The organism is Pseudomonas sp. Snoq117.2 (genome assembly GCF_900110545.1).
Classification (GTDB): Bacteria; Pseudomonadota; Gammaproteobacteria; order Pseudomonadales; family Pseudomonadaceae; genus Chryseomonas; species Chryseomonas benzopyrenica.
In genome coordinates this window covers 1-225,713 of the sequence record NZ_FOED01000006.1, presented here as the reverse complement: position 1 = coordinate 225,713, position 225,713 = coordinate 1, and the positions used below count along the sequence as shown (strand labels likewise).

At 65.5% G+C, this 225,713-nt stretch carries 206 protein-coding genes, 2 tRNA genes and 4 pseudogenes (1 of these 212 running past the window's edge); 99 read left to right on the top strand and 113 right to left on the bottom strand.

Annotation, left to right across the window (positions count from 1 at the left end; translation table 11 throughout):
* The 5 genes from BMZ43_RS17115 to BMZ43_RS17095 form a co-directional block, all read right to left on the bottom strand.
* Positions 1-1,664 carry the 5' portion of a monovalent cation/H+ antiporter subunit A gene (locus BMZ43_RS17115; RefSeq protein WP_093255112.1) on the bottom strand. The gene continues 1,144 nt to the left of window position 1, outside the view, so the window shows 1,664 of its 2,808 coding nt (coding positions 1-1,664); the start codon lies at positions 1,662-1,664; its stop codon lies beyond the left edge, outside the window.
* Positions 1,665-2,094: 430 nt separating this feature from the next.
* Complete coding sequence (locus BMZ43_RS17110; protein ID WP_093255110.1) at positions 2,095-3,528, bottom strand: efflux transporter outer membrane subunit; 1,434 nt, start codon at positions 3,526-3,528, stop codon at positions 2,095-2,097.
* On the bottom strand, positions 3,525-6,701 hold the full coding sequence (locus BMZ43_RS17105) for an efflux RND transporter permease subunit (RefSeq protein ID WP_093255108.1): 3,177 nt from the start codon (positions 6,699-6,701) through the stop codon (positions 3,525-3,527). Before BMZ43_RS17105 ends, BMZ43_RS17110 begins: the two co-directional genes overlap by 4 nt.
* 159 nt (positions 6,702-6,860) lie before the next feature.
* Complete coding sequence (locus BMZ43_RS17100) at positions 6,861-8,078, bottom strand: efflux RND transporter periplasmic adaptor subunit (protein WP_093255105.1); 1,218 nt, start codon at positions 8,076-8,078, stop codon at positions 6,861-6,863.
* A 197-nt stretch (positions 8,079-8,275) separates the two neighbouring features.
* The gene (locus BMZ43_RS17095) at positions 8,276-9,196 is read right to left on the bottom strand and encodes a LysR family transcriptional regulator (RefSeq protein WP_017642332.1); all 921 of its coding nucleotides are present in this window, start codon (positions 9,194-9,196) and stop codon (positions 8,276-8,278) included.
* Positions 9,197-9,346: 150 nt separating this feature from the next.
* On the opposite strand from BMZ43_RS17095, the gene BMZ43_RS17090 reads away from it, so the two are divergent.
* Entirely contained in the window at positions 9,347-10,363 is a 1,017-nt protein-coding gene (locus BMZ43_RS17090) for a zinc-dependent alcohol dehydrogenase family protein (protein ID WP_017642331.1), read from the top strand.
* Between the two features lie 69 nt (positions 10,364-10,432).
* Here the strand turns inward: BMZ43_RS17090 and BMZ43_RS17085 are convergent, their stop codons facing one another.
* Positions 10,433-11,494, bottom strand: a complete 1,062-nt coding sequence (locus tag BMZ43_RS17085) for an acyltransferase family protein (protein ID WP_017642330.1) — start codon at positions 11,492-11,494, stop codon at positions 10,433-10,435.
* Between the two features lie 304 nt (positions 11,495-11,798).
* Positions 11,799-12,095 (bottom strand): YciI family protein, encoded by a 297-nt coding sequence (locus BMZ43_RS17080; protein WP_017642329.1) that lies wholly within the window; start codon positions 12,093-12,095, stop codon positions 11,799-11,801.
* A gap of 197 nt (positions 12,096-12,292) precedes the next feature.
* Here BMZ43_RS17080 and BMZ43_RS17075 point away from each other — a divergent pair, with 197 nt between their 5' ends.
* The gene (locus tag BMZ43_RS17075; RefSeq protein WP_064309195.1) at positions 12,293-13,246 is read left to right on the top strand and encodes a sulfonate ABC transporter substrate-binding protein; all 954 of its coding nucleotides are present in this window, start codon (positions 12,293-12,295) and stop codon (positions 13,244-13,246) included.
* Positions 13,247-13,251: 5 nt separating this feature from the next.
* On the opposite strand, the gene znuB is transcribed toward BMZ43_RS17075, so the two are convergent.
* The 3 genes from znuB to BMZ43_RS17060 are packed head-to-tail and all read right to left on the bottom strand — an operon-like array spanning position 13,252 to position 15,282.
* Positions 13,252-14,037 carry a zinc ABC transporter permease subunit ZnuB gene (znuB, locus tag BMZ43_RS17070; RefSeq protein WP_093255103.1) on the bottom strand — a complete coding sequence of 262 codons (786 nt, stop codon included), beginning with the start codon at positions 14,035-14,037 and terminating at the stop codon, positions 13,252-13,254.
* Positions 14,030-14,800 (bottom strand): zinc ABC transporter ATP-binding protein ZnuC, encoded by a 771-nt coding sequence (gene znuC / locus BMZ43_RS17065; RefSeq protein ID WP_093255100.1) that lies wholly within the window; start codon positions 14,798-14,800, stop codon positions 14,030-14,032. Before znuC ends, znuB begins: the two co-directional genes overlap by 8 nt.
* Positions 14,797-15,282 carry a Fur family transcriptional regulator gene (locus BMZ43_RS17060; protein ID WP_093255097.1) on the bottom strand — a complete coding sequence of 162 codons (486 nt, stop codon included), beginning with the start codon at positions 15,280-15,282 and terminating at the stop codon, positions 14,797-14,799. The genes znuC and BMZ43_RS17060 overlap by 4 nt, the downstream gene beginning before the upstream one ends.
* Before the next feature lie 65 nt (positions 15,283-15,347).
* Here BMZ43_RS17060 and znuA point away from each other — a divergent pair, with 65 nt between their 5' ends.
* From znuA to BMZ43_RS17040, 4 genes are all read left to right on the top strand, one after another.
* Positions 15,348-16,355, top strand: coding sequence for a zinc ABC transporter substrate-binding protein ZnuA (znuA, locus tag BMZ43_RS17055; protein WP_093255094.1), 1,008 nt, complete (start codon positions 15,348-15,350; stop codon positions 16,353-16,355).
* 518 nt (positions 16,356-16,873) lie between these two features.
* Positions 16,874-17,551 (top strand): response regulator transcription factor, encoded by a 678-nt coding sequence (locus tag BMZ43_RS17050; protein WP_017642323.1) that lies wholly within the window; start codon positions 16,874-16,876, stop codon positions 17,549-17,551.
* On the top strand, positions 17,548-18,942 hold the full coding sequence (locus BMZ43_RS17045; protein ID WP_026083992.1) for an ATP-binding protein: 1,395 nt from the start codon (positions 17,548-17,550) through the stop codon (positions 18,940-18,942). The genes BMZ43_RS17050 and BMZ43_RS17045 overlap by 4 nt, the downstream gene beginning before the upstream one ends.
* A 61-nt stretch (positions 18,943-19,003) precedes the next feature.
* The gene (locus tag BMZ43_RS17040) at positions 19,004-19,456 is read left to right on the top strand and encodes a thioesterase domain-containing protein (protein WP_017642321.1); all 453 of its coding nucleotides are present in this window, start codon (positions 19,004-19,006) and stop codon (positions 19,454-19,456) included.
* 251 nt (positions 19,457-19,707) lie between these two features.
* On the opposite strand, the gene BMZ43_RS17035 is transcribed toward BMZ43_RS17040, so the two are convergent.
* The gene (locus tag BMZ43_RS17035) at positions 19,708-21,411 is read right to left on the bottom strand and encodes a peptidoglycan D,D-transpeptidase FtsI family protein (RefSeq protein ID WP_017642320.1); all 1,704 of its coding nucleotides are present in this window, start codon (positions 21,409-21,411) and stop codon (positions 19,708-19,710) included.
* A 129-nt stretch (positions 21,412-21,540) separates the two neighbouring features.
* On the opposite strand from BMZ43_RS17035, the gene BMZ43_RS17030 reads away from it, so the two are divergent.
* On the top strand, positions 21,541-21,855 hold the full coding sequence (locus BMZ43_RS17030; RefSeq protein WP_017642319.1) for a YkgJ family cysteine cluster protein: 315 nt from the start codon (positions 21,541-21,543) through the stop codon (positions 21,853-21,855).
* Between the two features lie 371 nt (positions 21,856-22,226).
* On the opposite strand, the gene BMZ43_RS17025 is transcribed toward BMZ43_RS17030, so the two are convergent.
* On the bottom strand, positions 22,227-22,631 hold the full coding sequence (locus BMZ43_RS17025) for a YkgJ family cysteine cluster protein (protein WP_093255091.1): 405 nt from the start codon (positions 22,629-22,631) through the stop codon (positions 22,227-22,229).
* A 3-nt stretch (positions 22,632-22,634) separates the two neighbouring features.
* Positions 22,635-23,207 (bottom strand): xanthine phosphoribosyltransferase, encoded by a 573-nt coding sequence (locus tag BMZ43_RS17020; RefSeq protein ID WP_093255088.1) that lies wholly within the window; start codon positions 23,205-23,207, stop codon positions 22,635-22,637.
* 180 nt (positions 23,208-23,387) lie between these two features.
* Between BMZ43_RS17020 and BMZ43_RS17015 the strand changes: the two genes are divergently transcribed.
* Positions 23,388-25,445: a methyl-accepting chemotaxis protein gene (locus BMZ43_RS17015; RefSeq protein ID WP_177344819.1), complete on the top strand. Its 2,058-nt coding sequence runs from the start codon at positions 23,388-23,390 to the stop codon at positions 25,443-25,445.
* A gap of 52 nt (positions 25,446-25,497) precedes the next feature.
* Here BMZ43_RS17015 and BMZ43_RS17010 read toward each other — a convergent pair whose 3' ends face one another.
* The 11 genes from BMZ43_RS17010 to BMZ43_RS16960 all read right to left on the bottom strand — a co-directional run bounded on the left by BMZ43_RS17010 (position 25,498) and on the right by BMZ43_RS16960 (position 36,292).
* Positions 25,498-25,764 carry a hypothetical protein gene (locus tag BMZ43_RS17010; protein WP_064309202.1) on the bottom strand — a complete coding sequence of 89 codons (267 nt, stop codon included), beginning with the start codon at positions 25,762-25,764 and terminating at the stop codon, positions 25,498-25,500.
* Between the two features lie 89 nt (positions 25,765-25,853).
* Positions 25,854-26,966, bottom strand: a complete 1,113-nt coding sequence (locus BMZ43_RS17005) for a curlin (protein ID WP_064309203.1) — start codon at positions 26,964-26,966, stop codon at positions 25,854-25,856.
* 77 nt (positions 26,967-27,043) lie between these two features.
* Entirely contained in the window at positions 27,044-27,715 is a 672-nt protein-coding gene (gene bioD / locus BMZ43_RS17000) for a dethiobiotin synthase (protein ID WP_064309204.1), read from the bottom strand.
* 112 nt (positions 27,716-27,827) lie between these two features.
* Positions 27,828-28,661 carry a malonyl-ACP O-methyltransferase BioC gene (gene bioC / locus BMZ43_RS16995; RefSeq protein ID WP_064309205.1) on the bottom strand — a complete coding sequence of 278 codons (834 nt, stop codon included), beginning with the start codon at positions 28,659-28,661 and terminating at the stop codon, positions 27,828-27,830.
* Positions 28,642-29,367: an alpha/beta fold hydrolase gene (locus BMZ43_RS16990; protein WP_093255085.1), complete on the bottom strand. Its 726-nt coding sequence runs from the start codon at positions 29,365-29,367 to the stop codon at positions 28,642-28,644. The genes bioC and BMZ43_RS16990 overlap by 20 nt, the downstream gene beginning before the upstream one ends.
* A gap of 7 nt (positions 29,368-29,374) precedes the next feature.
* Complete coding sequence (gene bioF / locus BMZ43_RS16985) at positions 29,375-30,550, bottom strand: 8-amino-7-oxononanoate synthase (protein WP_064309207.1); 1,176 nt, start codon at positions 30,548-30,550, stop codon at positions 29,375-29,377.
* A gap of 82 nt (positions 30,551-30,632) precedes the next feature.
* Positions 30,633-31,682: a biotin synthase BioB gene (gene bioB, locus BMZ43_RS16980; protein WP_027600655.1), complete on the bottom strand. Its 1,050-nt coding sequence runs from the start codon at positions 31,680-31,682 to the stop codon at positions 30,633-30,635.
* Positions 31,683-32,061: 379 nt separating this feature from the next.
* Entirely contained in the window at positions 32,062-33,612 is a 1,551-nt protein-coding gene (locus BMZ43_RS16975; RefSeq protein ID WP_064309208.1) for a phospholipase D family protein, read from the bottom strand.
* Positions 33,609-34,889: an NAD(P)/FAD-dependent oxidoreductase gene (locus tag BMZ43_RS16970; RefSeq protein ID WP_064309209.1), complete on the bottom strand. Its 1,281-nt coding sequence runs from the start codon at positions 34,887-34,889 to the stop codon at positions 33,609-33,611. Before BMZ43_RS16970 ends, BMZ43_RS16975 begins: the two co-directional genes overlap by 4 nt.
* Before the next feature lie 36 nt (positions 34,890-34,925).
* Entirely contained in the window at positions 34,926-35,735 is an 810-nt protein-coding gene (locus BMZ43_RS16965) for a class I SAM-dependent methyltransferase (protein ID WP_093255082.1), read from the bottom strand.
* A 68-nt stretch (positions 35,736-35,803) separates the two neighbouring features.
* The gene (locus BMZ43_RS16960) at positions 35,804-36,292 is read right to left on the bottom strand and encodes a winged helix-turn-helix transcriptional regulator (protein WP_093255079.1); all 489 of its coding nucleotides are present in this window, start codon (positions 36,290-36,292) and stop codon (positions 35,804-35,806) included.
* A 157-nt stretch (positions 36,293-36,449) separates the two neighbouring features.
* Here BMZ43_RS16960 and dadA point away from each other — a divergent pair, with 157 nt between their 5' ends.
* The 4 genes from dadA to BMZ43_RS16940 all read left to right on the top strand — a co-directional run bounded on the left by dadA (position 36,450) and on the right by BMZ43_RS16940 (position 39,971).
* On the top strand, positions 36,450-37,748 hold the full coding sequence (dadA, locus tag BMZ43_RS16955; RefSeq protein ID WP_093255076.1) for a D-amino acid dehydrogenase: 1,299 nt from the start codon (positions 36,450-36,452) through the stop codon (positions 37,746-37,748).
* The gene (locus tag BMZ43_RS16950) at positions 37,723-38,079 is read left to right on the top strand and encodes a RidA family protein (protein WP_059313211.1); all 357 of its coding nucleotides are present in this window, start codon (positions 37,723-37,725) and stop codon (positions 38,077-38,079) included. Before dadA ends, BMZ43_RS16950 begins: the two co-directional genes overlap by 26 nt.
* 89 nt (positions 38,080-38,168) lie before the next feature.
* Positions 38,169-39,239, top strand: coding sequence for an alanine racemase (gene alr, locus BMZ43_RS16945; protein ID WP_017641708.1), 1,071 nt, complete (start codon positions 38,169-38,171; stop codon positions 39,237-39,239).
* Between the two features lie 177 nt (positions 39,240-39,416).
* Positions 39,417-39,971 carry a cupin domain-containing protein gene (locus tag BMZ43_RS16940; RefSeq protein ID WP_064309213.1) on the top strand — a complete coding sequence of 185 codons (555 nt, stop codon included), beginning with the start codon at positions 39,417-39,419 and terminating at the stop codon, positions 39,969-39,971.
* Between the two features lie 253 nt (positions 39,972-40,224).
* Here the strand turns inward: BMZ43_RS16940 and BMZ43_RS16935 are convergent, their stop codons facing one another.
* Positions 40,225-40,776 (bottom strand): DinB family protein, encoded by a 552-nt coding sequence (locus BMZ43_RS16935; protein ID WP_064309214.1) that lies wholly within the window; start codon positions 40,774-40,776, stop codon positions 40,225-40,227.
* Between the two features lie 148 nt (positions 40,777-40,924).
* Here BMZ43_RS16935 and BMZ43_RS16930 point away from each other — a divergent pair, with 148 nt between their 5' ends.
* The gene (locus BMZ43_RS16930; protein ID WP_231357184.1) at positions 40,925-41,902 is read left to right on the top strand and encodes a glycosyl hydrolase 53 family protein; all 978 of its coding nucleotides are present in this window, start codon (positions 40,925-40,927) and stop codon (positions 41,900-41,902) included.
* Positions 41,903-42,186: 284 nt separating this feature from the next.
* Positions 42,187-44,799, top strand: a complete 2,613-nt coding sequence (locus BMZ43_RS16925; protein WP_017641704.1) for a cellulase family glycosylhydrolase — start codon at positions 42,187-42,189, stop codon at positions 44,797-44,799.
* A 416-nt stretch (positions 44,800-45,215) separates the two neighbouring features.
* Here BMZ43_RS16925 and rep read toward each other — a convergent pair whose 3' ends face one another.
* The gene (gene rep, locus BMZ43_RS16920; protein ID WP_017639881.1) at positions 45,216-47,225 is read right to left on the bottom strand and encodes a DNA helicase Rep; all 2,010 of its coding nucleotides are present in this window, start codon (positions 47,223-47,225) and stop codon (positions 45,216-45,218) included.
* 61 nt (positions 47,226-47,286) lie between these two features.
* Entirely contained in the window at positions 47,287-47,979 is a 693-nt protein-coding gene (locus tag BMZ43_RS16915) for a hypothetical protein (protein WP_064306873.1), read from the bottom strand.
* A gap of 173 nt (positions 47,980-48,152) precedes the next feature.
* Between BMZ43_RS16915 and BMZ43_RS16910 the strand changes: the two genes are divergently transcribed.
* Positions 48,153-48,737, top strand: coding sequence for a flavin reductase family protein (locus BMZ43_RS16910; protein WP_064306872.1), 585 nt, complete (start codon positions 48,153-48,155; stop codon positions 48,735-48,737).
* Between the two features lie 37 nt (positions 48,738-48,774).
* Here the strand turns inward: BMZ43_RS16910 and BMZ43_RS27445 are convergent, their stop codons facing one another.
* The 6 genes and pseudogenes from BMZ43_RS27445 to BMZ43_RS16885 all read right to left on the bottom strand — a co-directional run bounded on the left by BMZ43_RS27445 (position 48,775) and on the right by BMZ43_RS16885 (position 53,276).
* Positions 48,775-49,500 carry a methyl-accepting chemotaxis protein gene (locus BMZ43_RS27445; protein ID WP_371099774.1) on the bottom strand — a complete coding sequence of 242 codons (726 nt, stop codon included), beginning with the start codon at positions 49,498-49,500 and terminating at the stop codon, positions 48,775-48,777.
* Positions 49,474-50,619 (bottom strand): annotated as a pseudogene (locus BMZ43_RS27440) (methyl-accepting chemotaxis protein); the annotation flags it as partial. The gene BMZ43_RS27445 and the pseudogene BMZ43_RS27440, both read right to left, overlap by 27 nt.
* 208 nt (positions 50,620-50,827) lie before the next feature.
* Entirely contained in the window at positions 50,828-51,157 is a 330-nt protein-coding gene (locus BMZ43_RS16900; RefSeq protein ID WP_037063379.1) for an Arc family DNA-binding protein, read from the bottom strand.
* 31 nt (positions 51,158-51,188) lie between these two features.
* Positions 51,189-51,830 carry a LysE family translocator gene (locus tag BMZ43_RS16895; protein WP_093255073.1) on the bottom strand — a complete coding sequence of 214 codons (642 nt, stop codon included), beginning with the start codon at positions 51,828-51,830 and terminating at the stop codon, positions 51,189-51,191.
* 1 nt (position 51,831) lies between these two features.
* The gene (locus BMZ43_RS16890; protein WP_093255071.1) at positions 51,832-52,602 is read right to left on the bottom strand and encodes a 2OG-Fe(II) oxygenase; all 771 of its coding nucleotides are present in this window, start codon (positions 52,600-52,602) and stop codon (positions 51,832-51,834) included.
* A gap of 35 nt (positions 52,603-52,637) precedes the next feature.
* Positions 52,638-53,276 carry an alanyl-tRNA editing protein gene (locus BMZ43_RS16885; protein ID WP_093255069.1) on the bottom strand — a complete coding sequence of 213 codons (639 nt, stop codon included), beginning with the start codon at positions 53,274-53,276 and terminating at the stop codon, positions 52,638-52,640.
* Between the two features lie 92 nt (positions 53,277-53,368).
* On the opposite strand from BMZ43_RS16885, the gene BMZ43_RS16880 reads away from it, so the two are divergent.
* The 3 genes from BMZ43_RS16880 to BMZ43_RS16870 all read left to right on the top strand — a co-directional run bounded on the left by BMZ43_RS16880 (position 53,369) and on the right by BMZ43_RS16870 (position 56,519).
* On the top strand, positions 53,369-54,352 hold the full coding sequence (locus BMZ43_RS16880) for a LysR family transcriptional regulator (RefSeq protein WP_007159848.1): 984 nt from the start codon (positions 53,369-53,371) through the stop codon (positions 54,350-54,352).
* 199 nt (positions 54,353-54,551) lie between these two features.
* Positions 54,552-55,952 carry a sugar porter family MFS transporter gene (locus BMZ43_RS16875; RefSeq protein ID WP_093255067.1) on the top strand — a complete coding sequence of 467 codons (1,401 nt, stop codon included), beginning with the start codon at positions 54,552-54,554 and terminating at the stop codon, positions 55,950-55,952.
* Between the two features lie 78 nt (positions 55,953-56,030).
* Entirely contained in the window at positions 56,031-56,519 is a 489-nt protein-coding gene (locus BMZ43_RS16870) for a UPF0158 family protein (protein WP_064306867.1), read from the top strand.
* 32 nt (positions 56,520-56,551) lie between these two features.
* On the opposite strand, the gene BMZ43_RS16865 is transcribed toward BMZ43_RS16870, so the two are convergent.
* From BMZ43_RS16865 to BMZ43_RS16840, 7 genes are all read right to left on the bottom strand, one after another.
* Complete coding sequence (locus tag BMZ43_RS16865; RefSeq protein ID WP_256562978.1) at positions 56,552-57,493, bottom strand: ATP-binding protein; 942 nt, start codon at positions 57,491-57,493, stop codon at positions 56,552-56,554.
* Between the two features lie 39 nt (positions 57,494-57,532).
* Positions 57,533-57,709, bottom strand: coding sequence for a hypothetical protein (locus tag BMZ43_RS26925; RefSeq protein ID WP_256562976.1), 177 nt, complete (start codon positions 57,707-57,709; stop codon positions 57,533-57,535).
* Between the two features lie 110 nt (positions 57,710-57,819).
* On the bottom strand, positions 57,820-58,350 hold the full coding sequence (locus BMZ43_RS16860; RefSeq protein ID WP_017639869.1) for a glycine cleavage system transcriptional repressor: 531 nt from the start codon (positions 58,348-58,350) through the stop codon (positions 57,820-57,822).
* Between the two features lie 58 nt (positions 58,351-58,408).
* Positions 58,409-59,467, bottom strand: coding sequence for an HAD family hydrolase (locus BMZ43_RS16855; protein WP_093255065.1), 1,059 nt, complete (start codon positions 59,465-59,467; stop codon positions 58,409-58,411).
* A gap of 135 nt (positions 59,468-59,602) precedes the next feature.
* On the bottom strand, positions 59,603-60,883 hold the full coding sequence (locus BMZ43_RS16850; RefSeq protein WP_093255063.1) for an MFS transporter: 1,281 nt from the start codon (positions 60,881-60,883) through the stop codon (positions 59,603-59,605).
* Between the two features lie 219 nt (positions 60,884-61,102).
* Positions 61,103-62,836 carry an OPT family oligopeptide transporter gene (locus BMZ43_RS16845; RefSeq protein ID WP_093255061.1) on the bottom strand — a complete coding sequence of 578 codons (1,734 nt, stop codon included), beginning with the start codon at positions 62,834-62,836 and terminating at the stop codon, positions 61,103-61,105.
* Between the two features lie 71 nt (positions 62,837-62,907).
* Entirely contained in the window at positions 62,908-63,822 is a 915-nt protein-coding gene (locus BMZ43_RS16840) for a LysR family transcriptional regulator (RefSeq protein WP_064306862.1), read from the bottom strand.
* A 112-nt stretch (positions 63,823-63,934) separates the two neighbouring features.
* On the opposite strand from BMZ43_RS16840, the gene BMZ43_RS16835 reads away from it, so the two are divergent.
* Both BMZ43_RS16835 and BMZ43_RS26545 read left to right on the top strand, forming a co-directional pair.
* Positions 63,935-64,915 (top strand): aldo/keto reductase, encoded by a 981-nt coding sequence (locus BMZ43_RS16835; protein ID WP_093255058.1) that lies wholly within the window; start codon positions 63,935-63,937, stop codon positions 64,913-64,915.
* A 67-nt stretch (positions 64,916-64,982) separates the two neighbouring features.
* Entirely contained in the window at positions 64,983-65,135 is a 153-nt protein-coding gene (locus tag BMZ43_RS26545; protein WP_017639863.1) for a hypothetical protein, read from the top strand.
* A gap of 97 nt (positions 65,136-65,232) precedes the next feature.
* Here BMZ43_RS26545 and BMZ43_RS16825 read toward each other — a convergent pair whose 3' ends face one another.
* The 3 genes from BMZ43_RS16825 to BMZ43_RS16815 are packed head-to-tail and all read right to left on the bottom strand — an operon-like array spanning position 65,233 to position 67,327.
* Positions 65,233-66,207 (bottom strand): DUF3618 domain-containing protein, encoded by a 975-nt coding sequence (locus BMZ43_RS16825; RefSeq protein ID WP_093255055.1) that lies wholly within the window; start codon positions 66,205-66,207, stop codon positions 65,233-65,235.
* Complete coding sequence (locus BMZ43_RS16820; RefSeq protein WP_093255052.1) at positions 66,204-66,617, bottom strand: phage holin family protein; 414 nt, start codon at positions 66,615-66,617, stop codon at positions 66,204-66,206. The genes BMZ43_RS16825 and BMZ43_RS16820 overlap by 4 nt, the downstream gene beginning before the upstream one ends.
* A complete protein-coding gene (locus BMZ43_RS16815; protein ID WP_026083705.1) occupies positions 66,614-67,327 on the bottom strand; it encodes a hypothetical protein in 714 nt (237 codons plus the stop codon). The genes BMZ43_RS16820 and BMZ43_RS16815 overlap by 4 nt, the downstream gene beginning before the upstream one ends.
* 373 nt (positions 67,328-67,700) lie before the next feature.
* Here BMZ43_RS16815 and BMZ43_RS16810 point away from each other — a divergent pair, with 373 nt between their 5' ends.
* Positions 67,701-68,231, top strand: a complete 531-nt coding sequence (locus tag BMZ43_RS16810; protein WP_017639603.1) for a Dps family protein — start codon at positions 67,701-67,703, stop codon at positions 68,229-68,231.
* Here BMZ43_RS16810 and BMZ43_RS16805 read toward each other — a convergent pair.
* Positions 68,213-69,466, bottom strand: a complete 1,254-nt coding sequence (locus BMZ43_RS16805) for a XylR family transcriptional regulator (protein WP_093255049.1) — start codon at positions 69,464-69,466, stop codon at positions 68,213-68,215. The genes BMZ43_RS16810 and BMZ43_RS16805 overlap by 19 nt on opposite strands.
* Before the next feature lie 184 nt (positions 69,467-69,650).
* Here BMZ43_RS16805 and xylA point away from each other — a divergent pair, with 184 nt between their 5' ends.
* The 4 genes from xylA (at position 69,651) to BMZ43_RS16785 (ending at position 74,842) form a co-directional block, all read left to right on the top strand.
* Positions 69,651-70,967 carry a xylose isomerase gene (xylA, locus tag BMZ43_RS16800; RefSeq protein ID WP_093255046.1) on the top strand — a complete coding sequence of 439 codons (1,317 nt, stop codon included), beginning with the start codon at positions 69,651-69,653 and terminating at the stop codon, positions 70,965-70,967.
* A 117-nt stretch (positions 70,968-71,084) separates the two neighbouring features.
* Complete coding sequence (gene xylF / locus BMZ43_RS16795) at positions 71,085-72,086, top strand: D-xylose ABC transporter substrate-binding protein (protein WP_064306857.1); 1,002 nt, start codon at positions 71,085-71,087, stop codon at positions 72,084-72,086.
* A gap of 63 nt (positions 72,087-72,149) precedes the next feature.
* The gene (gene xylG, locus BMZ43_RS16790) at positions 72,150-73,706 is read left to right on the top strand and encodes a D-xylose ABC transporter ATP-binding protein (protein ID WP_093255044.1); all 1,557 of its coding nucleotides are present in this window, start codon (positions 72,150-72,152) and stop codon (positions 73,704-73,706) included.
* On the top strand, positions 73,706-74,842 hold the full coding sequence (locus BMZ43_RS16785) for a sugar ABC transporter permease (protein ID WP_093255041.1): 1,137 nt from the start codon (positions 73,706-73,708) through the stop codon (positions 74,840-74,842). The genes xylG and BMZ43_RS16785 overlap by 1 nt, the downstream gene beginning before the upstream one ends.
* Before the next feature lie 266 nt (positions 74,843-75,108).
* Here BMZ43_RS16785 and BMZ43_RS16780 read toward each other — a convergent pair whose 3' ends face one another.
* Entirely contained in the window at positions 75,109-75,393 is a 285-nt protein-coding gene (locus tag BMZ43_RS16780) for a hypothetical protein (RefSeq protein ID WP_064306854.1), read from the bottom strand.
* Positions 75,394-75,663: 270 nt separating this feature from the next.
* Between BMZ43_RS16780 and BMZ43_RS16775 the strand changes: the two genes are divergently transcribed.
* Together BMZ43_RS16775 and BMZ43_RS16770 are read left to right on the top strand one after the other, a co-directional pair.
* A complete protein-coding gene (locus tag BMZ43_RS16775) occupies positions 75,664-76,983 on the top strand; it encodes a Na+/H+ antiporter family protein (RefSeq protein WP_064306853.1) in 1,320 nt (439 codons plus the stop codon).
* 70 nt (positions 76,984-77,053) lie between these two features.
* On the top strand, positions 77,054-77,995 hold the full coding sequence (locus tag BMZ43_RS16770) for a GNAT family N-acetyltransferase (RefSeq protein WP_093255038.1): 942 nt from the start codon (positions 77,054-77,056) through the stop codon (positions 77,993-77,995).
* On the opposite strand, the gene BMZ43_RS16765 is transcribed toward BMZ43_RS16770, so the two are convergent.
* The 5 genes from BMZ43_RS16765 to BMZ43_RS16745 all read right to left on the bottom strand — a co-directional run bounded on the left by BMZ43_RS16765 (position 77,992) and on the right by BMZ43_RS16745 (position 81,104).
* Positions 77,992-78,222: a DUF2934 domain-containing protein gene (locus BMZ43_RS16765; protein WP_059313245.1), complete on the bottom strand. Its 231-nt coding sequence runs from the start codon at positions 78,220-78,222 to the stop codon at positions 77,992-77,994. The genes BMZ43_RS16770 and BMZ43_RS16765 overlap by 4 nt on opposite strands.
* Positions 78,223-78,399: 177 nt before the next feature.
* Positions 78,400-79,227, bottom strand: a complete 828-nt coding sequence (locus tag BMZ43_RS16760) for an AraC family transcriptional regulator (protein ID WP_093255035.1) — start codon at positions 79,225-79,227, stop codon at positions 78,400-78,402.
* Between the two features lie 44 nt (positions 79,228-79,271).
* Positions 79,272-79,583, bottom strand: coding sequence for an AzlD domain-containing protein (locus tag BMZ43_RS16755; RefSeq protein WP_093255032.1), 312 nt, complete (start codon positions 79,581-79,583; stop codon positions 79,272-79,274).
* Complete coding sequence (locus BMZ43_RS16750) at positions 79,580-80,272, bottom strand: AzlC family ABC transporter permease (RefSeq protein ID WP_017639590.1); 693 nt, start codon at positions 80,270-80,272, stop codon at positions 79,580-79,582. The genes BMZ43_RS16755 and BMZ43_RS16750 overlap by 4 nt, the downstream gene beginning before the upstream one ends.
* Positions 80,273-80,345: 73 nt before the next feature.
* Positions 80,346-81,104 (bottom strand): ParA family protein, encoded by a 759-nt coding sequence (locus tag BMZ43_RS16745; RefSeq protein WP_026083677.1) that lies wholly within the window; start codon positions 81,102-81,104, stop codon positions 80,346-80,348.
* A 229-nt stretch (positions 81,105-81,333) separates the two neighbouring features.
* On the opposite strand from BMZ43_RS16745, the gene BMZ43_RS16740 reads away from it, so the two are divergent.
* Entirely contained in the window at positions 81,334-82,128 is a 795-nt protein-coding gene (locus tag BMZ43_RS16740) for an OBAP family protein (protein WP_017639588.1), read from the top strand.
* Positions 82,129-82,172: 44 nt separating this feature from the next.
* On the top strand, positions 82,173-82,718 hold the full coding sequence (locus BMZ43_RS16735) for a GNAT family N-acetyltransferase (RefSeq protein WP_026083676.1): 546 nt from the start codon (positions 82,173-82,175) through the stop codon (positions 82,716-82,718).
* Here the strand turns inward: BMZ43_RS16735 and BMZ43_RS16730 are convergent.
* On the bottom strand, positions 82,684-83,760 hold the full coding sequence (locus BMZ43_RS16730) for a serine endopeptidase (RefSeq protein WP_093255029.1): 1,077 nt from the start codon (positions 83,758-83,760) through the stop codon (positions 82,684-82,686). The two genes, BMZ43_RS16735 and BMZ43_RS16730, sit on opposite strands and share 35 nt — an antisense overlap.
* An 81-nt stretch (positions 83,761-83,841) precedes the next feature.
* Positions 83,842-83,973 (bottom strand): annotated as a pseudogene (locus BMZ43_RS16725) (EamA family transporter); the annotation flags it as partial.
* 126 nt (positions 83,974-84,099) lie between these two features.
* On the opposite strand from BMZ43_RS16725, the gene BMZ43_RS16720 reads away from it, so the two are divergent.
* Positions 84,100-84,789 carry a YoaK family protein gene (locus tag BMZ43_RS16720; protein ID WP_017639584.1) on the top strand — a complete coding sequence of 230 codons (690 nt, stop codon included), beginning with the start codon at positions 84,100-84,102 and terminating at the stop codon, positions 84,787-84,789.
* Positions 84,786-86,411, top strand: coding sequence for an ATP-binding response regulator (locus BMZ43_RS16715; protein ID WP_017639583.1), 1,626 nt, complete (start codon positions 84,786-84,788; stop codon positions 86,409-86,411). Before BMZ43_RS16720 ends, BMZ43_RS16715 begins: the two co-directional genes overlap by 4 nt.
* On the opposite strand, the gene BMZ43_RS16710 is transcribed toward BMZ43_RS16715, so the two are convergent.
* On the bottom strand, positions 86,404-87,045 hold the full coding sequence (locus BMZ43_RS16710) for a LuxR C-terminal-related transcriptional regulator (RefSeq protein ID WP_017639582.1): 642 nt from the start codon (positions 87,043-87,045) through the stop codon (positions 86,404-86,406). The genes BMZ43_RS16715 and BMZ43_RS16710 overlap by 8 nt on opposite strands.
* A gap of 118 nt (positions 87,046-87,163) precedes the next feature.
* A complete protein-coding gene (locus BMZ43_RS16705; RefSeq protein WP_017639581.1) occupies positions 87,164-88,567 on the bottom strand; it encodes a NorM family multidrug efflux MATE transporter in 1,404 nt (467 codons plus the stop codon).
* Positions 88,568-88,673: 106 nt separating this feature from the next.
* Between BMZ43_RS16705 and BMZ43_RS16700 the strand changes: the two genes are divergently transcribed.
* The 3 genes from BMZ43_RS16700 to BMZ43_RS16690 all read left to right on the top strand — a co-directional run bounded on the left by BMZ43_RS16700 (position 88,674) and on the right by BMZ43_RS16690 (position 92,055).
* Positions 88,674-89,603, top strand: coding sequence for a LysR substrate-binding domain-containing protein (locus tag BMZ43_RS16700; RefSeq protein WP_017639580.1), 930 nt, complete (start codon positions 88,674-88,676; stop codon positions 89,601-89,603).
* Between the two features lie 161 nt (positions 89,604-89,764).
* The gene (locus tag BMZ43_RS16695) at positions 89,765-91,735 is read left to right on the top strand and encodes a methyl-accepting chemotaxis protein (RefSeq protein WP_093255026.1); all 1,971 of its coding nucleotides are present in this window, start codon (positions 89,765-89,767) and stop codon (positions 91,733-91,735) included.
* A gap of 128 nt (positions 91,736-91,863) precedes the next feature.
* On the top strand, positions 91,864-92,055 hold the full coding sequence (locus tag BMZ43_RS16690; protein ID WP_017639578.1) for a hypothetical protein: 192 nt from the start codon (positions 91,864-91,866) through the stop codon (positions 92,053-92,055).
* Here the strand turns inward: BMZ43_RS16690 and BMZ43_RS16685 are convergent.
* Positions 92,052-93,542, bottom strand: coding sequence for a YifB family Mg chelatase-like AAA ATPase (locus BMZ43_RS16685; RefSeq protein ID WP_093255023.1), 1,491 nt, complete (start codon positions 93,540-93,542; stop codon positions 92,052-92,054). The genes BMZ43_RS16690 and BMZ43_RS16685 overlap by 4 nt on opposite strands.
* A gap of 62 nt (positions 93,543-93,604) precedes the next feature.
* A complete protein-coding gene (locus BMZ43_RS16680; RefSeq protein WP_064306842.1) occupies positions 93,605-93,904 on the bottom strand; it encodes an accessory factor UbiK family protein in 300 nt (99 codons plus the stop codon).
* Positions 93,905-94,298: 394 nt separating this feature from the next.
* Between BMZ43_RS16680 and glnK the strand changes: the two genes are divergently transcribed.
* The 4 genes from glnK to sutA all read left to right on the top strand — a co-directional run bounded on the left by glnK (position 94,299) and on the right by sutA (position 97,022).
* Positions 94,299-94,637, top strand: coding sequence for a P-II family nitrogen regulator (gene glnK, locus BMZ43_RS16675; RefSeq protein ID WP_003096476.1), 339 nt, complete (start codon positions 94,299-94,301; stop codon positions 94,635-94,637).
* Positions 94,638-94,685: 48 nt separating this feature from the next.
* Positions 94,686-96,026 carry an ammonium transporter gene (locus tag BMZ43_RS16670; protein WP_026083673.1) on the top strand — a complete coding sequence of 447 codons (1,341 nt, stop codon included), beginning with the start codon at positions 94,686-94,688 and terminating at the stop codon, positions 96,024-96,026.
* A gap of 172 nt (positions 96,027-96,198) precedes the next feature.
* Positions 96,199-96,618: a secondary thiamine-phosphate synthase enzyme YjbQ gene (locus BMZ43_RS16665; RefSeq protein ID WP_093255020.1), complete on the top strand. Its 420-nt coding sequence runs from the start codon at positions 96,199-96,201 to the stop codon at positions 96,616-96,618.
* A gap of 71 nt (positions 96,619-96,689) precedes the next feature.
* A complete protein-coding gene (sutA, locus tag BMZ43_RS16660; protein ID WP_017639573.1) occupies positions 96,690-97,022 on the top strand; it encodes a transcriptional regulator SutA in 333 nt (110 codons plus the stop codon).
* Between the two features lie 264 nt (positions 97,023-97,286).
* Here the strand turns inward: sutA and BMZ43_RS16655 are convergent, their stop codons facing one another.
* Positions 97,287-97,622 carry a hypothetical protein gene (locus BMZ43_RS16655; RefSeq protein WP_037063249.1) on the bottom strand — a complete coding sequence of 112 codons (336 nt, stop codon included), beginning with the start codon at positions 97,620-97,622 and terminating at the stop codon, positions 97,287-97,289.
* Between the two features lie 210 nt (positions 97,623-97,832).
* A complete protein-coding gene (locus tag BMZ43_RS26110; protein ID WP_143075271.1) occupies positions 97,833-98,045 on the bottom strand; it encodes a hypothetical protein in 213 nt (70 codons plus the stop codon).
* 307 nt (positions 98,046-98,352) lie between these two features.
* Between BMZ43_RS26110 and BMZ43_RS16645 the strand changes: the two genes are divergently transcribed.
* Complete coding sequence (locus tag BMZ43_RS16645; RefSeq protein WP_093255015.1) at positions 98,353-98,691, top strand: cupin domain-containing protein; 339 nt, start codon at positions 98,353-98,355, stop codon at positions 98,689-98,691.
* Positions 98,692-98,727: 36 nt separating this feature from the next.
* Here BMZ43_RS16645 and BMZ43_RS16640 read toward each other — a convergent pair whose 3' ends face one another.
* Positions 98,728-99,081, bottom strand: coding sequence for a hypothetical protein (locus BMZ43_RS16640; protein ID WP_093255012.1), 354 nt, complete (start codon positions 99,079-99,081; stop codon positions 98,728-98,730).
* A gap of 416 nt (positions 99,082-99,497) precedes the next feature.
* Positions 99,498-99,911 carry a hypothetical protein gene (locus BMZ43_RS16635; protein ID WP_093255009.1) on the bottom strand — a complete coding sequence of 138 codons (414 nt, stop codon included), beginning with the start codon at positions 99,909-99,911 and terminating at the stop codon, positions 99,498-99,500.
* Positions 99,912-100,193: 282 nt separating this feature from the next.
* Between BMZ43_RS16635 and BMZ43_RS16630 the strand changes: the two genes are divergently transcribed.
* From BMZ43_RS16630 to BMZ43_RS16615, 4 genes are all read left to right on the top strand, one after another.
* On the top strand, positions 100,194-100,901 hold the full coding sequence (locus BMZ43_RS16630; protein ID WP_093255006.1) for a recombinase family protein: 708 nt from the start codon (positions 100,194-100,196) through the stop codon (positions 100,899-100,901).
* A gap of 831 nt (positions 100,902-101,732) precedes the next feature.
* Complete coding sequence (locus tag BMZ43_RS16625; protein WP_093255003.1) at positions 101,733-101,951, top strand: hypothetical protein; 219 nt, start codon at positions 101,733-101,735, stop codon at positions 101,949-101,951.
* Between the two features lie 687 nt (positions 101,952-102,638).
* Complete coding sequence (locus BMZ43_RS16620) at positions 102,639-102,923, top strand: hypothetical protein (RefSeq protein ID WP_093255000.1); 285 nt, start codon at positions 102,639-102,641, stop codon at positions 102,921-102,923.
* Positions 102,920-103,708: a hypothetical protein gene (locus BMZ43_RS16615; RefSeq protein ID WP_093254998.1), complete on the top strand. Its 789-nt coding sequence runs from the start codon at positions 102,920-102,922 to the stop codon at positions 103,706-103,708. The genes BMZ43_RS16620 and BMZ43_RS16615 overlap by 4 nt, the downstream gene beginning before the upstream one ends.
* A 305-nt stretch (positions 103,709-104,013) precedes the next feature.
* On the opposite strand, the gene BMZ43_RS16610 is transcribed toward BMZ43_RS16615, so the two are convergent.
* The 5 genes from BMZ43_RS16610 to BMZ43_RS16590 all read right to left on the bottom strand — a co-directional run bounded on the left by BMZ43_RS16610 (position 104,014) and on the right by BMZ43_RS16590 (position 109,595).
* Positions 104,014-105,783: a site-specific integrase gene (locus BMZ43_RS16610; RefSeq protein ID WP_093254995.1), complete on the bottom strand. Its 1,770-nt coding sequence runs from the start codon at positions 105,781-105,783 to the stop codon at positions 104,014-104,016.
* Positions 105,784-105,877: 94 nt separating this feature from the next.
* A tRNA-Phe gene (locus tag BMZ43_RS16605) sits at positions 105,878-105,953 on the bottom strand.
* An 86-nt stretch (positions 105,954-106,039) separates the two neighbouring features.
* Positions 106,040-106,312 carry an oxidative damage protection protein gene (locus tag BMZ43_RS16600; protein WP_017639567.1) on the bottom strand — a complete coding sequence of 91 codons (273 nt, stop codon included), beginning with the start codon at positions 106,310-106,312 and terminating at the stop codon, positions 106,040-106,042.
* Entirely contained in the window at positions 106,309-107,373 is a 1,065-nt protein-coding gene (mutY, locus tag BMZ43_RS16595) for an A/G-specific adenine glycosylase (RefSeq protein WP_017639566.1), read from the bottom strand. The genes BMZ43_RS16600 and mutY overlap by 4 nt, the downstream gene beginning before the upstream one ends.
* Entirely contained in the window at positions 107,370-109,595 is a 2,226-nt protein-coding gene (locus BMZ43_RS16590) for an AsmA family protein (RefSeq protein WP_093254993.1), read from the bottom strand. The genes mutY and BMZ43_RS16590 overlap by 4 nt, the downstream gene beginning before the upstream one ends.
* Positions 109,596-109,890: 295 nt before the next feature.
* Here BMZ43_RS16590 and BMZ43_RS16585 point away from each other — a divergent pair, with 295 nt between their 5' ends.
* The 9 genes from BMZ43_RS16585 to BMZ43_RS16545 all read left to right on the top strand — a co-directional run bounded on the left by BMZ43_RS16585 (position 109,891) and on the right by BMZ43_RS16545 (position 117,336).
* Positions 109,891-111,555, top strand: coding sequence for an OFA family MFS transporter (locus tag BMZ43_RS16585; protein ID WP_093254990.1), 1,665 nt, complete (start codon positions 109,891-109,893; stop codon positions 111,553-111,555).
* A gap of 144 nt (positions 111,556-111,699) precedes the next feature.
* Positions 111,700-112,293 (top strand): imidazoleglycerol-phosphate dehydratase HisB, encoded by a 594-nt coding sequence (gene hisB / locus BMZ43_RS16580; protein ID WP_058761454.1) that lies wholly within the window; start codon positions 111,700-111,702, stop codon positions 112,291-112,293.
* Complete coding sequence (gene hisH / locus BMZ43_RS16575; protein WP_059313269.1) at positions 112,293-112,931, top strand: imidazole glycerol phosphate synthase subunit HisH; 639 nt, start codon at positions 112,293-112,295, stop codon at positions 112,929-112,931. The genes hisB and hisH overlap by 1 nt, the downstream gene beginning before the upstream one ends.
* Positions 112,931-113,188: a DUF2164 domain-containing protein gene (locus tag BMZ43_RS16570; RefSeq protein ID WP_093254987.1), complete on the top strand. Its 258-nt coding sequence runs from the start codon at positions 112,931-112,933 to the stop codon at positions 113,186-113,188. Before hisH ends, BMZ43_RS16570 begins: the two co-directional genes overlap by 1 nt.
* Positions 113,189-113,219: 31 nt before the next feature.
* Complete coding sequence (gene hisA, locus BMZ43_RS16565; RefSeq protein WP_093254984.1) at positions 113,220-113,957, top strand: 1-(5-phosphoribosyl)-5-[(5-phosphoribosylamino)methylideneamino]imidazole-4-carboxamide isomerase; 738 nt, start codon at positions 113,220-113,222, stop codon at positions 113,955-113,957.
* 10 nt (positions 113,958-113,967) lie between these two features.
* Positions 113,968-114,750: an imidazole glycerol phosphate synthase subunit HisF gene (gene hisF, locus BMZ43_RS16560; protein WP_017639560.1), complete on the top strand. Its 783-nt coding sequence runs from the start codon at positions 113,968-113,970 to the stop codon at positions 114,748-114,750.
* A gap of 29 nt (positions 114,751-114,779) precedes the next feature.
* A complete protein-coding gene (locus tag BMZ43_RS16555; protein WP_093254981.1) occupies positions 114,780-115,538 on the top strand; it encodes a substrate-binding periplasmic protein in 759 nt (252 codons plus the stop codon).
* A gap of 49 nt (positions 115,539-115,587) precedes the next feature.
* The gene (locus BMZ43_RS16550) at positions 115,588-116,349 is read left to right on the top strand and encodes a substrate-binding periplasmic protein (RefSeq protein ID WP_064306835.1); all 762 of its coding nucleotides are present in this window, start codon (positions 115,588-115,590) and stop codon (positions 116,347-116,349) included.
* Between the two features lie 225 nt (positions 116,350-116,574).
* Positions 116,575-117,336, top strand: a complete 762-nt coding sequence (locus BMZ43_RS16545; RefSeq protein WP_064306834.1) for a substrate-binding periplasmic protein — start codon at positions 116,575-116,577, stop codon at positions 117,334-117,336.
* Positions 117,337-117,360: 24 nt separating this feature from the next.
* Here the strand turns inward: BMZ43_RS16545 and BMZ43_RS16540 are convergent, their stop codons facing one another.
* From BMZ43_RS16540 to BMZ43_RS16525, 4 genes are all read right to left on the bottom strand, one after another.
* Entirely contained in the window at positions 117,361-118,116 is a 756-nt protein-coding gene (locus tag BMZ43_RS16540) for a divergent polysaccharide deacetylase family protein (protein WP_064306833.1), read from the bottom strand.
* A gap of 2 nt (positions 118,117-118,118) precedes the next feature.
* Positions 118,119-119,462: a S41 family peptidase gene (locus BMZ43_RS16535; protein WP_093254978.1), complete on the bottom strand. Its 1,344-nt coding sequence runs from the start codon at positions 119,460-119,462 to the stop codon at positions 118,119-118,121.
* A 29-nt stretch (positions 119,463-119,491) separates the two neighbouring features.
* Complete coding sequence (locus BMZ43_RS16530) at positions 119,492-120,775, bottom strand: murein hydrolase activator EnvC family protein (RefSeq protein WP_017639554.1); 1,284 nt, start codon at positions 120,773-120,775, stop codon at positions 119,492-119,494.
* A 133-nt stretch (positions 120,776-120,908) separates the two neighbouring features.
* The gene (locus BMZ43_RS16525) at positions 120,909-121,520 is read right to left on the bottom strand and encodes an NAD(P)-dependent oxidoreductase (protein WP_093254975.1); all 612 of its coding nucleotides are present in this window, start codon (positions 121,518-121,520) and stop codon (positions 120,909-120,911) included.
* 182 nt (positions 121,521-121,702) lie between these two features.
* On the opposite strand from BMZ43_RS16525, the gene BMZ43_RS16520 reads away from it, so the two are divergent.
* From BMZ43_RS16520 to secB, 3 genes are read left to right on the top strand one after another with little or no spacing between them, the layout of a single operon-like run.
* The gene (locus BMZ43_RS16520) at positions 121,703-122,122 is read left to right on the top strand and encodes a rhodanese-like domain-containing protein (protein WP_093254972.1); all 420 of its coding nucleotides are present in this window, start codon (positions 121,703-121,705) and stop codon (positions 122,120-122,122) included.
* 41 nt (positions 122,123-122,163) lie between these two features.
* On the top strand, positions 122,164-122,418 hold the full coding sequence (gene grxC, locus BMZ43_RS16515; RefSeq protein ID WP_093254969.1) for a glutaredoxin 3: 255 nt from the start codon (positions 122,164-122,166) through the stop codon (positions 122,416-122,418).
* 27 nt (positions 122,419-122,445) lie between these two features.
* Positions 122,446-122,910 (top strand): protein-export chaperone SecB, encoded by a 465-nt coding sequence (gene secB, locus BMZ43_RS16510; RefSeq protein ID WP_007159775.1) that lies wholly within the window; start codon positions 122,446-122,448, stop codon positions 122,908-122,910.
* Between the two features lie 75 nt (positions 122,911-122,985).
* Here the strand turns inward: secB and rarD are convergent, their stop codons facing one another.
* From rarD to BMZ43_RS16485, 5 genes are all read right to left on the bottom strand, one after another.
* Complete coding sequence (gene rarD, locus BMZ43_RS16505) at positions 122,986-123,906, bottom strand: EamA family transporter RarD (protein WP_064306829.1); 921 nt, start codon at positions 123,904-123,906, stop codon at positions 122,986-122,988.
* Positions 123,907-124,220: 314 nt separating this feature from the next.
* A complete protein-coding gene (locus BMZ43_RS16500) occupies positions 124,221-125,195 on the bottom strand; it encodes a serine/threonine protein kinase (protein WP_064306828.1) in 975 nt (324 codons plus the stop codon).
* Positions 125,196-125,305: 110 nt separating this feature from the next.
* Complete coding sequence (locus BMZ43_RS16495; RefSeq protein ID WP_093254966.1) at positions 125,306-127,195, bottom strand: PhoX family protein; 1,890 nt, start codon at positions 127,193-127,195, stop codon at positions 125,306-125,308.
* 66 nt (positions 127,196-127,261) lie between these two features.
* Positions 127,262-127,975: a ComF family protein gene (locus BMZ43_RS16490; protein WP_064306826.1), complete on the bottom strand. Its 714-nt coding sequence runs from the start codon at positions 127,973-127,975 to the stop codon at positions 127,262-127,264.
* An 82-nt stretch (positions 127,976-128,057) separates the two neighbouring features.
* Entirely contained in the window at positions 128,058-128,354 is a 297-nt protein-coding gene (locus tag BMZ43_RS16485; RefSeq protein ID WP_007159771.1) for a hypothetical protein, read from the bottom strand.
* Positions 128,355-128,466: 112 nt separating this feature from the next.
* On the opposite strand from BMZ43_RS16485, the gene BMZ43_RS16480 reads away from it, so the two are divergent.
* Positions 128,467-129,168, top strand: coding sequence for an alpha/beta fold hydrolase (locus BMZ43_RS16480; RefSeq protein ID WP_064306825.1), 702 nt, complete (start codon positions 128,467-128,469; stop codon positions 129,166-129,168).
* 70 nt (positions 129,169-129,238) lie between these two features.
* Positions 129,239-129,826 carry a cupin domain-containing protein gene (locus tag BMZ43_RS16475; protein ID WP_093254963.1) on the top strand — a complete coding sequence of 196 codons (588 nt, stop codon included), beginning with the start codon at positions 129,239-129,241 and terminating at the stop codon, positions 129,824-129,826.
* Here the strand turns inward: BMZ43_RS16475 and BMZ43_RS16470 are convergent.
* Complete coding sequence (locus BMZ43_RS16470; RefSeq protein ID WP_093254960.1) at positions 129,823-130,245, bottom strand: DUF1810 domain-containing protein; 423 nt, start codon at positions 130,243-130,245, stop codon at positions 129,823-129,825. The two genes, BMZ43_RS16475 and BMZ43_RS16470, sit on opposite strands and share 4 nt — an antisense overlap.
* Positions 130,246-130,316: 71 nt before the next feature.
* Positions 130,317-131,651, bottom strand: coding sequence for an MFS transporter (locus BMZ43_RS16465; protein ID WP_017639543.1), 1,335 nt, complete (start codon positions 131,649-131,651; stop codon positions 130,317-130,319).
* Between the two features lie 164 nt (positions 131,652-131,815).
* Between BMZ43_RS16465 and BMZ43_RS16460 the strand changes: the two genes are divergently transcribed.
* The 12 genes from BMZ43_RS16460 to BMZ43_RS16405 all read left to right on the top strand — a co-directional run bounded on the left by BMZ43_RS16460 (position 131,816) and on the right by BMZ43_RS16405 (position 146,841).
* Positions 131,816-132,139 (top strand): thioredoxin family protein, encoded by a 324-nt coding sequence (locus tag BMZ43_RS16460; RefSeq protein WP_017639542.1) that lies wholly within the window; start codon positions 131,816-131,818, stop codon positions 132,137-132,139.
* 146 nt (positions 132,140-132,285) lie between these two features.
* Positions 132,286-134,091, top strand: coding sequence for a phenylacyl-CoA dehydrogenase (locus BMZ43_RS16455; protein WP_017639541.1), 1,806 nt, complete (start codon positions 132,286-132,288; stop codon positions 134,089-134,091).
* A 187-nt stretch (positions 134,092-134,278) separates the two neighbouring features.
* On the top strand, positions 134,279-136,048 hold the full coding sequence (locus tag BMZ43_RS16450; RefSeq protein ID WP_064306822.1) for an acyl-CoA dehydrogenase C-terminal domain-containing protein: 1,770 nt from the start codon (positions 134,279-134,281) through the stop codon (positions 136,046-136,048).
* Between the two features lie 358 nt (positions 136,049-136,406).
* Entirely contained in the window at positions 136,407-136,565 is a 159-nt protein-coding gene (locus tag BMZ43_RS16445) for a YqaE/Pmp3 family membrane protein (protein ID WP_007159763.1), read from the top strand.
* 258 nt (positions 136,566-136,823) lie between these two features.
* Complete coding sequence (locus BMZ43_RS16440; RefSeq protein ID WP_093254958.1) at positions 136,824-140,363, top strand: response regulator; 3,540 nt, start codon at positions 136,824-136,826, stop codon at positions 140,361-140,363.
* A 3-nt stretch (positions 140,364-140,366) separates the two neighbouring features.
* Positions 140,367-141,185, top strand: a complete 819-nt coding sequence (locus BMZ43_RS16435) for a CheR family methyltransferase (RefSeq protein ID WP_017639538.1) — start codon at positions 140,367-140,369, stop codon at positions 141,183-141,185.
* A 1-nt stretch (position 141,186) separates the two neighbouring features.
* Positions 141,187-141,774, top strand: coding sequence for a chemotaxis protein CheB (locus tag BMZ43_RS16430; RefSeq protein ID WP_017639537.1), 588 nt, complete (start codon positions 141,187-141,189; stop codon positions 141,772-141,774).
* Positions 141,767-142,963, top strand: a complete 1,197-nt coding sequence (locus tag BMZ43_RS16425; RefSeq protein ID WP_064306820.1) for a hybrid sensor histidine kinase/response regulator — start codon at positions 141,767-141,769, stop codon at positions 142,961-142,963. Before BMZ43_RS16430 ends, BMZ43_RS16425 begins: the two co-directional genes overlap by 8 nt.
* 96 nt (positions 142,964-143,059) lie before the next feature.
* Positions 143,060-143,878, top strand: coding sequence for an NAD-dependent epimerase/dehydratase family protein (locus BMZ43_RS16420; RefSeq protein WP_064306819.1), 819 nt, complete (start codon positions 143,060-143,062; stop codon positions 143,876-143,878).
* Positions 143,879-143,889: 11 nt separating this feature from the next.
* On the top strand, positions 143,890-144,768 hold the full coding sequence (locus tag BMZ43_RS16415) for an SMP-30/gluconolactonase/LRE family protein (RefSeq protein ID WP_064306818.1): 879 nt from the start codon (positions 143,890-143,892) through the stop codon (positions 144,766-144,768).
* A gap of 173 nt (positions 144,769-144,941) precedes the next feature.
* Complete coding sequence (locus BMZ43_RS16410) at positions 144,942-146,201, top strand: acyltransferase family protein (RefSeq protein WP_177344818.1); 1,260 nt, start codon at positions 144,942-144,944, stop codon at positions 146,199-146,201.
* 58 nt (positions 146,202-146,259) lie between these two features.
* Positions 146,260-146,841: a DUF4337 domain-containing protein gene (locus BMZ43_RS16405; RefSeq protein ID WP_064306816.1), complete on the top strand. Its 582-nt coding sequence runs from the start codon at positions 146,260-146,262 to the stop codon at positions 146,839-146,841.
* A 378-nt stretch (positions 146,842-147,219) separates the two neighbouring features.
* Here BMZ43_RS16405 and BMZ43_RS16400 read toward each other — a convergent pair whose 3' ends face one another.
* From BMZ43_RS16400 to rpsU, 6 genes are all read right to left on the bottom strand, one after another.
* Positions 147,220-150,825: an SIR2 family NAD-dependent protein deacylase gene (locus BMZ43_RS16400; RefSeq protein ID WP_218189459.1), complete on the bottom strand. Its 3,606-nt coding sequence runs from the start codon at positions 150,823-150,825 to the stop codon at positions 147,220-147,222.
* Positions 150,826-150,901: 76 nt separating this feature from the next.
* Positions 150,902-151,669: a nuclease-related domain-containing protein gene (locus BMZ43_RS16395; RefSeq protein WP_064306815.1), complete on the bottom strand. Its 768-nt coding sequence runs from the start codon at positions 151,667-151,669 to the stop codon at positions 150,902-150,904.
* 152 nt (positions 151,670-151,821) lie between these two features.
* Positions 151,822-151,898, bottom strand: a tRNA-Ile gene (locus tag BMZ43_RS16390).
* Positions 151,899-152,002: 104 nt separating this feature from the next.
* Complete coding sequence (gene rpoD / locus BMZ43_RS16385; protein ID WP_064306814.1) at positions 152,003-153,856, bottom strand: RNA polymerase sigma factor RpoD; 1,854 nt, start codon at positions 153,854-153,856, stop codon at positions 152,003-152,005.
* A gap of 76 nt (positions 153,857-153,932) precedes the next feature.
* On the bottom strand, positions 153,933-155,840 hold the full coding sequence (dnaG, locus tag BMZ43_RS16380) for a DNA primase (protein WP_064306813.1): 1,908 nt from the start codon (positions 155,838-155,840) through the stop codon (positions 153,933-153,935).
* Between the two features lie 163 nt (positions 155,841-156,003).
* Positions 156,004-156,219, bottom strand: coding sequence for a 30S ribosomal protein S21 (rpsU, locus tag BMZ43_RS16375; protein ID WP_007159750.1), 216 nt, complete (start codon positions 156,217-156,219; stop codon positions 156,004-156,006).
* Positions 156,220-156,424: 205 nt separating this feature from the next.
* Here rpsU and tsaD point away from each other — a divergent pair, with 205 nt between their 5' ends.
* A complete protein-coding gene (gene tsaD, locus BMZ43_RS16370) occupies positions 156,425-157,450 on the top strand; it encodes a tRNA (adenosine(37)-N6)-threonylcarbamoyltransferase complex transferase subunit TsaD (RefSeq protein WP_064306811.1) in 1,026 nt (341 codons plus the stop codon).
* Between the two features lie 45 nt (positions 157,451-157,495).
* On the opposite strand, the gene plsY is transcribed toward tsaD, so the two are convergent.
* Positions 157,496-158,065, bottom strand: coding sequence for a glycerol-3-phosphate 1-O-acyltransferase PlsY (gene plsY / locus BMZ43_RS16365; RefSeq protein ID WP_017639525.1), 570 nt, complete (start codon positions 158,063-158,065; stop codon positions 157,496-157,498).
* A 110-nt stretch (positions 158,066-158,175) separates the two neighbouring features.
* Between plsY and folB the strand changes: the two genes are divergently transcribed.
* Positions 158,176-158,529, top strand: a complete 354-nt coding sequence (folB, locus tag BMZ43_RS16360) for a dihydroneopterin aldolase (RefSeq protein ID WP_007159747.1) — start codon at positions 158,176-158,178, stop codon at positions 158,527-158,529.
* A complete protein-coding gene (gene folK, locus BMZ43_RS16355; protein ID WP_064306810.1) occupies positions 158,526-159,059 on the top strand; it encodes a 2-amino-4-hydroxy-6-hydroxymethyldihydropteridine diphosphokinase in 534 nt (177 codons plus the stop codon). Before folB ends, folK (BMZ43_RS16355) begins: the two co-directional genes overlap by 4 nt.
* A gap of 392 nt (positions 159,060-159,451) precedes the next feature.
* Here folK (BMZ43_RS16355) and BMZ43_RS16350 read toward each other — a convergent pair whose 3' ends face one another.
* The 11 genes from BMZ43_RS16350 to BMZ43_RS16300 all read right to left on the bottom strand — a co-directional run bounded on the left by BMZ43_RS16350 (position 159,452) and on the right by BMZ43_RS16300 (position 173,593).
* The gene (locus BMZ43_RS16350) at positions 159,452-160,579 is read right to left on the bottom strand and encodes a multifunctional CCA addition/repair protein (protein ID WP_017639523.1); all 1,128 of its coding nucleotides are present in this window, start codon (positions 160,577-160,579) and stop codon (positions 159,452-159,454) included.
* Positions 160,580-160,631: 52 nt separating this feature from the next.
* Complete coding sequence (locus BMZ43_RS16345) at positions 160,632-162,173, bottom strand: SpoVR family protein (protein ID WP_064306809.1); 1,542 nt, start codon at positions 162,171-162,173, stop codon at positions 160,632-160,634.
* Entirely contained in the window at positions 162,170-163,441 is a 1,272-nt protein-coding gene (locus BMZ43_RS16340) for a YeaH/YhbH family protein (RefSeq protein WP_093254956.1), read from the bottom strand. The genes BMZ43_RS16345 and BMZ43_RS16340 overlap by 4 nt, the downstream gene beginning before the upstream one ends.
* A 76-nt stretch (positions 163,442-163,517) precedes the next feature.
* On the bottom strand, positions 163,518-165,440 hold the full coding sequence (locus tag BMZ43_RS16335; RefSeq protein ID WP_064306876.1) for a PrkA family serine protein kinase: 1,923 nt from the start codon (positions 165,438-165,440) through the stop codon (positions 163,518-163,520).
* A gap of 365 nt (positions 165,441-165,805) precedes the next feature.
* A complete protein-coding gene (gene glpE, locus BMZ43_RS16330) occupies positions 165,806-166,135 on the bottom strand; it encodes a thiosulfate sulfurtransferase GlpE (protein WP_017640351.1) in 330 nt (109 codons plus the stop codon).
* On the bottom strand, positions 166,132-166,953 hold the full coding sequence (locus BMZ43_RS16325) for a symmetrical bis(5'-nucleosyl)-tetraphosphatase (protein WP_017640352.1): 822 nt from the start codon (positions 166,951-166,953) through the stop codon (positions 166,132-166,134). Before BMZ43_RS16325 ends, glpE begins: the two co-directional genes overlap by 4 nt.
* 8 nt (positions 166,954-166,961) lie before the next feature.
* Positions 166,962-167,348, bottom strand: a complete 387-nt coding sequence (gene apaG, locus BMZ43_RS16320) for a Co2+/Mg2+ efflux protein ApaG (protein ID WP_093254953.1) — start codon at positions 167,346-167,348, stop codon at positions 166,962-166,964.
* Positions 167,349-167,382: 34 nt separating this feature from the next.
* Positions 167,383-168,174: a 16S rRNA (adenine(1518)-N(6)/adenine(1519)-N(6))-dimethyltransferase RsmA gene (gene rsmA / locus BMZ43_RS16315; protein WP_017640354.1), complete on the bottom strand. Its 792-nt coding sequence runs from the start codon at positions 168,172-168,174 to the stop codon at positions 167,383-167,385.
* Between the two features lie 292 nt (positions 168,175-168,466).
* Positions 168,467-169,462 (bottom strand): 4-hydroxythreonine-4-phosphate dehydrogenase PdxA, encoded by a 996-nt coding sequence (gene pdxA, locus BMZ43_RS16310; protein WP_093254950.1) that lies wholly within the window; start codon positions 169,460-169,462, stop codon positions 168,467-168,469.
* Between the two features lie 50 nt (positions 169,463-169,512).
* Positions 169,513-170,808, bottom strand: coding sequence for a peptidylprolyl isomerase (locus tag BMZ43_RS16305; protein ID WP_093254947.1), 1,296 nt, complete (start codon positions 170,806-170,808; stop codon positions 169,513-169,515).
* Positions 170,789-173,593 carry an LPS-assembly protein LptD gene (locus BMZ43_RS16300; protein WP_093254944.1) on the bottom strand — a complete coding sequence of 935 codons (2,805 nt, stop codon included), beginning with the start codon at positions 173,591-173,593 and terminating at the stop codon, positions 170,789-170,791. The genes BMZ43_RS16305 and BMZ43_RS16300 overlap by 20 nt, the downstream gene beginning before the upstream one ends.
* 119 nt (positions 173,594-173,712) lie before the next feature.
* Here BMZ43_RS16300 and BMZ43_RS16295 point away from each other — a divergent pair, with 119 nt between their 5' ends.
* From BMZ43_RS16295 to BMZ43_RS16285, 3 genes are read left to right on the top strand one after another with little or no spacing between them, the layout of a single operon-like run.
* The gene (locus BMZ43_RS16295) at positions 173,713-174,735 is read left to right on the top strand and encodes an aminoglycoside phosphotransferase family protein (RefSeq protein ID WP_093254941.1); all 1,023 of its coding nucleotides are present in this window, start codon (positions 173,713-173,715) and stop codon (positions 174,733-174,735) included.
* Positions 174,732-175,397: an N-acetylmuramate alpha-1-phosphate uridylyltransferase MurU gene (gene murU / locus BMZ43_RS16290; RefSeq protein WP_093254938.1), complete on the top strand. Its 666-nt coding sequence runs from the start codon at positions 174,732-174,734 to the stop codon at positions 175,395-175,397. Before BMZ43_RS16295 ends, murU begins: the two co-directional genes overlap by 4 nt.
* On the top strand, positions 175,394-176,158 hold the full coding sequence (locus tag BMZ43_RS16285) for a DnaJ domain-containing protein (RefSeq protein WP_017640360.1): 765 nt from the start codon (positions 175,394-175,396) through the stop codon (positions 176,156-176,158). The genes murU and BMZ43_RS16285 overlap by 4 nt, the downstream gene beginning before the upstream one ends.
* On the opposite strand, the gene BMZ43_RS16280 is transcribed toward BMZ43_RS16285, so the two are convergent.
* Positions 176,133-177,143: a DUF3530 family protein gene (locus BMZ43_RS16280; RefSeq protein ID WP_093254935.1), complete on the bottom strand. Its 1,011-nt coding sequence runs from the start codon at positions 177,141-177,143 to the stop codon at positions 176,133-176,135. The genes BMZ43_RS16285 and BMZ43_RS16280 overlap by 26 nt on opposite strands.
* A gap of 138 nt (positions 177,144-177,281) precedes the next feature.
* Here BMZ43_RS16280 and rpe point away from each other — a divergent pair, with 138 nt between their 5' ends.
* From rpe to BMZ43_RS16245, 7 genes and pseudogenes are all read left to right on the top strand, one after another.
* A complete protein-coding gene (gene rpe, locus BMZ43_RS16275) occupies positions 177,282-177,959 on the top strand; it encodes a ribulose-phosphate 3-epimerase (RefSeq protein ID WP_093255240.1) in 678 nt (225 codons plus the stop codon).
* Positions 177,956-178,806: pseudogene (locus tag BMZ43_RS16270) on the top strand (phosphoglycolate phosphatase). The gene rpe and the pseudogene BMZ43_RS16270 overlap by 4 nt, the downstream one beginning before the upstream one ends.
* 72 nt (positions 178,807-178,878) lie before the next feature.
* On the top strand, positions 178,879-180,357 hold the full coding sequence (trpE, locus tag BMZ43_RS16265; RefSeq protein ID WP_064306801.1) for an anthranilate synthase component I: 1,479 nt from the start codon (positions 178,879-178,881) through the stop codon (positions 180,355-180,357).
* A gap of 10 nt (positions 180,358-180,367) precedes the next feature.
* Complete coding sequence (locus tag BMZ43_RS16260; protein ID WP_064306800.1) at positions 180,368-180,961, top strand: anthranilate synthase component II; 594 nt, start codon at positions 180,368-180,370, stop codon at positions 180,959-180,961.
* Complete coding sequence (trpD, locus tag BMZ43_RS16255; protein ID WP_017640366.1) at positions 180,962-182,011, top strand: anthranilate phosphoribosyltransferase; 1,050 nt, start codon at positions 180,962-180,964, stop codon at positions 182,009-182,011.
* Positions 182,008-182,835 (top strand): indole-3-glycerol phosphate synthase TrpC, encoded by an 828-nt coding sequence (gene trpC / locus BMZ43_RS16250; protein ID WP_093254931.1) that lies wholly within the window; start codon positions 182,008-182,010, stop codon positions 182,833-182,835. The genes trpD and trpC overlap by 4 nt, the downstream gene beginning before the upstream one ends.
* Before the next feature lie 271 nt (positions 182,836-183,106).
* Positions 183,107-184,888 (top strand): BCCT family transporter, encoded by a 1,782-nt coding sequence (locus tag BMZ43_RS16245; protein WP_017640368.1) that lies wholly within the window; start codon positions 183,107-183,109, stop codon positions 184,886-184,888.
* A gap of 60 nt (positions 184,889-184,948) precedes the next feature.
* Here the strand turns inward: BMZ43_RS16245 and crp are convergent, their stop codons facing one another.
* Positions 184,949-185,593 (bottom strand): cAMP-activated global transcriptional regulator CRP, encoded by a 645-nt coding sequence (gene crp, locus BMZ43_RS16240; protein ID WP_093254930.1) that lies wholly within the window; start codon positions 185,591-185,593, stop codon positions 184,949-184,951.
* 209 nt (positions 185,594-185,802) lie between these two features.
* Between crp and BMZ43_RS16235 the strand changes: the two genes are divergently transcribed.
* Positions 185,803-186,225, top strand: coding sequence for an OsmC family protein (locus BMZ43_RS16235; RefSeq protein ID WP_017640370.1), 423 nt, complete (start codon positions 185,803-185,805; stop codon positions 186,223-186,225).
* Positions 186,226-186,490: 265 nt separating this feature from the next.
* Positions 186,491-187,285: an adenosylmethionine decarboxylase gene (gene speD, locus BMZ43_RS16230; protein WP_026083764.1), complete on the top strand. Its 795-nt coding sequence runs from the start codon at positions 186,491-186,493 to the stop codon at positions 187,283-187,285.
* Between the two features lie 55 nt (positions 187,286-187,340).
* On the opposite strand, the gene BMZ43_RS16225 is transcribed toward speD, so the two are convergent.
* The 3 genes from BMZ43_RS16225 to BMZ43_RS16215 form a co-directional block, all read right to left on the bottom strand.
* Positions 187,341-188,600: a cation:proton antiporter gene (locus BMZ43_RS16225; RefSeq protein WP_093254928.1), complete on the bottom strand. Its 1,260-nt coding sequence runs from the start codon at positions 188,598-188,600 to the stop codon at positions 187,341-187,343.
* A 201-nt stretch (positions 188,601-188,801) separates the two neighbouring features.
* Positions 188,802-188,993, bottom strand: coding sequence for a hypothetical protein (locus BMZ43_RS16220; RefSeq protein WP_093254926.1), 192 nt, complete (start codon positions 188,991-188,993; stop codon positions 188,802-188,804).
* Between the two features lie 88 nt (positions 188,994-189,081).
* Entirely contained in the window at positions 189,082-192,588 is a 3,507-nt protein-coding gene (locus BMZ43_RS16215; protein ID WP_093254924.1) for a bifunctional diguanylate cyclase/phosphodiesterase, read from the bottom strand.
* A gap of 366 nt (positions 192,589-192,954) precedes the next feature.
* Here BMZ43_RS16215 and BMZ43_RS16210 point away from each other — a divergent pair, with 366 nt between their 5' ends.
* Entirely contained in the window at positions 192,955-193,314 is a 360-nt protein-coding gene (locus BMZ43_RS16210; RefSeq protein WP_093254922.1) for a BON domain-containing protein, read from the top strand.
* Positions 193,315-193,387: 73 nt separating this feature from the next.
* On the top strand, positions 193,388-193,840 hold the full coding sequence (locus BMZ43_RS16205; protein WP_007159716.1) for a PA2169 family four-helix-bundle protein: 453 nt from the start codon (positions 193,388-193,390) through the stop codon (positions 193,838-193,840).
* Between the two features lie 54 nt (positions 193,841-193,894).
* On the opposite strand, the gene acs is transcribed toward BMZ43_RS16205, so the two are convergent.
* From acs to BMZ43_RS16160, 9 genes are all read right to left on the bottom strand, one after another.
* Positions 193,895-195,838, bottom strand: a complete 1,944-nt coding sequence (gene acs, locus BMZ43_RS16200) for an acetate--CoA ligase (protein WP_093254919.1) — start codon at positions 195,836-195,838, stop codon at positions 193,895-193,897.
* A gap of 125 nt (positions 195,839-195,963) precedes the next feature.
* Entirely contained in the window at positions 195,964-197,628 is a 1,665-nt protein-coding gene (pgi, locus tag BMZ43_RS16195) for a glucose-6-phosphate isomerase (protein WP_064306796.1), read from the bottom strand.
* 181 nt (positions 197,629-197,809) lie between these two features.
* Positions 197,810-198,667, bottom strand: a complete 858-nt coding sequence (panC, locus tag BMZ43_RS16190) for a pantoate--beta-alanine ligase (RefSeq protein WP_064306795.1) — start codon at positions 198,665-198,667, stop codon at positions 197,810-197,812.
* Positions 198,664-199,464, bottom strand: coding sequence for a 3-methyl-2-oxobutanoate hydroxymethyltransferase (gene panB / locus BMZ43_RS16185; protein ID WP_064306794.1), 801 nt, complete (start codon positions 199,462-199,464; stop codon positions 198,664-198,666). Before panB ends, panC begins: the two co-directional genes overlap by 4 nt.
* Positions 199,465-199,592: 128 nt before the next feature.
* On the bottom strand, positions 199,593-200,096 hold the full coding sequence (gene folK / locus BMZ43_RS16180) for a 2-amino-4-hydroxy-6-hydroxymethyldihydropteridine diphosphokinase (RefSeq protein ID WP_064306793.1): 504 nt from the start codon (positions 200,094-200,096) through the stop codon (positions 199,593-199,595).
* Complete coding sequence (locus BMZ43_RS16175) at positions 200,093-201,484, bottom strand: polynucleotide adenylyltransferase PcnB (protein WP_017640381.1); 1,392 nt, start codon at positions 201,482-201,484, stop codon at positions 200,093-200,095. The genes folK (BMZ43_RS16180) and BMZ43_RS16175 overlap by 4 nt, the downstream gene beginning before the upstream one ends.
* A gap of 698 nt (positions 201,485-202,182) precedes the next feature.
* On the bottom strand, positions 202,183-203,598 hold the full coding sequence (locus BMZ43_RS16170) for a sigma-54-dependent transcriptional regulator (RefSeq protein ID WP_064306792.1): 1,416 nt from the start codon (positions 203,596-203,598) through the stop codon (positions 202,183-202,185).
* A gap of 115 nt (positions 203,599-203,713) precedes the next feature.
* Positions 203,714-206,662 carry a sensor histidine kinase gene (locus tag BMZ43_RS16165; RefSeq protein ID WP_064306791.1) on the bottom strand — a complete coding sequence of 983 codons (2,949 nt, stop codon included), beginning with the start codon at positions 206,660-206,662 and terminating at the stop codon, positions 203,714-203,716.
* A complete protein-coding gene (locus BMZ43_RS16160; RefSeq protein ID WP_007159707.1) occupies positions 206,646-206,822 on the bottom strand; it encodes a hypothetical protein in 177 nt (58 codons plus the stop codon). The genes BMZ43_RS16165 and BMZ43_RS16160 overlap by 17 nt, the downstream gene beginning before the upstream one ends.
* A gap of 104 nt (positions 206,823-206,926) precedes the next feature.
* Between BMZ43_RS16160 and BMZ43_RS16155 the strand changes: the two genes are divergently transcribed.
* Positions 206,927-207,343, top strand: a complete 417-nt coding sequence (locus BMZ43_RS16155) for a VOC family protein (protein WP_064306790.1) — start codon at positions 206,927-206,929, stop codon at positions 207,341-207,343.
* Here BMZ43_RS16155 and gluQRS read toward each other — a convergent pair.
* Positions 207,340-208,230, bottom strand: coding sequence for a tRNA glutamyl-Q(34) synthetase GluQRS (gluQRS, locus tag BMZ43_RS16150; protein WP_064306789.1), 891 nt, complete (start codon positions 208,228-208,230; stop codon positions 207,340-207,342). The genes BMZ43_RS16155 and gluQRS overlap by 4 nt on opposite strands.
* 68 nt (positions 208,231-208,298) lie before the next feature.
* A complete protein-coding gene (gene dksA / locus BMZ43_RS16145) occupies positions 208,299-208,742 on the bottom strand; it encodes an RNA polymerase-binding protein DksA (protein WP_017640386.1) in 444 nt (147 codons plus the stop codon).
* Between the two features lie 291 nt (positions 208,743-209,033).
* On the opposite strand from dksA, the gene BMZ43_RS16140 reads away from it, so the two are divergent.
* From BMZ43_RS16140 to deoA, 5 genes and pseudogenes are all read left to right on the top strand, one after another.
* Positions 209,034-210,209: a pyridoxal phosphate-dependent aminotransferase gene (locus BMZ43_RS16140; RefSeq protein WP_093254916.1), complete on the top strand. Its 1,176-nt coding sequence runs from the start codon at positions 209,034-209,036 to the stop codon at positions 210,207-210,209.
* Entirely contained in the window at positions 210,206-210,916 is a 711-nt protein-coding gene (gene sfsA, locus BMZ43_RS16135) for a DNA/RNA nuclease SfsA (protein WP_093254913.1), read from the top strand. The genes BMZ43_RS16140 and sfsA overlap by 4 nt, the downstream gene beginning before the upstream one ends.
* Positions 210,917-211,019: 103 nt before the next feature.
* A pseudogene (locus BMZ43_RS16130) lies at positions 211,020-212,281 on the top strand (NupC/NupG family nucleoside CNT transporter).
* 71 nt (positions 212,282-212,352) lie between these two features.
* Positions 212,353-212,766, top strand: a complete 414-nt coding sequence (locus BMZ43_RS16125) for a cytidine deaminase (protein WP_059313342.1) — start codon at positions 212,353-212,355, stop codon at positions 212,764-212,766.
* Between the two features lie 13 nt (positions 212,767-212,779).
* A complete protein-coding gene (gene deoA, locus BMZ43_RS16120; protein WP_093254910.1) occupies positions 212,780-214,090 on the top strand; it encodes a thymidine phosphorylase in 1,311 nt (436 codons plus the stop codon).
* Positions 214,091-214,269: 179 nt separating this feature from the next.
* Here the strand turns inward: deoA and BMZ43_RS16115 are convergent, their stop codons facing one another.
* The gene (locus tag BMZ43_RS16115) at positions 214,270-215,082 is read right to left on the bottom strand and encodes a cyclic nucleotide-binding domain-containing protein (RefSeq protein WP_093254908.1); all 813 of its coding nucleotides are present in this window, start codon (positions 215,080-215,082) and stop codon (positions 214,270-214,272) included.
* A gap of 130 nt (positions 215,083-215,212) precedes the next feature.
* The gene (locus BMZ43_RS16110) at positions 215,213-216,760 is read right to left on the bottom strand and encodes a bifunctional aminoglycoside phosphotransferase/ATP-binding protein (RefSeq protein WP_093254906.1); all 1,548 of its coding nucleotides are present in this window, start codon (positions 216,758-216,760) and stop codon (positions 215,213-215,215) included.
* A gap of 153 nt (positions 216,761-216,913) precedes the next feature.
* On the opposite strand from BMZ43_RS16110, the gene mrcB reads away from it, so the two are divergent.
* Genes mrcB through BMZ43_RS16095 form a run of 3 tightly spaced genes read left to right on the top strand, consistent with a single transcriptional unit; the run spans position 216,914 to position 220,376 of the window.
* On the top strand, positions 216,914-219,256 hold the full coding sequence (gene mrcB, locus BMZ43_RS16105; protein ID WP_093254904.1) for a penicillin-binding protein 1B: 2,343 nt from the start codon (positions 216,914-216,916) through the stop codon (positions 219,254-219,256).
* A gap of 11 nt (positions 219,257-219,267) precedes the next feature.
* Positions 219,268-220,050 (top strand): tetratricopeptide repeat protein, encoded by a 783-nt coding sequence (locus BMZ43_RS16100; protein WP_177344817.1) that lies wholly within the window; start codon positions 219,268-219,270, stop codon positions 220,048-220,050.
* Positions 220,050-220,376: a YqcC family protein gene (locus BMZ43_RS16095; protein WP_007159693.1), complete on the top strand. Its 327-nt coding sequence runs from the start codon at positions 220,050-220,052 to the stop codon at positions 220,374-220,376. Before BMZ43_RS16100 ends, BMZ43_RS16095 begins: the two co-directional genes overlap by 1 nt.
* Before the next feature lies 1 nt (position 220,377).
* Here the strand turns inward: BMZ43_RS16095 and BMZ43_RS16090 are convergent, their stop codons facing one another.
* Complete coding sequence (locus BMZ43_RS16090; RefSeq protein WP_017638578.1) at positions 220,378-220,842, bottom strand: DUF4124 domain-containing protein; 465 nt, start codon at positions 220,840-220,842, stop codon at positions 220,378-220,380.
* Positions 220,843-221,240: 398 nt separating this feature from the next.
* Between BMZ43_RS16090 and BMZ43_RS16085 the strand changes: the two genes are divergently transcribed.
* The 4 genes from BMZ43_RS16085 (at position 221,241) to pssA (ending at position 225,522) form a co-directional block, all read left to right on the top strand.
* On the top strand, positions 221,241-222,965 hold the full coding sequence (locus tag BMZ43_RS16085) for an acetolactate synthase 3 large subunit (protein ID WP_026083550.1): 1,725 nt from the start codon (positions 221,241-221,243) through the stop codon (positions 222,963-222,965).
* Between the two features lie 2 nt (positions 222,966-222,967).
* Positions 222,968-223,459: an acetolactate synthase small subunit gene (gene ilvN / locus BMZ43_RS16080; protein ID WP_007159690.1), complete on the top strand. Its 492-nt coding sequence runs from the start codon at positions 222,968-222,970 to the stop codon at positions 223,457-223,459.
* A gap of 26 nt (positions 223,460-223,485) precedes the next feature.
* Positions 223,486-224,502: a ketol-acid reductoisomerase gene (gene ilvC / locus BMZ43_RS16075; protein ID WP_017638576.1), complete on the top strand. Its 1,017-nt coding sequence runs from the start codon at positions 223,486-223,488 to the stop codon at positions 224,500-224,502.
* Between the two features lie 165 nt (positions 224,503-224,667).
* Positions 224,668-225,522, top strand: a complete 855-nt coding sequence (pssA, locus tag BMZ43_RS16070) for a CDP-diacylglycerol--serine O-phosphatidyltransferase (RefSeq protein ID WP_017638575.1) — start codon at positions 224,668-224,670, stop codon at positions 225,520-225,522.
* Positions 225,523-225,713: the final 191 nt, after the last annotated feature.

Below are 225,713 nucleotides of genomic sequence, written 5' to 3'. Positions count from 1 at the left end.
TGGGCGAAGCCGATCAGCCGGGTCAGGCTCTGCTCGAAGACCAGACGGGCGTCGACGTCGGGCAGTCCCTCCTGCCAGCGGAACAGGGGCTGGCGGAAGGCATAGACCAGTACGCCGCCGACCATGGCCAGGATGCTCATCACCAGGGCGGTATTGAAGCCGTGCCAGATGGCCAGGCTGTAGTCGGGCAGGCTGCCGCCAAGGGCGGCGCTGGCACCCGCGGCCAGCAGCGGCGCCACGGTGTAGCCCGGCACCACGCCCACCAGCAGGCAGAGCAGCACCAGGATCTCCACCGGGATCTTCATGTAGCGCGGCGGTTCATGAGGTGGGTAGTGGGGCAGGTCGCGCGGCTCGCCGTTGAAGAAGACGTCGTGGATGAAGCGCAGCGAATAGGCCACCGAGAAAACCCCGTAGAGCACCGCCACCGCCGGCACGACCCAGCTGAAGCTGCCGAACAGGCCGTGATTGAGGGTCTCGTTGAAGAACATCTCCTTGCTCAGGAAGCCGTTGAGCAGGGGCACCCCGCCCATGGCCGCGGCGGCGACCATGGCCAGCACCGCGGTATGCGGCATGTAGCGCCAGAGCCCGGCCAGGCGGCGCATGTCGCGGCTGCCGGTCTCGTGGTCGATGATGCCGGCGGCCATGAACAGCGAGGCCTTGAAGGTGGCGTGGTTGAGGATGTGGAACACCGCCGCCACGGTGGACAGCTGGGTGTCGAGGCCGAACAGCAGGGTAATCAGGCCCAGGTGACTGATGGTGGAGTAGGCCAGCAGGCCTTTGAGGTCGTGCTGGAACAGCGCCAGGATGGCGCCCACCACCAGGGTGGTGAGGCCGGTGAGGGTGACGATGTAGAACCACCACTCCGAATCGGCCAACGCCGGATAGAGCCGCGCCAGCAGGAAGACCCCGGCCTTGACCATGGTCGCCGAGTGCAGATAGGCCGACACCGGCGTCGGCGCGGCCATGGCCTGGGGCAGCCAGAAGTGGAAGGGAAATTGCGCGGACTTGGTGAAGACGCCCAGTAGCACCAGGATCAGCGCCAGCGGATAGAGGGCATGGCCGGTGATCAGCGGGCCGGCGGCGAGCACGTCGGTCAACTCGAAGCTGCCGACGATATGGCCGATCAAGAGGATGCCGGCGAGCAGGGCCAGGCCGCCGCCGCCGGTGACGGTCAGGGCCATGCGCGCGCCCTGGCGGGCTTCCTTGCTGTGGCTCCAGAAGCCGATCAGCAGAAAGGATGACAGGCTGGTCAGCTCCCAGAACACCATCAGCAGCAGCAGGTTTTCCGCCAGCACCACGCCCAGCATGGCGCCCATGAACAGCAGCAGGTAGGCGAAGAAGCGGCCGACCGACTCGTCCTTGCCCAGGTAATAGGTGGCATAGAGGATCACCAGCAGGCCCATGACCAGGATCATCAGGGCGAACATCAGGCCCAGGCCGTCCAGGCGCAGGCTGAGGTTCAGGCCCAGGGCCGGCAGCCAGTCCAGTCGCTGCAGCAGCACGGCGCCGTCGAGCACGGCCGGCAATTGCGTGGCCAGCAGGGCCAGGGCTACGGCAGGCGCTATGGCGGTACCCAGGGCACAGGCACGCCGCCCGAAGCGATCAGTCGCCAGCGATAGCAGTGTTCCTAGAAAGGGCAACGCGATGATCAGCGCCAATACCATGCCTGCATCCTTTAGCTGAGCGCCTCACGGCGGTGGATAGATGGGGCTCCCTCGAGACCTCGAGCGGCATTCGATCCGTCCACGCAGAGATCGCCAAGACGGCGAGAGGTGGAGGAATCGATCTTCGAGTTTCGTACAAGAACCGAAGGTTTAATAACCTAAGGTGATAATAAAAGAGAGACCACAAAATCCTAGCCCTGTCTCCCTTACAAAATATTAGGAAACAGGCACGCCGTGTCCAGCACGGGTCTCAAACACCTGGCAGGCGCTGTGCGGGTGTCACTAAGACCTCTAATACGGGCTTTTGCTCAGATCTGTGCGGAGGAGGGCACCCGGTGCGGCACCCTGGGCGCCGCACCGGGTAGTGCGAAGAAAAAACCCGACACGCCAAAGGAGCAAGAGAACACGCGTGTCGGGGTAAGCGCCAGCGTCAGAGCGCCGGCGCGGGGGAAGCGTTACCCTGGGCGAGACGGGCGGGCTGCACGTCCCAGCCGCCACCCAGGGCCTTGTAGAGGGCGACGATGCCGCGATAGAGCTCGATCTCGCCCTGGGCCTGCTGGTCCTCGGCGGCCAGGCGTTCGCGCTGGGCATCGAGCAGCACCAGGAAGTCGGTGCCGCCTTCGCGGTAGCGGATCTCGGCCTGGTCGGCGGCGGCGCGACTGGCCACCGACTGGCGGATCAGCGCCTGCAGGCGTTCCTGGCGTCGCCCGTAGTCGCTGAAGGCATTGGCGCTCTCTTCCAGGGCGGTCAGCACCTGCTGCTCGTAGTTGGCCAGGGCCTCGTCGGAACCGGCACGGGCGCCGCGCAGGCGGGCGCGCACGCTGCCCAGGTCGAAGGCGGCCCAGCTGATGCTCGGGCCGAGGCCCCAGGCGCGGGCGGCACTACTGCCGATCTGCGAGCCGCGTCCGGCGGTGAAGCCGAGAAAGCCCGAGAGACTGACCCGCGGGAAGAGATCGGCGGTGGCCACGCCAACGTCGGCGGTGGCGGCAGCCAGGCGGCGTTCGGCGGCGGCCACGTCCGGACGGCGGCGCAGCAATTCGCCGGGATCGCCGATGGGCAGGCGCTTGGCGATGGCCGGCAGGGCCTTGGGCGAGAGATCCACGCTCAAGGCATCCGGGCGTTGGCCGAGCAGGGTGGCGATGCGATTGCGCGCACGGGTGGCCTGGGCCTGGAATTCCGGCAGGCTGGCTTCGGTGGCCGCCAGGCGTGCCTCGCTGCGCTGCACGTCCAGGTCGCTGCCCATGCCTTCGTCCCTGAGGGTCACGGTCAGGCGGCGCGCCTCGCGCTGGTTACCCAGATTGTCACGGGCGATGCGTTCGCGCAGCTGGGCGCCGCGCAGGTCGCCATAGGCGTCCACCAGTTCGGCGATCAGGCTGACCTGCAGGCCAGCGAGGTCGGAGGCCGCAGCTTCGGCGCGGGCATCGCTGGCTTCCAGGGTATGTCGCACACGACCGAACAGGTCCAGCTCCCAGGCCATGTCCAAGCCCAGGTCATAGCGTTCGCTGTTGACGCGCTGTTCGGTCAGACCGGGCTGCTGGGCCTTGCCGAGCTGGCTGCTGGCGCGGCTGGTGACCGTGGGGTAGCGATCGTTGGCGTCGTCATCGCGCAGGGCGCGGGCGGCACGCAGTCGGGCGAAGGCGGCGCGCAATTCGCGGTTGCCGTCCAGGCTGCTGGCGACCAGGGCGTTGAGGGTCGGGTCCTCGAACTGGCGCCACCAGAGCGTCTCGAAGCGATCCTGGTCATAGACCGCGGATTGCTGACTGGCCTTGAGTTGGGCCGGCGCCGGGGTAGGCGCCTGGTAGTGCGGGCCGACGGCGCAGGCGGAAACCGCCAGCGCCAGCAGCAGGGGAGCGAAAGCCTTCATGCCTGGGCCTCCTGAGCAACGGCGGAACGGGCCTGGCGACGCTCGACGAAGGCGCGCACCAGCACATAGAACAGCGGCGTGAGCAGCAGCCCGAAGAAGGTCACCCCAAGCATCCCGGAGAACACCGCGACGCCCATGGCATGACGCATCTCGGCGCCGGCACCAGTGGAGGTCACCAGGGGCACCACACCCATGATGAAGGCGAAGCTGGTCATCAGGATGGGTCTCAGGCGCAGGCGGCAGGCCTCCAGCACCGCGGCGACGCGGTCCTTGCCGGTGGCCTGCTGGTCCTTGGCGAACTCGACGATGAGGATGGCGTTCTTGCACGCCAGGCCCACCAGCACGATCAGCCCGATCTGGGTGAAGATGTTGTTGTCGCTGCCGGCCAGGATCACCCCGGTGATGGCCGAGAGCAGGGTCATGGGCACGATCAGGATCACCGCCAGCGGCAGACTCCAGCTCTCGTACTGGGCGGCCAGTACCAGGAAGGCCAGCAGCACGCAGAGCGGGAACACCAGCAGGGCGGTATTGCCGGAGAGGATCTGCTGGTAGGTCAGCTCGGTCCATTCGAAGGTCATGCCGTTGGGCAACTCCTGCTTGAGCAGCGCCTCGATGGCCGCCTGGGCCTGGCCGGAGCTGTAGCCCGGGGCTGGCGCGCCGTTGATCTCGGCAGTCAGGAAGCCGTTGTAGTGCATCACCCGATCGGGGCCGGCGGTGTCGCTGATCTTGACGAAGGTGGACAGGGGCACCATCTCGCCGCGGTCGTTGCGCACCTTGAGCTGGCCGATCTGCTCGGGCTCCAGGCGGAAGCGCTGGTCGGCCTGGACGTTGACCTGGAAGGTACGGCCGAAGCGGTTGAAGTCGTTGGCGTAGACCGAGCCCAGGTAGGCCTGCAGGGTGTCGAAGATGGCGTCTATGGGCACCCCGTGGGTCTTGGCCTTCTCGCGATCGATGTGGGCATCGATCTGCGGCACGTTGACCTGGTAGCTGGTGAACAGCGACTCCGGCGCCAGCTCCGGCAGCTGCCGCGCCTTGGCCAGCACGCTCTGGGTCTGGGCGTAGAGCTCTTCGTAGCCCAGGTTGCCGCGGTCCTCCACCTGCAGGCGGAAGCCGCCGATGCTGCCCAGTCCCTGCACCGGTGGCGGCGGGAAGATGGCGATGATGGATTCCTGGATGGCGGCGAATTCACCGTTCAGCTGGGCGGCGATGGCGCCGGCCGACAGCGAGGGATCACGGCGCTCCTCGAAGGGCTTGAGGGTCACGAAGACGATGCCGCTGTTAGGGCTGTTGGTGAAGCCGTTGATGGACAGGCCGGGGAAGGCCACGGTGCTTTCCACGCCGGGGTGCTTGAGGGCGATGGCCGACATGCGGCGGATGACCTCCTCGCTGCGATCCAGGGTGGCGGCGTCGGGCAACTGGGCGAAGGCCACCAGGTACTGCTTGTCCTGGGGCGGCACGAAGCCAGTGGGGGTCTTGATCAGGCCCAGGCCCGTCAGGCCGAGCAGCACCACATAGAGCACCAGCACGATGGAGCCACCGCGCAGTACCCGGCGCACGGCGCCGACGTAGCCGTGGCTGGCCTTGTCGAAGAAGCGGTTGAAGGGCGCGAACAGCCAGCCGCCGAACAGCCGGTCGAGCAGCCGCGAGAAACGGTCCTTGGGCGCGTCGTGGCCCTTGAGCAGTACCGCGGCCAGGGCCGGCGACAGGGTCAGGGAGTTGAAGGCCGAGATCACCGTGGAGATGGCGATGGTCAGGGCGAACTGGCGATAGAACTGCCCGGTGAGACCGGAGATGAAGGCGGTCGGCACGAACACCGCGCAGAGCACCAGGGCGGTGGCGATGATGGGCCCGGTCACCTCGCCCATGGCGCGCCGGGTGGCGGCTACCGGATCGAGGCCGAGACCGATGTTGCGCTCGACGTTTTCCACCACCACGATGGCGTCGTCCACCACGATGCCGATGGCCAGCACCAGGCCGAACAGGGACAGCGCATTTAGCGAGAAGCCGAAGGCGTGCATCACTGCGAAGGTGCCGATCAGCGACACCGGCACCGCCGCCAGGGGGATGATGGAGGCGCGCCAGGTCTGCAGGAACAGGATCACCACCAGCACCACCAGGATGATGGCCTCGAACAGGGTGTGCACCACGGCCTCGATGGAGCCGCGCACGAAGATGGTCGGGTCGTAGACGATCTCGTAGTCCATGCCCTGGGGGAAGCCCTGCTTGAGCTCGGCCATCTTGGCGCGCACCTGGTTGGACAGGTCGATGGCGTTGCTGCCGGGGCGCTGGAAGATCGGGATGGCCACCGCCGGCTGGTTGTTCAGCAGGGATCTCAGGGCGTACTGGTTGGAGCCCAGTTCGATGCGGGCGATGTCGCGCAGCCGGGTGATCTGGCCGTCGCTGCCGGCGCGCACGATGATGTTGGCGAATTCTTCTTCATCCACCAGGCGGCCCTGGGTGTTGATGGCCAGCTGGAAGCTGGTGCTGCCCGGCGCTGGCGGCGCGCCCAGGGCACCGGCGGCGACCTGGCGATTCTGCTCGCGGATGGCGGTGACCACGTCGCTGGCGGTCAGGCCGCGCGAGGCCACCTTGTCCGGATCGAGCCAGACGCGCAGGGAATAGTCGCCCATGCCGAACAGCTGGACATCGCCCACGCCGTCCAGTCGCGCCAGTTCGTCCTTGACGTTGATCAGGGCGTAGTTGGACAGATAGAGCATGTCGTAGCGCTGATCCGGCGAGGTCAGGTGCACCACCATCGCCAGATCCGGCGAGGCCTTGTCGGCGGTCACGCCGAGGCGCTGCACCTCTTCCGGCAGCTTGGGCAGGGTGCGGGTGACGCGGTTCTGCACCTGCACCTGGGCGGTGTCCAGGTTGGTCCCCAGGGCGAAGGTGATGGTCAGGGTCAGCTTGCCGTCGGCGGTGGACTGGGACGACAGGTAGAGCATGTGCTCCACGCCGTTCATGGCCTGCTCCAGGGGCGCGGCCACGGTCTCGCCGATCACCTTGGGGTTGGCGCCGGGGAAGGTGGCGCGCACCACCACGGTGGGAGGGACCACCTCGGGGTATTCGCTGATCGGCAACTGGAACAGCGAGATGGCCCCGCCGATCAGGATGATCAGCGAGAGCACGGCGGCGAAGATCGGCCGGCGGATGAAGAACTGGGAGAAGTTCATCGGAGCAGTCCTTGAGCGAAAGGCGTGCAGAGGCGCAGCCATCGCGGCCATGGGCCGCTCCTACAGGTACGGATGCCACTGTAGGAGCGGTCCATGACCGCGATACCGCGATGCCTGGACGGGTGAAAGTCTGAAACGGGTCGGGGTGGAGCCTGGGGTCTAGCGACTACCCACCTTGAGCGGCTGGGTGGGCGCCGGCAGGCTGGCCAGGACCGCGTCACGCTGGCGCTTAAGGGCGGCCAGGGTGGTGGCATCGGCCATGGGCACCGACTGGGCGTCGACGGTCATGCCCGGGCGCACCCGCTGCAGGCCGTTGACCACGATGCGATCACCGGCTTCCAGCCCCTTGCGCACGATGCGCAGGCCTTCCAGGCGCGGACCCAGGTCGACGGTGCGATAGGCCGTCTTGCTCTGGCCATCCACCACCAGCACGAATTTCTTGCCCAGGTCGGTGCCCACGGCGGCGTCCTGGATCAGGGTACCGTCGTAGGTGCCGCTGCCCACCAGGCGCAGCCGGGCATAGAGCCCCGGGGTGAAGCGACCGTCGGCGTTGTCGAACACGGCGCGACCATGAATGGTGCCGGTGCGCGGATCGAGCTGGTTGTCCATGAAGTCCATGTGGCCTTCATGGGAGAAGTCGTCCTCGTTGGACAGCGCCATGTAGACCGGGCTGGCCGTACCGCTCTGACCCTGGCGGGCCAGGGCCTGCTGCTTGAGGAAGACACGCTCGTCGGCGTCGAAATAGGCATAGACCTTGTCGGTGGAGACCAGGGTGGTGAGGCGGGTGTCGCCGGCGTTGACCAGGTTGCCGGCGGTGACCTCGGCACGGCCAACGCGGCCGTCGATGGCGGCGCGCACCTCGGTGAAGCCCAGATTCAGGCGCGCGGCGTCCAGTTGCGCCTGGGCGGCGGCGACGCTGGCCTTGGCTTCCTGGGCGGCGCTGCGGCGGGCCTCGACGATTTCCGCGGAGATGGCGTTGCTGCTGCGCAGACGTTCGCCCCGGGCAGCTTCGTCGGCGGTGCGGCTGGCGTTGGCGCGGGCCTGTTGCAGCTCGGCTTCGAGGCGCTTGACCTCGGCCTGGAAGGGCCGCGGATCGATCTGCAACAGCAAGTCGCCGCGCTTGACCCGGGCACCCTCGTGGAACAGGACGCGGTCGACGTACCCAGAGACGCGGGGACGGACCACCACGGATTCCGGCGCTTCCAGCCGGCCGGTCACCTCGTCCCATTCCACCACCGGCTGGCGCAGCACCTCGGCGGCGCTCACCTTGGGCGCGGGCGGCGCGGCGCTGGCCTGGGGATGGGAATCACCGCAGGCGGCAAGGAATAGCGTAGAGGTCAGGGCCAGGGGGCCGAGGGTTTTCGCGAAAAGATCCATGTTCGAGTCCGCCCGAGGTGGAAAGAGGTCAGGGAGGCGATTCTGCCGCCGGGTAAGGTCGGCGACGAATCGAAGGGCTCGAACTTATTTATCGATGACGGTGATGGTTTTGCTGTAGGTATCGCTGGCGGTGATGGCTTTTGCTGGAAAGGGCCGCGGTTGAGCCCTTCTGCCGAATCAAGAGCAGAATCCGTGTCTCAAAGACTGTCCGGATCGCCAATGAACATCTGGATGCGCGACCTCAGCCAGCGCTCGCCGGGGTCGTGATCCTGGGCACCGCTCCAGGCCATGGGCAATTCATGGCCGCCGTCGTTCAGCTCGGCGGGCGGGTCTTCGTAGCGAAGGCCGCCGGTGCTGGCCAGCAGGCGTGCGGTGTAGTCCGGCACCATCACCAGCAGATCGGTTTCCGCCAGCAGCGAGCCCAGGCCGTTGAACTGGGGCACCGCCAGCACCACCCGGCGCTGGCGGCCGAGCTTGTCGAGCAATTCGTCGATATAACCGGTGAGGTCGCCGGCATAGGACACCAGGGCATGGGGGCGGGCGCAGTATTCGTCCAGGGTCAGGCGCCCGGGCTTGCTGTCGGCGCGCAGTACCTTGAAGCCGAAGCGGCGCACCGGGCGGCGCTTGGCATTGGCTGGCAATTCCTCGGTATAGCCCACCGCCACGGTGATCTCGCCGGAGGCCAGCATGCCGGCGGCGGTCAGGTAGTTCATTCGCCGCACCACCAGGGTGGTGCCCGGCGCCTCGATGCGGATGCGCCTGAGCAGCGGCGGCAGCAGGGCGAATTCGACGTCGTCGGATAGGCCGACGCGAAACACCCGGTCGGCGCTGGCCGGCTCGAAACTCTGGGTCCGGCTCACCGCGCTGGAGATTTGGTCAAGGGCCGGCGACAGCAGGGCGGCGATCTCCTGGGCCCGGGGGGTCGGCTCCATGCTGCGCCCGGTACGCACGAACAGCGGATCGTCGAACAGGGTGCGCAGTCGCGCCAGGGCGGCGCTGATGGCCGGCTGGCCGAGAAACAGCTTTTCCGCGGCACGAGTGACGCTGCGCTCGAGCATCAGGGTCTCGAACACGATGAGCAGGTTGAGGTCGACGCGGCGCAGATCGGTACGGTTCATTCAGGCCCCGATAGGGAGTGGATCGATACCCCCGATGTCCATTATCGATGGGGATGCATAGAATCCTAAGGCAAGGCTGGTTAGAGTCCTAGCCATAAGCAGTCCGCCTCGGCAACGGTTCCGGGGTCGGCATCAACGCGAGGTAGTGCCATGTCCCGCCTGATCCAGTTCACCCAATTCGGCCCGCCGGAGGTGCTCGCCTGCATCGACCGGCCCACGCCCGTGGCGGGGCCAGGCGAGGTGCTGGTGCGGGTAGAGGCCATCGGCGTGAGCTGGTACGACGTGCTCTGGCGGCAGAATCTGGCTCCTGAGCAGGCCGTGCCCCCGGCCGGTCTCGGCTGCGAGCTGGCCGGGGTGGTCACCGCCCTGGGCGAAGGCGTGGCCGACCTGGCGGTGGGCGATCGCGTGGCCAGCTTTCTCGGCCACGACATCAATCGCTATCCGGCCTATGGCGACGACCTGGTCTATCCGGCCACCTCCCTGGTGCGCTACCCGGACGTGCTCACCCCGGTGGAAGCCGCGGTGCACTACAATCCGCTGCTCACCGTCTATACCGCGCTGATGCACCAGGCGCGGCTGCAGCCCGGCGAATGGGTGCTGATCACCGATGCCAGTCGCTGTTGCGGTCCGGCCTCCATCCAGCTGGCCAAGGCCCTGGGTGCCCGGGTCATCGCCAGCACCCACGACGCCGCCGACCGTGACTACCTGCGCGAACTGGGCGCGGAAAGGGTCATCGCCGCCGAGGAAGAGGATCTGGTCAGCCGCATCGCCAGCATCACCGACGGCGTTGGCGTGCACGTGGCCCTGGATGCCCTGGGCGGTCCGCAACTGGCGCTGCTCGGCGAGGCCATGGCGCCCCGCGGCCGGTTGCTGCTCTACGGCCTCAATGGGGGCAACCAGACCCCGCTGCCGGCCTGCGCGGCCTTCAAGAAGAAATTCAAGCTCTACATCCACTGCGTGCAGGATTTCACCGGCCAGCCGGAGATGGGCCTGGAAGCCGATTGTGCCGCGGTGCGGGAAGCCTTGCAGCACATCGACCAACTGACCCGTGATCGCCTGCTCAAGGCGCAGATCAAGCAGGTCTTTCCCTTCGCGCAGTTCGTCGAAGCCCATCGCTGCATGGAGCAGTGCCCTACCCGCGGTCGCGTCGTCCTCAGCGTCGAGTGACGGGCCAGGCAATAAAAAACCCACGCCAAGGCGTGGGTTTTTTCATGGCCGGTCGCCCTTGCAGGTCGCCTAGGCCGTGGCTTTCTTTTGCAGCGGCGGCGTGGCGCGATTGACTCGCGTCTTGGCGCCAAAGAAGGCCACGCTGAGGAAGTGCAGCGGACTGATCCGTTCCAGCACCAGCTTGAGCGCCACCGGCAGGAACAGACCCATGACCATGCTGACGGTGAACACCACCCAGGTGTCGTGCACCTGCAGCTTGTTCAGCACGATGCGAGCCCCGGCGGTGCCGAAAACGTGGAACAGGTAGATCTCGAAGGAGAAGTACCCTAACCAGGCCAGCGGCTTGAAGTAGAAGCGGCGGGCGATCAGCAGGCTGATGGCGGCAAGACCCAAGGCGGTACCGATGATGGCCATGTCGGTCTCGTCGAGATCGACCAACTCGAACAGATAGGCCTGGTCCATGGCCACCAGGATCACCAGGGCCACGGCCATGGTCACGACATTGCGTTGGGTGATGAGCTGCGCGCCGAAGCGGTAGAGACCCAGGCCCAGCAGGAAGAAGGGGAACAGCTGCACCGCCTTGTAGAGGCTGAACAGGTCCGGGAAGCTCTCCCAGGCGAAGGACGCCGCCAGGGCTACGGCGAATACCAGGCCGAAGTTGCGCAGGGTCAGCAGCAGTCCGGCCTTTTCCAACAGGGCGATCACCACGAAGATGCAGAAGATCGACTGCAGGAACCAGAAGTGCGCGTAGCTGAAGAAGTAGATGCTGAAGATGTCAGTCAGCTGCGGCTTGTAGTTGGTGTTGGGCACCGCCATCTGCAAGGCGAAGAACAGCGTCGACACCACCAGCAGAGGAATGCCGATGCGTTTGAACTTACCCTGGTAAAAGCGTGACAGGTCGCTGCCGGTATTCACCGGGCGCAGCGCATAGACGTAACCGGAGATGGCGGTGAACAGCGGCATCCGTACGTAGACGAGAGAATCGTAGAGATAGCGCAGCACGGAGTCGTCCGGCACCTTCATGCCGAGGGTGGACGAACTGCCGATCACGTGGCCCGCTACCATCAGAAACAGCGCCAGTCCGCGGATCGTCTCGATGCGCAGATCCTTTTCAGGCGTGGTCTTGGTCATGCTGAGTCCTCTGTACTAGCTAAGCGAGACAGCGTCTCCACGGGCGTGGGGAACGGATGTCGGCGCATCAGATCATCTGAGCCCGGTGAGCTTAGGCTAGTTCGTTAGCTTCCTTGCGGTAGCGGCGGGAAAACTCCGGCTTTTCTTGCGCTGCATCACTTTTCTGTGAAGCGATTACTAGAAGTGTGAACTTGCAACGGCGGCGAACAACGTTGATTCAGATGGCATTGTGCCAGGCTTAAGGTGTTCTTAAGCCAGCTTGCGCTAGGCCAGAGGCGGCCAGGGCAGGCCGCTGTGGCTTGGCTCAGACGAAGGCCTTGCCGTCCAGAATCGCCTTGCGCCAGCGGGTGATACGCACTTCGCCAGGCAGCCCGGCAGTGGTGAAGGGATCGCGGGCGATGAAGGCTTCGGCCTCGGCGCGGGTTTCCACATCGACGATATAGACGCTGCCGCTGGCGGTCTCGCCGTCATCGCTGAGCTTGGCACCGCAGGCCAGCAGGGCAGCGGCGTTCTCGCGCAGGAAATCCAGGTGAGCCGGGCGATGCTGCTGGCGCAGGGCCAGGCTGTCCGGCTTGTCGAAGGTCTCGATCAGAAAAGGCATGGCGGGCTCCGATAGGCTCGGCGGCCCCGATGGCCGCCGCTGGCGCAGGGTGGCGCGATCCTGGGGCCAGCGTCAATCGGACCTTGGCCGGCCATTGATGCCTGGCCTGGGCATAGCCTTAGCAGAGAAATGTATTAAACATTCAGGTCTAGATAGGCCAGGCTGACCTTTCCAAATGGAATATAAGGAAGGTCACCATGGTTCGTTCCTCTCTCCGACGCTGGCTGGCGCAGGGCGCTGTTCTGCTAGCCGCGCTTGGTGTGCTCGCTCCGGTACAGGCCGCCGACCAGCCGTTGCGCATCGGTTATCAGAAGGGCGGCGGTCTGCTGGCCGTGCTCAAGGCCCAGGGCACCCTTGAGCAGGCCCTAGGGGCCCAGGGCTATCAGGTGAGCTGGCGCGAGTTCCAGGCTGGGCCGCAATTGCTGGAAGCCCTCAATGCCGGCAGCATCGACGTCGGTTATACCGGCTCCCCGCCACCGATCTTCGCCCAGGCGGCGGGGATCGATCTGGTCTACCTGGGCGCCGAACCGGCCAGCGAGGCGGTGGAGGCCATCCTGGTGCCGGACGGTTCGCCGATCCGCGACGTCGCCGAACTCAAGGGCAAGAAGGTGGCCGTGCAGAAGGGGTCGAGCGCCAACTTTTTGCTGGTCGCGGCCCTGGAAAAGGCCGGGCTGAGCTTCAAGGACATCCAGCCGGTCTATCTGCCGCCGGCCGATGCCCGCGCCGCCTTCGTCAACGGTTCGGTGGACGCCTGGGTGGTCTGGGATCCCTATCTGGCGGCCATCCAGCAAGGCCAGCCGGTGCGAGTGCTGGCCGACTATAAGGGTCTGCTGCACGCCAACAGCTTCTATGAGGGTTCGCGGCGCTTCGCCGATGCCCATCCCGAGGCGATCCGCCTGTTGCTGGCGGAACTGGCCAAGGCTGGTGCCTGGGCCAATGCCCATAAGCCGGAGGTGACGCGCATCCTGGCCGAGCAGATCGGGCTGCCGGAAGCGGTGATCGCCACCTGGCAGGCACGTACCCGCTACGGGGTGACGGCGCTGACGCCGGAGATCATCGCCACCCAGCAACAGACCGCCGACATCTTCAAGGCCCAGGGGCTGATTCCCCGGGCGGTGGAGGTAAGCCAAGCGGTCTGGCAGGCGCCCTAGGACGACTAGGTGCGGCGGGGCAGCAGGTAGCCCAGCAGAAACATCCCGGCGGCGGCCACCACCACCGAGGGTCCGGCCGGGGTGTCCTGGTACCAGGATAGGGTCAACCCCAGGCACACGGCGGCCATGCCCAGCAGGCTGGCGCCACAGGCCATCTGCTCGGGACTGCGGGCATGGCGCTGGGCCGTGGCGGCGGGGATGATCAGCAGCGAGGTGATCAGCAGAACCCCGACGATCTTCATGGCCACGGCGATGACGATGGCCACCAGCAGCATCAGCGCCAGGCGGATCCAGGTCACCGGCAGGCCTTCGACCTGGGCCAGTTCCTCGTGCACGGTGATGGCCAGCAGCGGGCGCCACAGACAGGCCAGGGCCACCAGCACCACAGCGCTGCCGCCGAGGATCCAGCGCAGATCGCTGGGGCCCACCGCCAGCAGATCGCCGAACAGATAGCTCATCAGGTCGATCCGCACCTCGTGCATGAACGACAGCGCCACCAGGCCCAGGGACAGGGTGCTGTGGGCGAGGATGCCGAGCAGGGTGTCGGCGGCCAGGCCGCGACGGCGCTGCAACACCACCAGCACCACCGCCAGCGCCAAACAGCCGACAGTGACGGTCAGGGTCGGGCTGACATCCAGCAGGAAGCCCACGGCGACCCCGAGCAGGGCGGCATGGGACAGGGTGTCGCCGAAGTAGGCCATGCGCCGCCAGACCACGAAGGAGCCGAGGGGGCCGGCGACGAGGGCGAGGGCGAGACCGGCGAGCAGGGCATACAGCAGGAAATCAGCCATGCTTGCAGTGGGCTCCATGGACGTGCGGCGTCTTGACCACGCTGCCATGCAGGTCGTGGGCGTGATCGTGGTGGTGGTGATAGACGGCTAGGTTGCGCGCGCTCTGGCCGAACAGTGCCTGGTATGCCGGATCGCCGCTGACCTGCTCGGGATGGCCGGAGCAGCAGATGTGGCGATTCAGGCAGATCACCTGATCGGTGGCGCCCATCACCAGGTGCAGGTCATGGGAGACCATCAGCACGCCGCAACCATGGCGCTCGCGCAACTGGCCGATCAGCCGGTACAGCTCGCTCTGGCCATTGATGTCGACGCCCTGCACGGGCTCGTCGAGCACCAGCAACTCGGGTTGGCGGAGCAGGGCGCGGGCCAGCAATACCCGCTGCAACTCGCCGCCGGAAATGCTCTGCAAGGGGCTGTCGATGACGCCCTCGGCGCCCACTTCGCCCAGGGCGGCCAGGGCGCTGGCGCGGGTCACCCCCGGCACCAGGCGCAGGAATCGCAGCACCGACAGCGGCAGGGTGGCGTCCACCTGCAGTTTCTGCGGCATGTAGCCGATGCGCAGCCGCGGGCGGCGCCAGACGCTGCCGCGATCGGGCGTGAGCAGCCCGAGCACGCTGCGCACCAGGGTGGTCTTGCCGGCGCCATTGGGGCCGATGAGGGTGACGATGCGGCCGGGATCCAGGGTCAGGCTGACCTGATCGAGCACCGGCTGCCCGGCAAAGGTCACACCGACATCCTGCAGCCGGATCAGCGCCTCGCTCATGCCTGCTTCCGGCAGGCGGCGCACTGACCGACCACTTCCACGGTCTGGCCTTCCACCTGGAAGCCCACGGCGCTGGCGCCGTCGAGGATGGCCTGGTGCACGGCGGGCTGTTCCAGTTCGATGCTCACCTGGCAGCTGCGGCAGATCAGGAACTGCCCCTGGTGGGCCTCGCCGGGATGATTGCAGCCGACGAAGGCGTTGAGCGAGGCGATGCGGTGCACCAGGCCGTTCTCGACCAGGAAATCCAGTGCCCGGTAGACGGTGGGCGGCGCGGCGCGGCGACCGTCCTGCTCGCTGAGCACGGCCAGGATGTCGTAGGCGCCGAGCGGCTTGTGGCTTTGCCAGACCAGCTCCAGCACCCGCTTGCGCAGCTCGGTGAGGCGCACGCCAGCGCGGCTGCAGAGTTCGTCGGCCTCGGCCAGGGCGTGGGCGACGCAGCGCGAATGATCGTGGGGCCGAAAGGCCAGGGGGGCGTTGGACATGAAACGGTACCTTGAGAGCCAGGACGTTATTATATTGCACCTCTCCTAAGAATCGGGATTTTCACGTGCCACGCCTCCTACCCCTCGTCGCTTCCCTGCTGCTCGCCTGCACCCTGCTGCCCGCCCAGGCCGAGGTGAAGGTGTTGACCAGTATCAAACCCCTGCAACTGATCGCCGCGGCCATCCAGGATGGCGCCGGCCAGCCCGCCGTGCTGCTGCCGCCGGGCGCCTCGCCGCACCATTACGCCCTGCGGCCCTCGGACCTGCGCCAGGTACGCGAGGCCGGGCTGGTCTACTGGATCGGCCCGGATCTGGAGACCTTCCTGCCGACGGTGCTCAAGGAACGCCAGGGCCCCAGCGTGGCCATCCAGGACTTGCCGGGCCTGCACCTGCGTCGCTTCGGCGCCGAGCACGCCCATGAGCCGGGCGACGATCATGACGAGCACGAGCACGAGCACGAGCACGAGCACGAGCACGAGCACGAGCACGAGCACGAGCACGAGCACGGTGCGGCGCCCGAGTACGCCCACGACCATGACCACCGCCCCGGTAGCCTGGATGCCCACCTCTGGCTTACCCCGGCCAATGCCCGGGTGATCGCCACGCGCCTCGCGGCCGACCTGAGCCAGGCCGATCCGGCCAATGCCAGTCGCTACGCGGCCAACCTCAAGGCCTTCGAGCGTGGACTGGCCGCCAAGGACCAGGCCCTGCGCGCCCAGCTGGCGCCGCTGGCCGGCAAGCCCTATTTCGTTTTCCACGAGGCCTTCGACTATTTCGAGGAAGCCTATGGCCTGGGGCATCGTGGTGTCTTCGCCCTGGGCGCCGACGTCCAGCCCGGCGCGCGCCATGTGGCCGCCATGCGTGAAGAGCTCAAGGCAGCCGGTCCGACCTGTGTCTTCACCGAACCGCCGTTGCAGCCGAAGATCGCCACCACCCTGAGCAGCGGCCTGCCGGTGACCCTGGTGGAGCTCGATCCTCTGGGGGCCCGCATTCCGGTCGATAGCCAGGGCTATGCGACCCTGCTGCAACAGGTGGCCGACACCCTCGACGGCTGCCTCGGCAAGCTCCCCTGAGCCACACGGGATAACGATTCGGCAAGGGCTACCGTTCGTCGCCCTTGAACTGCCCTGGTGATCGTTCAGCTGGCGTTCAGGACGAGTTCAGGCAGCGTTCAGGGCCCTTGGCCTAATCTGCAACTGTCAGATCAGCAACGCCGAGGTCGCCCGGATATGTTCACCCTAGCGCAGCTCCCGCTAAGGCAGATCGTCCGGACACTTCGACCCGACCTGGCGATGTTCATCCTTGTAACTCCACTGCAGGGTCACCAAGTCAGCTCTGGTCCCCTGTAGCCGTCTCACGACGGAGCCGTCCCCCAACGGCAGTTTCCGATCCCCATGAAGTGCTCCTTACCTCTCCAACCGGAGAGGTTTTTTTTGCCTGGAATAAAGTAAGTGTCCCCATCCATCCGCTCCCTGCTCTCGCCGTCAGCCGGCTCCAGGCGCCATAATCGGGCCCAGGGCGCTGCTGCGCGACGTACGCGACAGATGCAGTCGCAGCCACAGAAAGTCTCGTTAGCTGTTCAGGAGTCTGCATGAAGATCCTCGTCGTCGAAGACGAAAACCTGCTGCGCCACCACCTCAAGGTGCGTCTGGGTGAAGCCGGTCATGTCGTCAATGCCGTGGCCGATGCGGAAGAAGCGCTCTACAGCGCCCGCGAATTCCATCACGATCTCGCCATCATCGACCTGGGCCTGCCCGGCATGAGCGGTCTCGATCTGATCCGCCAGCTGCGCAACCAGGGCGCCACCCTGCCGATCCTCATCCTCACCGCCCGTGGCAGCTGGCAGGACAAGGTCGAAGGCCTGGGTGCCGGGGCGGACGACTATGTGGTCAAGCCCTTCCAGTTCGAAGAACTGGAAGCCCGCCTCAATGTGCTGTTGCGTCGCTCGGCGGGCTTCGTCCAGCCGAGCATCCGCGCCGGCTCGCTCAAGCTGGACCTGGGGCGCCAACAGGCCTTCAACGAAGACCAGCCGCTGCAGCTGACCGCCTACGAGTACCGGCTGCTGGAATACCTGATGCGCAACCATCAGCAGGTGATCACCAAGGAGCGGCTCATGGAGCAGCTCTACGACGATGACGGCGAGCACGACAGTAACGTCATCGAGGTGCTGGTGGGGCGCCTGAGGCGCAAGCTGGAAGCCAACTGCCAGATGCAACCCATCGAAACGGTCCGGGGCCGCGGCTACCTGTTCACCGAGCGCTGCCAGTGATCCGTTCGTTCCGGGTACGGTTGCTGCTCAGCGCGGCGCTGCTGGTCATCGTCTGCCTGGCGTTGATCGTGCCGGCGATCCGCAATGCCTTCGACCGTACCGTGGAAAACTTCGTCGCCGCGCGCCTGGAGGCCAACGCCAACACCCTGATTGGGGCGGCGCGGGCCATCGACGGGCGCCTGGCGATGCCGGAGATGATCGCCGAAGAGGTCTTCGACCGACCCGGTTCGCCCATCCTCGGCTATGTCTACGACCAGAACGGTCGCCTGCTCTGGCGCTCGCGCTCGGCGATCAAGGAGCGGCCCAACTACCGGCCGACCTTCGACGGCGGCGGGGTCAAGCTGGTCAAGGCTACCGACGACCAGGGCCAGGGTTTCTTCGTCTTCGATCGCGAGGTACTGCTGGGCAATCCGCCGGTCGCCGGCTTCAGCGTGGTCACCATGCAGCCGGCCGAGGAGTACGAGCGGTTGCGCGCGACCTTCGTCCACCAGGTGATCCTCTGGCTGGTCGGGGTGCTGGGTGCGCTGCTGGTCCTGCTCGCTCTGGTCATGCAATGGAGCCTGCGACCGCTGCGCCGCCTCAGCCAGCAGCTGGACGCGGTGGAAACCGACCAGCGCGAGTTGCTCGACGAAAACAACGTACCCAGCGAGATCAGTCGCCTGATCCGTTCGCTGAACCGCCTGCTCGATCACGAACGCCTGCAGCGCGAGCGCTACCGCGACACCTTGGGCGATCTGGCCCATAGCCTGAAGACGCCGTTGGCGGTCTTGCAGGGAGTGACCGAGGAATTGCGCCGTCGGCCGCAGCTCGACCAGGAGGTCGGCACCCTGCAGACCCAGATCGAGCGCATGAACCAGCAGGTGATGTACCAGCTGCAGCGGGCCACCCGCCAGGGCGGCGCGGTACTCAGCCGGCCGCTGGAGCTGGCGCCGCTGGTGGAGTCGCTGTTCAGCACCCTGGACAAGGTCTATGCCGAGAAACGCGTGCAGGCGGAAATGGATTTGCCGCCGAATCTGCGGGTGCAGGCCGAAGAAGCCGCCATGCTGGAGGTGTTCGGCAATCTCCTGGAAAACGCCTATCGCCTGTGCCTGACCCAGGTGCGGGTCAGCGCCCGTCGTCATACCGAGCACTGGATCCTCGACATCGAAGACGACGGCCCCGGCATTCCCGCCGAGCGCCGCGAAAGCGTGCTGCGTCGCGGCATGCGCATGGACAGCCGCCATCCTGGGCAGGGCATCGGCCTGGCCGTGGTGCAGGACATCCTGGAAGGCTACCGCAGCAGCCTGACCATCGATGAATCCAGTCTGGGCGGCGCCCGTATCCGCTTCCGCCTGCCGGCGGCGATTTCCCCGGAGCGGCCTTCCTTGGTGCACAATGGGGCCAAGACGTGACCCATGGGTCATGGCTTGCGTCTGCTCCTGATAGTGAAATTCTGTCTGTAAGGACCCCGGCATGAGCCGCGACTGCCGTCACCTCGAATCCCTGTTGCACCACGATATTCCCATCACCAAGGCCCTGGGCCTGGAAGTCCGCGACTGGAGCGAGCAGCGCCTGCAGCTGCATGCCCCGCTGGATGCCAACATCAACCACGCCAGCACCATGTTCGGCGGCAGCCTCTACTGCGTGGCCGTGCTGGCCGGTTGGGGCTGGCTGTACCTGCGCCTGCGCGAAGCCGGCATCGAGGAAGGCCACATCCTCATCCAGGAAGGCCAGATCAGCTATCCGCGGCCCATCACCGCCGATGCCCTGGCCTATGGCGAGCCGCCCGAGGCACGGGCCTGGGAGCGCTTCGAGACCACCTTCCGCCGCCGTGGCCGCGCGCGCATCACCCTGCAGTCGCGCATCGTCACCGAGAGTGGCGAGGATGGGGTGCGCTTTACCGGTCAATACGTGCTGCACCGCTGAGAGCTTGTCCAAAGTCTGCTGCGCGTCGGCCAAACTGCGTTGAAAAGACCCTGGGCCGCCAGCCCGGTCGGAATGCTCATTTACCACTCGTAAACTCGCACGCGAGTCCGATCCGCTTCCTCAGGTCTTTTCGCGGGGCCGCCCAGGCTTTGTTTGGCTCTAGCTCGCGAGCCTTTGAATAAGCTCTGGCCAGGTAGCGCGGTACGCAAAGGGCGACCCTAGGGTCGCCCTTTTTCGTTTCCGTTATCCGCTCAGCCGTGGGAGTGAGACTCGGCTTTCGCCTGCTGTGCGGTATTGGTGTCGGGCAGGTTGTCCGGCGGTACCGCCAGGGCACGCAGGGCGCCGGACATGATCTCGCTGAAGGTCGGCGCCGAGACCAGACCGCCGAAGTAGCCTTCCTTGGTCGGGGTATCCAGCATCACCGCCAGCACTAGCTTGGGATCGGCCGCCGGTGCCATGCCGACGAACAGCGAGCGATAGGCGTGCTCGGTGTAGCTGCCGGCGCCGGCCTTGCGCGCGGTACCCGACTTGCCGGCCACGTGATAGCCGGGCACCCGGGCGCGGATCACGCCGCCTTCGTCTTCCACCACGTGGTTGAGCATGGCGCGCAGGCGCCGGGCGATGGCCGGGTCCATGGCCTGGACGCTCTGCTGCTTCTGGTCCTTGAGCAGGGTCAGGGGGGTGAGCAGGCCGTCGTTGGCGATCACCGAATAGGCCTGGGCCAGCTCGGCGACGTTGACCGCCAGGCTGTAGCCAAAGGACATACTGGCCGTGGCGATCTGCGACCACTTGGTGTGGCCGGGCAGGTAGCCGGCGTTCTCGCCGGGAAAGCCCAGGGCCATCGGATTACCGAAGCCGACGCGGCTGAGCTGCTCGTAGATGGGCAGCGGCCCGATCTGCAGCGCCACCTTGCTCATGCCGATGTTGGAGGAATTGAGCAGCACCCCGGTCATGGTCAGGACACCGCGCCGGGCCACGTCGTGGATGGTGTGACCGTCGATGGTCATCCAGCCCGGCGCTACGTCCACAGTGCTGTTCTCGTTGAACTTGCCCGAGGCCAGGGCCACCGACATGCTGAACGGCTTGATCACCGAGCCGGGCTCGAAGGCGTCGGTCAGGGTGCGGTTGCGCATGTTGGGGATCTGCAGCGTGGCGCGGTTGTTGGGGTTGTAGGAGGGGAAATTGGTCATCGCCAGGATCTGGCCGGTCTTGGGGTTGACCAGCACGGCGGACCCGGACTGGGCGCCGAACTTTTCCACCGCGGTCTGCAGCGCGCGATAGGCGATGAACTGCAGGCGCAGGTCGATGGACAGCGCCACGTCCTTGCTCGGTTGCGGCTGGCGCACCACGCGGATGTTCTTGACCACCGAGCCACGCGGATTGATCAGCACCTCGCGCACCCCGCCACGGCCGGCCAGCCAGTCTTCGAAGCCCAGTTCCAGGCCCTCCTGGCCATGGCCGTCGATGTTGACCATGCCGATCACCTGGGCCACCAGGTCGGAACTGGGATAGTAGCGCTTGTATTCCTTGATCTGGCGCACCCCGGGTACGCCGAGGGCCATGATGTTCTCGCCATCGATGGGCGACAGCGCCCGGGCCAGGTAGAGGAAGTGCTTTTCCGGATGGCCGAGGATCAGGTTGCGGAGTTCGGCTTCGGGCTTGTGGATGGCCTGGGCCAGGCGCCCCAGCTGGTCGGCGCTGTCCTGCATCTCCGATGGATTGCACCAGATGGTCACCACCTCGGTGGAAACCGCCAGGGGCGCGCCGTTGCGGTCGGTGATCATGCCGCGGGTGACCGGAATGGGAATGTGGCGCACCGAACGGCGATCGCCCTGGTCACCCAGGAAGGCGGCATCGATCAGCTTGAGGTAGGTGATGCGGCCAGCGACCACGCAGGTCAGCAGGACCAGCACGACGACCACGACATAGAAGCGATAGCGGGGTGCGGCCGTCATGGCGGCTCCTGCGCGAGAAGAGGGCTTGGGCATGGTCACAACTGGTTACAACCGTCAGGGACGCGCATGGTAACTGCTCCAGCTATCGGCCGGAAACCGCTGGGCGGTCGAGGGCGGTACACTGCGCACATGAGCGACATCCCCCTGCACGATCTTTCCACCCCTGCCGTGACCTGCGAGAGCTGTCAGGCCTGGTGCTGCCGCCAGGAAGTCCTGCTGTTCGACGATGCCGGCGTGCCCGCCCGCTACATCGAGGAAGACTGGACCGGCACCCGCATGAAACGCCTCGACGACGGCTGGTGCGCCGCCCTGGATCGCGAGCAGATGAATTGCAGCATCTACGAGGTGCGGCCCTGGGTCTGCCGGATCTTCGACATGGCCGGTCCGGAATGCCTGGAAGAGCGGGCGGACATGAAAAGGGCGATGGAGAGTGGCGAGTTCTAGCGTCGCCCTGGCCAACCCTGTTGGGCTTCGCTGCGCTCAACCCAACCTACGCGTCCAGCCTTGAGGCACCTGTAGGTTGGGTTGAGACGGCTGTTTCGTCGAAGCCCAACGATGCAGGCATGCGGTGATACGTCCCGTTGGGCTTCGCTGCGCTCAGCCCAACCTACGCGGCTAGCCTCGAGGCACCGTAGGTTGGGTTGAGACGGCTGCTTCGTCGAAGCCCAACAAGGCAGGCAGGCGGTGAGACTTCCTGTTGGGCTTCGCTGCGCTCAGCCCAACCTACGCGTCCAGCCCTGAGGCACCGTAGGTTGGGTTGAGCCGGCTTTTTCGTCGAAGCCCAACAAGGCGGGTATGCCTCGGCGGACCGCCGTCTAACGCAGCTTCTGCGGCTTGTAGGCGCAATAGTTCGGGCGCGGGCCGACCCTTGGGTGATTGCGGCAGGTTTCCGGGCGCTGGTCGTAGATGGTGCACAGCCGCGTCTTGGGATGCAGATAGATGCAGTCGTTGTTGGACAGCCGCACCAGGGTGAACAACCCGGTCTTGGCATTGAGGCGTTCGACCACGCCGTCCTTCTTGAGCCGCTTGGCGATGTCCTTGAGCGGCTCGCCCTTCTCGAATTCGTCCACCACGCCCATGCGGATCAGATCGGACAGGCGGGCTTCCACCGGCAGGGTGCAGCAGCTGGACACGCAGTCCAGGCACATGGCCTTGTCGTAACGGATCCAGGTTTCGGTGCGATCGAGATCGGCACCGAGAATGCGCAGTATCTGAGCCATGGCTTACTCGGCGAAGGTGACCTGACCATTGGCCAGGGAGGCGACACGGGCCAGGGATTCGACGCGATAGCCCTGGGCATCCAGTTCGGCGCGACCGACCTGGAAGGACTTCTCGATGACGATGCCGAGTCCGGCGACCTGGGCCCCGGCCTGACCGATGATGGAGATCAGCGCCTTGGCCGCCTTACCGTTGGCAAGGAAGTCGTCGATGATCAGCACCCGGTCGTCGGACGACAGATGCATGGTCGAGACGGCTATGGTGCTCTCGGTCTGCTTGGTAAAGGAATAGACACTGGCGACCAGTAGATTGTCGGTCAGGGTCAGCGACTGGTGCTTGCGGGCGAAGATCACCGGCACGCCCAGCTCCAGGCCGGTCAGTACCGCCGGGGCGATCCCCGAGGCTTCGATGGTCACGATCTTGGTGATACCGGCCGCGGCGAAGCGCTGGGCGAATTCCCGGCCGATGGCCTGCATCAGTTGGGGATCGATCTGGTGGTTGAGGAAGGCATCGACCTTGAGCACCTGCTCGGAGAGTACTTGGCCTTCGCTGCGAATCTTGGCTTTGAGGCGTTCCACGCGGACGGTCCTTTAACGGCAACGCCCGGGCCTGAGTACAGGACCGGGTCTGGGAATACGGGAGGGCGGCGATTGTGCCCTATCTTTCAAGAAAGTCGTTAGTTTGCCGACAAATCGTCCTATAGGTATCCGCAACGGATAGCCGACGCTTGTCGGTGGCTGGCACAGGAGTGGTCGAACATGGGTGTTTTGTTGTCACCGGGGATTCGCGTGCTGAGCCAGTTCGGCTTCGCCCGCAAGTTCGCCCTGCTGCTGGTGCTGTTCATCCTGCCCCTGGCGGTCAGTCTCTGGCTGCTGGGCGCCGATTTCCAGGCCAAGCTGGCCACCGTCAGTGGCGAGCGCAGTGGCGTGCGGCTGCTGCAACGGCTCGACGCCGTGGAGGAAGAACTCACCCTCCGGCGCAACCTGACCGCGCGCTGGAAGGCGATCGACACCAGTCGCCAGGAGACGCCGGCCGTGCAGGCCGCCATCGCCGCCCTGGAAAGTCGCAACGACAGCCGGCGCGAGCGGCTCGCCCTGCTTGAACAGCAACTGGGGATCGAAGGGGCCGGCGCGGATGTACAGGCGCGCTTCAAGACCCTGCAGCAGGCGCTCGCCGGGCTCGAGGTCGCGGATCTGCGCGGCCTGGGCTGGTGGCCGGACGGCTACGACAGATTCACCGCCGCCCTCGGTGCCGTCCAGGCGCTGCGCGAGGAAATCGCCCTGGACAGCGGCCTCATCCTCGATCCCTGGATGGAAACCTATCTGCTGATGCAGATCGGCACCACCCAGTCGGTCGAGTTGTACGAACGCCTGGGCCGCCTGGCCAGCGTCGGCCAGGCCAGCGTGGTCTCCGGCCAGTTCAGCCTGCAGAGCCGCCTGCAGCTGCGCGACCTGCGCGCCCGTGTCGGCGACTCCAGCGAAAGCCTGGCCAAGGTCGCCGTCCTGCTCGGCAACAAGCTGCCCGCCGACATGGCTGGCTGGAAGGACGACTACCAGAAGGTCAGCAGCCAGCTGGACGCCAGTCTCAAGACCCTCGATCAGGGGATATTCGGCGGCGAGATCACGCTCAGGCCGGAGCAGTTCGAAGCCACCCTGGACGGCGTCCTGCAGGGGCTGCAGACCTTCCGCCAGCAGACCCTGAAGAACCTGGATCAACGGCTGCAATACTATGGCGCCGATGCCGTGCGCAGCTTTGGCGCCATTGCCGCCGGCTTCGGTCTGCTGCTGGTGGTGACCTGCTATCTGCTGCTGTGCATGCAGGCCGCCATTCGTGGCAGCGCCCGGCGCATCACCACCCTGGCCGAAGGCCTGCGCGACGGCGATCTGACCCGCTCGGCGCAGGTGAGTGGCCAGGACGAACTGGCCGAGATCGGGCGCGCCCTTGACCTGGCCGTGGTGCAGTTGCGGGGCAGCCTGCAGGCGGTCGAACAGGAGAGTCGCCAGGTGGGCACGGCTTCCGGCGAGCTGGGTCAGCAGGCCGAGGCGGCGTTGGACGCCGTGGAGGCCCAGCGCCAGCAGATCACCCAGATCGCCACCGCCGCCACCGAACTGGCCGCCACCGCCCAGGGCGTGGCGCGGAGTTGCGAAGAGGCCGCCGGGCGCGCCGAGCAGATGCGCGGCATCGCCGAGGCCAGCCAGAGCGACAGTCGCCAGACCACGGCCAGCATCCAGCGGCTCAACCAGCGCCTGGACGAGACGGCTGCGGCCATGGCCCAGGTCGACGCCCAGGCCGGACAGATCCAGCAGGTGGTGGATGTCATCCGCGGCATTGCCGAGCAGACCAACCTGCTGGCGCTCAACGCCGCCATCGAGGCGGCCCGGGCGGGTGACCAGGGACGGGGCTTCGCGGTGGTCGCCGACGAAGTGCGCTCGCTGTCGCAACGCACCCAGGCCTCCACGGCGCAGATCGCCGGCACCGTTGGCAGCCTGAGCAGCACCGTGGCCCAGGCCGTGGCGCTGATGCAGGAGGCCTGTGGTCAGGCCGCCAGCGACGCCCAGTCCATCACCGGGCTGGGGCAGCGGCTGGAAGCGATCGCCGAATCGGTGCAGGGCGTCTCCGACACCCTGGCGCAGATCGCCACCGCCGCCGAGCAGCAGGCGGTCACCGCCGATCAGGTCAGCGGCAACATCCAGCAGGTCGATGGGGCCGCGGCCGATCTGCTCGGCAACGCGCGCACGGTGCAGAGCACGGCGGTGGGTCTGGAGTCGGGCAGTCGCACCCTGACGGCCAACACCACCCGTTTCCGCCTGGGCTAGAACGCAGAAGGGGCGCCTCGCAGGGCGCCCCTTCCACTCACATAATTGCTGATCAGGCCCGAGTATCGAGCAGCCGGCCCAAGGTTTCCTGGGAGGCCTGCATGACCTTGGTACCGGCCAGCGCCTGGTACTTGCCGACATCCAGATTGACCAGTTCGCTGGCCAGATCGGCCTGGCTGTTGGTAGTCGCGCCCAGGGCTTGCTGCTCGTTGCGCGCCGTCTGGGAGGCGAGGGCGGCACCAGCCTTTTCGACCGTGCGGCTGCCGTTCTGGTAGGCCTGCACGCCGGTATAGAGGGAATTGCTTGAAGTCACGTTCATGGACAGCGTCCTCGACGGTGATGTCAAAGGGCTATTGAAGCAGTTTTGACGCCAAAGAACCAGCAGCCCGTGTCACCGCCTGTGTCCGGCTATTGCTGGATCGTCGCCCGGTTGCCCTGGCCGCTCTGGCGCAGGTCGACGTGGCTACCCGCGCCGATCTGACTGATCGAGGCGTACTGGCCAGTGCCCTGCTGACTGGCGCTGACCTGGGCGTCGCTGCCCAGACCGGCAGAGAAGGAGTGACCATCGCCCAACTGCTCGACGCCGAGTTCGATGTGGTCGCCGAGCCAAACCGCACTGACCTCGTTGTCGTTGCCCTGGGAGACCAGGTTCAGGCGGGAATCGTCGCCGCCGATCAGGACGCCAACCCTGTTGCGATCGCCCTGCTGGTGCAGGTCGAGGCGGTTGCCGTTGCCGTTCATGATCGCCTGGACGGCGTTGTCGTCGCCCAGCTGCCGCGCGCTGACGCTCTGGGCGCCGCCCTCGGGACCGTTCTGCTGCACCGCCGCGCTGTTGCGATTGCCGATCTGGATCAGTTGGACATCTTGCTGCCGCGCGCCCTGGCGGGCCCCAGCCTGGTTGTCGTCACCGCGTTGCTCGACCACGGCCCGGTTGGCGTCGCCGCCCTGCAGCAGGTCGACCTCGTTGCGCGCGCCCAGGCTCAGCACATCCTGCACATGATCATCGCCCACCTGCTTGAGTCGCGAGCGGCTACCGCTGTCGCGGCCGTCCTGGAACAGGCTCAGTTGATTGCGTGCGCCCTGCTGCTCGATGAGCATCCGCTGGTCGTCGCCACCCTGGCGCACCAGGGCTTCGTTCTGCAGACCGCTCTGCAGGATGTCCACCCCATCGCGCTGGCCGTGGCCCTGGTAGACATAGGCATGGCTCTGGCTGGCCTCGCGCTGGTCGATGACGATCTCGCGCGCGCCGCCGGCGGCCTGGCTGACATTGGTGAAGTTGCCGACACCGCCCTGCTCGACGCGGGTGCGGTCGCCCTGGGAGTCGCGCTGGGTGAGATAGGCCTTGCTGGCGCGACCGGTCTGGACGACTTCCAGGCTGCCCTGGCGGGTATCGGGTTCCTGGGTGAGGAAGGCGCCGAGGCGCTCGCCGCGCTGATCCACTAGTGTCTGGTTGTCCAGCGCCCAGGCGGTGCTGGTCAGGCCGAGCAGGCCCAGGCAGGTCAGAAACGTTGAGGTAGACACTAGGGCTGGTCCGGCGGCGAAAGACAGGGCAGTCTGCCGCCGGCCTGGCCCTGCGGCCATCGCCCGAAAGACTGATATCAGCGGGGCAGGCGCAGGTGCGCGGCGACCGCCGACGGCGTGGCCGCAGCCAGGTGCGGCACCGTGCCCAGGCAGGGCGCCGGCAGGCGCTCGTGCAGGGTGGCGAGGTTGTCGTCCAGGCGCAGGGTGGCCGGCGCGACCAGATTGGCTACCCAGCCGGCCAGCGGCAGGCCATCGGCGAGGATAGCCTCGGCGCTGAGCAGGGCGTGGTTGATGCAGCCCAGGCGCACCCCGACCACCAGGATCACCGGCAGGCCCAGTTCGCGGGCGAGGTCGGAGAGCGACTCGCGCCCGGCCAGGGGCACGCGCCAACCGCCGGCGCCTTCCACCAGGGTGAAGTCGGCCTGCAGCGCCAGGATCCGCCGTACCGGCGCGGCCAGAGTGGCGACGGTCAGATCGATGCTGGCTTCGCGGGCCGCCAGGTGCGGCGCGATGGCGGGTTCCAGGGCGATGGGATTGATGTCGGCATAGCCGAGCGGTAGCGAGGTCTCGCCCAACAGCGCCAGGGCATCACCGTTGCGCAGGCCGTCGGCGGTGCGTTCGCAACCGGAGGCCACCGGCTTGACCCCGGCGGTGGCGAGGCCCTGCTGGCGGGCCCGATGCAGCAGGCCGGCGGCGATGGTGGTCTTGCCGATCTCGGTATCGGTGCCGGTGACGAAATAGGCGGGCATGGCGGTCATTCCTTAGAGCCTGTTCAAAGTCTCGCGAGCTAGAGCCAAACAAGGTGAAAATGGCTGAGGAAGCGGAGTTTACGAGTGGTAAATGAGCATTCCGAAGGCATTTTCAACGCCGTTTGGCCGACGCGCAGCAGCCTTTGAACAGGCTCTTGCGCAGCAGAACGTGGATCACCTGATAGGTGGCCGGCAGGCCGGCGGGCTGGCGCAGGCTTTCATAGGCGCGGGTAAAGGCCGCCAGCCGCTGGCGCCCGGTGAGGCCCTGGGGGCGACCCTGGTTGAGGTTGTGGGCACCGATGGCCTTGAGGTGCTGGGTCAGGGCGCGCAGATCGGGGAAGTGCAGGCGTTCGGGCTCGACGTCCAGCGCCAGCACCTGCAGGCCAGTGGCCGCGGCGGCGTCGGCATAGGCCGCCTGGCGGCGGAAGCGATTGACGTGCACCTGGTCGTCCACCTGGGCCCAGCTCTGGCGCAATTCGTCGAGGGTGCCCTCGACCAGGCTGCTGAAGGCCAGTACACCGCCCGGGCGCAGGATGCGGCGCGCCTCGGCTAGTACGGCGGGCAGGTCCGGGCACCACTGCAAGGCCAGGCTGGACAGGATGAGGTCGCAGCAGGCGTCGCGCAGCGGCAGGCGTTCGGCGTCGGCGGTCAGGTAGTGGCGGGCGCCGGCGCCTTGCGTACGGGCGTGGCGAAGCATGCCGGGGGCCAGGTCGAGGGCCAGACCTTCCGCCTGTGGATGGCACCGGGCCAGGGCCCGGCTGCAATAGCCGGTGCCGCTGCCCAGGTCCAGCCAGCGTTGCGGGGCCTGGAGGGGCAGCCGACCGAGGAGGCGATCGGCGACCCGGCGTTGCAGCAGGGCGGCGCCGTCGTACTGCGCGGCGGCGCGGGAAAAGGACAGCGCCACCTGGCGCTTGTCGGGCAATACGTCAGCCATCGCGTCCTGCATAGATGAATTCACGGATACGGGTGGCCACCTCGTCCGGGCGCTCCAGCGGCAGGCCATGGCTGGCATGTTCCAGCACCTCGACCTGGGCGGTGGGCAGCTCGTCGCGCAGGGCCTGGGCGGCGGTAGCCGGGACCAGGGCGTCATGGGCACCGAACAGGTGCAGCTGGGGACCGCTGAAGGCCTGCAGGGCGGCGCGGGTGTCCAGGCGGGCGAGCAGCTCCAGACCGGCGATGACCGCCTCGGGATCGACCTCGGGCAGGGTCACCTGCAACTGGCGGGCGAGGGTGCGGCTGTCGCGCGCGCCCTGGGCCACCAGCAGGGTGAAGCGCTTGAGGGTCAGCTCGGCGTCCAGCGAGCAGGCCTCGAAGAAATCGGTGAAGACGCTGCGCGCCATGGCGGTCTGCCAGCCGGCGCGGGCGACGAAGCAGGGATTGCTGGCCAGGGTGATGAGACCGTGCACGCCCTCGGGGCGGCGCAGGGTGAATTCGCTGGCGAGCATGCCGCCCAGCGACCAGCCGCCCAGCCAGACGCCCTTGGCGATGCGGGCTTCCAGGTCGGTGAACCAGTCCTGGGTGTCGGCCAGGGTTGGCAGCGGCTCTATCAGGACGTCGAGAAAGGGTTCCTGCTCGACGAGTTCGTCACGCAGGGGTTCCAAGGGAGCATTGCCCAGGCCCCAGCCGGGCAGCAAGATCAGGGTATCGCGCATGGGTCGGTCACTTATCCGCGTCGGGCGGTAATTCGGCCATGGCCTGGGCCAGAGCGTCGAGCAAGAGGTCCACGTGCGCTTCGCGATGGGCCGCCGTCAGGGTTACCCGCAGGCGGGCACTGCCGGCCGGTACGGTGGGCGGTCGGATGGCGGTGACCAGGATCCCGCGTCGGCGCAGGGCGGCGGAGAGTGCGAGGGCGCGCGCGCTGTCGCCGACCAGGATCGGCTGGATCGGCGTGGCGCTGAGCATAAGGTCCAGGCCGAGAGCCGTCGCGCCCCTGCGGAATCTCTGGATCAAAGTGTGCAGAAGCTCACGGCGCCAGCCCTCTTCGCGGACGAGCTGCAGGGCGGCCAGGGTGGCGCAGGCCACCGCCGGCGGCTGGCTGGTGGTGTAGATGTAGGGGCGGGCGAACTGGATCAGCGTCTCGATCAGTTCCTCGCTGCCGGCGACGAAGGCCCCGGCGGTGCCGCAGGCCTTGCCCAGGGTGCCGACCAGCACCGGGACCTGGCTCTGGTCCAGGCCGAAGTGCTCGACGATGCCGCCGCCGGTGGCGCCCAGGGTGCCGATGCCGTGGGCGTCGTCCACCAGGGTCCAGGCGCCGTGACGCTGGGCGACCTGGCAGAGCTCGGGCAGGGCGGCCAGATCGCCGTCCATGCTGAAGACGCCGTCGGTGACCACCAGGGTGTCACCCGCGGCCTTGGCCAGGCGCGTGGCCAGGCTGGCCGGATCGTTGTGCAGATAGCGGCCGAAGCGCGCGCCGCTGAGCAGGCCGGCGTCGAGCAGGGAGGCGTGGTTGAGACGGTCTTCCAGCACGGTGTCGCCACGACCGACCAGGGCGGTGACCGCCGCCAGGTTGGCCATGTAGCCGGTGGAGAACAGCAGGGCGCGCGGCCGACCGGTGAGTTCGGCCAGGGCCTCTTCGACCTGGTGGTGCGGGCCGCTGTGGCCGATCACCAGGTGCGAGGCGCCACCGCCCACGCCCCAGCGCTCGGCGCCATTGCGCAGGGCGGCGATCACCTGGGGATGATTGGCCAGGCCCAGGTAGTCGTTGCTGCAGAAGGCCAGCAGGAGCTCGCCATCCACCACTACCTCGGGACCCTGGGGCGCCTCCAGCAGCGGGCGGCGCCGATAGAGGTGCTCGGCGTGACGCTGGGCCAGGCGGGCGGCGAGATCGAAGGCCATGGGATGGGTATCTCAGTGGTCGTTAGAGCCCCTCAACCCAGCCCTCTCCCGAGGGGAGAGAGGGAAGAACGGGGCGTGAGGGTCAGGCGGTGGCGGCGTCGTAGAAGAGCTCGCCGTTGCGCTGTTCCACCAGGGCCTGCTCGATGGCGGCCTGGTGCACCTCGTCGGCGTGTTCTTCGCGGGCTTCGGGCTGGATGCCGAGACGGGCGAACAGCTGCATGTCCTTGTCGGCCTGGGGGTTGCCGGTGGTCAGCAGTTTCTCGCCGTAGAAGATGGAATTGGCGCCGGCCAGGAAGGCCAGGGACTGCATCTGCTCGTTCATCTGCTCGCGACCGGCGGAGAGGCGCACGTGGGACTTGGGCATGAGGATGCGTGCCACCGCCAGGGTGCGGATGAAGTCGAAGGGATCGACGTCCTTTTCCTCGGCCAGCGGGGTGCCCTGCACCTTGACCAGCATGTTGATCGGCACCGACTCGGGGTGCTCGGGCAGGTTGGCCAACTGGATCAAGAGGCCGGCGCGGTCATCCACCGATTCGCCCATGCCGAGGATGCCGCCGGAGCAGATCTTCATCCCGGCTTCGCGGACATAGGCCAGGGTCTGCAGGCGCTCGCCGTAGGTGCGGGTGGTGATGATGTTGCCGTAGAATTCCGGCGAGGTGTCCAGGTTGTGGTTGTAGTAGTCCAGGCCGGCGTCGGCCAGGGCACGGGTCTGCTCCTGGTCCAGGCGGCCCAGGGTCATGCAGGTCTCCAGGCCCAGGGCCTTCACGCCCTGCACCATCTGCAGGACATAGGGCATGTCCTTGGCGGAGGGGTGCTTCCAGGCGGCGCCCATGCAGAAGCGCGTCGAGCCGATGGCCTTGGCCTCGGCGGCCGCCTCCAGCACCTTCTGCACCTCCATCAGCTTTTCCTTTTCCAGGCCGGTGTTGTAGTGGCCGGACTGGGGGCAGTACTTGCAGTCTTCCGGACAGGCGCCGGTCTTGATCGACAGCAGGGTGGAAACCTGCACGCGATTGGGATCGAAGTGCTGGCGGTGCACGCCCTGGGCCTGGAACAGCAGGTCGTTGAAAGGCTGCTGGAACAGGGCGCGGACTTCGGCAAGAGTCCAATCGTGACGCAGGGCGGTAGCGCTCATGGGAGATCCTCAAGGCATTGGACGGCCAGTACTGGAGCGAGGCCGGTGAATGCGGTCGACCTTAGCTGAAGTGTTGGTCGACTACTGCTCATAAAATGACCAATTGCCGGATTTTTTGCAGGGGGATTGACCGAGTCGTAGGTTGGGTTGAGCGCCAGCGAAGCCCAACAGGGCTGGCACCGTGCTGGTTGTTGGGCTTCGACGATGGAGCTGTCTCAGCCCAACCTACGGGCGTCCAGCCGTCGGCTCGCGTAGGTTGGGCTGAACGGCAGCGAAGCCCAACGGGGTTGGCACGTTGCCTGTTGTTGGGCTTCGACGATGGAGCGGTCTCAGCCCAACCTACGATCCAACGCCCTCTCGCTCTGGGTGAGGGCGAAGCCTAGAGCATCCGCTCCAGCCCCACCGCCTTGACCACCCAGGCGTTGAAGCGGCGCCAGGCGCTGCCGGGTTCGTGGTGCAGCACCCGGGGTTGGCCATTGCGCTCGCTGACCCACTGCAGATGCACCCGTCCCTGATCTTCGATGCGTTGCACCGCGTAGGACACGCTGGGGTCCATGCCCTGCAGCATCAGCTGCCGCAGACGACCGGTGAGGGCCGGGCTGTCCACCATTACCCCGACCTCGGTGTTCCACAGCACCGAGCGCGGATCGAAGTTGAAGGAGCCGATAAAGGACCAGCGCCCGTCGATGGCCATGGCCTTGCTGTGCAGGCTGGATTCGGATTCGCCGAAGCTGTAGGGCAGGGCGGATCGTTTCTGGTCCGGGCGGGCACGCAGCTCGAAGAGTTTGACGCCCTGGGCCAGCAGGGCCGTGCGATAGGGCGCGTAGCCGGCATGCACGGCGGGCACGTCGGTGGCTTCCAGGGCGTTGGTCAGCACCCGGACATCGACCCCTCGGGCGGCCAGGCCGCCCAGGTAGGCGACCCCCTGATTCATGGGCACGAAGTAGGAGGAGACCAGCAGCAGCTCGTGCTGGGCGCCATCCAGGGTCGGTTGCAGCTGGCGGGTCAGCAGCAGCTGCCAGTCCGGCTCGTCGTCGGCCAGCACCTTGCGCGGTGCATCCCAGAACGCCTGGGCGTGAGCCCAGGTCAGCTCCTGCAGCCAGCCGTCGAGCTGGGGCGCGGTGGCATAGCGGCGCAGGCGGTTGTACAGCGCCAGGTCGCGGGTACGCTCGCTGTCGAGATAGTGGTGCAGCCGTGCGCGCAGCCGCACCAGGGCAGAGGTCGAAGGCGCGAACCAGCGCAGCCGCCGCGCCGGCTGGCTCAGGGGGCTGTTCCAGTACTGGTCGAAGCTGGTGCCCAGTTGCCGCGCCACCGGGCCAGCGGCGAGCAGGTCGAGATCGGTGAAGTTCATCTCCGGGCGGGCATCGAAGTACTCGTCGCCCAGGTTGCGGCCGCCGACGATGGCCACGCTGTCGTCGGCCAGCCACAGCTTGTTGTGCATGCGTCGATGCTGGTGGTTGAGATCCACCAGCCGACCCAGGGCCCGGGTCGGACCGGTGCTGCGGCCCAGGTGCAGCGGATTGAAGACGCGGATCTGCACGTTGGGGTGGGCGGCCAGTACGGCGATCTGGTAGTCGTTGCCGTCGCTGCTGGTGTCATCGATGAGAAAGCGGATGCGCACGCCGCGATCCGCCGCCTTGAGCAGTTCGTTGACCAGCAGGCGTGTGGTCAGGCCGTCGTGGACGATGTAGTACTGGATGTCCAGGCTGCGCTGGGCCTTGCGGATCAGCTCGGCGCGGGCGGTGAAGGCATCGGTGCTGGTTTCCAGCAGGCGCAGGCCCGAGAGGCCCGGGTGGGCGGCGCCGGCCGCGCGTACCTGGCTGTCCAGGACAGTGCCGGCGACCGGCAGGACTTTGGAGGCTTGGCGCGGGATAGGCGTGGCGCAGCCGGCCAGCAGCGCCAGCAGCAGGGGGACGACCAGGCGGATCACAGGCGGTCCTTGAGGCGGTACCAGAGCATGCCCAGGGCCAGCAGTGGCGAACGCAGGTGGCGACCGCCGGGAAAGCGCGCATGGGGCACCTGGGCGAAGAGATCGAAACCGGCCGATTGGGCCAGGATCGCCTCGGCCAGCAGATGGCCGGCCAGGTGGGTGGCATTGACCCCATGGCCGGCATAGGCCTGGGCGTGGAAGACGTTGGGCTGCTCGCGCAGCCGGCCGATCTGCGGCAGGCGATTGGCGCCGATGCCGATCATGCCGCCCCAGGCGTAGTCCACCCGCACGTCCGCGAGTTCGGGGAAGACCTCCAGCATCTTCGGCCTCATGTAGCCGGCGATGTCCTTGGGGTCGCGCCCGGAATAGTGGCAAGCGCCGCCGAACAGCAGGCGGCGGTCGGCGGACAGGCGGAAATAGTCCACCGCCACGTTCTGGTCACAGACTGCCCGGTTGCCCGGCAGCAGGCGCGCGGCACGCTCGGCGGACAGCGGTTCGGTGGCGATCACATAGCTGCCAGCCGGCAGCACCTGGGCGGCGAGATCGGGTTGCAGGTCGTCGATATAGGCGTTGCAGCAGAGCACCAGGGTGTCGGCCGAGACCCGGCCGCGGGCGGTATGCACCCGCACCTTGGAGCCGTATTCCAGGCGGGTGACCTGGCTGTCTTCGTGCAACTGCACGCCCAGCGCCCGGGCCGCGTCGGCTTCGCCCAGGGCCAGGTTGAGCGGATGCAGGTGACCGGAGCCCTCGTCCACCAGGGCACCCTGGTAGCGATCGGAGCCGACCACCTCGGCCAGTTGCGCCTTGGGCACCAGTCGCAGCGGATGGGGATAGCCCAGGGCCTGGAGCGCGGCCTGTTCTTCCTGCAGGTGCTGCCAGTGGCGCGGCTTGTTGGCCAGGTCGGCGAAGCCCCAGGTGAGATCGCAGTCGATGCCGTGGCGGGCGATACGCTGGCGGACCAGCTCCACCGCCTCGAAGCCCAGCCGCTTGAGTTCGCGCACCCCCTCGGCGCCGATGACCGATTCGAACTGCTCGACGTCATGGCCGACGCCGCGGATCAATTGGCCACCATTGCGTCCACTGGCCCCCCAGCCGATCCGCCGGGCCTCCAGCAGCACCACCCGGGCGCCGCGCTCGGCCAGTTCCAGGGCGGTATTGAGCCCGGAAAAGCCACCGCCGACCACGCAGACATCGGCCTGGACCTCGCCCTCCAGGGGCGGAAAGCTCAGCGTCTGGTTGGCGGTGGCGGCGTAGTAGGAAGGCGCGTGGGGCTGCATGGAAGACGGAGGTCTGCTAGGGACAAGGGGACCATGCTAAGCCGTCGGGCGTTGTGCCACCAGGGTAAAGCTCATCGGCAACTGGGCGGCCTGGCCGATGTAGCGGTCGTAATCCACCTCGCGATTGGAGTGCGGATGCTCCTCCAGCCGTTGCAGGATCAGGCCGGCGTCCAGGCTGGCGGTGACGATGGCGCCCAGGGTGTGGATATGCCAGTAGCTCGCTGCGCCCTGCCCATGAGATTCGCCGTCATAGGCGATGAGCGCCTCGCTGACCAGGGGCTCACGGCGGAAGTAGCTGTAGTGGGGCAGCAGCGGCTGGTCCGCGTGGGGCTCGAACATTTCCAGGAACGGATGGGTCTCGTAGATCACCAGGCGCCCACCCGGGGCCAGCAGACCGGCCACCGCGGCGAAGAAGGCCGGCAGATCCGGCATCCAGTTCAGCACGCCGATGGTGATCAGCACCAGGTCATGCTGGCCGAGATCCTCGGGCAGCGCATAGATGTCGGCGGCTACCAACCGGGGCGTCAGGCCTGCCGCCGCGGCCAGTTGCTCGCCCTGAGCGAGAAAGGCGGGCGACTGGTCGATGCCCAGTGCGGGCCGGGCGCCGAGGGCTGCCAGGGAGAGCAGTTCGCGGGCGTTGTTGCAGCCGACCTGGGCGCAGCTCAGGCCGCGGATGTCCAGGTCGCCGAGGGTGGCGGTCAGGCAGGCATCGAGGACCGAAAAGCCCGGTTGCCGGGCCTGTTCCAGCAGGCGCGGCCAGTCCTCACCCTGGGCATGGAGCGGCGCCGACAGCTCCCAGGCCTGGCGATTGGCGGCGGTGATAAGTTGGCGTTGGCGGGGATCCATGGCGTGGCCTCCTTGGCCATCAGGCGAAAGACCGCAGCCTAGACGCCCAGCGCCGGGATCGCCAGCCGTTAGTCCGGCACCGGCAGGCTCAGGGTCTCCTTGATCTCTTCCATCACGATGTAGCTCTTGGATTCGCGCACGTGGGGCAGCTTGAGCAGGATGTCGCCCAGTAGCTTGCGATAGGAGGCCATCTCGGAGATGCGCGCCTTGACCAGGTAGTCGAATTCGCCGGAGACCAGGTGGCATTCCAGCACCTGGGGCAGCTTGAGCACGGCGCGGCGGAATTCCTCGAAGGTATCGCCGGACTTGTAGTCCAGGCTCAGTTCGACGAACACCAGCAGACCGGCCTTGAGGTGCTGTGGATTCAGCCGAGCGTTGTAGCCCTGGATGATGCCTTCGCGCTCCAGGCGGCGGACGCGCTCGGTGCAGGGCGTGGTGGACAGCCCCACGCGCTCGCCCAGCTCGGTGAAGGAGATGCGGCCATCGTCCTGGAGGATGCGCAGGATGTTGCGGTCGATCTTGTCCAGCTCGCGTTTGGCCTGGTGATGGGTACGCATCGCGGGGGTCTCTGCCAAAGAGGTCTTTACCGGAAAATTACTCCGAATATAGGCAATTCTTCAGTGATTAGCACTGCGTGCGGCTTTCTATACTTGCCGTATCTGCCTTCATTCCGACGAAAGCCGGCGAAATCCTCTCACCGGCCAGGAGCTAGCGATGCGTGTACTGGTTTTGGGTAGCGGCGTCATCGGCACGACCAGCGCCTACTATCTGGCCCGTCAGGGTTTCGAGGTGGTCGTGGTCGATCGCCAGGCCGGTCCCGCCCTGGAGACCAGCCATGCCAACGCCGGTCAGGTCTCCCCCGGCTATGCCTCGCCCTGGGCTGCGCCCGGCGTGCCGCTCAAGGCATTGAAGTGGCTGTTCCAGAGGCACGCGCCCCTGGCCATCCGTCTGACCGGCGACAGCAACCAATACCTGTGGATGGCGCAGATGCTGCGCAACTGCACGGCTGCGCGCTATGCGGTGAACAAGGAACGCATGGTGCGGCTGTCCGAATACAGCCGCGACTGCCTCGACGAGCTGCGCCAGGACACCGGCATCGCCTACGAAGGCCGCCAGCTGGGTACCACCCAGATCTTCCGCACTCAGCAGCAGGTGGAGGCCGCGGCCAAGGACATCGCCGTCCTGGAGCGTTCCGGCGTGCCCTTCGAACTGCTCGACCGCGACGGTGTGGCCCGGGTCGAACCGGCGCTGGCGGCGGTCAAGCGCAAGCTGGCCGGCGGCCTGCGCCTGCCCAACGACCAGACCGGTGACTGCTTCCTGTTCACTAATCGCCTGGCCGAGGAAGCCCGCCGCCTGGGCGTGGAATTCCGTTTCGGCGCCGAGATCCAGCAACTCAGCGCCAGTGGCGACCGTATCGATGGCGTCAAGGTCGATGGCGAACTGCTCACCGCCGATCACTACGTGCTGGCTCTGGGCAGCTATTCGCCGCAATTGCTGGCACCCCTGGGCATCCGCGCGCCGGTCTATCCGCTCAAGGGCTATTCGCTGACGGTGCCCATCGTCGATGCCGCCATGGCGCCGACCTCGACCATCCTCGACGAGACCTACAAGGTCGCCATCACCCGCTTCGACGACCGCATCCGCGTCGGCGGCATGGCCGAGATCTGCGGCTTCGATCTGAACCTGGATCCGCGGCGCCGTGCGACCCTGGAAATGATCACCGGGGACCTCTATCCTCGCGGTGGCGACCTCGCCCGGGCCAGCTTCTGGACCGGCCTGCGACCCGCCACCCCGGACGGGACCCCCATCGTCGGCGCCACCCGCTATCGCAACCTGTTCCTCAACACCGGGCACGGGACGCTGGGCTGGACCATGGCCTGCGGCTCCGGTCGCCTGCTGGCCGACCTGATCGCACGCAAGCAGCCGCAGATCAGCGCTGAGGGTCTCGACATCTCCCGTTATTCCGCCACCCAGGAGTCCCCGCGCAATGCCCGTACAGCGTCTGCACACTGATCGCCGCCTGAGCGAAATCAATATCCATAACGGCACCGTCTATCTGGCCGGTCAACTGGCCGACGACTTTTCCGGCGACATCTACCAGCAGACCCGCGAGACCCTGGCCAATGTCGACAAATTCCTCGCCGAGGCCGGCAGCGACAAGGAACACATCCTGGTGGTGACCATCTTCCTGCGCGACATCGCCCTGCATTTCGAGGGCATGAATCGCGCCTGGGACGAGTGGGCCGCCCAGGGCGCCACCCCGGGTCGCACCACCGTCGAAGCCAAGCTGGCCAAGCCGGACATCCTGGTGGAGATGAACGTCATCGCCGCCGTCAAGGCGTAAGACCGCTATTCCCCCTCTCCCTCTGGGAGAGGGCCGGGGTGAGGGTGTTTCACGCCCCCAAACTTTCCCTTTCTCTGCCGAGACCTCCCATGCGTCCCGCCCGCGCCGTCATCGACCTTGCCGCCCTGCGCCAGAACTATCGCCTGGCCCGTGAACTCTCCGATGCCCGTGCCCTGGCGGTGATCAAGGCCGATGCCTATGGGCACGGCGCGGTGGCAGTGGCCAAGGCCCTGGCCAGCGAGGCTGACGGCTTCGCCGTGGCTTGCATCGAGGAGGCGCTGGAGCTGCGCGCCGCAGGGATCCGCGCGCCCATCCTGCTGCTGGAAGGCTTCTTCGGCATCGACGAATTGCCGCTGATCGCCGAGCACGATCTCTGGACGGTGATCCACGCCGATTGGCAACTGGAGGCGCTGGAGCGGACCGCCCTGGCGCGCCCGCTGCAGGTCTGGCTGAAGCTGGATTCGGGCATGCACCGGGTCGGCTTCTTTCCCCAGGACTACGCCGCCGCCTACCGGCGACTGCTGGCCAGCGGCAAGGTCAGCGGCATCGTCAAGCTCACCCACTTCGCCCGTGCCGACGAACCGGACAGCCCCGCCACCAGCGCGCAGATCGCCACCTTCCGCGCGGCCACCGAGGGCCTGCCGGGCCCCACCAGCCTGCGCAATTCCCCCGCTACCCTGGGCTGGCCCCAGGCGGCTGGCGACTGGGTGCGGCCGGGGCTGATGCTCTATGGCGTGACGCCCTTCGCCACGCCCCAGGCCGCCGCCGAGCGGCTGCAACCGGTGATGACCCTGACCTCCCGGGTGATCGCCGTGCGCGAATTGCCGGCCGGCGAACCGGTGGGTTATGGCGCGCGCTTCGTCACCGCCGGGCCGACCCGGGTCGGGGTGGTTGCCTTGGGCTATGCCGACGGCTATCCGCGCCATGCGCCCAATGGCACCCCGGTGGCCATCGAAGGGCGTCCCGGCCAGCTGATCGGCCGGGTATCCATGGACATGCTCACCGTCGACCTCACCGATCATCCCCAGGCCGGGGTGGGTAGCGAGGTGGAATTCTGGGGCCGCCAGGTGTCGGTGGCGGACCTGGCCGAACGCTGCGACACCATTCCCTACCAGTTGCTGTGCAACCTCAAGCGGGTGCCGCGCAGCTACCGCGACTAGCCCCTGGGCGGTCTTTGGCCGCTATCCAAGTCAGGTGAGGGCGGCAAGGCCGCACGTCCGCCCTGGTGTTGTAAATCTCGAACAGCGTTGCCATGATGCCGAACACCGTGCCGCGGCACGCCTATCGCGCGTGGCCTGGCCACGTCTCACCCGCCTGCTCGAGGAGTCTTCTCCACCTTGGACGTCGGTGCCCGCCTGCAAACCATCCGTACCCTCAAGGGCCTGTCCCAGCGCGAGCTCGCCAAGCGTGCCGGGGTGACCAACAGCACCATCTCGATGATCGAGAAGAACAGCGTCAGCCCCTCCATCAGCTCGCTGAAAAAGGTGCTGGCCGGCATCCCCATGTCTCTGGTGGAATTCTTTTCCCTGGACCTGGAACAGGACGCGCCGACCCAGGTGGTCTATCGCGCCAATGAGCTCATCGACATCTCCAGCGGCGCCCACACCGTGCGCATGCGCCTGGTCGGCCGCGCCCATCCCAGTCGCGCCCTGGCCTTTCTCGACGAGACCTATCCACCGGGCGCCGACACTGGCGAAGAGATGTACGCCCATGAGGGCGAGGAGGCCGGCCTGGTGGTGGAAGGCCGCCTGGAGCTGACCGTGGGCGGTGAGGTGCACATCCTCGAACCCGGCGACAGCTACTACTTCGAAAGCAGCCGCCCGCATCGCTTCCGCAATCCCTTCGAAGCCCCCGCCCGGCTGATCAGTGCGACCACGCCGGCGAATTTCTAAGCACTTGCGTTATGGCGGTCGTAGGTGGAAAACGGCGCAGCCTTTTCCACCTGAAGGCCGGTGTCTGGGGCGGCCCTCACCCCAACCTTCTCCCGGAGGGAGAGGGGGCTTTCCGAGTGAACGCTCGGGTTCCTCGGTCCGGGTAGATTCATGAGCAGACCGTAGGTTGGGCTGAGACAGCTCTATCGTCGAAGCCCAACATTGCCGCCACGTTGAGGCAAGGCCTGTTGGGCTGCGCGGCGCTCGACCCAAGCTACAGGGCGATTCCCCACAACTCCCCTTCATCGATCCCCAACGCCGCCAGCTCCGTCCGGCGCAGCGGTTCGTCCTGAGCGAGAAAGAATTCGTCCAGTTGCGGCGGGGCGACGCCGCTGGCCAGGAGCAGGGCGTGGGCCTGGCCGCGGTGGTGCAGCTGGTGCACGAAGAGATGCTGCAGGGTGCGCAGTCGCTGTTCCCGTACCGGGCCGCTGGCGCGGGGCAGGGTGATGAATCCGGTCAGCTGCTGGGGAGCGAGGCCGCGACACAGGTCGATCAGGCGCTGGTCGCTGGCGATCTGGGCCGCACGCAGCGTCGCCAGGTCAGGCCAGTCCGTGTCCTGGTAAGGCCGGGGCTGGTCATGTAGCGCATCGAGATAGAAGAGATCCACGTCCAGCAGATGGCCGAGCAGGGCCCAGAGCGAACCAAAGAAGGCGGCGGGTTGGGCTGCGTGCAGGGCAGCGGCCGGCAAGGTGGTGCAGGCGACCAGCAGGCGGTGGTTCGACCAGCGATTGTTGCAGGCCTGGGCCAGCAGCAGGTTGGCGGTCATGGGCAGGTCCTCGACAAGGCGCGCGGACACCTACTGTAACGCGCCTGGTTGTGCGGGGGGTCGCAGCCTGGAGTCATCCATGATTGAGGCACTGGCGGCGCTTTGCCATGCTCCGCCGCTCTGCTGCCCACCTGCAAGGATGCGTCTGATGCCTCGAATGTCGCCCTGGTTCGGCCTGGTCGCTGCCCTGTGCCTGGGTGGCACGGTCCGGGCCGCCGAGCCTGTCACCCTGCCCGAATTGCCCTACATCCCCCTGGGGGTGGTCGGTCACGACAACAACGCCGCCTATCCCGATGCGCAGATGGAAAAGCGCCTGCAGCTGCTCGACCGCTACAACCTGCGCAGCTACCGCTCCGGCGAATTCCTGCTGCTGGATCTGCCGCGCCTGGATCGCCTGGTGGCCCTGGCCCGCCAGTACCACATCACCCTGAGGCCGGTGATCACCCAGCAACTGACCCAGGCCCAGGCCTATGCCCTGGCCAAGCGCTATGCCAACGACATCAAGATCTGGGAAATCGGCAATGAGCAGGATCACTCGCGGATCGGCGCCAGCATCCGCATCAGTCGGCTGGTGGATATCTATCGGGGCATCCGTCGCGCCTCCGACGAGCTGAACGCCGATCTCAAGACCACCATCAACGTGATGTCCTGCAATTCCTACGACACCGGGCCCAAGGCGCGCTGCCCGGGCGATCGCCTGGGCTCCATGTGGTTTCTCGATCAGGCCAAGGCCGCCGGTTTCGATTTCGACTACATCAGCTTCCACTACTACCCGCATTACCACGACCGCGGTCACTGGATGGATCTCTACCTGGGGCAGATGCGCGCCATGGCGGCCAAGTACCGGACGCAGATCTTCTACAACGAGGTCAATTGCGCGGAGATCTACAAGGGCACCACCGACGGCGGCCGGCCGGGCGATCGCAGCTGTTATGACAGCCTCGAGTACATCCTCTCCGAGCTCAACGGGCGCTATCGCGACATCGTCCGTGAGATCAACGTCTATGAACTGCTCGACGAGCCGACCCATCCGGTTGCCCATGAGCGTCACTTCGGGCTGATGTACGACCTGGATCGGCCCAAACCGGTCATGGAACTGGTCCGCCGCTATGCTGGAGCGCCTTGAGCCGCCAGAAAGCAGACAAGTCTGACTTTTGCCTGGGGATCGGCTCTTTGCGTGACCAGGTGGTCAGCGACGAGTGGTAGCGAAAGTGCCATCATCGGCACCGTACATCTGGCAAAACACCGCGTTCACCCCTGCTTCGTGATGGCACGGGTTCTTCTTGGTCTAGCGCTTGCACTAGGCTTCGCAGGTGCTGGGGAAACGATCTTCCCCGGCAGTTTTCCTGCTGTACCGAGGTGGGATGCACGGATCGAATCGCGCACCTCGGCCTATCTGGTTCCTTCTTGATGACAATCCTTAGCTCCATCTCCCGCCGCCTGCCGCGTCAGGCGCTGCTCTTGCCTGCCCTGTTCGCCACCGCTTCGCTTGCCACCTCCGCCCAGGCCGTTGACCTGGTCGGTCTCAACTTCTCCGGCGCCACCTTCGCCGCCCAGGTACTGCCCGGTGTCAACGACCGCAATTTCATCTTTCCGGCCGAGAGCCATTTCCAGCAGTGGAGCGCCAAGGGCGTGAAGCTGGTGCGCTTCCCCATTCTCTGGGAGCGCCTGCAACCGTCCATGGGGGTCAATCTCGATCCCACCTACGCCGGCCTGGTCGATCGCACCCTGGGCTACGCCCAGAAGTACGGCGTCAAGGTCATCCTCGATCTGCACAACTACGCCCGCTATCAGGGCAAGGTCATCGGCGCGGGCGAAGTCCCCTACGAGGCCTTCCAGAATCTCATGACCCGTATCGCCCAGCGCTGGGGCACCCATGCGGCGCTCTATGGCTACGACATCATGAACGAGCCCCACGACGCCGTGAGCAACTGGCCGATCGCCGCCCAGTACGGCATCGATGGCGTGCGCGCGGTCGATTCGACCCATCCGATCTTCATCGAGGGCAACGGCTGGGCCGATACCACCCGTTGGCCGCAGTGGAACGACGCCCTGCTCAAGCTCAACGATCCGGCCAACAACCTGATCTTCATGGCCCAGGCCTTCTTCGACGGCAGCCTGAACGTGGCGACCCTCTCGCCCAGCTATGGCGTCGAGCGGCTGAAGCCCTTCGTCGCCTGGCTCAAGGCCAACAACAAGCGCGGCTTCATCGGCGGCTTCGGCGTACCTGACACGGATGCGCGCTGGTTGCCCATTCTCGACGGCATGCTGGCCTATCTGAAGCAGAACTGCATTCCGGCCACCTACTGGGCCGCCGGGCCGGGCTGGGGTACCTACAATCAGGCGGTCGAGCCGATCAATGGCAAGGAGCGTCCGCAGTGGGCGGTGCTGGCCAAGTACCTGGACAAGGACAGCTGCGCCGCCATCGGCCCGCAGGTAGCACCGACCGCCGCCACACCACCCAAGACCGGGACCGCCACCAGCGGTGCGACCGCGGGCACCACCGGCGGTACCGGCGCCACGGGCACCACTGGCACCACCACTGGCACCACCACCGGCGTCGCGCCGACCACGGGTACCGGCACCACGGGGACCGCCACAGGTAGCACCGCCACGGCAGGGGCGACCACCGGCGCCGTCACGGGCACCGCAGGCAATGCCGCCAATGCCACCAAGCTGACCACCGTCGAGCAGCTCTACCTGGCCTACTATGGCCGGGCGGCCGATGCCGGTGGCCTCAACTACTGGGCCTCGCGACTGGCCAGCGACCTGAGCGTCGAGCAACTGGCGGCCACCTTTGCCGCCAATGGCGAGTCGACCACGCTTTACGGATCCCTGAGCGGCGCCGCCCTGGTCAACAAGGTCTATCAGACCCTCTATGGCCGGAGCGCCGACAGCAGTGGCAGCGCCTATTGGAGCAGCCGGCTGGCCAATGGCGTCACCTCCCGGGCCAACCTGCCGCTGGAAGTCCTGCGCGCCGCTGCCGGCGACGACAAGGCCGCCTTCGACAAGAAGGTGAGCGCGGCGCTGGCCCAGGGCACCACCACGACCACGCCGACCCCTGCGGCCAGCGTGCAACCGGTGCAGAACGTGGTCCAGCCAGTCACCGGCGGGGCGGTCGCCTCGGCCCCGCTGAGCGGCTACAAAAACATCCCCCTGGGGGTGGTCGGCCACGACAACAGCGCTGCCTATCCGCCGGCCGAGATGGAAGCCCGGTTGCAGGTCCTGGCGGCGCGCAACCTGCGTACCTATCGCTCCGGCGAGTACCTGGTGATGAACCTGCCCGAGCTGGATCGTCTGGTCGCCCTGGCCCGCAAGTACAACATCACCCTGCGGCCGGTCATCACCCACAAGCTGACCCAGGCGCAGGCCTATGCCCTGGCCAAACGCTACGCCAACGACATCAAGATCTGGGAGGTCGGCAACGAGCAGGACTATTCCAAAGCGGGTGCCCAGGAGCGCATCAATACCCTGGTCGGCATCTACCGCGGGATCAAGCAGGCTTCGGATGAGCTGGGCGCCAACCTCAAGACCACCATCAACGTGATGGCGTGCAACTCGGACGACCGCACCGCCACCGCCCGTTGCCCGGGTGATCGCAACGGTGCCATGTGGTTCCTCGACCAGGCCCGGGCGTCAGGCTTCAACTTCGACTACATCAGCTTCCACTACTACCCGTACTTCGACGACAAGGGCTACTGGATGGACATGTACCTGGGGCAGATGCGCGCCATGGCCACCAAGTACAGGACCAAGGTGTTCTTCAACGAGATGAACTGCGGCAACGTCTACCAGGGCAACACCGATGGCGGCCGTGACGGCGATCGGGCCTGCTACGACAGCGTCAAGCAGATGCTCACGGTGCTCAACACCAGCTACAAGGACGTGGTGGCCGAGATCAACGTCTACGAATTGCTCGATGAGCCGAGTCTCTCGGTGATCCACGAGCGCCACTTCGGGATGATGTACGACCTCAAGCGACCCAAGCCGATCTTCGACATGGTGACCAACTTCGCCAAGTAAGCGCCCGGCGCGACCATAGCACCGCCCCCGTTGCCTGACCGGCAGCGGGGGCGGTGTCGTTCTGGGGGTAGGGATCTAGGCTGGGCGGGCCCCCACGCCGCTCTTCCCCCTCTCCCAGGGGGAAGAGCGGCGTGGGGGAGGTGCGAGGGTGTCAGGCAGGTGCGGTGCCGGCCCTCATCTCGGGGGAGAAGGGGAAGAGCGGTGTGGGTGCAGGGGGGCTGTTTGCTCCCCTCTCCCTCGGGGAGAGGGGCTGGGGGTGAGGGTGTCAGCCCGGCGCGGGGTGGGCCCTCACCCTAACCCTCTCCCCCGGGAAGAAGGGACTGATCGGCGTATGGCGAAACCCGGTGGTGACTGCGGACGCCCCCTCTCCCTCCGGGAGGGCTGGGGTGAGGGTGATCCCAGTGAAGGCCTTCCCCTCAACGCTTGAGCATCGCCCGCATCGCCGCCAGGGCATCGTTGCCACGGGCGGCCTTCTGCTCCTGGGGGGCTTCTTCCAGGCCTTCCCATTGCAGGTCCTCGGGCGGCAGCTCGTCGAGGAAGCGGCTGGGGGTGCAGTCGATCAGCTCGCCGTACTGCTTGCGCCGGGTGGCGTAGGTGAAGGCCAGGGTCTGGCGCGCGCGGGTGATGCCCACGTAGGCCAGGCGGCGCTCCTCCTCGATGGTGTCGGCCTCGATGCTGGAGCGGTGCGGCAGGATCTCTTCCTCCATGCCCATGATGAACACATAGGGGAATTCCAGGCCCTTGGAGGCGTGCAGGGTCATCATCTGCACCCCGTCGGCGCCTTCCTCTTCCTCCTGCTGGCGTTCGAGCATGTCGCGCAGGACCAGCTTGGCGATGGCGTCCTCGATGGTCATCTGGCCGTCCTCGTCCTTTTCCAGGATGTTCTTCAGCGCATCCATGAGGAACCAGACGTTGCCCATGCGGAAATCGGCGACCTTGTCGGAGCTGGCGTTCTGGCGGATCCAGTTCTCGTAGTCGATGTCCATCACCATGCTGCGCAGGGCGCCGATGGGATCTTCGCCGGCGCAGTTCTGGCGCACGCCATCCATCCAGCGCTTGAAGCGCCCCAGGCGCTCGGTGAAGCGGGCGTCCAGGTGCTCGCCCAGACCGATCTCGTCGGCCGCGGCGTACATCGACAGGTCGCGGCTGCCGGCATAGTTGCCGAGCTTTTCCAGGGTGGTGGAGCCGATCTCCCGACGTGGCACGTTGATCACCCGCAGGAAGGCGTTGTCGTCGTCCGGATTCACCAGCAGGCGCAGGTAGGACATCACGTCCTTGACCTCCTGGCGGGCGAAGAAGCTGGTGCCGCCGGAGAGCCGGTAGGGAATCTGGTGGTGCTGGAGCTTGAGCTCCATCAGCTTGGCCTGGTGGTTGCCGCGATAGAGGATGGCGAAGTCCGCGTAGGGCCGCTGGGTCTTGAGGTGCAGGGTGAGGATTTCCAGGGCGATGCGCTCGGCCTCGCCGTCCTCGTTCTTGCAGCGCAGCACCCGGATCGGATCGCCATGGCCCATCTCGCTCCACAGCTGCTTCTCGAACACATGGGGATTGTTGGCGATGAGCACGTTGGCGCACTTGAGGATGCGACTAGTGGAGCGGTAGTTCTGCTCCAGCATCACCACCTTGAGCGAAGGGAAGTCGTCCTTGAGCTGCATCAGGTTTTCCGGCCGCGCGCCGCGCCAGGCGTAGATCGACTGGTCGTCGTCGCCCACCACGGTGAACTGGGCACGCTCCTGCACCAGCATCTTCACCAGCAGGTACTGGCTGGTGTTGGTGTCCTGATATTCGTCCACCAGCATGTAGCGGATGCGATTGCGCCAGCGCTCCAGCACCTCGGGATGCTCCTGGAACAGCTTCACCGGCATCAGGATGAGGTCGTCGAAGTCGACTGCGTTATAGGCCTTGAGGGTGCGCTGGTAGTGCAGGTAGACCACCGCAGCGGTCTGCTCCTTGGGCGTGCGCGCCTTTTCTAGGGCCTCTTCCGGCAGGATGAGGTCGTTCTTCCAGTTGCCGATGTAGTTCTTGATCTCGTCCAGGCCGTCGTCGCCCTGGTATTCCTTCTGCATGATGTCGGTGAGCAGCGCCTTGATGTCGCCCTCGTCGAAGATGGAGAAGCCCGGCTTGTAGCCCAGGTGCACGTACTCGCGGCGGATGATGTTCAGCCCGAGGTTGTGGAAGGTCGAGACGGTCAGGCCGCGGCCTTCGCCGGCCTTGAGCAGGCTGGCCACCCGCGCCTTCATCTCGCGCGCCGCCTTGTTGGTGAAGGTCACGGCGCAGATGTACTGGGCGCGGATGCCGCACTGCTGTACGAGGTAGGCGATCTTGCGGGTGATGACGCTGGTCTTGCCGGAGCCGGCGCCGGCCAGCACCAGCAGAGGGCCGCTGATGTAGGCCACGGCTTCGGCCTGGCGGGGGTTGAGCTTGGACATGGCGGACCGAGGGGTGACGACGCTGGGCGGGGGATTCTACCAGCGCTGGTCCGCCTCGGTCTCAAGGCTTGGGCGGTGGCGCGACGAAGGTCAGCTGGCGCGGATAGCCGTACTTCTCCCCGGGCAGCGCCGGGCTGTCGAGAAACACCGCCATGCTGCGGCCGAATTCGTTGACGTAGGTGACGGCATAGTCCTGGCCGTCGGCCAGGCGGACGATGGCGCCGGTCTTGAATTCTTCGCGATTGCGCTCGGTGACCGGGATGGAAATGCCGGCGGCCTTGCGGTAGACGCCCTTGAGCCAATCCTGGTTGGTGAAGTCGTTGATCGGGGTGCTGAAGCGCCCTGGCAGGCGCTGCAGGTGCCGACCGGTGCCGGGGGCGTCATCCACCGCCAGCCGCCGCGGATAACCCACGGCCTCGGCATCCAGCGGCTTGCCCTCAAGGAACACTGCCAGATTGTCGCCGACGCGTTGGACATCGGTGATGGCACGCCACTCGCCGTCGCCCAGCTGCGCCTGACGACCGCTGATGAAGCCCTCGACGTTGGCTGGCGTAGCGGGAATGGTCAGACCGGCCACGCGGCGCAGCACACCGCGATCCCAGTCTTCGTTGCTGAAGTCGTTGATGGAGCTGGAGAGCAGCGGCTGGGTGGCCGGGGCGCTGTGCGGCGGTTTGGCGTTCTCGGCATGGGCCAGCGGCAGGCCGAGATAGCAGGCGCAGAGCAGCAGAAGGGAGCGAGCCAGGCAGGTGGGCATAGCGGTCATCCTTAACGCAGGTTTCTTGTCGATCCCATACCGGGAGTGGGCGATAGACCCCTGATGTCCCCCGGCGTTTGGCGAGCGCGATGCAAAGCGGCAATTTTTTTCCCGCTCGGCGCCGGACGGCAAGGGCTGCGTTACCCTGGGGCTTTTCCCACCGGAGTCCGTCCATGAATTCGACCCTTGCCGCCGTCCCCCTGGCCAAGGCCTATCGGCTGCTCAACCATGGCCCCACGGTGCTGGTCAGCGCCGCCCACGACGGCCGGCGCAACGTCATGGCCGCAGCCTGGGCCATGGCGGTGGATTTCGAGCCGGGCAAGGTGGCGGTGGTGCTGGACAAGCAGACCTGGACCCGCGAACTGTTGGAAGCCGAGGGCAGCTTCGTGCTCAGCGTGCCCTGCGCGGCCCAGGTGGATCTGGTGCAGACGGTGGGCAACACCACCGGCCGGGAGCTGGACAAGTTCGCCGCCTACGGCATCGAGACGCTGGCCGGCGAAAGGGTCGGTGCGCCTTTGATCGCCGGTTGCGTGGCCTGGCTGGAATGCCGGGTGCTGCCCGAGGCGCACAACCAGCAGGGCTACGACCTGTTTCTTGGCGAGGTGGTCGCCGCCCGGGCCGATACCCGGGTGTTTCGCGAGGGGCGCTGGGATTTCCGCGGTCAGGACAGTCTGCGCACCCTGCATCACGTCGCCGGTGGTCACTTCCTGGTGATCGGCGACGGTATCCAGGGACAACTGCTGACGCCCAGGATCTGAGACCGACGACGCCAGCGCTGGCGTCGTCGGGCCGGGGTCAGACGCGGAAGCGCGCGACCATCTGCTGCAGATCGCCGCCCAGGCGGGCCAGTTCGTTGACCGAAGCCGCGGCATGGGCGTTGGCAGTGGCGGACTCCTCGGCCAGGCCACTGACCTTGACCACGTTGCCGTTGATCTCCTCGGCTACCAGGCTCTGCTCTTCCACCGCGGTGGCGATCTGCTGGTTGAGGCTCTGGATCTCCGCCACCGTCTGGTAGATGACGTCCAGGGCGCGCTCGGCGTCCTGGGCCAGGGTCACGGTGCCCAGGGTACGGTCACGGCTGGCCTGCATGCGCGCACTGGCCTCGGTGGTGCCCTGTTGCAGGGTGGCGATGAGTTCGCCGATTTCCTGAGTGGATTCCTGGGTCCGCTGCGCCAGGGACCTGACCTCGTCGGCCACCACGGCGAAGCCGCGGCCCTGTTCGCCGGCGCGGGCCGCTTCGATGGCGGCGTTGAGCGCCAGCAGGTTGGTCTGCTCGGCGATCGCCTTGATCACGTCGATGACGCTGCCGATGCGACCGCTGGCGGCGTCCAGGCGCTCCATGGCCGCGCCCAGGCCCTGCACCTCTTCGGCGGCCAGGGTGATTTCCTGGGCCGCGCGCTTGACCGTACGGCTGCCTTCGCGCGCCATGTTGTCGGCGTTCTGCGCGGCGCTGGAGGCGTTGGCGGTGTTTTGCGCCACGTTGTGCACCGTGGCCGCCATCTCGTTCATGGCGGTGGCCACCTGGTGCATCTCGTCACGCTGCTGGGTGGCGCCACGGCTGGTCTGGACGCCAAAGGCCGAGAGTTCGTCGGCCGCGCTGCTGAGTTGCCCCACGCCGCTGGCGATGCCACCGACGAGCTGGCGCAGGTCAGCGGCCATGGCCTGGGTGGTGCGTTGCAATTCGCCCAGTTCGTCACGGCGGGTCACCGCGTCGCTCGGGGTCAGGTCGCCGGCGGCGACGCGCTTGAGCATGGCCATGGCGGTCGCCAGCGGCTGGGTGATCTGGCGGGCGATCAGCCAGGCGGCGGCGATGCCGATGAGCAGGGCGATCAGGCTGGTCAGCAACAGCTTGAACAGGGCGGCCTGGCGTTCGGCGGCGGCGGACTTGAGCTGGCCCTCGCCCAGTTGATCCAGCAACTGCACCAGCTTGTTGCCCTGCTCCTGCAGGCTGGCGACCGTGGCCTGGGCCTGGCGATTCTGCGCGACGATGGATTCGAAGAAGGCGCGATAGCGGGTCACGTCCTGGGTGGCGCTGTAGAGGCGGGCGGCGGTGTCGCCATCGATCTGCTTCTGGGCGCTGGCCAGGGTCTGGAGCAAGCCGTCGATGACCTTGAGCGTCGCCTGGGACTTGCTGTCGTCGGGGGTGCCGAGGAAGCGGCGGATGGCCAGGCGCACGCCGACCATCTGCGCCTTCATCTCGGCCACGGCCTTGAGGTCGGCGGTGCTGTAGCTGCCACCCGGCGCGAAGACCAGGTCGAACAACTGGTCGAAGGTCTCGGTGACGTTATCGGAGACCCGGGTCAACTCCTTCTGGGCCTCGGCGCTGGTCTGATTGGACTGCTGCAGGGCGGTGAAGCGCTCCTGGTAGGTCTTCATCTCCTGCTGAATGCTGTGCAGGATGGCGACGTTGGCCGGGTTGCTCAGCAAGCTCAGGCCCTTGGCGACATCTTCCGCGACCACGGCCAGATCGGTCTGCTGCCGAGCGACGCTGGCGGCACTGGGATCGAGCAGGTAGTTCTTCTCGTCGATCCTGACGTTGAGAATGTGGGCTTTGAGCTCACCGCTGTAGCGCGTCTTGGTGATGCGATCGAGCAGGGTGTTGGCGGTGAGATAGCCGAACAGGGCTACCACCGTCACCATGACCAGCAGGGCGCCGAAGCCCAGGGCCAGCTTCTTGGAAATGCCGAGATTGCTCAGCCAGGAGGCTTTGGAAACAGACATGGGAGTACCGGAAGAGAGGTCGAAGACCCCCTTCATCGGCCGTCCCGATCGATACTTGAAAGCCGCACGTCAGGGCCGGTCGCCAGGCTAGCGGCCTGCTGCCGACCGGCGGTGGCGCCGGACGCCGTCAGGCGGTTTCGCGGCTGTTCACGGGCACTGGCAATTCCAGTTCCAGCACCGAGATAAGCGCCTTCTGCTGGCGCTCGTTGAGCTGGCGGAAGCGCTGCAGCAGCAGTTGCTCGCTGGCATTGAGCAGGTCGTCGTCCGCTTCGCCCTGCTGCTGCTCCAGAACCCCATCCTGCACCAGGCTGCGTTCCAGCCAGGCGACGATCTCGGTGTTCATGCTGTGGCGATGGGAGCGGGCCACGGCAGCGATGCGTTCACGCATGCCATCGGGCAGGCGGACGACGAATTTTTCCGTGGGGATTCCAGCGGGAGCGCGGTGGACGTAAGGCATGGCGGACCTCCAAAAAACGGGGTGGCTGACGTCAAAGCGCCGACAACAGCAGTCGACCGGCGAAGAAAACCAGCACCAGGCCCATGGTTCTCTCGAACCAGTGGCCCAGGCGCAGGAAGGTCTGGCGAACACGTGGACTGGAAAACAGCAGGCTGACCAGGGCGAACCAAGCGGCGTTGACCGCGCACATCCACAGGCCATAGAGGCCCTGGACGGTCAGCGGCGTACTGCCGCTGACCACCGTGGTGAAGATGGCCAGGAAGAACAGGGTGGCCTTGGGATTGGTGGCATTGGTCAGGAAGCCGGTGAGGAAGGCCTTGCCGGGCGACTGCCGTTGCAGATCGGCCTGCTGCCACTGGCTGTCGTCCAGCGGCGCGGCGGTGGGCTTGCTGCGGATCAGGTTGAAGCCCAGCCAGAGGATGTAGGCGCCGCCGACCACCTTGGCGACGCCCAGCAGCCAGGGCGTGGCGTGCATCAGGGCGCCGATGCCGAGCAGGGTGTAGAGCACGTGCACCGAGATGCCGGCGCCGATGCCCAGGGCGGTACAGAGGCCGATCAGGCGGCCGAATCTCACGCTCTGACGCACGGTCACGGCGAAATCCGGGCCGGGCGCCAGCACGGCGAGGAAGTGGATGGTCGCCAGGGCGAGGAATTCGCTCAGGTAGGGGGACATGTCAGCTCCAGTACGTGAGGGGTTCGGCCGCCCCGCGATAGCCGACGAAGCACGACAGCGACAGCCGCGGCTGGTCGTTGCCGGGGGTCACGGCGTGCATGCGGCGGGAATTGAAGAGGATCAGATCGCCCGGTTCGGGGCGGATGGTCAGGCAGGGCGGGCCGAGGCGGTCGGGTTCGATGCCGTAGCTGTCGCCGCGCATGGCGTCAAAGGCCTCCGGCGACAGCTCGCGCGACCAGAGCTGCAATTCGCCGCCGAGGCTGGGCATGGTCAGGTAGACGTTGCAGGCCAGCTGGGCGACCAGGCTCTCGGCTTCCTCGCTGCCCGGCGCGTCCTTGGCGAAGATGTCGTGGTGGGCGAGAAAGCGCACCCCCGGCTTCACCACCCGCGACAGGCCGACGTACATCTTGCGGCCCCAGAGGGTCTGCAGCTGGGCCCCCGCGGGCCAGACCTCGTCGAGGGTGCAGCGCACCAGGTCGATGGGATTGAGGTAGGGGCGGCAGCGGCGGCGCAATTCTTCCAGGTTGCTGGTGACGCTGGCGAAGTAGTCGTCCATCTGCGCGCGCTGGTGCTCCGCCTCGTAGAAGGCCATGCCGATGCGGCCGATGCTGGGAGCGTTGGTGTAGGTGGCGAAGCCGTTGCCGAGGATCTGCTGGCCGAGGTCGTCGGCCAGCGGACGCGGCACGAAGTGGCGCACCCGCACGGCCAGCAGGCGTTCATCGGTGAGACGGAGCAGACTCTCGGTGTCGAGAGCGTCGAGTTCGAGCAGCATGGCGCTTCCTTTCTGCGGGTGAGGTGAGCGGTTGATCAGGCGCCAGCCATGTCGTAGCTCACCAGCAGGCGTCCCTTCTTTTCCTTGACGCCCAGGGCGCTCAGGGCGCCGACCGCGCGCAGGGAGCGCACGTGGGTTCCGCCGCAGGCATAGCGCGCTACGTCCTCGCCAAAGCGCACCTGGCGCTGGCCATCGGCCTGCACCTCGACATGCAGCGGCAGGTCTTCTTCCACCAGGGCGTCGAAATGCGCCTGCAGGGCTTCGCTGTCCAGGGGCTGCGATGCCTCGCCCGGAATGAATTCGATGCGGCCTTCGCCCGGCCAGTGATGGGCCTTGACCGGCTTCCAGCCATGGGTCTCGCCGATGTGACCGAGCAGGTGCCCGGCCGAATGCAGCCGCGAATGCAACTGGCGCCGGCCTTCGTCGACCCGGGCCAGCACGCGGCCGGGCGGCAGGGGGCGGGTGGTGTGGTGCAGGATACGGTCGCCGTCCTGGACCACCCGGGTCACCTCGGCGGTGCCGATCCAGCCGGTGTCACTGGGCTGGCCGCCGCCCTGGGGATGGAAGGGCGTGGCCAGCAATTCGACGACATAACCGTCCTCGGCGGCGCTACAGGCGTGGACCTCGACCTCGGCGATCAGGCTGTCGCTCAGGAAATACAGGCGCTCGGTCATACGTCTACTACCTAGAAAACGAGAAACATCCTCATTCTAAAGAGCGCACGCAAGGGTGATAATCCACCCTCTCTCCAAAGGAATTTTGCGCTGTGAGCATAAATCTTCCCCTGCCGCTGCTCAGCGAGATGGCCATCTTCGTGCGGGTGGTGGAGAGCGGCAGCTTCTCTGCGGCGGCCCGTCAGCTGGGTCTGACCCCATCCTCCACCAGTCGCAGCGTGGCGCGCCTGGAGAAGGCTTTGGGCACCCGGCTGCTCAATCGCAGTACGCGCAAGCTGCGCCTGTCGGAGGCGGGGGAGGAGGTCTATCGGCGCTGCAGCGACATGGTCGGCGCCGCGCGGGCGGTGCTGGAGGTCAGTGGCCAGTTCAACCAGGCGCCGGCCGGCATCGTCCGGCTGTCGGTGCCCAAGGCGGTGGGCAGCACGGTGATCCATCCGCACATGGCCGACTTCCTGCGTCGCTATCCGGCGGTGGACGTGCAATTGCTGCTGGAAGACCGCTATGTCGATCTGATCGACGAGAACGTCGACCTGGCCATCCGCATCACCGACCGGCCGCCGCCCGGGCTGGTGGGCCGTCAGCTGCTGACCATCGAGCACCTGCTCTGCGCCACGCCGCAGTACCTGGCCGAGCATGGCCAGCCCGCCCATCCCCGCGATCTGGCCGGGCACAGCTGCATCTACCTGGCGGAAGAGCCGGCCGATTCGCGCTGGAAATTCCGCCAGGGCGCCAAGGTGGTCCACGTCAATGTGCGCGGTCGCTATGCCGCCAACCACACCGGGGTGCGCCTGGACGCGGTGCTCAACCACATTGGTATCGGCAGCCTGCCGCTGTTCACCGCCCAGGCGGCCCTGGCCCGTGGCGAGATCATCCAGGTGCTGCCGGAGTGGTCCTTTCTGCCGCACTACCACGGCGGCGCCTGGCTGCTCTATCCGGCGACGCGCCACCTGCCACCCAAGCTCAAGGTATTCATCGATTTCCTGGTCGAGCGCCTGGGCGATCAGGCGCTGCGCCCGGGGCAGGGCGCAGCGGCACTGCCCGAGCAGCGCTTCCAGGAACTGACCATCGGCAGCTAGGCGCTGCCGGTCGCCAAGCGTGATGCTTTTCACAAGTCCTGTTACAACTGGCATCATTAGGTGAAACGATTCACCTAACGTTTCTCTGCCTGCCGCATCGTGCTTTTCCCTGGGCCATGCTCCCCCACGGCCCGCCCGCGCGGGTGGATCAGGTCGCCGCCGCGATCCTTGCCCTGGCAAAACAAGAAAGGATTTCCCCATGCTCGCTTCATCACCCTCGCTCGCCGCACCCGTGGCGGCCACCCCGCGCAAGGGGCTGGTCGTGCTCATCGCCGTGATCGCCGCCCTGGGCGGTCTGCTGTTCGGCTACGACACCGGCATCATCGGCGTCGCCCTGCTCGGCCTCGGCCGCGAATTCGCCATGGACGACACCGTCAAGCAACTGGTGACCGGCGCCATCATCTTTGGCGCCCTGTTCGGCTGCCTCGGCACCGGCCCGATCTCCGACCGCCTCGGTCGCCGCAAGACCATCATTGGCGTGGCCCTGGTGTTCGCCCTGGGTTCGGTGCTCTCGGCGCTGTCGCCCAACGTCACCCTGCTGATCCTGTCGCGCTTCCTGCTCGGCCTGTCGGCTGGCAGCTCCACCCAGATCATCCCGGTGTACATCGCCGAGGTGGCGCCGCCGGAGCACCGCGGCAAGCTGGTGGTGCTGTTCCAGTTCATGGTGGTGTTCGGCATCACCGTGGCCTATTTCACCGGCTTCGCCCTGGACGAACACTGGCGCTGGATGTTCGGCCTCGGCCTGGTGCCGGCGCTGATCCTGTTGGCGGGCATGGCGGTACTGCCGGAAAGTCCGCGCTGGCTGCTGGTCAAGGGCCGCGAGGGCGACGCCCTGGCGGTGCTGGAACGGGTCCGTGGCGGCAAGGCCGCGGCCCAGGCCGAACTGGCCGAGATCAAGACCGTGAGCAACGCGCCGGAAGGCAACTGGAGTGACCTCTTCTCGCCCTGGGTCCGTCCGGCCCTGCTGGTGGGCGCCGGCATCGCCATGTTCTCGCAGATCACCGGCAACAACGCCCTGATCTACTACGCACCCACCATCCTCACCCAGGCCGGTTTCTCCGACCAGACCGCGGTGCTGGCCACCGGCTGCAGCACCATCCTGGTGGTGATCATGACCGTGGTCGGCAGCTTCCTGGTGGATCGCATCGGTCGTCGCCGCTATCTGCTGACGCTGATTCCCGGCTCCATCGTCGCCCTGGCGATCATGGGGTACCTGTTCCAGGGCGCCGGTCCCCAGACCGATGTCGAGCGCTGGACGGTGGTGGCCTGCCTGGCCGCCTACCTGATGCTCAATTGCGGCGGCTTCGGCGTCTGCATCTGGCTGATCAACGCCGAGGTCTATCCGCTGTTCGTGCGCGGCAAGGGCGCCAGCGTCGGCGCCTTCAGCCACTGGGGCTTCGACCTGCTGGTGACCCTCACCACCCTGAGCCTGGTGACCCAGCTGGGCGCCGCCCACACCTTCTGGCTCTATGCCGGCATTTCCCTGGTGGCCCTGCTGTTCATCTGGCGCCTGGTGCCGGAGACCAAGGGCAAGAGCCTGGAGCAGATCGAGCACGACCTGCGCGAACGGCGCTTCTTTCCCTATCAGCGGAAGGGCTGAACGCCAGCTCCGGTGCTAGGGTCGCAACAGGAGCGGAGCTCTGTCTCCGCTCCTGTTCGCCTGTGCCGGAGTCCTGCCATGCGCCCCCTGACCCTCGACCTCGAGCTACTGGCTGCCGCCCTCGACAGCCGAGAGCGAGGTACTCACTTCCTCGATCTCGAAAGCGGCGCCCTGCGCCTGCTCGACCCGGACGACCTCAGTCTGGAAGAGCGCGAGGAACTGGAAGATCCCGAACGCTACCTGCCGTTGCCGCGGCTGACCCAGGACGACCGCCTGGAGCTGCGCGAAGCCTTTCTGCACCAGTTGCGTCATCCCCACGCCCAGCCACTCTTGCGCGCTGCCCTGGAGAGCCGGCGGCCGATCCGCACCTTCGACTACGAACTGGAGCTCTTCCCTGCGGTACGCGAGGCCTGGCAGGCCTTTGCCCTGAGTCGCCTCAAGGAGGAGCTGCTGGTGCTGCTGGACGAAGCCGGCCTGGAGGCCCTGCCGGCGGATGGCCGGATGCCGCTGCCGGAAGACATGCCCGAAGGCATCCGGCGGCGGTTGGAGAAGGGGCAGGGGCGATAGGGCTTGCCGCCCCGATGGTCAGCTGAACGCCCTTAGTTTGACGAAGCGTCCGGCAGCATGCCGGCGCTACGCATGAGGTCCGGCAGTCCTTGCTCTTCGATGGCGTAAACGCCGCGCTCAGCTTTCCAGATCAATGCCTTTTCCTGCAAAGCAGCCAGGGCCTGCTGTACGTTCTGCGCGTAGGCGGCCTCCTGGGCCTGGGCCTCGCTCATACCGGCGAGCTGTAGCATTTCTGCGTACTTGCCAAGAGTTGCCAATTCGAAAGGCGCATAGTCCTTGCCCTGGACCGCCATCACCTTCAGTACGGCCGCTTGAATCGGTGTGAGGCTGCGAATCACGGCTAGAGCGCTCTCGGACATCTCTCGCACGTGCTCGTCGACGGCTTCAGCAAAAGCGACATTGCCCACTGCAGCATCATCGATCATTGAGTATTCGAGTACCTCACGGGCCGCTTGCAATGCCTCGGGGCGATAGCCCGCTTCGACGAATTTACTCCAGACTACTTCTGGATCAAGGGCGAAATCGAGCCTGGACTGCGCGCAGAACCAGTCCACATAGCATCTGTCAAGATGGGGAAAGTTGACCAGGGGCGCATTGAAGAAGGCTTGGTCGCGGCTGTTTCTGAGCATTGCCAGCTTGTCCCGGCTGGAACCGGTGCAGATAAGTCTCAGGCCGTGATGGTGTGAGCCGTTCAATTCGTCGCGAGCCGCCTTGAGGGCGAAGAGCGTGTTGCTGCCAGCCGCTGTGGTCACGGCATGCTGAGCTTCGTCGATAATGAGCACTATCGGCTTGCCGAGACTGTCGGAAAGCGCTGCCAGCGCAGCGGCCAGGGTTACGCCCTTGGCTTTGCCAATGCTGCCGGTATCTATCTCGACCCCACCCACCTTGAGTTTCACCACGCCGCTTTGCTTGGTCAGCTTGGCGATCAGACCAAGATTGCGCTCGATGGCAACCTGAACCGCTTGATTGATCAACTCAGCCGGATCAGTCTGTCGATTCGACCAGAGATCGACCTAGATCACCTCGGCACCTGCGAGCTGGAGTGCGGGCGCCAGATCTTCCCGCATGAAGGTGGTCTTGCCGGTTCGCCGTGGCGCCGCCAAAAACAGACCGGGATGCAGCGGGTCTGCCATGATCTTGGCAGCATAGGTAGTAGCCATGGCGTGTCGGTGATAGAAACGCTCGGGCATCGACAACTCCCAATTCAAGGCGATTAAAGTCGATTATAGATCTTTATAGATCTTTATAGATCTTTATAGATCTTTATAGATCTTTATAGATCGCTGCCCTGAAGCCTACTTTAGTGCTGGTCATGTCCATGCCGATAGAGCTTGAGCTCCACCATCAGGTCGTCGGTGAGGGTTTCCAGATGGGCCTGCAGGGTTTCGAGGGCCAGGTCCGCCGGCAGTGCCAGCAGGGCGGTGGCATGGAACAGCACCTCGCTGCTCATGGGGGCCGGGCGCGTCTCGGTGGACAGCCGTTCGACGTTGACCCCGACCTGATGCAGCGCCCGGGTGATGTCGCGGACGATGCCGACGCGGTCGTTGCCCAGGAGGTCGAGCTGCACCAGCGGCGCACCCACCGCAGCCGGCTGGCCGGGTTCGCCGACCAGGATGCGCAGACCGGGAATGGCCAGCTGTTGCAGGGCCTCCACCAGGCCATTGCGCAATTCCGGCTCCACTTCCACCGAAAGGATCCCGGCGAACTGGCCGGCCAGATGGGCCATGCGGCTTTCCAGCCAGTTACCGCCCTGGGCGGCCACGCAGTCGGCCAGGGCTTCCACCAGACCGGGGCGATCGGGGGCGATGACGGTCAGGACCAGGTGTTCCATGGCGGGCTCCAGGGCAGTCAGAGAGAACCCCGAGTCTAGCCCGCCCTGGAGCGCGGGCCTACTGGATGTCTTCGGGTTTGACGATCACCCAGTGCTGGTCGGCGTTGACCGCTACGCCGGCCTTGGCCTGGCCCTCGGCGTTGCTCTTCATCATCGCCTCGATCTGGGTGCGGTACTTGGCCTTGCGGTCGATCCACAGGTGGATGCCGTTCTTGGCGGCGTCCACGCCCTGGAACAGCATGGGACCGTCGCTGACCGGGGTGTCGCCGCCGACCAGGATGGGCTTCTTCCAGGGATCGATGTAGGTGAGGATGGCCGCGTACTTGCCGGCGAACCAGGTGGCCGGGGTCCAGAGGTAGGGGGTGACCTGCAGCCTCAGGTTGGCCTGGGGATCGTACTTGCCTTCGGCGATCTGCTTGCGGGCGGTGGTCAGGGCGCCGGTGGCCGGGTCCTTGAGCAGGGTGGTGACGCCAATTACATTTTCCGGCTTGACGCCATAGCCGTAGCGCGGATCGGCGGCCACCATGCGCACCAGCTCTTCGTGGGCGGCGCTGATCACATAGACCTCGATACCGTTCTCCATCAGCTTGCGATAGAGCTCCTGCTGGCCGGTGAAGGGCTTGGGTGGATTGATCTCCACCGTCTCGACCTTATCGTCCTTGCCGTAGTAGGTGGCGGGGATCGGCTTGCCGTAGGCCATCAGCTCGTCGACATAGCCCTTGAGCTGCTGCAGGGTGAAACCGGAAAACACTTGGGCGACCCAGGGATAGCAGACCAGGTCATCGATCTCGCAGAGCCGGTAGTAGTAGCTGTTGAGGCTTTCCTGGTGGCCGCCGACGTCCTTGAAGGGGATCAGCTTGAGCGAAGGATCGAGGGTCTCGCGGGTCAGCACGCCCTTCATTTCCAGGAAGGGCAGCAGGGCTTCCTCCAGGTCGTAGCGATAGCTGGTGTTGTCCATGTCGAACACCGCGTAGTTGCCCTTATTGGCATTGGCGGCGATCAGGGCATCGAGTTGGCGGGCGGCGTCGGCTGGCCAATGGGTCAGCTCGGTGGCAGCGGCGGTCAGCGACAGCAGACCACCGGCCAGACCGGCGAGAAGGCGGGGAAGGATGGGCATCGGCGGGCTCCGGCACAGCGACCGCCCAGTGCGGTCGCCTGCCGCAACCCTAGCAAAAAGCTGTTACAGATCAGGGTGAGGGACGACCTGTCCGGATGCGAGAGCGGCACAACGTGCCGCTCTGCGACAACCTCCTCAGACGGTAGCGGCCTTGAAGCGCGGCTGGGCGTTGCCCTTGAACAGGGTCAGGGTCGCGACCAGGCCGAGCACGGCGGCCAGGGTCAGCCACATGCCGGGGGCGGCCTTGTTGCCGGTCTCCTGGATCAGCCAGGTGCAGACCATGGGGGTGAAGCCGCCGAAGGTCGCGGTGGCCAAGCTGTAGGCCAGGGAGAAGCCGGTGGTGCGCACATGGGCCGGCATCACCTCGGTCAGGGCCACCACCATGCCACCGTTGTAGGTGCCATAGAGGAAGGACAACCACAGCTCGACCATCAGCAGGCGCGAGAAGCCCGGGGCGTGGGTCAGCCAGATCATCGCCGGGTAGGCGGTGAGGATGGCCAACACAGTGGCGAAGATCAGCAGCGGACGCCGGCCGACGCGATCGCTCAGGGCGCCCATCACCGGCAGCCAGATGAAGTTGGACACGCCCACGCAGGCGGTCACGATGAGGCTGTCCAGGGCGGTCAGGTTCAGCTCGTGCTTGCCGAAGGTCGGGGTGTAGGCGGTGATCAGGTAGAAGGAGGCAGTGGTCATGGACACCATGGCCACGCCGGCCAGCACCACGCCGAAGTTCTGGCGGATGGAGGTCATGGTCTCGCGGAAGGTCGGGCGATGCTTGCGCGCCTCGAATTCAGGGCTTTCTTCCAGGGAGCGGCGGATCATGAACAGGAAGGGCACGATCAGGCAGCCGATCAGGAAGGGAATGCGCCAGCCCCATTCACCCATCTCGGCGGGCGACAGCCAGTGGTTGAGCAGCGCGCCCAGCACGCCGGCGAAGACCACCGCGACCTGCTGACTGGCGGATTGCCAGGAAACGAAGAAGCCCTTGCGGCCCGGAGTGGCGATTTCCGACAGGTAGACGGACACGCCGCCCAGTTCGACGCCAGCGGAGAAGCCTTGCAGCAGGCGGCCGAGCAGCACCAGCAGCGGGGCGGCGACGCCGAGGGTGGCATAGCCCGGCACCACGGCGATCAGCAGGGTACCCAGGGCCATCAGCGCCAGGGTGACGATCAGGCCGTGACGCCGACCGTGCCGGTCGATGTAGGCGCCGAGGAAGATGGCCCCCAGGGGACGCATCAGGAAGCCGGCGCCAAAGGTGGCCAGCGACAGCATCAGGGAGGCGAGTTCGTTATCGCCGGGAAAGAAGGTCTTGGCGATGGCCGTGGCATAGAAGCCATAGACCATGAAGTCGTACATTTCGAGGAAGTTTCCGCTGACGACGCGGAACACGGATTTGGCTTTCGAGGTGGTGGCCATGACTGCTAGCTCGGATTGGGTTTGTTATGGAGACAGCTCGCGCAAGGCGCCCAGACCTCTCATGGGTGGGTCGCACTATTTGTAACCTTATGTGTTGCAAAAGCGCGCTGGCAAGCTGAATCGGACCGCAACCCCCGAATTTCACGGGTTTGAAAGGTTATTGAAAGCTTCGCGACATTACGTCTGGAAATTATTGTCCAGTTGACAAAATGTCGCAGTTCAAGACGAGAGCATCTGCCAGAAGGCCGCCCCGACACCGGCCAGGCTTTCCCCGGCGATGAGTCCCGCCGCGACCGCCAGGGCGAAGCGCTCGGCCAGGCGCGGCGCCCGCCAGCGCACCAGGGCGGTGAGCAGGGCACCGAGGGTCATCATCAGCGATACCGAGGCCGGCAGGATGAAGGCCAGGCCCAGGGCCGCCGAGCTGGGCAGCCAGTGCGCGCGTCTTGCAGGCAGCAGGGCTTCGGCCAGACCTAACAGCACGCCGGCCAGGGCGCCCAGGACGATGCCCAGGCGCATGGCGCCATCCAGGGCGCCCAGGCCCTGGGTCAGGGTTTCCGCCACCGCCTTCCACTGGGCCACCGCCGGTGCCGGCCAGGCGGCACTGAGCAGGAGCGCCTGGGGGTCGGGAATCAGCAGCCGATAGGTGAGCACCCCGGTCACCGCGCCCAGGGCGATGCCCAGGCACTGAGCCACCACCTGCTTGGCGGGCGTGGCGCCGATGGCCTGGCCGACCTTGAAATCGTTCATCAGGTCGGTGCTCTGGCCAGCCGCGCCACCGGCGGTGTTGGCGCCCATCAGGTTGATGTTGACCTGGCCAGGGGCAGCCAGGCCAAAGGTCAGCTGCGACAGCTGGCCGATGGCGCCGATGGGGGGAATGCCGGTGGCGCCCACCACCCGCGCGGCCATGGCGGCGAGAAACAGCGCCAGGGGCAGGGCGAGCAGGGCCAGCCAGGGATCGATGCCGAACAGCCGCACCTGCAGCACCACCACCAGCAGAGCCGCCACCAGCAACAGCGCCAGTGGCCAGGCACGGGGTCGCTGCCAGCCCTGGCGCTGCCGTTCGCCGCGCGGCAGGGTGATCAGCCGTACCGCCAGGGAAGCCAGGGTGGCGCTGACCATCAGGCTCACCCCCGGCCAGAGCAGCCATTGCACCAGGAAGGCGTATTGCGGGCCGCTGGCGTCCGCCGGCAGCGCGGCGACGCCGCTGGCCAGCAGCCAGGGCGCGACACCGCCCCAGGCCAGCAAGGTGCCGAATAGCAGCGACAGCCCGACCCTGAGGCCGATGATGCCGCCAAAGCCGAGCAGCAGCAGCGAGGGATCGAAGCTGAAGGTCAGCCGCTCCAGCGCGGGCGAAGGCGCCGCTCGCGGGAGCATCCAGGCGAAGGTGTCCACCAGTTTGACCGCCGCCGACAGCGTCAGGGCGCCCAGGAGCACCCGCAGCCGGGCCAGGGCCTCGGCGCCGCTGGTATAGACCTGGCGCAGCGCCTCCAGGGTGGCCAGGCCCTCGGGAAATCTCAGACTGGCATCGGCCAGCAGCAGGGGGCGCAGATACCAGGCCACCCAGATGCCGAGAAAGCTCACCGCGAACACCCAGCCCATCAGCGGCAGGGTCGGCAGTTCCTGGCCGGTCAGCAGCGTATAGGCGGGGATGGGCGCCACCAGCCCGCCGGAGACGATGCTGGCGGCCGCCGAGGCTACGGTCTGGTTGATGTTGCTCTCGTGCAGCGTCCAGCCCGGTTGCTGCAGCCGGCGGCCCAGGCGATGCCAGAGGCCGTAGCTCACCAGCAGGGCGATGATCGACATGTTGAACGACCAACCGATCTTGAGCCCGGCATAGACGTTGGCCGGGGTCAGCAGGATGCCCAGCAGCGCGCCGGTGAGCAGCGCCCGCGGACTGAGTTCGCGTTCCACGGGCAGCGGCAGGTCGGATGCGGCGGCGTTGGCAGCGGGCAAGGGGGCCTCCTCGGTCAGGCGATCACGGCGTGGTCAGGGGACCTCTCTCCGCGCCGGTTGGTTCGCCCGGTTCAGGGATGCCGCTCGGTCCAGGTCTGACGGAGGGCTTCGATCAGCTGGCGCAAGCCTGGCGGGGGCTGGCGTCGACTCGGGTAGTAGATGCACAGGGGCGCACCGGGTGAGGCCCAGTCCGGTAGTACCTGCTCCAGGCGGCCGTCGCGCAGCTCCGTGGCCACCCGCCATTCCAGACAGTAGGCCAGGGCCAGGCCATCGAGGGCCGCCTGGATCGAGGTCTCGGTCTCGTTGACCGTGAGCGGGCCCGGCACGTCCAGCGTGCGGGTCGTGGCGCCGCTGCCCAGTTCCCAGCGATAGAGGGCGCCATTGCCCAGCCGCAGCCGCACGCAGCGGTGCTCGACGAGATCGTCCGGCCGCTGCGGCCGACCGTGGCGGGCCAGGTAGTCAGGGGCGCCCACCACGATCCAGCGCAACTCGTCGGTGAGCGGCAGGGCGACCATGTCCTGGGGCACGGTGTCGCCATAGCGGATGCCGGCATCGAGGCCGTCGGCGACGATGTCCACCGGACGATCCTCGACGCTGATGTCCAGCTGCAGTTGCGGATAGGCCGCCAGTAGCCGGGGCAGGGTCGGGGTCACCAGCAGGCGCGCCGCATCCCGCGGCACACTCAGGCGCAGGCGACCGACCGGGGCGTCGCGGTGCTGGTCCAGCTCGCCCAGGGCCTCGCCGATGAGGGTGAAACCCTGTTCGAGCTTTTCCGCCAAGGCCGCGCCGGCCAGGGTCGGCACCACCGAGCGGCTGGTGCGATTGAGCAGCTTGACCCCCAGGCGGGTCTCCAGTTGGCGCAGGGCATGGCTCAGCGCCGAAGTGGTGACGCCCAGTTCGATGGCGGCCTGGCGAAAGCTGCGCCGGCGCACCAGGGCGACGAAGACGTTGAGATCGGCCAATTCGCCGCGATTTAGCGTTGGCATGCACAACCCTCACGCGATAAGGATCAAGAGTTCGTTGAGCCCCATTCAACGCCTTTTGAATTAGCCTCACAAGGCTAACCCTTCCAACTGGCGTCTTCGCCTGGAGCTCCCTATGACTGAAACCCTGCGCATCCCCGGTATCGATACCCCTGTTTCCCGTATCGGCCTCGGCACCTGGGCCATTGGCGGCTGGATGTGGGGCGGTACCGACGAGGCCCGCTCCATCGAGACCATCCGTGGCGCCGTCCAAGGCGGCATCAACCTGATCGACACCGCCCCGGTGTACGGCTTCGGTCGTTCCGAGGAGATCGTCGGCAAGGCCCTGGAAGGTATCCGCGACCAGGCGGTGATCGCCACCAAGGTGGCCTTGGAATGGCCGAACGAAGAGGTGCGTCGCAACGCCAGCGCCGCGCGCATCCGCCAGGAGGTGGAGGATTCCCTGCGGCGCCTGCGCACCGATCGTATCGACCTCTATCAGGTGCACTGGCCCGATCCCCAGGTGCGCCACGAAGAAACCGCGCGTGAACTGGAGCGCCTGCGCCAGGAGGGCAAGATCCTCGCCATTGGCGTGAGCAACTATTCGCCCGAGCAGCTGGAAGCCTTCCGCCAGTTCGCCAACCTGTCCACCGTGCAGCCGCCCTACAATCTCTTCGAGCGCGCCATCGAGACCGATGTGCTGCCCTATGCTCAGCGTCACGGTCTGGTAGTGCTGGCCTATGGCGCCCTGTGTCGCGGGCTGCTATCCGGACGCATGAACGCCGAGACCCGCTTCGACGGCGACGACCTGCGTCAGGGCGATCCCAAGTTCCAGGCCCCGCGCTTCGCCCAGTACCTGGCCGCGGTGGAGGCCCTGACCGCCTTCGCCCGCGAGCGTCATGGCAAGTCGGTGCTGGCCCTGGCGGTGCGCTGGATCCTCGATCAGGGGCCGACCATCGCCCTCTGGGGTGCGCGCAAGCCCGAGCAGCTGCAGGGGTTGGACGAGGCCTTTGGCTGGCAGCTGTCCGCCGAGGACCTAGCGGCCATCGACGCCCTCCTCGCCGAACACGTCAAGGATCCGGTGGGCCCGGAATTCATGGCGCCGCCCTTACGTTGATCTGCTGGCGCGGGCACCCTGGCCCCGCGCCGTTGCCTAACCTACTCAGCCACAAGAGGTGAGCATCATGGCCAAGCGCGACGATCTCGACCATAAGCCGGAAAACGCCGGCAAGGTCGGCGAGACCCACAAGGAACTCAATCAGGGCGGTGAAGAACAGCGCCCGCAGAACGACAAGCGGCCCGAGCAGCCCAAGGAAAATCCGGATCCGGGTTACTGAGGCGGGTACTGAAACGAGCAAAGGCGCACGGGTCAGACCTGTGCGCCTTTGCTGTTTGTGGCCGGGGTCCTTTGCTGACCCCGGCAGTCTTGCCGGGTTAGACGCTGCGCGGCGGGGTGGCCATGCCGCTCTCGTCGCCCACGGCACCAGGCGTATTGCCGTGGGCAGCGGTACGACCGACGTTCATGCCCGCGGTCGCCTGAGTGGCTCCCAGGGTACTGCCGGTGCCAGCGGTTGGGGAGCCCGCCACGGACTCGACGCCTGCGTCGGGATCGTTACCCAGGTGGCTGGACGACGGCCCTGTACCGGCGTGCTGATCCCGGTCATGACGGGTCTGGCGCGCATCGCTCGCCACGTCGCGCCCTGTTGCCTTGACCTGCTCATAGCCGCTGCTCGCCGCCTGCTTGGCCTTGGCGGTCAGCTTGTCGCTGTGCTTGCCCAAGGCGCGATCCTCGGTCTCGGTGCGCGGCAGCGAGGCTCCCAGCAGCGCACCGAGGGCGATGCCCAGTGCGCCTACCACCAGCGGCTGTTCGCGCAGCAGGGTATCGAAGGTGCCCTTGAGCTGTTGCGCCTGGGCGCCCAGGGCGTCCTTGGTCTGAGCCGCGGTATCGCTCAAGCGCTCACCCGTCTGAGAGGCCTTGGCCGATACGCTTTCGCCCAGGCCGGTCACCTTGTCGCGTACGTCGTGACCGCCGCGGTTCAGAGAATCGCGGGTATGGCCGGCACTGCTGGCCACTGAATCCATGGCCCCCGTCAGCTTGTCCTTGAGCGGGGTGCCCGGCGTAGCCGGCGCCGGGGCGCGGTTCTGGCTCAGGGCCAGCCACAGCAGACCCACCGAGGTCAGCACCGCCGGGACCGGATTGGCCTTGAGGGTATTGCCCAGATTATGGGCGAACTCCCCGCTGTGCCCCTTGGTGTAGGACAGCGCCTGGTCGAACAGCTGGCCCGGCGACAGGCGGCTTTCCAGGGCGCCCACCAGGTCTTCGATGTGTCCGCGCTTCTGGTCGATCTCGCGTTCGAGTTCCTCGGGATTCTTGCGGGATTCCTGATCGATATGATCGGTGATGCTCATTGTGCGGCCCTCCGTACGGCGTCCTTGTCCTTCTGCAGGCTGTTGACGGTGCGATCAGGGGTGAAGTGGGACGGCTCGAATTGCTTCTTGCCCGACTGCAGCATGATAAAGCCGATCACCATGACCACGGCGCCCACCAGCAGGGCGGCGGCCCAGGGCGTGAGGTACTGGGAGAGGAAGTAGACGACACCCATCAGCAGCACGATGAAGCCGGCCAGCAGCACGATGGCACCGGCAGCGACCCCGGCCACACCGGCCTTGGTGGTGCGCAGGGACTCGCCCAGTTCGGCCTTGGCCAGCGCCAGTTCCTTGGTGAACAGGGCCGGGACCTCATGGACCAGCTGCTTGACTAGGCCGACGACCGAGGTATCGCCTTCGGTGGGGCGCGGAGTGGGATTCTCGTTGATCATGGCTGCTTGCCTCCGCTCAGGGTGGGTCGATCCAGCTGGCTGGACGAGGTACCGGTGTTCAGGCTGCTGTCGCTGCGCGCTGGATTGATCGCCGCGCCGCCGATGGGGTCGCCGCCACGGGTCGTGGTCGGGGTATGGAGGTCAGGACCCTTGGGAATGTTGTTGGTGTGGATGACATCGGCACCCGCCGCCGGCTCCGCCAGTTCGTTTTCCGCCGCGACCGAGGGCGTGGTCAGCGAAGGCACCTCGTCGGGGCCGCTGACGCGCGAGCTGCTGCCGGTATCCGGCTGGCTGGAAGCCTTGAGAAAACGCGACAGTCCAAAGCCGATGGCGATGCTGCTGGTGAGGAACAGGGCCGGATTGTCCCGCGCCAGGGTGCCGGCCTGGTGCAGCAGCTGCTCGGCGCTCTTGCCGCGCAGGTCCTCGGCCAGGCCGGTCAGGCTTTGCGCCATGTCGCTGACATAGTGCGCCAGGCCCAGGGTGTCCTTGTCTTCCAGTTCGTCGGCGGCCGCCTGGGCGCTCTGGGCGATGGCGCCGAGCTGGTCGGCCGCGCTATCGCGATAGTGTTCGTAATGCGCAGCGCCTTCTTGCTTGGCGTCTTGCACCGTGTCCCGAGCGACCTCCTTGAGGTCGTGCAGATGGGCTTCTGCCGTAGAGCCGTCCTTGGCCTGCGAGGGGTGTCCCTGAGCGGAATCGAGAGGCGTCGTCATACGCTGGTACCTATGTGCAGAACCTTGTCTTGGCCGGCAGAGAACTCTCGGCGACCGTTCGTGTGCCTTGCCTTTAGGTGACCGGGTAGAAGGAGTGACGGTTCTCCCACAGCGCCGGTTTGATGGCGGAGCTGACAAACGGTTTTGCCTACAGAGCAAGCTACAAGCGCAACGGCAGCGGTGGCGGGCGGGCTCTAGGGCGGGCAATGAAACGCAGTCGCAACAGCGGCAACCATTCGTCATGCCCATGGTGGCGATATGCAAATTCGATGAACGAATTTTCGCCTGGCGCGGTCGATTTCTGCAGACGTTGATGTTCGCGCCAACCCAAGCGAACCCCTTTTTTCTCTCACGTCCTGACAGGAGATCTCTCATGGCCGTTGCCAATGCCAAGCAAGAACTCAAGACCGTTTCCAGCGTCAAGCAGAAAGCCCATCAAGGCGAAGACGCCACCCTGCAGAACCAGCAGGCCGTAGGCGAAGCCCTGGCCGTGCTGCTGTCCGATGTCTTCGCGCTGTACATCAAGACAAAGAACTACCACTGGCACATGAAGGGCTCGCATTTCCGCGACTACCATCTGCTGCTGGAAGAGCAGGCCACCCAGCTGTATGGCATCACCGACCTGATCGCCGAGCGTGCGCGCAAGATCGGTCAGCCCACCGTGCGCTCCCTGGAGCAGATGGTGCAACTCAAGCGTCTGGCCAGCAGCGATGCCACCGATCTGTCGGCGGATCAGATGCTGACCGAGCTGCACGACGACAACCAGTCGCTGGCCGCCTACATGCGCACCACCCACACCCTGACCGACGACGCCAATGACGTCTCCACCACCAGCCTGCTGGAAGAGTGGATCGACCAGGCCGAAGAGCGCGCCTGGTTCCTGGGTCAGACCGTCGGCAAATAAGCCGCGGTCGCTTCCCGAAAGCCCGTCTCCGGACGGGCTTTTTCATGGGCGTTCGCCAGCATGCGGGGTTGCTGCTGGTACTGGCGCGGAGTGCAACCGAACTCGCGCCGGAATACCGCGTGCAGGTACTGCGCCGAGGTGAAGCCGCAACGCCTGGCGACTTCCGCCAGGCTCGGCGCCTCTTCCTGCAGCGCCACGGCTGCCGCGGCCAGCTTGAAGCCGAGGATCTCGTCGTGGACGCTGCGCCCCAGCTCGCGGCGAAAGGACGTCTCCAGCGCCGAGCGAGAGATGCCGACATAGCTGGCGACCTGCTCGGTCTTGATGCCCTGGCAGGCGTACTGGCGGATGAAGTGCAGGGCGCGCATCACCTGGGGATGGCGCACCGCCTGGTGGCGACTGGAGGCCTGGACATTGATGCCCTCCGGCGGGATCAGCACCCGCGGCGCACCCAGCTCGACCCCGTGCAGCCGCTGGTGCAGCAGGCGCGCCGCTTCGCGACCGATGGCCTCGGTGCCCTGGATCACCGAGGTCAGGGGCACCCGGGTCAGGGTGCGCGCCAGGGGATCGTTGTCGATCCCCACCAGCGCCACCTGTTCCGGCACCGGGATGCCGGCGGTGAGGCAGGCCTGCAGGAGTTGCCGCGCCCGGGCGTCGGTGACGGCCAGGATGCCCACCGGCTTGGGCAGCGCCTCCAGCCAGGCGATCAGCTGTTCCACGGCCGTGTCCCATAGCGGCGCGCTGGTCTCCAGGCCGCGATAGATCTCTACCGGCAGGCCATCGCGGCGGAGCAGGGCGGCAAAGGCCGCCTCGCGCTCGCCGGCCCAGCGATTGGTCTCGGCGGCCGGCAGGCTGAAGCAGGCGAAGCGGGTCAGCCCGGATTCGATCAGGTGGTCATAGGCCAGACGCACCAGGGCGGCGTTGTCGGTGGCCACATAGGGAATGCCCGGTGGGTAGTCTCCAGGGGTCGCGTAGGAACCGCCGACGGCCACCACCGGCAGGGTGCTGTGGGCCAGGGCGGCGCTCACCGCCGGATCGTCGAAGTCGGCGATGATGCCGTCCCCCTGCCAGCGCTCGATGCCCTTGAGCCGGCAGAGAAAATCCTCCTCCAGGAACAGATCCCAGCGCGCCCGGGTGCCGCTCAGGTAGTTGCCGATGCCGGCCAGGATGCCTCTGTCATAGATCTTGCTGCCGTTGAACAGCAGGGCGACGCGGTGGACGGGCGGCTGGCGGGGCATGGCGGAATTCCGGCAGGAGGCGCGTGCGGGGCTCCAGACTACGACCGGCGCCTGCGCGCCTCAAGCGGCAAAATCGCACCTGGCTCTGGTGATTTTCACAATAGGCAGCCCGGGTGGCGGCGCTACCATCGAGACAAACCGGTACGCCGTATCGGGTGCGACAGATAAGAACAAGGACAACGTCATGGCTTATTTCCCCAATGTCGAAAAGGTCCGCTACGCCGGGCCCGACAGCGACTCCCCGCTTGCCTTCCGCCACTACGAGGCCGATCGCCTGGTCCTGGGCAAGCCCATGCGCGAGCACCTGCGCATGGCGGTCTGCTACTGGCACACCTTCGTCTGGCCGGGTAGCGATGTCTTTGGTCAGGGCACCTTCCAGCGGCCCTGGCAGGCGGCGGGTTCGCCCCTGGAGCAGGCGCGCGCCAAGGCCGCCGCGGCCTTCGAATTCTTCAGCAAGCTGGGTGTGGACTACTACTGCTTCCACGACACCGATGTCGCCCCCGAAGGCGCCAGCTTCACCGAGTACCGCGAGAACTTCGCCCGCCTGGTGGACGAGCTGGAGCGGCACCAGAGCGAGTCCGGCCTCAAGCTGCTGTGGGGCACCGCCAACTGCTTCAGCCACCCGCGCTACGCCGCCGGCGCCGCCAGCAACCCCGATCCGGAAGTCTTCGCCTGCGCGGCTACCCAGGTTTGCACCGCGATGAACGCCACCCACCGCCTGGGCGGCGAGAACTATGTGCTCTGGGGCGGTCGCGAAGGCTACGAGACCCTGCTCAACACCGACCTCAAACGCGAGCGCGAGCAACTCGGCCGCTTCATGCAGATGGTGGTGGAGCACAAGCACCGCCTCGGCTTCCAGGGCGATCTGCTGATCGAGCCCAAGCCCCAGGAGCCGACCAAGCACCAGTACGACTATGACGTGGCCACCGTCTTCGGTTTCCTGCAGCAATTCGGGCTGGAGAAGGAGATCAAGGTCAACATCGAGGCCAACCATGCCACCCTGGCCGGCCACAGCTTCCAGCACGAGATCGCCAGCGCCGTGGCTCTGGGCGTCTTCGGCAGCATCGACGCCAACCGCGGCGATCCGCAGAACGGCTGGGACACCGACCAGTTCCCCAACAGCGTCGAGGAGATGACCCTGGCGATCTACGAGATCCTCAAGGGCGGCGGCTTCACCCGTGGTGGCTTCAACTTCGATGCCAAGGTCCGGCGCCAGAGCCTGGACGACGTCGACCTGTTCCACGGCCACGTGGCGGCCATGGACACCCTGGCGCTGTCCCTGGAACGCGCCGCAGCACTGTTGCAGGACGACCCCCTGGGTAAGTTCAAGGCCGAGCGCTATGCCGGCTGGGACCAGTCCCTCGGTCAGCGCATCCTGGGTGGTCAGCTGAGCCTGGAACAACTGGCCGAGCATACCTTCAGCCAGGGCCTGGCGCCCCAGCCGGTGAGCGGTCGCCAGGAGCTGCTCGAAGGCGTGGTCAATCGCTATCTGTATCGCTAGCGACCGCGCGAGCGGGTCGGCAGAAATGCCTGCCTGACCCGCTTGTGCCAGCCCGCTGAATCGTTACACTCGAATCCGTTCGCCCGCTCCACAACAACAATAACCAAGGACGCCACCATGAACTTCAAGACGACCCTGCTCGCCGGTCTGCTCGCCCTCTGCACCACCGGTTTCGCCCAGGCCGACGCCCAGCATCCCAAGATCGGTTTTTCCATCGACGACCTGCGCCTGGAGCGCTGGGCCCGTGACCGCGACTATTTCGTCGCCGCCGCCGAGCAACTCGGCGCCAAGGTCTATGTGCAATCCGCCGACGCCAACGAACAGCGCCAGCTGTCGCAGATCGAGAACCTGATCTCCCGCGGCGTGGACGCCATCGTCATCGTGCCCTTCAACGCCACGGTGCTGAACAACGTGGTGGCCGAGGCCAAGAAGGCCGGGGTCAAGGTGATCTCCTATGACCGCCTGATCCTCAACGCCGACATCGACGCCTACATCTCCTTCGATAACGAGAAGGTCGGCGAGATGCAGGCCGGTGGCGTGCTCAAGGCCCAGCCCAAGGGCAACTTCTTCCTGCTCGGCGGTGCGCCCACCGACAACAACGCCAAGATCCTCCGTCAGGGCCAGATGAAGGTCCTGCAGCCGGCCATCGACAAGGGCGACGTCAAGGTTGTAGGCCAGCAGTGGGTCAAGGAGTGGAACCCGACCGAGGCCCTGGCCATCGTCGAGAACGCCCTGACCGCCAACGACAACAAGATCGACGGCATCGTCGCCTCCAACGACGCCACCGCCGGCGGCGCCATCCAGGCCCTGGCCGCGCAGAAGCTGGCCGGCAAGGTGGCCGTGTCCGGTCAGGACGCCGACCTCGCCGCCATCAAGCGGGTGATCGCCGGCACCCAGACCATGACCGTCTACAAGCCGCTCAAGCTGATCGCCTCCGAGGCGGCCAAGCTGTCGGTGCAACTGGTGCGCAACGAGAAGCCGGCCTTCAACTCCAGCTACGACAATGGCACCAAGAAGGTCGACACCCTGCTGCTCACCCCCACCGAGCTGACCAAGGCCAACGTCGACCTGCTGGTCAAGGACGGCTTCTACACCCAGGCCCAGATCGACGGCAAATAACCACTGGCCACCGGCTGGTCGCCTGACGCCTGGCGTCGGGCGGCCCCTGGGCAAGGAGCGGCCATGGCCGACTATCTGCTGGAAATGCACGGCATCGCCAAGAGCTTCGGTGGGGTGCGGGCGCTGGATGGCATCGATCTCAAGGTGCGTCCGGGCGAATGCGTAGGGCTGTGCGGCGAGAACGGCGCCGGCAAGTCCACCCTGATGAAGGTGCTCTCGGCGGTCTATCCCCACGGCACCTGGGAAGGCGAGATCCGCTGGGACGGGCGCCCCCTGGAGGCCCAGTCCATCGCCGAATCCGAGGCGGCCGGCATCGTCATCATCCACCAGGAACTGACCCTGGTGCCGGATCTGTCCGTGGCCGAGAACATCTTCATGGGCCACGAACCGCGCCGCTTCGGCGGGCGGCTGGACTATCCCACCATGCTGCAGCGCTCGGCCGAGCTGATGCGCCGGCTCAAGGTGCCGGACATGAACGTGGCCCTGCCGGTGTCCCAGTACGGCGGCGGCCTGCAGCAACTGGTGGAAATCGCCAAGGCACTGAACAAGAACGCCCGGCTGCTGATCCTTGACGAACCGACCTCGGCGCTGACCACCTCCGAGATCGCCGTGCTGCTGGACATCATCCGCGACCTCAAGGCGCAAGGTGTAGCCTGCGTCTACATCTCGCACAAGCTCGACGAGGTGGCGGCCATCTGCGACACCATCACGGTGATCCGCGACGGCAAGCACATCGCGACCACCCCCATGGCCGAGATGGACATCGACCGCATCATCACCCAGATGGTCGGCCGCGCCATGACCAACCTCTATCCGCAGATTCCCCATGAAATCGGCGAGGTGATCTTCGAGGCGCGTCGCTTCACCTGCCTGGACGTCGACAATCCCCAGCGCAAGCGCGTCGACGACGTGTCCTTCGCTGTGCGCAGCGGCGAGATCCTCGGCATCGCCGGGCTGGTGGGGGCCGGGCGCACCGAACTGGTCTCGGCCATCTTCGGTGCCTACGACGGCCGCTACGAGGGCGAGGTCTGGCTCCATGGCCAGCGCATCGACACCCGTACCCCGCTGAAATCCATCCGCGCCGGCCTGTGCCTGGTGCCGGAGGATCGCAAACGCCAGGGCATCATTCCCGACCTGGGGGTGGGTTCTAACATCACCCTCACGGTGCTGGATAGATTCGCCCACCTGAGTCGCATCGACAGCGAAGCGGAACTGTCCTGCATCGACACCGAGATCGCCCGGCTACAGCTGAAGACCAGCAGCCCCTTCCTGCCCATCACCGGCCTTTCCGGCGGCAATCAGCAGAAGGCGGTGCTCGCCAAGATGCTGCTGGCGCGGCCCAAGGTGCTGATCCTCGACGAGCCCACCCGCGGCGTCGACGTCGGCGCCAAGTTCGAGATCTACCGGCTGATCGGCCTGCTCGCGGCGGAGGGCGTGGCCATCGTCATGGTCTCCTCGGAGCTGGCCGAGGTGCTCGGCGTCTCCGACCGGGTGCTGGTGCTCGGCGAAGGCCGGCTGCGTGGCGATTTCCCCAATGAGAATCTGACCCAGGAGCGGGTACTGGCCGCGGCCCTGGGTACCACCGAACGGGCGGTCGCCCAAGCCCGGGAGCACTTCTGATGCACGCCGTGAAACAGCTGTTCACCCGTTACAAGATGCTCGCCCTGCTGATCGCCGTGGCCCTGATCTGGCTGTTCTTCAGCTGGCAGACCGAAGGCGGCTTCGTCACCCCGCGCAACCTCTCCAACCTGCTGCGGCAGATGTCCATCACCGGCATCCTCGCCTGCGGCATGGTGCTGGTGATCATCGCCGGCGAGATCGACCTGTCGGTGGGCTCGCAACTCGGTCTGCTCGGCGGAGTGGCGGCGATACTCGACGTCACCTACCACGTGCCCCTGCCGATCACCCTGCTGGCGGTGGCCGCCGGCGGTCTGCTGATCGGCCTGATCAACGGCTACCTGAGTGCCTATCGGGGGATACCGTCGTTCATCGTCGGCCTTGGCGGCATGCTGGCCTTTCGCGGCGTGCTGCTGGGACTCACTGGCGGCGTTACCGTCGCGCCGGTATCGCCGGAGCTGGTCTACCTTGGCCAGGGCTATCTGCCGCCGGTGGTGGGCAGCGTCCTGGGCGTGCTGCTGTTCGCAGTGGCCGTGGTGCTCACCTGGCGCCAGCGCAGCAAGCGCAAGACCCTGGGGCTGAGCCTGGCGCCGCTATGGCGCGACGTGCTGCGGGTGGTAGTGATCGGCGTGGTGCTGGTGGCCTTCATCCAGACCCTCAACCGCTACGACGGCATCCCAGTGCCGGTGCTGATCCTGCTGGTGCTGCTCGGGGTGTTCAGCTACATCACCAGCCAGACGGTGTTCGGTCGGCGCATCTATGCGGTGGGCAGCAACCTGGAAGCCACGCGGTTGTCGGGCATCAACGTCCGGGCGATCAAGCTTGGCATCTTCGGCCTCATGGGCGTGATGTGCGCCCTGGCCGGCCTGGTCAACACCGCTCGCCTGGCCGCCGGCTCGCCCTCGGCCGGCACCATGGGCGAACTGGACGCCATCGCCGCCTGCTTCATCGGCGGCACCTCCATGCGCGGCGGCTCGGGCACCGTCTATGGCGCCTTGCTTGGCGCCCTGGTGATCGCCAGCCTGGACAACGGCATGTCCATGCTCGACGTGGACAGCTACTGGCAGATGATCGTCAAGGGCAGCATCCTGGTCCTGGCGGTCTGGGTCGACGTCAGCACCCGCACCAGCCGGCGCTGAGCGGGATGGCCAAGGGTGGATGAGGCTGCGCCGTCATCCACCCTACGGCAGGCTAGCTATTGCTCCGAATGACCCCCTCTTCCCTTGGGAGGGGACCGGGGTGAGGGCCGACGCCTCGTGGATCGCGGCCATGGGCCGCTCCTACAGGGGAGGCATCCCGCGATCACTCCTCTGTCTACCTCGCGCTGTGTTGCCCCCTCTCCCTCAGGGAGAGGGCTGGGGTGAGGGCGGCTCAACAGGCGCTTGATCCCCCCTGCGATCTCCGCTCAGCTCTCGAACCGCTTCACCCGTGGACCGCGCTGGCGCAGGTCGGCGAGGCTTGCCGGACTCAGGGTGCCGATCGCACGATCGAGGTCGCGCTGCAGATCCTTGATCACGGTGGCCAGGGTGGTCTGGCATTCCAGGTTGCACAGGGGGATGGCCTTGGTGACCGTGACCGCGCGGGCCGTGTCGGTGACGGTGAACAGCAGGGTGCGGTCGGCGCGGCGGGGGACGGCCAGGCAGGAATGCGGGCTGAACGCGGTAATCAGCATATCAATGGCGTTTTGCATGGGCAGCTCGTCCTTGTTGTGACCGTGAAAGCGTGCGACTCAGACGTCACCGTGCGCTGAAAGGTTCAGTCCAGAGCGATTGCGCGATGCCCCTTTCATCCTATGAGCCTGCCCCGGCACTTAATCGGTCTTGGTGGCTGACGTAGTTGCAGGCAGCTGCCGCCGCCGTGCTCGGGGGTAAGCCAGGCGCCGCGCCATCCATCCCCGGCCTTTGACGCCCGTGCCGGGCTGCGGCAGAGTGCGCGCCCTTCTGGTGGTGCGGAGCTGGCGATGAATGCGGTGGTGGTAGCGGTAGGACTCATGCTGGTCTTGAGTCTGGCCCGGGTGCACGTGGTGGTGGCGATGATCGCTGGCGCGGTGGCCGGTGGCCTGGTGGGCGGCCTGGGGCTGGAGGGCACTCTGCTGGCCTTCAACGCCGGGCTGGGCAATGGCGCCAAGGTGGCACTCTCCTATGCGCTGCTGGGCGCCTTCGCCGTGGCCATCAGCCAATCGGGTTTGGCCCATATGCTGGCCGATCGCGCCCTGGCGCTGATGGAGCGCCAGGCGGCCCAGGGCGGACGCTCGCTGCGCTGGGCGCTGCTCGGGCTGCTGCTGGCGGTGTCCATCGCCTCGCAGAACATCCTGCCCATCCACATCGCCTTCATCCCGCTGCTGGTGCCGCCGCTGCTCTATGTGCTGACGCGCCTGGAGCTGGATCGCCGGCGACTGTCCTGCGTCATGACCTTCGGCCTGATCGCCCCCTACATGTTCCTGCCGGTGGGCTTCGGCAGTCTCTATCTGCACGACATCCTCCTGGCCAGCGTGGCCCGCGCCGGGGTGGACGTCAGCGGCGTGGACCCCAGTCGCGCCATGCTGCTGCCGGCCCTGGGCATGGTGGTCGGCCTGCTGCTGGCGGTCTTCGTCAGCTATCGCCGGTCGCGACAGTACGATCTCAACCTGGTGGCGCGCACCGAGCGGGCCGACCGTCCCTACAACGGCCGCACCCTGCTGGTGGCGCTGGTCGCGGTGATCGCCGCCTTTGGCGTGCAGCTCTGGCTGGACTCCATGATCCTCGGCGCCCTGGTCGGCTTCGTGGTCTTTACTGCCACCGGCGTGGTGCGTTGGCGCGAGGCGGACGACCTGTTCAGCGAGGGCGCGAAGATGATGGCGGTGATCGGCTTCATCATGCTCACCGCCGGCGGCTTCGCCGAGGTGCTGACCGCCACCGGCCAGATCAAGGACCTGGCCGCCACCGCCGCCGGCCTGATCGGCGACAACCGCGCCCTGGGCGCGCTGCTGCTCCTGCTGCTGGGCATGCTGGTGACCCTTGGTATCGGCTCGTCCTTTTCCAGCGTGCCCATCCTCGCCGCCATCCTTGGCCCGCTGTGCCTGCACCTGGGCTTTTCGCCGCTGGCCATCGTCTGCCTGATCGGCACCGCCGGCGCCCTCGGCGACTCGGGTTCGCCGGCTTCGGATTCCACCCTCGGCCCCACCTCGGGCCTCAACGTGGACGGCCAGCACAGCCATATCTGGGACACCGTGGTGCCGTCCTTCCTGCATTTCAGCCTGCCGATGCTGCTGTTTGGCTGGGCCGCGGTGCTGCTGCTGTAACCGGCGATTGCCGCCCGGGCGCAAAGCCCCGGCCGGGCGGGTCCAAGGCCTACAGCCCAGGAGCCGCCCCATGTCCAGTCCCACCTTCAGTGTCAAACCCCTCACCGCCGCCGACCTGCCGGCCACCACCGAGGTGGTGCGCCTGGCGTTCGCCACCTGGATGGGCGCCGCCGAGCCGGGCGAGTTCTGGAACGACCGCGACTATGTGCGCAGTCGCTTCGCCGCGCCCCACACCGCCTGGTTCAAGGCCTGCGATGGCGCGCGGCTGGTCGGCGCCATCTGCGTCACCCGCTGGGGGCGCCACGGCATCCTCGGGCCGCTGGCGGTGCATCCGGACTACTGGGACGCCAAGGTGGCCAAGGCGCTGATGGGCGCCGCGGTCGCGCAGCTCGATGCCTGGCAGCTGGTGCATGCCGGACTCTTCACCTTTCCCGACAGTCCGCGCCACCTGGGGCTCTACCAGGGCTTTGGCTTCTGGCCGCGCACCCTGACCGCGGTGATGGCGCGTCCACTGCAGACGCACCCGGCACCGCCAACGCTGAGATTTTCCCTGTCGGCCGAGCCCGAGCGGCTGCTGGCCGCTTGCGCCGAGCTGGGCCGGGCCAATGCCCCGGGTCTGGATGTGTCCGCCGAAATGGCCGCCGTGCGCGAGCAGGGGCTGGGCGAGAGTCTGGTGCTGGAAGACGAGGCGGGACGGATGGAAGGCTTCGCCGTCTGCCATTTCGGTCCTCACAGTGAGGCGGGTACCGGCGTCTGCTATGTGAAGTGCGCTGCTGTCCTGCCGGGAGCGGGTGCGGAGGCGCGCTTCGCCCGATTGATCGCCGCCTGCGACGGCCTGGCCCGGGACCATGGCCAGCAGCGGCTGTTGGCTGGCGTCAACACCGCGCGCCGGGGTGCCTACCAGTGGCTGCTGGCCCAAGGCTTTCGCAGCGAGATCCTCGGCATCACCCTGCACCGGGGCGAAGCCCATTACGACCATCCCGAGGTCTGGCTGCTGGACGACTGGCGTTAGGCCTTGGTGCTGTCCTCAGCGGTCTTCTTGCGCGACCGACTGCGGGGCTTGGGCGCTGGTGGCGCGACGCTGCTCTGGATGCCGCCGACCTGGGTCAGGTTGTCGTCGGGCTGGTCTTCCAGTTCGCGGTTGGCCTGAAACCAGTGTTCGAAATCCTGGCCATGGGGACGGCCTTCGCGCTCCCAGATTTCATAGGCGCGCTGGCGGATGCGTTCTTCAAGATTCATGCAAAGGACCTCTGGTAGAAGGGCAGGGAAGCGCGGCCAAAGGGTCCGGCGCTCATCCTGACTAGGCCCGGTCAGGCGTTGAAAAGTTCTTCCCGGTTGGTGTGGCCCGGATACTGTTTCCGCTTGCCAGGCTCTGGCACGGGGTTCTGCACGGAAAGACCGTTCGTCGAGGTGTGGCTAGGTGTGCCAGGCACGGCGATAGGCGCCCGGGGCTACGCCATAGGCCTGCTTGAATTGGCGATTGAGATGACTCTGGTCGGCAAAGCCCAGCTGCAGGGCTACCTCCAGGGGCGCCCAGCCGGCGCGCAGCAGGCCCTGGGCGCGGGTCAGGCGCTGCTGCTTGAGCCAGGCGTGGGGCGGCAGGCCCGTCGCGCGGCGGAATACCCGCAGGAAATGAAAGGGCGACAGCCCCACTGCCCGGGCCAGTTCTTCGAGACTGGGTGGTTGCTGCAACTGCTGACCGAGCAATTCGCGGGCGCGCTGCACCGCCAGGGGTTCGCGGCCCGGTTCCGCCAGGGCACCCAGGCGGGCATGGCGGCCGAACAGCAGGAGCAGCGCCTCGCGCCAGGCGGTCTGCTGCTCCAGCGCCTCGGCGCCGCCATCGGCCAGCCGATGCAGCTGGCTGAAGGCCGCGCTCACCTGAGGGTCGTGCAGCACGCTGGTGGCGAAGGCCGGGGTGGCGTCCAGCGGGCGTCCCAGCTCGGCAAACACGGGGCCCAGCTGCGCCAGCGTCGGATAGAAGCCGCGGTACTGCCAGCCTTCCTCGACCGCCGTGGCCCCGGTGTGCAACTCGTCCGGATTGATCAGCACCATGCTGCCGGTCGCGGCCAGGTGTTCGGCGCCGCGATGACGAAAGCGCTGGGCGCCGCGTTCGATCACGGTGAACACATAGCCTTCGTGCACATGGGGGGCGAAGCGTTGGCGGCGGTACCGGGCATGCAGCAACTCGACACCGCCCAGTCCGCGCGCCGCCCAGAGGCGGGCGTTTTCTTGTGGTCCGTTCATGAGACTCTCAGGGCATCGACCGTGCCCGATTCCACCTTACCGCGCTACAGCAGCCAGCGCAGCAGATAGAACACCCCCACGCTCAGGATCACCGTGGTCAACACCTGCCGGGTCCACAGCATCAGCCCCACCGCGGCCAGGCCCGCGAGCAGATAGGGATCGACCAGGGTCGCAACCAGCGACTTTTCGCCCGAGAACAGGAGGGGACCGCAGATGGCGGTGAGCATCCCCGGCACGGCGAATTCCAGGAAGGTGCGCAGGTGGCGCCCCAGGCGCAGTGGTAGGCGCGGTTCGAGAAAGAGATAGCGATTGAAGAAGACCAGGGCGGCCATGCCCAGCACGGTGGCGAGGATCATTGCAGGCGCTCCCGCAGACGCCGCACCAAGAAGCCCACGCTCATGCCCGCCAGCCCGCCCAGCACCAGGGCGCCCTGCCACTGCAGGTGATGCAGCCAGACCGACACCAGCAACGCGGTGAGCACGCAGGCGACCGTGGCCAGATCCCGCACCAGGGGCACCACCAGGGCGATGAAGGTGGCGGCGATGGAAAAATCCAGGCCCAGGGCACCCAGGTCGGGCAGCACCCGCCCCAGCAGCAGGCCGGCCAGGGTGAAGAGATTCCACAGCAGGTAGAAGCTCAGGCCCATGCCTAGGGCGCGCCAGCGGTCGAAGCCCGCCGGTTGTTCGGCATGGTTAAGGGCGAAGAATTCGTCGGTGAGCAGAAAGCCGAAGCCCAGGCGCCAGGGCAGTGGTTGGGGCGCCAGCACCCGTCGCATATGCAGGCCATAGAGCAGGTGCTGGGAGGTCAGCAGCAGGGTGGTCAGTAGGATGGTGGCCAGGCCCGCGCCGGCCTTGAGCATGCCCAGGGCCACCAGTTGCGCCGCGCCGGCGAACACCAGCAGGGAGAAGGCCTGGCCTTCCAGCACGCTGAGGCCGGTCTCGATGGCCAGGGCGCCGACCAGGATGCCCCAGGGCGCGCAAGCCAGCGACAGCGGCATGATCTGCCAGGCGCCCTGCAGGAAGGCGCGGCGGCGGGAAGCGGTCATCGGCAGGGCTCCGGATAGCGGGGAAACCCCAGAGTGACGCCCCGCGCCCCGGCCTGTCTTGAACGTTCTTGCGCTACTTCTCCAGCAGGGCGAAGAGTTCCAGGTACTGCTTGGTCAGCTTGTGGCCAGGGTCCAGATGGATCAGCGGACGATGCTGCTGGTGGGATTCGCGCATCTTCACCGAGGCCATCAGCGGCGCCGCCAATACCGGCAGGTCGCGCGCCTGGAGTTCCTCGATCAGCTGGCGTGGGGTGCTGGCCTGGGCGTGGTACTGGTTGATGACGATGCCTTCGACGGTGAGCCTGTCGTTGTAGTCCTCGCGGATCTCGTCCAGCTCCTCGATCAGGTCGTACAGCGCCTGCTGGGCGAAGACATCGCAGTCGAAGGGGATCAGGCAGCGATCGGCGGCGATCAATGCCGAGATGCTGTAGAAGTTCAGCGCCGGCGGGGTATCCAGGTAGATGCGGTCATAGTCTTCGCCGAGCTTGTCGAGGTACTTGGCGAGCTTCTGGATCTTGTACTTGGATTCGAGCTTGAACTGCAGCTCGGTCAGCTCGCCCGAGGCGGCGATCAGATCCAGATTCGGCCAGGCGGTGGCATGGATGTTGGCCTGGGCCTTCTTGCCGCCACTCAGGGTCTGCTTGAAGAAGTCGGCGATGCCGTGGGGCAGGTCGTCGCCTACCTGGCCGGTGAGGTACTGGCTGGAGTTGGCCTGGGGATCGAGGTCCACCAGCAGGGTGCGATAGCCCTCGTGGGCGCTGATGGCCGCCAGGTTGCAGGCGATGCTGGACTTGCCGACGCCACCCTTCTTGTTGAAGACCACGCGGCGCAGGGCATGACCGGCTGGAGAGCTGTGTGCGTTCATTGAGTCGTCCCGACAGAAATGGAAAGCCAGAGGCACAAGGCCCGATCGACCGTTTCGCTTATACCGAAACGCCACGCTCGGACGATGACGAATTTATGGCCATTGCATGACAGCTGTATGACGAGACTAGCGCAACGGTGGAACCTTGGCGCCTGCTCGCCCTTCGAACTCGGCAAGCTTCCGCCGAGAATCCACCATGAATACCCGTCGACTTTCCACCTTGCTGCTGCTCGCCTGTGCTCCCCTGGCCCAGGCCGCCAACGATACCCAGTCGCCGGTACCGGTACCGGGTGCCCCTGCCCAGACCGATACCCGGGTGCTCGAAGCCGGCGCCGATGTCTTGCAGCGCAAACCGCCCATCGCCGCCCTCAATACCTACCTGGACGGCTTCCATTTCTACAATGGCCATCCCCACGGCCAGATGGAAGCCCACCACTATTGCAGCGTCCTGGGCGAAGAGATGTTCCAGTGCGTGATCTACGACGGCAACGTCGCCGACGCCAAGCTGATGGGGGTCGAGTACATCATCAGCGAGCGGCTGTTCAAGACCCTGCCCGAGGCCGAGAAGGCCCTCTGGCATAGTCACGTACACGAGGTGAAGTCGGGTCAGCTGGTCGCACCCGGCGTGCCCCAGGTGGCCGAGCACCGGCTGATGGACAAGCTGGTGCACACCTATGGCAAGACCTGGCACACCTGGCATACCGACCAGGATCTGCAGCTGCCCCTGGGCGTCCCCCAACTGATGATGGGCTTCACCGCCGACGGCCAGCTCGATCCCAAGCTGCTCGCCGAGCGTGACCGCCGCCTGGGCATTTCCAGCACCGAAACCAAGGCCGCCCGCGCCGATCTGCCAACCCCCACGGTCGCCCCCGGCGCCGACGCCTGGCAGCAGGGCAAGGTCATCCAGCTGCAGGACCCCACCGGCCAATTGCACAACCACGATGGCGAGCACACCGAGCAGGGCGTCAATACCAGTTCGAACAAGCCCTGAGGCTTGGGTTAGGCTCCGGTCAAGTAACCCTCTGGAGTCCGCCCGTGTCCTTGCCCACGTTGTATACGCCCCGCCTGCTGCTGCGGCCCTTGCAGCTGGAGGATGCCGGGGCGATCCAGCGGATCTTTCCGCAGTGGGAGATCGTGCGCTACCTCTCGGCCAGGGTGCCCTGGCCCTATCCCGCGGACGGTGCCCTGAGCTTCGTCCGTGATCTGGTCCTGCCCGGCATGGCCGCGGGTACTCACTGGTGCTGGACGCTACGGCTGCAGGCGCGACCGGACGAGCTGATCGGCTTGGCCAGTCTGCAGGAGGAGCCGGACAACCAGCGCGGCTTCTGGCTCGATCCCGGATACTGGCGGCAGGGTTTCATGAGCGAGGCCTGTGTCGAGCTCAATCGCTACTGGTTCCAGACACTCGCACGACCGAGTCTGCGGGTGACCAAGGTGATCGCCAACGAAGGCTCCCGCCGGCTGTCGCAGCGCGAAGGCATGCAGCGTATCGCCTGCCTGGAGATGGACAGCGTGAGCGGACGGCTCCCCGCGGAGTGCTGGGCGCTCACCCGGGCGCAGTGGTTGGCGCAGCAGGGGTAGTCACGGGCCCACGCGCCGCCGTCCCACACGCCTGGCAGAAGTGTGCGAAGGCACTCTTGCGGGTCTGGCAGGCGCCGCAGTGGTCGTGCAGGCCGATGCCGCAATGGGGGCAGAAGTCGATCCCCGGGTCCTTGAGGTCCACCGGCCGCTCGCAACCCGGACAGACGCCCTTGGCAAGGCGCGCCAGGGCGGTATCGTAGTGCAGCTCTTCGCGCCTCACGGTGTCCGGCTGGGCTTCCTTGAGCGCCAGGCGGGCGCGGTAGTCCTGCAGCGCGCGGATGGCATGGCGTCCACCCAGCACCGTCAGCAGGATGCCCACCAGATAGCGCACATAGCCGCCATAGCTGGGCAGATAGGGCACCAGCTCGACGAAAAAGGCGAACAGCGCGAAGAAGATGAAGCCCCAGACGAAGGGCCACCAGGTGCTCTTGCGCTGCCGGACGAACAGCCAGGCCGCCACCGCTAGCAGTGGGAGGGTCAGGGCCAGACGATAGAGAAAGACCCGCAGCTCGGCCTGCTGGCGGGCCTCCAGCCAGGCGGACTGCGCCGACTCGCCAAGGCTGGCCAGGGTGCGCTCGGCGGCGTTGGCGCGCTGCTCGGCATCCAGCAGCGCCTGTTCCTGGCGTTCGACCTGCTGCTCGGCTCTACGCTCACCGGCCTTGAGCTCGTCCAGGGCGCGACTGCGGGCGATCAGCTCCGCGTCCTGCTCGGGGCGCTGGGTGGTCTGGCGGGTGGCCAGCCAGTTGTCGAAGGTCTCGCGGTTGGCCTGGTAGCTGTGCGCCGCCGCGGTCTGCTGCAACTGGGCCTGGTCGAGGGCGTCCTGGGCCGCGCGTCGAGCCTGGTGCGCCTGGCGCTGGTCCCCACGGGCCGTGGCAGTGGCCACCGGGTCCATGAAGTCTTCCAGACCTTGCTGGCGCTCGACCTGGGGCAGATCGCCGACCAGGGTGCCACCCAGGCCGATCAGAAAGCCGGCGAACACCAACGCCAGCAGCCAGAGGCCGCGATTGAACCACTTTTCCGAAAGCCGCAACGATTTGCCCATGGATCCCTCCTGGTCGAAAGAAGGCTCAGCTTAGCCGCTCCCTGGTCCTCTCGCTCAGGCCAGCTTGATCGCCACCACCCCGGCGGCGAGGCCGGCGCCGATCTGGATCAGGCTGGCGGTGAGAAAGCGATCGAGACCGATCTTGAGCAGGGCGTTCCAGCCGGCGTGCAGCAGGGCGGCGAGCAGTACCAGGGCGAACAGGGGCGTGGTCACGAGGCCTCCGGCCAGGCGGATCCATCAGTCTAGCCCAGGGCGCCTTCCAGGAGGCCGCCCATGGCGCCAGGATCCCCGACGCCGCACACTGGCGGTCGTTTTCGCTGCCGCGCCAGGATGGCCGCCATGAATCCCTCTGCTGCTCTTCCGCCCCTCGCTCCGCCCGTGACGCCACGCCACGGTGCGGTCGGCCTGGCGCTGGTCGCCGGGCTGTCACTGCTGGCTGGCATGACCGATGCCATCGGCTTTCTCGCCACCGGCGATTTCGTTTCCTTCATGAGCGGTAATACCACCCGTCTAGCGGCCGATGTGGCGGCGGGTCGTTGGGCTGCCGTGGGGCACCTGGCGTTGGCCATCGCCACCTTCGTGCTGGGCAACGCCGGCGGCGTGCTGCTGCAGCGGCTGACCCGCCAGCGCGCCTGCCTGCTGCTCGGCCTGCTGGCCCTGCTGCTGGCCCTGGCGGCCAGCCTGCCCGCAGGGCGCCTGGCGCTGCTGACCGGGGTGTTCGCCATGGGCATGGTCAATGCGGTGGTGGAGCAGGTCTATGGCCTGCCCATCGGCCTCACCTACGTCACCGGCGCCCTGTCGCGCTTCGGGCGCGGTCTGGGTCACTGGCTGCTGGGCGAACGCCGTCGCGGCTGGCGCATCCAGCTGGTGCCCTGGCTGGGCATGCTGCTGGGCGGGGTGCTGGGCGCTGCCCTGGAGGCGGGCCTGGGTCTGGCGGCCTGGTATGCCTGCGCGGCACTGGCGGCAATTCTGGCGGTGATCTTTCGCCTGATCCCGCGAGCCTGGCAACTGGGTTATCTGGCGTCATGAGCGAAGCGACCCCTGCCCTGGGCGTCCGCGATCCCGAACTCGGCCAGGCCAAGGTTCGCCTGGCCTTCATCCTGCCGGCCTCGGCCTACATCATCGGCGCCTGGGCCTGCGGCCTGTTCGGTACCGCCGTCCTGCTAGCCAACCTGCTGTGCTACGCGCTGTTCGCCGTGGTGGCCATCGGACTGTTCTTCGAGGTCCGGCAGTGGCCGGGGGTGAAGCCCTGGCGGCGCCTCCTGGCCATGAGCCTGGACTTCAGCGCCATCACCTTTTCCTCCATCACCAGCGGCGAGGCCCTGCTGCCACTGTTCGGCGTGCTGCTCTGGGTCACGGTGGGCAATGGCCTGCGCTATGGGCGTGGCTACCTGTTGCTGGCCACCGGACTGTCACTGACCGCCCTGGCCGCCATCATCGCCGGGATGCCCTTTCTGCAACGCTATCCCACGGTGGCCCTGATGATGCTGGTGACCGCCCTGCTGGTGCCCGGCTACGTCTATTTCCTGCTGACCCGCATCCAGGATTCGCTGCGCGAGACCCAGGCCGCCAACCTGGCCAAGGCGCGCTTCCTGGCCCAGGCCAGCCATGACCTGCGCCAGCCGATCCATTCCATCGGCCTGTTCACCGCCTGCCTGCGCGACAGCCAGCTGAGCGCGGATCAGGGGCAGCTGGTGGACAACATCGACCGCTCGCTGCTGGGCGTCGAGCAGCTGTTCCGTTCGCTGTTGAACATCTACACCCTCGATCAGAAGCAGGTCAGCCCGCGGCGCACGGTGGTCGACCTGGATACCCTGGTCGACGACCTGATCCGGCAGAACGCCGAGGCGGCGCGCTGGGCGGGGGTGGAGATCCGTTGGCGCCCTTGCGGCCTGCAGGTCTACAGCGATCCGGCGTTGCTGCTCACCTCGCTGCAGAATCTGCTGTCCAACGCCCTCAAGTACGCGCCCGGCCAGCCCCTGCTGCTGGCGGTGCGCCGCCGTCAGGGCCGGCTCGCCCTGGTGGTCTACGACCAGGGCCCCGGCATCGCCGCCGAGCACCTGCCGCACCTGTGCGAAGAGTTCTATCGGGTACGGGAGACACGGGATCGCGACATCGAGGGGGTCGGCCTTGGCCTATCCATCGTGCAGCGCATCGCCACCTTGCTGGAACTGCAGCTGATCATCCGCTCGCGGCCTGGGCGGGGCACGGCGGTCAGCCTCCAGGGATTGCCACTGGCCGCCGTGCCGCTGGAGGCGCGGCCAAGACCGGCGAGCGGTCCCCAGCACCTGCTCGCCGGCTGGCGGGTGCTGCTCATCGAAGACGATGCCAATGTGCTGCTGGCCACCGCGACCCTGCTGCGCAGCTGGGGCTGCGAGGTCGCCACCGCCACCAGCATCCCCGCCGGTGCCGTGGCCTGCGATCTGGTGATCACCGATTTCGATCTGGATCGCAGTGCCTCGGGTGCCGACTGCATCGCCTATCTCAACCGGCTGCAGGGCCGACGCATTCCGGCCATCGTGGTGACCGGCCATGACATCCCGCAAGTCCAGCAGGCGCTGGGCGATGCCGAGATTCCGGTGCTGGCCAAGCCGGTACGACCGGCGGAGTTGCGCGCCCTGCTGCTGGCCTTTCGCGTCGCGGCTACCTGAGCGAACGCTGGGCGCCGAGGCCGGTCTTGGCACCAAAGGCGGCCGCTGCGGCGCGGGTGCCGACGCCCAGGGTGCGCAGCAGCGCGGACACATGGATGCGCACGGTAAAGGGCGAGATGGTCAGGACCCGCGCGATCTCCTTGTTGCTCAGGCCCTGGGTGATCAAGCCGAGTACCTCCAACTGCCGCGGCGTCAGCGCCTGCAGCCGGTTATCGGGTGCCAGGCTGGCCGGGGCCAGACTCGGCGTGGCGTAGCGCACCACCGGTTGCCCGGCGAGACAGTCGGCGATGGCCTCGGCCATGGCCGTCGGCGGCAGGGCCTTGCCGATGAAGCCATCCACGCCCGCCGCCAGGATGTGCTCGATCACCGTGGCGTCTTCGAGCATAGAGACCACGATCAGGGTGCTGCGCTTGAATTCCTGGCGCAGCGCGCGCAGCGAAAAACTCAGGTCCTGACCGGGATAGAGCAGGTCCAGCAGCAGGCCGCTGGGCGGCTCGCCCTGGCGCGCCAGTTCCAGGACCTGTTGCAGGCTGTCGGCCTGCTCCACCTGTGCCTGCGGCTGCAGCTGGCGCAGGATGCGCACCAGGCCTTCACGAAACAGCGGATGGTCGTCGGCGACGATGAAACGTTGCATCTCTGGCTATCCTGGGGCCGCAGACGCCGGTCGCAACTCCGGGGTGGCCCAAAGCCTTTAGTCTAGCGCAGCGGTCGAAAGTGGACCACTTGGTAAAATTCCTGGGCCGCCGCGGCGCTCACCCGTTTTGCGCCATGCCGCGCGTGGCGGCCAGCGGCTCCGGCGGGGCCTGCACAGGGCCTGCGCCCAGCTGCCGCCGCATCAGCCACTCGAAGGCGGCGGTCAGCAGCACGGCCGCGCAGGCCAGTCCCAGCGCCAGCCCCCACCACACCCCGTGCGGACCGAAGCCTGCGTGCACTCCCAGGAGCCAGGCGCTGCTGGCGCCGATCAGGCAATAGCAGAGCAGCCCGCCATAGAAGCCCAGACGCGCCTGGCGGATGCCGCGCAGGGCGCCCTGGGCGATGCTCTGGGTGCCGTCGAAGATGACGAACAGCGCAGCGATCAGCACCAGCTGCCGCGCTAGCTCGCTGACCGGACTGTGGGCATCTGGCAGGAACAGTCCCACCAACCATGCGGGAAAGCTCCAGAACAGCAGGGCGATGCCCAGCATCACCAGGGCGCCGCCGCCGATGGCCAGCCGCCCCACCAGCAGCGCCTCCCGTGGCCGGCCCGCGCCCTGATGCTGGCCGATGCGAATGCTGGTGGCATAGGACAGCCCCGCCGGCAGCATGAACACCAGGTACACCAGCTGGTTGGCGATCTGATTGGCCGCCAGCGCCGTGGCACCCAGGGCGCCCATGCACAGGGCCGCGGCGAGGAACAGGCAGGCCTCCACCGCATAGGTGCCGCTGATCGCCAGACCCTGGCCGAGGGTGTCGGCGAGGGCGCGGCGATCCGGGCGGCGCAGATAACGACGCAGGGGATAGGCGGCATAGGCCGGGTGCCGGGCGATATACAGCGCCAGCCCAAGGGCTGCGCCATTCATCACCACGGCGGTCACCGCGCCGATGCCCGCGAGCCCGGGCTGCGGCAGGCCGCCCCAGCCGTGCAGCAGGGCGAGGTTGAACAGGGCGTTGAGCACCGCCGCACCCAGGACGATGGTCAGCACCGGCCCGGGTCGTTCCAGGGCGCTGGTGAAGCCGCGCAGGGTCATGAACAGCAGGTGGCCGGGCAGGGCGAAGGCCAGGCAGCGCAGGAACACCCCAGCCGCCTGACGACTTTCTTCCGGCTGGCCGGCCAGGGCCAGCAGCGGCTCGATGTGCCACAGCAGGGTGCCGGCCAGCAGCGCCAGCACCCCGGCGATCCAGATTCCCGCCGCGGTCACCGCCGCTACCCCTTCGCTATCCCCCGCACCCCGGCGCAACGCCGCCAGGTTGGCCACCGCGGTGATCACCCCCACGCAGATCACCGAGACGAAGGAATAGACCGCAGCGCCCAGGCCGCCACCGGCCAGGGCGGCAGGCCCCAGGCGCCCCATCATCAGGGTGTCGGTGAAGACCATGGCCACATAGGCCAGCTGGGCGCCGATCAGGGGCAGGGCGAGACGCAACAGCGCGAGCAATTCGTGACGCGGCAGGGACATGGGGCGATCTCGCTGAACGGGAGGCGACTTTGACAAGAACTCATTGTTGGATGCGGTCGCGCCGCCCACAATCGGAAAATAGCCATGTCATCCATGAGTCTGAGTCATGCCTGAAGTCTCCACGCGGCTGCCGCCGCTGTACGCCTTGCGCGCCTTCGAGGCCGCCGCCCGCCATGGCTCCTTCACTCGCGCGGCCCAGGAATTGTCGCTGACCCAGAGCGCGGTCAGTCGCCATGTACGGACCCTGGAAGAGACCTTTGGCTGCCGCCTGTTCGAACGCGCCGGGCGTCAGCTGGCGCTGACCGAGCCCGGCAAGCTGCTCTTGCCCGGCCTGAGCGAAGGCTTCGAGGCGCTGGCGCGGGCCTGCGGCAATCTCGTCGTGGCGGAGGGCACCCTGAGGCTCAAGGCGCCCACCACCCTGTCACTGCGCTGGCTGCTGGCGCGTCTGGCGCGCTTTCGCCAGCTCAGTCCGCAACTGGACATCCAGCTCACCAGCGTCTGGATGGCCAGCGACCGGGTCGACTTCGTCCATGAACCCTTCGATTGCGCGGTGCTGCTCGGCAATGGCCGCTTCCCGGCGGATTGGGAGGTGGTGCCGCTGTTCGACGAGTGGCTGGTACCGGTCTGTTCGCCAGCCGCGGCCCGAGAGGGCGTCTGGGATGTGGCGCGCCTGCAACGGGAAGAGCTGCTGCATCCCACCTTCGACCGCCGCGACTGGCGTCGCTGGCTGCAGGCCATGGGCTTGACCCAGGCGGTGCCGCTCAGCGGCGGCCAGGTGTTCGACACCCTGGAACTGGGCATGGCTGCCGCCGCGCGTGGCTATGGGGTTTCCATCGGCGATCTGGTGATGCTCGCCGAGGACCTGGCGGCCGGGCTGATCGCCTTGCCCTGGCCAGCGGCCGTGGCCAGTGGCGATGCCTATTATCTGGTCTGGCCACGCAATCGTCGGGGGCAGGCACGCGTTCGCCAGCTGGGCGATTTTCTGCAGCGGGAGGTGGCGTCCCAGAGCCTGCCAGAGGTCATTCGCCACAAATAAGGCGCCAGACATCCGTCATTCGCTTTAGTTCGTCACGCTCCAGCCGATAAACTACTCGTTCATCGCTAAGAAGGCCGCCGTAGAGCGGCTCGTCCCTGATGTAGACCCTTGCCCTCAATTTTGTACTGCCCTACAGGGATGTAGGCGCTTTGGAGTCCTCTATGGTCGTTTCTCCGCGTCGTAGTATTGCCCGACAACTTGCCTTGGCCCTCAGTCTGGTACTGATTGTCGTGATCGCCGGCAGCTGTCTGTTCGCCCTGCATGCCTTGAGCGTGTCCATCGAAGGCACCCAGCGCAAGCACCTGGGCAGCGAGGCCCGGCTGCTCGCCGATCAGCAGCAGACCTTCCTCGGTACGCTCAAGGTCAGCACCCAGCGCCTTGCCAATCTGTTCGAGCGCCGCTTCGATGGCGGCCTTTCCCGCAGCAGCGAGCGTACCGTCGTCGCCGGCACCGATACCCCGGTGCTGCTCTACAAGGGCGAGGCGCTCAACAATGACTTCACCCAGGTCGATGATTTCACCCGCCTCACCGGCGGTACCGCCACCATCTTCGTGCGCGATGGCGACGACTTCACCCGCATCACCACCTCGCTGAAGAAGCAGGACGGCAGCCGCGCCATCGGCACTCGCCTGGACCGCAAGCATCCCGGCTATGCCGGTCTGCTGCAGGGCCAGACCTACGTGGGGCGTGCCCAGCTGTTCGGTCGCTCCTACATGACCCAGTACAGCCCGGTACGCGACACCCAGGGCCAGGTCATCGCCGTGCTCTATGTCGGCTTCGACTACACCGACGCCCAGGCCCAGCAACTGGCCCAGCTGACCCAGCTGCGCATCGGCGAGACCGGCTCCCTGGCCCTGCTCGACGAACAGGGCAACTGGCTGGTCCCGCCGGCCAATGCCAAGCAGACCGACGAATTGCTCGCCGACCTCAAGAGCGATCCCAAGCAGCACGTACATGGCTGGCAGGACGGCAATCAAGCCTTCCTCAGCGTCAGTGCGCCAGTCGCCGGCGAAGGCTGGACCGTGGTCGCCACCCTGCCCAAAGCCGAACTGGACGCCCCAGTGCATGCCGTTGGCCTGCGCCTGGCCATCGGCAGTCTGATCGCCCTGGTGCTGGCAGTGGTCGCTTCGGTCGTGCTGCTGCGCCGCAAGCTCAGCCCGCTGGGCCAGCTGGTGGAGCGGGCCCAGGCCCTGGGTCGCGGTCAGCTCAGCGTGCGCGTCGAGGCGCGCAGTCACGACGAGATCGGCGAACTCGCCCAGAGCTTCAACCAGATGGCCGATGCCCTGGCCTCCACCGTCGAGCAGGTTCGTGGCTCCTCGCGCGCGGTCACCGAGCGCTCCCAGCAACTGAGCCAGCTCTCCGACCAGACTCTCAGACGCTCCGCCGAGCAGTCCACCCAGATCGACAGCATGGCCAGCGCCGTGGAGGAATTCAGCGCCACCGCCCAGAACATCGCCGATGGCATGCAGCGCACCGAGCGCCTGGTGCAGGAAAACGCCCAGCAGACCCGCACCGGTACCCAGGCCATGCAGGGCGCCTCGGGTGCCCTGGAGCAGATTGCCGATTCCCTTGCCAGCACCGCCGAACTGATCAAGGGCCTGGATGGCCGCTCCCAGCAGATTGGCGGCATCATCGGCGTCATCAGCGGGATCGCCGAGCAGACCAACCTGCTGGCGCTCAACGCGGCCATCGAAGCGGCCCGCGCCGGTGAGCAAGGCCGTGGCTTCGCCGTGGTCGCCGATGAAGTCCGGCAATTGGCCGGTCGCACCAGCGAGGCCACCCGCGAGATCTCCCAGATGATCGGCGCGGTGCAGGGCGAGACCCAGCGCGCCATGGGCGCCATCGACGAAGGCAATCGCCTCATGGAGCAGGGCCTGGCGCGTAACGCCGATGTGGCCCAGGCGCTGCGCAGCATCGACCAGCAGGTCGCCGAGGCGGTGGAGCAATTCTCCGGCATCGCCCAGGCCACTGCCGAGCAGAGCACCACCGCCACGGCGCTGAGCCGCAACATCCAGGCGATCGCCGTGGACAACGCCGCCCAGCGCGATGCCGCCGAGGTACTGGCCGGTACCGCTGGCGAGCTGCGGCACCTGGCGGAAGACCTGAGCGCCGAAGTGGGCCGGTTCAGCTAGCCGGATCTTTCTGGCAGAACCGAAAGGGAGGCTCAGGCCTCCCTTTTTCATTCCTGCGCACCTTGGCGCTTGCCTGGCTGCAATACTCTGACTACTGTATGCAAATACAGTATAAGAGGAGGGGTGTCATGGGCGTATCCAACGAGGCGGTGCAGGCCGTCGAACGCATGCTGACCACGCTACGGGCGGAGCGCGACGACTATCGCGAGCTGGCCCACCAATGGCGGGCCATGTGCTTCGAGCTGGCGCAGGAAAACCAGGCGCTGCGAGATCGGCTGCAGGAGCCGCCGCGGCACTATGGTCCGCCTGCCGGCGTCTAGTGACTCGCCCGATACTGCAGCGCTTCGGCCAGCTGCGCCCGCTGGATCTCGGCCTGGCCGGCCAGATCGGCCAGGGTGCGGGCTACCTTGACCACCCGGTGCAGGGCGCGCAGGGACAGATTCAGCCGTTCGCCGGCGCCTTCCAGCCAGCGCTGATCGGCTTCGCTCAGGACACATACCTGGTGCAGCTGATCGAGGCCGAGCAGGGCGTTGGGGCGGCCCTGGCGCGCCAGTTGGATGGCCCGGGCCTCGGCGACCTGGCGTGCGGCCTCCGCCGTGGTGAGCTCGGCAGCCGGTGAGGCGCCCAGGCGCAGGTGCTCGCGGGCCACGGTCAGGTGGAGGTCGATGCGGTCCAGCAGCGGACCGGACAGCTTGCCCCTATAGCGCTGGATCTGCTCCGGACTGCAGCGACAGCGGCCGCTGGGGTCGCCCAGGTAGCCGCAAGGACAGGGATTCATCGCCGCCACCAGTTGGAAGCGCGCCGGAAAGCGTACCCGCTCGCGTGCCCGGGCGATGACGATCTCGCCACTTTCCAGGGGCTCGCGCAGCACCTCCAGCACCTTGCGATCGAATTCCGGCAACTCGTCGAGAAACAGCACCCCGCGATGGGCCAGGGTGATCTCGCCAGGCCCGGGGCGGCTGCCACCGCCCACCAGCGCCGGACCTGACGCCGAATGGTGCGGCTGACGAAAGGGTCGCTGCGGCCAGTGTTCCAGCGGCTCGGGTCCGGCCACCGAATGGATGGCGGCCACCTGCAGCGCCTCTTCCTCGTCCAGGGGCGGCAGGAGCCCTGGCAGGCGGCTGGCGAGCAGGGTCTTGCCGGTTCCTGGCGGTCCGGCGAGCAGCAGGTTGTGGGCACCGGCTGCAGCCACCACCAGGGCACGCTTGGCCGCCTGCTGTCCCTGGACCTCGGCGAGATCGGGATAGGGCAGCGGGGTGCGCAGCAGGCCGCTGGGCTGATAGGGCGCCAGCGGCGCCTGGCCGCTCAAATGGCCGGCGAGCTCCAATAGGTGATCGACCGCCAGCACCGTCAGGCCGCTGGCCAGGCAGGCTTCTTCGGCATTGGCACGAGGCACCACCAGGATACGGCCCGCCGTTCGGGCGGCCAGCGCCGCCGGCAGTATGCCGCGAATCGCCCGCACCGCGCCCGACAAGGCCAGCTCCCCCAGGCATTCGTAGCCGTCGAGGCCTTGCGCCGGCAGCTGCCCGCTGGCGGCGAGGATGCCGATGGCCAGGGCAAGGTCGAAGCGCCCGCCGTCTTTAGGGAGATCGGCGGGAGCGAGATTGAGGGTGATGCGGCGACTGGGGAATTCGAAACCGGCCGTGAGGATGGCGCTGCGCACCCGATCCTTGGCTTCGCGCACGGCGGTCTCCGGCAGGCCCACCAGGGTGAGGGCGGGCAGGCCATTGGCCAGGTGCGCCTCGACGACCACCGGCGGCGCTTCCACGCCCACCTGGGCGCGGGTATGAACGAGGGCAAGCGACATGATCTCTCCTTGATCGTGCTTCGCTAGACAGCAGGCTGCACCATCCTGGCGCGCCTTCAAGGTCAGTCGGCGGCGGCGACATCCGTGGCCGGGGTCACCGGCGGCTTCACGTCCTGGCTCCGGCTGTTCTCCAGCTCGTTCAGACGCGCTTCGAGAGCCTCCAGACGCGCACGCGTGCGGGCCAGCACCGCCATCTGCGCATCGAATTCATCACGGCTGACCACATCGAGCTTGCTCAGTGCACCCTGGAGCAGGGCCTTGAACTGGCTCTCGATTTCCGCCTTGGGCAGCGGCGAGTCCTGACCGAACAGCCGGCTGGCCTGCTGAGTCAGGGAGTCGAACAGCGAACGGGTCGTGGACATGGTTATTCCCTGCCTGTAATCAAAGCCCGAGTGTAGCACAGCGGCTCCTGTGCCCCGGACAGCCACGACTGCACCGCTTTGGTGCCATCCCCATGCCAGAGCTGTTCGCTGTTGGTGCAAAGTCCTGCCCCATGACCGGTGGTCTGCCCTGTCAGGAGGCGCGCCAGGCCCACCGGCCCCGGTAATACGGCCCCCTTCACAAACCTGGCAAGCTTTCTGCTACTGCCGAAGCAGAGACGGGCGTCAGCGGACGCCTGGGGTAGAGGCGCGCTCTGGCCGCTTCTGCCGTAACCACGGCGATTACCACGCCGACGGTTAAACAGACGGTCACTGCGCTAGACTTGGGCCGGGGTTTGTTTTCCTGGGGCAAGTCAACTCAATCGGGAGAAGTTTCATGAAACTAGTCACCGCCATCATCAAGCCGTTCAAGCTCGACGACGTGCGTGAGTCGCTGTCCGAGATCGGTGTGCAAGGCATCACCGTTACCGAGGTCAAGGGCTTTGGCCGTCAGAAGGGCCACACCGAGCTCTATCGCGGCGCCGAATACGTCGTCGACTTCCTGCCCAAGGTCAAGATCGACGTCGCCATTGCCGACGATCAACTCGATCGCGTCATCGAGGCCATCACCAAGGCCGCCAACACCGGCAAGATCGGTGACGGCAAGATCTTCGTGGTGAATCTCGAGCAAGCCATCCGCATCCGTACCGGCGAAACCGACACAGACGCCATCTGACGCGTTAACCGACCGCCCAACCCCACACGAGCCCCAGGAGAAACAACGATGACTCTGCGCACCTACGCAGGGCTAGGAGCCCTCATGTCTTTCGTAGCGCTGCCGGGCCTGGCCATGGCCCAGGAAGCGGCTGCGGCACCAGCAATCAACAGCGGCGATACGGCGTGGATGCTGATCTCGACGGCCCTGGTGCTGTTCATGACCATCCCTGGTCTCGCGCTGTTCTACGGCGGCATGGTGCGTGCCAAGAACGTCCTCTCGGTGATGATGCAGTGCTTCGCCATCACCGGTCTCATCAGCATACTGTGGATGGTCTACGGCTACAGCCTGGCCTTCGACACCACCGGCATGGAGAAGGGCGTCACCAATCTGAATTCCTTCATCGGTGGCCTGAGCAAGGCCTTCCTGTCCACCCTGGAGCATGATGCCGTCACCTCGGCTACCGCACTGTTCCCGGAAAGCGTCTTCGTCACCTTCCAGATGACCTTCGCCATCATCACCCCGGCGTTGATCGTCGGCGCCTTCGCCGAGCGCATGAAGTTCTCCGCCATGCTGGTCTTCACCGGCCTGTGGTTCACCTTCGTCTACGCCCCCATCGCCCACATGGTCTGGAGCGGTGACGGCGGCCTGATGTGGGACTGGGGCGTACTGGACTTCGCGGGTGGCACCGTGGTGCACATCAACGCCGGTGTGGCCGGCCTGGTCGCGGCCCTGGTCCTGGGCAAGCGCAAGGGCTATCCCACCACTCCCATGGCGCCGCACAACCTGGGCTATACCCTGGTCGGTGCCGCCATGCTGTGGGTCGGCTGGTTCGGCTTCAATGCCGGTTCCGCCGCCGCTGCCAACGGCACCGCCGGCATGGCCATGCTGACCACCCAGATCGCTACCGCCGCCGCCGCCCTGGGCTGGATGTTCGCCGAGTGGATCACCCACGGTAAGCCGAGCGCCCTGGGCATCGCCTCCGGCGTGGTCGCCGGTCTGGTGGCCATCACCCCGGCCGCCGGTACCGCCGGCCCTATGGGCGCCCTGATCATCGGTCTGGTTTCCGGTGTGGTGTGCTTCTTCACCGCCACCAGCCTCAAGCGCAAGCTGGGCTACGACGACTCCCTGGACGCCTTTGGCGTGCACGGCATCGGCGGCATCGTCGGCGCTCTGCTGACCGGGGTCTTCGCCGCCCCGGCCCTGGGGGGCTTCGGCACCGTCACCGATATCGGCGCCCAGCTGTTCATCCAGTTCAAGGGCGTGGCCTTCACCATCGTCTACACCGGCATCGTCACCTTCGTGATCCTCAAGGTGCTGGACGTGGTCATGGGTCTGAGAGTCAACGAAGAAGAGGAAACCGTGGGTCTGGACCTCACCCTGCACAACGAGCGTGGCTACAACCTGTAAGCCGCCGCTCTGGAAAAAGGCGCCGCGAGGCGCCTTTTTCACGTCTGCCGTACGGCCGGAACAACCGTCGTCCTGCTGTGTCTAGACTGCACGCCAGCGGTGTGCAATCACCGCTTTGCTTTTCCGATCGTCGCGCTAGAATGCGCGCCCAGTCAGTCGGCGGGGGTTGTTCATGTGGCTGCAGCGGACCTTTTCCCTGCGCGCGCGGGCGCGTGGTTTCCATCTCGTCACGGCTGAGGTGCTGGAGCAACTGCCCGAGCTTGGCGAATGCCGGATCGGCCTGCTGCACCTTTGGCTGCAGCACACCTCGGCCTCGTTGACCATCAACGAGAATGCCGACGGGGCGGTGCGCCGTGACTTCGAGCGGTTCTTCAATCAGCTGGTGCCCCAGGGGCAGGCCGGTTACGAGCACGACTACGAAGGCCCGGACGACCTGCCTGCGCATTTCAAGAGCAGTCTGCTCGGCTGCAGCCTGAGCCTACCGGTCCAGGCCGGGCGCCTGGCGCTGGGAACCTGGCAGGGCATCTACCTGGGCGAGCATCGCGACCAGGGTGGCGCGCGGCGGCTGATCGCGACGCTGCAAGGCGAATAGCCAGGAATTTTTTTTAAGAGGCCGCGTCAAAACGCGCGGTCCGATTTTGCCAAAGTCTGTGGAGGCGGTTTATGAGCGACGAAGATCTGGAGCAGGACGACCTGGAGACCGGGGCGGAAGAAGAGGGCGATAACGAAGACTTCGCTGCCGCAACCGACGACGCCGAGCAAGAGGAAAGCGGCGAAAGCGAAACACCCGCGTCCGGCAGCAAGGCCAAGAAGAAGCGCGAAGCCGAGCCCGAGGAACTGCCTTCGGTGGAAGCCAAGCAGCGTGAGCGGGATGCGTTAGAAAAGGCCATGCAGGACTTTCTGGCCCGCGGTGGCAAGGTGCAGGAGATCGACGCCAATGTGGTCGCCGATCCGCCCAAGAAGCCCGACAGCAAGTATGGCAGTCGGCCCATCTAGGACCACGCCATACCGCCTTCGAAACCCCGCCTCGGCGGGGTTTCGTCTATCTGGCAGTTACAGCAGCGCCATCACCATGATGAAGCCGGTAAAGGCCGCAGCCATGGTCGCAAGGCAGGCCATGCAGATTACATCATCTCTCTCATACATGTTGGCAACGCCCTAAAGCCTAATGGGGTGATGGCATTTTGCTCCTCTGGCAAACATCTCCCTGTGTGGCTCATCGCAAAAGGCCACCATCTCGCCGCCGCGATGCCAAGCAGTTCACCAATGCCGGGGTGGTCCGTAATAGGGTCGCGCCTCATAGGCCGGCGGATAGGCGTAGTAGCCCGGCGGTGCCGGCCGCCAACGCGGCGCGGCATAACCCGGTTGCGGATAGGGCTGGTAGTAGCTGTAGGGGTAGCGATCCCTGCGGTAATAGGGGTGGTGCCGGTGATGCCGTCGAAATTCGCCCGCCGGCAGGAATTCGCCGCCCTCAGCGACGGCTGCGGCGCCGCCCGCCCAGGGTTGTCCTCGATCGGGGCCTTCATGGGCGGCGGCCAGGCCGCTGGCGGTCAGGGTGGCGGTCAACAGCAGAATCAACGACGCTCGCGATGCCATGGTGTTCTCCTCGCGGCGCTCGATAGGCCGCGTCACCATGAAACACCTTTGGCGGTCAGCGGACGTCAGGCCAGGTAAAGGTCCGGTAAGCCCGCCCGTCCACTCAGCCCCAATCGAGGCCCTGCATGCCCACGGCGACGATCAGCGCCATGGCCAGCAGGCCGATACCGCACATCAGGATGGTCAGCTCCAGTTGATCCAGACGTCGCTTCATCCCTGCCACCAGTGCCAGAGGGTAAAGCCGACCAGCGCCAGCACCAGGCCGAGAAACAACCGGTTCAGCCATAAGCTGACGCCGCTCAGCACCCTGAACCAGAGGGGTACGGCCGGCTCGGCGGCACGCGGGCCGGGCTGGTCGATGGCTGGTTGAGGCAGGGCGCCGGACAGGGCAGGGGCGATGAGGGGAATCGAGGGAATCGGCATGCAGTAAGCGCCTCCGTGCGCCTGGTGCGAGGTCTGGCTGACCGCAGCGGCCAACCGGGGTCGAGCGACGCCCTTGATCGGCGGCCACCCCTGCGATCGATCATCGCCGAAAATCTTGGCGATCGGGTGACGGGCTCCCGAAAAGGTCGGGCGGATCGCACTCTTGACGGCAAATGGCAGAGCACCTGAGGCCATGGCGGCGACTCCTGGATGGCGCGGATCCCTTCGAGACTTGAGCGCCTGGTCGGACAGGCGCAGTCTGGATGACCTTAGCGCACCCTGGCGCGAGGCCCTGTGGAAAAACGTCATGACCAATCTGTTTCGCGACCTGCCCGATGCCTCCGCCGCGGAGGTGTTCACGTCCCTGCTGGCGCGACCCGGTTGCCGCATCGAACGCATCGTTTCCCATGGCCAGACGACGCCAGCGCAGACGCCCTATCGGCAGGCCCATGAGGAATGGGTGCTGCTGCTGCGGGGCGCCGCGCGGATCGCCCTGGAAGGGCGGGAGGTGGCGCTCGAGCCAGGGGATACGCTGCTCATCCCCGCCCACGCCGAGCACTGGGTGACCTATACCGATCCCACAGTCGCCACGGTGTGGCTGGCTCTTCATCTCGACGTGGTGGGCGGAGCCCAGACGCCGGCGTGAGGGCGATGGCGCCTGATGCTCTTTCGACAGCCGTCGCTAGCTGACCAGGGTCACCGGGCCATGGTCGTCGCAGTGGCCGTCATGGACATGATGCAGCCGGCCATCCACCAGGTAGTCGACATGATCGCCGTGGGGCACGGCTTCATGACCGCAATCGGGCCCATGGACGTGGTCGGCCGCATGGCCGCTGCTCTGGCCATGGGTGCAGTGATCCGGATTGGTCGCATTGACCTCCAGCACGTGCTCGTCCACGTGATCGCCATGCATGTGGTGCAGATGGCCGTCGTGGAGATAGTCGACGTGGCCCGCGTGCTCGATGGCGGTGTGGCCACAGTTCGGACCGTGCTGGTGGCTGTGATTGGCGTGATGCTTTTGGCTGCAGGTGCTCATGGTGCTGACTCCAGAAAGGGTGGGTGTCGGGCGACGCCGTGCCATTAAAAAGTCTGAAGTGGGTAGAGAGTCAAGATCGTCCGGGCGGGTTTCGCAAAGGATTGCGGCCGTCTAGGACGGGCCTTGGCACCCTTGGGAGCAGGAGCAGGAGCAGGAGCAGGAGGGGGGTGCTGGGCCGCAAGGGAAGGGGCGTGACGAGATGGCGACGCCTGCAGGCTGGCTTGCCCATATAGCAGGCACAAAAAAACCGGCGCTAGGCCGGTTTCTCTGATTTCCAGATCCCGCAGGATCTGGAAGCTTGTCTTGGTGCCCAGGGACGGAATCGAACCGCCGACACGTAGCAACACTAGCCAAGCCCAGTAATGACGGGCCTTACAGCCCGATACAACAGGCCGTAGTGTACAAGTCCTGTGTACCTATGACCATTCGGGCTTGAGGTGGATTACGTCATGCGAGCGAGTCCAGTCACCAACGTCCATTTCGTGCCCGACATACACGACGCTGCTGGCAGACTTGAGATTGGTCAGGGCGTCTAACAGGTAATCTCTTGGGTGCACGGCCAGCACAACGTCATGTCGTGCGTAAGGATCAAGCGTCTGCTGAGAGTGAAGGGATACCGCCACACCTTCCACTGATACTGACTGATTGGCCTGCAGTTTTCTTAGCATCGGTCCGCCCAGGACGGGCTCAAGGAAAGGACAGGTATGCTTGTTGTTCACGTAAATCCAGAGTTGCTGATTACTCTGCTGAGCAAACCCTAAAGCAGCAACGTAGGTTGCCTTTACTTCCTCTTCGTCCGCGTACTCCGGTACAAAAGCGTAAACATCCATAGTGTTCCCTCACGTAGTTGGTGAGCTTTAACCCTAGCATCTGCGCAGCGTAACGGCGGCACTAGCGGACCTAAATCCGCTCTGGATTTGCGAGAGTACCCTTGAACCCTAAAGGAGTACGCCAGTCCCCATGGCCTGGTGCCGGGGTGTGCCCAGCCGGCAGGGAAAAACCAAGCCCCGCCACCTCATATCAAACCGTTCGACTGCGCCTTATCAAACCGTTGACAAGCGTCAGCGTTAAGATAAATGATGCCGGCATCACGTCCTACCGAGCATCCCAGCATGAAAGTCGTCGCGTACTACCGAGTCTCCACCGAGCGCCAGGGAGAGTCCGGCCTTGGCCTGGATGCCCAACGGGAATACATCCGTATCGCGGCAGAGCAGAATGACTGGGAAGTGCTGGCGGCCTTTGAAGATCATGCGTCGGGCACCATCGCACCGGAGCAGCGCCCGCAATGTGCGGCTGCCCTGGAGCACTGCAAGAAGCACGGCGCAACGCTCGTCGTGGCGAAGCTCGACCGCATCAGCCGGGACGTCGAGCACATCGCGGGGCTCATCAAGCGCGTGCAGTTCAAGGTGGCGACGATGCCCACGGCGGACAACTTCCAGCTCCATCTGTACGCCGCCCTGGCGCAGCAGGAACGGGAGTTCATCAGCCAGCGCACCAAGGCCGCTCTGGCGTCACTCAAGGCCCGCGCAGAGGCAGGGGATGCACAAGCGCAGGCCAAGGTAGAACGTCGCACAGCGGGGCGGCTGGCGGCCAATGCGGCAGGCACAGGGGCAGCGGTGCATGCAGTGAAGGTCAAGGCCGACGTGTACGCGACCAGCATGGCGAGCGCGATCAAGGCCGCGATGTTCGATGGCGTCAGGACATTGCAGGCGCTGGCCGATCACCTCAATCAGCGCGGGCACCAGACACCCAGGGGCGCCAGCTTTACCGCTACCGCAGCGAGCCGCCTGCTACAGCGCCTTTGCATCCCCTTCCCTTAGTAGGAGGACACTGGCGCAGGGGCACAGAGAGCCCGTCAGCGCAGCGAGAGCACTCGCCCCGCGATGGTATTCCTAGGCTCAGAACGTCGCTTAGGAGGGCCCGCAGGGAGGCCGGCGCTGCCCACGAAGCAGGAGCACTCAAGGCCCGCGGGCGCACGCGACACGCAAGCCGCCAGCGACGCCAGGGCATGCCGGGCGTAGTAGCACGAGCACCTAGGTAGCAGTGGATCAGCAGGCACGCCCAAAGCCTACGGGAGGCCCGTGATGCAATGATCCTTGTTCCCCCTATGCCTGCGCATGCCCGCGTAGAGAACGCAGCAGCACGGAGCTGGACAGGCCTTGCCGGCACAGTCGAGGGTATTGGCAGCGCGGACGCCCGCATCCTGTCTTCGTTTGGCATCTTTCGTATGTAGGCAGCAGGTCTATGCCTGACGCTCAGCAAGGCCAATCAGGCCCGTCAAGTAAGGCGGCTTGCATTCTAGCGATCACCCCTTCTGGACCTACTACGCCGGTTAGCTCCTCACTCGTAGCGACCCACCTTAGTTTGATGCTGCTGTCCGAGCAGAGATAAAGAGTAAAACTAATCATCCCAGGCGACGACTGCTCGGCCTTGCAGAAATGATCAGGAAAAGCCCTGGCTACAGCGCCCAAGGCTGCGTGCAAAGCTGGGTCTATCATTTGGGTGAAAGGTAGGTGAGATACGACGTTTGTCGCGACGAGCAATTTTATGGTAAGAGGAATGGAAAATGAAGGGGCTCCGCTTAGGAAGTAGCTATCGCGATAGTGAACGGAACTAAGCCCAGGTCTCCGGTCTGATTCTGGAACGCCATTATGCAAGGAAGCATGGACATGCCTTACCGCAGAATCAATCTCGTCATCCTCGACGAGAAGCCCCTTGAAGAACTCCAGCGTGATCTTGATAAGCAGCGACGCAAAGTCCAATCAAGCCGGCGCCTGCTCCGCCACCTGTTCAATCGCCTTGCTCATCAACAAGCTGACCTAGAAGCACTTGAGGCTCTGGTGGCCAGCAGGCGCGCCACAGTGCACTAGCATTTAAATGGAGCCCTATCGACAGAGGGGCGCTCCGGCTAAGTGGTGGCCTATGGGAAAGGAAACATCTTTCACCTAAATGGGGGCCTTTTGGATAGAGAAAGTCATCGGTGTTTAAATCGAAGGCGCTTGGGAACAGGCAGCAAGCCTCATTGAGGGCCTATCGACACCAGAAACGCTTTCCCCTTCTGTGGACTCAGGCGGAAGTGGTGACCTATCAGCAGAGCATAGAGCGATTGAGGGCTCATAGGTACAGGAGGCATTTCTGTTTGCTATCGGCACCTCGTGATTGAGGGCCTTTTGGAGAGAGAAACATTTCGGTCAGAGTTTTCGCTCTTTTGATCAAGGGCTCACCGGATAGAAAAACGTCCCAGAAGTCCTCATGTTTGATTGAGGTCCCATTGGTAGAGAAACGTTTTTGGTCTGCAAAGACTAGCTGAGCCCGGGAGGGCCCAAAAAAATTTATCCCTACCGCAACAAGAACAAGAATCCTTAAAAGGATCAGACAACAGGGCGATGTTGCTACGCACCAATCAGCCCACCTACAGACCATGGCTAGCCAAGGGCCGTGCGTAACCGCTGCACTCCACACCCATCCACACCCGTCCGACGCGAAGCCATCTGGCCTCGTGGACGCTTCCGGCTGCCCGTCACTTGGCGGCGGCCAACCCTAACAGGAGACAGACCATGACCAACCGCGCCAGCCACATTGACGCGAACCACCCCGACCGCTTCACGCCTGCCGACATCAGCAAGCACGCTCACCGCTGCATGTTGGATCGTCTCGCCAAGCACGACCGCGAACTAACGGCGATCCGCAAGCTCTTGCTGGGCGTCATCCAGCAGCAGCCCCTGGCTATCGAGGCTCGCGAACTACGCACCAGCGGTCACACCTTCGGCAGCATCGCTGCACGCACTGGCCTTACCCGGAACGTCGTCGCCGACATCATCGGCCAGGACGGTGACGCATGAGCGCTCATGAAGTCTGCCTAGATACCCAGGAGCAGATCAGTCTGCACAAGGCCGTACGCACAGCCGGGCACGAGCCTACCGACGCCAGCGGCAATGCGAGTCCCGCCTTGGCACAGTTCAGGCAGTCCGCTCTGGAGTACAAGAGCCAGCACGGAAGCTTAGAGGGCTGGACTCCTGGCCCTGCCAAGCCAGCCAGGACTCTTGGGGCCGAGCTTGCTCGCATTGAGCAGGACGCCCGTAGAGCCCGCAGGGAGGCCATCAAGGCCGCTGGAGTACAGACGCGCTACCTAAGCCTTGCCGAGGCCGAGCACGTCATCAGAGGCGCCCTGAATGCCTGCATGGACGACAAGCCTCCCAAGGCCACCGCCTTGCTCAGAGAGGCAGGCGTATCTCCAAAGGATGCCGCCAAGCTAGCCAGCCGTGGCAGCCCACACATCGTCCGAGTATGGAATGAAACCCGGCAACATCCGAACCGAGAGGTAATGCACATGACCAAAGTAATGACGCGCCGCCATGAGCGGAACATCCAGAGCGGTAGCCTCGCCAATGCCGTAGAGGGCATCTACTACAGCGCCGCACATGCCAAGGATCGGCAAAAGCTCGCAGACCACGAGCAGCGGATTAAGGAGATGGAAGCCAGGCTTGCAGCATTGGAAGCTGGCGATAACTGGAAAGCCATTGCAGAGCGTATGCGTGCGGAAGGCGCCAGCCACAATGCCATTGCCCAGGCTATCGGCAAGACCAGAGACGCTGTAGCCGGCTACCTACGTCGGTGTAAGCAGTAGCAGCAGAGATGGGCAGCATGGATCTCATAGGTACTTTAGTACCTTAGAGATTTACCCCGAAAAGGTGTGTCGTTTGACACACCCCTGGCACCGTGCCACTACTCCCGTCAGTACATGCAGCAGGCCGTGCAGGCCCAGCCTGAGCGCAGGAGGTACAGAGTCGCCAGCAGCAGGACATGCCAGGAGGCGCTACAGGGGCACTACAGGGGCGATACCGCGTGCCCTGTGTGAGCACACCCTCGAAGCCCTAGTGCCCCACCAGTGCCCCTGTACGGGGTGTACGGCAGGGCCAGGGCGGTAGCCGATCAGCGAGCCCCAGGGATCAGCAGCCCAGGCGCCGACGGATACCGCTGGAGTTCTTCACGCATCCGGCTCAGTGGCATCCCGCCGTACTCCCGGCTGACAGAGCCATCGCTGTGCCCGGTGATAGCGTCGTGTACGTCCTCGGGAATGCCTACCTGACGGCTCAGCGTCTTGAAGGTGTGTCGAAATCCATGAGAGGGCATGGCCGAGCTTTCCAGCGCCACCACGTCCTGCAGGTAGCTGCGCCAGGTCTTGCCGATGTTCCTGCCGTAGTAACCCTGGCGGTCAGCATGGAGCGACGGGAACAGTTGCCCGCTCGACGGAAGACCCTCGTGGTAATCCATGAAACCCAGGGCCAGCAGGTCAGGATGCAGCGGGACACGTCGGCGAGAACTCTCGGTCTTCACCGTCCGGCCATCGTCATCGTCGTCCGCTAGGCCCAGGATGGACAGGAACGGAATGCCCTCGTCCTGCTGCACGTCACTGGCGCGAAGCTGGCACAACTCCTCTCGCCTTGCGCCGGTGTAGTACATCAGGATCGGCAGCCAGTAGAGCGCCTGGCCGTAGTCCTTCCGTGCTGGGCGCCAGCCTTCCGCCGTGAACAGCGGGCTACGGAAGATCGTGCCCAACTCGTCGGCTGTGTAGTCCTTGCGACGGCGAGCGCCTTTGCTTTTACCGGCAGCAGCGCCAGCAGCCTTGGCTACCCCGGACTCATCAATCGGGTTTTCCTGAATCCAACCCATGCGGACGGCAAAACCCAGGATGGCGCCAACAGTTCGCAGGCGATTGCGGATCGTGGCCGCTGACAGCGTGGGCAGCCCCTCCGCTTGGGCACGGGCTATCAGTTCGTTCGCTGTGAGTTTGGAAGCCCCTGGCATTTGCAGTGGGAAAGCAGTGAGCTTTGCCCGGTACTCCAGCGCCGTGCTCCGCGTTATCGACGTCACGGGCAGATCACCGAACATCTCGACGAAGCGAGCCAGTGTGCCCTTGGCTTCAGCGAGGGAGGTCCGCGTGGCGCGATTATCACCATCGAGCAAGCGCGATTGGCTGTACGCCTCAAACACCTCGGTAACCGTCTTGGTCTTCACCTCATTCCGCCGGTGCTCAAAGCTCAGAGGCTCACGCTCCAGCACGTTAGCCTGCACGATCCAGTTCCCTGAGTCCCGCTGCTTGGCGATGTCGGACAACCGGAACACATGATCGTGGAATGCTTCGGCCAGCTCCGCATAGTCATCAGAGCCTTCGGCTGGCGGAGGAACGTTCACGGACCGCAGAGCCTGCAACAGGTGAGGCCGCATCACTGACAGCCAGTCCGTCTCGTCGCCCTCCGCTAGCGCCTCACGGATCGTCAGGTACTCCCGATGCTCCTCCCAGCCATGCGGCGTCTCGAACGCTGTGCTGTCGCCGGGCAGCATCCAAGCTCGGAAGCTACCGGACTGCTCCATTTCTTCTAGCTCTTGGCGGAACCAACGTGCGGCTAGCTGCTGCATGTCGCGCTTTGTCAGAGCCTGCACGCCAGCGAGCTGGGCACGGGCGAGGGAGAACGCTTCTTCGGAGCGCGTCCACTCAACAGCATGGCGGGCCTTGGCTTCTAGCTGATCACGGGTCTTTAGAGAGCGCTTGTACTCTCGCCCCAGGACAGGGCGAAGCTCATCGGGGACACGGCGCCGAATGTAGTACACGCCGGTGGATGGATGCTTGAAGGGCTGGGCCATGAAAGCACGGAACCGAGGGGAATGCGGTGCAACGATTTTAGGAGTCTGGATCGCCATGTGTACCTGCCGTGTGTACCAGAACGGAAGGGCGTGGCTAGGTCCTGAAACGAAAAACCCCCGATTCCTCGCGGAATCAGGGGCTTAGGTATCATGGTGCCCAGGGACGGAATCGAACCGCCGACACGGGGATTTTCAATCCCCTGCTCTACCAACTGAGCTACCTGGGCAACGGGGCGCATTAAAAGCGTTTCTCGATCCTGTGTCAACAGCGAGCCCAAAAAAATTTAGATTTTTCGGGCGCTTAGGCGTCGACTCAGGCGCTGGGGGGCACGTAGCCCTCGGCCTGGGCGTAGTCTTCGCCGGACAGGAACTTGTCCATCTCGGCTTGCAGGAACTTGCGATCCTCGGCGTTCATCATGTTCAGCCGGCGCTCGTTGATGAGCATGGTCTGGTGCTTCTGCCACTCTTCCCAGGCCTGCTTGGAGACGTGTTGGTAGATGTCTTCGCCCTTGGCGCCGGGGTAGGGCGGACGATCGAGGGCGGGCAGCTCCTGCTTGTGCTTGCGGCACATCACGGTGCGGGTCATGCGGGTTCTCCTTTGAGCGCCTGCTCGGCGCGCTTGAGCAGTTTCTGCACCGGGGCGGCGAGGCCCAGGCGCGGCGGGGACGCGAGGTTATACCAAAGCCAGTCGCCCTCGGCCACGCGGTGCTGGCGGTGGTCCACCTGCACCAGCCAGGGTTCGATGGCCAGTTGGAAATGGCTGAAGGTGTGCACCAGGCCGGGCAGCGCCTGGCGTTCGTCGATGGCGAGGCCCTGGCGTTCGGCGAGGGCTTCGAGTTCGGCCACGTCGGCCACCTCCGGCGGACCCCAGAGACCGCCCCAGAGGCCGGTCGAGGGGCGGCGCTGGAGGAGCACGGCATTGGCGTCGTTGACGAACAGCGGCATCAGGGTGCTGCGCTGCGGCAGTGTCTTGCGTGGCTTGGCGGCGGGAAAGTCGGTTTCCTGGCCCAGCAGGTGGGCACGGCAGCCGGGCTTGACCGGGCACAGCAGACAGCTGGGTTTGCTGCGGGTACAGAGGGTGGCGCCCAGGTCCATCATCGCCTGGGTGTAGTGGCCGACCCGCTCGTGGGGCATCAGTCGGTCGGCCACCTCCCACAGACGGCGGGCCACGGCGGGTTCGCCCGGATAGCCGGGAGTGGCGGTATAGCGGGCCAGGACGCGCTTGACGTTGCCATCGAGGATGGGCGCCCGGATGCCCATGCTCAGGCTGGCGATGGCGCCAGCGGTGGAGCGACCGATACCGGGCAATTCGGCCAGGGCCTCGACGCTGCGCGGGAATTCGCCGCCATGGCGCTCGACCACGGTCTTGGCGGCCTTGTGCAGGTTGCGCGCGCGGCTGTAGTAGCCGAGGCCGGTCCAGAGGTGCAGCACCTCGTCTTCCGGCGCCGCGGCCAGGGCCTCGACGGTGGGCAGCGCCTGCATGAAGCGGTCGAAGTAGCCCAGCACGGTGGCGACCTGGGTCTGCTGGAGCATGATCTCCGAGACCCAGACGCGATAGGGCGTCACGCCCTGTTGCCAGGGCAGGTCCTTGCGGCCGTGCAGGTCGTACCAGGCCAGCACGGCGGTACCAAAGGCGTCGTCAGTCATCGGCGTTGCAGCAGCCCTCGGATGGCGTTCTGGATGTCGGGGCTGATTTTATCACCGAGCTTCTCTTCGATTTTTTCGTTCAGACGATTGCCAGCGGCGCGGGCGATGATCTGGCCCATGGCCTCGCGATCCAGGCGGCAGGCCTTGGCGCCCAGTTCCAGGGGGCCGCGGCACTGCAGCGGCCACTCGATATCCGCATAGCGCTCGCCGACCCGGCAGCCGGGATCGGCGGCGGCATTGGTGTCGCCCTGCACGGTGATGCCCAGGCGGTAGTCGAGGCCGAGGGTGCGCAGGTCGATGTCGCCCGCGCCCTTTACCGCCAGGCCCGGCACGCTGACGCTGAGGTCCTGGTTGCGGGCCACGCCGTTGACGATGTTGAGGCTGCCGCTCAACTGGCGGAACGGGGTGTTCTGGCCGCCATGGGGCAGCTCCAGCGGCTTGCGATTGAGCAGGGCGATGCCCTGGCACAGCTGGCTTTCGACGTTGGCGTCGATCAGTTGGCCATTGCGTAGGGCGAAGCGCGCGGTGCCGCCCAGGTTGTCGATCAGGGTGCGTTGGCTGGCGCCCGAGCTGCGCAGATCGGCGTCCAGGTCCAGCAGGCCTTCCACCGGCGGCTTCTGGCCCTGGGCCTGGAGGATGCGCTCCACCGGTACGCCCTTGATGCGTTCACGAGCGGTCAGTTGCGGCTGGACGCCGCGCACGTCGAGGGCGCCATTGGCTTCGAAGCGACCGCCGAACAGCTCGCCTTCCAGGGCGCTGAGTTGCAGTTGGCCATCGGCGGCCTTGGCCTTGAGGCTGGCGCCTTCGAAGGGCAGGCGATTGAGGGTCAGGTGTTGCAGGCTCAGGTCGACATCGGCGTCCAGGCTGCGCAGGCGCTCCACCGGCAACAGGGTTTCCTGGCTCCAGGCGTGCTGGGTCGGCGCCTCGGGCAGCGGCGAGTTGCCCTGGGTGGCGATGGCATCGACCTGGGCGACCTCTTCCTGGCGCGCGCCATTGGCCTGGCGCGCCGCGGCGGCCTTGGCCGGCAGATAGCGATCCAGGTCCAGGGCGTCGCCGCTGACCTGGATACGCAGGGCGCGGCGGGCGATGTCGGCGACGGCGACGCGGCCCTTGAGGGTGCTGTCGTCGAACTGGAAGTTGAAGTCGTCCAGCGCCAGGGCGTTGCGGCTGGCTTGCACCTGGGCATTCATCTCGAAGCGCTGCAGGGTCTTGGCATCGGCCATGGCCGGCAATTCGACGCCGATACTGTCGAGGAAGGCGCGCAGGTCCAGGCGGGCGATGGAGACGCGCCCGGCCAGCTGCGGATCGGTTTCCAGACCGGTGAGCTTGAGGTCGCCCAGTGCCTTGAGGTCATTGGCAGTGAGCTTGAGGCTGGTCCACTCGGCGGTCTGGGCGCGGCGGTCGACGGCCAGTTGGCCGCTGGCGGAATAGTTGACCACCTTGCCGTTGAAGGGCTCGCCACTGGCGTCGCCGGTCAGCTGGAGATTGTCCAGGGCGTATTGCTGGCTGGCCGGATCGAAGCGCAATTCACCGTTGAGCAGTACCGTGGCGTTGACCGGCGGCTGGGTGGTACTGGCGGTGCCGGCCAGCTTGATGGGAATGGGCGTGCCGGCGTAGATGGCACTGGTCTCCAGATCGATGCCCTCGAAGGCATAGCGGGCGCCGCTGCGGGCGTCGCTGTATTCGACGCGGGAATTGCGCACGGTCAGGCTCTCGACGTTGAGCTTGAGCGGCTGGCGCCCCGCGGTCGGCTCGCCAGACGTGGACGCGTCGGCGGGGGTGTCGGCCGGCGCGGCGCCAGCGCCCGCCTTGGGCGCCGGGCGGCCGATCTCGGCCCAGTTGGTGCGGCCCTGGTCATCGCGGCTGGCGGTGAGGTCCAGACCGTCGATCTTGATGTCGCTCATCTCCAGGTCGCGACGCAGCAGCAGCGGCAGCAGGCGGACCGAGAGGATCAGCCGCTGCACCTGCGCCAGCTGGCGATCGGGGGTGGCGGCGCTGGCCAGGGTGGCATCGTGCAGTTCGACGCCCAGCCAGGGGAACAGACTCCAGCCGATATCCCCCTTGAGCTGCAGGTCGACGTTGGCCTTGTCGCGCGCCAGCTGGCGGATCTCGTCCTTGTAGTCGTTGGGATCGACCAGGTGGGTGAGGGCGAAGCCTGCGGCGACCAGCAGGAGCAGCAGGCCGACGAGGACGATACCCAGCACTTTGGCGAAAGCTTTCATGACGAGGAAATTCCTGTTCCGACGGGCGATGGCGCGACTGGCCAGTATAGGGGCTCGGTCGCGCCCGATGACATCGAGGTGTCGGCGCTGTGACAGCCGTGGTACTCGCCCGTTTCGTCGGATGGCTGATGCCGCCCGTACCCTCGCAAATGAGCAGGGCTGGCAGTTGGCTAGGGTGCGCTTTAATGTCGCGCACCTCTAGTCGGTTGGCGCCGTTTCTTTGACTCGTTTACGGGGAAGCGTGCAGGGAATGTCCACCGGCCTGGACGCTATACACTAGAAAAGGGCTGAACCCATGAGCACTACTCTCACCGCTGGCAGCGCCGCTTCGGCACGTCCGGCTTTCCTGTCCAAGGAGCGCATCGTCGCCCGGCCCGGTTTCAACCGCTGGCTGGTCCCGCCGGCCGCTCTGGCCATCCACCTGTGCATCGGCATGGCCTATGGCTTCTCGGTCTTCTGGCTGCCGCTGTCCAAGGCGATCGGCATCACCGCCGCCGTGGCCTGTCCGGTCGAGATGGGCTTCTTCGAACAGATCTTCAGTGCCACCTGTGACTGGAAGATCTCCCAGCTCGGCTGGATCTATACCCTGTTCTTCATCTTCCTCGGCTGCTCGGCCGCCCTGTTCGGTGGCTGGCTGGAGCACGCCGGTCCGCGCAAGGCCGGCGTCGTCTCGGCGCTGTGCTGGTGCGGTGGTCTGCTGATCTCCGCCCTGGGCATCTATACCCACCAGATCTGGATGCTGTGGCTGGGTTCGGGCGTGATTGGCGGTATCGGTCTGGGCCTGGGCTACATCTCGCCGGTGTCGACCCTGATCAAGTGGTTCCCGGACAAGCGCGGCATGGCGACCGGCATGGCCATCATGGGCTTTGGTGGCGGCGCCATGGTGGGTGCACCTCTGGCCGATGCCCTGATGCGGCACTTCGCGTCGGCCACCGAAATCGGTGTTTGGCAGACCTTCCTGGTCATGGCGGTGATCTACTTCGTGTTCATGATGAGCGGCGCCCTGGGCTACCGCGTGCCGCCGACCGGCTGGAAGCCCGCCGGTTGGACGCCGTCCACCAAGAAGGCCGGCAGCAACATGATCACCAATCGCCACGTCCACGTGAGCAAGATCTGGGGCATCCCGCAATTCTGGCTGGTCTGGGCCGTGCTCTGCCTGAACGTGACCGCCGGCATCGGCATCATCGGCATGGCTTCGCCGCTCCTGCAGGAAGTCTTCGGTGGTCGTCTGCTGGGCAACGGCCTGGCCTACGGTGAACTCAGCGCCGATCAGCTCAAGCAGATCGCCGCCATCGCCGCCGGCTTCACCGGTCTGCTGAGCCTGTTCAACATCGGCGGGCGTTTCTTCTGGGCATCCTTCTCCGATTACATCGGTCGCAAGATGACCTACTTCGTCTTCTTCACCCTGGGCTTCGTGCTCTATGCCATCGTGCCCTGGACCGGTCACCTGGGCAGCGTGGCGCTGTTCGTCTTCGCCTTCTGCCTGATCCTGTCCATGTACGGCGGTGGTTTCGCTACCGTGCCGGCCTACCTCGCCGACCTGTTCGGTACCCAGATGGTCGGCGCCATTCACGGTCGCCTGCTCACCGCCTGGGCCGCCGCTGGCGTCTTCGGTCCGGTGCTGGTCAACTACCTGCGCGAGTACCAGCTGAGCATGGGCATCCCCCGTGCCCAGGTGTACGACATCACCCTGTACATCCTGGCCGGTCTGCTGGTGCTGGGCTTCCTCTGCAACCTGATGGTGCGCCCGGTGGCCGACAAGCACTTCATGACCGAGGCCGAACTCGCCGTCGAGCGCGCCAATGGCCACGACAGCAATGCCGGCAGCGCCCAGGTGCTGGAGTGGAGCGCCGATCCCAAGACCAAGCCGCTGGCCATCGCCGCCTGGCTGGCCGTGGGCATCCCGCTGGCCTGGGGTATCTGGATCACCCTGCAAAAGACCGCCGCGCTGTTCAGCTGAGTCACAGCCGAATCAAGCGGTAACGGGGCGTCCCCACGCGGGCGCCCCTGGCGGTGGGACGCCTCGTCCCGCCGCGCTTTCGATCCAGTCCTCGCGCCCCTATAATATCGGCCCTTTCGCCCACCGATTTTCGCGGAGCAGGCTATGGCCGAACGCAAGGCAACCGTCGAGCGCAACACCCTGGAAACCCAGGTCAAGGTATCCCTGGATCTGGACGGCACGGGCGCGGCGCGCTTCGACACCGGGGTCCCCTTCCTCGAGCACATGCTCGACCAGATCGCCCGCCATGGGCTGATCGACCTCGATATCCACTGCCGCGGCGACCTGCACATCGACGACCACCACACGGTGGAAGACATCGGCATCACCCTCGGCCAGGCCTTCGCCAAGGCCGTCGGCGACAAGAAGGGCATCCAGCGCTATGGCCATGCCTATGTGCCCCTGGACGAGGCCCTGTCACGCGTCGTCATCGACTTCTCCGGCCGGCCCGGCCTGCACTGGAACGTGCCCTTCACCCGCGCCACCGTGGGCCGCATGGACGTCGATCTGTTCCTCGAATTCTTCCAAGGCTTCACCAACCACGCCCAGGTCACCCTGCACATCGACAACCTGCGCGGGGTCAACAGCCACCACCAGATCGAAACGGTGTTCAAGGCCTTTGGCCGCGCCCTGCGCATGGCCCTCAGCGAAGACCCGCGCATGGCCGGCGTCATGCCCTCCACCAAGGGGTGCCTGTGATGCAGACGGTAGCCGTCATCGACTACGGCATGGGCAACCTGCACTCCGTGGCCAAGGCCCTGGAGCATGCTGGTAGCCATCAGGTGCTGGTGACCGGTGATCCCGCGGTGATCCGCGAGGCGGACCGCATCGTCCTGCCCGGCGTCGGCGCCATCCGCGACTGCATGGCCGAGATCCGCCGCCAGGGCATCGATGAGCTGGTCCGTGAAGTCAGCCAGGACCGGCCCTTCCTCGGCGTCTGCGTCGGCATGCAGGCGCTGATGCAGCGTAGCGAAGAGAATGGCGGGGTGGACTGCATCGGCCTGTTCCCCGGCGCCGTGCGGCGTTTCCCGGGCGGCATGCAGGAAGAGGGCGAGACCCTCAAGGTGCCGCACATGGGCTGGAACGAGGTCAGTCACGTGCTCGACCATCCGCTCTGGCACAGCATCCCCGATCGCGCCCGTTTCTATTTCGTGCACAGCTTCTATGTCGAGGCCGGCAGTCCGCGCCAGGTGGTCGGTCGCGGCCACTACGGCCTGGACTTCGCCGCGGCCCTGGCCGACGGCTCGCGCTTCGCTACCCAGTTCCACCCCGAGAAGAGCGCCGACTGCGGTCTGCAGCTCTATGCCAATTTCCTCGCCTGGGACGGCCGCTGGTAATGGCGCGCAAGCCGTCCGCGCCGCTGGTCAGGCTCGAACCCGAGCAGAGCCAGCGCCTGGTCACGGCCTTGCAGACCCTGCTGGACGATCGCTTCGAGGTCCGCCTGGGGCGGTTCGAAGTCGAGGAGCTGCTGGATTTCTTCGCCCGCGAGTGCGGGCCGCTGTACTACAACAAGGCGGTTGCCGACGTGCAGGCCCTGCTCAGGGAGCGCGTCGACAGCCTGGAAAGCGACATCTGGGCGCTGGAAAAGCCCTAGATCGCCCTCACCCCCGAGCCAAGGTATTGCCATGCTGATCATCCCCGCCATCGACCTCAAGGACGGCGCCTGCGTCCGCCTGCGCCAGGGGCGCATGGAAGACTCCACCGTGTTCTCCGACGATCCCGTGGCCATTGCCGCCCAGTGGGTCGACGGCGGCTGCCGTCGGCTGCACCTGGTGGATCTCAACGGCGCTTTCGAAGGCCAGCCGGTCAATGGCGAGGTGGTCACCGCCATCGCCAAGCGCTATCCCGGCCTGCCGATCCAGATCGGCGGCGGCATCCGCTCGCTGGAGACCATCGAGCACTATGTGCGTGCCGGCGTCAGCTACGTGATCATCGGCACCAAGGCGGTCAAGCAACCGGAATTCGTCGGTGAAGCCTGCCGCGCCTTCCCGGGCAAGGTCATCGTCGGACTGGACGCCAAGGACGGCTTCGTCGCCACCGACGGTTGGGCCGAGGTCAGCGAACTGCAGGTCACCGACCTGGCTCGCCGCTTCGAAGCCGACGGCGTCAGCGCCATCGTCTACACCGACATCGCCCGCGACGGCATGATGCAGGGCTGCAACGTCCCGGCCACCCGCGCCCTGGCCGAAGCCACCAGCATCCCGGTGATCGCCTCCGGCGGCATCCACAACCTGGGTGACATCCAGAACCTGCTCGACGCCCGCAGCCCGGGCATCATCGGCGCCATCACCGGCCGGGCGATCTACGAGGGCACCCTCGACGTCGCCGAGGCCCAGGCGCTGTGCGACAACTTCAAGGTCTGAGGACTCAGTCATGGCGCTGGCGAAACGCATCATCCCCTGCCTGGACGTGGACAATGGCCGCGTGGTCAAGGGCGTCAAGTTCGAGAACATCCGCGATGCCGGTGATCCGGTGGAGATCGCCCGCCGCTACAACGAGCAGGGCGCCGACGAGATCACCTTTCTCGACATCACCGCCAGCCACCAGGGCCGCGATACCACCCTGCACACCGTGGAGCGCATGGCCAGCCAGGTGTTCATCCCGCTGACCGTGGGCGGCGGCGTGCGCACCGTGCAGGACATCCGCAACCTGCTCAACGCCGGTGCCGACAAGGTCTCGATCAACACCGCGGCGGTCTTCACCCCCGAGTTCGTCGGCGAAGCCGCGGCGCGCTTCGGTTCCCAGTGCATCGTGGTGGCCATCGACGCCAAGCGCGTCAGCGGCCCCGACGAAACCCCGCGCTGGGAGATCTTCACCCATGGCGGGCGCAAGCCCACCGGTCTCGACGCCGTGGCCTGGGCGCAGAAGATGGAAGGCCTGGGCGCCGGCGAGATCCTGCTCACCAGCATGGACCAGGACGGCATGAAGAACGGCTTCGACCTGGGCGTGACCCGCGCCGTCAGCGAGGCGGTGGGCATCCCGGTGATCGCCTCCGGTGGCGTCGGCAATCTGCAGCACCTGGCCGACGGCATCCTCGAAGGCAAGGCCTCTGCGGTGCTGGCCGCGAGCATCTTCCATTTCGGCGAATGCACCATTCCCGAGGCTAAACGGTACCTGGCCGAAAAAGGGATTGTGATACGCTCCACAAAATCTTAAGCACCGGCGGGGCCGGCAGGGAGAGGGGCGTGCGCAAGGGAGTCTGGGCCTGCTTGGCCGGTTTGCTGCTGGTATCCACCGCGGTCAGGGCGGAGCTTCCGGCGGGTTATCAGCTGACACTGCTGACGGAAAACTTCCCGCCCTACAACTTCTCCACCGACGGCAAGAACTTCGCCCGCGAGGACGATCTCAAGGGCATCGCCGTCGACATGGTGCGCGAGATGTGCCAGCGCGCCGGCATCTCCTACAACCTCACCTTGAGATTCCCCTGGGAGCGGATCTACGGCATGGCCCTGGATCAGCCCGACCACGGCGTCTTCGTCACCGCCCGGCTGCCGGAGCGCGAGGCCCTGTTCAAATGGGTCGGTCCCATCGGCCCGGACGACTGGGTCCTGCTCGGTCGCGCCGACAGCCACCTGCAGCTGCGCAGCCTCGACGACGTCCGCAAGCAGCAGCTCAGGATCGGCGCCTACAAGGGCGACGCCATCGCCGAGAGTCTCGTCCAGCAGGGCTTCCAGCCGGATCTTGCGCTGCGCGATCAGGAAAACGTGCAGCGCCTGGTCAAGGGACAGATCGATGTCTGGGCCACCGGAGATCCCGCCGGTCGCTACCTGGCCCGCCAGGAAGACGTGACCGGACTCAAGCTGCTGCTGCGCTTCAACAGCGGCGAGCTGTTCCTGGCGCTGAACAAGCAGACCCCCGACGAGGTGGTACAGAAGCTGCAGAAGGCCCTCGACGAGATGCGCCAGAGCGGCGCGGTTCAGACCATCTTCAATCGTTATCTGTGATCCCGGCGGGCCGAGCGATCGGCGCGGACGGTCGCCTGAGGAGAGAGCTATGCGCAAGTCCTGGTTGGCCATCGCCGCCGTGCTATTGAGTTGCACCCTCGGCCTGGGGACAGCCCGGGCGGAATTGCCAGCGGGCTATCGCGTGGTGCTGCTGACCGAGAACTTCCCGCCCTTCAACATGGCGGTGGACGACAAGAACTTCGCGCGTGACGATGCCATCGACGGCATCAGCGCCGATCTGGTGCGCGAGATGTTCAAGCGCGCTGGGATCGACTACAACCTCTCGCTGCGCTTTCCCTGGGATCGCATCTACAACCTCACCCTGGAAAGCCCCAACTACGCGCTGTTCTCCGTGTCGCGCACCGAATCCAGGCTGCCGCTGTTCAAGTGGGTCGGCCCGCTGGGCAAGACCCGCAAGGTGTTCATGGCGCTGTCCGGCAGCACCCTCAAGGTGCCGGACCTGGCCACGGCAGCCCGGCTGCGCGTCGGTGCCTACAAGAATTCCGCCGTGAGCCTGATGATTCAGGAAAAGGGCATCGTCCCCATCGACGCCCTGCGTGATCAGGAGAACATCGCCAAGTTGCAGAAGGGCGAGATCGACGTCTGGGCCACCACCGACGTGGTCGCCCGTTACCTGGCCAAGCAGCAGGGCGTCAGCAACCTGCAGACCCTGCTCAGCTTCCAGGAATCCGACCTCTACCTGGCCCTGAACAAGGACACCCCCGACGAGGTGGTGACCCGCCTGCAGCAGGCCCTGGATGCCATGCGCCGCGAAGGCCTGGTCGACAGCATCACCAACAACTATCTCTAGTGCGGCGTTGCGTGGCGGGCGCCTGGCGAGTTGCGCTGGAGGTGAGCATTCGCCAGCGTCCTGTCTGGACGCGAGGTACTAGGGATTCCGCATGGCCCCGGCAGCTGGACGGGGCCGCGAAGCCTTGACCGCCGCGGTGAGGCCAGCCGCAGTGAGCGCTGAGCGTTGTAAAGGGATACTCAACGAAACCTCGGAAATGCGGCCTTGTGTCGCCAGGGAGTTGCAATGCAAAAGCTGTGGTTGCGTCTTGCAGGGGTACTGCTGGGTTGCACGCTGGGCTTGACCCAGGCCCGTGCCGAGCTGCCGGATTACTATCAGGTCGTGCTCCTGACCGAAAATTATCCTCCCTTCAACATGTCGGTCGATGACAAGAACTTCGCCCGCGATGACGCCATCGACGGTATCGCCACCGATGTCGTCCGCGAGATGTTCAGGCGTGCGGGCATCAAGTACAGCCTTTCGCTGCGCTTCCCCTGGGACCGCATCTATCGGCTGACCCAGGAAACGCCCAACTACGGCCTCTTCTCCGTGGCCTACACCGAGGCGCGCAAGGATCAGTTCAAATGGGTGGGGCCCTTTGGCCGATCGAGCTGGACCCTGCAGGCGTTGCCTGGCAGCAAGCTGGACGTCAAGACGCTCAAGGACGCCGCCCGCTATCGCATCGGTACCTATCGCAACGATGTGATCAGCAAGACGCTGACCGCCCAGGGCATTCCGGTCATCGATGCCCTGCGTGATCAGGAGAACGTCGACAAACTGGTGAAAGGCCAGATCGATATCTGGGCCACCGCCGATCCAGTTGGTCGCTATCTCGCCAAGCAGCAGGGGGTGACCGGCTTGCAGACGCTGCTTCGCTTCAACGAGGTGGATCAGTATCTGGCGCTGAACAAGGATACGCCTGACGAAGTGGTGACACGCCTCAAGGCGGCCCTGGAGCAGATGCGCAAGGAAGGGGTGATCGACAGCATCACCAACAACTACCTCTGACGCCTGGAGGCCACCAGCCGGTCGCTAGCGATAGCGACCATCGCGACCGTGCCCGGCCATGGCCTGATTGGCGCGCAGGGCGATCATCTGCGGCAGGTCGATCACCTCCACGCCCTGGGCCTTGAGCAGCGGCAACTGCTGGGCCAGCACCGCCAGAGTCGCCGGGTGCGGATGGCCGATCAGTACGGCGCTGCCCTGGCGCTTGGCCAGACGCACGCCTTCGGCCAGTTGCGCGGCCACGGCTACCGGAGTCGCCTCGTTGTCCAGGAAGACATCGCGCGAGACGCTGGCCAGGCCGATCTTCTGGGCCTCCGCGGCGGCCACGGTGGCAGCGCTGGTGCGGCTGTCGAGAAACAGCAGGTGGCGCTCCTGCAAGACCTGCATCAACTCGGCCATGGCCGGTCGGTCGGCGGTCATGCGACTGCCTTCGTGGTTGTTCACCCCATCCGCCTCGGGAACCCGTGCCAGCGCTCGATCGAGGCGTTGCAGGCGCTCGACCGAGGACATTTCCGGATGCCAGGCATAGGGACCGCCGGCCGGGTCCATGGGCAGGTGCAGCAACACGGTGCGCCCGGCGCGATGGGCCTGGGTAGCCAGCTCGGCGGCGTAGCGGGTCTCGGGGATGATGGCCAGGACCACCGGCGCGGGTAGCGCCAGGACCTGGCGATCCCGGGCCGGATTCTGGCCGAGGTCGTCGATGACGATGGTCAGCTGCGCGGTGGCGGCCTGGGCCAGACCGCTGGCCAGGGCGAGCACCCCGGCCAGTAGCCAACGTCCCATCCTCACGGGGTATGGGTGACGTTGAGCCCCTTGAGCAGCGACAGCGCCTGGGAGAGCTGGAAGTCGTCATCCTGCGGCCGCGGACTCTGGTTGGGCGCCTTGCTGCCGGTGGGCCGATCGGCGCCGCCGTTGCCATTGCCCAGGTGACCGGCCAGATCCGCTTCGCGGAAGTATTCGTCGCCACCGCTCTGCGGGGTGACCTTGGCCGGCGCCACGGCGATGTCCGGGGTGATGCCCTGGGCCTGGATGGAGCGACCGTTCGGCGTGTAGTAGAGCGCCGTGGTGAGCTTGAGCGCCCGGTCGTTGTTGAGCGGCAGCACCGTCTGTACCGAGCCCTTGCCGAAGCTGTCGGTACCCATGAGGATGCCGCGCTTGGAATCCTGCAGGGCGCCAGCGACGATTTCCGCGGCCGAGGCACTGCCGCCGTTGATCAGCACCACCAGCGGTACCTTCTCGCTGGGATCGGCGGCATCGGCCGAGAAGCGCAGTTCGGAATTGGGCAGGCGACCCTTGGTGTAGACGATCAGGCCATGGGTCATGAAGGCATCGGCCACCTCGACCGCCGACTGCAGCACCCCACCCGGGTTGTTGCGCAGGTCGAGGATCAGGCCCTTGAGCTTGCCCTTGTTTTCCTGGCGCAGCTTGGCGAGCGCCTTGACCGTCTCTTCGCCGGTGTTGACCTGGAACTGCGAGATGCGCAGCAGGCCGTAGCCGGATTCGAGCAGCTGGCTCTTGACGCTGTTGACCTTGATCACCGCCCGCGCCAGCTTGACGTCGAACGGCTGGCCACCACCGCGGACGATGGTCAGCACGATGGGGCTGCCCGGCTTGCCGCGCATCTTGTCGACCGCTTCGTTGATGGCCTGGCCCTTGGTTGGCTGGCCGTCGATCTTGACGATCAGGTCGCCTGGTTGCAGGCGCGCCTTGGCCGCCGGGGTGTCGTCGATGGGCGAGACCACCTTGATGAAGCCGTTTTCCTGGCCGACTTCCAGGCCCAGGCCGCCGAATTCACCGCTGGTGGTTTCCTGCAGCTCGGCGAAGTCCTTGGGTTCCAGGTAGGCCGAATGCGGATCCAGGTTGCTGAGCATGCCCTTGATGGCGTTTTCCAGCAGGACCTTGTCGGACACCGGCTCCACATAGGCCGCCTTGATGCGGTCGAACACCTCGGCAAAGGTGCGCAGCTCGTCCAAGGGCAGCGGAGCGCTGGCCGGGGCCGCGGGCGCGGCGCCCGATGCGACCGGCGTCACCGCAGCCGGGGTACTCTGCGGCGATTGCGCCTGGACGACTCCAACGCCGCTGAACAGCAGGGCGAGGACCAGGACGGTGGGACGAAAGCGATGCGGCATGTGCAGCTCCTAAACCGAGGTGTGTCGCACTATCCCTGAGCACGGCACCAGATGACCGGGTCCGTCGGACGGCCCTGTTGGCGGATGGCGAAGTACAAGGCGGAGGCTTCCTGACCGCCGCTGGCGCCGACGGTCGCAATGGCATCTCCGGCCTTGACCACGTCACCTGCAGACTTGAGCAGGCTCTGATTATGTCCGTACAGGCTGAGATAGCCATTCCCATGATCGATGATAACCAGTTGGCCGGCGCCTCTTAGCCAGTCGGCGAAGACCACCCGGCCGTCGTGTACCGCCTTGACCCGGGTGCCGGCACCGGCGGCGATCAGGACACCGTCCCATTTCGCGCGGGGATCGTCGCCGCGGGCACTGCCGAAACGGGCCACCAGGCGACCATCGACCGGCCAGGGCAGCTTGCCGCGCGCATTGGCGAAGGCACCGCCATAGGCAGGTGCTGCACTAGACACCGCCAGCTCCGGGGCGTTCGAGGGGCGCGGGGCTTTCGGCTCGCTTTGCGCCTGGCGCCGTGCCGCTTCCCGCGCCTGGGCGGCGCGAGCTTCGGCCAGTTGCCGTTGGCGGGCCTCCTCGGCTTCGCGGGCCTGGCGCGCGAGGGTTTCCTCGATGGTCTTGAGCACCTTGTTCAGGGCTGCCTGATCCTGCTCGCGGCTTTCGATCTCGCGACTCTTGTCGCGGTAGTCCGCATTGATCTTGGCCAGGGCCGCCTGGCGCTCCTTGCGCACCTCGGCCAGCTCCGCCTGACGCTTCTCTAGGTCTTCCCGACGCGCGACCAGCTCACCCTGTTCCTGCTGGATGCCCTGTTCCACCTCGCGCAATTCGCGCAGAGTGTCGTTGAAGCTGGCGAGCTGATCCAGGCGGGTGCGATTCAGGTAGTTGTAGTAGGTGAGGGTGCGACTGACCTTTTCCGGATGCTCCTGATTGAGCAGCAGCTTGAGGTATTCCTGGCGCCCGCTCTGGTAGGCGGCGCGCACCTGCACGGCGATCAGCTTCTGTTGCTCAGCGCGAGACTGGTCGAGCTTCTTCTTGCGCCCGTCCAGCTCTTGCAGCTTTTTTTCGCCGTTCTCCAGCTGCTTCTGCAGCGAGTCGACCTGCTTTTCCAACTCGCCCATCTGGGTCTCGGTGCCCTGCAGCTGCTTCTGCACGCCGGACTTCTCGGCCTGCACCTGCTTGAGTACCTTCTGCATCTCCTGGATTTCCCGGCGGGTCTGCTCGATCTGCCGCTGGGTGTCGGCGCGGTCGTCGGCCAGGGCGGGAGCGAGAACGCTGGCAAGCAGGAAAAGGGCAAGAACAGGGCGCATGCGAGGTCGTACGTTTCAAGGGCGAAGCGCCTAGTATGCCCGTCACATCCGGCAAAAAAAACGGCAAGGCACGCCGTTCAGCGTTCACGGCCCGACCAGGCGGCCAGGCTGCGAACGAGGGGGCATTTCTGTTTCAGTAACCCACGGTGAAACGGGTGCGGTGGTGGACAGGCCGTTCGGCCTCGTCCAGCAGCGCCACGGCGAAGTCCTCGTAGGAGATATGGCTGTCACCGGCCGCATCGAACAGCAGGGCATCGTCGCCCAGGCGGAAGCCACCGGTACGCTCGCCGGGCGCGAAGACCATCTGCGGACTGACGAAAACCCAATCGAGGTCGCTGACCCCGCGCAGGGCATCCAGGGTGGCGATGCCGGCTCCGGCTTCAGTGCGGTATTCCGCGGGAAAGCCAGGGGCGTCGAACAGTCGCGCGCCGTCCGGCAGGTGCAGGCTGGCGGCGCCGCCGACGATCAGCAGGCGCGGGATGCCGGTGGCCCGGGCGAAGTCGATCAGGGTGCCTGGTGCTATGTCGGCGAATCTCAGGCTGCTGATCAACACCTCGTGACCGGCCAGGGCCTTGGCGGCCCGCGGATCGGTGACATCGCCGGCGACCACGGTCAGGCCGGCGCGGGACGCCAGGCGCGCGGGATCCCGTACCAGGGTGGTGACCTGGTGGCCGCGGGAGAGGGCTTCGTCGAGCAGACGGCTGCCGACGTTGCCGGTAGCGCCGAGCAGGGCGATGGAGGTCATGGCTGGATTCCTCGGAAATGAACGGAAGCCAAGCCTAGGCATAGCGGCGGAAGCCGCCAAGGAGGCAGTTCGAGATGAGCTGGTTACCTGCGGATAACCCGGGGTCGGCGAGGGTATGGCGCCATCGGGGGGCTGTGTATACTGGCCAGCATTTTTAGCCTTCCTTGGATAGCTCTTTCATTATGGAATTTATCGGTCGGGCGGTTGAATTCGCCACCCATCATCCGCTTCTCGTCGCCGCCTTCCTCGCCATCGTCGCCCTGATGCTGTTCAACGAGACCCGTCGTGGCGGGCGCAGCCTGTCCACCGCTGAACTCACCAACCTGCTCAACCGCGAGCAGGGCGTGGTCCTCGACATCCGTCCGAGCAAGGACTTCGCCGCCGGGCATATCGTCGGCGCGCTGAACATCGCTCAGGAGAAAGTCGCCAGCAGCCTGTCTCTACTGGAGAAGCACAAAGCCAAGACCCTGATCGTGGTGGACAGCGCCGGCCAGCAAGCCGGTGCCGTGTGCGGCGATCTGCAGAAGGCCGGCTTCACCGCCGCCCGGCTGAACGGCGGCATTGCTACCTGGCGTGCAGAGAATCTGCCCCTGGTGAAGTGAACCCCTAGCGTGGCCGCCTCATCGGCCACTGGAGACCGCGCATGTCTGACGTCGTCATCTATACCAGTGCCTGGTGTCCCTTTTGCCATCGTGCCAAGCACCTGCTCGATCGCAAGAACGTGGCCTACCGGGAAGTCTCCGTCGACGGCCAGCCCGCGCTGCGCAGCGAGATGGCCCGCAAGGCCGGTCGCACCAGCGTGCCGCAGATCTGGGTCGGCAGCACCCACGTCGGCGGTTGCGACGAGCTCTATGCCCTAGACCGAAGCGGACGCCTCGATCCGCTGCTGTCCGCCTGACCAACACTCACAACTCAAGGCCCTACCATGACCGACCAAGCCAATGGCGCCCAGGAAGACGGCGCTCAGTTCTCTCTCCAGCGCATCTACATCCGTGACCTGTCCTTCGAAGCGCCCAAGAGCCCCGAGATCTTCCGTCAGGACTGGCAGCCCAACGTCAACCTGGACCTGGCCACTCGCCAGAAGACGCTGGGCGACGACTTCCACGAAGTGGTGCTGACCCTGACCGTGACCGTCAAGAACAACGAAGAGACCGCCTTCATCGCCGAAGTGCAGCAGGGTGGCATCTTCCTGATCAAGGGTCTGGACGCCGCGTCCATGGCCCATGCCCTGGGCGCCTTCTGCCCCAACATCCTGTTCCCCTACGCCCGTGAGGCGCTGGACAATATGGTGGTGCGTGGCTCCTTCCCCGCGCTGATGCTGCAGCCGGTGAACTTCGACGCCCTCTACGCCCAGGAACTGGCGCGCATGCAGACCGCTGGCGAAGCCTGATCGGCTCCACCGCGATGACGAACGCCCCTTGCGAGGGGCGTTCTGCTGTCTGGCCTCAGGTCTCTTGGGGAATGCCTAGGCCTTGTCTGCCTCTCGCTCGCGCGCCTTTGTGCTCGCTCTGAGCTTGCGGCTGGCGCGCCAGAGATCGAAGCTGAACACCGCAAGACCGGTCCAGATGCAGAGAAAGGCGAACAGCCGCTCACGGGGGAAGGGCTCGTCATAGAGCCAGACCGCCTGGATCAGCACCAGGGTCGGCGCCAGGTACTGCAAAAAGCCCAGGGTCGAATAGGGCAGCTTGCGCGCCGCGGCGTTGAAGCACAGCAGCGGGATCAGGGTGACCGGTCCGGCGAGCACGATCAGCAGGCCCAGGGAAGACTGCCAGGTCTCGGCCTGCAAGCTCACCCCAGGGGTCAGCAGCGGCAGCGCGACCAGGGCGATCGGCACCAGCATCCAGCTCTCCACCACCATGCCCGGCAGCGCGGCCACCGGCGTCTGCCGCCGCACCAGGCCATAGAAGGCGAAGCTCAGCGCCAGAGCCAGGGAAACCCAAGGCAGTTGCCCCAGGGTCCACAGCTGCTGGGCCACGCCGAGCACCGCCAGGCCCACGGCGATCCATTGCAGCGGGCGCAGGCGTTCACCGAGGATCACCAGGGCGAGCAGGATGTTGACCAGCGGATTGATGTAGTAGCCCAGGCTGGCCTCGACCACATGGGCGTTGTTGACCGCCCAGATGTAGACCAGCCAGTTGCAGGCCACCAGCGCGCCGGATACGGCCAACCAAAGTAGCCGTTTGGGATGAGCGCGCAGCTCCGCCCACCAGCCGCGATGGCGCCAGACCAACAGCAGCAGGGCGCTGAACAGGGCGGACCAGAGGATGCGCTGGAACAGGATCTCGGTCGCCGGCAGGGCCGCCAGCAGTTTGAAGAACAGTGGAAACAAGCCCCACAGCCCATAGGCGGTGAGGCCCAGGGCATAACCCTGGCGCAAGGCAGACATGAGGGATCCTTAGGCAGGCAACGTTCTTGTCCGGGCAGGATAGCTCAAGGGACGGCAGGATGTCGGAGTGGGTGGTGCTTCCTGTCGTCGGCCCTGAGCAGGCTGGCATCCCGCACTCGCAGCCATGGCAGTGCGCCGCTGCGACCGCTGCATAGGCCGCTCCCACGGGTCGGGTTCCGGTAGGAGCGGCCCATGGCCGCGATCAGTGTTGTAGCGTGGAAAACGGCGCAGTCTTGTCCACTGGAGAAGTCTTCACGAGGCGTACCCTCACCCCGACCCTCTCTCAGGGGGAGAGGGGTATTCGGGCGCCCAGGCTAGAACAGTCGCAACGGCGCCTCGTCCAGGGCGGCGCGCTGTTCGCGCAGGGTTAGGATCTGATCGCCCCAGTAGCGTTCGCTGCCGAACCAGGGAAAGCTCTTGGGAAAGGCCGGATCGTCCCAGCGACGCGCCAGCCAGGCGCTGTAGTGCATCAGGCGCAGGGTCCGCAGCCCTTCGATCAGGGCCAGTTCGCGCGGCTGGAAGTCGTGGAATTCCTCGTAGCCGTCCATCAGTTCGGACAGTTGCGTCAGTCGCTCCTGGCGATCACCGGCCAGCAGCATCCAGAGATCCTGCATGGCCGGACCGTGGCGGCAGTCGTCGAGGTCGACGATATGGTAGGCGTCATCGCGGCAGAGCAGGTTGCCCGGATGGCAGTCGCCGTGCAGACGGATGACGTCGTAGCTGACGCTCTCGAAGAGTTCGTCGAGGCGCAAGAGCAGGTCGCGCGCCACGGATTCATAGGCGGGCAGCAGGCTCTTGGGAATGAAGTTGCCGGTGAGCAGGGTGTCCAGCGAGGCATGGCCGTAGCCCTGGACGTCCAGCGACTCACGGTGCTGGAAGGGCCGGCTGGCACCCACCGCATGCAGCCGACCCAGTAACTGGCCGAGGCGATGCAACTGGTTGAGATCACCCGGCTCCGGTGCGCGGCCACCGCGGCGGGGAAAGAGTGCGAAGCGAAAGCCGGCATGGGTGAACAGCGTCTGGCCGTCGCGCTGCAAGGGCGCGACCACGGGCACCTCGCGCTCCTCCAGTTCGGCGGAAAAGGCGTGTTCTTCCAAAATGGCCGCGTCGGTCCAGCGATCCGGGCGATAGAACTTGGCGATCAGCGGGGTCTCGGCTTCGATGCCGATCTGATAGACGCGATTCTCGTAGCTGTTGAGCGCCAGCACCCGGGCATCGCTGAGATAGCCCAGGCTTTCGATGGCGTCGATGACGAGGTCGGGACTCAGATTTTCGAACGGATGAGACATGGCGCGCTCCTCGGTCACGGGGGACGATGGCGATTGCCACCCTGCATCCGGGAGATGCTAGCGCATGCCCGAACCCCTTGGCGAAGGCTCGAGCGCTATCCGCTCGCCGGTCAGGCGCCGATCACCCCGCCGTCTTCCCGAGTGATGACCATCACCGAAGAGCGGGGCTGACCATCCGGTCGTTGCTCCGGGAACTGGGAGCCGCCTTCCTCGCCGGGGTGCTGGATGCCGACGAACATCGTCCGGTAGTCCGGCGAGAAGGCCAGGCCGGTGACCTCGCAGCCGACCGGGCCGACCAGGAAGCGGCGCATCTCGCCGCTGCGCGGATCGGCGCAGAGCATCTGGTTGTTGCCCATGCCCTCGTAGTCGCCCTTGTTGCTGTACTTGCCGTCGGTGAGTACCCACAGCCGGCCGGCGGCGTCGAAGCCCAGGCCATCGGGGCTGTTGAACATGTTCTCGGCATTGATCTGCTGGGAGCCGGCTTCCGGCGTGCCCGGGTGCACCTTGGGATTGCCGGCGATGACGAACAGGTCCCAGTCGAAACTCAAGGCCGCGGCATCGTCACCGCTCTCGCGCCAGCGCACGATCTGGCCGTAGAGGTTATTGGCGCGGGGATTGGGACCACCCACCGGCATGCCGTCCTCGCCGCGCTTGGTGTTGTTGGTCAGGGTGCAGTAGACCTGGCCGTCCTTGGGGCTGACGGCGATCCACTCGGGTCGGTCCATGCGCGTGGCGCCCACCTGGCTACCGGCCTGGCGGGCGTGGATGAGCACCTCGGCCTGGCTGGCGAAGCCGTTGGCGGCGGTGAGGCCGTTCTCGCCATGCACCAGCGGCAGCCACTGGCCGCGGCCCTTGGGACGGTTCGGGTCGCGGTCGCCCTCGTCGAAGCGAGCGACATAGAGGGTGCCGTGGTCGAGCAGGTCGCGATTGGCCTTGGGGTCGTCCTGCAGGCGGTCGCGGCTGACGAACTTGTAGATGAATTCGCCACGTTCGTCGTCGCCCATGTAGACCACCACGCGGCCATCACGGGTGCGGGCGAGGGCGGCGTTCTCGTGCTTGAAGCGGCCCAGGGCGGTGCGCTTGACCGGCTTGGCCTGGGGATCGAAGGGATCGATCTCGGTGATCCAGCCGTGGCGGTTGAGTTCGTTGGGATTCTGCGCCAGGTCGAAACGATCGTCGTGCAGGTGCCAGTCGTTCTCCACGCTGGCGTGCTTGACGCTGTAGCGCTTCTGGGCCGCATCGAACTTCAGGTTGGCGTCGCGGCTGCCAAAGACATCGGTGAAGTTCTCTTCGCAGGTCAGATAGGTGTGCCAGGGGGTGGCGCCGCTGGAGCAATTCTGGAAGGTGCCCAGCACCTCGCGACCAGCCGGATCGGCGGCGGTCTTGAGCAGGGCGTGGCCGGCGGCCGGACCGCTGACGGCGATGGGCGTGTTGCCATGCACCCGACGGTTGTAGGGCGAGCCCTGGACGAAGTGCCATTGGCCGTCCACGCGCTTCACCTCGATCACCGAGACGCCTTCGGCGGCCTGAGCCTTGCGGGTGTCTTCCAGGGATTTGGGCGGGGTACCGTGGCTGAGCAGATAGCGGTAGTTGGTGTATTCGTTGTTGATCGCCATCAGCGCCCGGTCCGGATCGTCCGGGAAGGGATAGAAGGCCATGCCATCGTTGTTGTCACCGAACTGCACGGCCTGGTCGGCGGCGCTGGGGCTGCCATCGGGGCGGAAGGCCGGGCCATCGGTGTGCAGTGGCTGGCCCCAGCTGATGAGCACGCTGGCGCGATAGCCGGGCGGCACCACCAGGGTGTCGGCGGTGGAAGCCGGGATGTTGGCGAAGCCGATCAAGGGATTGCCCGTGGCCTCGCTGACGGCATCGGCCAGGGCGCTCCGCCCGAGCAGGCCACCACCGAGGAACAGGGCGGCTCCCGCCAGGGCGCCAGCGCCAATGAAGCGTCGGCGGCTGAGGTGGACGAGGCGTTCGAGATCGGTCTGGTCGTTGTGCATGCGGATGGCTCCCTCACGGTGTGCAGGCGAGGCTAGTCAGACTAAATGACGTTTTGGTGACAGCGGCTAGTCGCCGGGTGGTGGCGTCCGCGCCAGGCAATAGACGTCTACCCGCCTGGCGCCAGCGCGCTTGAGCAGGCGCGCCAGGCTGTCGGCGGTGGCGCCGGTAGTGAGGACGTCGTCCACCAGGGCCAGATGGCGACCCTCCAGCTGGGCGTCCTGCACCAGGGCGAAGGCCTGTTTGAGATTGCGCCGCCGCTCGCTGGCGCTCAGGCCTTGCTGGCTGTGCTGTTCCTGCACCCGCTGCAACAATCCGCCATCCACCGGCAGTTGCAGGGCCTGGCCGAGCCAGTTGGCCAGCAGGGCGGCCTGGTTGAAGCCGCGCTGGTGCAGGCGCAAGGGTGAGAGCGGGACCGGCAGCAACAATTCCGGGCGTGGCTGACCTTCGTCGAACAGGTGCTGCAGATGCCGCGCCAGCAGCGTCCCGGCCACGCGACCGAGACTGCCCTGGTCGCGATGCTTGAATCTGTTGATCAGGGTGTCGACTGGAAAGGCATAGCGCCAGGGCGCCAGTACCTGGTCGAAGGCCGGCGGCCCGGCCAGGCAGTTGCCGCAGAGTAGGCCGTCCACCGGCAGGGGCAGGGCGCAGCATTGGCAATGGGGCCCAAGCCAGGGCAATTCGCTGTCGCAGCCTTCGCACAGTGGCAGTCCGGCCGGAAGCCAGGCGGCGCAGAGGGCGCAACTGGTCCCGGGCCGCAGGCGTTGCCAGTGGCGCTTCATTACCTGGGAGAGCGGTGGGGGCATGACGGCATCCGTGCCGAGCGAGAGCCCTACTGTGCCAGGCGGCGCGCCTGGCGACCAGTCAGCCGCGGATCAGCCAGCTCATCACCATGAGGCCGAGAATCAGCCAGATGACGCCACCCACCACCGAGCGCGCCATGAAGGCCCGTACCGCGGCGTAGAGCAACAACAGGCCGATGGCCAGGACCACGAAGCTGATATAGGAGTCGTCCATGCCGATGGAGCGGGCCATGCCATGGAGGAAGTCGTGCACGGCATCGGCAAGGCCGCCCAGGACCGAACCGAACAGATCGATGATGAAACGGATGACCTGGCCGAGCGCAGCGCCGAGCCAGTCGAAGAAGCCTTCAGTACGCATGGATGTTCCCGGATCCTTGGCAATGTCCCTTGGAACCCGCGAAGCCCGCCGGGTTCGCTGGTGATCCGCGCTACACTGCGCGTTTTCCGCAGTGTCTCTCAAGTTCCTAGTGATGACAGCTACCGACGCGCTACCCCTGATCCTGCTTCCCGGCCTGCTCTGTGACCAGCGTCTCTGGGCCATCCAGGCCGCCGACCTGGCCGATACCTGCCCGGTGCTTATCCCCGATCTCACCCGCGATCTGGGTATCGTCGCCCTGGCGCGCCGGGTGCTGGCCGAGGCGCCGCCGCGCTTCGCCCTAGGCGCCCTGTCCATGGGCGGCTATGTGGCCTTCGAGATTCTGCGCCAGGCGCCGGAGCGGGTGGTGCGGCTGGCGCTGTTCGACACCATGGCCAGCCCGGATGCCCCCGAGCGCGCCGCCCAGCGCCGCGCCATGCTCGACCTGGCCGAGCGCGGGCGCTTTCTCGGCATCAGTCCGCAACTGCTGCCGCGCCTGATCCACGCCTCGCGCCTGGGCACGCCGGTCGCTGACACCGTGCTGGCCATGGGCAAGGCGGTGGGCAAGGAAGCCTTCCTGCGTCAGCAGCAGTCCATCATCGACCGCCCCGACTCGCGGCCCACCTTGGCGCAGATCCGCATACCGACCCTGATCGTGGTCGGCGCCCAGGACCAGCTCACCCCGCCGGCTGAAGCCGAACTCATGCACGCCGGTGTCCAGGACTCGCGGCTGGTGGTACTGGACAGCTGCGGCCACCTGCCGCCGCTGGAACTGCCGGAGCGGACCACGGCGCTGCTGCGGGAATGGCTGGCCTGACCCCTCGTCGCGGGCGCTGAACCCGGGCGGCAGGCGGGCCTCCATTGGCAAAGCCTTGAGGGAGTTCCGTATGTCGCGTCGTCCACCGCTGTCCGTCCTTTCCCTGGTGCTGGGCCTCGCCCCCACTGCCGTGGCCCTGGCCGCGCCGGTGGGGACCGGTCAGCCCGAGCACCTGTACTTCGCCGATGACGGCGTCATCCCCAACAGCCGCCTGCCCGTGCTCCTCTATCGCCAGATTCCTCTGGAAGGAACCGACCGCGCGGCGGCGCTGGAGCGACTGTTCGCCGACAACGCCTGGCCGCCGCAGTGGCGCTATGGCGTCTACGACTACCATCACTATCACCCCAATGCCCATGAGGCCCTGGGTGTGGCCCGTGGTCAGGCGACCCTGCGTCTGGGCGGCGAGCAGGGGCAGGACGTGGCGGTGACCGCGGGTGATGTGGTGGTACTGCCGGCGGGTACCGGGCACCGCAATCTGGAGTCCAGTGCGGACTTCCTGGTGGTGGGCGCTTATCCGCCCGATCAACAGGACTTCATCACCCAACGCGCCGATCCGGCCGCCCATGCGCGTTCGGTCGAATTGATCGCCCAGGTGCCCTTGCCCACGAGCGACCCGGTGAGCGGGCGCGAGGGCGTGCTGCCCACGCTGTGGCGCTAACAGAGTCGCGTCAGGGTGGCTTCGTCTGGCTGACCGGCGAAAAAGGTCTTCAGCGCCTGGCGAAAGGGCTCGGGGTCTTCGGCCACGGCGGCGAAGAGGGTCAGGCTGGAGTGAAACTTGAGATCGTCCGGCTGCCCGAACAGCGCCGTGGCGGACAGCTCAGGATGTTCCAGTGCCGCCGCGGTGATCTCCCGTAGGCGCGATCCCAGCAGCGGATGTGCAAGGTAGGCACTGGCCTCGTCGCGGGAGGCGATGGCGTAGTACTGGGCGGTCTCGCTACGCCCCAGTCCCTGGATCTGCGGAAAGATGAACCACATCCAGTGGCTGCGCTTGCGCCCGGCGCGGATCTCCGCCAGGGCGGTGGCATAGGTGTCGGCCTGGGCGTCGAGGAAGCGTTGCAGATCGTGAGTGGCGGGCATGGGGGAAACTCCGGGCCTTTTGCCTATCGGCAGGTCAGCCCGGAGGAAGTGCCGGCCAAGGGACGAGCGGTCTAGCTGCGGATCGTCTGGTAGCGAGCCTCAGCGCCGTCGCCGGCCTCGTCCAGATCGATCCGCGAGGTCTCCGGCAGGCTCAGGCCACCGACCAGGCCGAGCAGGGCGACCAGGATCAGGTAGAGCGCCGGTGAGAGATTGCTGCCGGTGGCGCCGATCAGCCAGGTCGCCATCAGCGGCGCGGTGCCGCCGAAGATGGTGTAGGCCAGGTTGTAGGTAATGGCGCCCGCGGTGTAGCGGGTGCGGGTCGGAAAGATCTCGCTGAGCAGCGGCGCGGTCACCACGTTACACAGTACCGCGCCGGCGCCCAGCAACAGGGAGCCCAGCAGGGCACTGCCGAATTGGCCGCTGCTGGCCAGCAGCAAGGCCGGATAGACGCCTACCGCCAATACCAAGCTGGCCAGCACCGTGGTCATGCGTCGCCCGATGCGATCGGTGACGCGCCCCAGCACCGGACAGGCGGCCGCGGCGGCGAACAGGGTGATCAGGCTGATGGCCAGGGCCGCGGCCCGGTCGAAGCCGCCGGCCAGTTGCAGGTAGGTGGAGAAGTAGGTGGTGAACATATAGAAGGACAGCGCCGTCAGCGAGATGAAGGCGCCCAGGCGCAGGATCGAGCGACCCTGCAGCCGGAGCGTCTCGCCCAGCGGCGAATGGCTGACCTCATGGTCGGCTTCCAGCGCCTGGAAGGCCGGCGTCTCGTCCAGCTTCAGGCGCAGGTAGAGACCGATCAGACCCAGCGGCGCGGCGGCCAGGAAAGGGATGCGCCAGCCCCAGTCGGCCATGACCGCGGCGCCCAGCAGCCGCTCCAGGCCCCAGGCGGTCAGGGCGGCGCTGGCGAAGGCGAGAAAGGTCGAGACCGGCACGAAGCTGCCATAGCGTCCGCGACGATCGCGCGGCGAATGCTCCATCACGTAGGCGCAGGCGCCGGCGTATTCGCCCCCGGCGGAAAAGCCCTGGGCGCAACGGATCAGCGTCAGCAGGATCGGTGCCCAGATGCCGATGGTGGCGTAGCTGGGCAGGATGCCGATCAGGGCGGTGGCGCCGGCCATGATCAGGATGGTCAGCGCCAGGGTACGCTTGCGGCCGATGCGGTCGCCCAGCAGGCCGAAGACGATGCCGCCCAATGGGCGAAAGGCGAAGGCCACGGCAAAGACGGCAAAGGTCTTGAGCAGGCCGGCAGTGGCATCCCCACTGGGAAAGAAGTGCGCCGCGAGCAGAGTGGCGAGAAAGCCGTAGAGGGCGAAATCGAACCATTCGACGAAGTTGCCGATGGACGCGGCGGAGATGACCTTGCGCAGGGTGGCGGGTGAAACGGGGGTCGCTGTCTGGCTCATGGCGGGCCTCAGGAAAGGGAGGAGACGGAGGCAGAAATGAAGCGCCTGGTTTTATTGTCATGAAGTCGGGGCGTACCGCAGGATCGACCCTAGTCCTTTTCCCGTGATCGAGTAGTCCCGCCAGCGACTTGTCCACCGTTGGAACCGACTTCAGGAGCTCAGCCATGCCCATGACCACCACCTATGCGGAGCGGGAACCCGCCCGCGCCGACGTCGATGCCCTGCCCGGGGTGACCCTGCTGGAATTCGGCGCACCCTGGTGCGGCCACTGTCGCGCCGCCCAGCCGCTGCTTGCCACGGCCCTGGCAGAGCATCCCACCGTGCGCCATCTCAAGATCGAAGATGGCTCCGGGCGCCGCCTGGGGCGCTCTTTCCGCGTCAAGCTCTGGCCGACCTTGATCGTCTTCAAGGAAGGCCAGGAGCTGGCGCGGCTGGTACGCCCGAACGGGGCGGCAGAACTGCGCGAAGCCCTGGCCCTGGCGGACTGACCGGTCGTTCCGCTCGTCCTCGCCGCGCTTGACAAGGCCGGGGCTGGAACATTAGTTTCAAACGACTGTTTAAACGCCCTGGCGGCGGGTCCGTAGCGACGCTGCCGCCACCCTCGACAACAAGCATTCGCAAAGAGGTAACAGTCATGCCCGATTACAAAGCCCCCCTGCGGGACATCCGCTTCGTTCGCGACGAACTCCTGGGCTATGACGCGCACTACCAGAGCCTGCCGGGTTGCGGCGATGCCACCCCGGACATGGTTTCCGCCATCCTCGAAGAGGGCGCCAAGTTCTGCGAACAGGTCCTGGCGCCGCTCAATCGCATCGGCGACCAGCAGGGCTGCACCTGGAGCGAAGAGGGCGTGAAGACCCCCGATGGCTTCAAGGAAGCCTATGCCCAGTTCGTCGAGGGCGGCTGGCCGAGCCTGGCGCACAACCCGGCCCACGGTGGCCAGGGCCTGCCCGAGTCCCTCGGCATCTCCCTGTCGGAAATGGTCGGCCAGGCCAACTGGTCCTGGGGCATGTACCCCGGCCTGTCCCACGGTGCCATGAACACCCTGGAGCAGCACGGCACCGATGAGCAGAAGCACACCTACCTGGAAAAGCTGGTGACCGGCGAATGGACTGGCACCATGTGCCTGACCGAACCCCACTGCGGTTCCGACCTGGGCATGCTGCGCACCAAGGCCGAGCCGCGTGCGGACGGCAGCTACGCCATCACCGGCACCAAGATCTTCATCTCCGCCGGTGAACACGACATGGCCGAGAATATCGTCCACATCGTGCTGGCCCGCCTGCCCGACGCCCCAGCTGGCACCAAGGGCATTTCGCTGTTCATCGTGCCCAAGCGCCTGCCCGACGCCAGCGGCGCGGCCGGCGAGCGCAATGCCGTGCACTGCGGTTCCCTCGAACACAAGATGGGCATCCACGGCAACGCCACCTGCGTGATGAACTTCGACGGCGCCACCGGTTTCCTGATCGGCCCGCCGAACCGTGGCCTGAACTGCATGTTCACCTTCATGAACTTCGCTCGCGTCGGTACCGCTCTGCAGGGTCTGGCCCATGCCGAGGTGGCGTTCCAGGGTGGTCTGAAGTACGCCCGCGAGCGTCTGCAGATGAGATCCCTGACCGGTCCCAAGGCGCCCGAGAAGCCCGCCGATCCGATCATCGTGCACCCCGACGTGCGCCGCATGCTGCTGACCATCAAGGCCTTCGCCGAAGGCAGCCGGGCAATGATCTACTACACCGCCAAGCTGGTGGACATCCTCAAGTACAGCCAGGACGAGGAGCAGAAGCAGCAGGCCGAGACCCAGATGGCCTTCCTCACCCCCATCGCCAAGGCCTTCATGACCGAGGTCGGCTTCGAGGCGGCTAGCCACGGCGTGCAGATCTATGGCGGCCACGGCTACATCGCCGAGTGGGGTATGGAGCAGAACCTGCGCGATGCGCGCATCGCCATGCTCTATGAGGGCACCACCGGCATCCAGGCCATCGACCTGCTGGGTCGCAAGGTACTGATGACCCAGGGTGAGTCGCTCAAGGCCTTCACCAAGGTGGTGCACAAGTTCTGCCAGGCCCAGGCCGAGAATGCTGACCTCAAGGCCTTCGTCGAGCCACTGGCCAAGCTGAACAAGGAGTGGGGCGAGATCACCCTCAAGGTCGGCATGGCCGCCATGAAGGATCGCGAGGAGGTGGGTGCCGCTGCCGTCGACTACCTGATGTACTCTGGCTATGTCTGCCTGGCCTACTTCTGGGCCGACATGGCCCGGGTCGCCGCAGAGAAGCTGGCCGCCGGTACCGACGAGGCCGCCTTCTACCAGGCCAAGCTGGCCACTGCGCGCTTCTACTACGAGCGCCTGCTGCCCCGTACCCGCGCCCACGCCGAGGCGTTGCTGGCCGGCGCCGGCAGCCTGATGGCCCTAGCCGAGGAGGACTTCGCGCTCGGTTACTAAGGGCACGAAGCTCCTCTGAAAACCTCGCTCCGGCGGGGTTTTCGCTTTTTCACGGATGCGAAAAAGCCAGGCGGCGCGGACCTCCGATCGGCTGACCGCCAGGTCAGATCATGAACCTATGTCTCCCTTCCGGTTCGGTCTTACACTCGGGTCATACCGATAAGAACACCTTCCGAGGAGACTCGACATGGCTGACTACACCCCGCCGCTTCGCGATATCCGTTTCGTGCTGGATGCCGTCCTCAAGGTCAAGGACCGCTGGAGTCAGTGGCCTGCCCTGGCCGAGGTGGTGGACGGCGAGACCGCCGATGCCATCCTCGAAGAAGCCGGCAAGCTGTGCGCCCAGGAACTGGCGCCGCTCAATCGTAATTCCGATGAAGAAGGCTGCCACTGGAAAGACGGCGAAGTGACCACCCCCCAGGGTTTCCGCCAGGCCTACCAGGCCTTTGCCGAAGGTGGCTGGGTCGGGGTCGGTGGCGATCCCGAATACGGCGGTATGGGCATGCCCAAGGTGCTTACCGCCCAGGTCGAGGAGATGATGCACGCCAGCTGCCTGGCCTTCGGTCTCTATCCGATGCTCAGCGCCGGCGCCTGTCTGGCCCTGCACGCCCATGGCAGCGAGGCGCTCAAGCAGGCCTACCTTCCCAACCTCTACAGCGGCCAGTGGGCCGGCTCCATGTGCCTGACCGAGCCCCATGCCGGCACCGACCTGGGCCTGATCCGCACTCGCGCCGAACCCCAGGCCGACGGCAGTTACCGGGTCACCGGCACCAAGATCTTCATTACCGCCGGCGAGCACGACCTCACCGAGAACATCATCCATCTGGTGCTGGCCAAGCTGCCCGATGCTCCGGCCGGTTCCCGGGGCATCTCGCTGTTCCTGGTGCCCAAGATCCTGGTGGACGAGGCGGGCGCCCTGGGCGCGCGCAACGCCGTGGCCTGTGGCTCCCTGGAACACAAGATGGGCATCAAGGGCGCCGCCACCTGCGTGATGAACTTCGATGGCGCGGTCGGCTATCTGGTGGGCGAGGTCAACAAGGGCCTGGCCGCCATGTTCACCATGATGAACTACGAGCGCCTGGGCGTTGGCATCCAGGGCCTGGGGTCGAGCGAGCGCTCCTACCAGAATGCCCTGGCCTATGCCCGCGAACGCCTGCAGAGCCGCTCGCCTGCCGGTATCCAGCAGGCCGCCAAGAACGCCGATCCCATCATCGTCCATCCCGATGTCCGCCGCATGCTGCTGACCATGAAGGCCCTGAACGAAGGCGGCCGGCTGTTCTCCAGCTATGTCGCCCTGCAACTCGACACCGCCAAGTACAGCCCCGAGCCCGTCGAGCGCGAACGCGCCGAAGCCCTGGTGGCGCTGTTGACCCCGGTCGCCAAGGGCTTCCTCACCGATCTCGGCCTGGAACTCTGCGTCGCGGGTCAGCAGGTGTTCGGCGGCCATGGCTACATCCGTGAATGGGGCCAGGAGCAGTTGGTGCGTGACGTGCGCATCACCCAGATCTACGAAGGTACCAATGGCATCCAGGCCCTCGACCTGGTCGGCCGCAAGCTGGCCGGCAGTCGTGGCGCCCTCTACCGGCCCTTCAGCGAAGAGGTCCACAACTATCTGGCCAGCCTGCCGGCGGACAACGAATTCGCCGCACCCCTGCGCCAGGCCCTGGATCAACTGGACGGCGCGACCGAGTGGCTGTTGCAGGCCGGCGCCAGCGATCCCCATGAGCTCGGCGCGGCCTCGGTGGATTACCTGCATCTGTTCGGCTATGTCGCCTATGCCTATCTCTGGGCGCGGGCCGCGGCGGCTGCTGCGGATCAGGAAGCCAGCTTCGCCGAAGCCAAGCTGGCCACTGCACGCTTCTATTTCGCCCGCCTGCTGCCGCGCACCCTGAGCTTGGCCGCCGCTGTGCGCAGTGGCGCGCAGCCGCTCTACGCCCTGGCTGAGGAGGGCTTCTAAGCTGTTGACCGGCAAGGTGAAAAGCCATGCCGTGTAAGCTTTGGCTTACATGACGTCGCCGCGATAAGCCATCGCCTAGTCCATGGGAGCTGCGTAATCTACACCCATCGGATCGCGGTACAGGATGTACCCAGCGCTCCAGATGATTTCAAGGAAATGTGGCCAGGATGGCCCCCCGGCAAGGATGTCGGGCAGAGACTTACAGGGATAGATGGCCAAGGATTGGCGGCCCGACAAGGATGTCGGGTTAAGTCTGCGAAACCCCGCTTCGGCGGGGTTTTTTATTGCCTGCCGGAACCTGATTCGGGCGTACCAGTCTTAGAGGCATCTTCTTGCCCACCCACTACTGGAGCCTGAAATGGACCTCATCCGCCTTATCTTTGCCATCATCCTCCCTCCCGTGGGCGTCTTCCTGCAGGTTGGCTTCGGCGGTGCCTTCTGGCTGAACATCCTGTTGACGCTGCTGGGTTACATTCCGGGTATCATCCATGCCGTCTGGGTGATTGCCCGTCGCTGACCAGAGGCGCGGACGCGCGTTGCGTGTCTCGATCGATCAGTTGAGCTGCGAGCCCGCTGCAACGGAGGCGACGACGCCAGCGCCGCTGGTGTCCACGTCCGGCCAGCGCGTGTTCTGCAGGCTTTTCGAAAGAACCCTGCCAAGGCGTGGCAGGGTTCCGATCGGTCTTCGGTCGTGTCTCGGCGGATGACGGCAATCCCGCTGACAGAGGCCTAGCCGCCGCCGACCGTTTCGTCCTGTACAAGGCTTTCAGACCCCATGAATCGCGAGTCGCCCCTCGATCAGAAGCACTTCAGCCAGATCCTCAAGCGCAATCTTTCCCTGCCCCTGAGTATCGGTGTCTTCAGCGCGATCTTCTTCATCGCCATCATCTATTACCTACTGAAAGTTACCCAGTGGGTCGAGCACACCGACCGCGTCATCAGCGAGGCCAACGCCAACTTCCGCCTGGTGGTCGATCTGGAAACCGGGATGCGCGGCTATCTGCTGAGCGGCAATACCAGCTTTCTGCAGCCTTATGAGCGCGCCTTGCCCAATGTCGAGCCGCAACTCGATGAGCTGAAGAATCTGGTCAGCGACAGTGCCGTGCAGATTCGCCGACTGGAGCGGATCGAGGCGGTGCACCGCGAGTGGCGCCAATACGCCAGCCAGGTGATCGAGGCGCGCCGCATTGGGGGGGATTTCCAGACACCGCTGAGCGATGGTCAGGGCAAGAATCGCATCGACAGCATCCGGCGCGACTACACCGACTTCATCGCCTACGAAGAGCAGATGCGCGCCGAGCGCACCGAGACGGCCAGCCGCATGACGGTGATCTTCGTCGCCGCCTTCCTCATCGTCAGCCTGCTGTTGTCGGGCATCATGGCCTTCTTTGGTCGCCGGGAACTCATGCGGCTCTCCGCGACCTATACCCGGCTGCTCGATCAGCAGGCCGAGCACACCGACAACCTGGAGCGGCAGAGCTGGTTCCGCTCCGGCCAGAATCAGCTGTCGGAAGCGGTCATCGGCCAGGCGTCGCTGGCGCCGCTGGGCCAGAGCATCCTGCAATTCCTGGCGCGCTATCTGGGCGCCGCGGCCGGCGCCCTCTATGTCCGTCTCGACGATGGCAGCCTGGAGCGCGTCGCCGACTATGCCCTGGACGACGAGGGGCGCCGCCGTCGCCAGCGCCTGGCACCGGGCGAGGGCCTGGCCGGTCAGGCCGTCCTGGACGGTCGCCCCATGGCGCTCGACCAGCTGCCCGTCGACTACCTCAAGGTCAACTCGGCGCTGGGTGAACGCCAGGCCAGCGCGGCGCTCATCGTACCCATCGAGAACGATGGCCGGGTGAATGGCGTGGTGGAACTGGGTTTCCTGCGTGCTCTGCGTCCGCAGGACGAAGAACTACTGACCCTGATCGCCGATTCCATTGGTTCCTCGGTGGAAGCCGCGCGCTATCGCCAGCGCCTGCAGCAGGTACTGGCGGAAACCCAGCAGCTCAACGAAGAACTGCAGGTGCAGCAGGAAGAGCTGCGCACCGCCAACGAAGAGCTGGAAGAGCAGTCCCAAGCACTGAAGGAATCCCAGGTCCATCTGGAGCAGCAGCAGGCCGAACTGGAGCAGACCAACGAGCAGCTCTCCGAACAGGCCCAGGAACTACTGCAGCAGCGCGACGTGCTGGACGACCGCAACAATCGCCTCAACGAAGCCCAGCAGTTGCTGGAAGATCGGGCACGCGAGCTGGAGCGGGCCAGCCAGTACAAGTCCGAATTCCTGGCGAACATGTCCCATGAATTGCGTACGCCGCTGAACAGTTCGCTGATCCTGTCCAAGCTGCTGGCGGACAACCCCGTCGGCAACCTGAGCACCGAGCAGGTGCGCTATGCCGAGTCCATCTATTCGGCGGGCAACGATCTGCTCACCCTGATCAACGACATTCTCGACATCTCCAAGGTCGAGGCCGGCATGCTGGAGATCCGTCCGGAGCAGATGTCCGTGCGTCGCCTGGTGGAAGCCTTGAAGACCGCCTTCGAGCCGGTAGCCCAGAACAAGGGCGTCGCCTTCGTGGTGGAGCTGGACGAGCGGATGCCGCCGGCCTTCTTCAGCGATCGCCAGCGGGTCGAGCAGATCCTCAAGAACCTGCTGTCCAACGCCTTCAAGTTCACCGAACACGGCCAGGTCAGCCTGCGCCTGTCCCTGCAAGACGGCCAGCCCAGCTTCGCGGTGAGCGATACCGGCATCGGCATCGCCGCCGAGCAGCAGGAGCTGATCTTCGAGGCCTTCCGCCAGGCGGATGGCGCCATCACCCGTCGCTACGGCGGCACCGGTCTGGGACTGTCGATCTCCCGCGACCTGGCGCTACTGCTGGGAGGCACTCTGAGCGTCACTAGCCAGCCGGGCGAGGGCAGTACCTTCACCCTGCGCCTGCCGCTGGAGTACCAGGAAGCCGCTGCGCCCAGCCTGCCGGTGACACCGATCATGGCTCCGGCCCAGGCCGCCACGTCGGCCGCCGCAACGCCCGCGCCTCTGGCGACCCTGGCCGCCACCCCGCGTCCGGCCGCGCCGCCGCCGGTCACCGAGGCCGCGGCACCCGTGGGCGCCGCCTTCGCCGACGACCGCGACAGCTGGCCCTATCCGGATCGCCGAGTGCTGGTGATCGAAGACGAGGTGCCCTTCGCGCAGATCCTCTTCGATCTCGCCCACGAACTGAAGTACAGCTGCCTGGTCGCCCACCGCGCCGAGGAAGGCTTCGCCGCGGCGCTGGAATACCGCCCCGACGCCATCCTGCTCGACATGGGCCTGCCGGATCATTCCGGTCTCACGGTGCTGGAGCGGCTCAAGGAAAATCCCCTGACCCGCCACATCCCGGTACACGTGGTCTCGGCCTCGGATCGCATCGAGACCGCCATGCACATGGGCGCGGTCGGCTACGCCATCAAGCCCACCACCCGCGACGAACTGCGCGAGGCCTTCACCCGCCTGGAAGCCAAGTTCGCCGCCGGCATCAAGCGGGTGCTGCTGGTGGAGGACGACGCCCTCCAGCGCGACAGCATCGCCAAGCTGATCGGCGACGTGGACGTGGAGATCACCCCGGTGGAGATGGGCAGCCAGGCCCTGGAACTGCTGCGCGACGAGGTCTACGACTGCATGGTCATCGACCTCAAGCTGCCCGACATGGAAGGCGGCGAATTGCTCGAACGCATGGCCAGCGAAGACATCTGCTCCTTCCCGCCGGTCATCGTCTACACCGGTCGTAGCCTGACCCGCGATGAAGAAGCGGCGCTGCTCAAGTATTCGCGCTCCATCATCATCAAGGGCGCGCGCTCGCCGGAGCGGCTGCTGGACGAGGTGACCCTGTTCCTGCACAAGATCGAGGCCGACATGCCGCTCGATCGCCAGCGCATGCTGGAAAGCGCTCGCAGCCGCGAGAAGGCCTTCGACGGCCGCACCCTGCTGCTGGTGGACGACGACGTGCGCAACATCTTCGCCCTCACCAGCGCCCTGGAGCAGAAGGGCGCCAAGGTGGAGATCGCCCGCAACGGCCTGGAAGCGCTGGAGAAGCTCGACAACAGCGACACCATCGACCTGGTGCTGATGGACATCATGATGCCGATGATGGACGGCTACGAAGCCATGCGCGAGATCCGCAAGCGGCCGCACATGAAGAAGCTGCCGATCATCGCCATCACCGCCAAGGCCATGAAGGACGACCAGGAGCGCTGCCTCGCCGCCGGCGCCAGCGACTACCTGGCCAAGCCCATCGATCTGGACCGGCTGTTCTCGCTGATCCGCGTCTGGATGCCGTCGCTGGAGCGCCTCTAGGTCATGAGCGAACGGCTGCAGGACATCGAGCTGAGGTTGCTGCTGGAAGGCATCTTCCTGAGATACAGCCACGACTTTCGCAATTACTCCAAGGCCTCGCTCAAGCGGCGGGTGCTGCAGGCGCTGACGCGCTTCGACTGCCCGAGCATCTCAACGCTGCAGGAGCGGGTCCTGCGCGATCCGGCGCTGTTCGCCGAGCTGCTGCAGTTCATCACCATCCCGGTGAGCGAGATGTTTCGCGATCCGGGCTACTTCCTCGCCCTGCGTCAGCAGGTGGTGCCGGTGCTGCGCACCTATCCTTCGCTCAAGGTATGGATCGCCGGCTGCAGCACCGGCGAGGAAGTCTTCTCCATGGCCATCCTGTTCCAGGAAGAGGGGCTGCTCGACCGCACGCTCTTCTATGCCACCGACATCAATCCGCGCTCCATGGAAAAGGCTCGCCAGGGCATCTTTCCGCTGGAGCGGATGCGCGCCTACACCGCCAGCTACCAGAAGGCCGGCGGTACCCGCGCCTTTTCCGACTATTACACCGCGGCCTACGACGGCGCCCTGTTCGACAAGTCGCTGATCGCCAACGTGACCTTCGCCGACCACAGCCTGGCCACCGACAGCGTCTTTTCCGAGACCCAGCTGGTGTCCTGCCGCAATGTGCTCATCTACTTCAACAAGAATCTGCAGAATCGGGCGCTCGGCCTGTTCCACGAGTCCCTGAGTCATCGCGGCTTTCTCGGCCTGGGCAGCAAGGAGTCGCTGGACTTCTCCGCCTATGCCGGTCACTTCGAGCCGGTGGTGAAGCAGGAACGGCTGTTCCGCAGGCTCTAGCATGTTCCCGCCCCGCAAACCCTTGCGCCTCATCGTCATCGGAGCCTCGGCCGGCGGGCTGCAGGTGCTGCTGCGTCTGCTCTCGCCCCTGCCGGCCAGTTTTCGCCTGCCGCTGGCGGTGGTGCTGCACCTGCCGGACGACCGCAATTCGCGCCTGGCCGAGTTGTTCCAGGCGCGGCTGGCCCTGCGGGTACGCGAAGCCGAGGACAAGGACGCTATACTGCCGGGCACCCTGTATTTCGCGCCGCCGGGTTATCACCTGCTGGTGGAGGACGACTTCACCCTGTCGCTGTCACGCGACGAGCCGGTGCAGTTTTCCCGGCCGTCCATCGATGTCTTGTTCGAAAGCGCGGCCGATGCCCTGGGCGAGCAGGTCTGCGGCGTCCTGCTCACCGGTGCCAACCACGACGGCGCCAGCGGCTTGCACGCCCTGGCTCAAAATGGCGCGGTCACCGTCGTCCAGTCGCCGCAATCGGCCGAGGTGCCGACCATGCCCGAGGCGGCGTTGAAGAGATTCCACCCGGATTTCGTGCTGGATGTGCCGGGCATCCATCTATTGCTCACCGAGTTGGAACGCGACCATGGCTGATGTACCCGTCGAACAGGCGAAGATCCTGCTCGTAGACGACCTGCCGGAGAATCTCCTGGCACTGGAAGCCCTGCTGCGCAGCGAGGCGCTGGAGATCTTCCAGGCCACCTCCGCCGAAGCCGCGTTGGAGCTCCTGCTGATGCACGAATTCGCCCTGGCGATCCTCGATGTGCAGATGCCGGGCATGAACGGCTTCGAACTGGCGGAGATGATGCGCGGCCTGGAAAAGACCCGGCACATTCCCATCGTCTTCGTCAGCGCCGCCGGCCGCGATCTCAACTATGCCTTCAAGGGCTACGAAAGCGGTGCGGTGGACTTCCTGCACAAGCCCCTCGACGTCCATGCGGTCAAGAGCAAGACCCGGGTCTTCGTCGACCTCTACTGGCACCGCAAGCGCCTCGCCGAGCAACTGGTGGCCCTGGAACAGAGTCGTCAGGAACAGGAGATCCTGCTGGCCGAGTTGCGCCAGACCCAGGTGGAGTTGCAGCAGGCGGTGCGCACCCGGGACGACTTCATGTCCATGGTTTCCCATGAACTCAAGACCCCGCTCAATACCCTGATGCTCGAAGCCCAGCTGCGCCGCATGTACCTGGACAAGGGCAAACTGGAAGCCTTCACCCCCGACAAGCTGGCCGGCATGGCCGAGCGCGACGAGCGGCAGATCCAGCGCCTGGTGCACCTGATCGACGACATGCTCGACATCTCGCGCATCCGCACCGGCAAGCTGTCCATCCGTCCCACGCAATGCGATCTCGCCGCCCTGGTCAACACCGTGGTGGACAGCTTCGCCTCGCAATTCGCCGCCGCCGGCTGTCCGGTGGAGCTGCACGCCGAAAGCCCGGCGCCCGGCTTCTGGGACGAATTCCGCATCGAGCAGGTGATCACCAACCTGCTGACCAACGCCATGAGATACGGCGCCGGCCGGCCGGTGGAAATCTCCCTGCGCTGCGACGGGACCGAGGTGGAACTCAGCGTCAAGGACCATGGCATCGGCATCCCGGTGGAGCACCAGGCGCTGATCTTCCGCCAGTTCGAGCGCGCCAGCGGTACCGAGAACATCGCCGGCCTGGGCCTGGGGCTCTATATCGCCGACCAGATCGTCAAGGCGCACCGCGGCAGTCTGCACGTGGAAAGCATCGCCGGACAGGGCGCGACGTTCAGGCTAAGGCTGCCCTGCCTGTCCGCTTAGGTAGCATTGACAGGACTCCAGACGCTCGCGAGAATCGTGAAAAGAGGTGGGATGTCGTACCTCTTGCCAGATAACTCCATAAGAAGGCGCCCAGTCATGTCCGAAGTTTCCTCGTCTCGTTTCCATCGACTCCTGCTCACCGGCGCCGCCGGCGGCCTGGGCAAGGAGCTGCGCCAGCGGCTCAAGCCCCATGCCGAGATCCTGCGCCTGTCCGATATCGCGCCGATGGATGCGGCCCAGGGGTCAGCGGAAGAGGTGGTTATCTGCGACCTGGCGGACAAGGCCGGCGTCCAAGCCCTGGTGGAAGGCGTCGATGCCATCCTGCACTTCGGTGGCATCTCCACCGAGCATGCCTTCGAGCCCATCCTCGAAGCCAACATCCGCGGCACCTTCAACCTCTATGAGGCTGCGCGGCGCCACGGGGTGAAGCGCATCGTCTTCGCCAGCTCCAACCATGTCATCGGCTTCTACCGCCAGGACCAGCGCATCGACGCTAGCGTGCCCCAGCGTCCAGACAGCTACTACGGCCTGTCCAAGGCCTTTGGCGAAGACCTGGCGACGTTCTATTTCGATCGCTATGGCATCGAGACAGTGAGCATCCGCATCGGCTCCTCCTTTCCCGAGGCGCAGAACCGCCGCATGCTCGCCACCTGGCTGAGCTACGAAGACCTGACCGACCTCATCCTGCGCAGCCTGACCACCCCGGACGTCGGCCACACCATCGTCTATGGCGCCTCCGACAACCGCGACAGCTGGTGGGACAACCGCCTGGCCGCGCACCTGGGCTTCCAGCCCAAGGATAATTCCGAGCAATTCCGCGCCAAGGTCGAGGCCCAGCCCATGCCGGCGGCGGACGATCCGTCGATGGTCTACCAGGGTGGTGCCTTCGTCGCCACCGGTCCCTTCGACGACTGAGGAGGGCCGCCATGACTGCCGAATTGCTCGTCGATGCCCGCAACGCCACTGGGGAGTGCCCGGTCTGGCACGTCGCTGAACAGGCGCTTTACTGGGTCGATATCCCGGCCAAACGGCTGCATCGCTGGACCCCGACGGGTGCGCTGGACAGCTGGAGCGCGCCGGAAATGCTCGCCTGCATCGCCGCCCGCGAGGGTGGTGGCTGGCTCGCCGGCCTGGAAAGCGGCCTCTTCGCCCTGCAGGCCAAGGCGTCCGGCCAACTCAGCGGCGAGCGCCTGGTCGCTCTCGACCATGCCCAGCCGGCGATGCGATGCAACGACGGTCGCTGCGATCGCCAGGGCCGCTTCCTAGTGGGCACCATGGTGCAGGACATGGCGCAGGGCGCCCCAGCTGGGCGCCTCTACAGCCATACGGCCGGCGACGGCGCCCGGCTGCTGCTGGACGACCTCATCGTGCCCAACGGCCTGGCCCTGAGCCCCGATGGTCGCACCCTCTATCTGTCCGACTCCCATCCCAGCCGCCAGCTGGTCTGGGCCTTCGACTACGATCCCGACTCGGGCACACCCAGCAATCGGCGACTGTTCGTCGACATGAACGCCCATCCCGGCCGGCCCGACGGCGCCGCGGTGGATGTGGACGGCTGCTACTGGATCTGCGGCAACGATGCCGGCCTGATCCATCGCTTCACCCCGGACGGCCGCCTAGACCGCTCCCTGGCCGTGCCGGTCAAGAAGCCGGCCATGTGCGCCTTTGGCGGACGCAACCTGGACACCCTGTTCGTGACATCCATCCGTCCGGGTGGCGATCTGAGCGATCAGCCGCTGGCGGGTGGTCTGTTCGCCCTGGATCCCGGGGTGCAAGGGTTGCCGGAGCCCACCTTCGCGGGCTGAGCGGCAGTCGAACTCAGCTGCAGCAGGACTCCTGGCGGGAGGAGTCCTCGCTCGCCCGCTGACCGGCGCCTGATAGTCCCAGGACACCGGTTGTCATGCTTTTGTCATGAGTGGCGGCAGGGGTTGAGTCCGGGCGGCTTATAATCAAGGCCTACCCGCCGCAAATCGCCGCCATGACCCCTTCACCCGCGCTCCGCCCCACCGCCCGTTACTACGGCCTGGAATGGCTGAGATTCCTCATGGCGCTGTACATGGTCGTCTATCACCTGGGCGGGCTCTACAGCGATCTGCCGGACGCCTTCCGCCGCCTGGCCGGCATGGGCTTCTTCGCCACCAGCACCTTCTTCCTGCTCTCCGGTTTCCTGCTGGCCCACGTCAGCCTGGATCGCCAGGGCGCGCTCAAGGGCAGCTCCCGCGGCTTCGTCCTGCGCCGACTATGCAACCTCTATCCCATCCACCTGCTCACCCTGCTGGTGGCCCTGGGCCTGTCCTACTGGCTGTCCCAGGACTCCTGGCTGGAGCACGGGGTGCCGGTCTACTACAACCAGCATCCCTACCTGCAACTGGAGGAGGGCGGCGCGCTGGACGAGATGCTGCCGCTGTCCTGGCTGGCCGCTACCACCCATGTGCTGCTGCAGCTGCTCCTGCTGCAATCCTGGGAGCCGCGCTTTCTCTGGCTCAACGGCGCCGCCTGGTCAATCTCGGCGCTGCTGTTCTTCTACCTGCTGTTCCCCCTGCTGGGCCCGCGCCTGATGCGCCTGCGTCGCTGGGCCCTGGCTGCCGCTGTGCTCTGGGGGCTCTATCTGCTCGGTCCGCTGGTGGCCACCTGGGCCCAGGCCTTCGATACCGTCACCGTGGGCGTCATCCATCGCAATCCGCTGATCCGCCTGCCGGAATTCCTGCTCGGCATCCTGCTCTATCGCGCCGTGCAGGAGCCCTGGGTGGCCGAGACGACCCAGCGCCTGCGCGTACCCCTGCTGCTGTTCGGCCTCACCGGCCTGTGGCTGGGCGCCCTGCTGCTGGAAGGCGATGGCCGCCGCTGGTTCTACCTGGTCCACAACGGGCTGCTCACGCCCTTCCAGGCGGCGGTGCTACTGGCCTGCGCCACCTTCGGCGAACCCGGCCGCGCCGGCGTGCGCCGCCTGGCCCAGCGTCTTGGTGAGGCCTCGCTGTGCATCTTCGCCGTCCACACCCCGCTGATCGGCGTGCTCGAACCCTGGACCCGCACCCTGCTGGGCTGGATGCACCTGGCCGGCGACAGCCTCGAAGACCTGGCCGAAGACGTCGGCGAGGCGCTGGCGCTGCCCATCCCCATTCCCGGCTGGATGCTACCGCTGCACCTGGTGCTCATCGTTCTGCTCGGCCTGGCCATGCAGCGCTGGGTAGCCGGCCCGCTAAGGCGCTGGCTGCAGGCACGGCTGCCCAGCTCTTAAGAAGGCCTTAAGCCAGCCCGACTAGCCTCGCCGCAGGAATCCGCAGCGGAGCTGAGCCTTGTCCAGCGAATACGAAGTCCACGGCCCCCACGACCACGAAGTGGAACACGCCGCCCACGGCGCCCATCGCCGCGACAGCCTCACCGGCCGCATCGCCGTCACCACCGCCATCCTCGCGACGCTAGGCGCCCTCTGCGCCTATCAGGGCGGCAACGCCGAGAGCCTGGCGCTCTACTACAAGAACGAAGAAGCCATCGCCAAGACCGAAGCCGCCAACCAGTGGGGCTACTACCAGGCCAAGGGCGAAAAGCAGAACCTCGCCGACTTGGGCGCCGCGCTCGCGACCAACCCCGACACCGCCCAGCGCTTCACCCAGGACAGCCAACGCTATGCCCAGCAAAAGGCCGAGATCCGCATCAAGGCCGAAGCCCTGGAGGCCAAGGTCGACGCCAACGAAGCCCTGAGCGAAACCCAGCTCCACCGTCACCACCGCTGGGCCCAGGCCACCATGCTCATGCAGGTCGCCATCTCCCTGGCCGCCATCACCCTGCTGACGCGGAGGCGTTGGTTACAGGCGGCGGTGTATGGTGTGGCGGGGGGAGGGGTGGTGGTTGGGATGTTGGCGTTGCTGCATGTGTGAGCGTTAGAAGCATGAACGGCGAGGCCCAGGCATAAAAAAGCCGCGCAACGCGCGGCTCCTGAAAGCTGGTGGGCCCACACGGACTCGAACCGTGGACCAAAGGATTATGAGTTGCCTAGAAACGCTGCAAGCCCAGTGAAATCGGGCGTAGCTTGGCGCAGGTATAGTTAGTTGAAAGCAGCGTGGTTACTGATGCTGAGCGTAATTTGGCGAAAGGGGTGGAAACTTGGCACTTGTACCGTCAGTGTACTGTTTTCCATGCTAAACAGCCGCTGCTGATGCGGAGTTGACCCCTGTTGTCGATTCAACGCTGGCCGGCCAAGGTTGGACGCCTTTCTCACCCAATACTGATGAATGTGCTTTTTCTCATGAGGGAAATTACACATTTGTCATTTGTGCGAATCTAACTTCGGGGAGAGCGTCTTTTTTCGCCTCTTCCAATATTCTAAGTAGCTCCTCATTTTGATGCTCGCCATTTTTAATAATATCACTTGCCAGCCTGACGCAGGCAGCGCGCACAAATGAAACACTAACGGACTCTCGTCCAGATGGAGAAATTTTTTCATAGCCAGTGCTATCAAAGATGACGGGTAAAATCTCTATCAATGACACAATGCTTTCATCAGATAGATATTCTTTGCAGTACATCTGATTGGTAGTCCAAAGCAGCCCTGACAAACCTGACATTCGATTTGCCCCTATCAGGTAAACCAATCTCACGATCAATCTGTCAATAACAGGCGATTCTTTCTGATCTCTCCAAGTTAGCAGGGCATATGATGCATATGCCAATTTGTTTGGATCATCCGATTGAAGTCCTTGTCTAATTAGTCTTTCCACGGGCTCAATGAGGGCGTCGTTTGCAATAGCAAAATGTGGGAGTGCGATAAGAGTCTCTGGAGTCCCGGACTCTGAATGATAAGCATAAAATTTTTGAAAGTTTTCTTCATTCAGCCTTTCTGGCGGCATTGCAGGAACAACAGAACGGGCCAGCACTTCACCAACAAGTTCAGCTAGTCGGTGTTCTTCATTCTGCGTAAAGCCGAGCGTATCGTTAATTTCTCTATTTGGCCTCCAAGCGACCAATTGTTCGAAATAATCGACGGCCTGATCTGCTGACGGGAATTCTTTGATGTTTTCGGCTTGCGCAGCATTTGCTATATCCGTCAAAAGCTCTGGAATAAGCAGATTTTTGCCATTTGCCTCAAATAGGTAGCGTCTGACGAGGGTTTTGACGGCACCAGGATCTGGCGAGGGTATCTCAAGTAACACATATTTGAGTAAGCCTGTTTCAGGAAGACTGTTCAGGACGGGCTCGCCTCCCCATATTTTTTGTGAAATTTTATTGAGTTCTTCGATTTTCAAAAAATTCTTTTCAATCAACGGGAGAAGACGCAGTAGAGCAGGTGCGCTCTGAGGTGCGCATGGCAAGATATGGTCTATTATTTCATCTATGCGGCGATCAAGAATCGAGTCTTGCTTTCTTTCTCCTGGGTGCTTTACAACTGGATTGGCCCACTCTTTGCAGTCTCTGGCACTTATTTCAGTTTGAAGAGGGTATGACAAGGCATCTAGCAAGATATCTTGCTGCTGCGATTCGGGAATGCTCTTGAGAGAGAATTTTGAAAGGTGTTTGACTGCATCAAAAAGCCAAAAATGATGTAGTTCCGGTTTTTTGCTAAGAGATACAGCCAAGTGAAATATCTGTTTTGCCTGTTCTGGTGTGGCTCTCACTGATACTCGAGCCAATACCTCGATAAAAACTTGCAGGCGGTCAATAGCTATTCGGCCAACATCAGCAGAGTTTTCTGCTCGCTTTGCGAGCCAATACTTGATTGCCTCCATGCACTGTTTTAGCAGGAAAGTTACGTCACTATCTGAAATGCATGCAATGTGAATTCTTGAAAATACTCTTTTCAAAACTTCCGATGTGTCGCTGTTTGCTGAGCGGATAGCCAATGCAAAACGATGAAAATTATCAATTCCTTCCAGTTCTGCTATCCTGGACGCTTGATCAACAAGAAAGTTGACACTGCTCCATCGTAGTGGCATTCCTACCGTGCTGGAAATGCCATCTAATAAAAGCAAAGGGTGCAGTTCATTACTAAAAGTCACTGTGTTGGCATTGTCTTTGTAACGCCCAGGTTCGAATGAGGGTTCGATCTCCTGTTGTTTTTGCTGTTTATTTAACGCGCTGGAGATTCGCTCTCTAATATGTTCAATGTGATCCCATGGGTCGCACTTGGCGTCTCGGTAGTTGGATGGGAATGCTTTGAATTCTTTGTCGGACGAGTGCAGTTCGACGCCGCGAATTATCCAGTGTGCCCAGGCTAAGCGTGAAAGTACATGAATCGAGTTGCGATCATTTCGATGTTGGGTTAGAAGCTCTTTGTATGCCTCTTCTACTAGTATCTTGCCGCTATCAACTTGCCCAAGTTCGGCGAGTAGAGAAGATTTCCTTAGTTTCCAAATTGGATTGCTATTGGGGATTTTTTCAATGCATTTTTCTAATGCGTAATAATCGAACCTGTCTCGCGCTACGATAGCGTTATGGTAGGCGAGTTCGTTGCTACTTTCTGGCCAGTATTTTTTTCCTTTCTCCAATATATAACTTGTTGTCTGGGCAATATTTTCGGATGCAGGGCTGTCCATCCAGCGTGTATTTTTCAGTAGCAAAATCGCAACTTCCAGCTGTTGCTTTTTGGATAGTGCGCAGGGTATGTCAGTATCACACACAGTAAGCAGCTCGTTCGCCAGCCAAGATGGCATGGCTTCAAAGGTTACTTGGTGATGCCATGTGATCTCATACAATAGCTTAGCTCTAGAAGTTCCTGCCATCGCAGATAAGCTCTTGGGCGTTGGCCAAGGATCAGTTATATGAGTTTGTAACTGAAATCGCTGTCGGTAGGGACAAACCAACCAGTCAGGGTACGACAATCGATCCTTCTCCAAGTGCGGAAGCTTGTCCTCCAACAACTTTGCAGCATAATTTGCATCTTGATAAGCCTTGGTAGTCTCTTCACCGGTCGTTGTTTTACGATGCAGTTGCGTTGGATTCCACTCCCAAATTTGTTTAGGCTTAAGGTCTTGTAGGGCCTGGATAAATATTTTTGTCGCTTCTAAATGCCTAATATCGTGTTCGTCATAATCTGTAACCAGATCATCTAAATCGATTGGCGCAACATTGATGGATTCAAGATACTTCCTCTTTGCAGCGTTCAGCCCCAAGGCACCAACTAGATAAATACGTCTTGAATGTGTTGCCAGATGATCTCTGACCCATCCTGCCCATTGGAGAAAATTTGGGTCATCACCGGAAAAGCCTAGCAAGCACAGTTCGTTTTCGATGAATACCTGGCGCGAAAAATTGACAAATGCTGCGTGCTGCTGTGGGTATTTTCGATAGTCTTCTTGGGTGAAAGTCAAGTCTTTGGCGATGTCTATGGTTCCATGTAACTTGACGATTCTTGGCGATCTTGCGCTGGAAAGATCCTCTTGCTTGGAAACTACGTTATAAATAGGCTGGTGTATCTCGGCTGACGCACGCTCAAGCAACGTATCCCAGTTAGTGGTTAAAACTTCTGACCATGGTAATTCCAGTAGGGATTTGTGCAGTTCGCCAGGTGCCCACGCAGTATCGTTGATTTCTTTTTTGATCAGGTCATGCAGTGCTTGCTTGCCAAAGTAGGCGCAATATTCTTCTGCTAAGCGCAGGGGATCCGTGCTATTAGAATCCAACTCAGCGGCAAGTGCTCTTGAAAAATGATTCCATAGAGGAAGTTTTTTAGTAGCATCGCCCGTCGATGCAGCACTTCTGCTAAAGCCTGCCCCCACCATTACAGCTGCGCCGTGGTAAGAGGTTTCCTGCTGCCACAGTGCAGATGCAAGTTTCTTTAATGCAGTATAATCAGGAAGAGAAGAAATATTTCTCATTATTGATGTTCCCATGTCACAGCGAATAATGGGGCGGGGGCAGTTTTTCATTCATGGATTATTCTTGAGCAAAAAGTTGGGTATATTTTCAGCGTAGGGACTCATCGTTTGTCTCACTGCTATCCCCTCATAGATTTTGCATAGTTCGGCATTTGGGGAACCCTGAGCATCCCCAGAATTGCTGCCCTGCTTTCGCCCCTGACTTCACGGTACGAGTCAGCAGTGCACTACCGCATTTCGGGCATTGCCGCTCCGCTGTGGGATCGCTACGGCGCTTGAGGTTTTGCACATGCTCGCGGTGCGTAGCTAGGGTCGGCGCGCGACGGCCGGTGTGCAGGGCGTGCAGCATGGCGTCGACTTCAGACTCGCTGAATACCGGCTGCTGGAATGACCGGATATAGCGAATGAAGCCGATGCCCTGGGTGACATTGGCCGGCACCTCGGTCTTGAAGGTGCTGCCGCCCACAAAGGTGATGACCGAATGCAGATGCTCCGGATTGATACCCAGGGCGGCTTCCAGCGCCTTAAGGTGCTTGTAGTTCTGCCGCAGCGGATTCTGAAATCTGAAGGTGCGCTTGTAGAACTTTTGCGTCCACTGCGCCTGGTGCTCGGCGCCAAAGATCCAGCCACTCATGTTCTTCGTCTCCACGACGAAGATGCCGTAGCGCGACAGGAAGACATGATCGATCTGCGTGGTGCCGTCAGGCGTAGGCAGGGTGACATTGTGCAGACGGCGATAGGTCTGCTTATCGAGCCGCCAATGGGCGAAAAGACGTACCAGTAATTCGCCTAGATACCCCTTCATCCAGGGTGACTTGAGCAGGCCGATGGCGAAGGCCAGGGGTAGCAGCCAGAACAGCGTCGGCGCGAAGGGCGCCAGAAGGGAGAAGTCCATTTCCCAAGTCCTGCAGGTGATAGCACGAAGGGTAAGACTAGTGCAGGCAGGGGAGCGGCGTAGGACCGTTCGGAAAAGATTAGCGACCGGCTTTCGGATTAAGCCCAAATTCCAGGCATGAAAAAGCCGCGCAACGCGCGGCTTCTGAAAACTGGTGGGCCCACACGGACTCGAACCGTGGACCAAAGGATTATGAGTCCTCTGCTCTAACCAACTGAGCTATAGGCCCTATAGCGCGGTGGAGTATACCGGGGTGGGGGAGGATCGCCAAACCCTTGTCGGGCATAAAAAAACCGGAGCCTGGGCTCCGGTTTCTGATGCAGCGTGGGCGCCTTACTCGTCGAGGAAGGAGCGCAGGTGTTCGCTGCGGGAAGGGTGGCGCAGCTTGCGCAGGGCCTTGGCTTCGATCTGGCGGATACGCTCGCGGGTGACGTCGAACTGCTTGCCCACTTCCTCGAGGGTGTGGTCGGTGTTCATGTCGATGCCGAAGCGCATACGCAGCACCTTGGCTTCACGGGCGGTGAGGCCGGAGAGCACGTCGCGGGTGGCTTCCTTGAGGCTTTCGCTGGTGGCCACTTCGATCGGGGACTGCATGGTGCTGTCCTCGATGAAATCGCCCAGGTGCGAATCCTCGTCGTCGCCGATGGGCGTCTCCATGGAGATCGGTTCCTTGGCGATCTTGAGCACCTTGCGGATCTTGTCCTCGGGCATCTCCATGCGCTCGCCCAGCTCTTCCGGGGTCGGCTCGCGACCCATCTCCTGCAGCATCTGGCGGGAGATCCGGTTCAGCTTGTTGATCGTCTCGATCATGTGCACCGGAATCCGGATGGTGCGCGCCTGGTCGGCGATGGAGCGGGTGATGGCCTGGCGAATCCACCAGGTGGCATAGGTGGAGAACTTGTAGCCACGGCGGTATTCGAACTTGTCCACTGCCTTCATCAGGCCGATGTTGCCTTCCTGGATCAGATCGAGGAATTGCAGACCGCGGTTGGTGTACTTCTTGGCGATGGAGATCACCAGGCGCAGGTTCGCCTCGACCATTTCCTTCTTGGCGCGGCGGGCCTTGGCCTCGCCGATGGACATGGCGCGGTTGATGTCCTTGATCTGCGAGACTTTCAGCTCGTAGTCACGCTCAAGTTCGGCCAACTGGGCCTGCTTGGCCTGGATGTCGGCCTGGAAGCGCTCGAGACCCTCGGCGTACTTGGGCTTGCCCTTGAGCAGGCCGGCGGTCCATTCGGTGTTGGTCTCGTTGCCCGGGAAGTGGCGCAGGAAGTCGGCACGCGGCATGCGCGCATCGCGCACGGCCAGCTGCATGATGGCGCGCTCGAGGCCACGCACACGCTCCAGGGACTCGCGCACGCGGGTCACCAGGGCTTCGTACTGCTTGGGCACCAGCTTGATCGGCGAGAACAGCAGGGCCAGGGCAACGAATTCTTCCACGGCGTGATCGTTATCGCGGCCGTGCTTCTTCAGTGTCTTCTTGGTCTTTTCCAGCTGCTCGGCAACTGCGCCGAAACGCAGGCGAGCCTCTTCCGGATCCGGACCGCCGTCGCCTTCTTCCTCGTCGGCGTCGTCGCTTTCTTCCTCTTCGTCCTTCTCGTCGTCCACGGCCTTGGCATCGGTAGCCTTGTTCGGGACGGGCAGCTCATTGCTCTCGTTGGGCAGGGTGCCGTCGTCGGGATCGATGTAGCCAGCGAGGACGTCGGACAGGCGACCGCCTTCGGTGGTGACGCGGGTGTATTCGCTGAGGATGTAGTCGACGGTGCCCGGGAACTGGGCGATGGCGCCCATGACTTCGCGGATGCCTTCCTCGATGCGCTTGGCGATCTCGATCTCGCCTTCGCGGGTCAGCAGTTCCACGGTACCCATTTCACGCATGTACATGCGCACCGGGTCGGTGGTGCGGCCGACATCGCTCTCCACCGCGGCCAGAGCGGCGGCGGCTTCTTCGGCGGCGGCTTCGTCGGTATCCGTTTCGGCCAGCAGCAGGGCATCGGCGTCCGGCGCGGTCTCGAATACGTTGATCCCCATGTCATTGATCATGCGGATGATGTCTTCCACCTGTTCCGGATCTGAAATATCCTCCGGTAGGTGGTCATTGACCTCCGCGTAAGTCAGGTAACCCTGCTCACGACCGCGGGCGATCAATTCTTTCAGACGGGATTGCTGTTGCGCTTTTCCGGACATAGGTACCCTTCCACTGAAGGCTTAGGCGGGCAAAAATAGCTGAACATTATAGCCGGTTAGACGGTGGTCGTGCCAGTTAGGTCACGGACCCCGCCGGACGGCTGAGGAGTTCGCGTAGGCGGTCCTTGTCTTCGGAGCTCAGTTCGCTCTGTCGCGCCTTGCGTAGGAGTTGCTCCAGCGAGCGATCACGCTGGCTGGCGGCTAACCTCGTTATGGTGTCGAAAAACTGTTGTTCAAGGTTGTCGCCGGCAATCAGCCATTCTTTTTCCGCCAGGGCGCGCAACAGGCGTCCCTGTTCGGTGCCATGCCAGCGGGCGATGAGTGCCAGGGTGCTCTGCCCCGGCTTCTTCTGCAGCGCCTCGACCAGGGCGACCAGCAACTGGGCGTACTGATCGCTTTCCTCGGCCAGGTCGCGGGCGTCCTGCACCGCCTGGGCGAGGGTGGGGTGGTGCAGCAGGCTGCGTAGCGCGGCCAGCACCGGCGTTTCCACCTTGACCGGTGGCTGGCGCGGGATGCGTTCGCCGCCGCCCTTGCCGTTGAAGTCCTTTTTCCAGCCCTTGCCGTCACGCCCACCCTTGCCTTCACGGCGGGGCGTCCACTGCTGCTGCGCCGGGGCTTCCTCGGCATGGGCGTAGGCGTAGTCGCCATAGTCCATGGGCGGGGCATCCTGCGGCGGCGCGGAGGGCGCCAGCTGGCTCAGGGCATCGTTGCCGAGGCCGGTGAGTTCGCCCAGGCGCTGCCGCATCAGCAGGCGCAGGTTGTTGCCGGGAATCTTCTCGATCAGCGGCGCCGCCAGGGTGGCCAGGTGCGCCTTGCCCTCCAGTGTCGCCGGATCCGCCTCGATCATCAGTTGCTGGAAGAAGTACTCGGCCAGCGGCTGGGCCTGCTGGACGAAGCGCGCCTGGAAGGCATCCGCGCCCTCGGCACGCACCAGGGTGTCCGGGTCCTCGCCTTCGGGCAGGAACAGGAAGCGCACCCGGAAGCCGTCCTTGAGCACCGGCAGTGCCGATTCCAGGGCGCGCCAGGCGGCGCTGCGGCCGGCCTGGTCGCCGTCGAAGCAGAACAGGATGCTCGGCACGATGCGGAACAGCCGCTTGATGTGCTCTTCGCTGGTGGCGGTGCCCAGGGTGGCCACGGCATTGCGGATGCCTTGCTGGGCCAGGGCGATGACGTCCATGTAGCCTTCCACGACCAGGATCTCGTCCAGGTCGCGGTTGTGCTTGCGCGCCTCGAACAACCCGTAGAGTTCCTGGCCCTTGTGGAACACCGGGGTTTCCGGCGAGTTGAGGTACTTGGGCTTGTCGTCGCCCAGCACCCGACCACCAAAGGCGATGACCCGGCCACGGCTGTCGCGGATGGGGAAGATCACCCGGTCGCGAAAACGATCGTAGCGTTTGCCGCTCTCGGCGTTTTCCACCAGCAGACCGGCGTCGAGCATGGCCTTCTGCTGCAGGTCGTCGCCGCCCAGGTGCTTGCCCAGGTTGTCCCAGCCGGGCGGGGCGAAGCCCAGGCCAAAATCCCGGGCGATCTCGCCGGTGAGGCCGCGCTTCTTCAGGTAGTCCACTGCCGCCTGGCGCTTGGGGTGGTTGCGCAGCGCCAGGCGATAGTATTCGGCGGCGGCGGCCAGCAGCGGGTAGAGCGGGGAGTCGGTGGGTTGCCGCGGCTTGCGCCGACCGCCGCTCTCTTCGCGCGGCACGTCCACGCCGGCCTTCTTGGCCAGCTCCTCGACCGCCTCGGGAAATTCGAGGTTGTCGTGGTCCATGATGAAGCCCAGGGCGTTGCCACCGGCACCGCAGCCGAAGCAGTAGTAGAACTGCTTGTCGGGGCTGACGCTGAAGGAGGGCGTCTTCTCGTTATGGAAGGGGCAACAGGCCATCCAGTTCTTGCCGGCCTTCTTGAGCTTCACCCGCGCGCCCACCACCTCGACGATGTCGGTGCGATTGAGCAGGTCGTCGATGAAGCCTTGCGGGATGAGTCCGGCCATGGTCAGCGTCTGGATAGAAGGGCGAAGAGCGGAGGGTGGGGCAGGCCAAATGGCCAGAAGGAGAGTCTAGCGCCAGCGGACGCCAGGGTGAAACGGGAAGGCTAGAAACAGACAACCCGACCAGAGGTCGGGTTGTTTGATGACGCCAGAGGAGCGCTGTAACTCAGTACAGGCGCTCGCGACGGCGCTGCTCGCGCTGTACTTTCTTGGCGTGGCGCTTGACCGCGGCGGCAGCTTTACGCTTGCGCTCGGCGGTGGGCTTTTCGTAGAACTCGCGGCTACGAACTTCGGCCAGTACACCGGCCTTCTCGCAGGAACGCTTGAAACGACGCAGCGCTACGTCGAAGGGTTCGTTTTCTTTGACTTTGACGTTGGGCATCCAGGTCGTACCTTCAAATTTACCGAGGTTTAATCCAACGCTAGCGGCAAAAGGGCACGGGAAGCGTCGGTTTTTAAGGGTTGCGGATAGTAACGCTTCAACTGCCCCGCTGCCAAGCCCCGGCGGACGAAAAGCGCTGGCCGGTGCTGGAAGCGGCGCTTATCATGCGCAGCCTGACATCTTATACCCTCGAAGGCTTATCTCCATGCGTGTTCTGGGACTGGAAACGTCCTGCGATGAAACCGGCGTCGCCCTCTACGACAGCGAGCGCGGCCTGCTGGCCGATGCGCTGTTCAGCCAGATCGATCTGCATCGCGTCTACGGTGGCGTGGTGCCGGAGCTGGCCTCGCGCGATCACGTCAAGCGCATGCTGCCGCTGATCCGCGAAGTGCTGGAGGAGGCGGGCAGCCGTCCTGAAGACGTGGACGCCATCGCCTATACCGCCGGCCCCGGCCTGGTCGGTGCCCTGCTGGTGGGCGCCGCCTGTGCCCAGGCGCTGGCGCTGGCCTGGGGCGTGCCCGCCCTGGGTGTCCATCATATGGAAGGGCATCTGCTGGCGCCCATGCTCGAAGAGCAGCCGCCGCAGTTTCCCTTCGTCGCCCTGCTGGTCTCCGGTGGCCACACCCAGCTGGTACAGGTCGATGGCATCGGCCGCTATACGGTGCTGGGCGAATCCCTGGACGATGCCGCCGGCGAGGCCTTCGACAAGACCGCCAAGCTGCTGGGCCTGAGCTATCCGGGGGGACCGGAGATCGCCCGCCTGGCCGAGCGTGGGGTGACGGGGCGCTTCGTCTTTCCGCGGCCCATGACCGATCGGCCCGGCCTGGAATTCAGCTTCAGCGGTCTCAAGACCTTTACCCTCACCACCTGGCAGCGCTGCAAGGCCGCCGGTGACGACAGTGAGCAGACCCGTTGCGACATCGCCCTGGCCTTCCAGACGGCGGTGGTCGAGACCCTGGCGATCAAGTGCAAGCGCGCGCTGAAGCAGACCGGGCTCAAGTCGCTGGTGATCGCCGGTGGTGTCAGCGCCAACCGCGCCTTGCGCGAGAACCTGGAGCAGATGCTTGGCGAACTAGGCGGCCACGTCTTCTATGCCCGGCCGCGCTTCTGCACTGACAACGGCGCCATGATCGCCTATGCCGGTTGCCAGCGGCTACTGGCCGGCCAGCAGGAAGGTCCGGCCATTGCCGTGAAGGCGCGTTGGCCCATGGAGCAATTGGCGGCGCTCTGAGACGGGCGGAGGGCGTCGCCGGGTAATCCCCGTGCGGCGCCAGGATCAAAAATGACGCTCGGTCCCCTGGCGCAGCGCGCGCAGATTGTGTCTGTGGCGAATCAGGATGAGCAGGGCGAGCAGTAGCATCGGTGCCAGCAGGTCCGGGCGCTGCCAGGCGAACAGCGGCAGGATGCCGAGCACGGCGACCAGGGACGCCAGGGAGGCGATCCTCAGGCGGGCGAACACCGCGGCCCAGAGCACCAGGCCCAGCAGGGCTGCAGGCGGATAGAGCCCCAGCAGCAGACCGGCCGCGGTGGCGACACCCTTGCCACCGCGGAAATGGAAATACAGCGGATAGAGATGGCCGACCACGGCGGCCAGCCCGATCCAGGCCTGCTGCAGGGGCGCAAGGCCCAGTTGGTGGGCGATGAGCACGGGAATCAGACTCTTGCTCAGGTCGCCGGCGAGGGTCAACAGCGCCAGCTTGCGTCCGGCCAGGCGCAGCATGTTGCTGGCGCCGGGATTGCCGGAGCCGTCGTGACGCGGATCGCGGGTGCCGAACAGGCGACTGAGCAGCACGGCGAAGGACAGCGAGCCCAGCAGGTAGGCCAGCAGGAGCAGCAGCCAGAACATGGTAGGGTTCCGCGCCAGGAGAAGGCTCGATTCTACCGACAGCCCGCCGCCCGACGATAGGCCGGCGGTGACGATCACACAGAGCACGCTAAAGGTGCGAGGCAAAGGCAGTGGACAAGGTTTTCATCGAGGGGCTCGAGGTCGACACCGTGATAGGGGTGTACGACTGGGAGCGTGACATCCGCCAGTGCCTGCGCATCGATCTCACCATGGGCTGGGATATCCGCGCGGCTGCCGCGAACGACGAACTCGAACACACCCTGAACTATGCGGCGGTGGCCGAGCGCATCACCGCCTTTGCCCACGAGACCGCCTTCGAACTGGTCGAGACCTTCGCCGAGCGTCTGGCCGCCTTGCTGCAGGCGGAATTCAAGCTGCCCTGGCTGCGCCTGCGCATCACCAAGCCCGGCGCGGTGCCGACCGCCCGTGGCGTGGGCGTGGAGATCGAGCGGGGGCAGGCGTGACCCGGGTCTATCTGGGGCTGGGCAGCAACATCCAGCGCGAGCAGCACCTGGGCATGGCCCTGGACGAACTCGCGACGCTGCTGACCGACCTGCAGTGCTCACCGGTGTTCGAAAGCGAGGCGGTGGGTATCCGTAGCACGCCTTTCTTCAACCTGGTGGTGGCGGGTGACACCGAGCTCGATCCCGCGACCCTGAGTCACAGACTCAAGGCCATCGAAACCCGCAGCGGTCGCTATGCGCCGGATCGCCAGGGCCTGCCGCTGGACATCGATATCCTGCTGCATGGCGACCTGAGCGGTGAGTTCGATGGCCTGACCCTGCCGCGCGCCGAGATCCTGCGCAACGCCTTCGTGCTCTGGCCACTGGCCTTGCTGGCCGGTGAGCGGCGGCACCCGGACAACGGTCGGAGCTTTGACGAGCTGTGGCAGGAGATGCGCGATCAGACCACCCAGGTGCTGCGACCGGTATCCTTTAGCTGGAAGGGTATGGCGTTGACGCCGGCAGCGTTGCTTGGCGCCAAGCTGGCGTAACGCAGTGGTCGTTGGGCTTCGCTGCGCTCAGCGCCAACCTACGGAAAACCGGCTTGCGCTTGGTCTTTCTCTCCCTGCCGTAGGTTGGGTTGAGACGGCGCCATCGTCGAAGCCCAACGGGGCTCCGGGGGAGAGGTGTTGGGCTTCGCTGCGCTCAGCGCCAACCTACGGGGACCCGGCTTGCGCTTGGCCTTCCTCTTCCTGCCGTAGGTTGGGTTGAGACGGCACCATCGTCGAAGCCCAGCGGTGCTCCGGGGTAGGGGTGTTGGGCTTCGCTGTGCTCAACCCAACCTACGGGTAGGGTAGGTTGGGTTGAGACGGCTCTATCGTCGAAGCCCAACAGGCGGCATGCATGGCGGCCATTGTTGGGCCTCGCGGCGCTCAGCGCCAACCTACGAGAGCTGGGCCAGGGCGTCGAGGCGGGCCTGCTTGAGGGCCTCGCCCAGGGCGGCGCCCTTGAAGCCCTGGGCGACCAAGGGCTGGACCTCGACCCCGCGCAACACCTCGGCTGCCTGGCGCAGCAGGGTCAACGGTGGTTCGCCGTCGTCGGTCCTTACCGCCGCCGCACAGGTGCAGGCCTGGAGGAACTCCTCGAAGCGCGCCGGACGCCGCAAGACGTCGAAACCCTGCAGCAGCTCGAACCAGGCCTCCGGTGTCAGCTGTCGCGCCTGCAGGGCCGTGGGCCAATGGCGCGCCAGCAACAAGGCCAGTTCGGCGGGTTCGCGCGGGACCTTGAGGCGGGCGTTGATGGCAGCATGTCGCTCTTCCGGTACGTCCAGCAGCAGGCAGGCCCAGCGTACGTTCAGTGAGGCCTGGACCTCGGCGCTCTGGCGCAGGGTGGCATAGACCCGGGCGCCGGGTTCGGGTTGCTCACCGGCGAACCCGGCAGCCACCTCCGGCAGGAGCGCCGCCAGGGCGCCGCAGTCGTGCAGCACCCGAATGAAGACATCGGGCCGCTCTTCGAGCAGCGCACGGGAGATTTCCTTCCACAGTCGTTCGGCGGTCAGGGCGTCCAGCTCGCCACTGGCGACCATCTCCTGCATCAGCAGCAGCGTCTCGGGCGCCACCTGGAAACCCAGGCTGCAATAGCGGGCGGCGAAGCGGGCGACGCGCAGCACGCGCAACGGATCTTCGGCGAAGGCGGGAGAGACGTGGCGCAACAGGCGCGCCTGGAGATCGGCGCGGCCGCCGTAGGGGTCGATGACCTGGCCGTCGTCGTCTTCGGCCATGGCGTTGACGGTCAGGTCGCGACGGATCAGATCCTGCTCCAGGGTGACGTCGGGCGCGGCGTGGAAGGTGAAGCCGCCGTAGCCGCGCCCGCTCTTGCGTTCGGTGCGGGCCAGGGCGTATTCCTCACCGGTCTGGGGATGCAGGAACACCGGGAAATCGGCGCCCACCGGGCGATAGCCCTGGGCTGCGAGGGCTTCGGCGGTGGCGCCCACCACGACCCAGTCGACTTCGGTGACCGGTCGGCCGAGCAGGCGATCCCGTACGGCACCGCCCACCTTGTAGATTTGCATAGAAAAAGACCTCCTTGCGGAGGTCTAGGATAGCCCGAAAGAGCGACTCGGCTCAGATCGGCGACGCCAGATCCAGGCGGCGGTCGTGATCGCGGCTCTCATGGCGGGGCGGAACCTGGAAGCTGTGGGTGACGTCTTCGCCCCTCACGCTTTCCAGCCGAATGTCGAAGCCCCAGAGCCGGTGCAGGTGCTTGAGCACCTCGTCCGTGGAGTTGCCCAGCGGCTTGCGGTCATGCTGGAAGTGGCGAAGGGTAAGGGAGCGATCGCCACGCCGGTCCACGTTCCAGATCTGCACATTGGGCTCGCGATTGCCCAGGTTGTACTGGGCGGCGAGTTGCTCGCGGATCAGGCGATAGCCGCCGTCGTCGTGGATGGCCGCCACCTCCAGTTCGTCGCGCTGGTCGTCATCGAGGATGCTGAACAGCTTGAGGTCACGGATCACCTTGGGCGAGAGGTACTGCAGGATGAAGCTTTCGTCCTTGAAGCTCTTCATGGCGAAGGTGACGGTGGCCAGCCAGTCGCTGCCTGCGATGTCGGGGAACCAGCGGCGGTCTTCCTCCGTGGGGTCCTCGCAGATGCGCCGGATGTCGCGGAACATGGCGAAGCCCAGGGTGTAGGGGTTGATGCCGCTGTAGTAGGGGCTGTCGAAGCCCGGCTGGTAGATCACCCCGGCGTGGGATTGCAGGAATTCGAACATGAAGCCTTCGGTGACCAGGCCCTCGTCGTAGAGATCGTTGAGCAGGGTGTAGTGCCAGAAGGTGGCCCAACCCTCGTTCATCACCTGGGTCTGGCGCTGGGGATAGAAGTACTGGGCGATCTTGCGCACGATGCGGATCACCTCGCGCTGCCAGGGCTCCAGCAGCGGCGCGTGCTTTTCCACGAAATAGAGGATGTTTTCCTGGGGTTCGCTGGGGAAGCGCGCCCCTTCGTCATGGGCCTCCTTGCCGGCCATCTTGGGAATGGTCCGCCAGAGATCGTTGACCTGGCGCTGCAACTGCTCCTCGCGCTCCTTCTGCCGCTGGCGTTCCTCGGCGGCGGAAATGGGGTAGGGCCGCTTGTAACGATCCACCCCGTAGTTCATCAGCGCATGGCAGGAATCCAGCAGTTCTTCCACGGCATCGATGCCATGGCGTTCCTCGCACTGGGTGATGTACTGCTTGGCGAACACCAGGTAGTCGATGATGGAGCTGGCATCGGTCCAGGTGCGGAACAGGTAGTTGCCCTTGAAGAAGCTGTTGTGGCCATAGCAGGCGTGGGCGATCACCAGCGCCTGCATGGTCATGGTGTTCTCTTCCATGAGGTAGGCGATGCAGGGATCGGAGTTGATCACGATCTCGTAGGCCAGGCCCATCTGGCCGCGGCTGTAGTGCTTCTCGGTGTGCAGGAAGTGCTTGCCGTAGGACCAGTGGTTGTAGCCGATGGGCATGCCGACGGAGGCATAGGCATCCATCATCTGCTCGGCGGTGATCACCTCGATCTGGTTGGGATAGGTGTCCAGCGCATAGCGCTTGGCGATCCGGGCGATCTCCCGGTCGTAGGTCTGGATCAGCTCGAAGGTCCATTCCGAGCCGGTGGAGATGGGCTCACGTTTCATGACACGAGTCTCCGCTGGAACAGTTCGCGGAACACGGGATAGATATCCCCCGCCGAGACGATCTGCTGCTGCGAGAAGGAATCCGGGAAGGCGCCGCGGACGTTCTCGTATTCGTACCACAACGCCTGGTGCTCGCGCGGGGTGATCTCTACATAGGTGTAGTACTGCATGAATGGCAGGATCTGCTTGGTCAGGATCTCCCGGCAGATGGGCGAGTCGTCGTTCCAGTTGTCGCCGTCGGAGGCCTGGGCGGCATAGAGATTCCACTCGTTGACCGGATAGCGCTCGGCCATGACCTCCTGCATCAGCTTGAGAGCGCTGGAGACGATGGTGCCGCCGGTTTCCCGGGAGTAGAAGAATTCCTCCTCATCCACTTCCTTGGCACTGGTGTGGTGGCGGATGAACACCACCTCGATGCGCTCGTAGTTCCGCTTGAGAAACAGGTAGAGCAGGATGTAGAAGCGCTTGGCGATGTCCTTGGTGGCCTGGGTCATGGAGCCGGAGACGTCCATCAGGCAGAACATCACCGCCTTGGAGCTGGGGCTGGGCTGCTTGGACAGCAGGTTGTACTTGAGGTCGAAGGTGTCGAGGAAGGGCACCTTGTCGATGCGCGCGCGCAGCCGCTCGATCTCGGCCTCCAGCACCTGGATGTCGCCCAGGTTGTCGGGCTCTTCCACCCGCAGCCGCGCCAGTTCGGCCCTGGCTTCGCGCAGCTTGTTGCGGCTGCCGCCGGAGAGGGCGATGCGCCGGGCATGGGAGGCGCGCAGGGTGCGGATGATGTTGATGCGGGCCGGATTGCCCTCGTTGCTGATGCCGGCGCGTACCGTCTTGAAGGTGTCGGTGCCGGTCAGTTGCTTCTTGACCAGGTTGGGCAGCTCCAGGTCCTCGAACATGAAGTCGAGGAATTCGTCCTGGGTGATCTGGAAGGCGAATTCGTCCATGCCTTCGCCGCTGTTGCTGGCCTTGCCCTGGCCCTGACCGCCGCCACCCCCCTGGGGGCGCGGGATGCGTTCGCCGCTGACGAATTCCTTGTTGCCCGGGTGGACGATGGTCTGGCGCCCGCCCTTGCCTTGGTACAGCGCGGGCTCATCGATGTCACGGGCAGGAATGCTGATCTGCTCGCCGTGCTCCATGTCGGTGATGGAGCGCCGACTCACGGCTTCCTCGACCGCCTTCTTGATGTGCTCACGATAGCGCCGCAGGAAACGCGTGCGGTTCACCGTGCTCTTGTTCTTGCCGTTTAGACGCCGGTCGATGACATAACTCATACAGGCCCTCCGGGCTATTGCAGGACGCCACGACGACGCGGCAGGCGCGTCGTCGCGGGTTCAGCCTCAGGCTGCCTTACTGCGACTTGCGTACCCGTGAATACCACTCGGATAGCAGCCGCACCTGCTTCTCGGTGTACCCGCGCTCCACCATGCGGGTCACGAAATCACTGTGCTTCTGCTGATCTTCCTTGCTGGCCTTGGCATTGAAGCTGATGACCGGCAGGAGCTCCTCGGTGTTGGAGAACATCTTCTTCTCGATCACCGCGCGCAGCTTCTCGTAGGACAGCCAGCTCGGATTCTTGCCGTTATTGTTGGCACGGGCGCGCAACACGAAGTTGACGATCTCGTTGCGGAAATCCTTCGGATTGCTGATGCCGGCCGGCTTCTCGATCTTCTCCAGTTCCTCGTTGAGAGAGGCGCGATTGAGGATCTCGCCGGTTTCCGGATCGCGGTATTCCTGATCCTGGATCCAGAAGTCGGCGTAGAGCACATAGCGGTCGAAGATGTTCTGGCCGTATTCGCTGTAGGACTCGAGGTAGGCGGTCTGGATCTCCTTGCCGATGAACTCCACATAGCGTGGCGCCAGGTATTCCTTGATGAATCTCATGTAGCGCTCGCGGGTCTCGGCCGGGAACTGCTCGGCTTCGATCTGCTGCTCCAGCACATAGAGCAGGTGCACCGGGTTGGCCGCGATCTCGTTGGCGTCGAAGTTGAACACCCGCGAGAGGATCTTGAAGGCGAAGCGAGTGGACAGGCCGTTCATGCCCTCGTCGACGCCAGCGCTGTCGCGGTACTCCTGGATCGACTTGGCCTTGGGATCGGTGTCTTTGAGGTTTTCGCCGTCGTAGACGCGCATCTTCGAGTAGATGTTGGAGTTTTCCGGTTCCTTGAGGCGCGAGAGCACCGAGAACTGGGCCAGCATCTTCAGGGTGTCCGGCGCGCAATGGGCGTTGGCCAGGGAGCTGTTGACCAAGAGCTTGTCGTAGATGTGGATCTCGTCGGAGACACGCAGGCAGTAGGGCACCTTGACGATGTAGATCCGGTCGATGAAGGCCTCGTTGTTCTTGTTGTTGCGGAAGGTGTGCCACTCGGATTCGTTGGAGTGGGCCAGGATGATGCCGCTGTAGGGCAGGGCGCCGAGGCCTTCGGTGCTGTTGTAGTTGCCTTCCTGGGTCGCGGTCAGCAAGGGGTGCAGGACCTTGATCGGGGCCTTGAACATCTCCACGAATTCCATCAGGCCCTGGTTGGCGCGGCACAGGGCACCGGAATAGCTGTAGGCGTCCGCATCGTTCTGCGGGTACTCCTCCAGCTTGCGGATGTCCACCTTGCCCACCAGGGCGGAGATGTCCTGATTGTTCTCGTCGCCCGGTTCGGTCTTGGCGATGGCGATCTGGTTGAGGATGGAGGGGTAGAGCTTGACCACCTTGAACTTGCTGATGTCGCCACCGAATTCCTGCAGGCGCTTGGCCGCCCAGGGCGACATGATGCTGCGCAGGTAATGGCGAGGGATGCCGTAGTCCTCTTCGAGAATCTGACCATCTTCGTCGGGATTGAACAGCCCCAGCGGCGATTCGAACACCGGCGAGCCCTTGATGGCGTAGAAAGGGACCTTCTCGATCAGGTGCTTGAGTTTCTCCGCGAGGGAGGATTTGCCGCCACCTACCGGGCCGAGCAGATAGAGGATCTGCTTCTTCTCTTCCAGGCCCTGCGCCGCATGGCGGAAGTAGGACACGATCTGCTCGATGCAGTCTTCCATGCCGTGGAAGTCGGCAAAGGCCGGATAGCGGCGGATGACCTTGTTGGAAAAGATGCGGGACAGGCGTGAGTCGCTGGTGGTGTCCACCAGTTCGGGTTCGCCGATGGCCATGAGCATGCGCTCGGCGGCACTGGCAAAGGCGGTACGATCCTTCTTGCAGATCTCAAGGTATTCCTGAAGGGAATACTCTTCCTGGCGAGTCGCTTCAAAACGCCCCTGGAAGTGACTGAAAATGCTCATGACGTCTCCTCGCTGGATACCCTGGACCAGCTTGGAATCGATGCCTGGAGCCTTGCCTTGCTGCCGATGGGGAGCGGTCATGCCGGGCGACGAAAGATAACGTCTCTAATACCTTCGCGGTCGTCTTGCCTAATCGATCCTTACACGCTTGCAGAGAAGGGTTGGGTTTCGAGAGACGCACGAAGGAGACCGATGGAAACGGTCCCCCTGGAATTCCCCCGAATCTCCAGTGGTTACACCGATGGTCCAAAGCCGGTTATCGAGCCCGCCGTTTCCGGGGGGCCTGATTCCAGAATAGTCCTATCTGCGAGATGTGGAAGAGCCAATTCGGTTTATTCTTGTAACCACAGCGTCAAGCCGCTGTGTTAAACGCCCGCGCCGCTTTCGGTCTGCTCGGGATAGAGGGTGCGCCAGTTTTCGAAGCCGCCGTCGACGCTGTAGACCTGGCTGAAGCCCTGGCCGGCCAGGAAGGCCGCCGCGCTTTGGCTGGAATGGCCGTGGTAGCAGAACACCAACAGCGGCGCGTCGAGATCGGCGGCGGCGATGAAGTCATGGATGTTCTGGTTGTCGATCCGCTGGGCGCCGGCGACGTGTAGGGTGGCGTAGCTGTGCGGATCGCGGATGTCGACGATCCGGGCGCCCTCACTGCGCAGTTCCAGGGCCCGTTCGGGGGAGATACAGGTGAATTCGCTCATTTCTTCTCCTTGCAACTGCAGAGATGACGGCGGTTGCCGTCGACGTCGAGCAGGGTCATGTCGCCGCCCCAAACGCAGCCGCTGTCGAGGGCCTCGACATTGGGCGCTGCGCAGCGACCCTTGAGCGCGGCCCAGTGGCCGAACAGGATGCGCACGTCGCGGGTCAGCCGATGCTCGTGGCTGAACCAGGGGGCGAAGCCGGCCGGCGCACTGTCCAGGCCTTCCTTGCTCTTGAATTCCAGCCGACCTTCCGGACTGCAGAATCTCATGCGCGTCAGGTAGTTGGTGATCAGGCGCAGGCGCTCCTGGCCCTGGAGATCATCTTGCCAGAGCGCCGGCTCATTGCCATACATCTGCTCGAGAAAGGGCACATGGGCCTCATCATCGCGCAGCACGGCCTCCACTTCGCCGGCCAGGCTCTTGGCCTGGGTCAGCGTCCATTGCGGTGGCAGGCCGGCGTGGACCAGCACGCAGTTGCGTTCGGCATCGTGCTGGATCAGCGGCAGGTGGCGCAGCCAGCTCAGCAGTTCGTCGCGATCGGGAGCGGCGAGGATGTCGCTCAGGGTGTCCTGCTTTTTCAGCCTGGCGCCGCCAAGGGCCACCGCCAGCAGGTGCAGGTCGTGGTTGCCCAGGACGCTGACCACCGAATCGCGTATCGCGTACAGGTATCTCAGGGTTTCCAACGACTGAGGTCCGCGGTTGACCAGATCACCTACCAGCCAGAGGCGGTCCTGCGCGGGATCGAAGCGGACCTCGTCGAGGAGGCATTTGAGCGGGTCGAGGCAACCTTGCAGGTCACCAACGGCGTACAGCGTCATCGGCAGTCCTAGTGTAGCGAGCCCGGTACGGCCAGGCGGAAGGTGGGGATGGCGGCGTCGAAGAGGTGGCCATCGCTGGCGACCATCTGGTAGCTGCCCCTCATGCTGCCGACCTGGGTCGGCATCAGGGTGCCGCTGGAATAGCTGTGGGTCGCGCCCGGGGCGATCAGCGGCTGCTCGCCCACCACGCCCGGCCCACGCACTTCCTGCACCTCGCCATTGCCGTCGGTGATGATCCAGTGGCGGCTGAGCAGTTGCGCCGGCAGCTGGCCGTCATTGCGGATGCTCACATCGTAGGCGAAGGCGTAGCGCTCCTGGCTGGCGCTGGATTGTTCGGGCAGGTAGCGGGTGGTGACCTGCACGGTGATGAGGTAGCGCGGATCGGGCTCGGTCACGAAAGGATTCTCTGCGGATACGGGTGGAAAGGCTTCAGCTGGACGCCAACTGGTTGGCCAGGCGCACATAGGCGGCCAGGTCCAGCTGCTCCGGGCGCAGCCCGGGATCGACGTCGGCGGCTTCGATGGCGGCGCTGTCCAGGGTGCCCTTGAGGGTGTTCCTGAGGGTCTTGCGGCGCTGGCCGAAGGCCTCGCGGACGACGCGTTCGAGCAGGACCGGGTCACGGGCCACGTGGGGGCGCTCGGTATGAGGCACCAGGCGGACGATGGCCGAATCCACCTTGGGTGGCGGATTGAAGGCGCCCGGACCGACGTTGAACAGGTGCTCCACGCGGCAGTGATACTGCACCATGATCGACAGCCGGCCCCAGTCGCCATTGCCGGGCACCGCCGCCAGGCGTTCCACCACTTCCTTCTGCAGCATGAAGTGCATGTCGGCGATGATGTCGGCGAAACTGAGCAGGTGGAAGATCAGCGGCGTGGAGATGTTGTAGGGCAGGTTGCCCACCACCCGCAGTCGATCGCCCGCGGCGATGCTGGAGAGGTCGTATTTCATGGCGTCACCCTGGTGCAGGGTGAACAGCGGATTGAGGCCGAACTTGAGTCTGAGCAGGGGAATCAAGTCCTGGTCCAGCTCGATGACGTCGAGCCGGGCGCCGCTGCCGAGTAGACCTTCGGTAAGGGCGCCCTGGCCCGGGCCGATCTCCAGCAGTCGCTCGCCGGGTCGTCCGTGGATGGCGCGAAGGATGCGATGGATCACCCCGGCGTCGTGCAGGAAGTTCTGGCCGAACCTCTTGCGGGCGCGGTGTTGGTAGAGCTCGGTCATCAGGTGCTCCGGCGCAGGCAGCGGGCCTGCGATTTCAAGACGGCAAAGACCCACCAGTTTAGCAGACCCTTGACCGTCACCGGAGCGCTCAGAGGCTGTTCGTAACCTGCTACGCGTCGGCCAAACTGCGTTGAAAAGACCCTGGAAGGCCAGCCCCACCTAGGCGGCCCCGTCGGAAATGCTCATTTACCATTCGTAAACTCGCCCGCGAGCCCGATCCGCTTCCTCAGGGCTTTTTGCGGGGCCGCCCAGGCCTTGTATGTCTCTAGCTTGCGAGGTTATGAATAGCCTCTTAAGTCACCGAGCGGCGATGGGCCGCCATGCTGTAGGCGGTGTCGAGAGCCACCTTCAGACTGCCGGTGTCGATGTGACCGCTGCCGGCCAGGTCGAGGGCGGTGCCGTGGTCGACCGAGGTACGGATGATCGGCAGCCCCAAGGTCACGTTGACCGCGGCGCCGAAGCCCTTGTGCTTGAGCACCGGCAGGCCCTGGTCGTGGTACATGGCCAGGACCGCGTCGCAGTGCTGGAGGTGCTTAGGGGTGAAGAGGGTGTCGGCGGGCAGCGGCCCGACCAGGTCGAGGCCTTCGGCGCGCAGGCTGTCCAGCGCCGGCTCGATGATCTCGAGCTCTTCGCGGCCCAGATGACCGCCCTCGCCGGCATGGGGATTGAGGCCACAGACCAGGATCCGCGGCCGGGCGACGCCGAAATAGCGCTGCAGATCGCCATGCAGGATGCGGGTCACGTCCAGCAGCATCTGGCGATCGATGGCATCTGCCACCTCGCGCAGCGGCAGGTGGGTGGTGACCAGGGCCACCCTCAGGCCGGCGGTCGCCAGCAGCATCACCACCTGGGGGGTGTCGGTCAGCTCGGCGAGGAATTCGGTATGGCCGGAAAAGGCCACGCCGCCGTCATTGATCACGCCCTTGTGCACCGGCGCGGTGATCATCCCGGCGAAGATGCCGTCGAGACAGCCCTGGCCGGCGCGGGTCAGGGTCTCCAGGACGTAGGCGGCATTGGCGGTATCCAGCTGCCCGGTCACCACCGGCGCGCCCAGCGGAGTGTCCCAGACATAGAGGGCACCAGCCGGCGCCGGGCGGTCGGGCCAGGCCGTGGGGTCTACCGCGATGAGGTCGATGGCGAGCCCCAGTTCCACCGCGCGGGCGGCCAGCAGGTCGCGGCTGGCGATGGCGATCAGGGCGTGGGGCTGGGCGACGCGCGCCAGCAGCAGGCAGAGGTCGGGACCGATACCGGCGGGTTCACCGGGGGTCAGGGCGAAGCGCAGGGCCATGGCGGGCTCCGGAAACAAGAAGGCCGCAGGGGATGCCTGCGGCCTTGGGGTTACTGCTTGATCTCGACGTAGGCTTCGTCGCGGATCTGGCGCAACCAGGTCTGCAGCTCCTGGTCGTACTTGCGATTGCGCAGGAGATTCAAGGCCTGCTGCTCGCGCGCCTGCTGGGTGTTGTCGGTGGCCCGACGGCCCAAGACTTCCAGGATGTGCCAGCCGAACGGCGTGTGGAACGGCTGCGACAGCTGGTTGACCGGCGAGCTGTTCATCACTTCGCGGAATTCCGGCACCAGGGATTCCGGATTGATCCAGCCCAGGTCGCCGCCATTGAGCGCCGAGCCCGGATCTTCCGAGAAGCTCTTGGCCAGGGTGGCGAAGCTCTCGCCATTCTGGATGCGCTCGCGCAGGCGCGCGGCCAGCCGCTGGGTCTCGGCGTCGCTGCGTACGGCATTGGGCTTGAGCAGGATGTGCCGGACATGCACCTCGTCGACGATGCTGGCCTCGCCACCACGCTTCTCTTCCACCTTGAGGATCACGAAGCCGCCGGGCACGCGCACAGGCTGGGTGATGCCGCCGACGCCGACGCTGCCGATCAGGCGGTCGAAGGGCGGGGGCAGCTGGGCAGCCTTGCGCCAGCCGATCTCGCCACCGTCGAGGGCGTTGTCACCGGCCGAGCGGGCGATGGCCAGCTGGTTGAAGTCGGCGCCCTGACGCAACTGGTTGTAGGTGTCCTGGGCCTGGCGCGCGGCGGCGTCGAGACCGGCAGTGCCGGCGTTGTCGGCTGCCGGGATCAGAATATTGGCCAGCCGATACTCTTCGGACAGCTGCAGCTTGCCCAGATCCGAGGCGAGGAAGTTCTGCACCTCCTGCTGGGTGACCTGCACGCGCTGACCGACCTGACGCTGACGCACTCGGCTGATCATCATCTCGCGCCGGACCTGCTCGCGGGCGGCATCGTAGGAGAGACCGTCACGGGCCAGGGCCTGGCGGAATTCGGCCACGCTCAGGCCATTGCGCTGGGCGATGGTGGCGACGGCCTGGTTGAGTTCCTCGTCGGAGATCTTCACGCCCATGCGGCCGGCTAGCTGCATCTGGATGTCTTCCAGGATCAGCCGTTCGAGCACCTGCTGACGCAGCTCGCTTTCCGGCGGCGCCGCGGCGCCCCGGCGGGTGATGTTCTGCTTGACCTCGTTGAGGCGTTGATCGAGCTGGCTCTGCATGACCACGTCGTTGTCGACGATGGCCACGACCTTGTCCAGCGGAACCACGGCAGCCTGAGCCAGAGGGGAGAGAGCGAGCGCCGCGCCCAGGGCGAGCGGGCGCAGGGCGTTACATAGCTTGGTCTTCACGTTCACGATAGCCTTGAATGCCTCTGTCCAGGAAGCCTTCGGTCTTGCCGCCGAAGACGTTGCCGAGTCCCTTGAGCACGATCTGCAGGAAGATCCCGCGATCGGCTTCGGAGCTCTGGGCGGTGTAGAAGACGTCGTCTTCGCTCTTGAGCCAGTAGCGGCTGATCAGGCGCAGCTTCCAGCAGCAGTTGTCGTACTCGAAGCCACCGAAGGCCTCCAGGGTACGGCTCTTGTTGTAGTCGAACTGCCAGCGGGCGATGGCGGACCACTGAGGCACGATCGGCCAGATGAAGGAGATGTCGTGCTGGTCGACCTTGTAGTCGTCGCTGTTGTAGGTGAAGCGGCCGAAGTTCGGATCGAACACCCGGACGTTGTCACGATAGCGGTAGCCGACGTTGAGAATCTTGCCCGGCTCGGCTTCCGGCTGATAGTGGAACATGACGCTACCGGAATCGGTCTGGTGCAGGGTCGGATCCCAGTTGAATTCGCCGTTCACACGCCAGTCGCGGTTAAAGCGATACATGCCGGCCAGAGCATAGGGCGAGCGCGAGGTGGTGGCCTGGGGATTGTCGATGTTCTGCCCCAGGCTGCGGGCGTAGGCCAGGTCGTCCTTGGTCAGGCCGGGCAGCTGCACCTCGCGGTCGCGGAAGTAGAACAGCTGACCGAAGCTCACATTGGCGCGCTCGAAGCCATTGGGCTCGATGAAGCGACTGGTGGCACCCAGGGCCAGCTGGTTGGCATCGCCGATGCGGTCGCGACCGGTGAAGCGGTTGTCGCGCCACAGCGAGCTGTAGCTGAAGGTGTATTCGCCGGTATCGAACACCGGCAGATCGTCCTGGTCGCGATTGGGTACGTAGAGGTACTTGGCGCGGGGTTCGAAGGTCTGCTTGCCACCTTCGCCGAACAGATTCGAGGTGCGGTCGAAATAGAGGCCGCTGTCGAGGCTGAAGATCGGCACCGAGCGGGTCGGGCTGTCGTTGAAGCTGGTCACGCTGGAACCCGCCGAGGCGCGACGACTACCGCCGACCAGCGGCGAGTTCAGGTCGTTCTGGCCGGTGCTGTCCAGGTCCAGGTCGTAGCGGGTATAGGCATAGCGCAGTGACGGCGTCAGGAAGCCCCAGGACGCGGTCATCGGGCGGGCGATGCCCGGCTCGACGTGGTAGCGATTGCCTTCGGCGCGGGTCAGGCCGAAGAGGTTGACGTCGGGACGGTTGCGCACGTTGGTGCGATTGCCGTTGTCGTCCAGGTCGAAGTAGGTGTTGTCGTCGAAGCTGCGGGTGAAGCGCACCGCCTCGGTGTCGTAGGTGAAGTCCAGACCGCCCGGGTTGTAGGGCAGGGCACCGCTCAGGGTCAGCTGCGGCAGGCGGTTGTAGGGCGTCACGTCGGAGACGGTAGCCAGCTGGTAGGCCTGGGCGTTGAGGCCGGCGACGAAGGTGTCGCCACGGTAGGTCAGGCGACCCTGCTGGTTGACGTAGGTCGGCTTGTTGATGCCGAGGTCGGTGTCCAGGTCCTGGAAGTAATAGGGATCGCTGATGCGGGTGTAGTCCACCTCGGCCATCAGGCGCGAATCCAGGCCGCTGCGGTTCTTCCAGCCGTACAGCCAGCGGCTGTCGGTGGCTTCCGGTTCGCCTTCGTGCTCCGGATCGGTGTCCTTGAGGTAGGAGCCGTAGACCTCGCCTTCGCTGCTGCGGGTCAGGTAGCGGAAGTCGCCCTCGGTCTGCAGGCCGTGCTTGGCCATGTAGCGCGGATAGAGGGTGGCGTCGTAGTTGGGCGCCAAGTTGAAGTAGTAGGGCGTGGTGATCGCGAAGCCGGTGTCGCTGGAGGTGCTGATCGAAGGCGCCAGGAAACCGGACTGGCGACGGTCGTCGATCGGGAAGTAGATGAAGGGCGTATAGAGGACCGGAATGTCCTTGACCCGCAGCGTGGCGTTGGTCGCGTAACCCAGGCCGGTGGCTGGGTTCAGGGTGACGGTGTTGCCCTTGACCTGCCAGGCGTTGCTGCCCGGTTCGCAGGTGGTGTAGGTGCCATCCTTGAGGCGGATGATGGCGTCGTCGCCGCGTTTGGCATAGAGCGCGCTGCCGCGGGCACGGCTCTGGTGCATGACGAATTCGGCGTTGTCGACCTGGACCTGGCCGTTGTCCAGCTGCAGATCGGCCTTGTCACCGACCATCAACAGGCCGTTGTCGCGGAATTTGACGTTGCCCTTGAGTTCGCCGCGATTTTCCAGCTGGTGCAGGTTGGCTTCCTGGGATTCCACCTGCATGCCGCCCTGGCGCAGCACCACGTCACCGGCCAGGGTGGCGACCTGCTGCTCCTGCTCGTAGCGCGAGGCCTTGGCGGAAACGTAGGTCGGGGCCTTGGCGGTCGGGGTGTCGTCGTACATGCCCGGGCGCTGCGGCTCGACATAGGCGCCGCTGCAGTAGGGACCGGTCTCGGCCAACTGGGCCGGGGTCAGTTGCTCGCGCGGGACCCAGTCCAGGTGGCTGTAGTCGGCGCTGCGGGACTTTAGGGCACGACCCTTGCTCTCGGTGACCAGCACGGCGGCGTCGCCCTGGCGCGCGGCCGGCTCGGCGGCGATGCCCTGGGTTTCGCCCTTGCTGGGCCGGGGCGGGATGGCGGCGGCGGGTGCCTGGGTGTTGCACGACCAGCCACCGCCGGCTCCGGCGCTACAGCTGAACTGCTCGGCGGGGGCGGCGATAAGGGCGGTGACGGGCTGCATGGCGAGCAGGCTGCCGGTTACCAAGAGGGGAAATTTTCTGCGAAACGCGGGGGTTTTCACGGCCATCCTTAAAGTCGTCCTGCACGCCGGCCATTAAGGGGCCGCGGCCTCTCGATGGGCTCAAAAAGATAGCGGATAATAAAACATGACCTGCGCATCGGCTAGGGCCGAGGGATCCGCTGCAAATGACTGAAGATGTTCGCTTAAACCAGATAGAAGACTGGCTGACCACCGTTCTACCGGAAATTTTCTGGGAGCAGGCCTGGGGCGAGGTGCCCACGGGCAGCCTGACCGCGGCCAGCAGCGATGCCAGCTTTCGCCGTTATTTCCGCTGGGCGGGCGAGGGCCGCAGCCTGATCGTGATGGATGCGCCGCCGCCGCAGGAGGACTGCCGTCCGTTCGTCCAGGTGGCCGCATTGCTGGCGGCTGCCGGAGTCCATGTGCCGTGCATCCTGGCCCAGGATCTGGAGCGGGGATTCCTGCTGCTGAGCGACCTGGGCACCCTGACCTACCTGGAGGTGATCAATGCGGCCAATGCCGACGATTATTTCCAGGCGGCCATCGATGCCCTGCTGGCTTTCCAGGGCAAGCAGCCGACGAACGGCAGCCTACCGCTCTACGATGAGGCTCTGCTCGCCCGCGAACTGGGGCTGTTTCCGGAGTGGTATGTCGGGCGTGAACTGGACACGGCCTTCAGTGCCAGCCAGCTCGAACGCTGGCAGGCCGTCTGCCGGCTGCTGATCGACAGTGCCCTGGCGCAGCCCCAGGTGCTGGTCCACCGGGACTTCATGCCACGCAACCTGATGCTCAGCACGCCCAACCCTGGCGTGCTGGACTTCCAGGACGCGGTCATCGGGCCGGTCACCTATGACATCACCAGCCTGTTCAAGGATGCCTTCCTCAGCTGGCCGGAGCCGCTGGTACAGCGCTGGCTGCTGGGCTACTGGGAACAGGCGCGCGCCGCCGGCATACTGGTGCAGGCCGAGTTCGCCGACTTCCAGCGGGCCTCGGACCTGATGGGCGTGCAGCGTCATCTCAAGGTGCTGGGCATCTTCGCCCGCATCTGGCACCGCGATGGCAAGCCGCGCTACGTCGCCGATAGCCCGCGCTTTCTCGCCTACATCCGGACCGTGGTCGCACGGCGACCCGAGTTGGCGGACCTGGGCGCCTTGCTGGACGAGTTGCACGCCGAGCGAGCCCATCCATGAAGGCCATGATCCTGGCGGCGGGCAAGGGCGAACGGATGCGTCCGCTGACGCTGACGCGCCCCAAGCCGCTGATCGAAGTGAACGGTCGCCCGCTCATCGAGCACCATATCCAGGCGCTGGCCGCCGCCGGTATCACCGACTTGGTGATCAACCACGCCTGGCTGGGCGACCAGTTGGAAGCCGTCCTGGGCGACGGCAGTCGCTTGGGTGTCTCCATTCGCTTTTCCGCCGAAGGTGAGCCGCTGGAGACCGGGGGCGGTATCTTTCGGGCGCTGCCACTGCTGGGTAGTGAACCCTTCATGCTGATCAATGGCGACATCCGCACCGATGTCGATTTCGCGGCCCTGGCACTGCCCGCCGGCTGCCTGGCGCACCTGGTGCTGGTCGACAATCCCGCTCATCACCCGACCGGCGATTTTGGTCTGGTGGAGGGGCGGATCACCCTGGAGGCCTCGGAAAAGCTCACCTACAGCGGCATCGCCGTGCTGCACCCGCAGCTCTTCTCCGACTGCACGGCAGGAGCCTTCAAGCTGGTCGATGTGCTGCGACCGGCCATTGTCGCCGGGCAGGTCTCGGGCCAGCGGTTGGCGGGACGCTGGGTGGACGTAGGCACCCTGGAACGCTTGGCCGAGGCGGAGCAACTGTTCGGGATGGATTCTTGAAGCTCTGGTTCTGGCCGCTGACGCTGCTGGGTTTCCTGGCCGGTTGGGCGGTGGCCAGTATTCCCGGCGCCCTGCTGGTGGCGTTGCTCGCCCATGCCGGCGAGCGCCAGCTGGGGCTGACCTCCCTGGCGGGCTGGAAGGCACGCTGGCAGGGACGCCCTGGCCGCTTCGAGCACCAGGCGCAATTCCAGATGCTCGGTCGGCTGGCCAAGCGTGGTGGCCGGGTACTCACCGCCCATATCCGCCAGGCCGAAGGCGAGATCGAACGGCTGGGGCTGGGGGCGGACGACCGCAAGAAAGCCATCGCCGCCTTCGAGCAGGGCAAGGGTGGCACCCTGCCGTCAGCGGCAGACCTGCAACGACTCAGCGAGCGCAGTGAGCTGATTCTGCGCGCCTGCTGGCGCATGGTCTGGATCAGCGGCAGCGTACGCCCCGGTGATCGCGATGAAATCCTGGGCTGGGGGCAGGCAATGGGGCTGGCCGAAGCCCAGGTGCTGGCCCTGCAGCCGCCCGTACAGGCGGCGCCGCGGCAGCCCAGCAACGAAGAGAAATACCGCAAGGCCCTGCAATTGCTCGGCGTCACCGACGATGCCGACGCGGCCACGGTCAAGCAGGCCTATCGCCGATTGCTCTCGCGTCACCATCCCGACAAGAAGGCCGGTGCCGGAGCGGGCCAGTCGGCGGTCTATGCCGCTGCCCAGCGTACCGCCGAGTTGCACGCTGCCTACCAGGTGATCAAGAAGCGGCGGGGCTTTCGCTAGCGGCTGGCGGTAGTCGATCCAGCCAGGCGCGCAGGCGGCGGACGGTCTGTTCCTGCTCCGCGGCCCGGTCGCCCGGGATGACCGGCAATTCGATCTGCCGATAGCCCTTGTTAGCCTTTTGCGCTGCGCGCGTCTTGCGCCGCTGGGCGGCCGGTCCGGGTGCGTGCACCAAATCGGCGATCTGCAGGTCGGTCTTGCCCATAGTGGCGTCCAGCCGCGGCGGCAGCCCCTCGGGCTCGCGACCATCGATGAGCACCAGTTGCTTGATCTCGGCTGGCTCCTTTTCGGCGAGATAGCGCGCCGCCCAGTAGGCGCCGGTGCCGTGGCCGACCAGCACGATGGGATTGGCGCCCTGTTGCAGCGCCAGGTCGATGCCAGCGGCGATGCGCGCCAGCACCCGGGTGGCCTGGGCATTGGCCGCGGCTTCGGGATCGACCGGCGCGACCGCCGCCTGGGCTGGTTCGCCGCTGCCGGCTTCGGCCTGGGTCGGGGCGGCGGGCGCCGTGCCGCTGCCGCCGGTGACCGGCGGTGCCGCCTGCTCGCTGTTGGCCTGGGCATCGGTATCCGCCGGTGCGGTATCCCGCTCGATCGCCACCACGGGGTCATAGGGATCGGGCAGGCTGAGGCTTATGGTCTGCCAGCCGTAGGTGGGTAGTTCCTGGCGCACGGGGGCTATCACGTTGGGCCAGTCGGCCGATTCGCCGTCGCCCTGCACCAGCACCACCGTGCCGGCGGCCTTGGCGCGGGTAGCGGGCAACAGCAGGGCGAGAAAGGACTCGTCGCCGGCCTGCAGGGTCTTCTGCTGCTCGGCGGGCAGCTGCCGCATGAGCGCCTGCTGCTGCTCCTGGCTGCGCGTCAGCGCTGGCGCCGGGGCTGTAGGAGCCGCAGGCGGTTCCGGCGCCGGGCTGGGAGCCTCTTCGGCAAGCACCGGGGCGGCAAGGCCGAGCAGGAGGAGGCAAAGCGGCAGCAGGGCAGGTGACGACATCGACGGGAATCCTCAACAAGGGGATGGTTGACCCTGGCGAGCCTACCGCCGTTCGCCCCGTCGGGGCAGCGGGAACGCCCGAGCCGCAGACGGATCTCCGTTACAATGCCGCCCCTCAACCTTCGCCGAGGCTATCCCATGCAACCCTTCGCCATCGCCCCCTCGATCCTGTCCGCCGATTTCGCCCGACTGGGCGAGGAAGTCGACAAGGTCCTCGCCGCCGGTGCCGACATGGTCCATTTCGACGTGATGGACAACCACTATGTGCCCAATCTCACCATCGGTCCCATGGTCTGCAAGGCGCTGCGCAACTACGGGGTGACCGCGCCCATCGACGTGCACCTGATGGTCAAACCGGTGGATCGCATCATCGGCGACTTCATCGAGGCCGGCGCCACCGACATCACCTTCCATCCCGAGGCCTCCGAGCACATCGATCGCTCGCTGCAGCTGATCAAGGATGGCGGTTGCCGCGCCGGCCTGGTGTTCAACCCGGCTACCTCGCTGGACGTGCTCAAGTACGTCATGGACAAGATCGACATGGTGCTGCTGATGAGCGTCAACCCCGGCTTCGGCGGCCAGAAATTCATTCCCGGCACCCTCGACAAGCTGCGCGAGGCCCGCGCCCTGATCGACACCTCCGGCCGGCCGATCCGCCTGGAGATCGATGGTGGGGTCAACGTCAAGAACATCGGCGAGATCGCTCGCGCCGGGGCCGACACCTTTGTCGCCGGCTCGGCCATCTTCGGCCAGCCCGACTACGCCGCGGTGATCCAGGCGATGCGCGCCGAGCTGGCCAAGGCCCGTTCGGTATGAGCGCCCTGGTGCGACTCGGTGGCGGGCATCCGCCCGCCCTGGTGATGTTCGACCTCGACGGCACCCTGCTGGACTCGGCGCCGGACCTGGCCGCCGCGGTGGACGCCATGCTCGAACGCCTGGGCCGCGCGCCGGCGGGGCTGGACAAGGTGCGGCTGTGGATCGGCAATGGCGCCCGGGTGCTGGTGCGTCGCGCCCTGGCCGATGACATGCAGCACGACGCCGTGGACGATGCCGCTGCCGATAGCGCGCTGGCCCTGTTCATGGCGCTCTATGGCGGCAGCCACGCCCTGACCCGCGTCTATCCCGGCGTGCTGGACAGCCTGGCGCTGCTGCGCACCCTGGGCGTGCGCCTGGCGGTGATCACCAACAAGCCGGAGCGCTTCGTCGCGCCGCTGCTGGCCGACATGGGCCTGGGCGACTTCGACTGGATCGTCGGCGGCGATACCCTGCCGCAGCAGAAGCCCGATCCGGCGGGCTTGCTGTGGGTCATGCAGCAGGCAGGCGTGGTGGCCGGTCAGGCCCTGTTCATCGGTGATTCGCGCAATGACATCCGCGCCGCCCGTGCCGCCGGGGTGCGTTGCGTGGCCCTGAGCTATGGCTACAACCATGGCGAGCCCATCGCCAGCGAGCAGCCGGATCTGGTGGTCGACGATCTGCGCGAGCTGTTCATCTAGCACGCCGAGGTGGCCGGCCGGTTGCCATGCCGCGCCGGCTAGGCTAACGTGGCCCTTCAACCCCCGCCTCAAGAGCAAGAGATCGCATCGTGGTGGTCACCCGCACAGGCTCCTCGCGAGCATGGATGAAAGTCATCAAGGCCCTGGCCCGTTGGCGCTGGCGCGCCTGATTTCGTCCTGGCCGGTATCTGACCGGCGCGCTGTGCACCCGACCTTTCGTTTTCCTCGCCACGAGGCTGATCATGACCCGCGACGATTTCCTGCGCCTGGCCGCTCAAGGCTATAACCGCATTCCCCTGGCCTTCGAAACCCTGGCCGACTTCGACACCCCCCTATCCATCTACCTGAAGCTGGCCGACGGCCCCAATTCCTATCTGCTGGAATCGGTGCAGGGCGGCGAGAAGTGGGGGCGTTACTCCATCATTGGCCTGCCGTGCAGCTGTGTCCTGCGCGTTCATGGTCATCGCGTGGTGGTCAGCGATGCCGGTCGCGAGGTCGAGGTGATCGAGCACTGCGACGATCCCCTGGCCTTCGTCGAAGCCTTCAAGGCGCGCTATCGCGTGCCGACCCTGGATGGTCTGCCCCGCTTCAATGGTGGGCTGGTGGGCTACTTCGGCTACGACAGCGTGCGCTACGTGGAACGCCGCCTGTCGGCCTGCCCCAATCCCGACCCGCTGGGGACGCCTGACATCCTGCTGATGGTGTCCGATGCCGTGGTGGTGTTCGACAACCTGGCCGGCAAGATCCATGCGATCGTGCTGGCCGATCCAGACGAGGCCGAGGCCTTCGACGCCGCCCAGGCACGTCTGGCCGACATCCTCGACCGCCTGCGCCAGCCCATCGTGCCGCGCCGCGGCCTGGATCTTTCCGCCCCGACCGGTCCGGAGCCGAGCTTTCGCTCCAGCTTCAGTCGCGAGGATTTCGAAGGCGCGGTGCAGCGCATCAAGGACTACATCCTGGCCGGCGACTGCATGCAGGTGGTGCCTTCGCAGCGCATGTCCATCGCCTTCCAGGCGGCGCCCATCGACCTCTATCGGGCGCTGCGTTGCTTCAACCCCACGCCCTACATGTATTTCTTCAACTTCGGTGACTTCCACGTGGTGGGCAGTTCGCCCGAGGTACTGGTGCGGGTGGAGGACGGCGAGATCACCGTGAGGCCCATCGCCGGGACCCGTCCGCGCGGCGCCACTGAGGAAGCCGATCTGGCTTTGGAGCGTGATCTGCTGGCCGACGCCAAGGAGCTGGCCGAGCACCTGATGCTGATCGACCTGGGGCGCAACGACGTGGGCCGGGTCTCCACCACCGGCAGCGTGACCCTGACCGAAAAGATGGTCATCGAGCGCTATTCCAACGTGATGCACATCGTCAGCAACGTCACCGGCCGGCTCAAGCCCCAACTGAGCGCCATGGACGCCCTGCGCGCCATCCTGCCGGCCGGCACCCTGTCCGGGGCGCCGAAGATCCGCGCCATGGAGATCATCGACGAACTGGAGCCGGTCAAGCGCGGCATCTACGGCGGCGCCGTGGGCTACCTGGCCTGGAACGGCAACATGGACACCGCCATCGCCATCCGCACCGCGGTGATCAAGGACGGCGAGTTGCACGTGCAGGCCGGGGCGGGAATCGTCGCCGACTCGGTGCCGGCGCTGGAGTGGGAAGAGACCCTCAACAAGCGTCGCGCCATGTTCCGCGCCGTCACCCTTGCCGAACAGTCCGTCTGAGGAGCCTGCCATGTTGCTGATGCTGGATAACTACGATTCCTTCACCTACAACCTGGTGCAGTACCTGGGCGAGCTGGGCGCCGAGGTCAAGGTGGTGCGCAACGACGAGCTCCCGGTCGAGGCGCTCGAAGACCTGGCGCCGGAGCGCATCGTCGTCTCCCCCGGTCCCTGCACGCCCAACGAGGCGGGCATCTCCCTGGCCACCCTGGAGCGCTTCGCCGGCAAGCTGCCGGTGCTGGGCGTCTGCCTGGGTCACCAGAGCCTGGGCCAGGCCTTTGGCGGCGAGGTGGTGCGGGCGCGCGAGCCGATGCACGGCAAGACCAGCCCGGTCTACCACAACGGCGAAGGCGTCTTCGCCGGCCTGCCCAATCCCTTCACCGTGACCCGCTACCACTCGCTGGTGGTCAAGCGCGAGACCCTGCCCGACTGTCTGGAGATCACCGCCTGGACCCAGCATCCAGACGGCAGCCTGGACGAGATCATGGGGCTGCGGCACCGCGAATTCATGATCGAAGGGGTGCAATTCCATCCCGAGTCCATCCTCACCGAACATGGCCATGACCTCTTGGCCAACTTTCTCAAGCAGCAGGGAGGACGCCGCTAGATGGACATCAAGCAGGCCTTGAATCGCATCAGTGGCCAACTCGACCTCAATGTGGCCGAGATGCAGGCGGTGATGCGCCAGATCATGACCGGTGGCGCCGACGAGGCGCAGATCGGTGCCTTCCTCATGGGCATGCGCATCAAGAGCGAGACCATCGACGAGATCTGCGGCGCGGTCAGCGTGATGCGCGAACTGGCGACCCCGGTGGTGCTGCCGAGCCTCGACCACGTGGTCGACGTGGTGGGCACCGGCGGCGACGGTGCCAACATCTTCAACGTGTCCTCGGCCTCGGTGTTCGTGGTGGCGGCGGCGGGCGGCAAGGTCGCCAAGCACGGCAATCGCGCGGTGTCCGGCAAGAGCGGCAGCGCCGATCTGCTGGAGGCCGCCGGTATCTACCTGGAGCTGACTCCGGCGCAGATCGCCCGCTGCGTCGAACAGGTAGGCGTCGGCTTCATGTTCGCCCAGTCGCACCACAGCGCCATGCGCCATGCCGCCGGGCCGCGCCGTTCCCTGGGGCTGCGTACCCTGTTCAACATGCTCGGGCCGCTGACCAATCCGGCCGGTGTCCGTCACCAGGTGGTCGGGGTGTTCAGCGCCGCCCTCTGCCGACCCCTGGCCGAGGTGCTGCAGCGCCTGGGCAGTCACCATGTGCTGGTGGTGCATTCCCGCGACGGCCTGGACGAATTCAGCCTAGCCGCGGCGACTCAGGTGGCCGAACTCAAGGACGGCAGCATCAGCGAATACCAGGTGCTGCCGGAGGATCTGGGGATCAAGAGCCAGACCCTGGTCGGCCTGACCGTGGACGGTCCCGAGGCCTCCCTGGCGCTGATCCGCGACGCCCTCGGTCGACGCAAGACCGAAGCCGGGCAAAAGGCCGCCGACATGATCGTGCTCAACGCCGGCGCGGCGCTCTATGCCGCGGATCTCGCCCATAGTCTGCATGAAGGGGTACTCTTGGCCCACGACGCGCTCTACAGCGGCCTGGCCCGGGAAAAGCTGGACGAGCTCGCCCATTTCACATCCGTCTATCGCGAGGAGGGTCGCCCGTGAGTGTGCCAACCGTGTTGCAGAAGATCCTGGCCCGCAAGGCCGAGGAGATCGCCCAGCTCAAGGCGCGTACCAGCCTGGCCGAGCTCGAGGCCCAGGCCCGCGCCGCCGATGCCCCCCGTGGCTTCGCCCGCGCCCTGCAGGCCCAGGTGGCACGCAAGGAAGCGGCGATCATCGCCGAGGTGAAGAAGGCCTCGCCGAGCAAGGGCGTGATCCGCGAACACTTCGTGCCGGCGGAGATCGCCCACAGCTATGCCCTGGGCGGGGCCACCTGCCTGAGCGTGCTCACCGACGTGGACTTCTTCCAGGGCGGCAACGCCTATCTGCAGCAAGCGCGCGCCGCCTGCCAGTTGCCGGTGATCCGCAAGGACTTCCTCATCGATCCCATCCAGGTGGTGGAAGCCCGGGCCATCGGCGCCGATTGCATCCTCTTGATCGTCGCCGCGCTGGACGACGCCCTGATGGGCGAACTGGCCGCCACGGCCAAGGATGTCGGCCTGGACGTGCTGGTCGAGGTCCATGACGGCGCCGAGCTTGAGCGCGCGCTCAAGGTGCTGGATACCCCGCTGGTAGGCGTCAACAATCGCAACCTGCACACCTTCGAGGTCAGCCTCGAGACGACCCTGGATCTGTTGCCGCGCATCCCCCAGGATCGCCTGGTGATCACCGAGAGCGGCATTCTCAATCGCGCCGACGTGGAGCTGATGGAGATCAACGAGGTGCGTGCCTTCCTGGTGGGCGAAGCCTTCATGCGTGCCGAGGAGCCGGGCCAGGAGCTGCAGCGGCTGTTCTTTCCTGACCGGCGCTTCCCGCTCATGGATGCCTGACCGTTCAGGCGCCTGAACAAGGCCTCGGTGGCGACCACCGAGGCCTTTTTTTATCTGCAAGGTGACCCAGGTCGACTCACGCCCGCCCCAATCGGCGGGAACGACCTCCGTGTACCCGCTGCCGACGCGGGGCTTTGTTTCCTGCCCCCTAAACCCGGTTAATGACCTCCGACCCGCTGAACCGTGGCGGGTCGAGGAGTCGATCGGCCATCGCGAGGTGCGCCGGGGCTCCGCCGCACCAGGCCATCCATAACCAGGGCAAGCAAGAACCATGGCAACGGAAGAAAAAAGCGAAACACTTGATATCAGCGTCACCGATCCCTCCCGGACCGAGGAGTCGCGGCGCGATCGCCGACTCGCCGGTACCACCGACTGGGTGGTCTTCGGCGTCACCAGCATCGCCGCGCTGGCCTTCGTGATCTGGGGCTTCGTCAACCAGGCCGGTCTGGCCAGCAGCGCCTCTACCGCCCAGGGCTGGGTGATCACCCATTTCGGCTGGCTGTTCGTACTCACCTCCACCGGCTTCGTGGTCTTCGTCATCTGGCTGGCGGCCAGTCGCTATGGGCGGATCCCCCTGGGACGCGACGACGAACAACCGGAATTCCGCACCCTTTCCTGGGTGGCGATGATGTTCAGCGCCGGCATGGGCATCGGCCTGATGTTCTTTGGCGTCGCCGAACCGCTGTCGCACTATCTCAACCCGCCGCCCGGCGGCGCCGCGGGACAGAGCAGTGCCGCCCTGCAGGTGGCCATGGCTACCACGCTGTTCCACTGGACGCTGCATCCCTGGGCCATCTACGCCGTGGTCGGCTTGGCCATCGCCTATGGCACCTACCGTCGCGGGCGCTGCCAGCTCATCTCGGTGGCCTTTCGCCCGCTGATCGGCGAGCACGCCAACGGCCCCCTTGGCCGCGTCATCGACATGATGGCGATCTTCGCCACCCTGTTCGGCTCGGCCGCCTCCCTCGGCCTGGGCGCCCTGCAGATCGCTGGCGGACTCGAACACAACGGCTGGATCGAGCAACCCGGAAAAATGCTGTATATCGGCATCATCACCGTGCTGACGGTGGCCTTCGTCATCTCTGCCGTGTCCGGCGTGGAAAAGGGCATCCAGTGGCTGTCCAACACCAACATGGTGCTGGCGGTGGCCCTGGCCCTGTTCGTCTTCGTCGTCGGGCCGACCCTGCTGATGCTCAATCTGCTGCCCACCGCCATCGGTGACTACATCGACCTGCTGCCGGAGATGATGGCGCGCACCAGCGCTAGCGGCGGCGAGGCCATGGGCAACTGGCTGTCGAGCTGGACGGTGTTCTACTGGGCCTGGTGGATTTCCTGGACACCCTTCGTCGGCATGTTCATCGCCCGCATCAGTCGCGGCCGTACCATCCGCCAGTTCGTCACCGGGGTATTGCTGGTGCCGAGTCTGGTTAGCGTGGTCTGGTTCGTCATCTTCGGTGGCGCGGCGATCGACGCCATGCGCCTGGGCGCCTTCACCCTGGTCGACGGCGCGGTGAACAGCAACTTCGCCCTCTACGATCTGCTGGCCAGCTATCCCTGGGTCTCGGTGACCTCGGTACTGGTCATGGTGCTGGTGGCGATCTTCTTCGTGTCCGGCGCCGACGCCGCGTCCCTGGTGATGGGTACCCTGTCCGAGCGCGGTACCACCGAGCCCTCGCGACGCACGGTGATCTTCTGGGGCGCCCTCACCGGCGCGGTGGCGGCAATCATGCTGGCCATCGGCGACCCGGGCAATCCAGGCGCCGCCCTCAATGGTCTGCAGAATCTGACCATCGTGGTCTCACTGCCTTTCGTGGTGGTCATGGCGCTGCTGTGCCTGGCGCTCTATCGTGACCTGCGCTGCGATCCGCTGATGCTGCGGCATCTGCGCGGCACCGAGTTGATCGAGAAGGCGGTGCTCTATGGCGCGGTCAAGCACGGCGAAGAATTCCACTTCGTCGTGGGTGAGCCCAAGGCCAAGGGGAACGGCGAGAAGACCGTCGAGGAGAAAGCCACGGTGCGGGTGGAGAAGGTACAGCGGAAGGTCGAGATCTGACGCGCTGGAAGGGCGGGGGCAGCGGCCCCCGCCTGCTGGCGGGGGCGCACCGGGCGGGGTTCAGCGGGTGCCGAACACCACCATGGTCTTGCCCTTGACGTGGACCAGTCCCTGTTCTTCCAGGGACTTGAGCACGCGGCCGACCATCTCGCGGGAGCAACCGACGATGCGGCCGATCTCCTGGCGGGTGATCTTGATCTGCATGCCATCCGGGTGGGTCATGGCGTCCGGCTGCTTGCACAGGTCGAGCAGGGTGCGCGCCACGCGACCGGTGACGTCGAGGAAGGCCAGGTCGCCGACCTTGCGGGTGGTCTGGCGCAGGCGCTCGGCCATCTGGCGGCCGAGGGAGAACAGCATGTCCGGATCATGCTGGCTCAGTTCGCGGAACTGACTGTAGCTGATCTCGGCGACTTCGCACTCGGTACGGGCACGGACCCAGGCGCTACGCTCGGGCTCGCTGCCTTCTTTGGAGAACAGACCCATCTCGCCGAAGAAGTCCCCGGCATTGAGATAGGCGATGATCATTTCGCGGCCCTCATCGTCTTCGATAAGGATGGTCACCGAACCCTTGAGGATGAAGAACAGGCTTTCGCTGTTGTCGCCAGCGTAGATGATGGTGGTTTTTGCCGTGTAGCGGCGACGCGAGCAGTGCGCTAGCAGCTTGTCGATGTGCTGTAACTTCGCGGGTGGGATGATAGCGGCCATGCTGATTCCTGAGGTTGAAAGCTAACCTGAGTCGGGGGCACCGATGTCCGAACCGGTGCATGCATAGGCTGCGCCGGTTCCAATTCAAAGACCGGATAAGAACATGCGCAGCTTAAATGCGAGCTGAATAGCCCTTCACTGGTCATCAGTTTACGCCATCCAGCATGTTAAGCTGATCACCATTTGCATATATAAGTAGGACGAAAGCGATGAAAGCGCGCATCCAGTGGGCAGGCGAGGCCATGTTCCTCGGTGAATCCGGCAGCGGTCACGTGGTGGTCATGGACGGCCCGCCGGAAAGCGGTGGTCGCAACCTCGGCGTACGGCCGATGGAAACCGTGCTGATCGGCCTGGGCGGCTGCGCCAGCTACGACGTGGTCAGCATCCTGCGCAAGGCGCGGCAGCCGGTGGAGAGCTGCGAGGCTTTCCTCGAAGCGGATCGTGCCGAGACCGAGCCCAAGGTGTTCACCCGCATTCACCTGAAGTTCGTGGTCAAGGGCCGCGGTCTCAAGGAAGCCCAGGTCAAGCGCGCCATCGAGCTGTCGGCGGAGAAGTACTGCTCGGCCTCCATCATGCTCGGTCGGGCCGGCGTCGAGATCACCCACAGCTACGAACTCGTCGAACTCGCCTGATGCTCTTGCAGGCGACGCCCATGCAGGCGTCGCCCTCCGCGTCATCCCTTCCCGCCGACATCAATTCATCACCTGAGCCCGGCAGACTCTGGCCCCAGCCGCTGCCGATCTGCATAATGCGCCGCTCTTAAGGGGCAAGCCCCCGACAAGTACAGCCAATCGCCATCGCGAAGAGGTGTTCGCCGCCCTACGCAGCTTGCGCAATCCGCAACTGACGGGCACTCAGGACCGCGGTCAGAGACCGCACGACGGGAGCTTTACCACCGTGAAAAGCAAACTCAGGCTTCATGGTTTCAACAACCTGACCAAGACCTTGAGCTTCAACATCTACGACATCTGCTACGCCGAGACGTCGGAAGATCAACAGGCCTATGTCCAGTACATTGATGAAGAGTACGACGCCGAGCGTCTGACCCAGATTCTGACCGACGTGGTCGATATCATCGGGGCCAACATCCTCAACATCGCCCGCCAGGATTACGATCCCCAGGGTGCCAGCGTGACCATCCTGATCTCCGAGCAACCGGTCGAGCCGACCGAGAGCCAGATCGAGGAATCGCCCGGTCCGCTGCGCGAGACCATTCTCGGCCACCTGGACAAGAGCCACATCACGGTGCACACCTATCCGGAGATCCATCCGGACGACGGTATCGCCACCTTCCGCGTCGACATCGACGTCTCCACCTGTGGCGTGATCTCCCCGCTCAAGGCCCTGAACTACCTGATCCACCAGTTCGACTCGGATATCGTCACCGTGGACTACCGGGTGCGCGGCTTCACCCGCGACATCGAAGGGCGCAAGCACTTCATCGACCACGAGATCAACTCGATCCAGAACTACCTGTCCGAGGACACTCGCGCGGCCTACCAGATGACCGACGTGAACGTGTACCAGGACAACCTGTTCCACACCAAGATGCTGCTCAAGGAATTCGAACTGGACAACTACCTGTTCGGTGATGCTTCCCGCAGCCTCTCGACGGAACAGCGCCAGCAGATCACTCAGCGTCTCAAGCACGAGATGCGCGAGATCTTCTCCGGCCGCAACCTGCCGCGCTGATCGCTCGGCTGTTGCTCAAAGAACCCCGCCACGGCGGGGTTCTTCGTTTCCCGGTTCAGTGATGCTCGTCGCGCACGACCGGTGCGCCACCGGTGACGCTCTTGACCACCCGGCCGATGGTAAGGCCCTGGCCGAGGATGGAGACCAGCACCACGATATAGGTCAGAGCCAGGATCAGATCCCGCTCCGGACCGGCCGGCAGACTCAGCGCCAGGGCTACGGAGACGCCGCCACGCAGGGCGCCCCAGGTGAGGATGCGCGCCGTGCCGCGGGTCATGTTGCGCCAGTGCGGGCTGAGCAGCACCACCGGTGCCACGCTGATCCAGCGGGCGAAGAGGATCGCCAGGGTCACCAGCAGTGCCGCGCCCAAGTGGGCCCAGCTGAAGGGCAGCACCAGCAGCTCCATGCCGATCAGGGCGAACAGCAGGGCGTTGAGGATCTCGTCGATCAACTCCCAGAACCCGTCCAGGTAGCGCCGGGTGAAGTCGTTCATCGCCTTGGTACGGCCCAGGTTGCCGATGATCAGACCCGCGACCACCATGGCGATGGGGCCCGAGACGTGCAGGTGGCTGGCCAGGGTCGAGCCGCCGATCACCAGCGCCAGGGACAGCATTACCTCGATCTGGTGCTGCTCGATGCTCAGCATCAGCCAGTAGCAGATGAAGCCGATCAACAGGCCGAAGAGGATGCCGCCGCCGGCCTCTTCGAGAAACAGCCAGAGCGCGGCGTTGACCGTGGGCGTCTCGCCCAGCTGGATCACCCCCAGCAGCACCGAATAGACCACCACGGCCACGCCATCGTTGAACAGCGCCTCGCCGACGATGGTGGTCTCCAGGGACTTGGGCGCGCCGGCCGAGCGCAGGATGCCAAGCACGGCGATGGGATCGGTCGGGGAGATCAGGGCGCCGAAGATAAGGCAGTAGAGCAGGTCGACGTGCCAGCCCAGCCAGCCGAAGATCAGGTGGCTGAGATAGCCGATCAACACCGTGGAGATGATCACGCCGAGGGTGGCCAAGCCGGCGATGGCCCATTTGTAGTCGCGCAGGTCCTTGAGATTGACGTGCAGGGCGCCGGCGAACAGCAGGAAGCCGAGCATCCAGTTCATCAGCAGGTCGTTGAAGTCGATCTGCCCGAGCAGTTCGCCGATGCGGTGCTCGAGGCCGGGAAAGCCCAGCCAGGACAGGCTCTGCAGGCCGACCGAGAAGATCAGCGCGATGACCATGACGCCGATGGTGGGCGGCAGGCCGACGAAGCGGTAGTTGAGGTAGGTGAGCAGCGAGGTGAAGCAGATGAAGGCAGCAGCGAGTTCGAGCATGGGCGTTCCAGATCCATCAGACAGCGAGTCCCGGCGGAGGCAGGGGCTAGGGGTAGGATGGGGTGGAGGCCGCAAAAGTTACATTTTCGATAGCTGCCTAGCCAAGTGTCTGGCGCGACAAGATCAGCAGTCGCCCTGGCCCGCACCTCCAGTGCCGGTGCCAGGGCGACCTCTGAGACGAACGGTCAGGCGCGCTGACGGCTAGAGCGGCGCGGCCATTGCCGGGGTCGTTTCACGCACCGGCAACGGATGGGGCGCAGCGATACGCGCCTCCAGCGTTGCCACGTAGCTGCGGGCGTCGGCTTCATTGAGAAAGGTGATGGCCTGTTTGTCGAGACAGACCTGCCAGGCACTGGTGGTGGACTTGCGCAGGGGGCGAACCACGATCTTCATACTGGTACCCTCGGGGACAGACGAAAAGTGGAAACCCGATTCTAGAGCGCTTTTGATTGCAGAATGGTGACATTCGTCGGTAAGCGCGCTAGGCGCGCGCCCGCTGCCGTTCGGCATACCAGCCTTCGAACTCTTCCGGCGGCAACGGTGGGCTGAACAGGAAGCCCTGGCATTGCTGGCAACCCAGCTTGCGCAGGATATCCCATTGCTCGGTGGTCTCCACGCCCTCGGCCAGGACGTCCAGATCCAGGCCCTGCCCCAGGGCCACGATGGCCGCGGCGATGGCCTGGCTGCTGTGGGTGCCGCTGTCGCTGCGCAATTCGTGCATGAAGCTCTGGTCGATCTTGAGCTTGTCGAGGGGGAAGCGGCGCAGATAGGCCAAGGAGGAATAGCCGGTGCCGAAGTCGTCCACGGCGATGCGTACGCCCAGCGTCTTGAGGGTAGCCAGGGACAGCAGCGCCTCCTCGACATTGTTCATCAGGGTGCCTTCGGTGATCTCCAGCTCCAGGTGCTCGGCCGGCAGGCGACTGCGCGCCAGGGCGCGGGAAATGGTGCTGGCCAGATCGCGCTTGGCGAATTGCCGGGGCGAGATGTTGATCGCCAGGGTCTCCAGTTCGAGTCCCTGGGCGAGCCAGCTGTGCATCTGCTGGCAGGCGGTCTCGATGATCCAGTCGCCCAGGGGCACGATGAGCCCGGTTTCTTCGGCCAGCGGAATGAACTCGGTGGGCGGGATGAGGCCCAGCTCCGGGTCCTGCCAACGCACCAGGGCTTCCACGCCAATGGTCTGGGCGGTGCTGACGCTCATCAGCGGTTGGTAGTGCAGGACGAAGTCACCGCGCTTGAGCGCGGTGCGCAGCCGCGATTCCAGATTCAACCGCCGCCGCGACTGCTCGGTGAGGGCCTGGGTATAGAAGCGGAAGGTGTCGCGGCCCTGGTCCTTGGCCTGGTGCATGGCCGTGTCGGCATTGCGGATGAGGTCATCGGCGGTCCCGCCATCGTCGGGAAAGAGGCTGATGCCGATGCTGGCATTGAGATAGATGTCGTGCTCGCCGAGATGGAAGGGCTGCTCCAGCTTGCCGAGCATGGCCTGGGCGATCTGGGCGGCGAATTCGGGCCGGTCTATCCGCTCGATGATGACCAGATACTCGTCGCCACCGATGCGCGCCAGGGTGATGTCCTCGCTGAGCAGGGCGCGCAGGCGGGCGGCGAATTCCACCAGCAGTTCGTCACCCAGGGCATGGCCATGGCTTTCGTTGACCGTGCGGAAATGATCGAAGTCGAGGATCAGTACGGCGACCAGGTATTCCTGGGGTTCGGCCAGGGCCAGGGCATGTTCCAGATGGGTGCGCGCCAGCAGGCGATTGGGCAGGTCGGTCAGGGGATCGTGGTGCGCCAGGTGACTCAGGCGCGCCTCGCTCTCTCGCAGGCGGGTGGTATCGCTGACGGTAACCGTGTACTGCCGGGTCTCCCGGGGGTAGAGGGTGTCGATGGCGGTCCAGGCCGGAAAGGTACTGCCGTCGAGTCGTGGCCAGAGCAGCTCGCCTTCCCAGCGGCCCTCGCGGCGCACGGTACGCCAGAGTTCGCGATAGAAGCGCTGGTCCTGGCGCCCACCGCCGGGAAGTCCCAGGCGCTGGCCGAGCAGGGTGCCTTCCTGGGCGCCCAGCAGCCGGGCGAAGGCCGGGTTCACCGCCAGGATCCAGCGGCGCTCGTCGAGCAGCAACAGGCCGTCGCGACTGTTCTGGAACATCGCCGCGGCCTGGCGCAGGCTCTCTTCCTGCTGTTTGCGCAGGGTGATGTCTTGGGCGGTGCTGATGAAGTATTGCGGCACGCCCTGATCGTCGCGGATCAGGCGCGTGGTGACGTTGGTCCATACCGGCTGGCCATTGCGATGCAGATAGCGTTTTTCCAGGGTGTAGCGGTCCTGGCCGGTGTCCACCAGCTGCTTGCGCAGCGCGGCGCCCAGCGCGCGCTCGTCCGGATGGGTCACCGACGCGGTGTCCTTTTGCAGCAACTCCGGTTGCGAGTAGCCGAGCATCTGGCAGAAGTGGTGATTGACGCTCAACCAGCGACCTTCCAGGTCACTGAGCATGATGCCGGTGTAGGCCTGTTCGAAGATGCCGCGATAGCGCGCCTCGCTGGCACGTTGCGCCTGGACGACACGCTGCTGCCGGATGGCCAGCACCGCCAGGCGGGTGAATTCGGTGATCAGCGCCTGGGTTTCCGCTTCGGGCAGCCGCGCCTCACCGTAGTAGATGCCCAGGGCGCCCACGGCACGTTGCTGCTCGTCCTGCAGCGGCAGGGCCCAGGCGCCGCGAATGCCCGCCGCCTGGGCCGCCGGCAACAGCGGTTGCCAGGCCGGGTCCAGTGCGACATCGATGGTGAACACCGGCGCATTGCCCGTGACGGCGCTGCAGCAGCCCTGGTCGTGACGGCTGCGAGGCATGCTTTCCAGCGCCGCCTGGAAGGCCGGTGGCAGGCTGGGCGCCGCGGCGACCCGCAGATGCTCGCCCTGGTCGTCCAGCAACAGGGCGACGCGCATTTCCGGATAGATCTGCTCCAGCCGCAGGGCGATGCCCTGCTGGATCTCCGCCAGCGGCAGGCCGGTGAGCAGGTCGTCGAGAACGTCGCTACGGGCCTGTTGCAGCAGCTGCGCCTGGTAGTCGTGATGGATGTCGGTCAGGGTGCCCTGGATCTCGCCATCGAGGCCGGCGCGCAGCTCCATCTGCATCCAGCGATGACTCTCCACCGACAGCCGCAACCGCACCACGCCATTCCAATGCAGGCGCTGGCCCGCCGCGAAATCCGCCACCAGCTGGCGCAGGCGGGCGCCGTCCTGGGGATGGAAGGCTTGATCCAGGGGGTGGTTGAGTTGCTGGGCGGCGGGCTGGCCGGTGAGGCCTTCCCAGGCTGGGTTGAGAAATTGCCAGCGACCGCGGTGATCGCTGGCGAAGATCACTAGCGGCAGGTGCTGGACCAGTTCGCGATAGCGCCGCTGGCTGTCCTGCAGGGCCTGTTCGGCCAGCTTGTGGCTGGTGATGTCGACCAGGGCACCGCGGGTGATGCCGGCTTCGTCGAAATCGCTCTGCCAATTGAGCCAGCGCCAACTGCCTTCGCCATCGTCGAAATGCGCCGAGAAATTCAGCGGGCCCTGCATGTGCTGCAGGCGTTCCAGCATGCTGTGGACGTGGTCGCGGTCATCGGCGCGGGCGCAGGCGGCAATGGTGGCGAAATCCAGCGGATCGCTGCCCTTGGGCTGGTGCAGCATCACCAGGGTGCGTTCGGAACACAGCAGGCGGCCATCGTCCAGCAACTGCCAGTCACCGGTATTGGTCAGCCGCTGGACGAAATCCTGGGTGGCGCGCTGGCTTTGCAACTCTTCGATGAAGCCTTCGCGATAGCTGGCTTCGCGCCGCAGCAAGCCATAGAGCACCAGCGATAGCAGGCTCATGAAGGCCAGACCCTTCAGGGTGTGCCACAGATGGACACTGTCCTGATCGCTGAGCAGCAGATACAACAGCCCATCGGTACCGATCACCCAGAGGGCGCTCAGCAACAGATAAATCAGGGCAATGCGCGCAGGGGAGAGAGGCCGCATCCCGGATCCTCGAGGCCCGATCGTAGGTGTCGGGTTCAATTCAGCATTGACCGGATAAAGGTGTGGCAGTTCTGGTTTGGCCACCTCGACGTCCGCCTTTCGATGTCCACCCTCGTCCCAGAGCGTACGGGAGGCTCCTGCCCCAGACATCGGTGCCAGAGTCGTCTGACCTCGTGCAATTTACCAGACCTTTTTGCGCATTACTTGCATTTTGCCCGCCCGTTATTTTTGGTGAATTTATCTAAGTCATTGATTTTTAACGTCTTTAATTGGCTTTGGAATTCGGCGCAGCCGTTGCGCTCTACATAGGAGTCGCTGCTACCAGGACCTGGGCGCAGTACAACCAAGGAAAACAGGAGTCATCTCATGAAAAAGACTTTCGGTACTTTTGCCCTCGCTGCCGTTACCGCTTCCGTACTGAGCCTGCCGCTGGCCGGCGGTGCCTTTGCTGCCACCAGCCAGAACATGACCCTGGCCGCCAACAACACCGTGGACAAGACCGAAGAAGCCGCGTCCGACACCTGGATCACCAGCAAGGTCAAAGCTTCCTTCCTGGCCGACGAACACATCAAGGGCACCTCGATCAAGGTCGAGACCAACAAGGGCGTCGTGTCCCTGTCCGGCACCGTGGCGACCGAAGCCCAGCGCGACCTGGCGATCAAGGAAGCCAAGGCCATCAAGGGCGTCAAGGCCGTATCGGCTGACGCGCTGAAAGCCGCTCAGTAAGAACGCCTGGTAACACCCGGCACGATGGCAGCGCCGCTGCCATCACCCTTGCCCTTCACCCCGGAGAACTGCCATGACCAGCACGACCGAAACCCTCAACGATCTGATCGAGATCGCCCGTGACGGCAAGAATTTCTACGAGCATGCCCTCACCGAAGTGAAGAACCCCGAATTGAAGGCCCTGTTCACCGAAATCGCCCAGAGCAAGGCCGAGATCATCAGCGCCCTGAGCAGCCAGGTATCGGCCGCTGGTGAAAAGCCCGCTGAGCAAGGCACCTTTGCCGGCAGCTTCCGCAAGTACTACACCGACGTCAAAACCTCCTTTGCCAGCAAGGAAAAGGAAGAAGTCACCTACGTCAGCGAACTGGAAGAGCAGGAAGACCGCTTGCTGCACGCACTGGAGCGCGCCGTCAACGAACACGCCACGCCGGATGCCCAGGCCAACCTGCGCAGCCAGCTGGAAAAGGCCCGTGCGACCCACGATCGCATGCGTGACCTGAAGCACCGCATGCAAGCCGCCCACTAAGGTTGCCTGCAGAAAAAAGCCCCGCCTAGGCGGGGCTTTTCTTTGGGCCAGTGTTCAGTTTTGGGGTGCGCGATTGAGGCGGGCGTCGATCAGGCTGTCGACCACCGACGGATCGGCCAGGGTCGAGGTATCGCCCAGGCTGTCCAGCTCGTCGCAGGCGATCTTGCGCAGGATGCGTCTCATGATCTTGCCGGAGCGGGTCTTGGGCAGGGCGGGTGCCCATTGCAGGAATTCCGGCTTGGCGAAGCTGCCGATCTCCTCGGCCACCTGTTGGCGCAGGCGGGCCTTGAGTTCGTCGCTTGGGGTCACCCCGCCCTTGGTAGTGACGAATGCATAGACCGCCTGGCCCTTGACCTCGTGCGGGCAACCCACTACGGCGGCTTCGGCCACGTCCGCATGTTCGGTGAGCACGCTTTCCACTTCGGCGGTACCGATGCGGTGGCCGGAGACGTTGAGCACGTCATCCACCCGCCCGGTGATCCAGTAGTAGCCGTCTTCGTCCCGGCGGGCGCCGTCGCCGGTGAAGTAGTAACCCGGATAGGCACTGAAGTAGGTGTCGATCAGTCGCTGGTGGTCGCCATAGACGGTGCGGATCTGGCTCGGCCAGCTGGCCTTGATGGCCAGCACTCCGCTGCCGGGGCCGTCGATTTCCTTGCCCTGCTCGTCCAGCAGCACCGGCTGGACGCCAAAGAAGGGCAGGGTGGCCGAGCCCGGCTTCAACGCCAGGGCGCCGGGGGGCGGGGCGATGAGGATGCTGCCGGTCTCGGTCTGCCACCAGGTGTCGACGATGGGGCAGCGACCCTCGCCCACTACCCGGTGATACCACTCCCAGGCCTCGGGATTGATCGGCTCGCCTACGCTGCCGAGCAATTGCAGGCTCTGCCGCGAGGTGCGCTGTACCGGCTCGTCGCCTTCACGCATCAGGGCGCGCAGGGCGGTGGGAGCAGTATAGAAGATATTGACCTGATGCTTGTCCACCACCTGCCACAGGCGACTGGCGTCGGGATAGCTGGGCACGCCTTCGAACATCAGGGTGGTGGCGCCATTGGCCAGGGGGCCATAGACGATGTAGCTGTGGCCGGTGACCCAGCCGACATCCGCGGTGCACCAGAAGACCTGTCCCTCGTGGTAGTCGAACAGGTACTTGAAGCTCAGGGTGGCGCCCAGCAGATAGCCGCCGGTGGTGTGCAGCACGCCCTTGGGCTTGCCGGTGGAACCCGAGGTGTAGAGGATGAACAGCGGATCCTCGGCATCCATGGGCTCTGCCGGGCAGTCGGCCGCGGCCGCGGCCACGGCCTGGGCATAAGGCAGATCACGGCCCTCCTGGCGCGCCACGGCGGCGCCGGTCCGCTCGACCAAGACCACGGTGTGGACGTCCGGGCATTTGGCCAGGGCCTTGTCGACATTGGCCTTGAGCGGCACACGCTTGCCGCCACGTACGCCCTCGTCGGCGGTGATCACCACCCGGCAGTCGGAATCGAGGATGCGGTCGCGCAACGCCTCGGGCGAAAACCCGCCGAACACCACCGAATGCACCGCGCCGATGCGGGCGCAGGCCAGCATCGCATAGGCGGCCTCGGGAATCATCGGCAGATAGAGGCAGACGCGGTCGCCCTTCTTGACCCCGCGCTCCTTGAGCACATTGGCCAGGCGACAGACGTGCTCGTGCAACTGGCGATAGCTGATGGCCTGGCTGTCGGCGGGATCGTCGCCTTCCCAGAGGATGGCGGTCTGCTCGGCCCGGCCACCGAGGTGGCGATCGATGCAGTTGTAGGCGACGTTGAGCTGGCCGCCGCTGAACCAGCGGGTCTGGCCCTGGCGCATGTCGCCGCTATGGACTTCGTCCCAGGTGCGCGACCAGTCGAGTAAAGCGCTGGCCTGTTCGCTCCAGAAGCGTTCCGGCTGTTCCACCGAGCGCTGGTAGAGCTCGCGATAACGGGCTTCGTCGAGGTGGGTGCGGGCACTCAGGCTCTCGGGCACGGGATAGCGGTGGCTCATGGCCGGCTCCTTCTTGGTGTTGTTGTGCTCCTAGTTTAGGCCGCGGATGGCCTGTTGGGGTTCAGCGAGGCGATAAAACGAAAAAGCGCCGCAGAGCGGCGCCTTTCGGAACGGACCGAGATCGATCAGCCGCGGTGACGACCGCGGAAGTAATCGATCAGGCCCTGAGTCGAACCATCGTCGGCCTTGCCTTCGCTGCGGCCGATGATGTGCTGATAGACATCTTTGCCCAGCTCCTTGCCCAGCTCGACGCCCCACTGGTCGAAGCAGTTGATGCCCCAGATGACGCTCTGCACGAACACCTTGTGCTCGTACAGGGCCACCAGCGCACCCAGGCGTCGGGGCGAGATGCGTTCCAGCACCAGGGTGTTGCTCGGACGGTTGCCCGGGATCACCTTGTGCGGCGCCAGCTTGGCGATCTCGGCCTCGCCCAGGCCTTTCTCACGCAGCTCGGCCTCGGCTTCCTCGCGGGTCTTGCCCAGCATCAGCGCCTGGCTCTGCGACAGGCAGTTGGCATAGAGCCATTGCTGGTGATCGGCCACCGGATTGTGGCTCACCACCGGCACGATGAAGTCACCGGGGATCAGCTGGGTGCCCTGGTGCAGGAGCTGGTGGTAGGCATGCTGACCGTTGCAGCCGACGCCGCCCCAGATCACCGGACCAGTTTCCATGCTCACCGGCGAGCCGTCCTGACGCACGCTCTTGCCGTTGGACTCCATGTCCAGCTGCTGCAGGTGCTTCACGAAGTTACGCAGGTGGTGGTCGTAGGGCAGGATGGCGTGACTGGTCGCGCCCCAGAAGTTGCCGTACCAGACCCCGAGCAGGCCCAGCAGCACCGGCATGTTCTCTTCGAAGGGGGCGCTGGTGAAATGCTGGTCCATGGCATAGGCACCGGCCAGCAGGTCCTTGAAGTTGGACATGCCGATGGCCAGGGCGATGGGCAGGCCGATGGCCGACCACAGCGAGTAGCGCCCGCCGACCCAATCCCACATGGGGAAGATGTTCTCTTCGGCGATGCCGAATTCCACCGCCATCTTGACGTTGCTGGAGACGGCGATGAAGTGCTTGTGCAGCTCCGGCTCCGGGCAGCCCTGGGCCAGGCACCAGGCGCGGGCGGCCTGGGCGTTCTTCAGGGTCTCCAGGGTGCCGAAGGACTTGGAGGAGACGATGAACAGGGTGGTGTCGGCGGCGAGCTTGGAAGTCACCTCGCGGAATTCGCTGCCGTCGATGTTGGCCAGGTAGTGGCAACGCACGCCGCGCTGGGTGAAGGGCACCAGCGCCTCGGACACCAGCTGCGGACCGAGGAAGGAACCACCGATGCCGATGTTGACCACATCGGTGATCGGCTTCTCGGTGTAGCCGCGCCAGAGGCCGTTGTGGATGCGGGTGACCAGCGCGGTCATCTGGTTCAGGACCCGGTGCACCTCGGGCATGATGTCCTGGCCATCGATCTGCACACTGTCGCCCACCGGGCGGCGCAGCGCGGTATGCAGGGCGGGACGGTGCTCGGACGAGTTGACGTAGGCACCGTCGAACAGGGTGCGGATGGCGCCTTCCAGACCCGCTTCGCGAGCCAGGTTCACCAGCAGCTCACGGGTCTGCTCGGTGATGAGGTTCTTGGAGTAGTCGAGGAACAGACCACTGCTGCTCAGGGAGAACTGCGAGAAGCGCTGCGGATCGGCGGCGAAGGCGTCGCGCATGCGGAAATTCTGCATGGCCTTGCGGTGGTCCTGCAGGGCCTTCCAGGAGGCGAGCTGGGTCACGTCGAGGGGGTGTTGATAGTACTCCATGGCTAGGCTTTTCCTTGGTGGCTCTTGTTTGCTGTTGTGCCCCACAAGCCGCTGGCTTGCAAGGGAAAGTCGGCGACCGCGCGACGCCTGACGTGGCGTCGCGCTTCGAGCATGAAAAAGCCCGGTATGTTCCGGGCTTCCAGGATTCAGGCGGGTTTGGGTGAGCTAACCTTCGGTTGCATCACACTCCGGGCCTGCGGCGAAAGCTCAGGTTGTCGATCAGGCGGGTCTGGCCCAGATAGGCCGCCACCAGCAGCACCAGCGCGGTGGTGGCCGGCCCGGCCGGTTGCAGGCTCAACTGCTCGCGTAGTTCCAGGTAGTCGACTCTAAGCCCCTGGGCTTGCAATTCGGCGACACCGGACGCCAGGGTCGGCTCGACCGCTGCGCCGGCGGCTAGCTGATCGGCGAGCCGCCTGAGCAGGCTGTACAGGCAGGGCGCGCTGGCACGCTGGCCGTCATCGAGATAGCCATTGCGCGAGGACAGCGCCAGGCCGTCGGTGGCCCGCACCGTGGGTTGGGCGACGATCTCGATGGGCATGTCCAGGTCCTGGACCAGCTTGCGGATCACTGCCAGCTGCTGATAGTCCTTTTCGCCAAACACCGCCACGTCCGGTTGCGCCATCTGGAACAACTTGGTGACCACCGTCGCCACGCCTTCGAAATGGCCGGGCCGACGGGCACCGCAAAGACCTTCGGACACCTCGGGGACGTTCACCCGGGTCAGGCCGTCCATACCCTTGGGATACATCTCGGCCACCGCCGGTGCGAACAGCAGATCGCAGTGGGCCTCGTTCAGCTGGCGGCTGTCTTCCGCCAGGGTGCGCGGATAGGTCGCCAGATCCTCGCTGGGGCCGAATTGCAGCGGATTGACGAAGATGCTCGTCACCACGAAGTCGGCGTGGCGGCGCGCGGTCTCCACTAGGGCGATATGACCGGCGTGCAGATTGCCCATGGTGGGCACCAGGCCGATGCGCAGGCCCTGGCGGCGCGCGGCGGCAACGGCGGCGCGTAGTTCGCGGACGCTATGGACCGTCTTCATGCGGAAAATCCGTGTTCGGGAGCGGGAAAGCTGCCGTCCTTGACGGCGGCGACGTAGGCCGCCAGGGCAGCCTGGATGCTGTCCTGACCGGCCATGAAATTGCGCACGAATTTCGGCGTGCGCCCGCGCAGGGCTAGGCCGAGCATGTCGTGCAGCACCAGCACCTGGCCATCGGTGGCGGCACCGGCGCCGATGCCGATCACCGGCACCCGGGCGGCGCGGGTGATTTCCTCGGCCAGCGCCGAGGGTACGCATTCCAGCAGCAGCATGGCCGCGCCGGCTTCCTCCAACTCGCGCGCCGCCTCGCGCAGCTGCTGCGCCCGGACTGGATCGCGGCCCTGCACCTTGAAGCCGCCGAAGACATTGACCGATTGGGGCGTCAGGCCCAGGTGGGCGCAGACCGGTACGCCATTGGCGGCCAGCCGACGAATCGGCTCGGCCAACCAGGCGTCGCCCTCGAGCTTGACCATCTGCGCGCCCGCCTGCATCAGGCGGCCAGCGCTGGTCAGGGTCTGCTCCAGGGTGGCATAGGTCATGAACGACAGGTCTGCGACGATGAAGGCACCGGCCTGGCCGCGTTTGACGCAGGCGGTGTGGTAGACCATGTCGTCGAGGGTCACCGGCAGGGTGCTGTCGTGACCCTGCAGCACCATGCCGAGGGAATCGCCGATGAGCAGCATCTCGACGCCGGCCTGACTGGCGGCCTGGGCGAAGGTGGCATCGTAGGCGGTCAGCATGGCGATCTTTTCGCCACGCTGCTTGAGCCCCTGAAGGGTCGTGAGGCTGATATCAGGCATGCAAGAGGTCCTCGTGGGACGGCGCTATGGTTATTGTCTGGCGCCGCGGGCGCGGGTTGGCCGCGCGCAAACGGCTGCTATAGTCCCGGCGCATCCGACACAAGTCAATGTTCGGTGTTACGGCAGTGTTACCGCGCAGGTGACGACGGTACCAGTCGTTCCAGACCCTCGAAAGGACAGGCGGACAACAGGTCCGGCAGCCGGCGGCCATCGGGCAGGTGCAGCTCGGGGGCCAGGTCGGCCAGGGGATAGAGCACGAAGGCGCGCGCCTGCAGGTGGTAGTGCGGTACCTGCAGGCGCGGCTCGTCGATCAGCCGCTCACCGAACAGCAGGATGTCGATGTCCAGGGTGCGCGGACCCCAGCGCTCGTCCTTGCGCACGCGCCCCTGCTGCTGCTCGATGGCCTGGGTGGCGTCGAGCAGCGCCAGGGGGGCGAGGGCGGTGTCCAGCGCGGCGACGGCATTGACGTAGCGGGGCTGGTCGGGCGGCCCCAGGGGATCGCTGGCATAGAAGGCGGAGACCGCCACCAGCTGGCTGTCAGGCAGCTGGGCCAGGGCCTCCAGGGCGGCGTCCAGCTGCCGCCGCGGCTCAGCCAGGTTGCTGCCCAGGCCGAGATAGACCCTTTCCATCATTCGTCGCCGGACGTGGGCGCATCCGAGGTGCGCCGCTTGCGATTGCTGCCGCCACGGCGCCGCCGCTTGGCCGGCGCACCGTCTTCCCGGCTGAGGTTCTTGATCATCTCGCGTCGCTGGCTGTCACCGACCTCCTGGTAGCGCGTCCACCACTCGCCCAGGCCGCCGGTTTCCTCGCCGGCGCTCTCGCGCAGCAGCAGGAAGTCGTAGCCGGCGCGGAAGCGCGGATTTTCCAGCAGTTGATCGGCGCGCTTGCCCTGACGGCGCGGCAGGCGCTCCTGCATGTCCCAGATCTCGCGCATGGGCATGGTGAAACGCTTGGGGACGGCGGTGCGCTGGCACTGCTGCTGGGTCAGGTCGTGGGCGGCTTCCTGCATGGCCGGAATGGGCGGCAGGCCGCGATCCTGGTGATAGCGGACGCGCTCGGGCAAGGCCGGCCAGAGCAGGGCGGCGAACAGGAAGGCCGGGGTGACCGGCTTGCCTTCGCGGATACGGGTGTCGGTGTTGGCCAGAGCCTGGCGGATCAGACTGCCGGCGTACTCCGGGTCGCGCTCCAGGGCCTCGCCACTGGCCGGGAACAAGGGGGCGAACAGGCCGTACTGGCAGAGCAACTCGAAGGTGCGCTCCGCCTTGCCGCCCAGGAGCAGCTTGATGATCTCGTCGTACAGCCGCGGCGCGGGTATGTCGCGCAGCAACGGCGCCAGGCGGCTGATGGGTTCGGCGGTGGCGGTCTCGATCTCGAAATCCAGCTTGGCGGCGAACCGCACGGCGCGCAGCATCCGCACCGGATCTTCCAGGTAGCGCTGCTCCGGGTCGCCGATCAGGCGGATCTGCCGCAGGCGGATGTCCTGGGTGCCATTGGCGTAGTCGAGAATGCGTTCGCCGCTGGCATCGTAGTAGAGCGCGTTGATGGTGAAGTCGCGCCGCTGGGCATCCTGTTCCTGGTTGCCATAGATGTTGTCGCGCAGGATCCGGCCGCTTTCATGGCGCGATCCCTGGGCTTCGTCTTCGGCATCCCCGGTGGGGTGATTGGCGCGGAAGGTCGCCACCTCGATGATCTCACGACCGAAATGCACATGGACCAGCTTGAAGCGCCGGCCGATGACCCGCGCATTGCGGAATTCGGCCCGCACCTGCTCGGGCGTGGCACTGGTGGCGACATCGAAGTCCTTGGGCTCGAAACCCAGCAACAGGTCCCGGACGCAACCGCCCACCAGGTAGGCCTGATAACCCGCCTTTTCCAGCCGGTCGACCACGCTCAAGGCGTAACGACTGATCCGCTCTCGTTCCAGAGCATGCTGACTGCGGGGCAATTCGATGGGCAAGGCAGGCGCGGGCGGAGTACGCCGCAGGGGCGAGCGCAGAGTCTGGATCAGCTTCTTCAGCATGCGAGTTTCTGTTCGGAGAGACGGCTATACGCAATCTGGCCCATAGCAGGAACCGTTGCGCAATAGATAAGGAGGGGATCTTGAACGAGGGAGGGGAGGCTGTCAAAGGCACTGGGGGAGCCGAAGCTCCCCCCCAAAGTGGTACGTGCTTTGTTTTTATTGTCTATCCAGACCTCTTGTTTTTCTTGTGTGGTCTGTCCCGTGCGGATACCGGCCGCCGGAAAGGCTCTGAAGTCTAGAGCCAAGAGCAAACGGATTACTTTGGAAGCTGATGCCGTCAGGATCATTCCTGCTCTGCCTGGTACGGGTGCTGCCTCGGGGCAGTTTTGTTGTTCTCTGGCCTGACATCGCGCGGACCATCCCGCTAGACGACTCTTCTCCAAAATGATCAGTTAGCTACGCCTCCGCCTGCTTGTTCTTGTTGTGCTGGAGTCGCTACGTCTTGTTTTTATTATGGAGGGGGTACGTTGTTATTGTTCTTGTACGAGAACATAAAGCAGATGCCGTGCCAGTTTTGAAAAATGCATTGAAATCAGTGGTTTGCGAAAAATGTAGCCTGTTTGCTTGGAGGCTACAGGCAAATTTTCGTTACCTCTGAACCCGCCGCCTGTTACGGCGGTAACACATTGCAAAGGATGAGGAGGCGGAGGGAGAGGGTGTTACCGCGGGACGTATCGGCTGTCACGTCCCGGCGCGGATCAGCTGGCGTCGCTGCTGGCACTGGCCTTGCGGCGCGGGATGCCCAGGCGCTGACGACGTTCCCACAGGCACTTGCGGCTGACGCCCAGCTTGCGGGCCAGCTCGGTCTCGGTCATGTGGTCCTGGTGTTCGAGCACGAAGTGTTGGAAGTAGTCCTCCAGCGACAGGTCCTCGGTGGGCTCGTGGGCGCCATTGCCGTTACCCAGGCCCGTGCTGGGCAGCGGATCCAGGTAGCTGTCGGCCAGCTCCAGCTCGCCGAGCTCGACGTCGATGCCCAGCTGATCTGCATTGATCTCCTGGCCTTCGCTGAGGATCACCGAGCGCTCGATGGCGTTCTCCAGCTCACGCACGTTGCCCGGCCAGCTGTAATGGCGGATGGCCGCCTCGGCTTCGGCGCCGAACTTGAGCCCCGGGCGACTCATGCGCGCCGATTGCCGCGCGAGGAACACTCGGGCGATCTCCATGACGTCGCCCCCGCGCTCGCGCAGGGCGGGCAGGCGCAGGGAGATGACGTTGAGGCGATAGAAGAGGTCTTCGCGGAACTGGCCGATCTTGGCCAGGCCCTTGAGATCCCGGTGGGTCGCGGCGATCAGGCGCACATCGACCTTTTGCGACTGCACCGAACCGACCCGGCGGATCTCGCCTTCCTGCAGCACGCGCAAGAGGCGTGCCTGGGCTTCCAGCGGCAATTCGCCGATCTCGTCGAGAAACAGGGTGCCGCCGTCGGCTGCCTCCACCAGGCCGGTGCGGCTGGCGCTGGCGCCGGTGAAGGCGCCCTTCTCGTGGCCGAAGAGTTCGGATTCGATCAGGGTTTCGGGAATGGCCGCGCAGTTGACCGAGATCAGCGGCGCCTTGGCCCGGCGCGACAGGTTGTGCAGCGCGCGCGCCACCAGTTCCTTGCCGGTGCCCGATTCGCCCTGGATGAGCACGGTGGAGTCGGTGGGGGCGACCTTGCGGATCTTGCCGAAGAGGTCCTGCATCGGCGCGCAGTTGCCGATGATGCCGATCTCGCCGGTGGCCGGCGGTGGTGTGACGCTTTCCTCGACGGCTACCGGCGGGCGCTGCTCGCGCTCCACCAGGATGCGCGCCACGGCCTGCAGCATCTCGTCGTGATCGAAGGGCTTGGCGATGTAGTCCACCGCGCCCTGCTTCATGGAATCGACCGCCGATCTCAGGCTGGCGTAGCTGGTCATGATCAGCACCGGCTTGCCCTTGGCGAGATCGATCATCTCGGTGCCGGGGGCGCCGGGCAGGCGCAGATCGCTGATGACGAGATCGAAGCTGGGGACGTCGTAGAGATCCTGGGCTTCCTGGACGGAGCCGGCTTCGCTGACGCGGAACTGGTTGCGCTCGAGCAGGCGGCGCAGCGCCGAACGGATGATCTTCTCGTCTTCGACAATCAGGATATGGGCCATCAAGTGCGCTCTCTTACGGGAAGGCAAGACGACCCACGCCAGGCAGCGTGTCTTGTCGCGGTCGTCTGGACTTCCGAATGCTTTAGCAGATCCATCCAGCAGGCGGATGGGTCCGTCACGGCGCCTCCGGCAACCCGAGATAGCGCGGCAGCAGTACCCGAATGCGGGTGCCCTGGCCGGTCACGGGGTCGGTAGGACTATCGATCATTATCTGACCATAATGCTCTTCTACGATGGAATAGACCAGCGCCAAGCCAAGCCCCGTCCCCTTGCCCGGATCCTTGGTGGTGAAGAAGGGTTCGAACAGGCGACTGACGATGGCCTTGGGGATGCCGCTGCCCTCGTCCTCGACGCTCAGGGTCACCGTCTGGCCATGGGCCTCGCTGCGCACCCGGATCGGCGCGCCGGCCGGAGAGGCATCCCGGGCGTTGGATAGCAGGTTGATCATGACCTGCACCAGGCGCTGGGGATCGCCTTGCACATAGTGCTCGGGGTCGCAGAGGTTGAAGAAGTCGACGTCCACGCTCTGGCGGTTGAGCGAGAGCAGGGCGATGGCTTCCTGGGCCGCCTCGGCTACACACACCGGTTCATGGGCCTGCTGGCGGCCACCGGCATGGGCGAAGCTCATCAGCGACTGGACGATGCGGGTGATGCGGCGGGTCTGCTCGATGATCTGGCTGCTGATCTCGTCGATCTCTTCGTCCGCTTCGCGTTCCTCGCGCAGATTCTGCGCCAGGCAGGCGATGCCGGTGACCGGGTTGCCGATCTCGTGGGCCACGCCGGCGGCCAGGCGGCCGATGGAGGCCAGGCGCTCGGAGTGGATCAGGCGGTCTTCCAGCAACTGGGTCTCGCTGATGTCTTCCACCACCAGCACGGTGCCGTTGCTGCCCACCGCCAGGGGTTCGTCGATGGTCGCCTTGTGCAGGTTGAGCCAGCGCTGCTCGTGTTCCTGGGGCAATCGCTGTTTGTAGAGGTGCTGCTGCGCCGGCTCGGCGAGAAAGCGTTCGAACAGGTTCTGCCAGGGATCGGGCAGGGCGCTCAGGCGCGAGCCCACCACCCGGGCGCCGTCGATGCCGGTGAGGTCTTCCATGGCGCGGTTCCACATGAGAATTTCGCGGTCCCGGGCCAGGGAGCAGACGCCCATGGGCAGTTCCTGCAGGGTCTGGCGGTGATAGCGGCGCAGGGCGTCCAGCTCGGCGGCGAGACCGGTCAGGCGCGACTGGTAGTCTTCCAGGCGGTTCTCGATGAAGTGGATGTCTTCGGTGGCATAGGCCTCGCTTTCCGCCTTGAACGGCAGAAAGGTCTCGACGATGTCCTGGGCGACCCGCGGGCCCATCAGGCCGGACAGGTTGGCCTCGATGCGATCGCGCAGGCGGCGCAGGGCATAGGGGCGGCGCTCGTCGTAGGGCAGCAGCAGATCGGCCAGGGCGCGCTCGACCTCCTTCTGCGCGGTCTTGGCACCGAGTGGCTTGGCCAGCTGGACGGCGAAGTCCTGGGGCGAGCCGGCCGCCAGTTCGCGGCGTTGCGGGCGGCGGACGTTGTCCACCGCGCAGGCCTCGGCGGCGCTCTTCTCTTCTTCGCTGGCTTCGGTGAACAGCGAGACCAGGGCGAACACCAGCACGTTGACGGTCAGCGAGGCCACGGCGGCGAGGTGCCAGTTGCTGGCGCTGATGCGATAGCTGAAGACGCCGATGTGCAGCGGATTGATGTCGGCCACCAGCGGCATGAGCATGCTCAGGAACCACAGGCCCAGGCCGCACAGCAGGCCGGCGATGAAGCCCTTGCGATTGGCCGTCTGCCAGTAGAGCACCGACAGCGCGCCGGGCAGGAATTGCACGGTGGCGACAAAGGAGACGATGCCCAGGCTGGAGAGGTCGCCATGGCCCTGCAGCAGACGATAGAAGCCATAGCTGCCAAGGATGATGGCGGCGATCAGCATGCGCCGGGTCATGCGCAGCCAGCGATAGATGTTGCCGTCGGTGGGCGGCTGGTAGAGCGGCAGCACGATGTGGTTGAGCAGCATGCCCGACAGCGCCATGGTCACCACGATGATCAGGCCGCTGGCCGCCGACAGCCCGCCGACGAAGGCCACCAGCGCCAGCAGCGGATTGTCCAGCGCCAGACCCACGCCCAGGGTGAAGTACTCCGGCGGCGTCGGCGAACCCAGCGCCAGGCCACCCCAGAGAATCGGCGGCACCGCCAGGCTGATCAGCAGCAGGAACAGCGGCAGCCCCCAACTGGCGCTGACCAGCGCCTGGGGACTGAGATTTTCGGTGAAGGCCATGTGGTACATGTGCGGGGTGACGATGGCCGCGGCGAAGAACACCAGCAGCAGGATCCGCCAGGGGCCTTCCTGCAGCGGGGTGTGCAGGGTGGAGAGGGCGCTCTGGTTCTGCTGCAGCCAGGTCTCCAGGCCGTTGGGCCCGCCGAACACGGTATAGAGGGTGACGCCGCCGACGATGCCCAGGGCCAGCAGCTTGACCAGGGATTCGAAGGCGATGGCCACCACCAGGCCTTCGTGGCGCTCCTTGGAGTTGATCTGGCGCGCGCCGAAGAGCATGGCGAACAGGGTGATCAGCAGGCAGAAGCCCAGCGCCGGGGCGTCCTGAGCGCGGGCCTGTACCAGGATGCCGGTGCTGGTGGCCACCGCCTGAATCTGCAGTGCCAGGAGCGGCAGCACGGCGATCAGCATACCCAGGCTGGTCAGGGCGCCGGCCCAGGTGCTCCGGAAGCGGAAGGCGAAGAGGTCGGCCAGGGACGCCAGCTGGTAGGCGCGGGTCAGCCGCAGGATGGGATAGAGCAATACCGGCGCCAGCAGAAAGGCGCCGCACAGCCCCAGGTAGTAGGCGAGAAAGCCGTAGCCGTAGTCGTAGGCCAGGCCCACGGTGCCGTAGAAGGCCCAGGCGCTGGCATAGACGCCCAGCGACAGGGTGTAGATCAGCGGATGGCGCACCAGCCGGCGCGGCACCCAGCCCTTCTCGGTCATCCAGGCGACACCGAAGAAGATCAGCAGGTAGCCGGCGCTGATCAGGACCAGTTGGGACAGACTAAAGCTCGTCGGCATCGCGCTGGCTCTGCAGGATGAAGGTCACCACGATGAGGATGAGCCACAGCAGGTAGGGGCGATACCAGGCGCCGCTGGGAGCGATCCACCAATCCATGATGGCGGGGGAGAACAGATAGATGCCTACCACGAGGAGCAGGACCAACCGGTAGATGTACATGCGCGGTTCCCGAACGGCGATGGCGCCATGGTAAAGCAAAAGCGCTATACCCCGGAGCGCCACGGTTCTACCGTGAAGGCCTCTTTATCCACTGGAGATCGACGATGACCAGGCCTCGCCTCGCCGCCGTGCTGGAAACCGCGCTCTATGCCGCCGATCTGCCCAGCGCCCGGCGCTTCTACGAGGAGGTGCTGGGACTGGCGCCTATGTTCGCCGACGAACGCCTGGCCGCCTATGCGGTGGGCGCCAGTGTGCTGTTGCTGTTCCAGCGGGGCACCACCGAGCAACCGGTCCGGCTGCCGGGCGGCTGCATTCCGTCCCATGGCGCCCAGGGCTGTCAGCACCTGGCCCTGGCGATCGGAGCGGACGAGCTGGAGCCCTGGATCGCGCACCTGGCGGCGGCCGGGGTAGCCATCGAAGCGCGCACCCAGTGGCCTCGTGGCGCGATCAGTCTGTACTTCCGCGATCCGGACGGACATCTACTGGAGCTGGCCACGCCAGGACTCTGGCCCAACTACTAGGCGGGCAGCTGGGCTTCGGCCAGGTGCGGAACCCGCGGGATCAGCGCGGCATCCCAGTGGGCGACGCCCCAGGCCAGCACCTTGGCCGGGGCTTCCTCGGCCAGCTCCGCACGGGTCGGCTGGCCCAGGGTGCGCAGGGCGCGTACCAGCAGGGCCCCGGCCTGCTCGGGCGGCAGCGGCGGCGAGCGGTAACTTTTGCCCAGCTTGTGGCCATCGGGCTGGATCAGCAGCGGGACGTGCAGATAGCGCGGCGCCGGATGGCCGAGCAATTCCTGCAGGTAGAGCTGGCGCGGCGTGGAGTCCAGCAGGTCGGCGCCGCGCACCACGTCGGTCATGCCCTGCAGGGCATCGTCCATCACCACGGCCAATTGATAGGCGATCAGGCCGTCGCGGCGCTGGATGACGAAGTCGCCCACCGCGCGACCCAGGTGCTGGCGGAATTCGCCCTGGACGCGATCGACGAAGCGGTAGTCCAGCTCCGGGACACGGATGCGGATAGCGGCGTCCGTCGCCGGCAGGCCGCGATTGCGGCAGTGCCCGGGGTAGAGGCCGCCACTGCCTTCGAGCTGCTTGCGCGAACAATCGCAGGCATAGGCCAGACCGCTGGCCAGCCACTGCGCGATGACCGCCCGATAGGCGTCCAGGCGTTCGCTCTGGCGCAGCACCGGACCGTCCCATTCGAAGCCGTAGGCTTCCAGGGTAGTGAGAATCGCCGCCTGGGCACCCGGGACCTCGCGCGGCGGATCCAGGTCTTCCATGCGTACCAGCCAGCGTCCGCCCGCGGCGCGGGCATCCAGATAGGAGGCGAGGGCGGCGACCAGCGAACCGAAGTGCAGATAGCCGCTGGGCGTGGGGGCGAAACGACCGACATAGGGGTGCCTGGACATAGCTCATCCTGTGAATGCCGGAAAGAACAAAGGGCGCCGTAGCGCCCTCGTCGGTGAGGCAGCGGGACTCAGGTCCCGGTCTGCTTCTCGCGGATCTCGGCCAGCGTCTTGCAGTCGATGCACAGACTGGCGGTCGGGCGGGCTTCCAGGCGACGGATGCCGATTTCCACGCCGCAGGAGTCGCACCAGCCGTATTCGTTGTCTTCGATCAGCTGCAGCGTCTCGTCGATCTTCTTGATCAGCTTGCGCTCGCGGTCGCGGGCACGCAGTTCCAGGCTGAATTCCTCTTCCTGGGTGGCGCGATCGGCCGGGTCGGCGAAGTTGGCCGCTTCTTCCTTCATGTGGTGCACGGTGCGATCGACTTCTTCGCGCAGTTCCTGCTTCCACTTGTTCAGAATGCCGGTGAAGTGGGCGCGCATGCGCTCACTCATGTATTCCTCGCCCTTGCTGGGCTGGTAGGGTTCGTAGCCACGGGCCAGATGATTGTTCTGCTGATTTGCTTCGCTGGGCATGATTGACCCTCTCACTTTCGCTGATCCTGTCCACAGGCTGGATGCGTTTCCAGGCCTCTCCATGTTGGAACGCCTGGGGGCTGTGGCTGCCGATGGCGTCCCGCGCAATGCCGACGCCAGGCTGAATATGTTCTCGACTGGCCAGTCGCCCTGCGGATGCAAGCCGGCGAACTTACCAGAAGCTTCCAGGGGGCGCTACTACCGGCCTCCCGCTCCTTGCCGACGCGGCGGATGCCGGTCTGCGAAGCCTTGGTTAGAATCCCGCCTTCGCCACAAGTTCGGACCCCTTCCATGTCCAATTCCTACAGCGCGCGCAGCCAGGCCATCGAGCCCTTCCATGTGATGGCCTTGCTGGAGCGCGCCAACCAGCTCCAGGCCGCCGGACACGACGTCATCCACCTGGAGATCGGCGAGCCCGATTTCACCACGGCCGCCCCGGTGGTCGCCGCTGGCCAGGCGGCCCTGGCGGCCGGTCAGACCCGCTACACCGCGGCCCGCGGCCTGCCGGAATTGCGCCAGGCCATCGCCGCCTTCTATGGCGAGCGTTATGGCGTCGACCTGGATCCGGAGCGGGTGCTGATCACCCCTGGCGGCTCGGGCGCGCTGCTGCTGGCCAGCGCCCTGCTGGTCGATCCCGGACGTCACTGGCTGCTGGCCGATCCCGGCTATCCTTGCAATAGGCACTTCCTGCGCCTGGTGGAAGGCGCGGCCCAGCTGATTCCGGTCGGCGCCGACACCCGCTATCAGCTCACCCCCGAGCTGGTCGAGCGGCACTGGCAAACCGACAGCGTCGGCGCCCTGGTGGCCTCGCCGGCCAATCCGACCGGCACCCTGCTCGATCGCGACGAACTCGCCGCGCTGTCGGCCGCGCTCAAGGCGCGTGGCGGCCATCTGGTGGTGGATGAGATCTACCACGGCCTGACCTACGGTCTGGACGCGCCCAGCGTGCTGGAAGTGGACGACACGGCCTTCGTGCTCAACAGCTTCTCCAAGTACTTCGGCATGACCGGCTGGCGCCTTGGCTGGCTGGTGGCACCGCGCGCCGCGGTGCCGGAGCTGGAAAAGCTGGCGCAGAATCTCTACATCAGCGCCTCCACCGTGGCCCAGCAGGCCGCCCTGGCCTGTTTCACCCCTGAAGCCATGGCCATCTTCGAAGCGCGTCGCGCCGAATTCGCCCGCCGCCGCGACTACCTGCTGCCGGCGTTGCGTGCCCTGGGCTTCAGGATCGCCGTCGAGCCCCAGGGCGCCTTCTACCTCTATGCCGACATCTCCGCCTTCGGCGGCGATGCCTATGCCTTCTGCCAGTTCCTGCTGGAGACCGAGCACGTGGCCATCACCCCGGGCCTGGACTTCGGTCGCCATCGCGCCGACACCCATGTGCGCTTCGCCTACACCCAATCGCTGCCGCGCCTGGAAGAGGCCGTTGCCCGCATCGCCCAGGGCCTGCAGCGCTGGAGTACCCGGTGAGATTCGAGCCGCCCCTGGAAGAGGGTCGCCTGCTGCGCCGCTACAAGCGCTTTCTCGCTGACATCGAAACCGCCAGCGGCGAGGTATTGACCCTGCATTGTCCCAATACCGGTTCCATGCTCCATTGCCAGCCGCCGGGCGCCCGCGTCTGGTTCAGTCGCGCCAGCGGCCCCAAGCGTAAGCTGCCCGGCACCTGGGAGCTGGTCGAGACGGATCATGGGCGATTGGCCTGCATCAATACTGCCCGGGCCAATCGCCTGGTGGAGGAGGCCTTGCTGGCCGGCGGCATTCCCGAACTGACTGGCTTCACCGCCCTGCGCCGGGAGGTAGCCTACGGTCTGGAAAACAGCCGCGCCGATTTCCGCCTGGAGTATCCCGCGGGGCCGCTGTACCTGGAGGTGAAGAGCGTCACCCTGGGCTTCGCCGATACCGCTATCGCCGCCTTTCCCGATGCGGTGACCACCCGCGGTACCCGCCATCTGCGTGAGCTGGCGGCGCTGGCCGCGGCCGGCGAGCGGGCGGTGCTGCTCTATTGCGTGCTGCTCGACGGCATCGAGGCGGTGCGTCCGGCGGCGGAAATCGATGCCGCCTATGCCCTGGCCCTGGGCGAGGCACGCCGGCAGGGCGTGCAGGTGCTGGCTTATGGGGCACGGCTCTCGCCCGCGGGTCTGCAACTGGACCGACCCCTGCGCCTGGCTGACCATTAGGTCAGCCAAAAGCTGATCGGTCGGACAGCTTCTGGCAGGCGCCTTGCTTGCGCTTGTCGCCCATCGATCGCCGCTACCGGGCGATCCTGTTAGGAGTCTCTTGATGATCTCTGTGTTGGGCATGCTGTTGCTGGTGGCCATCGCCATCCTCTTTTCCGCCAACGGCGCGCCATTCGCGTGCGTACCGTGCTCGCGGCCTTTCTGTTGCAGGCGGGGCTCGGCCTGTTCGTCCTCTACATTCCCTGGGGCCAGCAGGTGCTTGGCAGCGTCTCCGGCGCCGTCTCGTCGCTGCAGCTCTATGCCGACAAGGGCATCGAGTTCCTCTTCGGCGGCCTCGCCGGACCCAGGATGTTCGAGTACTTCGGTAACGGCGGCTTCGTCTTCGCCGTGCGGGTGCTGCCCTTGATCGTGTTCTTCGGCAGCCTGATCGCGGTGCTCTACTACCTGGGCATCATGGGCTGGATCATCCGTCTGGTGGGTGGAGCGCTGCATGCCCTGCTCGGTACCAGCCGGGTGGAGTCCACCACCGTTACCGCCACCCTGTTCCTCGGCCAGTCGGAAATGCCGCTGGTGGTGCGGCCCTTCATCGCCGAGCTCACCCGCTCGGAGCTGTTCGCCATCATGGTCGGCGGTTTCGCCGCGGTGGCCGGCTCGGTGCTGCTGGGCTACGCCGGCATGGGCGTGGAGCTCAAGTACCTGATCGCCGCCAGCTTCATGGCCGCGCCGGGTGGATTGCTGATGGCCAAGCTGATGGAGCCGGAGACCGAGCAGCCGCGCGACCAGGCCATGAAGACCCTGGGGGAGGGCGAGGAGCGCCCGGCCAACGTCATAGACGCAGCCGCCGAAGGCGCTCAGGTCGGTTTGCGCGTGGCCCTGGCGGTCGGTGCCATGCTGCTGGCCTTCATCGCCCTGATCGCCTTGCTCAACGGCATCCTCGGCTGGTGCGGTGCCTGGTTCGGCCTGCCGCAGCTGAGCATGCAGCTGGTGCTCGGCTATCTGCTGGCGCCGGTCGCCTTCCTGATCGGCGTGCCCTGGAGCGAGGCGGTGCAGGCCGGTGGCTTCATCGGCCAGAAGCTGGTGCTCAACGAATTCGTCGCCTATGCCGACCTCTCGACCTACCTGGATCCGCTCAAGGCGGCGGCAGCGGGGGTGCAACCCCTGTCGGCGCACACCCAGGTCATCGTCACCTTCGCCCTCTGTGGCTTCGCCAACCTGTCCTCCATCGCCATCCAGCTCGGCGGCCTGGGCGGCATCGCCCCCCAACGGCGTCACGAACTGGCCCAGTTGGGCCTGCGCGCCATGCTTGGCGGCACCCTGGCCAACCTGATGAGTGCGGCTTTGGCCGGCTTCTTTGTCAGCCTTTGAGTCGCGGCGGCCCGGTCGTCCGACCGGGCTACACTCACGCTCGCTCTTTTCGCTTTCCCGAGGTACTTCCCATGTCCGCTGTTCCTGCTGAAACCCTCGACCACCTGCTGACCGAGGCCGTCACCGCTTCCCAGCGTGCCTACTGCCCGCATTCCGAATTTCCCGTCGGGGCCGCCCTGCTGACGGCGGAGGGCACAGTCATCCATGGCTGCAACGTGGAAAACATCTCCTATGGCCTGACCAACTGCGCCGAACGCAGCGCTCTGTTCGCCGCCATCAGCCAAGGCCTGCCGCCACGCAGCTTCACCGCCATGGCCATCCATGCGCCAGGCGTTCCCCTGATCAGTCCCTGCGGTGCCTGTCGCCAAGTGCTGCTGGAGCTGATGGCGCCCGACGCGACCATCGTCTGCAGTGGCAGCGAGCCCGGCCGGACCCGTACCTGGACCCTGGCTGAGCTGCTGCCCGGCGCCTTCGACGACTTTTAAAGGATTTAAGCCCATGTGGCTCGCCCAGGAAGTGATCCGCCAGAAGCGCGATGGCCTGGAGCTGTCCGCTACGGACCTCCAGCGCCTGGTCCTCGGCATCGCCGACGACAGCCTCAGCGAAGGCCAGATCGCCGCCTTCGCCATGGCTACCCTGCTGCGCGGCATGACCGCCGCCGAACGTACCGCCCTGACCCTGGCCATGCGCGACAGCGGCCAGGTGCTGCACTGGGACCTGCCGGGGCCGGTGGTGGACAAGCATTCCACCGGCGGCGTGGGCGATCTCACCAGCCTGGTGCTAGCGCCGCTGCTCGCCGCCTGTGGCTGCCATGTGCCGATGATCTCCGGGCGCGGCCTGGGCCATACCGGCGGCACCCTGGACAAGCTGGAGAGCATCCCCGGCTATCGCATCCGCCCTGGCCTGGCGCGCTTTCGCCAGGTGGTGGCCGAGGTGGGTTGCGCCATCGTCGGCCCGGACGCCAATCTGGCCCCGGCCGATCGCCGCCTCTATGCCATCCGCGATGTCACCGCCACGGTGGAATCGGTGGACCTGATCACCGCCTCCATCCTGGCCAAGAAACTGGCTGCCGGCCTGGACGTGCTGGTGATGGACGTCAAGACCGGCGGCGGCGCCTTCATGGCCGGGAGGGAAGCGGCCCTGCGTCTGGCCGATAGCCTGGTCGAGGTCGCCGAGGCCGCGGGGGTGCGTACCCGCTCCCTGATCACTGACATGAGTCAGCCCCTGGCGCGCAGCGCCGGCAATGCCTTGGAAGTGGAGGAGGCCATCGCCCTGCTGGCCGGCGAGGTGCGCAGCGAACGACTCTGGCAGGTGATTCAGGCCCTGGCCGAGGAGACGCTGCAACTGGCCGGACTGGCAAGGGATGCCGCCACCGCCGAGCGCCTGGTGCTGGAGGCCTGGCAGAGCGGGGCCGCCCTGGCGCGTTTCGCCGCGATGAACCTGGCCCTGGGCGGCCCGTCCGACTTGACCGAGCGGCCCTGGCAGCATCTGCCCCGGGCTCAAGAGGTACGCGCCGTCCATCCGGCACGCCCGGGCTGGGTGCAGCAGGTCGATACCCGCGCCCTTGGCTTGCTGGTCGTCGAGCTGGGTGGCGGGCGGCAACGTCCGGAAGATGAAGTGGATCCCGCGGTGGGCCTGGCCGGCCTGGCGCTGCCAGGTGAGCGGGTGGACGAGAATCGGCCCCTGGGCCTGATTCATGCCCGTGACGCTGACAGTGCAGCGCGAGCTGCCCGGCAGTTGCAGGCGGCCTATGTCTTGGGGGAAGAGCGACCGGCTGATCCGGTGCCGGCCTTGCTGGATCGGCGCTAGCGCCAGATTTCAGGCAAAAAAAAGACCCGGCAGAGCCGGGTCCAAAACCGTGATTAGCCTGATGAGGAGATAACCCGAAAGACCACTGCTGGACCTCCAGTTATCGACCGATCTCGCGACCGGCTGAGTTGAATAATAACAATTCTCATTCCATCGTCAAGCGTATTCGAGAATATTTCTTAATTACTGGCGATTGGTCGCTCCGAGACGCTGCGCAGGCGGGTCACTTCTTTGTTCAGCGTGTCGATATGGCGCGCCATGTTCTCGATCAGGCTGTGGGCAATGCGCGGGGTGGTCTCCATCAGCGAGACGAACTGATCCTGGGGAATCACCAGCACGGTGCAGACCGTCTTGGCGATCACGCTGGCGGTGCGCGGCGTATGGGTGAAGACCGCCAGGGCACCGACGATCTCGTCCTGGCAGACCTCGCCGACCTTGCAGCCGTCCACCCAGGCCTCGGCATGTCCTTCGGTGATGACGAAGACATGCTCGGCGGAATCGCCCTGGCGGATGATGACCTCGCCGGCGGCATAGCGCCGGAAGCCGGTGGCCGGCTGGGTGACCGGCGGCTTGAGGCGGATCAGCGCCTGCGCCAGCAGCGATTGCTGGCCCAGCAGGTACCTCAGCAGGGCATCGCGCTGAGCCGGGGTGGCGGTCGCCGCCGCGAGAAAGGTCTCGCGGTCATAGGGCAGCACCAGGACGTCGGCCTCGCTCTCGTAAATGAGGATCGGCAGATCCAGGGTGCGCCCGAGGCCGATCAGGTCGCCTTCGCCGAGCTGGAACAGCGCCCGCTGATCCAGGACCACCCGCAACGGGCCACGCTGGATCAGATAGACCTCGTCGTTGCGCATCCAGTCCTGCAACAGGGCGGCGGGAGTCAGCTGCAGCGGCTGCCGACTCGGCGCCACACCACTGACCAATTGCGCCGGAATGGCCTGCAGCGCCTGACGCAATTGATCGACATAGGGAGGCTGATCGCCGATGAGGTACATGGTGCCAATTCCTTCTTGTTACGCAGAGGTTGTGACGTGGGTCGCACGATAAGCCGCTCGTCGGCGACCGTAAATCCACAACTCCACGGGCTGTGACGGAACGCTTGTTCTGCCCCCCAGGAGGTCGTGGTCAGGCCTGGGCGCGACCCAGTCGGCGCAGCAGGCGAGCCGGCAAGGCCTCCAGTTGCCCGGCGCGTCCCAGCTCCACCACCAGCGCGCGATCCTGCTCGGCTGGTTCGAGCGGATCCTGGGCCTGGCGCTGGGCCGCCACCACCGCGAGGGTGGCTTCGGAAGGATCGGTTCCCTCGGCCTGGCGCTCCTGCAGCCAGCGGGCGATGAGTTCATCGTCCGCCTGGCAGTCGATGATCAGCAGGGGCGCGGCCTGGGCCTCGGCGAGTGCCTGGGCCGCGGTACGCTGGCCCTGCTTGAGGTAGGTGGCGTCGAGCACCAGCGGATAGCCGGCCGCCAGCACCTGGGCGCCGATCTCGTGCAGCCGCGCATAGGTGGCTTCGCCGGCCGCCGCGCTGTAGCGGGTGGCCTCGTCGCTGTCGGCATAGAGGCGCTGGCGCTCGACATCGGATCTCAGGCGAATGGCACCGAGCGCCTCGACCAGGGCCAGGGCCACGGTGCTCTTGCCGATGCCCGAGACACCATGCATCACCGCCGCGAAGGGCTGGGGCACCTGGGTGTAGCCCTCGGCCAGTGCCGTGTAGCTGCGATAGCTGGCGAGGATCTCGGCTCGCAGTGCCGGCTCCTCGGCCTGGCCCAGGCGGAAGAGGGCGATCTTGGCACGCACCATGGCGCGGTAGGCTTTATAGAAGTCGAGCAGGGCGAGGCCGCTGTAGTCGCCGGTCGCCTCGAAGTAGGCGTTGACGAATCTGTTGCTCAGCGTCTTGAGTCCGCGGTCTTCCAGGTCCATGGCCAGGAAGCCGGCATCGCCCATGGTGTCGGTCAGGCGGAAGGGCTCGTTGAACTCGATGCAGTCGAACAGCACCACCTCGCCATCGAGCAGGGTGGCGTTGGCCAGGTGGATGTCGCCGTGGCATTCGCGGATGAAGCCGTCCCGGCAGCGGGCCTCGAACAGCGGCAGCAGGCGCGCGTAGCTGGCTTCGGCCCAGGCTTCGAGCTGGTCGAGCTGGTCGAGATCGGCCGCCTCGTTGAGCATGGCGCGGATCTGCTCGAAATTCTGCCGTACCGGCGCCATGGCGGCGTCCGGGGTGCACAGCGGATGCGTGGTCGCCACCTGGGGCGCCGACAGGTGGAAGCGGGCGATCTGAGCGGCCAGGGCGTCGATGTGCGCCTGGGTCAGTTCGCCGCGCTGCTGCACCTCGCTGAGCAACTGGCTCTGCGGGAATTCGCGCATGCGCAGGGCGTATTCGATGACCGGACCGCTGCCGCCCAGTTCGGGGGCGCCTTCGCTGCCGGTGATGGCCACCACGTCCTGATAGAGGTCGCGGGTCAGACGCTGATTGAGTCGCAGCTCCTCGCGGCAGAAGTGGCCGCGGGCCTCTAGGTCAGTGAAGTCGAGGAAGCCGAAATTCACCGGCTTCTTGATCTTGTAGGCGACCTCGCCGGTCAGCACGACCCAGGAAATATGGGTTTCGATGACCCGGAACGCCGAGGTGGGATGGGGATAGAGCGCCGGGTTCTGCAGGGCGGAAATCAGGAGCTGGCTCACGGGCGGTCCTTGTAGGGAATGGATGGCGGCATTATCGCTGCCAGGGCTGCCTGCGCAAGCCGCGACACCGGGAAGGGGCGTCCTTGAACCCCAGCTGACGAAGCGCTGGCGCGCCGCTGTCGGCCACCGGGCAAGTGCGTATAATGCGCCGCCATGAAGCGACCCCGATCCTCTCGTTCCCGCAAGCGCAAGACCTTTGACTGGCGCCGCCTGTCCGGCTGGGCAGTCAAGCTTGGTCTGGTCGCGCTGGTAGCCCTGGCTGGCGTATGCATCTATCTGGATGCCGTGGTCCAGGAAAAATTCTCCGGCAAGCGCTGGACCATTCCGGCCAAGGTCTATGCCCGGCCGCTGGAGTTGTTCAACGGCGTCAAGCTCAGCCGTGACGACTTCCTCACCGAACTCGATGCCCTCGGCTATCGCCGCGAAAAGACCGTGGATGGCCCCGGCAGCGTCTCCGTGGGTGCCTCCACGGTCGAGCTGAATACCCGCGGCTTCCAGTTCTACGAAGGCGTCGAGCCGGCCCGGGCGATCCGCGTGCGTTTCGCCGGCGGCACCGTCTCCGGCATCAGCGCCCTGGATGGCAGCAATCTCGCCGTGGCTCGTCTCGAACCGCTGATGATCGGTGGCATCTATCCGGCGCATAACGAGGATCGCATCCTCATCAAGCTCGACCAGGCGCCAGCGCATCTGGTCGATGGCCTGGTGGCCGTCGAGGACCGCGAGTTCTGGCATCACCATGGCGTCTCGCCCAAGTCCATCGCCCGGGCGGTCTGGGTCAATGCCACCAGCGGCCAGGTGCGCCAGGGCGGCAGTACCCTGACCCAGCAGCTGGTCAAGAACTTCTACCTCACCAACGAGCGCAGCATCACCCGCAAGGGCACCGAAGCCCTGATGGCGCTGCTGCTGGAGCTGCATTACAGCAAGCAGGAGATCCTCGAGGCCTATCTCAACGAGGTGTTCCTCGGTCAGGACGGCTCGCGCGCCATCCACGGCTTCGGCCTGGCGGCCCAGTACTTCTTCGGCCAGCCCTTCAGCGAACTGAAACTGCATCAGGTCGCCCTGCTGGTCGGCCTGGTGAAGGGCCCGTCCTACTACAACCCGCGCCGCTACCCCGAGCGCGCCATGACCCGCCGCAACCTGGTACTCGACCTCATGGCCGAGCAGGGCGTGGTCAGCGCCACCGAGGCCGAGGCCGCCAAGGCGCGCCCGCTGGGCATCACCAAGGCTGGCAGCCTGACCAACAGCTCCTTCCCGGCCTTCGTCGACCTGGTCAAGCGTCAGCTCAAGCAGGACTACCGCGACGAAGACCTCACCGAAGAAGGGCTGCGCATCTTCACCAGCTTCGATCCGATCCTGCAGACCAAGGCCGAAGCGGCCATGGCCGAGGCTTTGAAGCGCATCGATGGTCGCAAGGGCGCGGAAAACGTCGAGTCGGCCATGGTGGTGACCAATCCGGAAACCGGTGAGGTCCAGGCGCTGCTGGGTGGCCGCGATCCGCGTTTCGCCGGCTACAACCGCGCCCTCGATGCGGTGCGCCAGGTCGGTTCGCTGATCAAGCCGGCGGTCTATCTCACCGCCCTGGAGCGCCCCAGCAAGTACACCCTGACCACCCTGATCCAGGACGAGCCCTTCTCGGTCAAGGGCGCCGACGGCCAGGTCTGGCGGCCACAGAACTACGAGCACAAGGCACACGGCACCATCTTCCTCTACCAGGGGCTGGCGCATTCCTACAACCTTTCCACGGCACGCCTGGGCCTGGACCTCGGGCTGCCCGAGGTGCTCAAGACCGTCGAGCGGCAGGGCGTGAGTCGCGCCCTGCCGCCCTATCCGGCGACCCTGCTCGGGGCCGGCGCTCTGACGCCCATGGAAGTGGCGACGATGTACCAGACGTTGGCCAATGGTGGCTTCAATACGCCGTTGCGCAGCATCCGCAGCGTGCTCGATGCCAATGGCGAGCCGCTCAAACGCTATCCCTTCCAGATCGAGCAGCGCTTCGATACTGGCGCCATCTACCTGGTGCAGTACGCCATGCAGCGCGTCATGCGCGAGGGCACCGGGCGCTCGGTCTACAACCAGATCCCCACCAGCGTGAATCTGGCGGGCAAGACCGGTACCACCAACGATTCCCGCGACAGCTGGTTCTCCGGCTTCAGCCAGGATCTGCTGGCGGTGGTCTGGCTGGGTCGCGACGACAATGGCAAGACGCCGCTGACCGGTGCCACCGGTGCGCTGCAGGTCTGGAGCAATTTCATGCGCCGCGCCGATCCGGCCTCTCTGGACATGCCGGTGCCGGACAACATCACCCAGGCCTGGGTCGATGCCACCACTGGCCGCGGCACGGATCCTTCGTGTCCCAATGCCGTGCAGATGCCTTATATTCGCGGCAGTGAGCCGCCACCGGGTGCCTCCTGTGGCGCACCGGCCGCGCCCGCCACGGGCGGGAACGGCAACGGAGGCAATCCGGTCATGGATTGGGTCAAGGGCTGGTTGAATTGAGAGGTCGCAAGGTGACGAAAGCAGTCTGGCCGGTGGTGATCGCCGGTGTTCTCCTCGCGGGTTGCGCCGCGCCGCAACGTGGTGCCATCCCCGTGGTCGATTCGGGCGGTCCGGTGTCCAACGGCGAACTCTATCGCCAAGGCAACAACCGACCCCTGCCGGCGCAACGCCAGGCCCCGGTGGCGGCAGCGCCCAGCGCGCCGGCCGATACCGGGGTGACCGTCATGGTACCGGGCGGCAGTTCCGCGCCCCTGGAAACCTATGCCGCGCCAGCGGCCTCGGCGCCGCTGATCACCTCGTCCAGCCCCAGCCCCAGCGCCCCGCCCACCCAGGCGCCGGTGCAGCCGAGCTATTCGCAGCCGGTCTATCCGCCCGCTACGCAAAACGGTTCCACAGCGGCCAACAGGGCGCCGACCGGAATTCCGTCCGCGAGTAACTCCAGTGGCGGCGGTCTCGCCGCCGACGAACAGCTCGATGGTCCGGTGCTGGCGCTGCTGACCACCGCCCAGCAACAGCAGAGCGGCGGCGATCTCAACGGCGCTTCTTCGAGTCTGGAACGAGCCCAGCGTATCGCTCCGCGCGAGCCCCAGGTCCTCTATCGCCTGGCCCAGGTACGCCTGGCCCAGAACGATCCCGCCCAGGGCGAGCAACTGGCCAGGCGCGCCCTGACCTATGCCAACGGGCGGCCGGCCCTGCAGGCCAGTCTCTGGCAGCTGATCGCTCAGGCCCGCGAGGCCCAGGGCGATGCCTCCGGGGCCGCTCTGGCCCGGCAGAAGGCCCAGGTGGGTACCTGATGGACGAGCGCCTGCCCGCCCTGGCCGATCAGCTGCTGCAGATCGAACGTGAATTGCGCCTGCTCGGCTGGTGGTCGGCGCAGGCGCCGAGCGCGGAGGCCCTGGCCAGCCAGGAGCCCTTCTGCGTGGATACCCTGAGTTTCGCCCAGTGGCTGCAGTGGATCTTCGTGCCGCGGATGAAGCTGATCATCGAAAGCGATGCGGTCCTGCCGGCGCGCTCGGGCATCCGGCCGATGGCCGAGATGGTCTATCAGGGCAATCTCGATCCGGTCCTGCCCCTGCTCGCGTCCCTGGCCGAATTCGACCGCATCATCGAAAGCGCCTGAGCTACTTGCCGCAGTTCTGCTCGATGGACAGCTGGGTGTCGGCCAGGCGCTGCTGACGTTCCTCTTCGCTCAGCCGCCGCGTCTCGCCCCGACCGGACTGCACCAGGATGCGCGGGTTGTTGCGCAGTTGTGCCAGATTCTGCCGCGCCTGATCGCACTGCTCCTTGAGCTTGTTCTGTTCCTCGCGCACCTGGGCCTTCACCCGTCGATCCAGTTCCTGTTGCTGGGCATCATTGGACACCGACGGTTGCTGGGTGCCGTTGGGCATCTTGTAGGTGGGCGCGCTGCCCCCGCCATTGATCTGCGGCGCCGTCTTCACGTCCACCTCCTTGGCCTTCTGGCCCTCGGGCGGCTGGGCACTGAAATGGGTGATGCCCTTGTCGTCGGTCCACTTGTAGACCTGCGCGGCCTGGGCGGACAGGCTGCAGGCGAAAGCCAGGGCGGAAAGCCAGAAGATCGAGCGCATGAGAATCCTGGAAGGGCAGAGGACAGGACTTCACTATAAGAGGAGACGTCGACCTTTTCATCACGGCTGATCGCCGACGACCGATTGCGCCCGGTTGCACCTTTCGGCTTGACTTGCACCGGACGAATGCGAACAATCCAAAGTTCGCTGTAGCGAGTCGGCCCAAAGCTGACTGCTCGGCAGACCATGAGGTGCCTACCCGCGCCGCCACAGTCAAATACCCTGCACCGCGTTACCTCGCGTCGGGTGGAAGCTCCAGCATTCATCGGAATCTTCCAACAAGGCTTTCTAGGCAGCTGAATCGTCGGTGACCACCGTCGCCCATGCTCTGCCTTGCAGTCAACCGAACCTTGAGCGTCCACCGATGGGCGCTCGCCATGCGTGGAATGAGGTGATACGTGGAGCTATTAACTGGCGCTGAGATGGTCGTCCGCTTCTTGCGCGACGAGGGCGTGAAACACATCTACGGGTACCCGGGCGGTGCCCTGCTGCACATCTACGACGCCCTGTTCAAGGAACCGGCGCTCAACCACATCCTGGTTCGCCACGAGCAGGCCGCCACCCACATGGCCGACGGCTATGCCCGCGCCACCGGCAAGGCCGGTGTGGTCCTGGTGACCTCCGGTCCCGGTGCGACCAATGCCATCACCGGCATCGCCACCGCCTACATGGACTCCATTCCCATGGTCGTCCTGTCCGGTCAGGTGCCGAGCAACATGGTGGGCACCGACGCCTTCCAGGAAACCGACATGGTCGGTATCTCCCGGCCGATCGTGAAGCACAGTTTCATCATCAAGCACCCCTCCGAGATCCCCGAAGTCCTCAAGAAGGCCTTCTACCTCGCCGAGTCCGGGCGTCCCGGTCCCGTGGTGGTCGACATCCCCAAGGACATGGGCGATCCGACCAAGAAATACGAATACGTCTATCCGAAGAAGATCAAGCTGCGCTCCTACAATCCGGCGCAACGCGGTCACTCCGGGCAGATCCGCAAGGCCGTCGAGATGCTGGTAGCGGCCAAGCGTCCCATCCTCTACGCCGGTGGTGGCGTCATCCTCGGCGGTGCCTCCGCGGCCCTCACCGAGCTGGCACGCCTGCTCAACCTGCCGGTCACCAACACCCTGATGGGTCTCGGCGGCTATCCGGGCAGCGACCGCCAGTTCCTCGGCATGCTCGGCATGCACGGCAGTTACCCGGCCAACCTGGCCATGCACCACAGCGACGTCATCCTCGCCGTGGGTGCGCGCTTCGATGACCGCGTCATCAACGGCGCCACGCGCTTCTGCCCGAACGCCAAGATCATCCATGTCGACATCGACCCGGCGTCGATCTCCAAGACCATCAAGGCCGACGTGCCCATCGTCGGTCCGGTCGACAGCGTCCTCGCCGAGATGGTCGCCGTGGTCCGCGAGCTGAGCGAGAAGCCCCATGCCGAAAGCCAGGCCGCCTGGTGGAAGCAGATCGAGGAATGGCGCGGCGGCCGCGAGATGTTCCCCTACAACAAGGGCGACGGCAGCATCATCAAGCCGCAGACCGTCATCGAGACCCTGTACGACGTCACCGCGGGCGATGCCTACATCACCTCCGATGTCGGCCAGCACCAGATGTTCGCCGCCCAGTACTACCGCTATGACAAGCCCAATCGCTGGATCAACTCCGGCGGCCTCGGCACCATGGGCTTCGGCTTCCCGGCGGCCATGGGTGTCAAGCTCAACTTCCCGGACGCTGATGTCGCCTGCGTCACCGGCGAAGGCAGCGTGCAGATGAACATCCAGGAGCTCTCCACCTGCATGCAGTACGACCTGCCGGTGAAGATCGTCTGCCTCAACAATGGCGCCTTGGGCATGGTCCGCCAGTGGCAGGACATGCAGTACAGCAGCCGCTACTCCCACTCCTACATGGAATCCCTGCCGGACTTCGTCAAGCTGGCCGAGGCCTATGGCCACGTCGGCATGCGCATCGAGCGTCTGGAAGACCTCAAGCCGATGATGGCCGAGGCCTTCGCCATGAAGAATCGCCTGGTCTTCCTCGACATCGCCGTGGACAACACCGAACACGTCTATCCGATGCAGATCAAGGATGGCGCGATGCGCGACATGTGGCTGAGCAAGACGGAGCGGACCTGAACATGAGACACATCATCTCCCTGCTGCTGGAAAACGAGCCCGGCGCCCTGTCCCGCGTGGTCGGCCTGTTCTCCCAGCGCAACTACAACATCGAAAGCCTCACGGTCGCCGCGACCGAGGATCCGACCCTGTCGCGCCTGACCCTGACTACCATCGGCCAGGAAGAGACGGTCGAGCAGATCACCAAGAACCTCAACAAGCTCATCGAGGTAGTGAAACTGGTCAACCTGTCAGAGAGTGCTCACATCGAGCGCGAACTCCTGCTGATCAAGGTCAAGGCCACCGGCGCACAGCGCGCCGAGGTCAAGCGCACCACCGATATCTTTCGCGGCCAGATCGTCGATGTCGGCAGTAGCGTGTATACCATTCAGCTGGCGGGCACCAGCGAGAAGATCGACAGCTTCATCCAGGCGATCGGTGCCGCGTCCATCCTCGAGGTGGTGCGTAGCGGCGTGACCGGAATTTCCCGTGGCGACAAAGCCCTGAGCATCTGATACCCCCTTTTCCAGGAGAACCTGCAATGCGCGTTTACTACGACAAAGACTGTGACCTTTCCATCATCCAGGGCAAGAAGGTCGCCATCATCGGCTACGGCTCCCAGGGCCACGCCCACGCCTGCAACCTGAAGGACTCCGGCGTCGACGTCGTCGTCGGTCTGCGCAGTGGCTCGGCCACCGTGGCCAAGGCCGAGGCCCATGGTCTGACCGTCAAGCCGGTCAAGGACGCCGTCGCCGCCGCTGACGTGGTCATGATCCTGACCCCCGACGAATTCCAGTCCAAGCTGTACAAGGACGAGATCGAGCCGAACCTGAAGCAGGGTGCCACCCTGGCCTTCGCCCACGGTTTCGCCATCCACTACAACCAGGTCGTGCCCCGCGCTGACCTGGACGTCATCATGATCGCCCCCAAGGCCCCGGGTCACACCGTGCGTTCCGAGTTCGTCAAGGGCGGCGGCATCCCTGATCTGGTCGCCGTCCACCAGGACGCTTCCGGCAATGCCAAGAACGTTGCTCTGTCCTACGCCTGCGGCGTCGGCGGCGGCCGTACCGGCATCATCGAAACCACCTTCAAGGACGAGACCGAAACCGACCTGTTCGGCGAGCAAGCCGTGCTGTGCGGTGGTGCGGTCGAGCTGGTCAAGGCCGGTTTCGAAACCCTGGTCGAAGCCGGCTACGCGCCGGAAATGGCCTACTTCGAGTGCCTGCACGAGCTGAAGCTGATCGTTGACCTCATGTATGAAGGCGGCATCGCCAACATGAACTACTCGATCTCCAACAACGCCGAGTACGGCGAGTACGTGACCGGCCCCGAGGTGATCAACGCCGAGTCGCGCGCCGCCATGAAGAATGCGCTCAAGCGCATCCAGAACGGCGAGTACGCCAAGATGTTCGTTGCCGAGGGCGCGTCCAACTACGCCTCCATGACCGCCTACCGTCGCAACAACGCGGCTCACCCGATCGAGCAGGTCGGCGAGAAGCTGCGTGCCATGATGCCCTGGATCGCGTCGAACAAGATCGTTGACAAGACCAAGAACTGATCGGGCAGGGCGCTTGCCCTGAAACGAACGGTAAAAGACGCGGCCTCGGCCGCGTTTTTCATTGCACTGCCCACGACCCCGGCAATGCCTTAGCATGGGAGGTTAGGCTGAACCCTATCCTCAAGAGGTCAGTCCAATCCGTCAGGTAATGCCCAAGGAAAATCCATGAGCGAGCGTCCCGAAGAAACCCCGTCCAACACCAACACCGACGGCCTCATCCCCGTGGATGAACACATCGAGGAGACGCAGGACGCCCAGGGTCGCAAGATCAGACGCCGTGGCGTGTACCTGCTGCCCAATCTCTTCACCACCGCGGCGCTCTTTGCCGGCCTTTATTCCATCATCAAGGGTGTCGCGGCGCAGACCGCCTTCATCCAGGGGCAGTACGAGATTGCCTCCGCCGGCTTCTCGGCCGCCGCCGCCGCCATCTTCATTGCCATGGTCCTCGATGGCCTGGATGGCCGCGTCGCCCGCATGACCAATACCCAGAGTGCCTTCGGCGAACAGTACGACTCGCTCTCCGACATGGTCGCCTTTGGTGTCGCGCCGGCCATCCTGGCCTTCCAGTGGGCCCTGAGCGGCCTGGGCAATGTCGGCTGGGCCGTCGCCTTCATCTATGTAGCGGGCGCCGCCTTGCGCCTGGCTCGCTTCAACACCCAGATCGGTTCGGTGGACAAGCGCTACTTCATCGGTCTGGCCAGTCCTTCTGCGGCTGCCCTGGTGGCCGGTACCGTCTGGTGCTTCAGCGACTTCGGCATTCAGGGCTCCAAGCTGTCCCTGCTGGTGGCCCTGATGGTCGCTGCTGCCGGCATGCTCATGGTCAGCAACTTCAAGTATTGGAGCTTCAAGACCCTGGGTCTGAAGGGACGGGTGCCCTTCGTGGTCATCCTGATCGCCGTACTGGTCTTCGCCGTGGTCTTCACCGACCCGCCACGCGTTCTGCTGCTGGGCTTCCTGGCCTACGCGGTTTCCGGACCCTTCACCACCCTCTGGCGCAACCGCCGTATCGGTCGGGCCTAGGGGGCTATAAGAGAAGGGGCTGCGCGAGCAGCCCCTTCTTTTTTGGCTTTTTGAAAATAAGCTGTTGACCTGCTCCGAAACTCCCCTATAATGCGCCCCACTTCCGGCGCAGACGCTGAAGCGGCTTGAAAATCAAGCACTTAGGTCTGAGCCGGGCGAGGGGTCCACGGATTCTTCGCCATTTGGCTCTC

Coding starts and splice junctions, on each gene's coding strand:
- BMZ43_RS17110 (WP_093255110.1), bottom strand. CDS start 3,528: ATGAAGGCTTTCGCTCCCCTGCTGCTGGCGCTGGCGGTTTCCGCCTGC.
- BMZ43_RS17105 (WP_093255108.1), bottom strand. CDS start 6,701: ATGAACTTCTCCCAGTTCTTCATCCGCCGGCCGATCTTCGCCGCCGTG.
- BMZ43_RS17100 (WP_093255105.1), bottom strand. CDS start 8,078: ATGGATCTTTTCGCGAAAACCCTCGGCCCCCTGGCCCTGACCTCTACG.
- BMZ43_RS17095 (WP_017642332.1), bottom strand. CDS start 9,196: ATGAACCGTACCGATCTGCGCCGCGTCGACCTCAACCTGCTCATCGTG.
- BMZ43_RS17090 (WP_017642331.1), top strand. CDS start 9,347: ATGTCCCGCCTGATCCAGTTCACCCAATTCGGCCCGCCGGAGGTGCTC.
- BMZ43_RS17085 (WP_017642330.1), bottom strand. CDS start 11,494: ATGACCAAGACCACGCCTGAAAAGGATCTGCGCATCGAGACGATCCGC.
- BMZ43_RS17080 (WP_017642329.1), bottom strand. CDS start 12,095: ATGCCTTTTCTGATCGAGACCTTCGACAAGCCGGACAGCCTGGCCCTG.
- BMZ43_RS17075 (WP_064309195.1), top strand. CDS start 12,293: ATGGTTCGTTCCTCTCTCCGACGCTGGCTGGCGCAGGGCGCTGTTCTG.
- znuB (WP_093255103.1), bottom strand. CDS start 14,037: ATGGCTGATTTCCTGCTGTATGCCCTGCTCGCCGGTCTCGCCCTCGCC.
- znuC (WP_093255100.1), bottom strand. CDS start 14,800: ATGAGCGAGGCGCTGATCCGGCTGCAGGATGTCGGTGTGACCTTTGCC.
- BMZ43_RS17060 (WP_093255097.1), bottom strand. CDS start 15,282: ATGTCCAACGCCCCCCTGGCCTTTCGGCCCCACGATCATTCGCGCTGC.
- BMZ43_RS17050 (WP_017642323.1), top strand. CDS start 16,874: ATGAAGATCCTCGTCGTCGAAGACGAAAACCTGCTGCGCCACCACCTC.
- BMZ43_RS17040 (WP_017642321.1), top strand. CDS start 19,004: ATGAGCCGCGACTGCCGTCACCTCGAATCCCTGTTGCACCACGATATT.
- BMZ43_RS17035 (WP_017642320.1), bottom strand. CDS start 21,411: ATGACGGCCGCACCCCGCTATCGCTTCTATGTCGTGGTCGTCGTGCTG.
- BMZ43_RS17030 (WP_017642319.1), top strand. CDS start 21,541: ATGAGCGACATCCCCCTGCACGATCTTTCCACCCCTGCCGTGACCTGC.
- BMZ43_RS17025 (WP_093255091.1), bottom strand. CDS start 22,631: ATGGCTCAGATACTGCGCATTCTCGGTGCCGATCTCGATCGCACCGAA.
- BMZ43_RS17015 (WP_177344819.1), top strand. CDS start 23,388: ATGGGTGTTTTGTTGTCACCGGGGATTCGCGTGCTGAGCCAGTTCGGC.
- BMZ43_RS17010 (WP_064309202.1), bottom strand. CDS start 25,764: ATGAACGTGACTTCAAGCAATTCCCTCTATACCGGCGTGCAGGCCTAC.
- bioD (WP_064309204.1), bottom strand. CDS start 27,715: ATGCCCGCCTATTTCGTCACCGGCACCGATACCGAGATCGGCAAGACC.
- bioC (WP_064309205.1), bottom strand. CDS start 28,661: ATGCAGGACGCGATGGCTGACGTATTGCCCGACAAGCGCCAGGTGGCG.
- BMZ43_RS16990 (WP_093255085.1), bottom strand. CDS start 29,367: ATGCGCGATACCCTGATCTTGCTGCCCGGCTGGGGCCTGGGCAATGCT.
- bioF (WP_064309207.1), bottom strand. CDS start 30,550: ATGGCCTTCGATCTCGCCGCCCGCCTGGCCCAGCGTCACGCCGAGCAC.
- bioB (WP_027600655.1), bottom strand. CDS start 31,682: ATGAGCGCTACCGCCCTGCGTCACGATTGGACTCTTGCCGAAGTCCGC.
- BMZ43_RS16970 (WP_064309209.1), bottom strand. CDS start 34,889: ATGCAGCCCCACGCGCCTTCCTACTACGCCGCCACCGCCAACCAGACG.
- BMZ43_RS16965 (WP_093255082.1), bottom strand. CDS start 35,735: ATGGATCCCCGCCAACGCCAACTTATCACCGCCGCCAATCGCCAGGCC.
- BMZ43_RS16960 (WP_093255079.1), bottom strand. CDS start 36,292: ATGCGTACCCATCACCAGGCCAAACGCGAGCTGGACAAGATCGACCGC.
- dadA (WP_093255076.1), top strand. CDS start 36,450: ATGCGTGTACTGGTTTTGGGTAGCGGCGTCATCGGCACGACCAGCGCC.
- BMZ43_RS16950 (WP_059313211.1), top strand. CDS start 37,723: ATGCCCGTACAGCGTCTGCACACTGATCGCCGCCTGAGCGAAATCAAT.
- alr (WP_017641708.1), top strand. CDS start 38,169: ATGCGTCCCGCCCGCGCCGTCATCGACCTTGCCGCCCTGCGCCAGAAC.
- BMZ43_RS16935 (WP_064309214.1), bottom strand. CDS start 40,776: ATGACCGCCAACCTGCTGCTGGCCCAGGCCTGCAACAATCGCTGGTCG.
- BMZ43_RS16930 (WP_231357184.1), top strand. CDS start 40,925: ATGCCTCGAATGTCGCCCTGGTTCGGCCTGGTCGCTGCCCTGTGCCTG.
- BMZ43_RS16925 (WP_017641704.1), top strand. CDS start 42,187: ATGACAATCCTTAGCTCCATCTCCCGCCGCCTGCCGCGTCAGGCGCTG.
- rep (WP_017639881.1), bottom strand. CDS start 47,225: ATGTCCAAGCTCAACCCCCGCCAGGCCGAAGCCGTGGCCTACATCAGC.
- BMZ43_RS16915 (WP_064306873.1), bottom strand. CDS start 47,979: ATGCCCACCTGCCTGGCTCGCTCCCTTCTGCTGCTCTGCGCCTGCTAT.
- BMZ43_RS16910 (WP_064306872.1), top strand. CDS start 48,153: ATGAATTCGACCCTTGCCGCCGTCCCCCTGGCCAAGGCCTATCGGCTG.
- BMZ43_RS16900 (WP_037063379.1), bottom strand. CDS start 51,157: ATGCCTTACGTCCACCGCGCTCCCGCTGGAATCCCCACGGAAAAATTC.
- BMZ43_RS16895 (WP_093255073.1), bottom strand. CDS start 51,830: ATGTCCCCCTACCTGAGCGAATTCCTCGCCCTGGCGACCATCCACTTC.
- BMZ43_RS16890 (WP_093255071.1), bottom strand. CDS start 52,602: ATGCTGCTCGAACTCGACGCTCTCGACACCGAGAGTCTGCTCCGTCTC.
- BMZ43_RS16885 (WP_093255069.1), bottom strand. CDS start 53,276: ATGACCGAGCGCCTGTATTTCCTGAGCGACAGCCTGATCGCCGAGGTC.
- BMZ43_RS16875 (WP_093255067.1), top strand. CDS start 54,552: ATGCTCGCTTCATCACCCTCGCTCGCCGCACCCGTGGCGGCCACCCCG.
- BMZ43_RS16870 (WP_064306867.1), top strand. CDS start 56,031: ATGCGCCCCCTGACCCTCGACCTCGAGCTACTGGCTGCCGCCCTCGAC.
- BMZ43_RS26925 (WP_256562976.1), bottom strand. CDS start 57,709: ATGCCCGAGCGTTTCTATCACCGACACGCCATGGCTACTACCTATGCT.
- BMZ43_RS16860 (WP_017639869.1), bottom strand. CDS start 58,350: ATGGAACACCTGGTCCTGACCGTCATCGCCCCCGATCGCCCCGGTCTG.
- BMZ43_RS16855 (WP_093255065.1), bottom strand. CDS start 59,467: ATGCCCATCCTTCCCCGCCTTCTCGCCGGTCTGGCCGGTGGTCTGCTG.
- BMZ43_RS16850 (WP_093255063.1), bottom strand. CDS start 60,883: ATGGCCACCACCTCGAAAGCCAAATCCGTGTTCCGCGTCGTCAGCGGA.
- BMZ43_RS16840 (WP_064306862.1), bottom strand. CDS start 63,822: ATGCCAACGCTAAATCGCGGCGAATTGGCCGATCTCAACGTCTTCGTC.
- BMZ43_RS16835 (WP_093255058.1), top strand. CDS start 63,935: ATGACTGAAACCCTGCGCATCCCCGGTATCGATACCCCTGTTTCCCGT.
- BMZ43_RS26545 (WP_017639863.1), top strand. CDS start 64,983: ATGGCCAAGCGCGACGATCTCGACCATAAGCCGGAAAACGCCGGCAAG.
- BMZ43_RS16825 (WP_093255055.1), bottom strand. CDS start 66,207: ATGAGCATCACCGATCATATCGATCAGGAATCCCGCAAGAATCCCGAG.
- BMZ43_RS16820 (WP_093255052.1), bottom strand. CDS start 66,617: ATGATCAACGAGAATCCCACTCCGCGCCCCACCGAAGGCGATACCTCG.
- BMZ43_RS16815 (WP_026083705.1), bottom strand. CDS start 67,327: ATGACGACGCCTCTCGATTCCGCTCAGGGACACCCCTCGCAGGCCAAG.
- BMZ43_RS16810 (WP_017639603.1), top strand. CDS start 67,701: ATGGCCGTTGCCAATGCCAAGCAAGAACTCAAGACCGTTTCCAGCGTC.
- BMZ43_RS16805 (WP_093255049.1), bottom strand. CDS start 69,466: ATGCCCCGCCAGCCGCCCGTCCACCGCGTCGCCCTGCTGTTCAACGGC.
- xylA (WP_093255046.1), top strand. CDS start 69,651: ATGGCTTATTTCCCCAATGTCGAAAAGGTCCGCTACGCCGGGCCCGAC.
- xylF (WP_064306857.1), top strand. CDS start 71,085: ATGAACTTCAAGACGACCCTGCTCGCCGGTCTGCTCGCCCTCTGCACC.
- xylG (WP_093255044.1), top strand. CDS start 72,150: ATGGCCGACTATCTGCTGGAAATGCACGGCATCGCCAAGAGCTTCGGT.
- BMZ43_RS16785 (WP_093255041.1), top strand. CDS start 73,706: ATGCACGCCGTGAAACAGCTGTTCACCCGTTACAAGATGCTCGCCCTG.
- BMZ43_RS16780 (WP_064306854.1), bottom strand. CDS start 75,393: ATGCAAAACGCCATTGATATGCTGATTACCGCGTTCAGCCCGCATTCC.
- BMZ43_RS16775 (WP_064306853.1), top strand. CDS start 75,664: ATGAATGCGGTGGTGGTAGCGGTAGGACTCATGCTGGTCTTGAGTCTG.
- BMZ43_RS16770 (WP_093255038.1), top strand. CDS start 77,054: ATGTCCAGTCCCACCTTCAGTGTCAAACCCCTCACCGCCGCCGACCTG.
- BMZ43_RS16765 (WP_059313245.1), bottom strand. CDS start 78,222: ATGAATCTTGAAGAACGCATCCGCCAGCGCGCCTATGAAATCTGGGAG.
- BMZ43_RS16760 (WP_093255035.1), bottom strand. CDS start 79,227: ATGAACGGACCACAAGAAAACGCCCGCCTCTGGGCGGCGCGCGGACTG.
- BMZ43_RS16755 (WP_093255032.1), bottom strand. CDS start 79,583: ATGATCCTCGCCACCGTGCTGGGCATGGCCGCCCTGGTCTTCTTCAAT.
- BMZ43_RS16750 (WP_017639590.1), bottom strand. CDS start 80,272: ATGACCGCTTCCCGCCGCCGCGCCTTCCTGCAGGGCGCCTGGCAGATC.
- BMZ43_RS16740 (WP_017639588.1), top strand. CDS start 81,334: ATGAATACCCGTCGACTTTCCACCTTGCTGCTGCTCGCCTGTGCTCCC.
- BMZ43_RS16730 (WP_093255029.1), bottom strand. CDS start 83,760: ATGGGCAAATCGTTGCGGCTTTCGGAAAAGTGGTTCAATCGCGGCCTC.
- BMZ43_RS16720 (WP_017639584.1), top strand. CDS start 84,100: ATGAATCCCTCTGCTGCTCTTCCGCCCCTCGCTCCGCCCGTGACGCCA.
- BMZ43_RS16715 (WP_017639583.1), top strand. CDS start 84,786: ATGAGCGAAGCGACCCCTGCCCTGGGCGTCCGCGATCCCGAACTCGGC.
- BMZ43_RS16710 (WP_017639582.1), bottom strand. CDS start 87,045: ATGCAACGTTTCATCGTCGCCGACGACCATCCGCTGTTTCGTGAAGGC.
- BMZ43_RS16705 (WP_017639581.1), bottom strand. CDS start 88,567: ATGTCCCTGCCGCGTCACGAATTGCTCGCGCTGTTGCGTCTCGCCCTG.
- BMZ43_RS16700 (WP_017639580.1), top strand. CDS start 88,674: ATGCCTGAAGTCTCCACGCGGCTGCCGCCGCTGTACGCCTTGCGCGCC.
- BMZ43_RS16695 (WP_093255026.1), top strand. CDS start 89,765: ATGGTCGTTTCTCCGCGTCGTAGTATTGCCCGACAACTTGCCTTGGCC.
- BMZ43_RS16690 (WP_017639578.1), top strand. CDS start 91,864: ATGGGCGTATCCAACGAGGCGGTGCAGGCCGTCGAACGCATGCTGACC.
- BMZ43_RS16685 (WP_093255023.1), bottom strand. CDS start 93,542: ATGTCGCTTGCCCTCGTTCATACCCGCGCCCAGGTGGGCGTGGAAGCG.
- BMZ43_RS16680 (WP_064306842.1), bottom strand. CDS start 93,904: ATGTCCACGACCCGTTCGCTGTTCGACTCCCTGACTCAGCAGGCCAGC.
- glnK (WP_003096476.1), top strand. CDS start 94,299: ATGAAACTAGTCACCGCCATCATCAAGCCGTTCAAGCTCGACGACGTG.
- BMZ43_RS16670 (WP_026083673.1), top strand. CDS start 94,686: ATGACTCTGCGCACCTACGCAGGGCTAGGAGCCCTCATGTCTTTCGTA.
- BMZ43_RS16665 (WP_093255020.1), top strand. CDS start 96,199: ATGTGGCTGCAGCGGACCTTTTCCCTGCGCGCGCGGGCGCGTGGTTTC.
- sutA (WP_017639573.1), top strand. CDS start 96,690: ATGAGCGACGAAGATCTGGAGCAGGACGACCTGGAGACCGGGGCGGAA.
- BMZ43_RS16655 (WP_037063249.1), bottom strand. CDS start 97,622: ATGGCATCGCGAGCGTCGTTGATTCTGCTGTTGACCGCCACCCTGACC.
- BMZ43_RS26110 (WP_143075271.1), bottom strand. CDS start 98,045: ATGCCGATTCCCTCGATTCCCCTCATCGCCCCTGCCCTGTCCGGCGCC.
- BMZ43_RS16645 (WP_093255015.1), top strand. CDS start 98,353: ATGACCAATCTGTTTCGCGACCTGCCCGATGCCTCCGCCGCGGAGGTG.
- BMZ43_RS16640 (WP_093255012.1), bottom strand. CDS start 99,081: ATGAGCACCTGCAGCCAAAAGCATCACGCCAATCACAGCCACCAGCAC.
- BMZ43_RS16635 (WP_093255009.1), bottom strand. CDS start 99,911: ATGGATGTTTACGCTTTTGTACCGGAGTACGCGGACGAAGAGGAAGTA.
- BMZ43_RS16630 (WP_093255006.1), top strand. CDS start 100,194: ATGAAAGTCGTCGCGTACTACCGAGTCTCCACCGAGCGCCAGGGAGAG.
- BMZ43_RS16625 (WP_093255003.1), top strand. CDS start 101,733: ATGCAAGGAAGCATGGACATGCCTTACCGCAGAATCAATCTCGTCATC.
- BMZ43_RS16620 (WP_093255000.1), top strand. CDS start 102,639: ATGACCAACCGCGCCAGCCACATTGACGCGAACCACCCCGACCGCTTC.
- BMZ43_RS16615 (WP_093254998.1), top strand. CDS start 102,920: ATGAGCGCTCATGAAGTCTGCCTAGATACCCAGGAGCAGATCAGTCTG.
- BMZ43_RS16610 (WP_093254995.1), bottom strand. CDS start 105,783: ATGGCGATCCAGACTCCTAAAATCGTTGCACCGCATTCCCCTCGGTTC.
- BMZ43_RS16600 (WP_017639567.1), bottom strand. CDS start 106,312: ATGACCCGCACCGTGATGTGCCGCAAGCACAAGCAGGAGCTGCCCGCC.
- mutY (WP_017639566.1), bottom strand. CDS start 107,373: ATGACTGACGACGCCTTTGGTACCGCCGTGCTGGCCTGGTACGACCTG.
- BMZ43_RS16590 (WP_093254993.1), bottom strand. CDS start 109,595: ATGAAAGCTTTCGCCAAAGTGCTGGGTATCGTCCTCGTCGGCCTGCTG.
- BMZ43_RS16585 (WP_093254990.1), top strand. CDS start 109,891: ATGAGCACTACTCTCACCGCTGGCAGCGCCGCTTCGGCACGTCCGGCT.
- hisB (WP_058761454.1), top strand. CDS start 111,700: ATGGCCGAACGCAAGGCAACCGTCGAGCGCAACACCCTGGAAACCCAG.
- hisH (WP_059313269.1), top strand. CDS start 112,293: ATGCAGACGGTAGCCGTCATCGACTACGGCATGGGCAACCTGCACTCC.
- BMZ43_RS16570 (WP_093254987.1), top strand. CDS start 112,931: ATGGCGCGCAAGCCGTCCGCGCCGCTGGTCAGGCTCGAACCCGAGCAG.
- hisA (WP_093254984.1), top strand. CDS start 113,220: ATGCTGATCATCCCCGCCATCGACCTCAAGGACGGCGCCTGCGTCCGC.
- hisF (WP_017639560.1), top strand. CDS start 113,968: ATGGCGCTGGCGAAACGCATCATCCCCTGCCTGGACGTGGACAATGGC.
- BMZ43_RS16550 (WP_064306835.1), top strand. CDS start 115,588: ATGCGCAAGTCCTGGTTGGCCATCGCCGCCGTGCTATTGAGTTGCACC.
- BMZ43_RS16545 (WP_064306834.1), top strand. CDS start 116,575: ATGCAAAAGCTGTGGTTGCGTCTTGCAGGGGTACTGCTGGGTTGCACG.
- BMZ43_RS16540 (WP_064306833.1), bottom strand. CDS start 118,116: ATGGGACGTTGGCTACTGGCCGGGGTGCTCGCCCTGGCCAGCGGTCTG.
- BMZ43_RS16535 (WP_093254978.1), bottom strand. CDS start 119,462: ATGCCGCATCGCTTTCGTCCCACCGTCCTGGTCCTCGCCCTGCTGTTC.
- BMZ43_RS16530 (WP_017639554.1), bottom strand. CDS start 120,775: ATGCGCCCTGTTCTTGCCCTTTTCCTGCTTGCCAGCGTTCTCGCTCCC.
- BMZ43_RS16525 (WP_093254975.1), bottom strand. CDS start 121,520: ATGACCTCCATCGCCCTGCTCGGCGCTACCGGCAACGTCGGCAGCCGT.
- BMZ43_RS16520 (WP_093254972.1), top strand. CDS start 121,703: ATGGAATTTATCGGTCGGGCGGTTGAATTCGCCACCCATCATCCGCTT.
- grxC (WP_093254969.1), top strand. CDS start 122,164: ATGTCTGACGTCGTCATCTATACCAGTGCCTGGTGTCCCTTTTGCCAT.
- secB (WP_007159775.1), top strand. CDS start 122,446: ATGACCGACCAAGCCAATGGCGCCCAGGAAGACGGCGCTCAGTTCTCT.
- rarD (WP_064306829.1), bottom strand. CDS start 123,906: ATGTCTGCCTTGCGCCAGGGTTATGCCCTGGGCCTCACCGCCTATGGG.
- BMZ43_RS16500 (WP_064306828.1), bottom strand. CDS start 125,195: ATGTCTCATCCGTTCGAAAATCTGAGTCCCGACCTCGTCATCGACGCC.
- BMZ43_RS16495 (WP_093254966.1), bottom strand. CDS start 127,195: ATGCACAACGACCAGACCGATCTCGAACGCCTCGTCCACCTCAGCCGC.
- BMZ43_RS16490 (WP_064306826.1), bottom strand. CDS start 127,975: ATGAAGCGCCACTGGCAACGCCTGCGGCCCGGGACCAGTTGCGCCCTC.
- BMZ43_RS16485 (WP_007159771.1), bottom strand. CDS start 128,354: ATGCGTACTGAAGGCTTCTTCGACTGGCTCGGCGCTGCGCTCGGCCAG.
- BMZ43_RS16480 (WP_064306825.1), top strand. CDS start 128,467: ATGACAGCTACCGACGCGCTACCCCTGATCCTGCTTCCCGGCCTGCTC.
- BMZ43_RS16475 (WP_093254963.1), top strand. CDS start 129,239: ATGTCGCGTCGTCCACCGCTGTCCGTCCTTTCCCTGGTGCTGGGCCTC.
- BMZ43_RS16470 (WP_093254960.1), bottom strand. CDS start 130,245: ATGCCCGCCACTCACGATCTGCAACGCTTCCTCGACGCCCAGGCCGAC.
- BMZ43_RS16465 (WP_017639543.1), bottom strand. CDS start 131,651: ATGAGCCAGACAGCGACCCCCGTTTCACCCGCCACCCTGCGCAAGGTC.
- BMZ43_RS16460 (WP_017639542.1), top strand. CDS start 131,816: ATGCCCATGACCACCACCTATGCGGAGCGGGAACCCGCCCGCGCCGAC.
- BMZ43_RS16455 (WP_017639541.1), top strand. CDS start 132,286: ATGCCCGATTACAAAGCCCCCCTGCGGGACATCCGCTTCGTTCGCGAC.
- BMZ43_RS16450 (WP_064306822.1), top strand. CDS start 134,279: ATGGCTGACTACACCCCGCCGCTTCGCGATATCCGTTTCGTGCTGGAT.
- BMZ43_RS16445 (WP_007159763.1), top strand. CDS start 136,407: ATGGACCTCATCCGCCTTATCTTTGCCATCATCCTCCCTCCCGTGGGC.
- BMZ43_RS16440 (WP_093254958.1), top strand. CDS start 136,824: ATGAATCGCGAGTCGCCCCTCGATCAGAAGCACTTCAGCCAGATCCTC.
- BMZ43_RS16435 (WP_017639538.1), top strand. CDS start 140,367: ATGAGCGAACGGCTGCAGGACATCGAGCTGAGGTTGCTGCTGGAAGGC.
- BMZ43_RS16430 (WP_017639537.1), top strand. CDS start 141,187: ATGTTCCCGCCCCGCAAACCCTTGCGCCTCATCGTCATCGGAGCCTCG.
- BMZ43_RS16425 (WP_064306820.1), top strand. CDS start 141,767: ATGGCTGATGTACCCGTCGAACAGGCGAAGATCCTGCTCGTAGACGAC.
- BMZ43_RS16420 (WP_064306819.1), top strand. CDS start 143,060: ATGTCCGAAGTTTCCTCGTCTCGTTTCCATCGACTCCTGCTCACCGGC.
- BMZ43_RS16415 (WP_064306818.1), top strand. CDS start 143,890: ATGACTGCCGAATTGCTCGTCGATGCCCGCAACGCCACTGGGGAGTGC.
- BMZ43_RS16410 (WP_177344818.1), top strand. CDS start 144,942: ATGACCCCTTCACCCGCGCTCCGCCCCACCGCCCGTTACTACGGCCTG.
- BMZ43_RS16400 (WP_218189459.1), bottom strand. CDS start 150,825: ATGAAAAACTGCCCCCGCCCCATTATTCGCTGTGACATGGGAACATCA.
- BMZ43_RS16395 (WP_064306815.1), bottom strand. CDS start 151,669: ATGGACTTCTCCCTTCTGGCGCCCTTCGCGCCGACGCTGTTCTGGCTG.
- rpoD (WP_064306814.1), bottom strand. CDS start 153,856: ATGTCCGGAAAAGCGCAACAGCAATCCCGTCTGAAAGAATTGATCGCC.
- dnaG (WP_064306813.1), bottom strand. CDS start 155,840: ATGGCCGGACTCATCCCGCAAGGCTTCATCGACGACCTGCTCAATCGC.
- rpsU (WP_007159750.1), bottom strand. CDS start 156,219: ATGCCCAACGTCAAAGTCAAAGAAAACGAACCCTTCGACGTAGCGCTG.
- tsaD (WP_064306811.1), top strand. CDS start 156,425: ATGCGTGTTCTGGGACTGGAAACGTCCTGCGATGAAACCGGCGTCGCC.
- plsY (WP_017639525.1), bottom strand. CDS start 158,065: ATGTTCTGGCTGCTGCTCCTGCTGGCCTACCTGCTGGGCTCGCTGTCC.
- BMZ43_RS16350 (WP_017639523.1), bottom strand. CDS start 160,579: ATGCAAATCTACAAGGTGGGCGGTGCCGTACGGGATCGCCTGCTCGGC.
- BMZ43_RS16345 (WP_064306809.1), bottom strand. CDS start 162,173: ATGAAACGTGAGCCCATCTCCACCGGCTCGGAATGGACCTTCGAGCTG.
- BMZ43_RS16340 (WP_093254956.1), bottom strand. CDS start 163,441: ATGAGTTATGTCATCGACCGGCGTCTAAACGGCAAGAACAAGAGCACG.
- BMZ43_RS16335 (WP_064306876.1), bottom strand. CDS start 165,440: ATGAGCATTTTCAGTCACTTCCAGGGGCGTTTTGAAGCGACTCGCCAG.
- glpE (WP_017640351.1), bottom strand. CDS start 166,135: ATGAGCGAATTCACCTGTATCTCCCCCGAACGGGCCCTGGAACTGCGC.
- BMZ43_RS16325 (WP_017640352.1), bottom strand. CDS start 166,953: ATGACGCTGTACGCCGTTGGTGACCTGCAAGGTTGCCTCGACCCGCTC.
- rsmA (WP_017640354.1), bottom strand. CDS start 168,174: ATGACCGAGCTCTACCAACACCGCGCCCGCAAGAGGTTCGGCCAGAAC.
- pdxA (WP_093254950.1), bottom strand. CDS start 169,462: ATGGCCCTGCGCTTCGCCCTGACCCCCGGTGAACCCGCCGGTATCGGT.
- BMZ43_RS16300 (WP_093254944.1), bottom strand. CDS start 173,593: ATGGCCGTGAAAACCCCCGCGTTTCGCAGAAAATTTCCCCTCTTGGTA.
- BMZ43_RS16295 (WP_093254941.1), top strand. CDS start 173,713: ATGACTGAAGATGTTCGCTTAAACCAGATAGAAGACTGGCTGACCACC.
- murU (WP_093254938.1), top strand. CDS start 174,732: ATGAAGGCCATGATCCTGGCGGCGGGCAAGGGCGAACGGATGCGTCCG.
- BMZ43_RS16280 (WP_093254935.1), bottom strand. CDS start 177,143: ATGTCGTCACCTGCCCTGCTGCCGCTTTGCCTCCTCCTGCTCGGCCTT.
- rpe (WP_093255240.1), top strand. CDS start 177,282: ATGCAACCCTTCGCCATCGCCCCCTCGATCCTGTCCGCCGATTTCGCC.
- trpE (WP_064306801.1), top strand. CDS start 178,879: ATGACCCGCGACGATTTCCTGCGCCTGGCCGCTCAAGGCTATAACCGC.
- BMZ43_RS16260 (WP_064306800.1), top strand. CDS start 180,368: ATGTTGCTGATGCTGGATAACTACGATTCCTTCACCTACAACCTGGTG.
- trpD (WP_017640366.1), top strand. CDS start 180,962: ATGGACATCAAGCAGGCCTTGAATCGCATCAGTGGCCAACTCGACCTC.
- BMZ43_RS16245 (WP_017640368.1), top strand. CDS start 183,107: ATGGCAACGGAAGAAAAAAGCGAAACACTTGATATCAGCGTCACCGAT.
- crp (WP_093254930.1), bottom strand. CDS start 185,593: ATGGCCGCTATCATCCCACCCGCGAAGTTACAGCACATCGACAAGCTG.
- BMZ43_RS16235 (WP_017640370.1), top strand. CDS start 185,803: ATGAAAGCGCGCATCCAGTGGGCAGGCGAGGCCATGTTCCTCGGTGAA.
- BMZ43_RS16225 (WP_093254928.1), bottom strand. CDS start 188,600: ATGCTCGAACTCGCTGCTGCCTTCATCTGCTTCACCTCGCTGCTCACC.
- BMZ43_RS16220 (WP_093254926.1), bottom strand. CDS start 188,993: ATGAAGATCGTGGTTCGCCCCCTGCGCAAGTCCACCACCAGTGCCTGG.
- BMZ43_RS16215 (WP_093254924.1), bottom strand. CDS start 192,588: ATGCGGCCTCTCTCCCCTGCGCGCATTGCCCTGATTTATCTGTTGCTG.
- BMZ43_RS16210 (WP_093254922.1), top strand. CDS start 192,955: ATGAAAAAGACTTTCGGTACTTTTGCCCTCGCTGCCGTTACCGCTTCC.
- BMZ43_RS16205 (WP_007159716.1), top strand. CDS start 193,388: ATGACCAGCACGACCGAAACCCTCAACGATCTGATCGAGATCGCCCGT.
- acs (WP_093254919.1), bottom strand. CDS start 195,838: ATGAGCCACCGCTATCCCGTGCCCGAGAGCCTGAGTGCCCGCACCCAC.
- pgi (WP_064306796.1), bottom strand. CDS start 197,628: ATGGAGTACTATCAACACCCCCTCGACGTGACCCAGCTCGCCTCCTGG.
- panC (WP_064306795.1), bottom strand. CDS start 198,667: ATGAAGACGGTCCATAGCGTCCGCGAACTACGCGCCGCCGTTGCCGCC.
- panB (WP_064306794.1), bottom strand. CDS start 199,464: ATGCCTGATATCAGCCTCACGACCCTTCAGGGGCTCAAGCAGCGTGGC.
- folK (WP_064306793.1), bottom strand. CDS start 200,096: ATGATGGAAAGGGTCTATCTCGGCCTGGGCAGCAACCTGGCTGAGCCG.
- BMZ43_RS16175 (WP_017640381.1), bottom strand. CDS start 201,484: ATGCTGAAGAAGCTGATCCAGACTCTGCGCTCGCCCCTGCGGCGTACT.
- BMZ43_RS16170 (WP_064306792.1), bottom strand. CDS start 203,598: ATGGCCCATATCCTGATTGTCGAAGACGAGAAGATCATCCGTTCGGCG.
- BMZ43_RS16165 (WP_064306791.1), bottom strand. CDS start 206,662: ATGCCGACGAGCTTTAGTCTGTCCCAACTGGTCCTGATCAGCGCCGGC.
- BMZ43_RS16160 (WP_007159707.1), bottom strand. CDS start 206,822: ATGTACATCTACCGGTTGGTCCTGCTCCTCGTGGTAGGCATCTATCTG.
- BMZ43_RS16155 (WP_064306790.1), top strand. CDS start 206,927: ATGACCAGGCCTCGCCTCGCCGCCGTGCTGGAAACCGCGCTCTATGCC.
- gluQRS (WP_064306789.1), bottom strand. CDS start 208,230: ATGTCCAGGCACCCCTATGTCGGTCGTTTCGCCCCCACGCCCAGCGGC.
- dksA (WP_017640386.1), bottom strand. CDS start 208,742: ATGCCCAGCGAAGCAAATCAGCAGAACAATCATCTGGCCCGTGGCTAC.
- BMZ43_RS16140 (WP_093254916.1), top strand. CDS start 209,034: ATGTCCAATTCCTACAGCGCGCGCAGCCAGGCCATCGAGCCCTTCCAT.
- BMZ43_RS16125 (WP_059313342.1), top strand. CDS start 212,353: ATGTCCGCTGTTCCTGCTGAAACCCTCGACCACCTGCTGACCGAGGCC.
- deoA (WP_093254910.1), top strand. CDS start 212,780: ATGTGGCTCGCCCAGGAAGTGATCCGCCAGAAGCGCGATGGCCTGGAG.
- BMZ43_RS16115 (WP_093254908.1), bottom strand. CDS start 215,082: ATGTACCTCATCGGCGATCAGCCTCCCTATGTCGATCAATTGCGTCAG.
- mrcB (WP_093254904.1), top strand. CDS start 216,914: ATGAAGCGACCCCGATCCTCTCGTTCCCGCAAGCGCAAGACCTTTGAC.
- BMZ43_RS16095 (WP_007159693.1), top strand. CDS start 220,050: ATGGACGAGCGCCTGCCCGCCCTGGCCGATCAGCTGCTGCAGATCGAA.
- BMZ43_RS16090 (WP_017638578.1), bottom strand. CDS start 220,842: ATGCGCTCGATCTTCTGGCTTTCCGCCCTGGCTTTCGCCTGCAGCCTG.
- ilvN (WP_007159690.1), top strand. CDS start 222,968: ATGAGACACATCATCTCCCTGCTGCTGGAAAACGAGCCCGGCGCCCTG.
- ilvC (WP_017638576.1), top strand. CDS start 223,486: ATGCGCGTTTACTACGACAAAGACTGTGACCTTTCCATCATCCAGGGC.
- pssA (WP_017638575.1), top strand. CDS start 224,668: ATGAGCGAGCGTCCCGAAGAAACCCCGTCCAACACCAACACCGACGGC.